Raw genomic sequence first — 190,667 nt, 5'->3', positions numbered from 1 at the left:
GACGTTTGAAGTGCACGTTCTCGGGACGAACGTCGAGTGTCTCTGCGGCCGTCGTCGCCATCAGGTCTAACCAGTTGGCATGTTGCGCCGGATCTCGGTCGTGCGGCCGTTCATATTCGGTGATGTGCAGGTGATCTTCATAGCGATCGACCACCAATGGGATCTCAGGAATGTCACGCTCGTACAAGCGAAAACAAGTGATCCCTCGGCGTGTCGGCCAGCGGCGCAAGTGACGCGCACGCTTGCGAAGTCGGGCGGCAAACAGCGTCGCCTGCTCGTCCGCTTTTTCGCCGAGTTGACCGAAGGCAGCCGGACCGTCAGCGTGAACCAGCACGGCAACCTCGTTTTCATTTTTTCGTTCTTCGACGACCGGCTTGGGACCATAGAACTGAAAAAACGTGCTTTCGATCTTTCCGTTGTAGAGCTTGCGGCGACGGTCAGCGGGACGCCCCACGAATTTTTCGAAATCACCACGGCTTGTAAACACATAGTGTGACCAAGTCGGTAACCGGCGGAACACGTTGGGCAACGCGTTGTAGACCGCTTCCAAGTCCCAATCTTGCTGAGAGCGTTCGGGCCGCGAATGACCTGATGGTGCGTGCTGCGAGCGGCGATCGTCTGAGGAGCGGTCCGGCGTGCTGGCAAACGGTGCGTGCCCAATCAGGCACCCGAACCGCCGCTTCGAAGAAACATCGCGAACGTCTTTCCGTTCGAAATGCAGGTCATCAGCAACGCCGGCGCGTTTTGCGTTGTCCCGTGCGACTTGCAACACCCGACCGTCAATATCACTACCGATCAGCCGTTCCTCTAGTGCGGGCAACTGGGCGGCGATCGCTTGGCTGCGAAGGTCCTCGACAAGGTCGGCCGGTGTATCGTGCCAAGCGTTGTAGGCGAAATTGCGTTTGACCCCGGGCGCGATATTGCGGCCGATCAAGGCGGCTTCGATTGGAATTGTCCCAGTCCCACAAAATGGGTCGAGCAACGTTCGCCCGGGTTTCCAGAAACTGAGCAGTACCATCGCGGCGGCCAAATTTTCGCGAAGTGGCGCTCGGGCGATGTCGTTCCGGTATCCCCGTCGGTGCAGCGACGCGCCTGTGGTATCAATCGTCAGCGTCGCGACGTCGTCCAAGATCGAGACATCGATTTTGTAGGCCGCGCCGTCTTCGCCCAGGGTCGTGGTCTGGTGAGATCGCATCATCCCTTCGGCAATTGCCCGTTTCACACTGCGCTGAATCGCGGGGACACTGGTCAAGGCGGATTTGATCGATCGTCCGGTAACTGGGAATCCAGCCTCGCGGGGCAGCCAGGCGGCCCAATCGATTGACCGCGTGGTTTCGAAAAGGGCGTCAAAATCTCCCGCATCAAACTCGGCAATCCGAACGAGAACGCGATCGGCGCAGCGTAGATGCAGGTTGGCGATCGCAATCGTTTGCCGGTCCCCACGAAAGAGTAATCGCCCTGCCCCGACAACCTCACTCTCCACCCCGAGGGCCTGCAATTCCCGTCGGACGATCGCTTCGAGTCCAAACGCGCATGTGGCGAGAAGGTCTAATTCGTTATTCATTCAATAGGAGGCGAAATCGCGGACGAGAAGCCGGGATGGGATTCCACCCGCCAAAAAACGCGAGATCAGTCGCTCGCCAGGCGAGTTGGTCGTGGAAAGGGGAATTAAATCAGCGTATCCGGGCAAACTCCCTTTGTAGAGCCACGATTGGCGACTTAGCGGTATTCCGTCGCCAGATTCTTTACAAAGGTCGCGTTGTCGGACGAGAGTCCCGAAACGCTATTGTCACTTTAATACCCGCCAATCTTCATTTGGGCACGCTGGCGCCACACTCCCCTCGACCAATTCGGTTTCAGCGAAGCGTCTGTTGGATTCGGCTGGCACGCCGGTAAAGCTTGACTGCGTTACCCCAGCAACGTGATCAGAACCATGGCAAAACCGAATGGTGCGTATCGGATGGCGCCGCTCAGGGGAGACTTCGCACTCATCCGACCTTGCGGCCCGCCCTCCCCGGCTACCATCATCATTGCCAGTCCGAGTACACTGTCGGGCCCTTCCATTTCATCCTGCCAATCAACATCGACCGGACCTACGGCATGTCAAGTCAATCATCGCGTGGAGTCTGGATCATCACAGCACTGGTGGTGCTGTTATTGATCCTTCATCAAGACAACTGGTTCTGGGAAAGCGACACGCTCGTGTTCGGCTTCATGCCAATCGGATTGTTCTGGCACGCTTGTATTTCCATCGGCGCCTCTCTGACCTGGGCGCTGGCGACGGTCATCGCTTGGCCGTTGGATGATGACGACGCTGTCGCCGCTACGGAAACCGCCCCCACCAGCACCGAGGAGGGCGCGTAATGTTTGAATCACTCGATCACCCCGGCTTGCCACAGCTGATCATCATCATCATCTACTTGGGTTTGCTCTTGTTGCTAGGGCTCTCATCGAGCCGGTTGTTCAAGGGCACCAAGGAAGACTACCAGGTCGCCAGTCATTCGATCGGCCCGTTTTTGCTGCTGATGAGTCTGTTCGGAACGACGATGACCGCATTCGCCTTGGTTGGCAGTAGCGGTGAAGCGTTTAAAGAAGGAATTGGCGTTTATGGGATGCTGGCCAGCAGTAGCGGCATCATCCACTCGCTGTGCTTCTTCATCATCGGCGTCAAGGTTTGGAAATTTGCCCGGCGTCACAAATACACCACGCAGATCGAGTTTTTCCGCGATCGCTTGGACAATGATTTCATCGGACTGTTGCTGTTCCCAATTTTGGTCGGCCTCGTCGTGCCTTACTTGCTGATCGGTGTGATCAGTAGCGGCACCGTCGTCCAATCGCTGACCGCCGGACTTGCGCCCGATCTGTTTCCCGTGCTCAACCCCGCCGGTGAACCGATCATGGCAATGCACGGTGGTATCCCGACTTGGTTGGGGTCGCTGGTCATCTGTGTCGTCGTGCTGGTGTACGTGTTCTTTGGCGGTATGCGTGGAACCGCATGGGCAAACACCCTGCAAACGATCGTGTTCATGATCTTGGGTGTGGTCACGTTTTACGTGATCGCAAACCGCTTGGGTGGGCAAGACAGCTTGATGGAGAACCTGAAAGTGCTTGCCGGTTCGGTTCCGACAGAAAAGCTGACGCGGATCGAAATGAGCAAGACGAAGTTCTTTACCTACTTGCTGATTCCGTTGTCGGTCGGCATGTTCCCGCACTTGTTCCAACACTGGATGACCGCCAAGAGCGCCAGCACGTTCAAGGTGCCCGTCGTTTGCCACCCGCTGTTTATCATGATCGTCTGGGTTCCTTGTGTTTTGGTTGGCATCTGGGCGACCGGCGATTTGATTCCCGCCAAACCGCCGTTGCCAAATAGCCCCAACGCGATTCTGCCGTTCCTGGTCAAAACCCAGACCGGCAAGGTCCTCGGCGGCTTGCTCGCTGCGGGTATTCTGGCTGCGATCATGAGCAGCTTGGACAGCCAGTTCTTGTGCATCGGAACGATCTTCACCAACGACGTTTTGACACACTACAAAGGCAAGGAAAACGTCTCCGACACCCAACAAGTGCTTTACACCCGATTGTTCATCATCGCGATCGTGGCGATCACGTACGCCCTCGGCTTGCTTGATCCGAAAAGCGTGTTTGCGATGGGCGTGTGGTGCTTCAGCGGTTTTAGCGCGCTGTTCCCAATCGTATTCGCGGCGCTGTACTGGCGTGGGCTGACTGCTGCCGGTGCGATCTGCGGCATCCTCGCTGCAATCGCAAGCTGGGGATACATGTTCTACCAAGCGTTGCAACAAGGCCTGCGTGAATACGTCCTGATTCTGCCTTTGGGCGGCGAAGAGTACGAGGTCATGCCAGTCGTGGTAATGCTGGCGAGCTGCCTCATCGTGATGGTCGGCGTTTCCTTGGTCACGCCGAAGCCGAGTGACGCGACGATCAAAAAGTTCTTCAGCTAGAACATCGTCCAAAGCTGTAATCGCAGCAACGTTCCGCTGGCCCCAGCACCATACCCTGTCCGGGATTGCTGGGCCGGTGAATCGTTGATCGACGTTACCTCAGCAGTCGCTCTCGCCGAGCGACTGCCGAACAGGTACCAGTTACAGCCCACTGAAAACTCATCGCCCGAGCCGAAGTCGCCATTAACGAGCGAACCTCGGGTGAATGCTTCCAGTTTCTTTGGAACAACAAACGCGCCCGCCTGAGCGAAGAAGCCAACATCAACAATCGAACCGTGACGGTTGCCACTGTTTGGCTGATTACTGTTTAGTTGGATGTTGCGCAGATGCCGAACGTAATACTCGCCGCTCAAACTGAATCCGCGATGCTTGATCCCCATGTGGACACTGTAAAGCCACAGGTCAAATTCGCTGACGCGCGTTCCGGCAACCAACGCATTCGGGTCAATCAACCGCGTCCCGTCGCTTAGTCGAATCACTGTCGCTTCCACACCGGGATTCGAATCGACGCTGCTTTCGTTGCGTGTTGTCGTCAACGCATGCCCAATGCGCACCACTGGTGTTTGGTGAGTTTCGATATCAGAGAATCCAACACCAAACTTGCCGAGCGGCTCCCACCATGTCATGCCCGAGTACACCAGTTGCGTATCCAGCTCACTGGGACGCAATGTTAGCGTATTAAATCCGTCGCCAACAAAGGCGGTGTAGTGCAAGTTCTCCAGCGGCTCGCCACTTGCCCAGACACCAGCGCTGATCGACGGCCGAAAGAACGTCGTCGCAAGCGAGCGGTCGATCCCCAGCGTGTATCGCGAAGTCTGCTGCCACTCCCAAGTCCCTGGTACCTTGCCCAAGCCCAAGTACAACTTCATCGCTTCGCCGTGGTCGAACGAGATCCAAGCCAACAGCGGCTCGATCGAATCCGTCGCCACGGTGCTGTAATCGATGTTGACGTAGTACTGCAAACTGGGATCGAAAGCGTACCCGGAAAACACCAATCGGCCGCGGTTGATATTGAAATCATTCCGGTCCGGCGTTTGGAAGGTCAGCCCCGTTACACCCGTCGTTGATTCGTACTTGGATTCGAATCCGGTATAGCGGAACTGGTTATGGAATTCGAACTTCAATTCGAATGGGGTTTTACTGGGCTGCAGCGGACGCAGCACAAACCCGCCGTCATAGACCACGTGGTGGGTCGTTTCCGATATCGAATCGCAAGCGGGCGGTCCGATCGGGCAACTCGCCTGATTGACCACGGGAACCGTTTGGGCAGCCTCGTCCAGCCGCAACTGAAGTGATGCGAGCTGATCCTCGAGCGTCGACAGACGCAACTCGGCACTGGATTCCGGCTCGCCATTCGGCAGCGATTGCATCTCTTGTGCATTCGCCGCAGTAGTGAATGTCCAAGCGATCCAGCCCGCCAACCAAATCGCCTGCCTCCAATGACTGTCCTTAGTGGTTTTGGCGGATTTCATCGCTGTACTTCAGGCACGCGGGCAAACGCCCATAGGGGTTCGGGTTCATGTCATAGAAATCAGGAACCGCCGGCAACACGACACGATCATCACGCGTTTCGTCCCAGTAACCGTATTCATTAAGGCGAATCGATTCGGTATCAAGGAACAACGCGATCCGTTCAAGGATGAACGAGATATGATCCGACGCGACTGAATTTAGTGCCGATGTGAACGCTTGCTGTGCTTCCAAAAAGTCACGGGCAACCACGTTGCCGACCGACAGCTGTAGCTGCAATCGCGTACTGACGACCCGTTCATAAGCGAGTGCGGCCCGAGCAACGGAGATCTCGAATTGGTTGCGTCGCAATCGTAACTGACGCAAGTCTTCGCGGATCGCAAACTTGATGTTGTCTTCTTGTTCGATCAACGCACGGCGGGTGCGGTTATAGTCGATCAATGCGACCCGATAAGTGTTCCGTTCCAGTCGTCGATTCAACGGCGTATCGAGTGAGAAACTAAGCCGCGTGTTCGAACCGTCCGCACTCGATTCAAAGTTATTGATGATATTGCGGTTGGTGAATAATCGGTGAGTCACGTTCAAATCCAAGATCGATCGCAAGTTGTCTGCGGCCAACTTGATCTGACGTCTCGCGTCAGCTAAATCGCCACGCTGATTGGCCAAATCAAGACGCTGATACAACGCCAACAACATTGCCTGATCGGTTTCGACATCGACCGGATCCAAGCCACCGAGGTCGCTTGTTTCGACTTGATCGACCAACCCGATCGATTCAGAAATCGTCGCTTGGATTTCGCTGTCCAGTTCCTTCGGGTCCCGAGGAACCAGTCGGTCAACGTGGCTTGCCGCCAACTCTTCAGACGCTGCCAACAAGCGGTTGATCGCATCGACCAGATCGTCAAACTCGTCAAAGTTTTGATTTGCTTCCGCCGTTTTCCAACTAAGAACCAACTGGTCCAGCGTTTCATAAGTCGCATCAACGGTACGGCTGTCGACGTTCAGCTGAGCTGCCTCTTCACCGATAATGCCACTGTTTTCTTCGCTAACGATCGCATCGTAGTTGAGGGCCCGCTGCACTTGCAGCATTAGCGAATCGACTAGGTCGACGGTTCGATAAAACGCAGTCGCTGGCGCGGTGTCTGCTTTCAACAGACGATCACGGTCCTGCTTGAGCGCGTCGGATTGCAAGCGTGCTTCTAATAGGCGCAACTTCGCGGTCAACCGTGGCGTCTGCAATTCAGCCTCTGTCGGCTCGCTGGTACCTTGGATTTCGCGACGGGCTTGCAATGTTTCTTCGAGGCGACGGATCAACACGATCGCACCATTCACGGCCGCATTTCGATCGGAAAGCTGTGCCCCTTCTGCATCCAGCAATGACCGACGGGTTCGAGTCACCAACTGACGTGTCACCGTTAGCGAATCGCTTGCCGTTAGTGTTTCCAGTTCCTCGAGGTTCAAATTCAACGCCATCTCCGGCGGCAAACCGACGTCGAGCTTCAGTCGGTCCAGCGACGTTTCGAGGTTGTTACAGTCGCGAACCAACGAACTGCTACTGCTCAATGCGTTCTGTTCGAACTGGTCGACTTGGACTCGCGGAATACGTCCGGCCTGCAAGTACTCGGCGCGGCCCTGCAAGAACGCTCGCAGGTTGCTGAAGTAGTCCAGAGAACTGATTTCGATCTGACGATAGGTCAACAGCAATCGGTAGTATCGCTCGGCTAAGCTGACAAACAGCGTGCGTTGGAACCGGATATAGTCGCGGGCTGCGTAGATGACATTGCGTTCCGATTGGGTCAAGCTTTCGAAGACGATATCACGCTGGAAGATCGTCTGTTGAAAGTTGATCAACAATTCGGAAGCGATGTTCGCCGAGAATCCTTGCGGACCATTGAACGTCAAAACAACATCGTTGGCGAAGCTGGAAAGGAATTGCCCTGCGGTCGCCGTCGTTCGCGAAACCGAGACGCCCGTCGGGACAGTCACGCCAGTTTGGCTGGTACTATCAGACCGAAAGTATTGGTAGGTGGTGCCAGTTCCATTTCCGCGACGGACAGGTCGCAACAGGTACTCGTATCGCTGCGCGGTTAACGAAAGCGCGACGCGATAAAGCGTTTCTTTTTGGGTTTGCAGTGCACGGTTGTTGAAGGTCGACAACTCGGCAATCATCGGCAATGTCAATCGCGGCGCGTCGCTGCGCAACGATTCAATCCGACCGGCCGCTTCGTTTCGATAGGTTCGCTGATATTCCTGCCGAGCAGAATCAAATTCCATCATGCGTCGCAAGCAAGATTCCGGCAGCTTGTCCCAAAATTCTGGAGGGATCGGAACGATGCGAAGATTCCCGTCTTCTTCGTCGTCTCGCTGCATCCCAATCGACGCTTGGTCGCCTGCCTCGACGTCCCCTTCTTCAGCAGCTGCTTCGGCACCAGACGCTTCATTCGCGAATTGCGTCAGCAAGGTTGCGAAGTGTTCGCCCGATGCCAGTTCAGTCGCTTGACGACGTTCGGCAACCTTTCGTTCGATCTCTGAATCGAGATCGTTTGCCGGAGTCTCGAACGATGCCAAGTCCGTCTCAGGCTGGTTCAATTCTTCCGGCAGCTCTTCTGGCGTAACCACTGGCGGAAACAACTCTTCACCGGAATCACCCTCGGGTGCTTCCGATGACTCGATCATTTCAGACTCCGGCTCATCGGATAACGTCTCCATCGTACCAGGAGCCACGTAAGGATCGCCGGTGGCGAGTGGCGGTAACGAATAACCATAAAGCGTCGGCTCGGGGATCGGTAACTCCGGGCAGTCGTCGGGTGACGGATCGAAGAAACGCGACCTCGGATCAACTTGAATCCCCGGTAGCTGCGGAATCACATAGGCTTCTTCGGCACGTTTTTCGGCGTACAGCGAATACACATCGGTATCCGCTTGGCGACGGTAAAACGCACGCGAACAACCACCAGCAATCACAATCACGAGGACTGCGGCGGCGAAACACAATTTCAAGCGAGCAGATGCGAGCGGCAGAGCTTTCACGAATACCACGATGCGATGGGAATGAGACCAACCTAGTGGTCTTCATCGACATCCGGTCATACGTGATTTGGCGGAACGATTCATTGTCTCTGTCGCACCGGTTAGGCAAACTTTGCCGGGGGGCGAGCTAGCAATGCGCAGGTCAATCCGAACAAACAGCCTGCCGATTTGTCCGCATCCTCCTAAAGCGCGCCGAGACTGCACACTTTATTGCAAACCGGCTGAATCTGCGGGACGCTCTAAGGCTTTAGCCGTTCGGTGAAAAAACCGATTACACCGTCAGTCAATTGCCCACTGAAGAATGCCATCAGATGGCCTTTGTTTGGCAGGGTTTGCAGCATCGAATCGACGTTGGCATCCAACAAGGCCTGGTGAAAGTCGGTCGCATTGGACAACGCGACTAACACGTCTTCTTCGCCGTGGATGATTTTGAAAACGGGGTCTTCGGCCGAAGCAAAGCAGATCGGTGATGCGGCGATGTATGTCGAAGGCATTTGCTTTCGTGTCCCGCCCAAGAAGTACGATAGCGCGAGACTTTCTGGCGGCATGTTTCGGAAATCGGTTGGCGGCCCGCCGGCACAGACTGCGGTAATGGACGGAATTTGTTTCCAACGCCCGTCATTTTGGTCCCACGTGGTCGTGTCTTGGACGCGTTCCCAGGGCTCGTCCGCCAAAGTCGCAACGAGAGAAACCAAGTGGCCACCGGCGGAGTAGCCGTAGAGCCCGACGCGATCGAGATCGAAGTGATATTCTTCGGCGTGCTCGTGGATCCAAACCAAGGCCATACGGAGATCGTCCACTTGATCAGGAAACTTGGATTTTGGCGCCAAACGGTAATTGATCGACACGGCCGCGATCCCTCGCTTGGCCAACTCACTGGCATGTCGATACATGGTCCACTTGTCACCTGTCATCCATCCTCCGCCGTGGACGACCAGAACGACGGGACGACGTGTATTGGGCTCACCGGTACGGCGTGGCTGTGAAACATCCGTGGCAGATCCGGAATCAATTGCCGCGGAAGTGGAGGCTTGGGGTAAATAGACATCCAGCAACCCCGCATGTCCCTGATGTTCCTCACCGACTTGGTCATACTGCAGGTCGGAGAGCAACTTGAATTCACTAGCGGTGGCGCGCGCCGTGAAATTTGCCGAAACACACGTCCAACTAATTACGAAGCCGGTCACCAACGGCGACAACCAGTGTCTGATTCGAATTCCATTCATTTGGCGTTCGTCCGCGCTTTAATGTCACTTCCCATCTAGTCGTGGTGCCCTGGTCGTATAATAGTGGTGCGTTCAAATTCGCCCAGTCCCATATTGAATGATGCCTGAAAACGATTCGTTGTCGATTGACCCGCTGGCCTCTGAAAACAGCGACGACCTGTGCCTCAACTCGATCCCCGAAGCGGTCGAGGCGATTCGGCGTGGCGAAGTCGTCATCGTCGTCGATGCCGAAGACCGCGAGAATGAGGGCGATTTCGTATGTGCGGCGGAAAAAGCCACACCCGAAGTCGTCAACTTCATGCTCAGCGGACGCGGCCAACTCTGCGTCCCGATCCTTCCCGAGGTCGGCAAGAAACTTGAGTTGACGCCGGTCGTCAACGACAACAACGCCCCCCTGCGGACTGCGTTCGTCACCCCGATTGACATCGCCACCGCTCGCACCGGCATCACAGCGGCCGAACGCAGCGAAACGATCATGCGAATGGCCAACCCAGATTGCCAGGTCGCAGACTTCGTTCGCCCAGGTCACGTCTACCCTTTGATTGCAAAGAAAGGCGGCGTCTTGCGTCGTGCCGGCCACACCGAAGCGTCCGTCGACCTCGCACGGATGGCTGGGCTGCAACCGGCCGGTGTGCTGTGCGAAATTTTGAACGACGAAGGCGACCGCGCGAGCCGCGCTGAATTGATCCAAATCGCCGAAAAGCATTCGCTGAAAATTGTCAGCATCGAACAGTTGATCGCTCACCGCCGCGTCAGCGAAAAATTGGTCAGCCGAGCCGCCCATTCGCAGCTGCCGACCAAATATGGCAAGTTCGATATCATCGTTTACTCGGTCGACTTCGAAGCCCAAGAACCGATTGCCCTTGTCCTTGGCGACTTGGCACACGACGAAGAAGGCCAGCTGCCGCCACTCGTGCGAATGCACAGCAGTTGCTTCACCGGTGACCTAATTTCGTCGCTCCGGTGTGACTGCGGTGACCAACTTCACATGGCACTGGAGATGATCGCGGCCGAAGGTCGTGGTGCCTTGGTGTACTTGCCACAAGAAGGCCGCGGAATCGGACTGGCAGAAAAAATCAAAGCCTATGCCTTGCAAGACCAAGGCATGGACACGGTCGAAGCCAACCACGCGTTGGGATTCAAAGCCGACATGCGTGACTACGGCGTTGGGTTGCAGATCCTAAAGGACCTCGGCATCAGCGAAGTCCGATTGCTGACTAACAATCCCAAGAAGCAGCAAGCGTTCAACCTACGTGGTTTCGACTTAAAACTGGTCGATCAAGTTCCGATCGTCCCACCGGTCAACGAGCACAACAAACAGTACTTGAAGACCAAACGGGACAAGATGGGACACAAATTGCCAGAGTTAAGTTAACTCGTGACAAGGCTCCCGCCTTGTTACGAACTGCAATGCAGGCTCCGCCTGCCGCCATCACCACCACCAGCAAGGCATTGCTCCTGAACGGCCAAAGCCTGGCCCCCAAGTGAAAACTTAATTGCCGCTCGCGGTTTCTTCGATCCAAGCTGCGACTTGTTTTTCGAGGACTGGCAATGGAACCGAGCCTTCTTTTAAGACGCAATCATGGAAGGCTCGAACGTCGAAGCGATCGCCGAGTTCTTTTTCGGCACGCTCGCGTAGATCTCGGATAAACAGTTCGCCGACTTTGTAGGAAAGAGCTTGGCCGGGCCAGCCGATGTAGCGATCGACTTCGGCAACCACGTTGTGCTTCGACAACGCGGTGTTTTCGAGCATGTAGTTGATCGCTTGTTCGCGGGTCCAACCTTTCGCGTGGATCCCAGTGTCGACCACCAACCGACTCGCGCGCCACGCCTCCATGCTCAAACGCCCGAACTCTTGATAGGGGTCTTTGAAGAAGCCGAGTTCGGAACCTAATCGTTCGCAGTACAACGCCCAGCCTTCGATGAAGGCGGAAAAGTAACTCTGCTTGCGGATCGGGTGCAGGCCTTCGAGCTCTGCCTGGAGCGCCAATTGCAGGTGGTGCCCCGGAACGGCTTCATGCAGCGACAACGCCTCCAGCTGGTACAACGGTCGAGCAGACAGGTTATAGGTGTTGAGGTAATAGAAGCCGCCACGCGATCCGTCCGCTGCCGGTGGCCAGTAATATGCAGAAGTCGTTTGCGGTGCAACGTAATCAGGAACTTGGCGAATCCCGCACGGCGTCCGTGGCAGTTTGCCGAACAAGTTGGGCAGACGCCCGTCGGCTTGCTTGAGGATATACGCCGCCTCCTTCATCAACTCTTCAGGAGTCTTCGGATAGAACTGCTCGTCGGTGCGCAGAAACTCGATGAATTCGGCCAAGCTACCGTCAAAGTTGACTCGCGTCTTGACGGCTTCCATCTCTTGACGGATACGAGCGTTTTCTCGAACGCCGGTCTGATGCAGTTCCTCGGGTGTCATCGCGAGCGTGGTGAACTTGGTGACTTGGGATTGATAAAGTTCCATCCCGTTGGGCAATGCACGTGCGGCAATACTCCCGCTGCAACCCGGAACGTACTCGTCACGCAGGAAGCGTTCAAACTTTGCATAAGACGGAACGACACTCGTTTTGATCGCTTCCAAAATCGCCGGACGCAATTGTTCCCACTGCCCAGGAGCCAGCTTCTTGATCGACTCTTCTGAAATGTTGGTTAGAAACAACGACTGCTCCGGATCGTCGACAACGTGCGCTGCCGCTTGATCCGCGCTGTCACGCATGATAATCGCGGGCTGAACCATTCCCGCTTTTAGACCGCCACGCATCAGGTCGATTTGCTCATCAACAAATCTTGGAAACTCTCTTAAGCGGGCAATGTAGTTTCGAAAGTCATCCGGCGAATCGGGGTTCATCGTATGTGGAAGCTCAGGCAACCCGATATGAAACCCTTCACGATTATTGATCGGCATGAGATGCAAACCGAGTTGATAATCCGAACGCTCGCTCGACAGCTTTTGCTGCAGCAGTTCAGCGTCGATGCGATCAGCAGCTGGTAACTGATCGAAGTCAATCGAAGAAAGCTTATCGAGGAACTTTGAGCGTTCTTCATCACGCCGTTTGAAATCCTCAAGCGTATTGCTTGCCAACCGATCCTGACCGCGTGGGTCGCCGACATCGGTTGCCAGCATCGGGTATTCGCTCAGTTCAAATTCCCAGACCTCATCCATCAGTTCGCGAAGTTCAGGATTGCTAGGGCGCGCGATCACAGCAGGATTATCTGCTGCCGCAGCGGCCAGCCCCAAGGAACCGAGCAAGATCCCAACTAGGATCATTCGAAACATTCGCATCTTGAAAACTCGTTGATAAACAAGGACGTCGGGATGAGATCAACCCACCGGCACAGAAGCTCACTATAGCAAACACCACTTAACAAACAGATTTGATTGACTGAAGGTCGCATCCGACGCCGCAACACATGTCGTCATGGAGACAAACCCAACAACGGGACCAGTGGTGAAGGTGCACAGGAGTTCCAGTACCCGAAGCAAATTCTAAATTCCGCTTTCTTCTGACAGATTTTGCGTCACAAATCGAGAGTTTGTACGAGGACTGTGGATACCACTTCTCTACTCTGCTGCTCTTATCCCGTTGGGTGTCACCATGGGTATCCTTAAATCGACTCCGCCAGTTCCTGCAATCTTCCCTCCCCCAGGGCATGTTGGGGCCTACGCTGTGAAGGACGGTGACAACTGGTCCAACGTGGCATCTCGGGAGGCCGGACGGTCAGACCCTTGGGATTTAATCGAATTCAACTTCGGTACACGCGACCCCCGCGAGGTGAATTGGTATCTGGAAAGCTATCTGAATTGCTCCAAATCGAGCGACGGAAAGAACTACCAATTCTCAAGCGGTGACGGCGAGATTTACCTGCCGCCTGCTGACTGGGATCCCGCAATCGAAAAAGCGATGCAATTGACGGTGATTCGCGCGTTGACCAATTGGGCGACCAAAGCAATCAATTTCCAGCGTGGAAGCCACCGGGTAACGACACGAGAATTAATGGTGGTTGGTAACGCAATCATTGATGGGAAGATCCGAGTGTTGCAATCGAGTGCAATTTGCACTGGCCGTGCGGTTTACGACTCCGATCGCAATGTGATCGAGCTCGGACGCGGTGCGGGTCGCACAAACGCCAGCAAGGCGTTGATCATCCACGAGTGTGTTCATGCGTTGTTTGATCTGCGCTGTGACACCATGACTGTTGGTGCGTCCGAATCGATGGGGTACGTCGCCCAGTCGATTTTCATGGCACAACACACCGACAATCCGGAAGAACGGTTGCACGTCGACATTCCCGATAGTGGAACACCAGAAGAAGTCCGCAACGCGATCCGACGCGACGCCGTGTTTGAACAAGCGTGGAAAATTGCATTGCTTGTACTCGATCGCAAACCGATCCCACAAAGCGATTGGAACATGCTCAGCACCGCGGTCAGCTTGCACCCAAAGTATCGATCAGATGCTGGCAAGCCCGCGATCTTCGACGGAGTCTAAACGCGATGACTTCGGTGATTTGGAGTTCTGAATCGGGGCGTCAAGAGTTGCTGCAGTGGTACGACCACTTCGCAAAGAAAATCGCCGGGTCGCCAGAGAGCTTCCACGTGTCGACTCGATTCGGAGACAGCCATGTCATCATGGCTGGTGACAAAAACAACCCTCCACTGATCTGCTTGCACGCGATGCGAACCGGTGCCGCGATGTTGCTTTCGGAACTTGGCCCGCTACTCGATCATTATCGAATCATTACACCGGATCTGCCTGGCCAGTCGGTACGTGGCTTGGACAGGAAACTGTCATTATCGGATCAGTCATTCGCACATTGGCTGTTCGACATCATGGACCACTTCGAGCTTCCCTCGACTAACGTTTTCGGAGTCAGCTGGGGCGGCTTTGTCGCTCACCTTGCCGCAACAGATACGCCGAAGCGGATCGATCGCTTGGCGTTGCTTGTCCCCGCCGGTATCGCCAACGGTTCACATCTCAGTGGCTTGACGCAGATGTTAATCCCGATGATTCGCTACCGATTGTTCCCGAACAAACCCAACCTCATACGGCTGCTTTCGCCGATCATGTCGACCTTCGACGATGACTGGACTGGCTACGTCGCTTGCACGCTCAAGCATATGAAGTTCGATGCACGCATCCCGCCGCTGGCAAGTGATGGAATGCTGGAAAAGCTAACCATGCCAACGTTGGTCATTGCGGCAGAGGACGATATCTCGTTTCCGGGTGACGCTATCAATCACCGAATCAACAAGCTTGTCCCGCATGCGGAAACGGAGCTACTTACAGGATCGAAACACTGCCCGCCCACAACGCCAGAGTTCAGAACCTGGCTTTCCGGGCGACTGATACGATTCTTCGACGAAGGATGACTTGGTTGCTACTTCCTGTCAGTTGTTGGCGGCAACGCTTCGAGTTCGTCAATTCGCTTTTGGACGAACGCTTGATTGGCCTCACTAATGCGAGGCAATAATGCTTTCAGATACTGAGAATCATCGAGGCTGCCGAAGCTTTGAATGAGATGGTCGGTTTGTTTGTAAAGTGCGTTGCCTTGTTTACGAATTTCTTCAACCCGGGCAATCGATTCGATCGAACGTAAACGATCGGGTGAGGTTTGTTCGATCAAGATCGCGAACTTGTCGAGATTCTCATTCAAGCTTCGGAAGGCCTGCTGGCGTATGGAAAAACTGCCACTTTCCATGTCGGACAAAAGTCTCTCAAACTCCTGCCGTGCAGCTTCGTTATCGGTCTTGAGCCATTCGATCACGCGTGAAACGACCAATGGATCGAAGCGGCCTGGCGGCGGACGGATCCCGATCGACTTGAGGAACGGGAACAATTGCCCGTCGACCTTCTCTGGATGCTCGCGATACAAGTCGGCAAATGATTTTGCTTTGTACTCCTGGACATCATCGGCGACCGAGACCCAACGACAATCGCCTTCGGCAGACTGCTCAAATTGAAAGTTAACTTCACCAACTTGGCGAATTAGCAAGGTGCCGTCATCGTGCGTCTTGAAGTGCAAGATATCTTGAGTTGGCGTTCTAAGTTCACGCACGAACAAGTCCAGTGACGTTTCGCTCGAACTCATCGAAGCTTCGATTTCACGTCCGACAAAACGCAGTGATTGTGTCTCGTTGGAGACACTAACGGTGGCCTGTGTCTTCTGTTCATACGCCGTTGCCTGATGTTTGAAGTTTAAAAAGAGCAACGAAGAATGGTTGTATCGAAAGATTCGATCTCGGAGATACTTGAAGGATCGATCCTCGTACTCGATGTCGACACCACGGTCTGCGAGTTCCGCGATTAGATCCTTTTCGATCTGATCAAGCGTTTGGTGAGCGAACGGTTCTTTCCAATGGTCACGATCAAGTAAAAGGTGGCCGTCGTTCCAACGAAGTTGCAGCAAACATCCCAAAGGTTGGCTTAACTTTTGAATCGAGATGGCAAGTTGCGGGTCGTCCGGATCAGCTGACCGAGATTGGTGAGGACGATCGAAATAGAAATCGACCATATAGCGACGCATGCTTCTTTCGGTATTCAGCTTTGTCGATCGATGCATCAGCTCCCGATATCGTTTCGACAATGCGGGATCCCTCATCGCCTCACGGTGCTCCCGGATGGCGGTGTTCATTTGCTGAAGTGTCCCGCGATAGTCTGCCTCCTTCAGTAGTGCTTGGGACGCAATGTTATGGAGGTACCATCTCGAAATGGCCAAGACGTTCATGCGGTCGACCAACTCGCGATGGGACTCGGACAGATGCGAGTAATCACGGTCGCCCTGGTCACCCGCCAACTCTGACAACGTTCGATATTCCCGCTGAAGTTCGTTGTAATAATCCTCGACGATTGGCGATCCGAAGCCGATCTTTTCCTCAAGTTCGTCGAGATCCTTTTCGATGCCATCGAGCAGCTCCGAAAAATTTTCCTCCGGCGTCTTTTCGTTCGCCGCTGGCTGATCCGCCGGAGCCTCTTGTGCTACGACCAGATTGCGGGCTGACAAGATCACCGCAAGCGCGAAAGCGAACCGCAACAGCATCGGAAGCGTGGAGATGGAACGAGACATCGCTAGCCCACGGGCGAAGGAGAATGATCGAAAAGAGCCGAACGGATCAAGGGTAAGGGCGTGGGGGGCGAGGTGCAATTGAATTAGCTGGAATTTGCACTCCAAGGTTCGCAGCAACGAAGCATCCTGCGGTTAGTCACCTGGGCGTTCACCACGCACCAATGGTAAACTTTGGCGATGGATGCTCTGCCCCCCAAACCTGATTGGCTGAATCGAGTCGCCGTGATCGGCGTCGGACTGCTTGGCGGCAGCGTCGGGCTTTCGCTACGACGCTGTGGCGTAAAAGTCACCGGATACAGTCGCCGTGAATCGACCTGCAAAACCGCCATCGAATGCGGCGCGGTCGATGAAGGTTTCACGGAATTGAGCAAGGCCTGCGAAGGTTGTGATGTCGCCGTGATCTGTTCTCCGGTCGACAAGATTGCGTCGCTTGCCGCAGAAGCGAGTGCAGCACTTCCTGACCAAGCGTTGATCACCGATGTGGGCAGTACGAAAGGGCTGATCGTTGACGAGGTCAACGCATTGGTCCCAACCGTGCGTGCGCAGTTTGTTGCCGCACATCCGATTGCCGGATCTGAAAAAACCGGCGTTGAAAATGCGATCGCTGACCTGTTTGATGACAAGTGCGTGATCCTGACGCCAACCGATCAGACACCACCGGCACAACTGGATCGTGCCAAGCAGTTCTGGGCCCTGACAGGCGGCAACATCACGTTGATGACACCTGCCGAACATGACCAGCGACTCGCCGCGGTCAGCCACGTGCCGCATTTGGTCTCGTCGTTGTTGGCCGCATTCCCCGACGAACCGGCACTGCCATTGGTGGGCAGCGGCTGGAAAGACATGACGCGTGTGGCTGCAGGCGATCCGGCGATGTGGACTGCGATTTGTGATCACAATCGCGGGGCGATCATCAATCAACTCGATCACTTCATTGACGAACTCAAATCGCTTAAATCACTCCTTGCCGCCGAAGACTCCGGCGCGCTCTTACGCTGGTTAGAGCACGCCAAGGCGCGAAAAGATTCGACGCTGTAGTTCGACGAGTCCCGTGATCACAAGTCCGCGGCCAACTTTGTCAGTGCGTTGTCACAGTCACGCACAAGATGCCGCGCTCGCCAGCCGGCCTGCTGAGCCGCTTCAACATCGCCACCATATGTATCGCCGATCATCAATAAGCGAGCGGTGTCGGTCGCTTGCAACTGGTCTGCCGCACGGTGATAGAACTGCAGATTTGGTTTGCTGAATCCAAGCTTGCTACTGATGAGAATTTCGTCGATTGACGGCGACAGGCCCAAGGCTTCGACGATGGGCGGAAGCCGCTCATCAAAATTTGACGCGATCGCAACTTGGTATCCTTTTTGCTTCAAACGCTGAACCGTCGGCAGAACGTCATCGAACAGCGCCCAAGCGGCAGGTTCGGCAAAGCATTGCCACAGCGATTGAAAGGTTTCGTCAAACCGATCCTCTGCAATTTCTGGCAGCGTGTCCGCAACAATTCGCCGCCAGCGATTCAGCTCAGTCGCGTCATCGGTCGGCAAGTTCGAATTTTCGCCCAAGAAATGCGTCACCATGGCGGCTTTCAGACGGTGTCGGATTTCGGCAATGTCGACTTGAATGCCTAGGCGTGACCCAAACTGGTGGTACACGGCTGCCGCGTCGGGTTCAGGCCGCATCAGAGTGCCGGTCGAATCAAAAACGATCCAGTCAAATGGAAGCATGGTGATGTTTGATTGTTGGACGATGGATCTGCGGCAGTAGTCTGTACTGTTGGGGCGATCTGTTCAATGCGTTCCAACACAGCGTTTATCCCGCACTGTGTTCCTCCCGACACACCGTTCACTTCGAGTCTTCTTCAAGCGAAAACGAATGATCTCGCGATGCCCCTTGTCACCTGCTTGCCACTGGAGGAAGGTGTAGGCAATGGACATCAGTGACAAGCAAAGCGAAACCTCGGTCGACATGGCGGTCGCGACCGCCGATCCCCCTGCGGACCCGGCTCCCCCCGCCAAGCCGATCGTCGTTGACGACCTGTCTCCCTGGGCCCCAATGCGCCAGCCGGTCTATCGATCGTTTTGGATCGCATCCCTCGTTTCCAACCTCGGCACCTGGATGCACGAAATCGGGGCCGGTTGGCTGATGACGGATCTGGACGCCTCGCCTCAGATGGTTTCGATGGTACGAACCGCGATGGCGACGCCAATTGTTTTGTTAGCAATTCCCGCAGGCGTACTGGCCGATCGAATCGACCGCCGCAAGCTGCTGCTCGTGACGCAGTTCATCCTGCTGTTGTCGACCGGATCGCTAGCGGTGTTAGCCGCCACTGGCGTGGTAACCAGTTGGTTGCTGCTGGGACTGACATTCGTGATCGGCTTGGGACTAACACTGCACGTCCCGACTTGGCAGGCGTCGATTCCAGAGTTGGTCGAACGCAAACAGCTTTCTCGCGCGATCGCACTTGGCAGTTTGAATTTCAATTTGGCCCGTGCAGTCGGGCCGGCACTCGCGGGAGCCTTGGTGGCGATCACCGGGTCATGGATCGCGTTCTCGGTCAACGCGTTTTCGTTTGCCGGTGTCATTGTCGTGCTGCTGATGTGGAAACGAAATCGCAGCGAGTCGTCCCGAGGACTTTCGTTCCGGAAGTCGCTTTACCAGGGCATCCGCTATGTCTATCGAACGGATGACATGCGGCATGTACTGTTTCGCGTCATGCTGTTTATCATTCCCGCCAGCGCCTTGTGGGGCTTGCTGCCACTGGTTGCCCGCGAACGGCTGCACTGGGACGCGGACGGCTTTGGCCTCCTGGTCACCTGCTTTGGTGCTGGCGCCGTGATTGCGGCAAGATTTCTTCACCGACTGCATCACCGTGTCGGCAACAACACAACGATCGCGTTTGCGATGGTGCTGATGGGCGTCGGCCTATGCGTGATGGGAACCAGCAGCCAAGGCTGGGTGGCAGTGATCTCGATGTTGATCATGGGGTTCGGCTGGATGATGACGCTGACAACATTGAACACCGCGGCGCAAACGATTTTGCCAGGTCGGATGAGAGCTCGCGGGATGAGTTTCTACCTCACATCGCTGGCGCTTTCGATGTCCTCCGGTTCGCTGCTTTGGGGATATGTTGCCGAATTCGATTGGGTCGGCGTGGGCGGCGCACAAAAAATCGCGGGGCTCACATTGCTGTGCACCGCCGCGATCGGAATGCTCTTTCGTGTCACCGAGAAGACTCGGCATTAGCGACTAAGCAAACATGTAGCCTTCTTCGCCGTGATCGGTGATGTCCAGACCACGTTGCTCGTTTTCGGCGGGCACTCGCAAGCCGATCACGATGTCGATGATCTTCAGCAGGATCAAGCTACCGACCGCCGCGAAGATGAACGTGACCAGCACGGCGACAACCTGCTTGATCAACAAGGTCGGGCTGCCCGATTCGATCAGTCCCAACGGCTGGCCGTCGGCAACGTTCCACGCCACGCGGGTTGCAAAGACGCCGGTCAAAATCGCGCCGACAGTTCCGCCGACACCGTGAACACCAAAGGCGTCAAGCGCGTCGTCGTATTTCAGCGTGTGCTTCAGCTTGCTGCATGCCCAGTAACAGACCACACCAGCGATCGCGCCCATGATCAGTGCGGGCATTGGCTGAACAAAGCCAGCGGCCGGGGTGATACAAACCAAACCGGCAACAGCGCCAGAGCTGGCACCCAAGACGGTTGGTTTTCCGAGTACGATCCATTCAGTCATCGCCCAGGCGACGGCACCGGCCGCCGCAGAGAAGTGCGTGGTGGCGAATGCGCTGGAAGTCAAACCGTCGATCGCGAGTTCACTGCCGGCATTGAATCCAAACCAACCCACCCACAACATCGCCGCACCGAGCGCGGTGTAGGTCAGGTTGTGTGGCTGCATCGGTTCGTTGGGGTAACCCATTCGTGGGCCGACCAAGATTGCCGCCACCAGAGCGGAAACACCGCTGGAGATGTGGACGACGGTTCCGCCAGCAAAGTCGAGTGCACCGGCCATCCCGCCGAACAATGCCTTTTCACCGGCGAAGTACGACAAGGGTCCTTCCGCCCAAACCCAGTGGCAGAGCGGGCAATAAATGAACGTGCCCCACAGGATCGAATACACGACCATGGCGCTAAACTTCATTCGTTCGGCAAACGCACCACAGATCAGGGCTGGGGTGATGATAAAGAACATGCCTTGGAACAACATGTGTGTCAGGCGAGGCATCTGGCCAGCCATCGGTGTCACGGGCGCATTCAGGCTCTCGTCCCATTGCCGAGCGACACCGTTCATGAACAGGTAATCGGCGTTGCCGATCCAGCTGCCAGGTGCGGTCGGTCCGAAGGCCAGCGAGTAACCGTAGACCGCCCAAATCACCGTCATCAGTCCCATCAAGAACACGCACTGCATCATCACGCTGAGCACGTTCTTGCGACGGACCAAGCCGCCGTAGAACATCGCCAGCCCAGGCGCGGTCATGAACAGCACCAGTGCACAGCACAGCAGCATCCACGAGTTGTGAGCACCAAGCGGAGAATTGGCAATCTCGTCGTCCGTCAGTCCGGCCGGTTCGCCAGCAGCCGCTTCACCGGTCGCGGCATCGCTGCCTTCAGAGGCAGACGGCACTTGAGTTTCATCGGCGGTCAATTCGGCGGCGGTTTCAGTCGATGTCGGTGCGGCAGCGTCTTGCGCGACGACAGATCCAACAGGGCCAAACGTTAACAACGTCAACAGCAACGTGGCCAACCACACCGCTGTGCGTTGACATGTCCAGTGCTTCACAACAGTCACCTCGTAGGGGAAAAGTCTTAAAAGAACTTTGAGGGCGCCGGAACAATTGGGATGCGATTCGTTTCGATCAATCCGACCGCCTTCCCGAGCTCACAAGCCAATCCATTTCAAAGACTTGCGATCGGGACTCGGACCGACAAAAAAGGGGAGTTCGCGGGTGTCCGGCGTCTGGGGAGTAAGTGTGCGGGGGGAGGCCGCAACACTGAATAAGATAAGCGGAATTGCCGTTTTTCGCTATGACATCAACCTGCGAGCAAACCGCGAGAACTGCACAGGAGACGCCCCGAAACGGATGCGGTTGAAATCGGCAAGCGGAGGCAGATCGCCGCGGCGCGCAAAAAAGAAACGCAGGTGGGAATAAACACCTGCGTTTCAAAAATAACTGGTAGACTGACAAGCAATCGCAAGTCCGATGAGCCTTCGAGCGATGTCGCACACGAATCCGTGCTTGAGTAGGCGACAAAAAAATAATATCTCTCAGGTGCAGTGATCCTATATCGCCCCAAAGAGTGCCGCAAGGCCAAATAAACGACCAATGAACGGTAAGACGAGATTTTGCCCCCCAGATCTCCTTCGCCTGGGGGACCGAATCGCGGTTCTGCCAGTGATCCATGGCAGCGGGCAGTTCTCCCAGATGGTCCGCCGCTGGATGCTGGAACAAGATTTTGATTGTGTCGCGGTGCCTTTGCCCGAGTCCTTTCGCGAGCCGGTGGAGTCTGCGATCCTGGAACTGCCGCGGCCTTCAATCGTCATCCAACCGCCTTCGCCCAAGTTCACGACGTTCGAAGAGTCGTATAGCTCGAGCACAGCAGAAGAAGACGAATCGCTTGAACTTGACGATGGCCCGGCGAGTTACGTCCCGATTGACCCCTGCCAACCGGTCATCATGGCGATCCGCGCAGCGATGGGCGAACACATCGCTCGCGCCTATGTCGACTTAGAAACAGACCCGTTTCTGCCGTTCTCTTCCATCATGCCGGACCCGTTTGCCGTTCGCCAGGTTTCTGCCGAACGGTTCGCCGCCGCTGTTCTGCCAAGCTTGCCGCGTCCGGCCGATCGCCAGACCCGGGCACGGATCCAGCACATGGCATCACGCCTCGCCGATCTGGAACAGCGATTCGAACGGATCCTTTACGTCACCAACGTGCTTCACTGGCCCTGGGTCCGCGAGGCTTATACCGAACGATTCTCTCGCACCTCACCGCGAAACGAGATTTCAGAACCGACCGAAAAACCACAACACGATATCGTTCAAACTCCCGTCCGCTACGCGATCGATCCGCGAACTCTGATGTTCCTGTTTGGCGAACTGCCTTACATCACCGGGCTGTATGAACGGGCTCGCCGCGAACTGGACAACGACGAAGATGTGCAAATCGATGGCGTCAAAGAACTGCTGATCGCGGCAAGACAGAGCTATCGTGACGAGCTAAAGCAATTCGCCCGCCGTATCACACCGCTGCACCTCTCGAAGTGCTTGCAGTACATCCGCAACCTCTCACTGATGTCGCGACGGATGACGCCGGATCTGATCACAATCGTGATGGCCGCTAAACAAATCATGGGCGACCAATACGCACTGCATGTCGCACAGCTTGCCAACGAATACTCGTACGCATCCGAGCATGCCGCCAGCCGAGAGTGGGACGATGTGCCCGAAGTCAAACTGGGAATCGACCAAGCCAGACTGCCCGATGGCGAGGTCCACTCGATGGTCAATCGCTTGCCCGGACCGCCACTCAGCTGGCGAACCCTGGAACTCAAACGCAACCCATCACTGCCCGAAAAACACCGCTGGAAATACCAGTGGAACCCGCACTCGCAATGCAGCTACACACCCGAGGACGAACGCATCGAAAACTTTCGAACGCGAGTCTTCGATCGTGCGAAAGCGATCATCGGCAATGATTTGGCACGCACCGAAAAGTTCACCACCAGCGTGAAGGACGGCATCGATATTCGCGACACACTTCGCCATTGGTATGACAAAGACATCTACGTCAAAGTCATCCCGCCAAGCCGTGGCACACTGGACGCTTGCGTGATGCTGTTCGATTCACCATCGGATCCACGTGACTATCCTTGGCGAACAACTTGGTTCGCCGAGCATAAGGACGAATCGACGCTGGCGTTTTACGCGACGAACTTTGGCGAAGAAATGGTCGGCCCCGGAATCGGGCTGGCACGTTATGGCGGGGCATTGTTCCTGTACCCTCCGATCTGGATTCCAGAGATCTGGAGTGATCCAAGACTCGACTTTACCGAGACGTTGGAGGAACGCTTGATTGCGGCAGCATGCCTGCACAGCCGCGGACGCCAAATCGCAATGCTCAGCACCCTGCCGCCCGGTGGAGGCTGGCGACGACTCGCCCGCCGCCACAAAAAGACTTTGGTCCACGTTCCACTCAGTTCGTTTAGCGACGAACAAGTTCAGCAACTTCGCATGGTCCACGTCTTAAACGGGCGAGAAGTCCGTTCCTATGCCGAGGAATTCATTCGCCGCGTTTGATTTGACCGTAGACCGGTGGCTGCCAATCGGCAGGCACGCGTCCCTGAGGACGCACACCATAGGCATCCTCAGGAATGGGGTGATCTTCGAAGGTACCTAGCGGCAACGCATCGGGCAGATGCGTCATTTGAAAATCCTTGTACTGGATCTTCATCGCCGGCCCGACATGAACCTGGACTGCGAAGACGCCTTCGAGTGAACGGCCCTGCTCGTCAAAGTCCCAAAGATCAGCGGTTTGATGACCGTCGATCCAGTGCTGGTGATGATTGCCTTCGACAAGCACCCGAAATTCGTGCCAGCGGTCCGGTTCGAATTCCTTTACCGGCATCTTCCCCACCACCCAGCTTCGACCTTGCGGATCGATGATGACGCGTTCGCCGGTATGAGCCAAGATTCTGCGTCCACGTTCTTCGTAGAGCATCCCGTTGTACTGCGGAACATTAGCGACGACGTCGCACTGGTAGCCGCTCACAATGTCCAAGTCGATCTCCGGTCGTGAGGCACCACGATACTGAATCCCACTGTTGCCTCCGGCTGTCACCTTGACCTGAACTTTCAAGTCAAAGTTTCGCACCGTCGAACCCTTCCAAGACAAAAAGCGGTTCATCTTCAACGTGCCGTCCGCCGTTCCTGTCAGCGCACCGTCTTGAACCGACCAATACTCGCGATTTCCATCCCAACCACGCAACGACTTGCCATCGAAAAGCGGCCCCGCGTTTGCCGCCGATGCTTCGGGATGCCGATCGGTTGACTTCTGAAACGGCCCTTCTAGCGGATCGAGTGGACCGCCCAGTTCAGCGACCTTCGCATCCGTCCGCTCACGCATCGACCGCAGCGTTTCGGCATACTTCGGATCGGACGCGACATTGATCAGCTCGTCGGGATCGTTTTGCAAGTCATGCAAAAACTCGTAATTGCCTTCGTCTAGATAGCGAACATATTTGAACTCGTTATTGCGAAGTCCTTCAAATGCGGCGATACGATTCCGAACCGCGAAGTGCTCGTGAAAGGATTCGCTGCGCCAGTTCGATGGCGTTTCTGAGCTCACGATCGGCTGCAAGCTCTCACCTTGGAAACGCTTCGGCTGTTCGACTCCCGCCCAATCCAAAAAGGTTGCAGGCAGATCGACGTTCAGCGCGATCGCGTCGGAGACCTTGCCACGCTCTGACTTGTCGACACGCGGGTCATAGACGATCAATGGAACTCGCAATGACTCTTCGAAATGCGACCACTTCCCTGCTAATCCTCGATTACCCATGTGGTAACCGTTATCGGCCGAGTAAACGATGATCGTGTTGTCGGCGAGGCCGCGTTCATCGAGTACGCTCAACAATCGTGCGATCGCGTTGTCGATTCCAGTGACCATGCGATAGTACGCTCTCATGTTGGCCTGGTATTTTTCGTCTGTATTCCAACGCCAAAAGTATCGCTCGCGATTGATCGCAGTCGCAATAAACTCCGGCAGCGAATCAAAGATTGCCGGGTCAGACAAACGCGGCTCGGCAATCTGCAAGTCGTCGTACATGCCGTTAGTCGATTCGGGCCAGGGGAACTGGCCGATCCCGGGTCGCCGATCGCTGTCCTCGGCATGACAAGCGTTGAACCACAAATTCAACGCGAACGGTTGGTCGGTCGGTTGCGACTGCAAAAACTCGATCCCACGATCGACGATCAAGTCAGTCTCATGACGCAAGCTGCCGTCGGGCAGTCGTTTGTAGAACGGGTTGCGTCCGATCGCTTCAAAATCGTCAAAGTGCTCGGCCGGCTTGTACCCCGCTGGCATCTTGGCGTGCCATTTACCGAAATAACCCGTTCGATAGTTCGCCTTGCGAAGCAAATCTGAATACAGCTCTGCCACAGCGTCTGGTCGCGCCGTTTCCGGGCTGCTTGGTGTTCCGTAGCTTCGCCCATACAGCCCAGACAGAATCGTCGTGCGACTGACCCAGCAGATGGAGTGGCTGACAAACATGTTTTCGAATCGGGTGCCGTTGGCAGCCAGTCGATCGATCGTTGGCGTTTGCACGACCGAGTTGCCATAACAGCCCAGCGTACTGGTCGTTTGATCGTCGGCAAAAAAGAAAACGATATTGGGGCGGTCATCTGCATGTGCTGTGCGCAATCCGGCAACAACACAAAGCAAGGCGAAGCAAGCGTATTTCATAAGACGTCGCGGTGGGGCAGGAGGGAAGGAACCGCATTGTAGCTAACCGCTCCCCAGCCGTGCCGGACATTACACCGCTTGTCGCTTTTGAAATCGCAACACACTTAAAAAAAGGATCAATGTTCCGCACACCAGTAATCCGAACACCGAGGGAATCAGATCTGCCCAATCAGCCCCCCGCAGCACGATGCCTCGCAATATGTCGATGAAATAAGTCACCGGGATCCCAAACGTCGCCAGGTAAATCGGCAGCGGCATCTCGCTTCTTGGAAACATAAACCCGGACAACAAAACCGATGGCAGCATCACAATGAATGCCAATTGGATCGCTTCGAGCTGCGTCTTGGCGATCGTCGATACCAACAAACCCAAGCTAAGCGAACAGATCATGAACATCATCGAGAATATCAGCAGCAGCGTTAAACTGCCGTTGATCGGTACGCCAAACCCATAAACCATCACCGTCAGTACCAACAATAGTTCGGCAAATCCGACCGCGGCATAGGGAAGCAGCTTGCCAAGCAACAGTCCACCGCGGCTGACCGGTGTGACAAACAGTTGCTCGAGCGTTCCTTGCTCACGCTCGCGGACGATTGCAAACGAAGTCAAAAACAATGTGACCAGCTGCAAGATGATTCCGACCAGTCCGGGCACAAAGAAGTGCGAACTTTCGAGGTCTGGGTTGTAAAGGATCCGTGAACGCACCTCGAGCGGCATTGCGGCGTGTCCCGAGCGGTCCCGCGACGGCGCGACCTGCAACGCTTCGGCGCGTGTCCGCGCCATCTCGATCGCGGACGTAATGCCCAGCAACTGCGCCGTGTTCATCGCAGTCGTCGCGACCTGCGAATCGCTGCCATCGATTAAGACCTGGACTTGAACCTGCTCGCCACGAAGCAGTCGCTCGGAATAGAACGGCGGGATTCGAAGCCCAACTTTCGCGTTGCCCGATGTCAGCGCACGCTCGAACGATTCGGTGTCGTTGACCTGTTGTTCCAAGCGAAACTTGCGTGTGTTCAAGAACGCTGAAACCAAACGCCGCGACTGCTGATGTTGATCCATGTCGAACAACACCATCGGGATGTTTTCGATCTGCGTATCGATGGCATAGCCAAAGATGATCGTCTGCATCACCGGAACGACAAACATAAAAAACAGCGTCGTTGGCTGGCGGCGGATATGAAAGAACTCTTTCACCAAGATCGCCCACCAGCCTCGGATCATGCTCGCACCAGTCGCCGGTTGACGGGCCGCCGGTTGACGGGCGCTGGATACCTGATGCCCAGCCTCCGATTCCGCGTCAGTTCGTGACGTTGCGGAGTTGAATTCGGAGGCATCCGAACCATCGGATTCGTTGTCCAGTCGTTGCCGTTCGGCGTCTTGTGTCAGCGTGACGAAGACGTCTTCGAGTGACGGCGTGATCGGCCGAACATCGATTTGATCATCGGGCGAATTCAAGAGCGACCGCAACTGCGAAGGATTTACCGTTTCGTCGACCAAGGCGTGGATCGTTTCACCAAACAAGGTCGCGTCGTGAACGGATTCGTCATCACGAAGTTGGTGCAGTTTTTCGGCCGGAGCGGGAACGCGAATCTCAACGCGTTTCGTACCTTCCGGGGTGACGTGTGGAAGCGATTTCAATTCGTCTGGCTTGCCCAGCACCAACAGCTTCGACAAGTAGATGTACCCGACATCGCTGCAGCGTTCGGCTTCATCCATATAGTGCGTCGTGACGAATAACGTGACACCGCGTCCGGAAAGCTCGAAGAGCAGATCCCATAGCTGACGCCTTGCGACAGGATCAATCCCCGCCGTCGGCTCGTCGAGAAACAACACGTCGGGCTGATGGATCAACGCACAAGCAAGTGCCAACCGTCGCTGCCAACCACCGGAAAGCGTCCCGGCAAGTTTTTGCGTTTGGCTCTCCAACGAAGTCAGCTCCAGCACGGCCGCCCGACGCTGGTCAAGCTCGTCGTTTTCGAGCCCGTAGATACGACCATAAAAGTCGATATTTTCTTGAACCGACAAGTCCGCGTACAAACTGAAATGCTGGGACATATATCCCACACGGCTCTTGATCCGTTCGGCGTCGTTAATCGCGTTGTAGCCAAGCACTGTCGCCGTACCAGAAGACGGTGGCAACACACCCAGTAACATCCGAATGATCGTCGACTTGCCGCTGCCGTTTGGCCCCAGCAATCCAAAGATCGCACCGCGACGAACATCAAAGCTGACTCCATCGACGGCGACAAGATCTCCAAAGGATCGCGATAGCCCGCTGACTTGGATTACCGAATCGGTCATTTGGCATCACCGATCGAATCAAGCCAGACGTCCGCAGACATTCCGGGCCGCAGCGAGTCAGCTGCCTTCTCTAAAGCGACCTTAATCCGAAAGACCAACTTCCCGCGTTCTTCCGGTGTCTGCACATTGTTCGGCGTAAACTCAGCCTGCCTTGCGATGAACGACACCGTACCGGTCAACTCGGTTTCCGGGGCACCATCAACGGTCACTCGCAATTTTTGCCCGACCGAAAGTGCGACACGGTTCTGCGGGACATAGGCTCGCACCCACAGGTGTTCATGATCCATGATCGATAGCACGGGTGCGCCGGCGGCAACCATATCACCAGGCTGCAAGTCGAGTGAGTCGATTGTTCCGGAAAGCGGGCTGTGAATCGTCAGCTCGGCCTTTTGTTGGCCGATCGCATCCAAGGCCGCCTTTGCCGCATCACGCGATGCTTTTGCCTGCTCAATCTCCTCTTCACGGTAGCCGTTGGCTTTCAGTTGCCAGGCTTGCTCGGCTTCCTCCAATGCGGCTTCGGCCGCCCGGATGTCTTCGTCCCGAGTGCCAAGCTGCATCAATTGCAATTCGTTCTCGCGCACGTCAAGCGTTGCCGCGGCACTTTCGAATGCCTGTTGGCTACGGTCGAGTTCATCGGCGGAAACGGCGTTGTTTCTTGCCAATGTTTGCTGCCGCTCGTAAAGCTGCTCGGCAAGCTGTGTCTCCGCTTTGGCTGCGGTCAGGCGAGCTTCCGCGGCTTTGATTTCTTGAGGGCGAGGGCCGGCTTTTAACAAATCCAATTGCGCCTTTAGCTGATCCCGGTGCGCCTTCGCTTGAGCGATTTCCTCGGGTCGAAAGCCACGTGCCAAGCGTTGATAGTCGACTTCGCGGGCCGCCAACGTCAGAGCCGCTTGCCGCTCCAACTCCAACAAGTCGTACGGCTCAAGCACTACCAGCGATTGCCCCGCTTCGACCGATTGCCCTTCGTCGACCAACACCTTTGCGACCCGACCACCGATACGCGAGCCGAGACGGATTTCGTCGGCTTCGATAAACCCCGAAACCCTGTTGGGCGGAGTGCGAACTTGGCTGTAGATCAACATCCCGGCCAGAATTAGCACGGCAAACGGGATCAAAATTACCCGAGGATTCATGGTGCTCCGTCCAGAGTGACGCGGTTTAGTTTCGCACTTCCTCCAACGTTAAGGAAAACGCATATTGATGGGAAGCACGCCTGTCACAAACAACGGCGGGGTGCAACGATTCGCCACCGGCACCGAACAGCAGCCGAAAAGAAACGAGGCTGCAAAAACCAAAACCTTGCGCAACGAAGGTGGAACGTTTACGCCATCAAATGGTCACAAAGTGATCAGATGATCCCTATCGCACACCCATTTGCCATCAACAGATTGAGGCGTTTAAAAAAGAAGTTGATGGCAGGTTAAAATTTACAGGAAAGTTTCGAAATCACTGTTCCAATGCCATCAGATTCCGTATAGCTTTTCGCTCTCACGTAAGACCCTTTGGACTCTTACGTGCGAACGGGGTTGGGGGCGATTTGGACACTCACGCACATCTGTTGCCCCATGTTCCGTGCGAGAGATAGCGCCCCCAACCCACTCGTTTCGCAGGTCATTGTATTTCAGGGTGAGGATAGGAAACCCCTGAAACGCTATACATGTTGAAGGAGCGAGAAATTACGGCACCGATCACTTTTGATCAATGGCAAATGCGAAGATAAGCGGTGTGGCGGGATAAGATTCGCGAAGGCTATCACCAATTCTCGGCAACGGTCGAAGCAGTTGAACACTCTATTGTTCACTGGTTTGAAGGCGACCGATCTACACCTTTAGACCTGAATGAATTTACAGTTCCGGTCATCATCAAAAGTAAGAATCGGACCATCACGTGCCTTAATGCTTCTTACCGCGATTTCTTCTTACATTGCGATGAGCTACCACTAGGTAAAAGCAGCGATGCGATCGTGGATGAATCAAGCATCGATCTGTCCCGGCAAAGCGATGCTCTTCTTCAACAGGGCTTCCTAAAAATTCAGTTCGAATATTTTACGACAGGCCGAAATGGCATTCGTTACTTGGTACGCGCCAACAAAACAAGCCTCGCGAACTTTAGTTATGAACCGTTCTGGATCTTATTAATTGCCGTCCCGACCAGATTGGACGCAGAAGACTTCGACTTAAAATACGACATCGCGAAACAGTTCTTAATCTATAAACAACTCGAAGCGACACAGAAGAGAATCTGCATCCTGAGTGCGCTCGGAGAAACCACTCGCGCGATTGCGCAGCAACTTGGCGTATCCACGAAAACGGTGGAAAAATATCGCCAACGGATTCTCGATGAACTCGGCCTCGATCGAACAGTCGAAATCGTTCGACTGCTCGTTCGCTTCGAAGAACGCGGGTTGCTACGTGACTTTTCGAAAGTCGACTAGTGCCCAAACGGCCTGTCGCTTACTTCGCTGGGACTTGCTTTTTGGGCAGCCATTTGGCGAGCTCACGTTTGGTCGCGGCGTACTCTGGGTCGGAGGCGAGGTTCGTCCATTCGTACGGATCGTCTTGAGATGCGTACAACTCCTCATCGCCGTTGGCATATCGAATGTACCGAAACTGATCCGTCCTGACCGCATGGTTGTTGAACCCATGCGTCGTGATTGCCGGGTAATCCCATTTGGCTGCCGGATCCTCAAGAAGCTCCGTCATTGAATACCCTGTCACATGCGACGGCTTTGGCAGCCCGGCCAGTTCACACAGGGTCGGATAAATATTCATGTGATCGACGGTAGCAGCACAACGCGTGTCGGGCTTTGTGACACCCGGCACGACCCAAATCATCGGCGTCCGTGTTGGCTCTTCCCAAAGCGCAAATTTACGCCAGTGCTCCTTCTCGCCAAACGACCAACCGTGATCGGTCCACAAAACTAAGATTGTGTTGTCACGCTGCGGACTTTGCTCATACGCATCTAACAGCCTTCCGAGGTTCATGTCGGTGTAGGCACAGGTGGCCAAGTAAGACTGTATGGCTGCTTTCCAACGCCCGCTTTTCAGGAACTTAGCATGATCACCGCTCGGCCCAGCCATCCGCACGCCTGCGGGCGGGATGTCACTAAGGTCATCCTCACGATGCGGTGGCAGCTGGATCGATTCGAGCGGAAACGCGTCGTAGTATTTGCGTGGCACTACGAATGGCAAGTGCGGCTTGTACAGACCACATGCGATAAAGAATGGCTTGCCGTGGTCTGCCTTGAGTTGCTCGATGCAGTAGTCAGTGGTATGCCAATCGATCAGGTCGTCATCCTTCAAATTGGGATGCTGCTTATCGACGTGATAGCCGTCCATTTTCTGAACCCCGGGGCCATTGCTAGAGAGCCCTTCTTTGGACATATACTCCGTCCATTCGGATGGATGATAGGCCATCGAGTGATAGATTTTCCCGGCGCCAGCGACGTGGTAGCCAGCTTTCAAGAACTGGGCTGAAAGCCCGTTTCCGGCCGGTTGGTATTGCTTCCACTTGTCACCGTTGCGGTAGCAACCGGTCACCCAAGGACGCTGCCCGCCCATCAACGCACATCGCGAAGGCTCACATGCAGGGACGGCACAGTACGCATTGGTGAATGCCAGCCCCATCTTCGCCAGGCGATCAAAGTTCGGCGTTCGCGCCTGTGGATTACGCCCCATAAACGTTAGCCAATGATTCAAATCATCGACCGCGACAAACAATACGTTGGGCGGCTTTTGATCTTCGGCAGAAATCGTCGCGACAGGAGCGCCGCACAGCAACAGCAGCGTCAAGACTTGCAAGTGTCTCATCAGTCATCCCGGGGAGGATTGGAGGGTGGGGATGTGTAGGGCAACACCGATGATCACACCAGCGGTTTAACCCAACATCCCTCCAATATATCGCCGAGTGAAGCGCGACTGCAAAACGGTCGCCGCTTGGCTTCACTCGACCATTTTTGACTGGACCAAATCCACGATTGCTTGCAGCACTTGCTCTGGAAGCATTCCGTCGGTGTTGATCACAGTGGCGTCATCCGCAGCGCGCAGACGACCGACATCGCGTAAACGGTCCTCGAGATCTCGCTGGTTTTGGGCTGCGAGAACCTCCTCGACCGACACGTATTGCCCTGAATCGGCGAGCTGCCGCATGCGACGTTTGGCGCGTTCGAGCGGCGAGGCGGTCAAAAACACCTTGCACTCTGCATCCGGAAACACTTCGGCGCCCTGATCGCGGCCTTCGGTAACGATATCACGACCGTCAGCAATCTGGCGCTGCAGTCCGGACAGCTCCGACCGAACAGCGGGAACATCCGCAAGGAACCGAATTGACCGAGTGATTTCGGGCGTGCGAATCAATCCCGATACGTCTTCACCGCCAAGACAAACGACGTTGTTTTGCCAAGTGATTTCGATCTGACCGACGTACTCGGCAAGCCGTTCGCTGTGATTCAGATCGATACTGGCACGTATCGCCGCGAGCGTTGCCGCCCGGTAGAGCGCACCGGTATCGAGAAATTCAAAACCCAACCGGGATGCGACTTGGTGGGCGATACTGCTTTTTCCGGCGCCGGCGGGGCCATCGATGGTGACGATCAAGGCGAAGTCAACTCGAAAGGAACAATCGGGATCTTGGTCACCTTTGATAACATGAACCCAGCGAATTGCCTACGCCCAAGGATTCTGGATCGGCGGGATCCCGGCGCGAAACACACCGCGCCAATAGCATCTCTTGCAGATTGCGACGTTCCTTGAGACACCTCTTTGACTAGCGAGGCGTCGCAGGAGGTGGCCCAAATGGCGGAGGGCCAAACGGCGGCGGACCGGGCCGTGAACCGCGTGGGGGCCCGAAACCGGGACGACCACGACCGCCAGGTCCTTTCAATGCAAAACTCTCGTCAGGAGTTCCGCGAAATTTGCGTGGGACATAAGGGAACTCTTCGGTCAAAACGTAAAAAAATGTCCCGTCGGGATACTCCGACGTCCTTCCCCACATCCCGTTGAATTCGTCCAAGTCGCCTTTGCCATGGGCATACTCCCAATCGGCGATAAAGGTCCCATCGTATCGACCACCAGGACCATCGTTGCCTGACGGGCGGCGTCCGGATTTCAATCGATAACTGGCATGCAAGGTCTTCGTCTTTCCATCGCTCCCCATCACTTCACAGTCATAGATCGGATAGCCATCGGCGGCGTAGCCGACCAACGTCATCGACCGGTTCTCTTTGCGAGCTTGCTCACGAAGCCGGGAAATCAAATCGGCGGGTCGGCCATGGTAGTGATACTCACCACCTGGTTGTACATGCGCGGAGTTCATGTCCAATCCCAAGTCGATTTTGCCGTTGATCACGGCGTACTGCCAAGGACTTTGAAAATCTCGTCGCCAGAACTCGGCTGCCCCCGGATCGATCGGTACACCGTTGACCGCAACGCCGAATTTCCCGAGCTTCAGCTCTTGAGGCTTCGATGCCGGTTGCGGATTCAGCGGCATCCGAAATTCGTAACGCTGCTCCTGAATCCGGTTCGGGTTCCGCGGCCCAGGAAACTGGCCCGTCGCATGTTCAGGCAGCCCATTGCTGCGAATCGTCCGCACACCGTTCGCTTCCGTCATCGTGACTTTTGACTGAAACGCCCCTGCCGGGTTTCCCGTTGCCGCTACAACAAGGTTCTCACCATGCGAATGATCATGATGACCTTCGTGAGCAACAACGGTTGTTGCGGCGAGCAGGGTGCAAATGGCGAACGACTTTCGCGAGTTAAACATGCATGATCCATTACGAAGGAGGATTGGCAATACAAAACGTTTGTCAGCGACAAACCAAATGATCGATTGAGGTTGTGAGTGTTTTATTATCGCGTCACGTCGGCCGAAGAGGCAACTCCGACCGACGCAAACCGCGAGCATTCAATCGTCTACATCATGCGAAAGAATTGATCGACCGAATCGGGCGACAACGGACTGGACCCCAGTGGTCGCCCTGCAGCATCCTGGGTCTCGGTATCCGAGTTGCCCGCAACCTGGTCGATTGCCCTCGCACCAACGGGCCGCATCGAATCACCAGAGCCGTCCCCTGAACCCAGTGGCGGCTGACCATCCGTTTGGCGAGGTGGAGGCGGCAATCGATTCGGATCTTCTTGAACCACACCACGATCACCGCTTGGCCCCGATGGACGTGGACCGTCACTTTGCTGCCCACTGTCAACGGGTGACGGAGCATCTGGCGACGGAGCTGGTGGTGGTGGCAACGGCGGCGCGGGCCGATCCCCGATCGGATCCGCCGTATTTGGGCCAGCGTCTTCAACGAAGAAAACATGATCCTGCAACGACGTCAAACTGGTGTTGCGTTCAATCACATCACTAAGTCGCGTTTGGCTGACCTGACGAAGCTGCTCCCCTTCGAGCGTGTTTTGGTACCAGAACCGATCGCCGTCGCGTAGCGCCATGAATTGATCGGCGATAATCCGCTGCAACGTCTCGCCAACACTGGCGCCAGAAACATGGTCCTCCGCCAGTGCGCCGACCCAGACGTCAATGTTCGAAGTGTCACCGTACGCTTGCTCGAGCGATTGCTGGAGTTCGACATCCGAAGTGATATCGGCAAAGGTTTCCGCTCGATCAAGTCCGAGTTGCTCACGCACCGCGTTGTAATCCGGCAATCCGTGATCACGCCCGCGTTGAATGTTCAACGAGACGAGATCGAAGCCGCCTGCTCCCGGTGGGCCAAACAGGAAATTGCGTAAGTCATCGACGACTTTCGTATCGACCTCTTGGCTGTGCTGCGATGCCAACCCCTTCATGATCGATTCGATACCGCCTTCGGCGATCACGCTAGGATTGAAGAACGCGTCGCGAAGGGCCAAGTTCCCTGCGTCGATGACTTCGCCATCGTCATCCAAACGCAACATCTCGGTCGGAATGGAACTGTGACCGTATCGAAAACCCGCCGTCGCGAACAAATTCGAAATCGTTGGGTCAACGGTTGCGTCGTATCCTTCGTAGGGTGCGATGGCATCACGCCCCAGCAGTGCAGGTAGGTACTCGTTGAACGTAATCGCTTGCAGTTCCCCGATCACCATTCGCCGTGCACGCTGGTAGACCTGTTCGTCAGAAAGCTCTGGCTGCTCGCTGACAATTTGATCTGCGATCCGATTGTGCTCGCGAACCCAAAGCGTATGCATTGCGAGCAGCCCTGCTTGTTCGTTGGCTCGCAGATCACCAGCCAAGAACAAACTGTCCGAAGTACCACCGCCGTTGGGCAAGCCATCGGTATTAAAAGGCAGCAAGTCACCTTCGCTCGTCTTCAACCGGCCGCCGTCGAATGTTCGCAAAGCATCGGCTCGCTCGGCGTCGCTCCCATAGATCATCGAGCCATCAATAAACGCGGTGATCCCGTTGACCTGCTGAAGCGGATTGTCAATCGAATCACCGGTTCCTTCAGCGCCTTGCGAACGCGTCAGCCCGATTTCCATTTCGCCGGTACCCAACGGATCAAAGTGGGGATCTCCGGCGGGGACTTCGATATCGAACGCTTCGCCACTTGCGGGATCTGCGTTTTGTGTGAGATCGATGTCATGGTCGATGAACTGACCGAACTGCCAAATGAATCCAGACAACCCACGAGAGCTTTCGATTGACTCGTCTTGGTCAAAGACAAGGTTGCTGATCTCGCGTGCCGAAACCCGATCGTCACCGCTCGGCGTGGAGACTCCGTCAGCATAGTCTGGTTCGACCTGTCGCGAAAACTCGCTGCCAGCCGTTCCCCACTCTGGATGATCAAGGTTATTTCCCGAGCCGTCGAATGACTGAATCTCCGGCTCCGGAGTTGGGCTAGGTGCGGGTGGAGGCGGTGGCGGTGCGGGGTCACGTTTCTGTTGCTGGCGTCCCACTCGGTTAATGATTCGCAACGCGTCCATTGGAGTGACTCTCCCGTCGCCGTTCAGATCCATCGACAGATCGTTTGGCCCGTCACCATCGCGGCGTGCGAGTCGATTGATCACCATCAGCGAATCGATCGGCGTGACCTGTCCGTCGCGGTTGATGTCTTCGGATTCGTAGGCGGCGGATTGAATTTCCGTTTGCAAAGTTGACTCAATTGCCGGTGCCGACGTGTCGGCGTCCGCCCCCAAATCGGCGGCAAGCAATTGCCGTGCTTCGACGGTTTCCAGACGCAGCCTGCGTCGAGTCTCAGTTCGATTGTCCTGAGCTGTTTTTCGTCGTCCTTTCTTCCTTGATGACGTGATTGCGGATCGTTTCATCGGAACAAACCTGCTAAAGAAGAGATAGAGAGAAGGTCGGAAGCCGAGGCTGAGAAGGGCTGCCGATAGGTGATCCAACGCTGGGATTCTGTGTGATCCACATGAAAAGCGTTAAAAAACGTGTGAGCTTTGGGCGACACTGTTCGCTATCAGGGCCCTGCGCCGAGCAGTTATGTAGAGGGCGTGACCGATGAATGACGACAGCATTGACGAATCAGAATTACGTGCGCAGCTATTGGCTGATCCGGATTCCACACTCGCTGACCAATTTTGCGTCCATCGTGAATCTTTTCACAATCTGGTCACCTTTAGGATGGACCGTCGTCTTTCAGGACGCATCGACCCGGACGACGTTTTGCAAGAAGCGTTCTTGGCAGCAAAGTCACGCCTCAAGCACTTTTTGAGTGACGAGAAGCACACCGTCTTTGCCTGGCTCCGTATGATCGTGACCCAAACGATGGTCGATGTGCACCGCCGCCACCTCGGAGCCGGTAAACGCTCCGCCGGCCGCGAAATCAAGCTCAGCGGATCGGCAGGCCCTTATCCGCAAACCACGGCTGTCTCAATTGCCGATCGGATCGCTGCCAAGCAGACCACACCGAGCGGAGTTGCCGTACGTGGCGAAGAATTGGCGGTCTTGGAAAAGGCCATCGCAACACTCAGCGAACAAGATCAAGAAATCATTGCCATGCGTCACTTCGAAAACCTTTCCAACAAACAGGTTTCCGAAGTCCTCGGGCTATCAATCACCGCGACAAGCAATCGTTACGTCCGTGCCCTCGAACGGCTACGCGAAGTCCTTGAAGGGATCGGGATGGGCTTGTAATGAGCGATAGCACTTCGAAGGACAACCCCGATCGCGAAACCGCGGCCGATCAACCACAAGCGGCGAAGCTAAAAGAGCTCGCGCCGCTGATGCAGCTGCTTGACCAAGCCCGCGATGTCGTGATCGCGGGCAACACGTCGCCGCTGGCGAAAGTTCAACCGCCAACCAAACTGGGTGACTTTGACCTGTTGTCGCCCATCGGCCGCGGCGGCATGGGAGTTGTCTATGAAGCCCGACAACGTTCCCTTGATCGAATCGTCGCATTAAAAGTCTTGCCGAAATCGCAAGTAACACTAACGAATCGTGAGGACGAGGTCGCATCACCGACGGATAAAAATCTCATCCAACGCTTCCACACCGAAGCGCGTGCCGCAGCCCGTTTGCATCATGCCAACATCGTTCCCGTATTCGGTTTTGGCGAAGCCGACGGGCACTACTTTTTTGTGATGCAGCGGATCTACGGACGCAACCTCGACCGCTGGATCAGCGATCACGTCTCCCCCGATGCCCCGGACCCGATCAGCGATGACAAAATCGCCGAGTCACTTTCACGATTCGGTTTCCAAGCCGCATCGGGGCTGGCGTATGCCCACGCTCAAGGCATCTTGCACCGCGACATCAAACCGGCCAATTTGCTGATCGACGAAGACGGGATGCTGCAAATTGCCGACTTCGGTGTCGCCCGCATCGAAGACGCCGAAGCGTACACTCGTACCAGCGATGTGATCGGTACCTTGCGGTACATGGCGCCGGAACAGCTTGGCGGCGAGGCATGCGCACAAAGCGATGTTTACTCACTTGGTGTCACGCTTTACGAAATCGTCACCGGCAAACCGGCGATGGACGATCAATCGGTTCGACAAGCGGTGTTGCTACAAAAGAAACCGAGCGGACCGATTCCGTTGTCTCAGTGCAAACCGTCTTTGCCGCTCGACTTGCGAACGATCATCGAAAAAGCGATGCAGCGAGAACAACGCTATCGCTACGATAATGCCCAAAGCTTGGCCGATGACCTTCAGAACTACATCGAAGGCCGTCCCATCAAAGCGAGGCGATTGGGCGTTGCCGAGCACACCATTCGTTGGGTCAGACGCAATCAGACGGTGTCTGTCTTGGCAACCTTGCTGTTCCTTGCACTAGGCTTCACCGCATTGGTCTCCATTCTTGACCAGCGTGAAATCCGCAAAAGCTTTGACCGAGCCGAAGATGCCCGCGAAGCGACCGGGCGAGTCGCTTTACTCGCCGATGTCGCAATCGAATCCGTATTCGACCGATTTTCGACGACCGCAGACGCAACGACGATTGATTATGACGCCGTCGATTTTTCTGCACCCGCAGTCGATTTAAAAACGCCAGAACTACTGTTAAAGCTGATTCAGTACTACGACGGTTTGACGGCGGAATCGTTCGACCTGATCGAACTGCGTCTTTCACCGGCACAAGTCCGAATGCATTTGGCGACCATTCACGGGCACCTCGACAACCACCAAGCTGCCGCAACCGCACTTGAAGATGCTTTGTCAGAAATCGGTTCAACCGATCTGCTCATGAGAGCGACGATATTGAATCGATTAGGGATCGCACAACAAATGCTTGGCGAAAACCGACGTTCCAAACAATCGTTTCGAGACGCCTATCAGCTACTGCTTGAGACTGAAGTAAGCCAGGTCGAGAGTGATCCCCATCAAGAAGACCGCAGACAATTTGAACTCGCCCGATCGGAACTACTGCTGGCACGCAAACCACGCCCTGGGATGGGACCGCACTCGCTGCCGCCTGACGACGCATTTAATGACAACCCCTGGAAGCCATTTCGAGCGTCTCTGCGACCCAACAGCCCGCAAGGACGCATCCGACCGCCTCGAAACGAAGAAACCGAAGCATTGCTAAGTCTGGCGATCGAACGATTGGGGGCCTTGTTGAAACACAACGAAGACCATGTGCCAACGATGCTGCTGCTTTCCTGCACGCTTCGCAACGCAATGCGTGATGTGCTGCGTGCCCGACAATCGCGTCACCCCATCGACCGCCGATTGACAGAACTGGCTGACTGGGTCCAGGTCCGCTTGCAATCCAAAATGGATCAATCTCCGCAGCATGAACAAGATGCGATCATTGCCTACGAACAGGTGCTGCTACTGACCGACTTTGACGTTTTCCGTGCACTACCCCTCAATGTCCTCGAACGCGCGTTGCGGGATTCTGAAATCGCGCTCCGCCAAGCCGATCGGTTGGTCGACAACTACCCAAACGTCTCCGCGTACGAAGTGCTTGCGATCCATACGGCGTTCAAACTGGCAACGCTGAAAACCCGCCATTTTGCGGTCAATCCCAATGACTCGATTGATGAACTCCGCGAAGTCCGGGCATTGATCCGCCGTGCACTTCGCCGTCAATCAAGACTGTTACGTCGCACCGATCAGGCCTTCGGCTATGCACTTTGGAACGCGCTTTTTGCGATGCGATTGGCCGACATGCAAATGGCAATTGGTGACGAACATTCGGCTCTCGAAGATTACAACCAAGCGTTGCGTTCCATTCCGATCGCGATGCTAAAGGACATCGACACTTCTACCGAACCGACGCCTGATCGACAACGCTTGCTGCTGCGCGATCAAAACAACCCTGTCGTGTTGGCGATCGGTCAAATCAGTCAGCGGTATGCGTTCGCCGCACAAGTCCAACAACCCGGCGTCGCAGACAAACTCCAGCAATTACAACAATCACTCGAAGGCGACGACTTACCCACTTGGGATGATCTGCAACAGCACATCCAAAGTATTGTCGCGATGAGCCCCAACGAATTGGATGGTCGCACGCCGATACAAACACCGTGATCACGTGCAATATCATTGTTCAGATCGCTCCCAACCGCATTGCGAACTCCACTCGATTGAGAAACGATTGACACGGTCTATATCGTCGCATGCCATCACGCGCAAGGTCCTCGTTTGGTATACTTCAATCGGTTGCCGGTGATGGTGATTGCTTGCCACCGGACTCCGTGGCACGTCGTGGGTTGACCAACGTTTTCACGCGTCGGACTCCCAACGAGAGGAGCATCGTTCGCCCCTGCACGCCGGCACCCGAATCACTGACGTTACATCGGGAGGCGATTGCCATGAAGAACGTCATCTTAGCCATTGATGGTTCCGGACCTTCACTCGAAGCGGCTCAATTCTTTGCCCACCTGCCACACAAAGACCGCTTGTCGTTGACAGTCGCTACGATCGTGCAGCGGCCCTATATCCACAGCAGCTATGCCGTTGGTGAACTATTGGAAAAGGCTTTCGAGCGGGATAAAGAATTTGCACTCGAAAAATTCCAAGAGGTCGAATCCATTTTCGATGGTGCAAACGTCGAATTAAATCACGTTTCACCCGAAGGCGCGATCGGCGAGTCGCTTGTCGAAATCGCCAAGCGTGACAACGCGGACCTAATGGTCGTTGGGGCGAAAGGACACTCTGGGATCGCCCGACTACTGCTGGGCAGCATTAGCGACCATGTCGCCACACATGCACCGTGCAGCACGCTCGTTGTTCGCCCGACTGAGCTACTGGGTCATTCGCGACCAATTCGTGTCTGCCTTGCGTTCGAACTGTGCCAATCTGGACTCGCCGCACTGGACGAAATCGCACAGACGCCTTGGAAAACTGGCACCGAATTCCATTTATTAACAGTGCAAACGTTTTTGTCAGACTTCATCGGCGAACGAATCGCAGATGAAGGGCTGGAATTGACAAAACACGCCGAGCAAGGCTTGAACGAAGCCAAGGAACGCCTCAGCGATGTCGCCCCCAACGCCCAAACGCACCTGTTGCGAACGGACCATGTTGGCGAAGGGATCGTCTCCTTTGTTGAAGACAACAAAATAGACTTGCTGGTCATTGGAGAGACCCCGCGCAGTGCGGTCGACCGTTTCTTGCTCGGCAGCACCTCCAGATTTGTGTTGCGGCATGCGCCATGCAGTGTCTGGATCGCAAGAAACAAATTGCTGCAACAAGTTCAATGAGAACCGTGTGTGCGAACCAAGACCGCACACTTAAATGCTTGCCAGCGTGTCACACTGAATCACTTGAGCCTGGATGACACGCCGGCGTAGGCGGTAAGCAACGACTGAGGATCGAACGATGAAAGTTTTATTAGCCACCGACTGCTCCAAACAAGCGAGCGATGCTGCGAAAGCATTGCTGAGACTGCCAATCGATGAACGGATTGACTTGACAATCATCACTGCATTGGCGGAACCGTATGCCTCGGTATCCGATTCCTCACAACAGTGGTTCCCTGAATTGCTGCAACAAGAGCGGTCACGTACCGAGCAACATCAGCAAACCCTCGCTGCTTTGTTGAAAGAACGCTGCGAGCGGGTCGAAATGGTGATGCGTCCCGGTCACCCCGTACGCGTCGTCTTGTCCGAAGCCGAACAACTGGGCAGTGACTTGATTGTGATGGGTGCCCAAGGCCACTCATTCTTGGGGCGATTGTTGATCGGCAGCGTCTCGGACAGCATCGCGACTCATGCCAAGTGTTCTGTCTTGGTGGTTCGCAGTCCGGAATCAACGCCAGCCACCCACGATGCAGTTCATCGAGTTTTGGTCGGATTCGATGGCTCGGCACCCGCTAAGTCTGCGGTCGACGAAATGGTGCGACTGAACTGGGCACCGGATACAAATTTTGAATTGCTAAGCGTCGCGCCAATCTATGACTATTTACTCGGAACTGGTCTGACGACGGCGGCAATCGAGAATGAAGAGTTTTTATTCAAAGAGATGAAACAACGATGTGATTCGATGGTTGAAAGCGTCTCGAATCAATTGCCCAACGTTTCATCCTGTGTCGTGAACGACCAACGAGTCGGGCCCGCGATCACGGAACAGGCCGAAAAGTCGAACACGGACCTGATCGTTGTTGGTGATGCCGGACATAGCCTGCTGGATGATCTGCTACTCGGCAGCACGACAAAATATGTGCTCCGCCACGCCGCCTGCAGCGTTTGGATCTCGCGACATCACCGGCAAACCAGCCAGTGATGACGCACATTGCGTCTCAGGATCGCCGACAGCCTTTCTGAGACGTTTACGCGGGATGCACGAAACCTAGATGCAGTTCCATATGCCGACACTGCAGTTGTTCGTTGTCCTTGCGAGTCATATTCCCAAAGATGGGGTGCCGTGGCAGAGGTGCCGTATCACGGTAGCGTTGAAACGCTTCGCGAAACTGGCTCAACGACTGTTCGATACCTTTTTCATCACGCCAAAAGAACGTCTGCGCTTTCTTTGGAAGCTTCAGCCCCGGTTTCATGGGCTTGTACGCAGCACGCTTGGCAAGCAGCGGACCTACGATTCGCAGTAACAGCGGGATCGGAGGCGGCGTCTGATGTCCCGAAGAAATGTCAAACGCGGTTGCCAAGTGTTCGACGATTTGTGGAAAGGTAAAATTGCCGGTCGTCTGTATCGGAGAGATAGCAAGACGCTCCACTTCGGCAACGGCTTCTTCCAGTTGATCGAAGTGCAGCTTTCGATGAGAGGTAGACATAGACGGGTCTCGCAGTTACGAACCAAGATTAGCTGGCGAGATCATCTCATCTACAGGACGGTTCGAACACCCCATTTCATCACACCGGACAATACGACGCACAGATTTTGGTGCATCGTAGTGTCCAAGCGGTGGGATCATTGGTCTTCTTAATATTTGTTAAGGCAAATCAACATTTGCGTTGACCTTGCGACGATAGATAGTGTCACCATTTGTCACTACAAGGTACTGATGACCGGCCCCGGCCAGCACACAACTGGTCAATGGCTTCAAAGGATTTGGCGTTGGTAACAGTCCGCAAGGTCGCCCAGTCGGATCAAAGACTTGAACGCCTAAAGCACTGGTGACGTAGTAACGTCCGACCTTGTCGATCGCCATCCCATCGCCTTTCGATGATTCGAGATAAGGCGGCGGTTGGTTGAATGCGAAATCGCCTTGAGGATCAATGGGGCTCCGCATTGGCATCGTTGGCATTTTGGCATCCAACGAATGATCCGGGTTCACGCGGAATGTCCAAGTATGCGTGCCGCCGTAATCAGAAACCGCAAGGGTTCCGCCATCGGCCGACAACGCGATTCCGTTCGGTTTATTGATTCCTTCGTCAACCGTTGTCGTCTCACCAGTTTTGTGATCGATGCGGGTGACCTGCTTCGCGCCGGTTTGGGTGATGTAAATCATCCCGTCGCTCGCGATTGCCAAATCGTTTGGCCGAACACCTTCGGCAACCAGGGTCACCGCCCCATCATCCGGCCGGATCGAGATCACGCGTTGCTGCGAACCCTGACAACCGTAAAGCAGTCTATCGGGGCCGAACATTAGCCCACTGACGGATTCTTTGGCGATCGTGGTTTGGGTTCCATCTTTTGCATCGACACGATAAACCGCGGGGGCTCGCATATCGCTGTAGTAAAAATTGCCTTCCGCGTCGGCGCAAGGTGCGTCAGCAAATCCGAGATCTGATGCGACGACTTCCCAGCCTTCGCCGGGGATCAACAATCGTAAGAGCGTCATGTCACCCCGCAAGTCATCACTGGTATCGACCACCGACGGGTGCGTTTCGGTACGCCACAACCACTTCATCGCTTCGGGAAAATGGGCGCTGCCGAAATCGGCATTGTGCGCGTAACCTTCGGCCCAATCGAAGCGAACGTCATATCCCATGTACTTTAACGCTGACGCCATACGCTGGTTCGCCCAAGGCCAACTGCCAAAGGCGTTGTCGACGTCACCACTCGTATCCGCCATGTAAACGCGAATCGGCTTGGGTTCGGTTTTGCGAACCAATGCCGGATACACATTCCCGCCACGCAGGTTTGTAAAGCTGCCGACGCTGGAGAACACCTTTCGGAATTGATCGGGGCGATTCCAAGCGACAGTGAAAGCGCAGATCGCGCCAGAGCTTGAACCGCCGATCGCACGCATCTCGGGATCTGCCGATACGTTGTACTTCGCTTCAACGACCGGCAAAATTTCTTCCAACAAGAATCGCGAATACTTGTCACCAAGACTGTCGTACTCGTACCCACGATTGCTGCTTTGATTGCGTCGACGTGGGCGAGACTTTTCGTGACCAGGATTGATAAACACCGCAATTGTCGGCGGCATGTCACCGCTGGCGATCAAGTTGTCAAACACCGTCGGGATTCGCCAACGGCCGTTGATGTCGCGCATTCGCTCGCCGTCTTGAAACACCATCAGCGCAGCGGGAGTGTCTTTGTCATATTGTGCGGGAACATAAACGGACCATTCACGCGTGGTCCCGGCAAAGACTTTGGACTCGAACGGTTCCATTTGCTCGACGGTGCCTTTGGGAACATCGTCCTTTGCGATCCCTTCGGCCGGTGGCTGCCACGGCGGTTTGCTTTCGGTGGATGGCACGGAATCGGAAACGGCGGCGTCGTCCCACAACCAGCGCAGGGCACTGGGGAACACTTCGCCAGCCCATCGACCGCTGTGACCACCTTCGGTCATTTCAAGCTTGTACGTGTAGCCGGCAAATTGCAACGCGGCCGCGAGATCCCGATTGCCGAGCGGCCAACTGCCATGCAGATTGCTCAGGTCGTCCACGCCGTCTTGCAAATAGACCTTGATCGACTTTGGTGCTCGCTGGGTTTGACGCACCAAACCTGGATAGGCCCAACCGCCGCGAATATTGGTGTAGCTGCCGATCTGGCTGAGCACTTTGCCGAACTGATCCGGTCGATGCCAAGCAACGGTAAACGCACAAATCCCGCCCGAGGAGCTTCCGCCGACGGCGCGATCACTTGGGTCCGCCGAAACGTTTAGACCTTTCAGTGCGTGCGGCAAGAATTCGTCGATCAGGAATCGCGAATAGCGGTCATCCATCGAGTCATATTCGAAGGAACGGTTACTGCGATCGCTCGCGTCCTGGCGTGTTGCCTTGATCGTGCCGGGGTTCACGAACACAGCGATCGTGGTTGGCATCGCGCCTTGGTGAATCAAATTGTCAAACACGGTTGGCACGCGGAACGAGCCTTTGGTGTTCGCATAGTTCCGTCCGTCCATGAACACCATCAAGCTCGCGGGCTTGGCGGGGTCGTACTGCGCCGGCACATAGACACTGTATTGCCGTGTCGTGCCAGGAAAGAGTTCGGTGTCGGTGAAGACGCCATCGGTGACCTTGCCCTGCGGGACGTCGGGCTGGACTTGGCGGTCGGTTTCATCGGATGCCCTGGATGGCATCGGGGCAGCGATCAGCAGAATGACCGCCGCAAAGGTAAGAAGGCTTTTCATCATCGCCTCGATCGGGGAAAGACAATTCGGAGGTGGGAACCGAAAAGTTTACTCGATCGAGACGCTGACGGGCGGCCAGCAAATCGGCCGCCGGAAATCTACTTGGTCGCCGGTTCTGCCGCTGTGGCTTTACCGAACGCTTCCAATGAAGCTTCGGGGTGATCCTTTGACGTGATCACCGAAGGCAACTTACCCGAGTCGTCCTTGTGTCCCAAGATCGTGAATCGATGGTGGTAGTTGTCTTCGCGATCGAACAACAAATCGTCGTACACCGTTTGCGGTGGCACGCCGCCCTTGCATTCGACCTCGAAGAACCACCAAACGTTGGGCCCTTCGATCTTGCGACCGATCCAGCGAATCGGTTTGCCGCTAAATCCGCGTTTGCCGTCTGCCCCTTCGGTTTCCGTGCGGTCAAAAACGACGTGCTTGCTCAAGTAATCGGGTTGCCATTGGGAACCGATCTCTGCTTTTAGCTCACGACGCATCCATTGCTCATCAAGGCCATGGATTCGCATCGCGACTTCGCAGCACGAGGACGCTTCATTCCACTCGATCTCGCTGTAGGTTTCATGCACCGGGTGCATCAGCAAGACCGAGCTGAGTACGGTTTTCAAAAGGAGCAGCGAAATCATTCGGCAGCCTCTTCGGATGCTTCCGCTTTTGGCTTGGCAGTTTCGCTCGCTTCGACCGTTTCTTCGGCTGCTTCTTCCTTAGCGGGTTCAGCGTCTGCTTTCGCTTCCGCCTTTTCCTCGCCTTCGGCTTTTGGCTCCGAAGCGGTTTCCGATGCGACGACCGTTTCTTCGCCAGCTTTCGCTTCTGCGGCAGACTCAGCTTTCACTTCCTGCTTCTCAGCTTTTTTGTCGTCGGTTTCCTTATCGTCAGCGGACTTGTCATCCGCTGGCTTTTCTTCGGACTTTTTCTTCTGCTCCTTGCGATCGTTTTCACGTTGCATCGGGTTCTTTGACGAACCGTTGCCCTTGAACAGTTTAAATCGGCTTGGAACCAGTTTTTCAGGCCAGTGATTGTTGCTCATGTCGCAATCAGCAGTCTGCTTTTTGGGGTCGAGTTCCATCCGCACGATCTCTTTGTCGGTCGCGATCAGCTTCTTGACCTGCTTGCTGTTGTAACGCCAGATCTGGGCTGGCATCGTCAACATTTCGCTGGAGTTGTCGGCGTAGTGAACCCGCAGCAAGATTGGCATGACCAAGCCGCCGTGGTTTTGGAACTCGACAACATAGAAGTTCGTTGTCCGACGCAGCATCGCGCGTTCCTCGCTGTCCAAACCGTCCAGGAACCGCTGGAACGACTTGCGATCTTCTTCGTCGACTTTGTCTTCGTTGTAGTCCGGGTTGTTGTAGAAGTCTTTCAGACCGGGTTGCCATTCGATTCGTCGACGCAGGTCTTTGTTGCGTACTTCCGAGATCGTTGGCTCTTTTTTGTCTTCTTCTTGACGTTTGCGTTCGGCTTCGACGTCCGGATCACCGGCATCGATTTGGAACAGTTCGACGCCGGAAATTCCGATGTCAACGTGTTTGGTCGAGTAGAACCAACCACGCCAGAACCAGTCCAAGTCCGAACCAGAGGCGTCTTCCATCGTGCGGAAGAAATCGCTTGGCGTCGGACGTTTGAATTTCCAACGTTGAGCGTATTCACGGAACGCGTCGTCGAAAACTTCGCGGCCCAGGATCGTTTCACGCAAGATGTTCAGCGCCGTCGCAGGCTTGCCGTACGCGTTGTCGCCGAACTGCAAAATCTCTTCGCTGCCGGTCATGATCGGACGCTGGTTTCCGCCACGCATGTAACCGACGATGTTGGCTGGCTCGCCACGACGCGATGGATAGTTTTCTTCCCACTCTTGCTCGGCCAAGTATTGCAAGAACGTATTGAGACCTTCGTCCATCCAAGTCCATTGACGTTCGTCGCTATTGACGATCATCGGAAAGAAGTTGTGTCCGACTTCGTGAATGATGACGGAGATCAAACCGTACTTGGTCGCTTTGCTGTACGTGCCGTCTTTTTCAGGACGTGGGCCGTTGAAGCTGATCATCGGGTATTCCATCCCGTAAACCGGACCGTTCACACTGATCGCGGCTGGGTAGGGATACTCGAACGAATAACGTCCGTAGACTTCGAGAGTGTGTGCGATCGATTCGGTCGAGTACTTGCTCCACAAAGGCTCGGCTTCGTTTGGGAAGTACGACATTGCCATCACGGTTTGTGAACCGACTTCGACACCCATCGCGTCCCAGATGAACTTGCGACTGGCAGCGAATGCAAAGTCACGAACGTTGTCGGCTTTGAATTCCCAAGTCTTGGTGCCTTCGCCACGAACGCTTTCGTTGGCTTTGGCTTCTTCCGGAGTGACGATAAACATCGGGGTCTTCGACTTCTTTGCCGACGCCAGACGTTCTTTCCATTCAGGCTTCAAAACGGTTTCGGCATTTGCCAACGTACCGGTCGATGCGACGACCATTTCTTCAGGAACGGTGATGCGGACGATGTAGTCGCCCAGTTCCAAAGTGAATTCACCACGTCCGAGAAAGGCTTTGTTTTGCCACGCACCAAAGTCGGTGTAGGACGCGACGCGAGGGAACCACTGAGCGATTTCGTAGATATAGTTGTCGTCGTCTTCGAAATACTCGACGCCACCACGCGAGCGAATGACTTTGGCGTCGACAATGTTGTACGAGTATTCGATGCCGATCGTCGTCGATTTGCCAGGCTTCAGTGGGGCTGGCAAGTCAACACGCATCATGGTGCCGACGTCTTTGTATTTCAGTGCGTTGCCAGCTTCGTCGGTGACCGCGGTCAATTTGTAACCGCCGTCAAACGCTTCGTTCGCCATGATCGACTTCATCGCCGAAAATGACATCCGCGACGAAATCGACGGTGCCGTAGCGGTCGTCAACGCATCGGAGCCTTGACGGAAGCGGTTCTGGTCCAATTGGATCCAGATGTAGGTCAACGTGTGAGGCGATTGGTTGTGGTAGTGGATTTTTTCCTTGCCCAAAATCCGCTGGCTCTCGTCATCGATCGTGACATCGATTTCGTAGTCCGCACGCTGTTGCCAATACGCTGGTCCTGGGGCCCCCGACGCGATCCGAGTCTCTGTCGGAGTCGGCCACCAAGGGTCCAATTGTGCGAACGGATCGTAGGGATCAGAGTGCTTGGGGTTAGCCGCTTCGGGCGATTGCGCATCCACCAGGTGCGCGAGCGAGAATATCGCTAGAGAAACGGAGAGGATTATTCGGACGGGGTCAAATCTCACAGCTGAGCGCCTTTCGGTTCTTCGGGGTTCTGTCACGGGTGACGGGAACGATCTTTCAATTCTAATTGGTCAATTCGGCGACGACATTGCGGCGGGAACGAATACGTGGGCATCTACCCAAAACCACGGTTCACCGTAGGATATTCCGCTCTAGTTGTTCACTAAAATTTGTTTGTGCCCCCGAAAAACTGCCATGCGTCAGCCCGATCAATTGCGTCCTGTCGAAATCCAAGTCGGCTACCTTGAGCACCACCCGGCGAGTGTTTTGTACAAATCTGGCAAGACCGTCGTGCTGTGCACCGCCTCGTTGGAACCGAACGTTCCGCCGTGGTTGGAAGGCAAAGGGAAAGGCTGGGTGACCGCCGAATACAACATGCTGCCCGGAAGCACGGTGCCGCGAAAACGACGCGAACGCAGCAAGGTGGATGGCCGCACCACCGAAATCCAACGTCTGATCGGACGCTCTCTCCGCGCCGTCGTTGACCTGGAAGCACTCGGCGAACGATCCATCGTGGTCGACTGCGACGTCTTGCAAGCCGACGGCGGGACTCGCACCGCGTCCATCACCGGCGGCTTCGTCGCCTTGGCCAAAGCGATTCAAAACGAGTTGCCAGACGCCAGCATCGGCAACGGCCCACTGCGTGATTCGATCGCCGCGATCAGCGTCGGTGTGATCAAAGGCGCGGTGCAATTGGACTTGGATTACGAACTGGACTACGCCGCCGACGTTGACATGAACGTCGTGATGACAGGCAGTGGCCGATTCGTCGAAATCCAAGGCACCGGTGAAGAAGCGACCTTCAGCGACGAAGAACTCGCCGCGATGCTGAAGCACGCCAAAACCGGCATTGCTGAATTGACGCAGTTGCAACGTCAAGCGTTGGCGTAAGGCTGTTTCAATGGCTGATTCCAAGATCCTGTTTCCGTCCGACGAGACCATTCGTGCCGCCGCCGATGCGCTCGCGGCAGGCGAACTGGTCGGCGTTCCGACGGAAACGGTTTACGGGTTGGCCGCCGATGCACGCAATCAAACTGCCGTCCAAAAAATCTTCGCGGCCAAAGGACGGCCTTCGAATAATCCGCTGATCGCACACTTCGCCACGCCAGCGGCTGCCGAACAATGGGTCGACATCAACGCGGATCCACGGATCGCCAGTCAATGGGAACTCGCAAAACAGTTCTGGCCGGGCCCACTGACGGTCGTCGCACCGCTAAAGGGGCCAGTCGCACCGGCCGTGACTGCAGGTGCCAACACGCTGGCGGTTCGCGTCCCAAATCACCCGGTCATGCGATCCCTGCTGGAATCAACAGAGTTCCCGCTGGCCGCACCGAGCGCTAACCGATCGAACTATGTCAGCCCCACATGTGCACGCCATGTTGCCCAAGGCTTCGGTGACAGCTTGGCCATGGTGCTCGATGGCGGCGATTGTGCCTGCGGCGTCGAATCAACAATCATCCGACTCACCAAGACAAGGCCACAGTTGCTGCGTCCGGGCGGAATCTCGATCGAGCAGCTGGAATTGGTGTTTGGCGAAATCGAAATCGCGACACAACACAAGACAACTTCGGAAGCAATGCCTTCCCCAGGGCTTCTGCGCAAGCATTACTCGCCGGCAAAACGGTTGATCAAAGTCAGCGAGTTCGACGCTGGCGTTGCCGCACCGGACAAGATCGCACGGATCTTTTTCTCACCTGACCATCCAGACTCGAATGTCGCTTACCGATGGACACGAGTCCTGAGCGCGACCGGTAATCTTAATGAGGTCGCGCAGCACCTTTTTGCGGCGATTCGAGACGCAGATCAAAGCGATTGCGAGCTAATTGTCATCGATGTTTGCACACTTGATGGGATCGGCCGTGCGATCATGGATCGGGTCGACCGCGCTAGCAATTGAATGCGTGTTTTTCTGTTCGCTTAATCGTCGAAACCTTTGCCAACGTCGCAAATAGGCTCGATTTTGGTATTGGGCAGTTTGCCCAGTTTGACGTATCTTCAGCCACAGCGTCTCAGGCTGAATAAGGATTTTCGTGCGTCTGGCACAAGGATGTGACCGCGGTGACCGACGACCACCAACTCGATGAACTGGAACGATCGCAGCTCGACATGACGCTGCGCCGACGAACGAGGCGATCGAACCGCAAGTTTCGATTTTCGCTAGTCGTGTTCGGCTTCGTTGGATTCGCCCTTTTTGCGGCGCCCAGCATCATCAGCCACACTGGAATCGCACGATCCATCATCGTGAACCAAGCGGCGGCGTACGGCTGGCAGGCTTCCGTCGGTTCGATCTCCGTCGGATGGATCACGCCGCTCTCGGTGAAAGATGTCGTCCTGGTCGGGCAATCTGGGAAAACCAAGCTGCAGATTCAACGCATCGACAGTTCATTGACCGCGACTCGTTTGATCCGGTTTAGTCCGAGTGAAATCGGCGAGTTGTCATTGCGCGGCATTCAAGTTGATGCGGCAATCGAACAAGGCGGCTCGTCCATCGAAACAGATCTCGCAAAGCTTCTCGAACCGTCAGACCAAGAGAGCGAGCCGATCCGTGCGTCGATTCAACTCCAAGAATGTGGCGCGAGCTTGGTGGATACCGTCACACAAAAGGTTTGGACGCTAAGCCAATCAAACGCACACCTGAAACTTGACAATGGCGAACTGACCGGCGAACTCGCAGGAGTTGTTGGAGAGCCGGCTGGTACCGAAGGCGCGATCCAAACGAAATTCGTGCTCCACGCCAGCGACGCGACTCAGCAAGACAAGGCAAACGCGTGGGAGTTTTCACTCGAAGCCGACTCCTTTCCGATTTCGACCGCAGACCTCGTTGCCCGGCGTCTTTTCCCAGACGCCGCGTCGACGCCACAAGGCAGCTCGGGTGAAACCTCAGGGCGGCTACACGTGATCGGTGGCACCGCAGGCGGAATCACCGTCGCGATCAACGACCTACAGATTCGCAATCTGCAATCGACGCTACCGCTCGAAAAGCAACAATCGTGGCAAAACAATCTTGCCACTCTGAATGGCCAAGTCGCTTGGACCGGCGACCGGTTACACGGCAACGACCTGGCGATCACCACGGACTTTGCATCGGCGGAACTTGACGGTTCGTTCCCAACAACGATTTCCTTTGTTGGCACACACGACAATCCCTTGCTGTGGATGCAATCGTTGCAAGGGATCGCAAAACTGAACGTCGACCTAGCCGCGCTCTCCGAAGCACTACCAGGATTACTGCCGATTCGCGAAGACGCGACACTGGTTTCCGGCACCGCTACGGCAATCGTTCGCAATCAAACAACTGACGGAGAAACGAATCCACGTACTGAGTTAAGCTTGAACACGCGAGCCATTCGCGCCCGCTCGGCAGGCCGCTTGGTCGTGATTGAGCCCATCTCGATTGACGCCACCGTCACCGACAACGCAGGCTCATTGCTCGCCGAGCAATTCACTTTACAAAGCTCGTTCGCCGAAGCATCTGGCAAAGGCTCACTTCGCGGCGGCGACGCACAATTCAGCGTTGATTTCGGACGTTTGCATTCGATGCTACGCCCAATTGTTGACTTGTCCGAAACGAATCTCGGCGGCAACGCGACGGGTAATGTCCAATGGTCCGTGGTCACAACGGATGCCGGTGACCAGTGGTCACTCTCTGGCACGGGTGAAGCACAACAGCTACTTGTCACGCTTCCCAACGGACATCGCATCAAACGTTCCATCGTACAAACGAACCTGACTGCGAAGGGTAACTGGGCGGAGAACCGTCTGCAGCGACTTTCGCAAGCCGATTTCGCACTGGGCAGTAGCGGTGTGTTGCTGAAAGCCAAATTGACGAAGCCCGTCGACCGACCAGACCAAGACGTGACTTTCCCGGTCAAGCTGGATCTCGATGGCCGCTTGGAAAACTTGAGTGAATCGCTGGGCCCTTGGCTACCCGCAGAACTCGCAAGCGCAGAAGGCCGCGTGATTGGTACATCCAACGTCGTTTTGGCTCGCGAAGGCGCAGTCGTGACCAACGCCGATTTTGAAATGGTCCAACCACGGTTCCACTACCAAGACCGCTGGTACTCGCAGCCCAAGCTGACGATCCACTTTGACGGAACGCTTGATCTGGGTGCGGGGACGCTTACGACACCGTCATCCACGATTGCCGGTGAATCGATTTCACTCGCCATTCGCGGCGAAGCTCTGACGGACAAAACAGATCTGGAAATCGCTTGGAAAGCCGACCTCGAAGGACTTCAAAACAGCATCGGTGAGACGCTCGCTCGCGCGGCGGCAATCTCACAAACGCCACCCAATTTCATCGGTCCCCAAATTCGACCGATCGGGTACCGAACCGCCGACCAAGAAAGCTATCGCCTTGCTGGACGCTGTGAAGGAACACTGAAACTTTCCGGCGATCCAGACCACTGGAAAATTAATTCGGAACTGACCGGCACCAAACTGGAACTGTACAGCGAAACGCTCGCCGCAACTTCCAACGGTGTCACAAGCAGCGGCTATCCGGCAATCGCTTCGCCCGACGGACGTTATCCGGATCGTGGCGCAACAGGCGGAACCTCACCACTGCGTTCAGGCACTCTGCTGTGGTCTGAACCAAGGCTGAAACTGTCCGGCCCCTGGGGCTACCAAGCGAAAACCGGACAAATCGAGATGGGTGCACAACAGCTCGCCTGTGACTGGTTTGCCGGTTCGCTTTCCGGTGAGATTCAGTCCGAAGAAAACGGCACGCAAGTCATCATCAACGGGCCGTCCAAAGTCAAATTGGACGTCTTGGCCGCAAGACTTTCAGAATACTTCGGTGCTTCGATTCTTGCCGACGGTGTTCATGAATCAGAAGTCGCATTCAATCTGAATCTGCCCACCACAGGCGACACCACCTATGACCTGAAAACCGATATCGGATGGACCGCTTGCGACATCGTCGGGGTGCGTCTGGGGCAAGCAAAGCTGCCCGTCCATGCGACCACCAACCAAGTTCGCATCGATCGAACGACAATTCCCGTCATCCAGATCGGACCAACTGTCACCCCAAATGGACAGCTTCCTTCGGCAGGAGGAACCACCGATGCCACCGTTAATCCCGCCCAAGCTTCGCTGGGAGTAACGGTCGATTTGTCTGCCCCACAAACGATGATCCGTTTGGATGAAGGGTCCTCCATTGAATCAGTGCGTATCACACCACAAGCCGCTGCAACTTGGCTGAAATACCTCACACCGCTCGCCGCCGGGGCGACGCAAATCGACGGACTCGTCTCGGCCCAATTTGATGAAGTCGCTATTTGGCCCGATCAGCCGACACGAAGTATCGTCCGTGGCAATCTAGAAATTGGACATTTGATAATTGCCAGCGGCCCACTGACAAATCAACTGATCCAGGGCGTCCGTCAAATCAAATCGATGACCCGTTTGACCGGCGGTCAGGCCGACCCCGTCCAAGCGAAAACGTTGATCGAGATGCCCCCGCAAACTGTCCCCTTCGTCATGGCGGACGGTTATGTGGCTCATCAACGAATGTTCTTCAAAGTCGACAATGCAGAATTGATGACCAGTGGCCGTGTCGGATTGGATTCACAACTTGACCTTGTCGCCCAGGTCCCTCTGAACGCGCGTTGGCTTGGCAGCGACTTGCAAGGTCTTGCCGGACAGAACCTCGCTTTCCCGATCAAAGGCAGCCTCTCGCGGCCTTACCTTGACGAGTCTGCCGTGCGTCGCGTGATGGCGGAGCTGGTCCCCAAGGCGGGCGCCGAAGTCATTCAAAACCGCCTCGATAGCTTGATCCAAAAGCAACTTGGCGACCAAGTCGACCAACTGAACTCCAGCTTAGAAAAGATCTTCAAATTCTAAGATGAAAGCGATCACGCTGCGATCCAAAACGCTTCATTTCCGCAATGATGCTCCCTTTCCCGATCCTCTCGAGGGCGAGGTCTTAGTTCGGGTCCTGCAATGCGGAATCTGTGAAACGGATCTCCAATTGTCGCAAGGCTACATGGGATTCGAAGGCGTTCTTGGGCACGAATTCGTCGGCGTCGCACAATCTGGATCACTTGCCGGACAACGGGTTGTCGGAGAAATCAATTGCAGTTGCCATCGATGTGAAACCTGTCTGGCGGGACGGTCAACACACTGCCCCAACCGAACGGTCATTGGAATCGATCGTCACGACGGCGCGATGGCTGACTATGTCGCCGTTCCCGAGCGAAACCTGCACGTTGTACCTGATTGCGTGGACAACGATGCCGCCGTTCTAGTCGAACCTCTTGCGGCGGCATTCGAAATTCTTCAGCAAATCGACTTGCTCGCTCGCGATCGCGTTGCAGTTCTCGGCGATGGCCGATTGGGCTTCTTTACTGCCCAGGTGCTTTCATCGGTCGTCGACCAGGTCACGGTCTTTGGTAAACATGGCACCAAGCTATTGCGATTCGGGCAACACCAGCACAAGACCGTTCAGATTTCATCCACCGATCCGTCCGAACTTCCATCAGGCGATTTCGATGTCGTGGTCGATTGCACCGGCTCAACGACCGGTTTGCCAATGGCCATTCACCTCGTTCGACCACGCGGAACGGTGGTAATGAAAACAACGGTTGCCGCGTGCCACCAGTTGTCGTTAGCGGCGATCGTCATTGACGAAATCACATTGATCGGATCACGCTGCGGCCCCTTTGACAAAGCCATCGATGCACTTGCGAATCAACACGTTGATGTCGGCGGCTTGATCACCGACCGGTTTCCGCTCGAGCAGGTTGACGAGGCGTTTCGTCAGGCAACCAGCCCGAATTCGTTCAAAGTGGTTTTTGAAATCGCTCGCTAAGCCACGGCAAAGCGTTGACTCAGAACAAAAAAGAAGCCGCACTGCGGCGCCGTTGAGGTGAAACGGCGGCTCGCGATGCGGCTTTTCAATGTTATTTCGCCACCCGTTTCGGTGGCGGAGGATGGCCTACTGAGTGTCGTTTGCCACGGCAGTGCTTGTTGCCGAATAGCGGTTCCAAAACTCAAGCATCGAGATGCCTTCGCCGGTCACGCCAGTCTCGCTTTTATCGCCATGCAAGTGCATTCCGACGACCGCCCCCGATTCGTCCAACAGGGGTGCACCGTCGGTCGCTTGCAGGGAAAGACGTTCGTTGACAAAGCGATACTCAAGCTTTCCATCGCTCGACACCGAAAGCACCTCGGCTTCGTGAGCCGTTTGGCTTGCCGGGGCGCCACCGTAAACTGCCGTCGCCAGATACAGCTTGTCTCCTTCGACAGGCATCGTTTGGGCCAAAGGCATCGCCTTGAGTCCGACCTTACCACGCTGCACCAGTACGACGTCGTAAAGCAAACTTGGTTCTTCTGCCATGCCTTCGGCCGGCGGATCCGCCAAGATGCCGAGGAAGTTCATCCCGTCACTGGCACCGTATGCTTCGGTTGCCCCAACCGAGCCGATTGCCTGATAAATCCGGGCAGCTTCAGCAGCTTCGGTAATCGGTTCGGTACGGTCTTCCGCGATGTGTAGGGCCGACACGAAGTATGTCACGCCTTTCTCATCGCTTGGGAATTCGCAAGCGAAGCCCGTCGAGTTGACCTTATCCGGCTGGATGTCTGCGTCGCCTAAGGCATAGTAGCTACGCCAGACGGAACGTGACTTGACCGGAGGTCCGACCACTTCGGGAACCGGTGCACGCGACGACGCAGCCTCTGGTTCCACCGACGGCGAACAACCGGCTGACGCCAGTAGCCCACCGAGACAAACGAGTCCGGGTGCACAACGCTTGAAGATCGTCGACATCGAGTTGTGTTTGAACGTGCTCACGATCTACAGCTTGCTTTCGCCTTCTTCGACTGCCGCATCTTCGGCAGCGATTTCGGCTTCCATGTCGGTCGTGATTTCTGGAGCTTCGGGTACGCCACCGCAACCGACGACCGAGAACACGACCAATGACAACAAAAATGCAAGTTTGGTGATACGCATAGTAGTTTGTTCCTAAGTGAAGGTTTCGATGGATTACTCGACGATGTTTGGTGCGACTTCGCCGTCGTCAACCAAGCACAACTGCATCCAAACAGTCGCGTCGATCGCGAAGTCGAAGTACTGAACCGAACCGTCACACATCACAGCGTGGACACCGGTGTGCGACGAACCGAAGTAACGGTTCCAGTTGGTGCCTTCGTTGTTATCGCGGTTTGGCGCGTAGGTGTTGCGGTCGCTCTTCGGCGGGAAGTGCCAACGAATGGTGTCGGTGTCCCAGCCTGGGTTGTTCCAGCGTTCGTTGTCACCACCATCCAAACCGTGCTCGGTGTAAGCCAACGATTTTTCCGCAAACACGATGCTGTGAGACAGACCATCGCGAATGCCGGCCAAGGTTTGCTTGTCGCCTTCTTTGGCCCAGATGATCGCACCCGCTCGCGTCTTTTTCAGACCACCATTGCTGCGACTGGTCGTCGCCAATGCGGGTGCACCGAGAGGTGCTTCGGGGATGAAGTTGACCGCCGAGTCAGGACGCCCGTGGTAGTACCCACCGTTGCCGGCATAGTCCACACGTCCGAACTTCGCCGTACCGTACCCGGTAGGTGGGCGACGCGTTGGGCAGTAGTAAACGGGAACGAGCACTTGTGCCACGTCATCTTCAGCGGCGTTGTTGGGACGGTTGGGCCAATAAGGCGGATCGTTCTTTGCCATTTCATAGACAGACGATTGCTCCAGGAATGGCAGAATTCGGTACTGGGCCGACCAACCGGATGCGTTCGCGGCGCGGCAGCAAGCGTTGCTGTCACGTCCTGCCGCGTTCGACGCACCTGGGTCACCATCCCAAGGTCCGGGTGGCAATTGTTTGTAGACGCTTTCGTAGTTAAGCGTTGCCAACCCGATTTGTTTCAGGTTGTTGGTGCACTGCATGCGGCGTGCTGATTCGCGAGCGGCTTGAACCGCTGGAAGCAACAGGCCGACAAGGATGCCGATGATCGCGATCACGACCAACAATTCGACAAGCGTGAAACCAGTCCGTGTTGAGCGGAGGGGGGCTTGCTGGCGGGCTGACTGGAATGACGGCGCCGTCATTTGTGAATCCTCAAGTTACCAATGTTCAAAGTTCTGACGTGCCGCGTTGTTCTGAAGTAGACAACGACCTGACGTGCAGAGGGTTAACGGTTTGTTTCAATGCGTGAAGCGACGATTGAACGATCTGTTGACATCCGCCCGCTCCGCTTCTCGCTTTTCATAGGCAACCCACACTTCGGACTACTTGTCGTTGGCATCAACGCAACGACTTGTTGTCGACTGACGCCTAAGTGGGGAAATCAAAACTGCCGGTCGTTTACTTGGCCGGCACTGCTCTCAAGTCCTGAGATTGGACGAATGGTTTGCCTATCGAATTCGCACCAAAAAGTTGGCTCGCGAATTTGGGCGACACGTTATCGCGGGTAGAACAGAAAGAAACCGAAGCCGGGTCGAATTAACTTGATATTCACAACAAGACTTCGACTTAGCTTTACGCATCGTTAACAAAAAGATTCGCCCCATTGTGTGATTTTTGCAAGAAGCAAATGCGAATCGAATGTGTGCAATTCGTGAACGAAGTAGCAACACACCCCTGACAATGCGGGCACCGTTTTCGGCGCATCACCCACGTGCTTTAGTGCTTCGTTCGCACCACGTCCCCGACGTGTTCGCAAACGCGAACAATCGAAAACATTCGCGAAAAACGCATCGGCACACGAGCCAGACGCTGACGTTCTGAACAAGGTTTTGAGTGATCTAACGCATCCATTGCGTTACATGTAAACCTTCTCCTGCAACCGACCACACCAACATTGTGGGTACACGCACCTTCCCGCTTACAAGGCTGTGGCAGGTTGTCATCAACGTCTTCATTTCTAAATGTTCCGGTAAGAAACGTCGTGGGTTGGTGTGTGCCTTTGATGAAGATGCTTCGGATGGTGTTGAGACAACGTTTGTGATCATTAGACTTCCGCGCGATTGATACAGGCGATGCCATGCATAAGGTCCGGCTGTGTCTGTTCAAGCATGTTGAAGCGAACGCAAACAGAACAAAACGGAACGACACCGGTGAAGAAAAACATTCGACGACAAACACGTCTACTTAAAAGTGTTCAGCGTCTTGGTCAAAAGAAACGCCGCCGAGAAACGAAAAAACTCAACATCCAATCGCTTGAAGCACGTCAGCTTCTGGCCGCTAACGTTCTCGACGATACGCTGACGCTTTCTGCGGACAGCTCGATCAACGTCTTGACGAACGACACCTCTGGCAGCGAAGTCCAATCGGTCTCCGCATTCCAAGCCGACTTCGATCGCAGTACTTACGACCCAACCGTCAACGCGACCGATTGGTTCATTCCGGAACGCCCCGGGCAACCCGGCGTACCACAGCGTTCATTGATTCCTGGCGCCGTCTTTGGCGGAGCCGGAAACAACGGTGACTTGGACTTGTACGTCGATGCGGACGATCAAGCCAACGCCAACGACTTGGACACACGCCTGGATTCTTCCGCGGGTATGGCGTTGCCAATGCTTCGCGACAACAGCCCGGTTGACGCATCGATGACCAACTTGGGCGTCGTGCAGTACGCCAGCGAAGGCGGTGGCGACGCTTGGATCGCGATCGGTGCCGCACCAGAAAACAACGGTGAACTGTCGGTTCCACTTTCCAACGCGTTCTTCCCCTACAGCGCCGGTTGGGTCGGCGGAACCTACGATTCGGGTGGTGGATTGGTCCCACAGCCGACCGCGACCGCACAAGCACCTTCCGTCGTCAGCGTTGCCGGCAACGGTCGCTTTGAAGCAACCGTTCCTGGCGTCACCGACAGCTACAACGAAGGCTTCTTGTTCTCCGTCGGTGCAGACAACGAAGACAACTACACCCGCACGCGTCCGATCGACGGTGGCAAATGGTCGATCGCACACCGCGACAACGCTGCCGAAATCGGTGGCGGTGAAGAAGACGACATCAACCTGCTGTACATCCCACGCAGCACGCAAGGCTTGGTCGGCGGTGTCGTCAACGCCAGCTTTGATGGCGTCAGCCCGATGCGTCAATCGTTTGGCGATTTCTCGATCCAACGCGAATCGGACGGTTTCTGGCGTGTCAACGTTCCTGGTCACGACGTGACATCAGGTGTTGTGATCGCGGAAACGTACGACCTTACCAACGACGTCCCTCCAAACGTCTACTTTTCCTATGACGATGCCGGTGACGGATCGGGCGACTTCCTCATTCGCCAATTCGCATGGAACAGCGATACCGAAACCCCACTGAACACAGACTTCGTGTTCTTCTTTATCCCATTCGAAAACTCACTCAGCACGACCAACCCGCTTTCGGTCAGCTCGATCGGAACGGACGCGGACAGCCTGGGCAACAACCTTTCTGCCAAAGGCTTGCCACTGGCAATCAATGCTGACGGCACCATCGATTATCAATCGGGCGACGCGATCCGTGCACTCGGAGCCGGCCAAACCGATGTCGACAGCTTTGTTTATCAAGCAACCGACGGATCCGATTCGGCACTGGGCATCGTGACGGTCAACTGGGTCGGTGTCAACGATGCCCCCGAAGTCATCGCGACTCCCGCAGACTTGGTGATCAACGAAGATACCCCCTCCTCGCCAATCGACTTGACGACCGTCTTCACCGACGTCGACGCGGGCGACACGCTGACCTACACCGTCGATACCGGATTGAGCGGATTGCTGAGCGGCCAAATCTCAGGTGACGACCTGGTGATCACACCCTCGGCAGACCAATTCGGCTACAGCCAATTGACGGTCACCGCCACTGACGCGTCCGGCAAGTCGGCCACCGTCACCTTCGGCGTTTCGGTTATCCCACAAAACGATGGCGTTGTCGCGGTTGATGACACCGGTGCAGTCACTGATAAGCTGACCGCAACCCAAATCGATGCACTGACGAATGACTATCACCCCGATACCACCAAGTACTCGGTTTCGGCGGCACATATCTTCGGCAACACCGACGCGACCGGAAACACCAACGCGGTTTGGAACGTTGTCAGCACGACCGCCGGCCCCAACGACCTGACCATCCAGAGCGCTCCGAACAACGGTGACGTTGCGATCGGCCGCGGTGGCGAAAACCTCTACCCAAGCGACGGCGTCTTGCTCGGTACTATCGCCGACAACACCACCCCTTACACCACGATCGAAACCTACGGCGCATTCAGCAGCTACGGCTTCGCAACTGGCAACGGCATCGGTGGTGGCGAACGCACCGCACCAATCAACGCGGCGTTCTTCCCATTTGCCGAAGGCTGGACCTCTGGCCATATCGATGAAAACGGCAACCTGCTTGGCGGTGTTGGCGTTTCGCAAGCGGACGTCCGTATGGTTCAACCCGGTCTGTACGAAGTCACCATTCCTGAAGCGAGCAGCCCGTATGACGGGATGTTGTTCGCAATGGGTGGAAGCAACGACGACAACATTGTTTCGGTTCTGCCGGGATTCGACAACCGTTGGTTGATTCGTCAACTCGACAGCGATCAAGACGCGACCGGCTTTAAGAGCGCACCGATCAGCTTCGTGTATGTCCCAGGCGGGACCAGCGGATTGATCGGCGGTAACGCCCAATCACGCGAAGGTTTTTATTACCTCAGCCAATTCTATGGCGACGTTTCGATCGGCAGCGACACCGATGGCGCCCCGCTGATCCAAGTCAACGGCTACACCCCCGATGACGGTGCATTGATCGCCGTTGCTACCGGCGGCGAATACGCCGACGTCAACGGATCTTTGACCAACGTTCCTGCTAGCCAAGCCGTCTTTGCCACACCAAGTGGCAACGGTTTCCGCGTCGACCTTCGTCAATCGGGCACCTACACCCTGCCAGCCGACGCCGGTGACTTCCAGTTCATCTTCTTGCCATACGACTCGCCGCTGGAACGATTCAACGGCTTGGATTTCTCGATCACTTCGTTCCAGTCGACCAGTGCTCATGGCGCAACGGTAACGCTGAACAACGGCACGTTCAGCTATGACCCTGCCACCGCGGACGCGTCGATCACCGACCTCGGTAACGGCGAATCAATTCAGGACACGTTCACGTACACCATTCGTGACGGACGTGGATCGGTATCGACCGCGACAGTAACGGTTACGGTTCAAGGCGAAAACCAAGCCCCGACGGCGTACGACGATGTTATCAACCTGAACGAGCAGAACATCGACGGTGCAAAGCTGACCGTCCTGGGCAACGATGTCGATCCTGACGTCGAAGCATTGCTCGGCACACCCGCTGGCATCCCATCGGCTAACCTGTCGGTTGACGGTTCTAGCGTTTGGACGGTTGCCCAAACCGGTACCGGCGACAACGCGATCACCATCAGCGGCGGTACCACCGGCAACGTCGAAGTTCTGCAAAACGGAACGGCGATCGATCCGACGAGCGGTATCGTGATGGCAACGATTCGTGAAAACTTTGATAGCCCGAACAGCAACTACCGCCTGGTCCAAGCCTACGCAAACGGCAGCGGCGGAACCTCGTTGGCACTGCAACAGTTCGGCGCTGACGCGGCAGCGGACGCCGATGTCTCGGTTGCTTACTTCTCGTTCGCTGACAACTGGGTTGGCGGTCACGTCGACGCAAGCGGCATGCTAACCGCTGGCAACGGCGTCTCGTCGATCGACATCAGCAAGTCGGACCAAGGTCGCTACGAAGTTTCGATCCCTGGTGTAACCGATGCCGCGACCGACGGATTCCTGTTCGTCATTGGCAACGAAAACGGCGACAACGTCGTCTCAGCTCAAGCCATCCCCGGCACCAGCCGCTACGGCATCGCCGTTCGTGACAACACTCAAGACTTTGCTGACGGCGAAGACGGCGGATTCTCGTTCGTCTTTGTCCCACGCAACGCACAAAACTTGGTTGCCGGCACGATCGATCCAGAACGTGAAGGCCCCAACACCGTGACACGTGCGATCGGCGAATTTACCGTCGAACGTCAAGCGGTCGAAACCGGCGGCTTCGAATGGAAAGTCAGCATCCCTGGCCAGACTCCTGAAACCGGAATGCTGGTCCTGACCAACCAAGATGACACCGAAATCGAAGACAACTTCCTGAGCTACGGCAGCGACGGCGAAGGAAACTTCCTGCTCCGCTCGCACGACATGCCTGGCCTGGGACGTCAAAACCAGCCGTTCAGCTTTGCGTTCGTGCCATTCGATTCGCTGCAACAGCCTGTCGCCCGTCCGGTTCCAGGTCTGCTGTCGATCGAGTCGGTTTCCGGCACCACCGCATTGGGTTCGACCGTCTCGATCAATCCTGACGGAACGATCACCTACACGCCTTCGGCCACCATCGCCGAGCTTTACACCGGTGACACCGCAACCGACACGTTCACCTACACGATGACCGACGGCTTCGGTGGCAGCTCGACTGCAACCGTGACCATCAACATCTCCGGTTACGGTGAAGCCCCCGCGCTGACCGCTTCGGCTGGCGAATCGTACTACGGCATCGGCGATTTGCCGGTTGGCGTCGACGGCATGCTGGACCTCTCGTCGGTCGGTGACTTGTTCGCCGATGGTGCGGTCGCTTCGTTCGAGTTGGTTGCCGGCCAACTGCCGTCGGACATCCTGTCGATCCGCAACGAAGGCAGCACCGCTGGCCTGGTCGGAATCAGCGGTTCGGATGTGACCTTTGGCGGAACCGTCGTCGGCACCTTTGTTGCCGGTTCGGGCGACTCGGCACTGACGATTACGTTCAACGCCGCAGCTGACGAAACGGCCATCGAAGCCGTCCTGCGTGCGGTCACCTTCGAAGCCACCGAGCCAAACTTGACCGGCGGCTTGCGTCGGGTCAACATCTCGTTCGTCGACGGAAACGGCATCGCCGGTGAAACCCAATCCAAGGACATCCGCCTTGGATTGGTCTACCGCCGTTCGTTGCAACAGAACATCGACTTCGGCTACGGAAGTTACACCGGGCTGTCGGACGCACAGATTCGTGAAAACGCACCGAGCGTCGTTTCGGCTCCCGAAGGCGACTTGTTGGTCGACTGGGACCGCAGCGGTGTCGCTTCACAAGTCCTGCTGCGATTCGCTGATATGTTCGGCGATGGCCCTGGCCAAATCCCAGCCGACGCGATCATCACGTCGGCCAACCTCGTCGTCTACACCGACAACACCGGTGACGGCGGAGAGTTCTACCGCATGGCATCCGACTGGGATCCGGCAACGGCGACCTGGGATGCGTTCGGTAACGGAATCCAAGTCGATTCGGGTGAAGTCGTCGGACAAGCCCAATCGCAAATCGGAACCGCCGGTGGTGGCGGAGCGACCGGTACTGGCGAACACTTCGTCAGCGTCCTGCCCGACATTCAAGCTTGGGCGAACGGCGAAACCAACAACGGTTGGTTGATGGAAGGCTGGACCAACAACACCGACGGTTGGGCGTTCCGCAGCAGCGAGAACGGCGATCCGACGACCGGACCACGCTTGGTCATCGAGTGGGTACCTGCCGGTGCCCAAATCGCGACCTTCCGCGACGGCGTCAACGATTACTCGGGAACCCAAGACACTGTGATCAGCAGCGTCAACCCGGACCAAGACTACTCGCAAGACGGCGGGTTGTTCATCGACTATGACGGCAGCGAAGGCCGCGGCCTGATTCGCTTCGACGACATCATCGGCGATGCGGCAAGCCAAATCCCAGCGGGTGCGAAAGTGATCTCGGCACGTCTGCGTACGGCCAGCATCGCTAACAACTCGCAAGGTGACGGTGCTCGCTTCTACCCGATGTTGACCTCGTGGCAAGAAACCGACACGTACAACAGCTTGGACGGTGGCGTCAGCCTTGACGGTGTCGAAGCAGCGACCGAGTACACCGCCTTCGCCGGAAATCCGAATCGTGACCCCAATGCCCAAGCCGGCTTCCAAGATTGGGACGTGACCGCCGACCTGCAATCATGGGTCAGCGGACAACGCACCAACAACGGTTGGTTGTTCGAGCCTTGGGAAAACGGCACCGACGGCTGGGGAATCGAAACGTCTGAATCGAGCACGATCGCGCATCGTCCTCAACTGGAAGTCGTCTACGTCATCGTCGACTCGCCCGAGATCGCCGTCACGGGATCGAACGAAGTTGCCATCGACGAAGGCGAAGCGTTTGTTTCGCCACTGGCCGGAACCGATTTCGGTAGTGCAGAAGTCGACGGCGGCTCGGTCACCAAGACCTTCACCGTTTCCAACCCCGGCACCGTGCCGTTGAATGTCACCGGCGCATCGTTCACCGGTGATGAAGCGGACGCGTTCAGCTTTGGAGTCACGCCGATCTTCACGATCATCCCCGGCGGAAGCGTTTCCTTTGACGTCACCTTTGACGCCACCAAACAAGGCATCCACGACGCGACCATCGAACTGATCACCGACGGCGTCGACGGCGGAGTGTTCAGCTTCGCGGTTCGCGGAAACGGAACGGCCTTCCAAGCCCTGTCGGCAACACCAGACGGCTCGACCGCCTTCACCGCAGTCGGCGGAATCGACACCGGATTGTTGGGTGCCGAAATCTCGACCTTCGATCCGGCCACCAACCGCCTGTTCGTCACCTCGGGTGCCGGCTTGCAAATCGTGGACTTGTCGAACCCGGCCAACCCTGTGCTGCTGTCGACACTCACGCCAACGACCGACGGTGCCAGCGACGACGCGATCACCAGTGTCGCCGTCAACGCAAACGGTATCGTCGCTGCGGCGGTTCCAGGTGCTGACGAGCAAGCGTCGGGCTACGTGTTCTTCTACAACGCGGCTGACGGGGTGTTCCTAGGCAGCGTCGAAGTCGGTGCATTGCCCGACATGGTCACGTTCACTCCCGACGGAACCCACTTGCTGGTTGCCAACGAAGGCGAACCTGGTGGTGACCCGGTTGTCGATCCGGCCGGTTCGGTCAGCATCATTGACCTGACCTCGGGCGTCGCAACCGCGACCGTCCAAACGGCTGACTTCACCGCCTTTGACGGCAGCGAAGACGCACTGCGTGCCGCCGGCGTCAAACTGACTCCCGGCAACACCGTCTCGCAAGACGTCGAGCCGGAATACATCACCGTCGTCCCAGACGGCAGCTTGGCAGTGGTCACACTGCAAGAAAACAACGCTGTCGCCTTGATCGATCTGTCGACCGGTACTGTCACCGACATCCTGCCACTCGGGTACAAGGATCACGCGGCGATCAACGCCCAAATCGATCCGACCAACAACTCGCCCGACGCGTTGACCCTGGGCAGCTTCCCGATCCGCGGCCTGTTCCAGCCCGACGCGATCGCGAACTATGTGTCAGGTGGCTCGGTTTACTTCATCACCGCGAACGAAGGTGACGCCCGCGACGCCGAAGAGACCGACATCCAAAGCGTGACGTTGGATCCGACCATGTTCCCCAATGCCGAAGCATTGCAAGACGCGGCAGCGGCCGGAGAACTGGAAATCACCAACCTGATGGGTGATGCCGACGGCGACGGTGACTTCGACGCACTGTACTCCTACGGCGGTCGTTCGTTCTCGATCTGGAACGAAGCCGGCGACTTGGTCTTCGACAGCGGTGACTTGCTCGCACGAGCCACTGACGCGTTGGGGCTGTATGACGACGGACGCAGTGACAACAAAGGCACCGAACCGGAAGGCGTCGTCATCGGACAAATCGATTCGAAGGTTTACGCCTTCATCGGTATGGAGCGTGCAAACGCAACCGCAGTCTTTGATGTCACCGATCCGAGCAACGTCGTCTTGGCTCAGATTCTGCACGACACCAATGACGTCAGCCCCGAAGGCTTGACGTTCATCTCGGCAGCGGACAGCCCGAGTGGCGCACCGATGCTGGTGGTCAGCAACGAGGTCAGCAACACGATTCGCGTTTACTCGATCGGTGCCGACGTCATCCCAGAAGTCGAAGGCGTGGTCATCAACGATGGCGGCACTTCGCGTTCACAAATCACTTCCGTCACCGTCACCTTCAACACCGAAGTTGACTTGGCGGCTGTGGAACAGGCATTCAGCCTGACCAACATCGACCTCGACGCAGAGGTCACCGGCCTGACGGTCACCGCAACCAACGTTGGTGGCAAGACGATCGCCGTCTTGACCTTCGACGCTGGCGACGCTTTGGTCGCAACGCGACTCGGCTCCGGTGTCCTGGGCAATTCGCTGATCGACGGCAACTACCGACTCGATATCACCGCGGCTAGCGTCGTGGCGGGATCGAGCACGATGGCGACCGACTACCTGTTCGGCGGTCAAACCGCCGCGGACGGGGACAACGACAACTTCTTCCGTCTCTACGGCGATGCCGATGGCGACGGGGCAGTCAACCTGAACGACCTGGATGGCTACTTCGCACCAGGCTTCTTCGCGTCGCAAGGTGATGCCACCTACAACGCAACGCTCGACGGTAACGGAGACGGGACCATCAACCTCGAAGACCTAGACGGCTACTTCGCTCCTAATTTCTTCGCGGCTCGTTCGTAATTCCTCCCCCCGATTTCAATAACAACCCTCACTAAATTTTGGATAACACCATGAGAATTTTGATTTGCCTGGCACTGCTGATCGCAGCTGTCCCTTCGGTTCAAGCCGAACTCGTTTACGACGTCTTCTATCGGGCCAACGGCATTGATGCGATCGGTAACACCGTCATCAACGTTGACCCTGACCAAACCATTCGTGGTGTCGAAGTCATCTTGCGAGAAACCGCAACCGGGGCAGACACCAACCTACTTGAGACCTCAGGTCTGCGTACTTACGCGATCGAGTTGAACTCGACCGCTCAAGACGCTTTCCAAAACGGAACTCGCAACCCCAATTTTCAGTTCTCCGCATCTGGAAACGACGGCGATACCTTCACCGCGTTTAACTTCGCTGGCGGAACTCAAGGTAGTGGCGTCGCAGCCAACACCGTCGAACTGTCGCTGGGAACCGTTGACTTGGTCGGACCAACGGTCGGAAGCCAAGTAACGTTTTCGCTCGCTGACTATCAGCCAGCAAACCCCAACTTCACGATGGCAAACAATTACAACTTTGACCAATTCATCAACTTCGGCAACACGCTGACGTTGGCTTCGGTCACCGCGATTCCTGAGCCATCCAGCTTTGCTTTGATCGGCACCCTCGGTGCAGCCGTCATGCTGCGTCGCCGTCGCCGTTAAGCGAACGACGCGACGCAAGTCGCAACCGCATTAAAACGACGAACCGCCAAAGCCCATCGCTTTGGCGGTTCTTTTTTGCTTCAGCGATTTGTCAATCGCTAGGCAATGGCTGAAGTGAATGCTCTTTGCGAAGCTGTTTTGCGGCGGCGACCAAGTTGGTTAGTGAAGGAAGAACCTCGTCCCACTGCCGCGTTTTCAAGCCGCAATCTGGGTTCACCCACAATCGCCCGATGGGGATTTGTGCGGCCGCCTTGTTCATCAAATCAACGATCTGATCCTGGCGAGGGATATTGGGCGAATGAATGTCGTAAACGCCGGGTCCGATTTCGTTGGGATAGCGAAATTGGTCGAAAACGTCAAGCAATTCCATATCAGACCGTGACGTCTCGATCGTGATCACATCCGCATCCAACCGCGAAATTGATTCGAAGATGTCGTTGAATTCCGAGTAACACATATGGGTATGAATCTGTGTTGCGTCGCAGACCCCGTTTGCCGCGATGCGGAAGGACTCGATCGCCCACTCCAGATACCGATCCCATTCTGTTCGTCGCAGCGGAAGGCCTTCGCGAAGCGCCGCTTCATCGATCTGAATAATCTGGATTCCAGCACGCTCCAAGTCCAACGTTTCTTCACGAATCGCCAATGCGATCTGCTTACACGTTTGCCCACGAGGCTGATCGTCACGCACAAACGACCAATTCAAAATGGTCACCGGTCCGGTCAGCATTCCTTTCATTGGCTTGTCAGTCAACGATTGCGCATATCGAATCCAGCCAACCGTCATCGGTTCCGGTCGGCTGACGTCACCAAACAGGATCGGCGGCTTCACGCAACGAGAACCGTACGATTGCACCCAACCGTTCTCACTGAACGCGAATCCGCGTAGTAGTTCGCCAAAGTACTCGACCATGTCATTTCGTTCAGCTTCCCCATGAACCAAGACGTCTAACCCGAGTTCTTCCTGCAGCCGAATGCACTCTTTGATTTCTATCTTGATCCGTGACCGATAGGTGGAGTCGTCCATATCGCCTGATTTGAATTGCCGCCTGATCCGACGAATGCCAGCCGTTTGTGGGAACGAACCAATCGTTGTCGTTGGAAACAAAGGTAAATTCAATGCACGACGTTGCAGCACCGAACGCTCGCTGTAGCAACTCGCACGACAGCCAAGCTCGTCATCAATGTTCGCAACCGCTTGCTGGACAGCGACGTCGTTGACGTTCATCGAACACCGACGTGACTCGATCGCAACTTGGTTTGTGTCAAGTTCTGTCCGCACGGCGGTGCGTCCGTCATCCAAAGCGGTCTTCAAGATACGCAATTCGTCTACCTTTTGGACCGCAAACGCCAGCCAAGACTTCAGCTCCGTATCTATCTTGGTCTCGTTCGATAGATCAACCGGCACATGCAATAAAGAACAAGATGGCGCGATCCAAAGTCGGTCGAGCAGTCGCTGGGCAATAGGCTCGAGCCATTCGAGCGTTCGAACTAAGTCTGTCTTCCAGATATTTCGTCCGTTGATGACCCCCAATGACAAAACATGATCCGGTGGCGTCTTGGCAATCAACGTGTCGACTTCCTCCAGTGCATTGATCGCATCCAAATGAATCCCCGCGACCGGCAGACTCGTTACGAGATCGAGGTTCTCGCCCAAGCGGCCAAAGTAAGTTGCCAACAACAACTTTGCCCCAAGTCCCGCCAATGCTTGATACGCATCGACAAACGCCTGCTGCCAATCACCTTCCAACTCAGTCACTAGGATCGGTTCATCGACTTGTACCCACTCGATCCCTTCCGCGTGAATCGCTTCAATTAGCTGACGATAGACTGGCAGCAATCGTTTCAACAGCGAGAGCTTGTCAGTACCATCTTTCGATTTCCCGATCGCGAGATACGTCAACGGTCCGACAATGACCGCCTTCGCGTTGACGTTGTGCTGCCGACTTTCACGGATCTGATCGATCAGCGAGCCGGCTTGCAATACGAAATTCGTTTCGGCATCGAACTCGGGAACGATGTAGTGATAGTTCGTGTCGAACCATTTCGTCATCTCTCCCGCGGCGACACCACAAGGGCACCCCGATGTTTCATCTGCCTGATGTTCCGAGCGGCCTCGGGCGACGCGGAAGTATTGATCGAGTTCATGCCCGGAAAGATCGGCGACACGCCCAGGCAAGTTCCCCAACGCCATACTCATGTCGAGAACTTGATCGTAAAAACTGAAATCACCAACCGGCAACCAATCGAGTTCACACTGCGATGCCCAGTTCTTTCGTCGCAGCTCGGCCCCAACCGATGCCAGCTCTTCGCGACTGGATTGCCCCTTCCAATAGGCCTCTTGGGCGAATTTCAATTCTCGCTTCGATCCGATACGCGGGAATCCCAGATTGTGTGTCGTCGTCACTGCTTGCTCCGATTTGGGGTGCTACGTTGTGTTTTTGAAGTCCGCGACGTAACCTACCGCCAGTCATCCATGAACAAAAATGATTAATACTGATCATCCCATGACTTCTACTCATGAATCACCAGGAACCGAGGATGTCCATCGTTGAGCGTTCACATCTAGAAATCCTGCGAGCTGTCGACCAGTTCGGGTCGCTGACGGCCGCCGCCGAATCGCTGTTCGTCACCCAGCCGGCGCTCAGCCACGCGATCCGTAAACTCGAAGAATCGCTCGGCCTCGAAATCTGGGTTCGCGAAGGACGCTCATTGCGGTTGACGCAGGGCGGCGAACACTTGCTCGCCTTAGCCAACCGTTTGCTCCCGCAGTTTGAACGTGCCGAACAAAGGCTGCAACAGTTTGCCAATGGCGAACGCGGGACGATGCGGATCGGGATGGAGTGCCACCCGTGCTACCGTTGGCTCCTCAAGGTTGCCTCGCCCTTTCTTGACGTATGGCCGCAAGTTGATTTGGATGTGATCCAGAAATTTCAGTTCGGTGGCATCGAAGCGTTGTACAACCACGAAATCGACATGCTTGTCACCCCAGACCCGCTGCAAAAGGCTGGGTTGGTTTTCGAACCGGTCTTCGACTTTGAACAAGTACTTGTCGTGGCAGCAGATCACGAATTGTCCGGCACACAATACGTCGTCCCAGAACAGCTGATCAACGAGACACTCATCACTTACCCTGTCAGCGTCGACCGACTGGACATTTTCAGCCAGTTCTTAACGCCTGCGGGTGTCATTCCGCAGAAACACAAGTTGATCGAAACGACAGACATTTTGCTGCAAATGGTCGCCAGCGGTCGCGGCGTCTCGGCGCTGCCACGCTGGCTGGTCGACGAGCAAAAACAACGCTTCCCGATCGCGGCCATCCGACTCGGCAAGAAAGGCATCCCTAAACAGATCTTCTTGGGCATTCGTAAAACGGATCTTGAAATCGACTACTTCGAATCCTTCTTGGCGATCGCGAGAGAGAGCAAATCGCTGTGGCAAATGGACTGTTAGAATCAAGAATCGAGCGGCAATTGCTGGCTACTTCTTGCCCAATTCAATCGTCCCGCAATCGTTCTCTCCTGGCCGAACGGTCAGTGTTGCGACGGGATGATCCTCGTTGAGATAGCGTCCTTGAAAACGATCAACGGGCAGTCCGCCCCCGGGTGGCGTTTCCAGCATGAACACCAACACCTTGTACTCGCCGACGGGCGCACCGTCACCGATGCCAAAGTAGCTGGCCTGGAACGCTCCCGTTTGATCCACTGTCGCTGCAGGAATCCTGCGGAACGACCTCGTAGATTTTTCATCGCCCGTTCTCTGTTTCACAACATTGACGGGAAGAAACTTGATGGTTGCACCAGTCGCCGGGTCCCCATCCAAGGTCACTCGCCCACGCAACGGATACAGCGGTATTGGTGGCGTATTGGGTTCAACACTACAGCCAAGTAAAAATCCAGACAACACAGTTTGCAGAAGCCACTGAATTCCTCCGCGTCTGGACTTGATCGTTTGAGCGAGATCCTTCAATAGTCCTCTCCGGTTTGATCGCCACGGGAACGTGACACAAGCGCATACAAGATTTCAGGATCGATCTCTTGGCTCAAAAAATGAACGCTACCGTCTAAGAAGACACTGTTCGCCCCGCCGACATGAAACGCATAGATGCCCTGGCGGTTGTTGCAATTGACGTTGCAAGGGCCAAGGCCCGTCGGTGACCAAGTGATCCCATCGGATTGATACGACAGTATCCAAGTACATCCGCGCCCAGCCCAAGGGGACCAAGCCCGCGCGGCCGTTGGGCTCGCTTCATACAATCGCCCGTTGATCCACGTGTCTGTCTTTCCTGCTTGCTCGACAAAGGTCAGTGTGTGGCTGGATCCGTCAAGGGTCATTGTTCGCTTGGGGCGTTGAAAGTTCAGTCCCGAACCGAGAAACCCTGTCGAGTTTTCACCCACGGGCGAAAGAGCGCCCATCGCCCAGGGATCACGCGTGAATTGCACACTCGGAATTGCATACGGAAATCCCCAGCTATAAACGGCTGTGTAGTCAGTCGTCCCCGCAGCGCGGTCAAGATAAAGATCCCCCATCCCTCCGACCACACGTTGAATGCCCCGCTGGACGGAGCCGCCGACCGAGGAGGGGCAGCGATAAAACGGAACAATCTTTGTCACCGCATCTTGATTGTCTTCATGAAACCAGTCCTTGGTTCGGTCGTACCGGTCCCAAAGCCCCTGCTGTTCCAAGTAAGGCAACAGTTCCGTTAGCGGGCTGCCAGACAAACCGTTCTTAAAATTCCCGTTTGGTAGGTTGCCATACGGATCACCATAGGTCGCCGCCGGCAAAAACGATTCGGTATTCTCGAACAGCAATGTCGCCAAACCGATCTGCCGCATCTGGTCCTGACACTGCATCCGCCGCGACGATTCCCGAACCGCCTGCACGGCTGGCAATACGAGCGAAACAAGAATGCCAATGATAGTGATCACAACCAACAGCTCGACCAGCGTAAACCCTCGGTGACGCATCATTTAGCCCGCCGCCTGGTCGCAAATCGGTTTGACATTCGACGTCGCCTGCGTATCAACGTTACGACCGAAACGCCAACTAACGCGAACAACGACGACGGTTCAGGAATCGCCGTGATCGCATTGATCGAAAAACGCCCGGCATTACTGTCCAAACCATAGAAACCGGCTGGGATGGAAGCGGTTTGCATGTCCGCTTCAAAAGAAAATCCGTTCTCGTCCATCACAAACGTGCTGTCGTCGATATCCAACTGCCACAGGACCGCATTGGCATCAACGTTCTGTGTCAAGGTTAACCCTTCACCAAACGTCGATGTCGAATCGTACTGCAGCGCCAAATCTCCGATCACCGCCACTCCCAATGGCGAATTAAACCGCAGCACTCCGTCGATCCCCACTTTTTCCCCACCAACCAAACTTGGACCAAAGGCGCCAAAGCCGGGTGTCGCCGCAGCCCAACTCGCCAGAAAAGATGTGAGGTCGCTGGCTTGAGAATCAAAATCCAACGTTGTCGCTTGACGTGATCGTCCAGACGGCTGCACTAAAGAACCGCTGTTAATCCCCATCACGACACCGCCGGGAAAACGGTCGAAAGCTTCCGCCGGATTGCCGCCCGTGTCCAATAGAGCCGAACGGGTCAGCGCCGCGGCCTCGTCACCAACAAAAAAACGATCCGCAAACGATGCGTTCGATGGCGTGTCGTACAACGCAATGGTTGCCACACCACCGGTCACCAATTCCGCCCTCAGCGAACCGGTCATCAAACACAAAAAGCCACAAACCAAAACGACGTTGTATCGACTCATCTCAATCTCGATGTTCCTACGTGTACTTAAAAGCAATACCTAGAGGCCTAGTTCAATTCCGTTGTCAATTCGCGAACCAGCTGGCGATAGGGTTCGTGCATCTGCATCAGCAAACCGCTGATTTCTGGATCGGCTTTCGCCTGACTGCCCTTGTCGACGGGCGGCTGAGGGTCGTACTCGGCAAACAACTGAACCGCTTCGGCGTATTGCTGATTGCGGAGGTCCTGCACCATCTGCAAGCCGAAATCCAATCCGCTTGTCACTCCCGCGCCGGTGATTCGATTGCGATCGACGACGACGCGTTGATCGACCGGAATTGCACCAAACTCTGACAGCAGGTCGCGAGTAATCCAGTGCGACGTCGCCTTGTATCCGTCAAGCAAGCCTGCCGCTGCCAGCAAGATCGAACCAGTGCAAACACTGGTTACAAAATCTGCCTTGGCTCCAACAGCGGCGACAAAGTCCCGCGTGGCGATGTCCTTCGCGGCATCCAAGGTTCCGCCAGTACCGCCGGGCACAAAAAAAATCGTCGGTGAGCTGGGACATTGATCGAAGGTTGTCGTCGGGCGGACTTCGATCTTCGTATCGGTCAGAACCGGTGTGTCCGTTGCCGCGACCAAATGCACCTTCGCTCCCATCATCAAGGAAAACAAATGGTGCGGTCCGAAGAGGTCCAACGCGGTGAACCCCGGATACAGCAACATCACAATTTGCTCGTCACCGGTCCATCCCGGCGGCCATTGAACCGATGGGTCATGAATGTCAAATGGAGGATCTGCGGCACTTGTCGTACGAGCTTGTTGGGCAACCGATCCGGCAAACATTGACACGAGTGCCGTTTTCAAAAAATGCCGTCGCTGCCCTTGCCCGTTTTGATCGTTGGATAATTGGGAATTCATAGCTGATTGCTGGTAAGAGGTATTGAACTAAAGCCAAGCGTCGCAGTGTTGCAACTGAACCAAACTGGCATGATCGCCTTCGCAATCGACTTGGCGAACGGATCGGAAGAACGAATCCCACGCTCGATCGTCGATCCAAGCTCGACTTTGCGATGCGATAACAAATTCGATGTCCATCGGCAGTGGCTCGCCGGACTCAATCGACGAAGATCTCAGCAGCATCGCAAGTGCTGCGCGCGTTTGGTGATTCAGACCAGTGATCTCCGGCGTCATCGGCGTTCCCGCCATCCATCGTGATTCCGCAGTCCAATCGATGGGCCGGTGCGGCATCGCATCAATCAAAACGCAGCGCTCGATCCGTTCACACCATGGTCGATGGTTACACAACATCCGATACAAGACACTGGCGGCAAAGCTGTGTGCAAAGATCTGTAGCGGTGTTTCGTTTGATCGCAAAACACTGGTCAATTCAAAGGCCCAGCGGTCAGAAAGCTTGTCGATGCTTTCCGGAATCGACTCCCGCCCATCAATGCCGGGGATCGAAAATGCGAACGCTTCGGATCGCTCACTCAGCTTGGTGACAAGTGGTTCGTAAACCTGAGACACTCCCGGCAATCCGGGCAACAGCACACTGACGGTGTTGGCAAATGGATCTTTGCATGGCCGGTGCAACATGTTCGATCTCGGCGCTTGCTCCGTTTTCGAAGTGACCTGATCGGCAGGCCCGATCAACTTAGCTAGCGCATGAATCGTCGGTGTTTCGAAAATCCGCGACAGAGCAACCTTGGCGTCAAATGCCAGTTCGATTTCTCGTACCAGCATCGCCGCCATCAACGAATGGCCACCGACCAAAAAGAAGTCATCGTCAGCGGTAAAATCCCGATGACCAAGTAAGGCTTCCCAGATCGCAGCGAGTTGTGTTTGTGGCTCGCCATCCCATTCCGCGGTAGCTTCCGAACCGAGCGTTTCCGAAGTCGAACTCAATGCCAAGTTCATGATCGCTCGACGGTCGACTTTCCCGCGGTTCGTCATTGGGATCGCTTCGCAAAAACACCATTGACTCGGTCGCATCGAAGCCGGCAACGCAGTAGCAAGCTCGCGGCGGATCGCCACGTTCGGATTGAGAGCGTCTTTCAAGACGACCGCGGCAACGAGCGTTGGTGATGCAGCGTCCATCTCGCAAACCACCGCAACCGCCGCGACGGCAGCATGTTTTCGAATCCGCTCGGCAACGTCGTTCAAATAAACTCGCACGCCACGCACTTTGATCTGGTCATCCAGTCGCCCCAGAAAATGGAACACTCCCGATTGATCGACTCGTACGCGATCGCCGGTCCAATACGCGATACGTGACGGATCCTCTGGATGTCTTCGAAACCCGTTGCCACGACCCAACTCTTCGGCCTTCAAATAGCCGTTCGCCAATCCTATCCCGGCAATCACGAGTTCTCCCGGACAACCAGACGGGACGCGAGTTCCTGCAGAATCGACCACCAACAATTTGGCGCCGGCAAATGGGATTCCGATCGGCACTTCCGCATGATCCTCCATTGCGCTGACTTTGTGTGCCGTGCAAATGATCGTGGCTTCTGTCGGACCGTAGCTGTTCCATAAATCGATTAATGGAAACGCAGCCACAAAGCCCGTTGCCAAATCACGATCCAACCGTTCGCCGCCAACCACAACCGCACGCAAATTTGGAAAATGCGGCAGCGATACAATCGATTCGGCCCAGCGATGGAAGAATGCCGTCGGCAAGTCAACGACGGTGATCGCGTTCTCGATCACCCATTTCGTAAACGCCATCGGGTCAAGACGACAATCCTCAGGCACCAGACACAACGTCGCCCCTGCCCGCAACGTCGGCAAGACTTCCTCCAAATACAGATCGAACTCTGCCGATCCATACTGCGTGACCCGATCGGTTGTGGATAGATTCAAAAGGCGAACAAACGCTTCGTTGTGACGATCCAGTGAATCACGCCGGATAACGACGCCCTTCGGGATTCCCTGGGTTCCCGAGGTCAATGCGACACACGCGGCGTCATCCAAAGTTGACGAATGGTGAGCCAAATTTTTCGTGATCATGCGGTCCGTCAACACGAACGGGGCATTCGCCCGTAAACAGCGAATCAGTTCGATCAAAGATTCGACCGATCGGTCCGTTGCGATTTGGACCGGCACGTCGCCAGCACCGACCGACCGCAGTGATCGCGATCGTTGCTCCAACTGGCGATAGGTCAGCTTCGCCTGCCCGTCTTCGATCGCGATCGATTCGGGTGATCCAGAGACGTGTTCGCCGAACGCACTGCTAAACGCTCGAACCGGCCGGATTATTTCTTCGTCGTGCTTGGAACTCGATTCGCGTATCGAGAGAGTTCTTAGCAGGGATTGCTGCTGGTGAACCAAAACATCGGCGGTCTCGACAAGCTGTCGCACGACCGCTTGCGCCGTCGATTGAAAGAACAGATCCGTGCAGTATTCCAGCGACAAACTTGCGCTACCATCTAGCATTTCGCTGACCGAAACGGTCCATTCGAATTTTGCTTGGTCGACCTTCGGCAGTACCGGTCTCAAGATCGCTTTGCCAAGTTCAAATGGCTTCACCGATTCAGCCGCGTAGCTGAACAGGACCTGAAATAGCGGTGATCGATCAAGTCGACGCTCCGGTTGCGTGAACGTCAGAATCTCATCAACCGAGAATGATGGATTCAGCATTGCGTCTGACAATTGCTGGTTCGCATGACGCAACCAATCGACGACCGTAATCGATTCATTGTCTCCGGGATTATCCAACCGTAACACGAGTGTTCCGACGAAGAACCCGATCAGATCGACCACCGCCCGTTCGTCACGCCCCGATGTTGGCATTCCGATCGCGAAATCGTTGCCACCCTGACGGCGATCGAGATAAAACCGTAGCGTCGCCAGCCAAAACGAAGCCTTTGTGATACCGATCGCACGGCAAAGTTTAGTGATGCGTTGATTGAGCTCTGCATTGACAACGGTGGCCGTTGACGCGCCCGAACTTGACAACCTTGCCGGTCGCCTTCGATCCGGCCACAAATTCACGTCTTGCAAATCACCGTACATCGCGACGCAGCGCTGGCGACTGCCATTGTCCGTCAGGTCAACTTGCCCGCGTGACCGTTCCGATTGGCATTGGCAATAGGCCGCATAGCGTCCCAACATGTCGCCGCCCGGAACGCATCGATTCGGAAGCGTAGCCCCGTCGACATGATACAACTCTTGCAGCTCATGAATGAATCGCTGCATCGACCAGCCATCAATGATCAAATGATGGAAGTTAATGAGCAGGATGGATTGACGTTTACTAACTTTCGCGAGCGATACCTTCCAAAGCGGACTGACATTTAGATTGAAAGGCTTCTTTGCGCATTGATCGATCCACTCGCGTGCGGTGGAGTGATCGGAGAATTTTCGTGATTCGAACGGAACCTTCGCGGTCGAATCAAAACGCTGAATCGGTCCTTCGGCTGTCGTTTCAATCGACAATTGCAACGCCTCGTGTCGCTGACGAATCCAATCAAGTGCCTGTGTTAATCGCTCGGCGTCCAACTCGCCCTCGACTTCTGCGATCGCCGGAATCACGTAGGAATCGCCTTGCCCCAGTTGTTCGAGAATCCAGAGACGCTGTTGCTGTGGCGTCAGTGGCGCCGAATCGATCATCAGTCGTTCGTTTTTTGGCAGCTTCTTTAAATCGCCTTTGTCATCGACACGTTGGCTCACCCGCAAATTCTCGATCACGTCAGCCAGTTCACCCAACCGATCGACCGCCACAAAGTCGCGAAGCTGCAAATCGACACCGAAGCGGTCAGACAACTTCGCGGTAATGATGATCGCGAGCAAAGAATGCCCGCCGATTTCGACAAATCGTTCTGCGGGATGAACGCTTTCAAGTTCTAGCGTTTCCTCAAGTACTGCTGCTAGATCCGACCACAGCGGCGAGCGGAATAACGAGGCGTCACTCATTGCTGCATCACCGCCCTCCGCTCCGGACGATCGCATCAGCAATTCCGCGATGGCTGTGCGGTCAAGCTTTCCACGTGAAGTTAGCGGAAGTCGTTCCGCGAACCGAAATTTGCTCGGACGCATTCGCTCGGGCAACTTCGCAGCAACCCAACTTGCAAGCTGGCCAGCAACATTCGCTTTCCCGACACAGAGGGCAGCGAGCCCCCTATCACCAATCGCGATCACCGCGGCAGCTTCAACCCCCGGATGTGAAACGAGACAAGATTCGATTTCTCGCGGTTCAATTCGGTAGCCACGGAGATTAATTTGGTCGTCGCTTCGACCAAGTAGTTCGATCGTCAGTTCCCCATTGCCCGATGGATGGTCAATGATACGGGCTTGATCGCCAGTTCGATAACATGCCGTGGGCTCTACGTCGCCCGGAAAAATCCATCGCGTGAAGGAAGATGACTGTAACGCAGTGTCCCCGTCCGCAGTGTCCCCATCGGCAATGTACCCATCGGGAATGTACCCATCGGCAATGCCACGCCCCCAAAGGCACAATTCACCAACGGTTCCTAGCGGAAGCGACGAACCGTCTGATCGCATGATTGCGATCGCGATCCCATTAACCGGCGAACCGATATCCACGATGACGTTCGAATCTTCGCAACAATGCTGTTCCGCGATCGTCGCATTCACGGTCGCTTCGGTCGGGCCGTAAGCATTGAAGACCCGCGGTCCGGCCGAGAGAACTTCACGAGCGGTCTCTGCTGATAATCGATCACCGCCAAAGGCGACCAACCGAACACCTTGATAAAACTCTTCACAGCGAGGAAATGCTGACCGAATCGCGGAGTGATAGGACGGAGGAAGATTCAGCAGCGTGACATTGTGTCGCCGAATCAAGTCACGATTTACGGACGCCGAACGATTTTCGTCGGCGATCACAATCGATCCACCCACGCACAGCACCGGAAAGATCTCTTCGACCGACATGTCGAACGTCAAAGGTGCGAACTGCAGCATCACGTCCCGGTCAGATAGTTGATACCGATCGATCATCGCGTGACAAAGGTTGACCAAACTGTCATGCCGAATCGGTACCGCTTTGGGTTGCCCTGTCGTCCCGGATGTAAACAGAACGTATGCAGTCGATAGGGAAACTCCTTTCGCATGTTCGGCGAAATTACCTCCGGTTTTCAACGCTGCATCAAATTCGATCGCATTCGCAGCACGAATCATCTGCAAACGTCGCTCCATCGGTTCCTCCGATGAAATCGGGAGATACGCCGCCCCGGCAGTCAAGACTCCGAACAGGCTAACGATCGTTTCGATATTTCGGTCATCTGTAATCGCGATCACATGGCCCGCCGAGACTCCGTTTAAACGTAGACGCTCCGCAATGAACTTCCCTCGTTCTGCAAGCTGGCCGTATGACAAACGATCCTCACAGGCCAACACACAGTCGTGATCTGGAATTTTCGATGCGACATCGGTGATCCAATCGGCCACCGTGATCGGAACGACGTTCTCGTCTTGCCTGCGATCAAATTGGCACCGCAGTTTCGCGACCTCTTCGTCGCACAGCAGCGACAACTCGTCGACTCGCGCCGATGCGTCAGCGCAAACCTGTGCTAACAAATGATCGAATACGTTTGCCCAAGATCGGATCGCGGAATCCGAGAACCGGTTCGACTGGTATTTCCAATTCACACGTTTCCGATCACCAAAGTCATAGACTTCCAATGTCAGGTCGTCTTCGATTTCTTGATACAGGTCAAAGCAAAAACGGACGTGGTCCTGCCAGTCTGCATCCTTGCTCCATGCGGCGAAGATGTTTTGATAGGTGAATGAGTACGGAAAGCTGGGCCGCCCGTCTGGTGAATCGATCGACAAACCGGCTTCACGAAGCTGTTCGGAAAACGGCAACTGGCCGTGCTCCATCGACTCTAGAAATCGCTCACTGACCGACTTCGCGAACATCGCAAACGGCTGCTCGCCGTCAACGAGACAACGTGTCGCAACCAGGTTGATGAAACAACCGACCTTGTCTCTAAATGGCCCTTTCAATCCGCCAGGACGTCCCGAGACGGGGGTGGTGATAGTCAGATCGTTGTGCCCAGACAACCGCCAGAGCAGCAGATAATACAACGACAACAAGACAGTCGAAGGCGGACAGTTGAGCCGATGTGATAGCTCGTCCAAACTCTCGTTTTGTGCTTCGGTCAGATCGAGATGGATGCACTGCACACCTTCGCCGTGATGCGTCGCGACCAACTTGTTTGGTGCCGATTCAAGTCCGGCTTCACCTCTAGCGCCAGAGAGCATCCTCTTCCAATAGTCACGATCAACTTCTGCCCGCGAGGACTTCAAATAGCGAGTTTCCCATTCGATAAATTGAAAGAAACCTGCGTCCTGATTCGTCGTCGGCTTTGGTTCGCAATCAGTGAAATACTCTCGCCAAAGTTCACCGACCATCGGTGCCGCAGACAGTCCGTCGATCACGATGTGGTGCAACTTCAGCAGCACCCACGTGGACTGTTGATCGACGGCATAAAAACTTTCGACCGGTGGCGCCGCGGCCAAGTCCATCGGCTGACGCATCTGTCGACGAAAAGCTGAAACCACATCCGTCGTCTGCTTCAACGGGGCAATCGCACGAATCGTCGATTCGGAGACAACCGTTTGCCGCAGCGAACCGGTGTTCTTGTCATAGGCGATGGTGACACGCATCGCCGGATGACGCGTCGCGACCTTCTGAAGGGCTCGATCAAACCGCTTAGGATCGAACGTCAAATGAAGATCAAGTTGAAACAAAAGTGGTACATGGAAGCTATGATCACAATCTCGCGACTGGCCGATGTACCACAACCCCTTTTGAGTTTCAGACAGCGGAAACGACTCGCCGTCGTGAACCCATTGTTCGTCACCGAAATCGACGATGGCTGACGGTACCATCGAAGCATCGAAACACGCGGTAGTCGTCTGGTCCGTGTCCAATTCGGCGAGGCGCTCGGCCAACATCGCGACCAATCGATCGACTGTCGGACAGTCAAACAAAACGGACGTTTTCAATTCCAATCCGTACATCGACTCGAGGACCAGTTTGAACTCGACCGCTTGGCTCGAATCGGTCCCCAAATCCGCGAATGCGTCATCGGGGTAGATTTCGTCCATCGATTCAAAGCTCAAAAACGTCGCTAGCCGCGCACGAACCTCGTTCGACAACCGTTCGAGTCGACCTTGGTTAGTCGTTTTGGTGACCGTGTCCATCGCTGACGTCAAGCTCCCAACACAACCAATTTGACTTCGCCGTCACTACGCCCTTGCTGTTGATCTTGAAACCGACACGCGGTTTTCAAAATCGACAATCTGCTGCGTCGGCGTGCGGACAGAAGGCGAACTTCACCTACGAAGTCGCGAGGATTAAGTTCGCTGTGATAGTGACTTTGAATGCTCGCGATCAAATAATTGGACAGCTGCTTTTTAAAGAAACCGTCCAAGGTGTAATCGTCGAGCGCCGGCAATAGCGATTCCCGAACACAAGTCGCTAGCAAGACATACGCCAATTGGTTGTAGCAAATATTGAATTCGACAGCGTTGAAATGTCCTGTGTCGTCGATATAGCAGGACCTGTCGATTTCGAATTCTCCTATCGCGACAATCGAGTCCCATGTGCGTGTGCATTCGGTCTCGAATCCCACGTGGACTCGCTTCAGATACTGACACGACGGTCGATAGGGCTTTAGCACCTGTCTCAAGAATGCGTCATCAATGTCGCTGACTTGGCACAACGTTGATGTCGCGATTCGATGATTCGCTAGCGTGAGAGGACTCATGACACGATTCCTTTGTAGAACGGCAAGTCGTCATAGATACCGATGCGATAGCTCTTACTCTGTTGCCCCGGTTTGACGGCCGTTGACATATGGATCAAAAAGCGGTTGTCCCAGATGATCAAATCGCCCTCTGACCACGCATGCTCGTGAATGTGCTCTGGCCGCTCGATGTATTCGAACAACTCGGCCAGTCGTTCACGGTTCTCTTCGAAGGTCATCCCTTCAATCGCCACGGTAAAACCGCTGTTGAGATACAGGATTCGCTCTCCGGTGACCGGGTGCTCGATCACCGCGGGGTGCCGCACCGGTGGCACCTCTTCATTGATTCGGTCGAGCAATTCTTTTAACGACCGATCGATATCGGACGCTTGCACCTTGTATCGCAATTGTCCGGCATGAATTGTGGTCGCATGATCGACATAAGCCTTCAGATGCTCGGGCAACTCCCGATAAACCTTGGCCATATCGATATATAACGTGCCTCGTGCATCCTGCGGGAACACTTGTGGATAGATCGACGTCCATGACAACGGATGCTGCTCGAACGAACAATCGGTATGCCAGTAATGCCCTGTCCGAGCCACACCGACTTTTTGACCGTTCTCGGCGATATTGGACGAGACAAAGATTTCGGGATAGCTTGGATGGTGATAGTTGGTCTGAAAATAAACTTGCGGACGCCCAAGTTTTCGAGCGATTTCGACGTACTGCGACTCATTCATTTGTTGGCCGCGTATGACGACCAAACGATAGCGATAGATCGCTTCACGTATTGCAGTTATCTCGGACGAGTCGGGCACCAGCTCATTGACATCGATACCGGAAATCACCGCCCCAATCTGGTCGGCGGGTGGTGCATCGATTCGAAGACTCTGTACGGCTGACATGATCAGTTCACCTTTCGTGTGTGGTTTTCCCAGTACGGCTTTCGAAGCTCTGTTTTCAGAACTTTTCCGCTGGGGTTCCGGGGAAGTTGAGTGACAAATTCGAATGACTTGGGGACCTTGAATTCGGCGAGCTCCGACCGCACAAAGCTCAGCAAATCGCGGACACGTGGCTTTTCGGCGTCGCCGCGGAGAACCAAAAACGCTTTCGGCGATTCGCCCCATTTCGGATCAGGGACACCGATCACCGCGACATCCGCGATTGCGGCATGCTTGCGTAACGCCGTTTCGATTTCGGCCGGAAAGATGTTTTCGCCGGCGTAGATGATCATGTCCTTGATGCGATCGCAGACGAACAGAAAACCACGACCGTCCAAATAGCCTGCGTCACCGGTCTTGACCCAACCGTCAACGAGCGTAGCGTTGGTTTCGTCGGGGCGGCGATAGTATTCCAACATCGCGGACGGCGACCGAAGCCAGATTTCGCCGACTTCACCCGTGTCCAGTTCGCCCCCATCGGGACCAACAACTTTGCACTCGACACCGGGAAGCGGCTGGCCAGCGGCCGACGCAAGCGCCGGATCGGAGTGATCTTCAGGCCGCAAACAGACCGCCATGTTGCCCGTTTCCGTCAAACCATAAATTTGAAAGAAACGTGCATTGTTAAACGCGGCTTGAGCTTTCGCGAGCAGTTCCGCAGCGATCGGTGAACCGCCATAAAGAAGCCCACGAACGCTGGAGAAGTCTGCCGCCGTAAAGGTTGGCTCGGCCAAAACGAACTGAATCATCGCGGGCACCATCGGCACTTGAGTGACTCGGCGCTGGACGATCAATTCGATCGCTTTCCAACCGACAAACGAGGGCATCAAATACCCGGTCGATCCGCTCAAAAATCCTTGCACCGCCCACCACAACCCGCCAATGTGGAACTGCGGAAGTGACAACAACAATCGGTCGCTTGACGAAAACCCCATCCAATCGTCGCCTTGCGATCGCATTTGGCGACGCAAACGAATAAATGCCCGATGGCTCAGCACGACGCCCTTCGGTGTTCCAGTTGTTCCCGACGTGTAGATCTGCACAACAGGCGTTTCGCTGAAGTGGCCCTGTGCAACAGTATCTTCGATTGCGTCGCACTGGTCGTGCCGATCCAACCATTGCTGAAATCGCTCGATCGAAAGGACGCCTCGCTGCGACTGTTGCGATGAACGAACACCACTGAGTTTGTCGCTGGATGCATTGTCCGCGAACAAAAGCTTTGCGTCACAGTCATCCAAAATCCGCGACAGTTCCGCCGCAGACAGCTTCCAGTTGATCGGGACCAACACGCAGCCCGCCTTGGCACAGCCGAAAAGCAACAAATAGCCCGCGAGGCTGTCCATACCGATCAAGGCAACTCGTGCACCGATACCACAGCCTTCTGCGACAAGTGCTGCGGCGATTCGGTCGGTGACCTGATCAAGCTTCGCAAAGCTGACGGAGTCGTCATCGAGGGCAAACGCAATGTGGTCTCCAAAACGCTCGGCTAGCGTTTGACAAGCTTCGCCGAGTGTTTCGCAAGCGTCCAATGCGGTGAATTCAAATTTCGCCATCACGATGCGTTCTCTTCGCCGGCGTCCCTATTTCGCTCGATCGTCGATCGCTTCCGGCGAACTAGCGAGAGGCCCAACGCCCCAATGGCCAAGCAAGCGAAACTTGACGGTTCGGGAATGGCAGTGACGCCCGCAAATGAAAACGTCCCGACATTCAATTCGGGTTGCAGATACCAAGCGGCACTAAACTCGTCGGAAACATACAGGTCCCCCGACAGCGAAAGGCTGCCAGCGGTGTCGATGCCCGCTGCTACCGAATCGATCGATAGATTTCGAATATCAAACAACGGCAGCGTTTGCAGTACGGTGTTGGTTAGCAACCAACCGGAGTTTTCTCCCTCCGAGCGAGTTTCGTCGTAGTGGAGTGCATAATTTCCAAACTGCAACCAAACACTGCCGGTAGCGATCACCGCATCGTTCGCATACCAAAATGCGTCTCCACCGGCGAACGTTGCCGCCCCTTGCGCACCGACACTCGCGATGCTGGATGGATCGAATTCGAGCGGGCTACCAGCACCCGCATTGAAGGTATAGCCCAAACCTTCGGTTGACGGTCGCACCCAACCGTCGCGAAGGTCACTGAAATCGGTGGCCGTGGCTGGCGATGCGGGGCGCCCCGGCAAGACGCCGTTACCGTGCAGTCCGAATTCCATAAACGCTTGCCCGGGCGTCAGCGAAATACCGACGCTTTGTAGCGCCAGCTCGTTGCCGCCGTTTGCGAACGCGTCGCCATCAAAATCGATGACCAGCGCCCCTCCCGTAACAACATCCGCCCGTGCGGAGTCGCCAATGCTGTGAACCGCTAGAGACCCGATCACGGCAAATAAATAGACCAACCGTTTTTTGTATTGAATGTATGACATGTTTGCGATGCTGAATGACTGCTTGTGCCAATCCTCTTTTGCACTGACACAACCTGACCTGAGCAGACAACGGCGCGTTCGCCGCTGCGAAAGTGAATGCCGAGCAACATCAGCCGCGCCCATGCAGACTAGAGCGATGCCAACTTTGTGAGGAGCAGACAAACCGTCGCCCGCATGGGAGCGACAGATGCGGCTCAGCAAATTGAAGTGATACGCTGCCATCGCGCAACACAATGCAGAGAGCTGCGATTTGCAAATCGGGCGTGACAACCGAAGGAGCAAACATCAGCCTGCGACACCAAACGCATCAACAGATACGCAGACGTGCAGCATCAACCCAGATAGTTGCGTCGACGAAACGCACTAGCTCTCGGGTCACTGATGAAATCGGTCCGGTGCCACGCTAGGCAGCAGCTACAGCAATCAATCCCCGGGGCACAGGCCCTTCGGGTGAATCACAACGTGACTTCATCGAATCGCTTTCGATACAGAGTCGCTCACACAAGTGAGGTGGCGACTTGACGGTTGCATCCAGATCTGGAATCCAGGTGTCTTTCAACAAACGCAGCGAGACTTCGATTCCTCGGCACTTTAAAGCCGCATCCAACAACACGACACGAGATCGCTTGTCGATGTCCCTCGACGACTTGGAGGGCCGAATAGGCACATCGGTACATTTCGCACTGGCTTTTGAAGAACAGCACGTGCTGGCGGCAAGTCTCGCCGTACAACAGGATCGCACCGGAGCGGCTTCACCTGAATCAGCGGCAGAAGCAACCACAGGCTGTGACTCTTGGACGCGTGCCACCAAAAATTCAGGCGGAGTAACCTGATTCCGTTCAGCCCAAGCGAGTTTCTCGGCATCGGTGTGGCAGCAACACTTGTCCCAACAATGTTCCGCACTGGAACATCCACAAGGGCACGATTCACAAGGAAATCGCTCGTTAGAAGGCTTCTTCGACCGATCCGGAAGCGGGATGCCAACAATGCCGACGAGGAGTGTCAGAACCAGCCCAGCGACGACCAACCGAACCCTACGGGCCGAAAAGAATGACGTCGGATGAACATTATTACTGGACAAACTGGGGCGGCCATTAATAGGCGATCAGCCCGCTCCTCACGTCCGTCATGATTACCCAAGCGATTCACCTTGTCAATCATTCAAACGGGATGAAATCGTGCCACCGATATCCATCTGGTAACGTCTTACTAGCGGCGAATTCCAAGTGCAGGATCCTGCGGTGCCGATCCGTCCCGGGCAGCGATGATCCGCTGCCGTGCGTCAGTAAGGGTCGCATCGCCAGCACTTGCCCCTTTGCCGCATGAACCGAGACTGCGTGCTGCACACCAACCCCTTCGCTGTCACTGGTGTGATGTGACTGGGGCACAACACGTAGCGGACCGTTTTCGTCGGTTACTTCGTCCAGGTGAATTCGCAGCGTCAACATTTGCCGCAAAATCTCGTCCGATGCGATCACATGCGGAACACCTGCCTTGACCGTCGGGCGTGAAAAGAACGGCGACGGAGTTTCTCGATCGGCACCGTTGTCGGCAACCGCGATGGCCGTGTCCTTGTGCCAGCCCAGTGCCCATGTCCGATCCGGCGGCTTGTCGAAAAACAAAGCCCGCACCAATCCGAATCTGTCTCCCAACTGCGACTTCAGAAAACCGATCAACGACTCGGTTCGCCAAACCGTTGCCACCATCGGCAATGTCCGGATCAAGTTCCGCGCGGCGTAGACATGTCCGCGACTGGATTTGGCTAACACACCGCCGTCGCGTTTTTCGGCAAGGTCACGGTCCGCGAAGACTCGTTCACATGCCGTCAACAATTCGTCGACGACCAATTGCTTGACCGGCTTGTTCAATAACGCGAATCCTTGGCTGCGAAACGAATCCATCGCCAGATCGGCATCGGGCGTGAAAGCTTGACTCGGCTGACCCGAATTGCTACTTTGCATTGTAAAGTTACTTTCAGTATGACGTGGTTGTGATTCTCTTGCCGGGAGCAATCGGTGGAACTTCGCGATGCGATGCAACAGATTTCTGAGATTCGCCAACAGATGGCGCAGACAGAAGTGTTCCGCGGTTATCGCTCCTTGACCGTTGCGTCATCAGGAATGCTGGGGTTGGCTGCCGCGGCCGTGCACACGACGCGATTGCAACCGGCCAGTTTTCAATCGAGCAGCGAGCTTCTGGATCACTGTTTGACACTGTGGCTGGTGGTGGCATCGATCAATGTCGGCTTGGTTGGTCTGGAACTGTTGTGGCGGATCAAATCCTCGTCCGACCGCCTGACTGGAGAAAAGACGCGATTGGCGGTCGAGCAGTTTGCGCCTTGCTTGGTAATCGGCGGACTTTTGACCATTTGTATCCAGCGCGGTGCTCCCGAGGCCAGCTGGATGCTGCCCGGATTGTGGTCCTTGGTGTTTGGGCAGGGCATTTTCGCGTCACGGCGAATGCTTCCCAATGCCGTCATCTGGTCGGCGATGTATTACGTGATTTGCGGTTGCTGTTGGCTACGCTGGGGTGATCACACCCAAGGCTTTTCGGCACTTCAAATGGCGATTTCATTCGGCGGTGGCCAATTCCTTTCCGCCGCTATCTTGTACTGGAATTTGGAGCGTCATGATGCGACGAAAACAGAACCATTCTAAAGCGACGCCGGACTCGGATAAAACATCATCACCCCCAAAGGCAGGCCGTTTCTCCTATGACGGGCTCGACCGGGTAATGCACGAGAAAGCTCGTTTGGGAATCATGGCTTCGCTGGCGGCAAACCGTGATGGCGTTGTCTTCAACGATCTCAAACGTTTGTGCTCGCTGACTGATGGCAACCTCAGTCGTCACCTGGGAGTACTCAGCGACGCCGGACTGATCGAAATCTGGAAAGGCACCGAAAACTCGCGATCCCAAACCATGGTCCGGCTATCATCAACGGGACGCGAACGTTTCGCCGAGTACATCGCCGTCTTGGAATCCGTCGTCGCTGATGCACAGGCAAAAACACAAACCCAACCGAGCGGCCAACCCTTGGGCGGCAACTGGTCCCCGGCTTAGCCTCTTTTTTTCGCCACTCACTTTGCAATACAAAGTCAATTTCAAAACCGAACGGTGAATTGATGAAGAACGCTTGGATTCCCAAAGAGATGCGGATCGCTCCCGAATTGCCACCGATCGATCCTAGACGGCAACCCAAGCCACAAACATCGCTACTGATCAATCCGTTCTATGCCAAAGACCGACATGCCAGCTTTGGTAAACACGTTCTGACACCAACCCTCGCGCTGACCAGCATCGCCAGCAGCACTCCGGACCACTGGGACGTGCAGTACTGGGACGAGAATCTGCTGCAGGGGCCGCCGCCATGCGAACCGATTCCGGCTATCGTCGGCATCTCCGTCCACCTGACGTTTGCCAAACGAGCTTACGAACTGGCCAAATGGTACCGCAGTCATGGTTCGATTGTGGTGATGGGCGGTTTGCATGTGCTTTCATGCCCTGATGAAGTCGCCCCGCATGCGGATGTTTTGGCGATCGGCGACGGAGTTCAACTTTGGGGACAGATCCTTGGCGACATCGATCGCGATGACTTGCAACCGATTTACAAAGCCGATTTCAAACGTCCGTATCGTGACGACCCTGCACCGCGGCGAGAGCTACTCGATCGACGCAGCTACTTAACCACGAGCAGCTTGATCGCGACACGCGGCTGTCACAATCGTTGCGGCTTTTGCTACTTATCCACCAAAGGGCTGCACATGCCCTATTTGATGCGTGACGTGCAACAGATCGTGGACGAGTTTCAACAAGACGACCAGCCCTACGCGGTCTTTACCGATAACAACTTGGGCTCCAAACCCGAATACCTGCGCCAACTCTGTCACGCGATTCGCCCGCTCGACAAAATCTGGAGCGCCGCGGTCAGCATCGACGTTGCAGATGATCCGACACTGGTACGCGATATGGCACTGGCCGGTTGCACCGGTGTATTCGTCGGATTTGAGTCCTTGTCGAATGACAACATCACGGACTCGAAAAAGAAAAGCCCACGCACCGAAGACTACGCCCGACGCGTCAAACTGTTTCATCAGTATGGAATCCAAGTCAACGGAAGCTTTGTGTTGGGTTTTGATCACGACCGTGAAGACGTTTTTCGGCGGACGGTCGAGTGGGTCGAAGCGAATCGATTGGAGTGTGCGACGTTCCATATCATGACGCCTTACCCGGGCACGCCGCTGTTTCGCCAAATGGAATCCGAAGGTCGCTTGCTGCACACCGACTGGGACAAATACGACACTGCGAACGTCGTCTTCGCTCCCAAACACTTGACGCCCGAGCAATTGGCTGAGGGCTACGAATGGTGTTACAAACGACTTTTCTCACATGCCTCGATCTGGCGAAGACGACCGAGTGATTGGCGTGCCGTCCCGGCGTACCTTGCGATGTCGTATCTCTACAAACGGTCAAACCGCTTTTGGCATTTGTTGATCAAGCATCGATGGACAGCAAGAGTTTGGCGACCGCTCGTCGAACTCACTCGCCGGCGTCACGTCAAATTTCGCAAACGCCTCGCTCAACAAACGACATCTGATCCCGCACGAAGCAGCACACTGGTCTCCGCCGGGGTTTGAACGCTGAAACGTTTTCGAACGAGACAGAAAGCGAAAATTGGCAAAGGACCGATTCACCGGCCAGTTCGCTGGTGTATTGTAACGGGATGATTAAAAGTGGCATTTCGACTGCACAGATCGAATCAATCCGTTGCCGCAAGCGATAGTCTCCCGACAAATGACATCTGACAACAGCAAGGTTGACACCGACCGACTCAGCCAAATCAGAACACATTGGTCCGCCGTCGTCGGTACGACACCGGCCGAAGAATGTGGTTCGACGGAAATTCAACGTGAGTTGTTACTACGATATGCAGGCCCAGCTTACCGGTACCTCTTGGCGATGGTGCGGGACCCAGACGTTGCAGACGATCTATCGCAAGAGTTTGCCTTTCGCTTCATCCGTGGTGATTTCCAGAAAGCTTCACCCGAGCGAGGACGTTTTCGCGACTACTTGAAACGCGCCTTGATCAACCTGGCGAACGACCATTTCCGGCGTCTAAAAAAGTCTCCTATCGTCGCGTCAGTCCACTCACCCCACAGTCAAGAACCGTCATACGCCTCTAAAATCGAAGCGATGTTCGACGAAGACTGGCGGCGAGAACTTCTTTGTCGAACATGGACTGCCATGGACGCCGCCGATGTTACTTCGCAAACCTGCTACTCGGTCATCTTAAAACTACGAACACAGCACCCGACTCACAACTCGAAATCGCTGGCTATTTTGGCGGGTGAACAGCTCGAACGTGAAGTCACTGCCGCGTGGCTGCGTCAGAATCTCAAACGTGCGCGCGACCGCTTCTGTGAACTGATGCGGGTTGAAGTCCAAAACACGCTGCTGTTCGCCGGAACTGAAGAAGTCGAATCGGAACTGCAACTACTCGGACTACAAAAGTACAGCCGCGTCTAATGGGATAGCATCCACATCGAACCCCTTGCCATTAAACCGGAACAATCGCCGATCGCACCGAGAAAGTTGAGAAGTCATTATCTTTTCGATCGGTTCACAACCGATTGCGGTCTGCGACAACAAAAGTTCGCCGGGCTGACCACCGTTGACCATCCGAATCGCATCCTCGAACGTTTCTCCAAAGTACTCGATCTGTCCGTTGATATTCATCATCACAGCCGGACCAACGTGAATCGCTATTTTCAATTTGTCGATGGGCTGAACCTCCTTCCTCACCTTTGCGATTACAGTGATCGCATCAGCCGCATCGTGAAAAACCGAGACGGTTGTTTCTCCGATCGTCTTAATACATCCGCCCTTGCCCCGTGAGACAAGGTCTCGAACGATTTGCAGAAAGTTTCGAGTGTTTTCGAAACCGTCTTCTTCCGTGACCATTCGGCCTTCGCTACATCTTTCCATAACAACGAATGCCACCCCAGACAAAGTTGTGGCATGGTCCGTCGCTGGAATCTCGTCAGGAAACAATCGTCGAAATGTTGACAAGGAAGCGACCTCTGCTGCTGTCAATAACTCGGATTGCTTGCCCATACGCTCGATCCGTATTAGCAATTCTCTGTCAAATCGATTGACCAAGGTCAACGACTGGTCCGGTAGCTTTAAACTTAAAGTCGTAAGGTTGTCCGATCCATCGCCGAAGACGATCTCGGTCCGATCGATGTTACATTGCGATACGATTTCTAAGTCGACCGAGGAAGACAACTGAGGACTACCGACTTGATAACGCCCCTCGATCAGTGAAAGTGACAACTCGCGACTGGAATGTGGTTTCAAAAGCAATTGCGTGACGACACGTGGTTGATGCCATGGACCGCCAATACAGTAAATCTGCGTCTCTGATTGGCGTAGCCGTGGGTGCGCTCGAAAAACGAGTTCCACGCGGTGGGCAAGATCATTGTGAAACTCACAACCACAAACCTGACACCGACCATGTGTCGTCACATCATGGAGCTTGTTGACATGAGAGGTCGGAACCTGACAAGACGGACAATGAATTTCCCAACGATGCTGCAACAATCCTTGATGTGCCGCATGGATACAAGCTTGAATCGTTGCTTCATTCGAAAACCCAAGTTTGCGTGCCAATTGAACAGGTCGAATCCGTCCGACAGTTTGTACCGAACCGCGACGAACCAATCGCGACAGTTCGATCAGCACAGCCGGGTCAACACCGACCTTTGCAAGTTGTGAAACGATTTCATCAATCCTTCTTGCGGATTTTCGCCCAATCTTATTTGCCGACTCATAAACATCCTCAATCGCAATCGTCTTCGAATCCGGCATGACTTCGGTGTCAGAGCCATTCGGCCCAAGCACTGAATCAATGCGCCGATAGACACGATCGAATGAACGCATTGCGACTCGCCCGAGACGACACTGTGTTAACCAGCGTCCGAATCGGTTTCTTGGTAGCACCTCAAGCCGATGCAATAGCGTGGTGCCTCTGCCGCGGCGAAAGAGCTGCACCGTACTTGTCGCTGACAGCAATGGCCCATGCGAAAAACTGCGAACCACCGAAAAAGAGTTTGGCTCGATCCATTCGAACGGCTCTTCAACCCATGAAAAAGTCAGGCCAGCGACTCGAGCTTCACAGTGACGTCGCATCGTTCCCTGGTCTCCCGAAGCGATGCTGTACTCCACCGCCGGAAGCTCGACCGCATGATTCATCCGGTCCGTATTTGAAACGTATTGCCAAACGACGCTTGGTGAAGCTTGCATCTCGCACACCAACTCAAACGTCAATGGTGCCTCGCCTTCCGATTGGCGAACGAGTCCAGTCGTTTCCAACCGTGTCGGCTCACCCGCCAAGATCGCTTCAAGCACAACAAGAAAATCGTGTACGTCGACAAATCGATGAGTTGGACTTTTCGCGAGCATCTTTGCAACCAATTGGCTGACCGGCTTGCTAACCCCGGCAACAATGGCATCGAGCTGCGGTGGTCGGGCATACAGATGCTCGTCAGCGAGCCCTATTAAGCTGTTGGCTTCCAAAGGCGGTCGCCCCGTCAACATTTCGAACAGCGTTGCACCCAACGAATAAAGATCAGCAGCTGGCGTAGCACGCTTTTCCCCAGAGAACAATTCCGGGGCCAAGATTTCCGGTGCCATGTAGCGAGGTGTCCCGACCACTGCATTGGTGTGCGTCAATTCAATCGACTCGACACTTCGTATCATCCTGGCGAGTCCCAGGTCCGTCAGTTTGACCGCCCCCAGCGCGATCTCATGCGACGTACTTTGATCGTGTGACGAAAGCTTTTCTGTATCGATCAGGATGTTGGATGGCTTGACATCACGGTGGATGACACCTCGGTTGTGCAGACAAGCCAACCCGATCGCTACCTGCTGGATCAATCGCAATGCATCGCCCTCCGCGAGCGATCCGCGCTCCCGAATCAGCTGCTGCAAGCTAATCCCTGGAATATATTCCATCGCAAAAAACATGAGCCCCTGGTCTTCGCTCACTTCAAATAGCTGAGTGATCGCTGGGCTATCGAGGTCGGCCAATAAACGGGCCTCCCTTTGAAAACGCTTTATCGCGCTAGCACTGCTTTTTATGTCCGGCCGCAAGACCTTGATGGCAACGTTGTCTCGGGCAACGAAGTCTCCTGATTCGGCCTCGGCCAAAAAAACGACTCCCATTGCGCCGCGGCCCAACTCGCGCACGATACGAAAATGACCGAGGGTTTTACCAACCAAGTGGCTTGACCAATCTTCGCTCAAGCAGCCCCGGAATCGACCAGCGGCTGCTCGTTCATCGACCTCTCCGTACCAGCTCGGCGCTTCGATGAGATCGTCTAACTCACTACGGAAGCCATCACTCGAACTCGGATCGTCTGCAAAGCTTGTCACAGTAGTCCTTTCGAACACACGAGATGAAATTCAGATGCCATCCGCCATATCGATGCCCATCGTAGTCGATGCCATGGACGAGGTGTCAATTTCGCGTTGAGATGCTCCGTCAATGCCATGGCTTCACCAGCGAGGATTAGAGCGAGGACTTTTCATCAATCTAAGGTCAGGGAGTGCATCACCCTAACTCGCGATGAACAAATCAAAATATTCATCGGAATCACTGTCACAGATTTGGATTGGCAGCGTAGCTGTGACAAGGATCTCATCAGCGAGTGCAGTCTGACGGCAAGTTTTCACCGGTGATGCGTCCACCCCGCGAATCCTCCACTTGAGCCGGCTCAAATTATGACGAAGCAGATGCTTTCTAAGTTCTTGACTAGAAAAAAACGTGTCCAACGAACTCGAGCGTCAAAACGTTGGGCCCTTCGTCGACCGTTTCTCGAAGACCTTGAGCAGCGGAACTTGCTGGCCGCCATTACCGTCGACACATTTAGCGACGTTGTCGATGCATCTGACGGATTCACCAGTCTTCGCGAAGCGATCATCGAATCGAATTCCAACGGTGAGGACGACACGATCTCGCTGCCAGCGGGAACACTTACGCTTTCGATCACGGGTTCCGGCGAGGACGCGGCTGCCACCGGCGACTTGGACATCACCGAAGACAACGCATTGACGATCATCGGTACCGCGACCACGACCATTGATGCGAGCGGATTAAATGATCGTGTCTTCGACATCATGTCTGGAGCCAGTGTCGATCTCTCAAACGTTACGCTAACCGGTGGGATTGCGTCTGATACAGCTGGCAGTTCAGCCAGCGCGACCGGCGACGGCGGTGCGATCTTTAACGCGGGATCACTGTCGATCAACCAAGTCACCATTGACGGCAACACCGCTGCGGGTGCCTCCGGCAGCGGAGGCGGTGTGTTCAATGCAGGAACCTTCTCGGCGATCGATTCGTCGATTATCAACAACACCGCCAATCGCGCCGGTGGCGGTATAGAAGACGCATCCAATCAGTCAGTCACGCTGACAAACGTCGCGTTGGACGACAACAACGCGGGTGTCGCCCCCGAGGCGACACCCGCACCGGGCAACGGCGGTGGACTGCACGTCACCGGAAGCGCCGAAATCACAATCACCGGTGGCACCGTCAGCGGCAACGTTGCTGGCGCTGAGGGAGGTGGACTTTGGAACTCGGCGACCGGGACGTTAACGGTCGACGGAACAACGATTGATGGGAACTCTGCGCCGACCGGTGGTGGTGTCTTCAACGATGGCGGCGTCGATGTCACTTCGCAATCCTTCTCCACAGAACTTGTCCCACTCAATAATTCCGGCGTCTCTGGTAACGTCACCGTTACCGTTGATCAGTCATCTCCCATGACTCCAACCATTACCGTCGCTGTCAACGCTGCCGGTTTGGTTGCCAACCAACCGCACATCCAACACATCCACGGCCGTTTCGCATCAGACCTCGACCAAACCGGGACACTTGCCAGTCCATTCGTCGGAAGCGGAGGAGTGCCCATCTCCTCACGTGTCCCGGGACCTCAAGAAGACACCAATGGCGACGGCTTCATCACCGTCGGCGAAGGCTTGGCTGCCTATGGCAACGTCCTGCTGAACCTTTCCGACCCGCAAACCCCGGCCCCACCGGCAGGCGAATCACCGCTCGAAAACTTCGACATCGCAAGCTTTCCGACCGCCCCGGACGGAACGATCGATTTCGAAATGACTTACTCGTTTGATCTGTCAGACCCTGACCAGGCGAGGCAGTTCAACAACTTGGTCCCAATGGGATTGCGTGAATACGTTGTCCACGGAGTCAATACTGACATTGATGTCGATGGCGACGGATCACCGGACGGTTATCGGGTGACGGGCCCTGCTGCTGCGGGAACGCTCAAACCGATTGGTGGCTCGGTCACGATCACCAATAGCACCATTTCAAATAACAGTGCCCAAGGTGACGGCGGCGGATTCACCAACGAAGGCGGCATGATGACTGTCGTCGACAGCACCGTCAGTGGCAACACCAGCGGCGGCGACGAACCGGGCGAAGGTGGTGGTGGCTTCGCAAACTTTGGCGGCACGCTCGAAATCACCGATACCAACATCACCGCAAACACGGCGACCACAGGACTTGGCAACGGCGGCGGTATTTTGAACAACGACGGTGGAACCTTGGTGGTCAGCGGTGGCACCATCTCTGGTAACTCCGCCGCACGCGCCGGCGGCGGTGTCGAAAACGCCGGAACCGCAACCTTCGATTCGGTCGAACTGGACCAAAACAGCACCGGCATTAACGGCGGGGCGTTGCACACGTCAGGGCCTTGGACCGCGACGTTCGTTAACTCGACCGTCACTTCCAATACGGCGGGCGCCGAAGGTGGCGGCCTGTGGAACAGCGTCAGCGGGACGATGACCGTTTCCGAAACCACAGTCACCGGAAATACCGCTTCAGGCGACGATGCCGATCAGGGCGGCGGCGGTGTCTTCAATGATGGCGGACTGTTGGTCATCGGCTCCAGTACGATCGGAAATAACATCGCCGACGGGACGAGTGGGTCAGGCGGAGGCATCTTGAACCTCGGCGGCGAACTGACAGTGACCGCGACCACAATCAGCGGCAACACCGCCAATCGCGCCGGTGGCGGTATCGAAGCGACCGACGGAAGCCAAACGACGCTTGCTAATTCCGACTTACAAAACAACGTAGCTGGACCAGTGGGAACAGCCGCTCCCGGCAACGGCGGCGGATTCCATATCAGCGGCGATGGGAATGCCTCTGTTACTGGCGGCACCGTCACTGGCAATAGCGCCGCAGCCGAAGGCGGCGGCCTTTGGAACGGGGCTGGCATGATGATGGTCAGTGGTACGACGTTCGAAAACAATACGGTCAGCGGAGAAGCGGACGACAACGGTGGCGGCGCGCTGTTCAACAACGGCGGAGCACTGCAACTCGATGATGTAACGGTTGCAAACAACACCGCGACGGGGTCTCGTGGTGGTGGTGCTGGCGTGATGAACGTTGCGGCCGGAACGTTGACAATCCGTAATAGCAGCTTCATCGATAACGAAGCCGCGGGCACGATGATGGGTGATGGCGGGGGTGCCGTCCTGAGCCTTGATGGCATCGTCGACATCGCCGATAGCACCTTCACCGGTAACACCGCATTGGGCGTTTCTGGCAGCGGTGGCGGAATCCTTGCACGAACGGGCCAGTTAACCCTCGTCGACTCCACACTCAGTGGAAACCTAGCTAACCGTGCTGGCGGCGGAATCGAAATTGGCTCCGTTGATTTGTTGCTCGATAACGTAGTGCTCGGCGGCGAAACCGTTGACGACGGAAATTCGGTTGCGGGCAGCACTGCGAATCCGGGTAACGGAGGCGGGCTTCATGTGACTTTTGATTCTCAAGTCACGGTCGTTGGCGGTCTGGTCGCGAATAACTCGGCTGTCGAAGGTGGCGGACTTTGGAACTCCGCAACCGCCGCGATGACCGTCGACGGAACCACGATTCGTGACAACGTTGCAACCGGCGACGCGGCTGACCAGGGTGGCGGCGGTGTTTTTAACGACGGAGGCCAGCTGTCGATCGAAAACGCGACTATCAGTAACAACATCGCCAACGGCACAAGTGGTTCTGGCGGTGGAATTTTGAACCTCGGCGGCATGCTTTCGGTGAACGAAACGGTGATCGGGGGCAATACTGCGAATCGAGCCGGCGGCGGGATCGAAGTCACTGCGGATAGCGCCACATGGCTGACCGATGTCACGCTCGGATCCAACGACACTGGCAGCACCGGAAACTCTGTCAGTGGAAATGCGAACCCAGGAAATGGCGGTGGGTTGCATATCAGTGGCAACGGAGTTGTCACGATCCTGGGCGGACTTGTTGCAGGTAATACTGCGGTCGAAGGCGGCGGACTTTGGAACTCTCCGTCTGGTTTGCTAACCCTGACATCAGTCTCGCTCGAGAACAATTCGGCGATCCGCGGTGGAGGCGTCTTCACCCAGCCGTCCACCACCGGTGCGACCACGATTATCAATTCGAATCTCGTCAATAACCAAGCAACCGGCGATGAAGTGACTGATGGTGGAGGCGGGATCCATAATCAGGGAACCCTTTCTATCATCGCCTCAAACCTCTCTGGCAATATTGCCAACGGGGCGGCAGGTAGCGGCGGCGGGATCGCCAACGCAGGCGAGCTTTCGATCACAAGTTCAACGCTCGATCAAAATATTGCGAATCGTGCCGGTGGCGGCATCGAGGCCTTAGACGGTTCGACGACGTCGCTCAACGGTGTCGACCTAACCGATAACGTTGCCGGTCCCGACGGGGCCGCGGCTCCTGGAAATGGTGGAGCCGTACATGTTAGCGGCGCCGGGAATGTATCGATCATCGATGGTCTAATTGCGAACAACGTTGCCGCCCGCGAGGGAGGTGGACTTTGGAATGGTTCGGGCACGATGTCAGTTAGCGGTACACGGCTGGAAGCTAATGTTGCCGCCGGCGACGCCGCCGACGATGGTGGTGGCGCGTTATTTAACAACGGCGGCACACTGATCATCACCGACGCAATCATCCAATTGAACCAAGCGACGGGCGCCAGTGGCTCGGGCGGCGGATTGCTGAATTTGGGAGGGACGGTCGTTATGACAGACACCTCCTTCTCGCAAAACACCGCGAATCGCGCGGGCGGTGCAATCGAGGTTACCTCCGGTTCTTCCACCAGTTTGCTTCGCACCAATCTGGTGAACAATGTGGCCGGTCCGGTCGCCACAGCCGCTCCTGGAAATGGTGGCGGGATTCATATCTCTGGCGATGGCAGCGTCCTCGTGGACCGATCCAACATCGAGGAAAACTCAGCTGCGAATGAAGGCGGTGGTCTTTGGAACAGCGCATCAGGGCGACTCGATCTTCATTCGTCTACCGTGCATTCAAATGCGGCGCCAGTTGGCGCTGGTGTGTTCAACGATGAAGGCTCCGGAACAACAACGATTGTCAACTCGACCATCGCCGAAAACGTCGCTTCGGAAAACGGTGGTGGGATCGGGATCGCTGGCGGATCCGTTCAAGTGACCAGTTCAACCATTGCCGGAAATACGGCAAACTCAGGTGGCGGAGCGTTGATCGACTCAGCCGGCTTGCTGACTGCCGTGAACACGATCTTCGGCAGCAACTCTGCCGTGACAGGTGCTGATCTATCGGGCAGCCTGATCAGTGGTGGTAACAATTTGATTGGTGACTCAACCGACGTAACCGTCACGCCGATGGCATCGGATGTGATCGATGTCGATCCCTTACTGGGCACGCTCAGCGATAACGGTGGATCGACACTGACGATACCGCTGCTTGATGGCAGTCCCGCACTCGCAGCAGGCGTGATTGCCGGAGTTCCTGTGGATCAACGCGGGATCTCACGTCCCCAAGGAAACGGAACAGATATCGGGGCATTCGAATCGGACCTGTCAGGCTCATCGAACGCTGTACCGTCATTGTCAATTTCTGTCCAACAAACGTCAGTAGACGAAGGTGATTCGGGGAGTGCCTCGTTCACATTCCTCGTCACACGTTCAGGAAATACGAGTACCGCACTGACCGTTGACTATGCCGTCCAAGGGGGCGAAGTGAATCCGGTTGACGCGGCCGATTTCGGCGGAACATTCCCAGCCGGAACCATCACATTCGCCGCGGACGAGATCACAAAATCAATTGAGCTGGCAATTTCGGGAGACACGGTTGTTGAGGGAAACGAGAGTCTCCAAATCGTCCTCAGTAATGCCACTGGAAACGCAAACATTCTCGTTGGAAGCGTCCTCGGAACGATCAATGATGATGATCTCGATGGCGATGGTGACACCCAAATCATTATTCCAGACCAGATTCTCGGAGCCCAACGCATCCCTGGGAATAACTTGCCTACGGCGATCGTCTTCCAAGCTCAGCTCGATACCACTATCAATATTTTTCCTGTCGGCACGGTGGACCTTCGTGAAACCATTCGCATTCTCGATGGCAACCTGCAGCAAATCAGCCAAGTCGATCGTGGTGTAACCACCGCAAATCTCGAATCTGGCGGACTCTATGCGATTGTCTTTGAACCACAATCGATGGATCGACTATTCATTGTCCAGGCAAACCGAAATGGCAATCCGTTTGCAAATTCCCCAACAAACATCTTTGCATCAACGGATACCGATGGCAGTGGCGAGACCACCCCGTCGGATGCATTGCGCATCATCAATGCCCTGGCAAGACAAGGCGAAGGCGAATCGGTAGTTGGTAATGGTTTCTTGGACGTCAATCGAGACGGGGACATTTCGCCATTAGACGCGTTACAAGTCATCAACTTCATCGGACGTCAATCGGCCACCGGTGTTGCCGAAGGTGAGCTCGTCTTGCCGCCCGCCAGTGCGATGGCAAGCCTTGTGTTGCCCTCAGTAAGCCATAAAGGAGCGACGAATGAAGTTCGTCGAGATAACGCTCAGGCAGATTTCGCATCCGACCCGAGTGGGATCAACGATGAAGTTTGGTTTGATGAGGATGAAACTTGGCTATCACTCGCAGATCGGCAAGCTGACTTCGCAGATGGTGACACAGATCAGAACGATGACTGGAAACTGGCGATTGATGCGACGCTAGAAATAGCCAGTGATAGCGACTTGGGATTCATTCGTTAATCCGGAGTACAAGATACGGATTCTTTGGCGAGTACACGTTGCTCCAAGGTGGAGTCAAACGCGGGACGTCCCAGACGATTGCATTGTTTCGGCGAACGACGAAACGCAAACTGTCTTGACGGCCGAACGCATACATCCACTTTAACGACTCGCCATCGCGTTGGACTTCCATCATCAATACGATTTCGGGATCATTGGTAGTGCCTTTGCAAAATGCAAACAAAGCACCGTCGACGATCCCGTTTTCTGTGCTGGAGTACCGATAGATCGGTTTTGGCAGTAGACGCAGGTTCCATTTTTTATCGAGATCCTCGCGGTCATCCATCACCGCCTCATGTTGTTCGGCCATCGAACGCATTTGACGCATTCGCTGAAACGGGATGCCCGCCGGCTGCGGCGCTTCTTCTAGTGGTTTCATCCGCACCCCCGGGCCGGGCTCCCACACAATGCTGCCTCCGCGTTTCATCTGAAGTGGCAACTCGCTCAACGATTGAAACTCAGCAGTACCGTGTGTGTATGGAGTGAACCATTTGTAGATCGATGCGATCGCTTGCGGTCGCCCTTCAAGCGTCCACACATACACGTCGCCATAGATTTCACCGCCGGTCGGATTGTTCCAACGCAATAGCGGTTCGGCTTGCATTTGCAGTTCCTGATCGTCACGCAGAATGGCGAACGTTGACGCTTCCGCTTTGGAAAAAGAGATCGCAAGCTGCGCGTTCTTAGTGGCCATCTCCGACGCAGGGTCTGCCGCGTGTGAACTCAAGCAAAGGCAGCACAGAACGGCCAACGCAATATTTCTCATCACCCAACCCTCGTGCAACGCGATCGGTCCGAAACCGCCAACTTAAGACATGGCGTCTACTCAAGCAACTATTTTCCGGGTAGAGACAGACCGCGAGATTGCCACCTATTCGGCCCAGTCTCGCCCCTGCATTCGAACCATCGCGGCGACTCTCCGGTGAGCGAACCTGCTGGTCCCCCCAATATCGCCCCAAATTCTCCCCGACTTTTTCTCAAAACCTTGTCGGGCACTTGCAGGAAACGGCGGTGACCCTAATGAAGGGGGCTCCAAAATGCGGCAAAACGCGGCATTTTGGGCTTCTCACCCCATCAGTCCGCCAGCTTGGTTCGTCAACGATGTCGCTTCGCCAGAAAAAACTCCCGATCTCTGCTCTCGAACGGATCGATGACCTGTGTGCCGAATTCGAACGCCAATGGCAATCGAATCAACCGCCTACTATCGAATCGATGGTCGCCGACGACATTGATCCGGTCGAACGATCGGTCCTGCTGGCCGAGTTGGTTGTCTTGGAAATCGACTACCGCAGACGACGCGGCGATCAGCCCAACAAGCACGAGTATCTGGAACGTTTTCCCGATCACTCCGATACCTTGGACGAAGCCTTTGACGACCAAGACAAACGCTCGCGTCCGTTCGCACCACCAACAATCGCCAGGCTGTCGGAACTGTTCCCCACCCTGGAAATCATCGAGTTGCTCGGTGCTGGCGGGATGGGTGCGGTGTACAAGGCTCGCCAACAAGGCCTCGACCGACTCGTCGCACTCAAGGTTCTGCCGGAAGAGTTCGCCCACGACGTGAAGTTCGCCCTGCGATTCACCCGTGAAGCCCGTACGCTGGCCAAGCTGAATCACCCCAACATCGTTTCGGTTTATGAATTCGGTAAAGCGGAGGACACGTTTTACTTCCTGATGGAATTCGTCGATGGTTCGACCTTGCGTGACGTCGTCAGCGGCGGACAACTGAAACCAGAACATGCGTTGGCGATCGTGCCACACCTCTGCGATGCGTTGCAATTCGCACACGACAAAGGTGTCATCCATCGGGACATTAAACCGGAAAACATTTTGATGTCCCAAGATGGCACGGTGAAGATCGCAGACTTCGGACTCTCACGCATCCTCGACAGCGACAACCAAGCGACCGGCCTAACGGCGACACACCAAGTCATGGGCACGCCTCGCTACATGGCACCCGAGCAGTTCGAAAGCACACGCAGTGTCGATCACCGCGCCGACATCTATTCATTGGGTGTCGTGTTCTACGAAATGCTGACCGGTGAGCTGCCGATCGGTCGCTTCGCCGCCCCGTCGCGGAAAGTTGCGATTGACGTTCGCCTGGACGAAGTCGTTTTGCGCACTTTGGAAAAGGAACCTCAACGCCGCTACCAACGCGCCAGCCAGATCAAGTCTGACATTCAAACGATCGGCTCGGTCACCCGAAATGACTCGGCACTCGCGCCGACGATGGACATCACCAACGGTCACGCAACAGCCGACATTGACTCTGACAGCTCGTCAGCGAATACAACGGCATCTGCCGCGAATCTTCAGCAGCAAGAATTAACAGCACGATTGTTTCTGACGCGCCGCGAACTGATGGATCAGATCAAGACTTCGCTCAGCCCCTTGTTTCAAGGTCAACTGTTTCAAATCTTCGTCGGGATTCTGTTGATCGGGCTTGGTGCCCAGTGCTGGGCTCGCGCTAGCGAATTCCATCGCGTCGTTTGCGGCGGCATCATTCATGTCTATGGAATCTTGGTAATCGCTGCCGGGATCGCCGTTTGTACGCGCATCAAACGCATCGATTTCACCGAGTCGGTGGACCAAATTCGCGGCAAGCTAGACACCGTCCGCAGGGTCTATGTCAAAGTCGCCCCAATCGTCGGATTCCCATGGTGGCTGATGTGGATTCCCGCCGCTGTCGCGTTCGGTTTTGATGCCGTCCTGGTCCCCAGTTCGTTGATCCCCTCGATTGTCGTTGGGGTGATCGGAACAGCCGTTTCATTCTGGTTGTATTTCCGAGCCATGCGACCAGGACGGCCCAACGCCCAAGCATGGGAAAAGCAGTTTGCCGGCAAGAGTTTGGCCGAAGCTTCAGCGATCTTGCGTGAAGTCGAACAAGCACAGATTCAGTAATCAATATCGTTCCGATCAGTTTCGAAACGATCTCTTTTCGCCGAGGAGTCTCACATGAGCACAATGATTGACACCACGTCCACACGGCGTCATGACCTGGATGCGTTGCGCGCGATCGCGATGCTGCTGGGCATCGTCCTGCACGCGGCCCTCTCGTTTTCACCGGTCCCATGGACGGTCAACGATAGCCAGCAAAGCGATGCGTACTATGTGTTGTTCGCTGTGATTCATGGCTTCCGGATGCCGCTGTTCTTTTTACTCAGTGGTTTTTTCACGGCAATGATGTGGCGCAAACGAGGGCTCGGCGGGCTGATCAAACAGCGACTTAAACGAATCGCGTTGCCGTTGTTCCTTGGCTGCCTGACCATCGTTCCTGCGATGTGGGCCGTTGGCACACTTGTACGGCAACCGTCTCCCGTGGCGACGCCGGCCGCCGAGGTTTGGGAGTCACTTGTTGCTGGCGATGTAGAACGCGTCCAAGATGCGATCCACGATGCAAAAATCAAAGTCAACGCCGTCAGCCAAGATGGCGCGTCCATGTTGACCGTCGCCGTGTTCCTCGGTCACACCGACATGGCACAAATGCTGATCGAACACCACGCCGACGTCAATCAACGCAACCGGGATCAAGGCACTGCCCTACATAGCGCTGCGTTTGTGGGAAGAGCAACTGCGGCGAACATGCTTCTCAGCGCCGGTGCGAACGCTGACGCAGTCGACGCTAATGGGCAAACACCGAAAGACCTACTCAAGATTGACTTCGGCACCACCAATTTCATCGCGTCTTCCTTTGGAGTTTCACTAGAAGAAGAAACGCTAAAATCGGGCCGAGCCGAAATCGCGAAACTTTTTGGTACGGAAGACTACCTCGGTTCCAACAACTCCGCCGCGGCCGGGCCAGGAATTGAAGCACTCGAAGGCTTGCTGTTTCGCTTGCCGTTCTTCATGCACCTTTGGTTTCTCTGGTTCCTGTGCTGGTTGGTCGCCGCGTTCGTGATCTACGCCGCAGTCGCTGACCGACTGAAGCTCAATAAATTGCCACGGTTCCTAGTCAGTTCACCCGCTTGTTTGCTTTGGCTAGTCCCCCTGACGATGCTGCCGCAATCATTTATGGCACAAGGCACCTTTGGGCCCGATACCTCTGTCGGCCTATTGCCGATCCCAAGCGTGCTCGCCTACTACGGCATTTTCTTTTTCTTCGGTGCCCTGTACTGGGACATCGATGACCGAGAAGGCCGACTGGGCAGCGGCTGGTCGATCACGCTTGCACTTGCGTTGACCGTCGTGTTTCCAATTGGATTCGACATGGTCACGGGAACACTTGGGATCGTCCCCGATATCCAGGACGCCAGAATGAAATCACTCGTTGCCAATCTACTCGAAGCAACGTTTGCCTGGCTGATGGTGCTCGGATCGATCGGGCTTTGTGGAAAGCTACTCGCCGGAGAAAGCAAAGCGATGCGTTACATTTCCGATTCGGCTTACTGGTTGTACCTGATCCACTTGCCACTGGTCTTGTTGGCACAGTGGGCCGTCAAAGACGTCCAGCTGCCAGCCTTTGTCAAGTTTGCCGGCATCACGATTGTTGTGAGCGCTGTGTTGCTGGTGACCTACGAGTACGGTGTTCGATACACCTTGATCGGGCGCCTATTAAATGGGCCACGGCAACGACCAGCCGCGAAACCGATCGCCAGCCATTCGGCAGAGCCGGTGGGCGTCTAACGCAACCCGAAAATAGTGATCGCTACCAGGTTTCGGTTTCGCGAATCAAAAGGAACCAGACACTAGTGGCGATCGTCGCGGCTGACAGAATCGCGGCAACCACGACACGGACTGCCGTCGAGCGGCTTTTCAGAAAATAGTCGACGAACGCGATCACGCTGGGCAGGGACAAAAGCAGCGCGTACAGCCATAGCGGATGATCTTCGTAGGTTTGAAAACGGCCACCGGCAACCAAACACGCGGACCCTGCAACAACGATTGCGATCGACGTGGTGGCCAAGCGGTTGCGGACCAACAAGCCGCCAATCGTGATCGCCAAGGTCGCCGACGCCATCGCGAGTCCCCATTCGGTCAAGCTTGCGTAGGTGCTGGCTGCTAATGCGATCGGCCCACCGAGTGATGCCAATGCGACCAACAACACCCAACGCTCGGTTCCACGTCGTGCCATTGCATCAAGCGACCATGCATTGACAAAGATGCTGAGCATCAGCGCAACGCCAACCGGCCCGTGTACCGAATACGTGTCTTCCCAAGCTTCGCCGCGTGGCAGACAGAAGGCCGCCGTGGCGGCGGCAGCAATCGCCAGCAGAATGGGGGACAACGTTGATCTCGGCGAACCAGAAATGGCTTCACCGGTCGGGCTGCCGATAAACGACCAAGCGATCAGCGGCCAGATCATCAATGGCCACAAACAGTGATGCCAATATTCTGTCGGCCAGACTTGCCATTCTTGGCGAGCGGAAAGCGATACCGTGACAGCGGCCCACCAGCCGACACCAAGTACGACGGCACCGACAGCAGTTTTTGCGGAAGACGAGTCCGACCGTTGTAGCGACCAAGCCAAACCGAACGCGGCCGCGGCAATGATCGCTGGCACGCACAGACACCAAATCAAAACGGACTGGTCAAAGGTCAAAATCAATCATCCAAACAAACGGCTACTTCAAATCAAATCGAATCGCCAAACGCGATGCTGGCGATTCGAAATCACGTCGCTACTTACTTTTTCAGAACCAACTTGGCTTCGATTTTGACTTCGTCATCGATCTTACCTTGTCCGTAAGTCATGCCCCACTTGGTGCGATCGATTTTGAACTCAGCAACCATCAGAACGCCCGCATCGGTAACCTTGACCGTCGTAGGAACTTTTACTTCGACGGTCTTTCCAAGCATCGTCCACTTACCGGTGATGATTGCCTTGGAAACTTCCTCACCTGGGGTCACGTCGACTTTGGTGGATCCGAATTTGACCGTAGGGTATTTACGCACGTCAAAGAAATCGGGACTCTTCAGGTGGTTGGTCAATTTTTCGTCATCCGACCACATGCTTTTGGTATCGATTTCGATCGCGAGGCTGCTCGCACCTGGGTTCTCGTGATCGGCGTGAGCATGCCCCTTGAACTTCTTGAATCCGCCTTCATGGCTTCCGTCCGGCTTGGTGCCGACAAAAGCGATCGTGGAGCTGTCGGTATCAATTTTCAGCTCTTCGGCGGCAGAAGCGGTTGTCGAAACGGCCAGCAACATTGCGAGGGCTGCGACGAGTTTGGTTTGCAGGTATTTCATGGGTTTCCTAAGTACAGGAAGGGGGTAACCAGAGGACTGAATCGCGGCAACGCGTACCGTCGAGTCCCGAGTATAGCAATTCGCCAAGCCCCCTCCGTAGCACTGCAAGCAGGTTTAGACTCGCGGGGCTTTTTGCCAAGTCAGTTTGCTAATACTGACCAATGTGTTTTCCGACGACCAACCCGCTGACTATTTTCGATTTTTTTTGTCCTCGATCTTGTCGCGACAGCCAACCAGTCACTGCCAAGCGATCCCTTCGTTTTGCGGATCCCTTTTTTCACCTGAACGCAAAATCCGACCGACGCCTTTCGTATGCCAGCTCACGGACCAGCCCCCTACCAACTCTTCGAAATCTTGGTGCGGGAAAACTCTCGACTGCTCACCGCATACATCCGTTCGTCCGTCAGAGACCCCGCAACGGTGGACGACATTTGGCAGGAAACGATGCTGGTCGCCTGGCGGCGGATCTCCGATTTTGATCGCACCAAACCGTTTGGACCGTGGCTGCGCGGGATTGCCGCAAACGTGATCCTGGCCCGTCACCGCAAACAAGCTCCGTTCATCCAAACGGACGCCCAAACATTGGAATCACTCAGCTTGCGATTCGAGCGTCTGCAATCGCTCCAAGGCGACACGCTGGACGAGAAACTGCAAGCCCTGCGTGATTGTGTCGACGCACTTCCGGACCACTATCAATCGTGCATCAAACTGCGTTTCGCCAGCGGGATGAAACCGCAACAAATCAGCAACCAACTTGAACTCGCATTGGAAGCTGTCAAAAAAAGGCTCACACGCGCGAAGCAAAAACTAGCGACCTGTTTGGAATCCAAACTGTCGAGCTCACTCGAAACGACAAACACCTCCGTGCAGAGTTAGAGACGCAGAGATAGAGTCAATGAACAATCCAAACTTGCCGCAGGACGATCGCTTTGTGGAATCGCTGTTGATGGCGGCGTACAACGATGACCGGACAGCCGACGAGCAACGCATCTCCAACCTGATGTCCACCATCAGTGGCGAAGGGGACGGAGGTTCGGCGGTTTCATCCGATCAACAATCTCGACGAAGCCACCACAAAATGATCCGGCTGGCGATCGCGGCCGGCCTGTTGATCGCTGGCGGATTCTTTATGACGTCGCTACTGCGTACCGATCAAGCCAACGCGGCGATCCAACGAGCGATCAATGCGACCCCGCCGACTCGTGAATACCTGGTGCAAATGGTCAACCGATGGCCCGTCGTCGGACTACAACAGGTCAACGCACGACTTTACTTTGACGACCACAACCGATTCTGTTTGCATCATCCGGGACTGCTGCCGGGAGGAGAAATTTGGATTGGCGGTGACCGCCGTTCACGCTGGATTGTTCCGCCGATCGGTCCGATCGTTACGGGCAACGAAAACTTGATCGCATCCGCACTCAACGCTCGGAAACTGTTTTCGCACGATCTCGATCCTGAAGACCTTGATTCGCAAGGCCTTGGGTCACCGATGTTGCATCTGCAAACGGCACTGCAAAAACTTTGTCGCAACTATGATTTGGAGATGCTTTCGCCCCAGCGTATTGCCGACCCGAAGCACGACAACCAAACGATCCTTTGCGACCATGTAGTCGGCCGAAACCCGTCTGCCACGGGCAACTCTCCGATTCAGATTGACTTGTGGGCGAACCGCAAATCCGGTGTTGCCGAACGAATCGAAATCCGCTGGCGCGAAAAAGATTCGACATGGCTGCCGCTGCGTTGGGACATTCAACTGGTTGGGCATCCAGAGTTGCCATCGGATTGGTTCTCGCACGTCGGACATAGCGATGCGGACCGTCAACTGCTTCACGTCGAGAACAATTGATTCGACTGAATGATTCGAATTACGTGTCCTCGATCGATCTGAACAGACGCAATGAGTTAATGCAACAACTCATTACTTCTGTTAACGATTGGAATCATGCGATATCGATTCATCATTTGTTTGTTCGTCTTGGCCACCGGCCCGACAGGCCTGTGTTCCCTGCAAGCCCTGTTGGCGAATGAGCACATCGAGGTTGACTTTGATACACAAATACAGCCGCTCATCACCAAGCACTGTGCCGGTTGCCATCGCCCCGGACAGGTTGGCCCGTTTCCCCTACGCAACTACGACGAAGTCGCCGATCAAGCGTTGACGATTCAAGCCGTCATTGACGACGGATACATGCCGCCTTGGAAGCCTGTGAACACGGATGTCGAATTCGCCGGCGTCAGGTCACTTTCAGAATCGGAAAAAAAAGTGATCCGAACCTGGGTCGATCAAGGTGCGAAACCCTCAAAGCGAAGTCCCGGTGATGTGTCGCAGCCAACGGTGCTGACGGGGGAAACCAAGTGGTCGCTTGAAGAAACACTTGGTCCGCCAGACTTAGTCGTCAAAATGCCGCGTCCATTCGCAGTGCCCGCGGACGGACCCGATCTGTATCGATCCTTTATCTTTCCAGTCGCCCTGCCGAACGACCGCTGGATTAAAGCGATGGAACTGCGGCCTTCCTCACGCGGCGCGATCCATCATGCGTTGTTCTTTGTCGATCCCAACGCTCGCTCTCGTCAACGACTTGACCCTAACGGACAACCGGGATTTTCTGGAATGAGCTTCCTGTCGGTCGCCGGCGAAGGCATTCGCGGAATCACGAAAGGATTCAGCCGCGGACTCGGTGGCTATGTTCCCGGTTCGACCCCCAATGCCTTGCCAGAAGATTACGCCAGGCACCTACCGGCCGGAAGCGACATCATCATGCAAACGCACTTCCACCCGATCGGCCGACCATTGGAAGAACAGTCCGAGCTGGCCGTGTACTTCAGCGACCAACCTCCGGCAAATCAAATCGTTCCTGTGCAGATCCCGTCACTGTTCGGTATCGGTGCCGGAATCGACATCCCCGCCGGCGAAGCGGATTACACCATCGAAGATTCCTTCGAGCTTCCGGTTGACGTACGAGCCATCGAAGTCGGCGGACATGCACACTACCTTTGCAAAAAAATGTGTCTGACCGCGACGCTGCCCGACGGCCAAACCAAAGAACTATTGCGGATCGACGACTGGGACCTCGACTGGCAAGACCAATACATGTTTGCCAAGCCAATCGCACTCCCAAAAGCAACGAAACTGCATGTGCAATTGGTCTACGACAACACATCCGCCAACCCCAACAACCCGTTCTCACCTCCGCAGCGCGTTCGCTGGGGGCGACAATCCAACGACGAGATGGGATCGATGGTATTGAATGTCGCCGCCTATAACCCGCAAGACGGCGAAGTGCTGAAAACTGCGATCCAAAACAAGACCCGCCAAGCCATCCGCTCACGCGTTGAGTCACAAACTTGGTTGCTTCGTCGCCTTTCCGGCGGTCGCCCGCTAGGCGAAACGCTGATGATGCTGCTCGATCGCAATCGCGATGGTCAATTGCAAGCGAGCGAAATTCCGCAAGAACGCCAAAGTCAACTGATGAGCATCGGCGACCAGAACTCCGATGGAACGATCGATCACAACGAAATGCGGTCGCTACAACAACTGTGGTCAGATTTTGATGCGCCCACATCATCAGCGAATCCGATGCAGGGGGCGCAAGCGACAACGCTCGACGGATCCGCCGCTTCAGTCTTTCAACCGGGTAAGACAACGGTGGTCGTGTTTATCAAACAAGACTGCCCGATCGCGAATGCTTACCTGCCAGAACTGGAGTCGATCCGACGGGAGTACGGTGAGAAAGGCATCGACTTTGTCGCCATTCATTCCACCAGTGGCACGACGTTGCCAACGGTACAGGAACATGTCGATTCGTTTGCGATCAAGATGCGGGTGATGCTGGATGAGCAACAATCTGTCGCCAAGCTGCTCTCGGCAACAGTGACCCCGCAAGCCGTCGTCGTTTCCGAAAGCGGCGAGGTTTTGTATCGTGGCCGAATCGACAATCGCTATGAAGGCTATGGTAAGAAACGGCCAGCACCGACCAGTACCGAACTACGCGACGCACTCGACGACATCGTCTCCGGCAAAGAGGTCAGTACCAAAGAAACGCCCGCAATCGGCTGCATCCTTCGCATCCGCGATGACTCCTAACCGGCTGTTGGAACGAACGAACGGAAACGATATTCTCTGACGGATCCGTTCGTTTCCCGTCAATCGCGAGGGACGTCTCGACGATTTGCGGACTTCCGAGTCACTCGCGCTTGAACGGTTGTCGATGCCGAGTTGTGAGGAAGCGTAGTCGAGTTCAGCAACGCTGCGAAAGACATGCCGCCGCGATATGATTTCCGTTCACATTGTCCACCGCCGGATTGCAAGTCGATGAAACGCCGGCCCCTCCGGGGCGATTGCATGGTGAGTTTTTTAACCTCGGGGCTCCCACCCCGAGCTAACAAAGCCGGCCCCTCCGGGGCGAACGAGTCATGCTTCAATGATCGGCCCCAGCGGAACGACGGCCGAACACCTTGCGTGATTGCACTTCGGTTACCGGAAACGCAAAGGCACTGCACACTCACGCAGCAGCGGCAGGTTTGACTCCGGAGGAGTCCACGTCGGTAGCTCGGGGTGGCAACCCCGAGATTGCGACGCGAACCAGATACTCGCCCCGGAGGGGCCGGCGGTGCTTCGCTCAGGAATTTCAGATTGATTCGGATCGCAGCACCGACCAACTCAGCAGCGGCAGGCTTGACTCCGGAGGAGTCCACGACGGTAGATAGAGGTGGCAACCCAGAGATTGCAGCCACCGAAATGTCGACCGCGGAGGACGCAAGGAAACGCAGAGGATTCTGTGGATGCCAAGCTCAGCGGTTCCCGGCGTCCTCTGCGGTCCAACAGGTCCATTTGATCTTGCAAGCCGTACCAAACCCCATCCTTCTTGAGTCGGTTTGCCCTCTCACGCTGGGCTGCTGGTTGTGGTGCCAGTACGGCGGGGGCTCGCAAATCGACTGACTTCAGCCGCGGTCACGAAGTTGTTGCTTTAGGTTCGCCTCCATCGCAGACAACTCGTCGAGGCTCTTGCTACGCAATTGCTCGACAGCCGATTCTTCGACACCAGCGAGCGACTGCAGAACACGGACACGCCCAATCGCCTCTCCCTGTTCAACTCCTTGCTCTCGAGCAGCGACAAGTCTCGCCTCTTCGTCACGCTGCATCTTCAGACGCGATTCGTAGAACCTTCGTTCTTCGGGGTTTTTGGCGATCATTTCCAAGACTCCTATCGCTTCGGTAAAGACTGGATCAGGAAGCGTACGGTGCAATTCTTCCAAAGTGGAAGTCCCGGCAAAACGGAAAAAATGCATCCACTGCCTGATCGGGTCCGACGGCACATCATTATCTGCCTCCGGCATGTACTTGGGCAACTGTAAAAGATGGATTTGCAGGCAATCGGTGAGGCGTTCGCCGGTCTTGGAGCGTAGCTGAAAATCGAGATGTAGGCTGCCCGAGTCTCTGAACAGCAGCGCATCGAGAATGCAAATCCCGATCGATGGACGCAGGACTCGGTAGCTCTCTCCTTCGCCGAGTTGCTCGACCAGCTGGCTGGCGGCGTAGTACGTCAGCCGCTCAGCGAGCCCCGCAGCCAGCGTTGTCTGAATCTCAATGTCGATCAACCGGCTGTGATCGTCGGTTGCAAGAATGTCCAGAATCGACAGTTTGTCCTCGTCGAATCGCTTGCCGGCGATCGGATTGAGTATTTGCACCTGAGCGATTTTCGGCGCACCGCCGAGAACGGCGTTGAGGAAGTGAATCGTGATCGCAGGATGGTCCGGGCTACCGAGCAGCAGCTTGCAAGCAAAGTCGACACGCGGGTCGATTCCGATGACCATACTTTGCACTCCGTTACGATCGGAAAAACAGGCGGAGGGAACCAGGCGATCAATGTAGCCAATCGATCGGATTTCGGCACTCATCGAAGTCGTCGATAACATCGACAGCCCGCACCCAAAGTCACTTACGGCGAAGCGGCTGAGCCCAAATTCAAGCTAGAGCAACAACAGGCTCGAAACAGCCCGCGTCGTGTTTTGTGGGTGGTTTCATCCGGCCTGTCGCTTCTTCAACTCCTTTGCTGTTTGTCGCTAACGAATAACCAATGCAAGGTTTCGTCGTTGTCTTTATTTGCAGTCAACACCTCACACTGAACGAGTTCTTTAAGAAACCGAAACGCCGATGCTAGGTTTGCTTCCGGCGATTCCCAAACATCAAGAAAATCTTCCGTTGTAAAGGATGAACGGGTTCTAATTGAGGCCAATGCGTTGAGACCATTTATGCGATGTCTTAAAAGTTTCTTCCCCTGCTTGTGTAGCCAATTCTCATAACAAACCTTGATAGCTTCGGAGTTATCGCTTACGGACATCGAATCAATTGTCGTGTTTTGTGGGTGGTATCATCCGCCAATCAGCTGGACGCCCTTTTTCTACTCGCCAAAACCAGCCTCGTTTTTTGGTGATTTTATATTTGACTCTCCCCTTGGAGGAGGCCGTAGCATGGCTGGCATGTTCAGCATCGGCGAATTTTCGAAGATCACCGGACTGACGATTAAGTCACTTCGGTTCTACCACGAACAAGGCGTTCTGACTCCGAGTCACGTGGAAGCCGGCAGCGGCTACCGCTACTACTCGGAGTCGCAAATCGACCCTGCTCGGGTAATTGCGCAATTGCGCGATTTTGAATTCACCGTCGCTGAAGTTCGAGACATGGTCAGCGAACACAACGATGACGCAGACATCCTGGAACGACTCGCTTCGCAGCGCAGTGTGATCGAGTCGCGAATAAAAAGGGACCGCGACATTGCTAGGTTGCTTGACCGAATCATCACCCATGAAACCGAGGCCACACGCACGATGAAACACTCCACTTATGCCGTCGCAGAAAAAGACATTGCCCCGTGTTTGATCGCCAGCATTCGCATGAAAGGTGCCTATCACGAATGCAGCAAAGGATTCGCGAGAATCGGTCGCAAGCTAGGACGCTTCATCCAAGGAAGCCCCATGCTGCTGCATCATGACACCGAATACAAAGAGTGTGATGCGGATTTCGAAGCGTGTATGCCAGTGAAAAAAGGCGATTCGACGGACGAAATCACCATCAAAGAACTGCCGGGTGGACGAGCACTCTCGCTAATGCACTTGGGACCGTACGAAGAACTCGGGCGATCCTATGAACGCATCATTTCTCACGCAAAAGAACACAACCTTCGCTATCACACGCCTACCCGAGAAATTTATCACAAAGGCCCTGGGATGATCTTCAAAGGCAACCCCAAGAAGTACCTGACAGAGATCGTTTTCCTAATCGAAACCGACGCAAGCTGAGGAAAAGGTGTCAGGCTGAGGAAAAGGTGTCAGGACTCTTTTTGCCAGCGTTGCTTTCTCCGCTGGCCGATTCGGACTTGGAGTTGGTGATTGGATGGCAGTTGGCCGTCAGTAAAGGAAGTTGTACGAGCCAGAAAACGAGTTCGGACACTTCATGCAACATTCGTCAATCCCCAACGACTCGCGTTCACGTCAACAACGATCGTAAGTCAACCGAATTGACCACGGGGGCAACCGGCGATCCTCGGAAAACACCTAACAGTGAAAACGATTCTAAACGGCAGAGCTACTCGCGTTGGTCCGCTGTCAACTTGGAAAGTTGAGCGACAATGTCGCTCGGTTCTCCGAATCGACAGCGTGCGTTTTGCTCCGCGACCTGGTGCCTCTGCGTGAGACTGGACAGGAGCATGGACTCGTCACTTCGTCCGCTACGGTTCCTGAAACTGAAAAAGCCCAGCGGTTGTTGCCGCTGGGCTTTTTGATTCAGTCGGGATGACAAGATTCGAACTTGCGACCTCAGCACCCCCAGTGCTGCGCTCTAACCAGGCTGAGCCACATCCCGATGGCTTACGTTGATCACTTTGGGGGGATACCAACGCTCGCTAATTTGTGAGGGACAAGCATAGCCTCATGCGACACCCTCGGCAACGCCAAATCATCCCATCCAACACCCCAATTCTGTGGCCACCCCGATTTTGCGGTTTTGCCGCTCTCTGGCGGGGAAAGGAGCAGACTTTCCATGTTCTCAGGCGGCAATTCGAGCTCATTTTCACGTTCGACTTCACCATTGGATTCTCCTTTTGAAGCCTCGTTGATCATCGCCGGTTCCAGCTCCATCGGCTCCGGAATCGTTCCGTCCAAGGCATCACGGATCTGCTTCGCCGTCAACGACAAACGGATTTCAACCGCATCGCATCCACAATCAACCGCCCATTGCCCCGCGTTCTCGATCAGCTCCCACGCCCGCTTATATTCACCTCGCGAATACCAAATCCGCGCCGATCGAATCGTACGGTCAACCGCCAGATCCATTCGCCCCGCGAACGAATAAGACTCCGCCGCGGCTTGCAGCACATTGGGAATCGCACGGTAGTGACCGATACACCGCAGCAATTTGGCTTCACGATCGCGATGTGATCCGGCTTGCAAGTACTCTTCTTTCACGTCATGGATCACGGCTGCGACGTCATGGCGATCGGCGTGCAACGCAAAGTCACATGACTCCGCCGTCAATTGACACGCCACGGCAAGGTGGTGCTCGGCCTCGCCGATACGAAACTCCTTGGCCGCGATCCGGGCCCGAGCCAATTCGATCCGTGCGCGATAGCCCTGTTGGCACTCGACCTTGGCTCGGTTCTCTTTGATGTGCTTGCCAATACAAGGAATCGGCGCCGCACAACAATCACGCTGCGATTCGCTGCAGCAGTCTTCGGACGGTCCACACAGACAACAAGTATCAACAATCTCGCAAGGCGGACAGGTTCGCGACGCATTGCTGACGAAACGTTCTGCGTCTGTCAGCCGAGATTCGCTCATCGCGATTTCCGCAGACAACAGCCACGTATTTCCCGTCGAAGCACCTGCACGACAGAGTTCGACACGTGAATCGACGAGCCAATCGGAAGCCGCCGCGAGCTGGTTTTGACTGACCAGGCAAGCTGCCAAATTGTACGCCGCCGTGCCAGATTCGTATGGGTCATCGGTGGCCCAGGCACGGACCAATGCTTTGCGATAATACGACTCGGCTTGATCGATCCGTCCTTCGTGAAACGCTTCATGCGCATTGGCGACGTAGCGATCGACTTTTTTGTCTTCGACAACGATCTGCTTCGGAGTCGACGCACAGCCAACCCAATGACAGACCATCAAGGGACAAAAGACGACAACGGACAACCAACCACGGCGATGCATCAACGGACACCTCCACCGTGAACCGAAGATGGCGACACCTGTCGGTTCTGCTGTTGCTTGTTTTGATAACGACGAAGCAACCAATGATCATTGATGTCGCCTACCAAATCCTGCGCATCGTCAACGGTCTCGTTGATCCGCTCCGTCGTGCCCGGCAGGTCGTTGGCTTCGCTGCGAACGATCCGTACGACGTCACGTGTTTCCTCAGTCAGCTTCTGAATCCGCACCGCGGTGTCGCGTAGCGTTGCCAAGGTTTCAGCGATATCCGAAGTCGTCTGTTCGGCGTTTTGACCGATCCCGGACGCGGCATCACGCACTTTTTCGGCAGCTTCCGTCGCAGCGATCGCAGAAGCGTTGATGTCTTTGAGAGTTTGACGAATTTCGACGTCTACCATTTGATCGACGCGCCGCGTCAGCGTTGACAGTTCGGCTTCGAGGTTGATCGTTGTCTGCCGAAGCTGTGCAAGTGTTTGTGCCGCTTCGGGTCGCAGTGCTTCGCTAGTCGCACGGACCGAATCGAAGGTGCGTTCGCCGGCTTCAAGTGCCGGGTTCAAAGATTCCTCAAGCGAAACACTGATGCGGTCTGCAGCCCCGGCAACCGCTTGGCTGGCTTCCTGGACGTTGATCGCGGTGTTTTCGACCTGATCGTCGTCCTGTTTGAAATACGGAATCGATTCACCAGGCTCGATTGGCTTGGCCGGTTGAAGTGGGTCTCGCAATGTAAATCCAGGCGCACGGGCGATGCGAATCACCGGCGGGCCAATTCCGTACTTGCGATCCAGCTCTACCTGCGATTGTGAGGTAATCAGGTCGCTACGGCGTGAATCAATTGCCAGAGTGATCCGCACCAAACTGGTCCCATCAACATAGCTGAGTTCATCAACTTCGCCGACCGTTTGTCCCAGAATCAAGACTTCAGTCCCGGTACGCAATTGGCTTGCAATGTCTTCGGTCACCTCGATATAGAAGCGGTCTTTGCGGATCGCGATCCGAGTGATCAGTCGGACGGATACGATCACGCACAGGATCATCACCACCATCAGAAACAGGCCAACGATCTTGTTGGCATACCGCAGTCGAATTGGTTCGTTCATTGTCTTGCCCCCTCGCCTGCGATCAAGTGTTTGCCGCGTACCGACCAACGAATGACCGACCTCACAAAACCGTAATCCTCTTGTCGATCCGATTCGGAGAACACCAAAATCGCGGTCCCGGCAGAGCGAAATTCTTCAATGATCGAAACGATCTCTTCATGCAAGCCTTCGATGACATAGTGCAATGGTCGTTCCAAAATCAGCAGCTTGGGATGATTACAAACCGCGCGAATCCATTGGCAGACCTGCAAGATCGAAGGTTCGACAAAGCCGGGTCGGTTTTGCATCGCTTGGCGAACCAAGCCGGCACGCGGACCCGACAAACGTTCGCTCCACTTGCGTACCTGCTGCCGCGCAAAAGATTCTGGCACACCATGGTGCCGCATCCCAAGTAGGACGTTGTCCCATACGGTCAGGCTTTTGATCCACGCGGACCCAGTGAAAACACGACCGATTTGGCTTCGCAACATGAACTGCCGTTGATAGTCACAGCTTCCCCACTCGCACCCCATAAAACGAATGGTCCCGAGCTCGGTCGGATACAACCCCAACATGGCTGAAACCAGATCACGAGGATCATGGTGCTGCCGCAATGCGACTTGAATAAAGTCGCCAGGTGAGATTGATCCACTGAATCGATGCATGCCGATCGACGTTTCGCCGGCACCGCTGAAGATGACGTTGTCGAACTCCAAGGTCGGTGTCGATTTTTGAGCTGTCGATTTGTGACCGGTGTTGCCCGTTTGGCTCATGTGTTTACCCGAACTTGAACACGAGGAGCTTTTCGTAAAACACCACCGATAGGATCGCGGAGATCGCAAAGATCGCCGTCAATGCACGGATGCCGGCACGGCTGGCAACTCGCGGCACGTCGGTCAAACGTCCACTCGAACGGACGCCTTCTAAACAACAGATAACCCCAGCGAAGCCGCCGGCGACGAATGTTTTTGAAGTGAAAAAGACCAAATCGCCACGTTCGAAGTTACGTGAAATTTCGCCGTAGTATTCGTTCCACGTTACCCGGATCGCGCCGACCGACGAACCGATCAGGTACCCAGTGACCATGATTGTGATAGAGATGATGATTGCCAAACAGAAGACGCTTAGCATCACCGAAATCACGCGTGGCATCACCAAGAACGTCATCGGGTCGACACCTTGTGAATCGAGCACTTCGACTTCCCCGTCGGCGTGCATCGTCGCTAGCTCGGCACTGATCGCGATTCCACTTCGCCCGATCACAACAAGACAGGCCAACAGGGGCGCGATCTCACGCACGACGGATCGCCACAGGATCGGTGCAACTTCTGAAGTCGACAGACCGGCGGCATCGATCCACATTTCCGCTTGCACGATCCCCATCACGCCAACGACCGCGGCGAAACGCATCGCGGCGGGAATCGAATCGACGGAAGTGAACAGCATCTGACGGGCAAAGACGTTGCGGACGGGCGGAGTCCAGCTTTGGGGGCGGAACGCCAAGAAAATCGTCGCCGACAACACTCCGGCAATGTCAGCGATCTGGTGACAGATCCCGATCAAAAACGCACCCAGTTGCTCACACGTCGCCCAGAAAACATGCAGGGCAAAGTCGAGTGTGCGACGCAATCGGCTGGCAGATGGAACGGTAGATTGGCTCACGGCCGGAACAACAACGGTGACATTCGGTCCAACGACAAAAAACGGTATCACTGTTTTATTCGGTCTCGAAGCACGCCAGACTTCCCGACGACCGGACCAGCCCTTTCAATCGGACGGCGACAAGATGTTGCGACCGGCGCAACCGTCACGATCGGAACAGCGGCCGGTCGTGAAACTCGCATGGTGCGATCGCATCTCCCTCGACAGAAACCGCCCTGCAGTCTCAATCGGTGGGGGCTACCGCCGGTGGGGCCCGTTTTCGGATCGCCAGTATGATGGCACAATTGGGCAAAGTTCACCGCAAGTGATTTCCGTTCCGCCCAGCTTTTCCCCACGCCGTATCGACGACATGACCTTCGCCACACGACTCGCCCAAGCCGTCCAGAAAACCAAGTCAGTGACCTGTGTCGGGCTCGATCCACGCCAAGCGTCGCTGCCAGCGCCGATTCGTGATGCGGTCACCAACGATCGCCCCGATGAATGGGCAGCAGCGTACACGCAGTTCTGCATGGAGATCATCGACGTGGTCGCGGGGATGGTTCCGTGCGTGAAACCACAAGCCGCCTTTTTCGAACAACTCGGGCCTGCCGGGATGGTGTCACTTGGCGAAGTCGTCGCGTACGCCAAAAAGAAAGACTTGTTGGTAATCCTGGACGGCAAACGTAATGACATCGGCAGCACCGCGACCGCGTATGCCGACGCCTACCTGGGAACCGACAGCCCCTGGGGAAGCGATTCGTTGACCGTCAGTCCTTACCTTGGACGCGACAGCATCGAACCGTTTGTTGACGTTTGTGACTCACGTGAAGCCGGCATTTTCGTCTTGGTCAAGACTTCGAACCCGGGCGGCGGGTTGCTGCAGAACCGCGAAACGGACGGCCAGACCGTTTATGCTCGCGTCGCAGAATTGCTGACGGAAATCAACGCGGAACGCCTGGACGAGATGGGCTTCGGACCTCTCGGGGCCGTTGTCGGTGCGACGTACCCTGAAGAACTCGCGATATTGCGTCAAGCGATGCCGCACAGTTGGATTTTGATCCCCGGTTTTGGCGCGCAAGGCGGCGCCGCCGATGACGTCAAAGCAGGTTTCCTGGACGGCGGACTCGGCGCGGTCGTCAATAGCTCGCGGCATATCATCTTTGCTCACAAGCGTCCTGAATTCGCAGAGAAGTTTGGCGACGCAAAATGGCAAGACGCGGTACGAGCGGCCACAGAAGAAATGAACGCGGCGTTGAACTTAGTCGACTAGCTTCGCCTTTTTTCGTGGAAGGCAACGATTCGTTCTCGCAGCGTTTGTCAAGCAATAAACGCTGCTAAGCAGCGGACGAGCGGATCTGCTCCAATCCCTGTTCGGCGCGGGTGAGTCCGCGACGGCGGACGAGTTTGCGAATGTTGTGGTTACGTTGCCAATCTTCTTTGGTCACGTAGCCGCGTTCGTGTTCGAGGTGAAAACAAACTGCTCGGTGCCGGATCTGCATTCCGATGACGCCAGCGTTTTCCAGACGCTCGCCCAGTTCTCGATCTAGCCCGCCGTAACGCATTTCCATGTTGAAACCGTTCGCATAAACCACGTCGTCCTTCCAAGCTGACGAGTTGTGTCCATTGAACGTCGGACGCGTCGTGGTCGCCATGTCCAAGAAGTGTGCCAACCCAGGCCGGTTGCGAATCCACAACCACTTCTTGGAAACTTGATGCCCGTGGTCTTTCAACCATCGCATGTCGGTGAACTGTTCCAGTTCGAGTTGTTGATCGAGAATTTGGTCGGTGACCGGGCGATCCAAGCGAAAACAGCCGCCGGATAAAAACCGGCCATGCGTCGCCAAACTCAAGTGCGTTTCAACAAAGTTCGACTGGGGAACGCAATCACCATCGGTAAAGATCAGGTATTCGCCACGAGCATTGTCGATTGCGCGATTCAAGATCCGTGTCTTGCCGAACCCTTGATGTTCCTGCGTGACGTACTGGATGGAGATATTTGTTTTGGCCGCGAAGACGTCGATGACTTCGCGTGTTTCGTCGGTTTGGCCGTCTTCGCCAACAACGATTTCGAAATCACGGCAGGATTGATTTGCGAACCCCCACAGCACTTGAAACAGGTACTTGGGGGACCGAAACGTGGTCATGATGACAGACGCTTCGGGGGATTTCGATTTGGTAAGCGATTCCATTCGACTCACTCGAGCACGCAATTTGGGTGATTTTCAGCGGGAGTAAACCAAAATGTCACATCACAAGTAAAGGTCGATTTCCATGCGAAAGAGCGGCAATTACTGGCAGCTGAACGGTTGTGACATGGGCCCGAAGGGTGGTCGTTGGCCCAGACCGCAACCGCGTGACCGTGACATCATGATCAGACGATCGATTACGATTGGCGTCCAGCCTGCAATACCCTTCCCGGAACGCCTCCCGCCAATCCTGCCCGCCCATCGACACACCATGAATCCACTGACAAAGATTTTATTGCTTGGTCTATTCGTCGCGACCTCGTTCGCTGACCTGTCCGCCCAGCAAACGCCGGCAGTTCCCCAGACCGTCGAAGCCACTCGGGCATTCATTGACGACGAAGCCCCGGGCTGGGTTTCACTGACCGAAGCCGACTTTGCGGCAGTCAACAGTGATCCAGACACCTGGAGTTGGCACGAAGGCGTGATGCACTGCACCGGATTGCCGGTCAGCGTGATCGCGACCAAAGACCAATTCGAAAATTTTGAAGCGGTGATCGAATGGATGCACGAAAAGCCGGCAGGAAACTCGGGCATGTTTGCCTGGGTCTCCCCCGAATCGCTCGCCAAACTTCGTGCCGAAGGACAACCGGGACTGCCTGACGGGATCGAAATTCAAATGCTGGACCACGGCTACACCGACAAGATCAAAGCCCTTGGGCAAAGCACCGAATGGTTTGGCACCAATGGTGACGTGTTCGGCGTACGCAAACCCTTTACCCCCTTTCCGCCCACGTCCCCCAATGGCAACCGCAGCTTCCCTCGCAAACACCTTTGCAACGGACATGGCGAATGGAACCACTACTACGTGCGAGCGATCAACGGTGAAGTCCGACTGTGGGTCAACGGCGAAGAGGTTTCAGGTGGCAATGGAGTCACGCCAGCAAGCGGCCACCTGTGCTTGGAAAGCGAAGGCTCACCGATTCAATTTCGCAAACTTCGTGTTCGTCGCCTGCCATAAGCATCCTGTTGCCTCTTGATTAACCGAGCCATGTATCGATTCGTATTCTTTATCGCGGGCATCGCCTTGTCGCTTCATGCAACGAGGTCCTATGCCGCCGATCCGCCCCAAGCCTCACGTCCGAACGTTCTGATCATCTATGGTGACGATCAAGGCTCGATCGACATGGGCTGTTTCGGTGTCGATGATTTGAAAACGCCGAACATGGATCGACTCGCCAGCCAAGGGCTGCGATTGACCAAGATGTACTCCGCCGCGCCCGTCTGTTCGGCCAGCCGAGTCGGACTGTTAACGGGGCGTTACCCGGCGCGTGCCGGACAACCGGGAAACGGTGACCTTCGCGCGGACGAGATCACCATCGCAGAAACGTTCGCCAAGGCGGGATATCACACCGGCCATGTCGGCAAATGGCACTTGGGCCGCGAGACGAACACGAATCCAAGTGGTCAGGGATTTCAAAGTTGGTTCGGTCACCTCGAAGGATGTATCGACAACTACTCGCACTTTTTCTTCTGGGCCGGCCCCAACCGCCATGACCTTTGGGACAACGGCAAAGAGATCCAACGCGGCGGCGAGTACTTTCCACGTTTGATGGTTGACCGCTGCAAATCGTTTATCGACCAAAAAGGGAAAGAACCCTGGCTGCTTTACTGGGCATTCAACGCGCCGCATTACCCCTACCAAGGTTCTGCGAAGTGGCTGGCACATTACAAGGACCTACCTACGCCGCGCCGCGAGTACTGTGCATTCACTTCGACGATGGACGAATACATTGGCGAAGTGCTCGACTACCTGGATGAACAGGGCCTCGCCGAGAACACGATCGTGATTTACCAACCCGATCATGGGCACAGCACCGAAACACGTGCGTTCGGCGGCGGCGGAAACGCTGGCCCCTACCGCGGTGCCAAGTTTTCGTTGTTCGAAGGCGGCATCCGCGTGCCCTCGGTGGTCCGCTACCCTGGACGTCTGCCGGCCGGTGAGACACGCACACAGTTCGTCACGGCATGTGACTGGTTCCCGACGCTTTGCCAATGGTGCGACGTTGCTCTGCCGAAAAACCAACTTGATGGCGTGTCAATTGTCGATGTGCTGCAAGACAATGCCGACGCACCTCGCGAACAATTCTATTGGCAGATGGGATCAGGCAACGGCGCCCAGTGGGCGGTGCGTGATCAACAATGGAAACTGATCGGCAACCCACGTGACACAACACTGCCTCAGTCAAAACAGATCGCCGGCGGTAAGCTGAAGGATCCGTTGTACTTGGTCGACCTGCAGGCCGACCCAAGTGAACAAACCAACGTTGCTGATCAACACCCCGAGATTGTGAAACGTCTACAAACGATAAAAGACCAACTCCAAGACGGCTTTTAGCGTTTCAGTGACGCCAACGCCCTCGCAAGTAAAACCACACCGCGCAAGACGATCATCAATCGTGTTGCCTGGACTCCAGTAAGATTTCCCGCTTGAATCCTTTCGATACGCCATGCCCCTTTGCAGAATCCCTCGTGCTGACGGAACCGCCCAATACGCCTACTACCGCGATGGCAAAGTCAGCCCCATCGAATCGCTTAACGATCAGAACTTCTTTGCTTTGGCGGTCGAAGCCGCGTCCAAAATTGACAACGTCGGTGATGAGACCTTCGCCGATGCTCCAGCAGTCCTGCTGCCACCGACACCAACGCCAGAAAAGATTTTCTGTATCGGCCTGAACTATCGCGACCATGCGATCGAAACCGGCGCCGCGATTCCCACCGAACCCGTCGTATTCAGTAAATTCAACACGACGCTGGTCGGTCATGGACAAGCGATCGAACTGCCAACGATTTCATCGAAGGTCGACTACGAAGCAGAACTGGTTGCTGTGATCGGCAAAGAAGGGAAAAACATCGCAGCCGATGAAGCCATGCAGTACGTCTTCGGGTACACCTGCGGCCACGATGTATCCGCACGCGATTGGCAAAAAGGCCGGCCTGGTGGGCAATGGCTACTCGGGAAAACATTTGACACGTTCGCTCCCGTTGGCCCCTGTGTTGTCACCACGAAGGAACTGACCGATCCATCGGATGTTCGCGTCCGCATGGACCTTAACGGCGAAACCGTTCAAGACAGCACGACGGCTCAGTTGATCTTCGATATCCCAACCGTCGTCGCGCACCTGTCAAAGTTTGTCACGCTGAAACCCGGTGACCTCATTTTCACAGGAACGCCCCCGGGTGTCGGCGATGCGAAGACACCACCGGTCTACTTGAAATCCGGTGATACCTGCCGCGTGACGGTGGACGGGATCGGTAGCTTGTCCAATCCCGTAACAGACGCCTGATCCACTCAGCTGACTGATTCTGATTCATCCGCCGACGCCGTGCCGGCCTCGGCGAGTCGTTGTTCGCGTTTGTCTTCGGTAACACGATCGGGAACGGCCACCCGTTGAAATTTGAATTCTCGGAATAGCAGAATCAGGTTCACAGCCAAAATGAACGTGCCGACGATAAAGACCATCAGCGACACTTCGATGGGCCTGAGTCCTTGTGAGTTAAACGTCTTCTCCCATGTCCAAAACCAGTTGGACGCATGCAGTGGGTTGTAAGTCCCTGAGACTCTTCCGGCAAGGACCACATCGACGACACTTGGCCCCACCACGCCCAGGAACAGTAACAGTACTCCCACGATGATTGGCGGCACAAATGTTGGGCCCCAGCGTTTCAGCATTGGCATCGAAATGAGACGCACCAGACCGAGGTAACCAAACAGATAGCCCGAGTTCAACAAGATCAAATAGATCGGCGAGGTTCCCGAGTTCCCCAAAGTTACGTTGCTACTCCAAGCAAGCAGCCCCATCGCTGCAAGCGTGATCATCCCTGCCATTGCGGTCGAGAGACAGAACATGAACCCCGTCCCCGGACCGGGCATCCACCAACTGAGCAGCATCCGGGTCGCGTAGGTGGATGGCCATTCACGTAAAACACGTGGACTCAATTCGCGAGCTTCGCCGCAAACCAAAATGCCGACAAAAAACCAATAGACGGTCAGCATCATCATGCCGAGAGTGATGAATTCGATCTCTTCGGTTGCCCAAGCAGCGTAGACGATCGTAACGATCCACAGGACTTGTTGGACGAGCATGATAGCTCGCAGTCGTGTCGACCGATTTTCCGTCACCGGTGCGATGCGAGATGCGGCGGCGGACAGAAAAAGCACGACGAATGAAAGCGCTACCAAGATTGGCAAGAAGTACCCCAGGAACGTACCGCTCCATCGCTCACTAAAAACCTCTTCCATGATGAAGAGACTCATCATGAATTCGGTAAACACCACCAACGCCACCAAACCGACCAACAAAAACGTCTGCAGCGTGCGACCTTTGGCGATGGTTGACAAGACCAGCCCGAACGAAGTCAAGACAAGCGAAGTCACCAGGACTAACACCATGGTCAACATGATTGTCGACAGCCCGATCCCTCGCAGCAAATAACAGAACGCGAGACAGGGAAAAATCGCAGAGAAGTAAATCAACATCTGCAAGCAAGCGCTGTTCATCTTTCCTGACACGATACGCCACGCCGATAACCGCGTGATCGCCAACATCTCATACGTCCCCTCGTCCAACTCCGCCGCCAGGGACCGAAACGCCACCAACGGAATGAAGACGAACATCGCCATGGACAAGACCAGGTAGTACCCGCTCATCAAGTCCATGCCGCTCGGCAGGTAATAAATGTCCGGTGAATAGGTGACGATCCCGATAACGGTCCAACCAACCGATGCGGTCAACAATAGAAAGAACGTGATCAAGAACTGCCGGCTTTTTAGCGACTGCCGTGCTTCTTTGATCAGGATCGGATTCAGATGAGACACCAATCCATCAAACACCCGCTCCAGCTTTCCAACCAACCCTTGACCATCGGGATCAAGTGCCAAACTGGGATAGGGAATCGCTGCCCCATCGACCTGTGGTGACAAGCTTGATGACAGTTCCGTTGCAGGATCCACTTCGCTCATTGCACTTGCCCCGTCGTCACTTTCAAGAACAGGTCCTCCAACGATTCGTCCACCGGTCGGTATTCCAGCACCCGAACCCTTGCGTCACACAATCGATGCAAAATTTCGATCCGACGATCGGCACCAACGCCGGTCTGAAAATGGATCGCTTGCCCGCGATGTTCGAGATTGGCCACTGTCGGTATCTCGCTTAGCACCTGCATTGCGGCTGTTGGATCCCCATCAATCAACACGATCAAATCCTGGTGCGGCTTCGATTTGCCTTTCAGTCCTGCGACGGTATCGTTGGCCAATAGCGTGCCACGTTCGATGATGCCGACTCGATCACACATTTCGGCGAGCTCGCTCAAAATGTGGCTACTGATCAGGATCGTCTTACCGTCCGCCGCCAACGTACGAATGATTTGGCGAAGGTCAATTCGGGCGCGAGGATCAAGCCCGGCGGCTGGTTCGTCGAGGATTAGTGTTGATGGATCATGGATCAACGCGCGGCCCAAACACAAACGCTGACGCATCCCTTTGCTGAGTCCGTTGATCGGCTTTTCGGACATCGAACGCAGACCGGTAAAGTCCATGACCCAGCGCAGTCGCCTTGTTCGCTCGCGTCCGACCAAGCCATTCGACCGGGCAAAGAAGTCGAGGTATTCGGCGCAGTTCGTGTCGCTATAGGTCCCGAACGCATCGGGCATGAAGCCCAACCGTCGACGAACGCGATCCGGATCATTGACCGAAGACAGGCCTTCGATGAAGGCATCGCCACTGGTGGGCAATTCCAACGTCGACAGGATTCGCATGCTGGTCGTCTTGCCCGCACCGTTGGGTCCGATGTAGCCGAACACGCTTCCGCGAGGCACCATAAACGAGACGTTGTTCACCGCGCGAGTGTCCCCAAACACCTTCGTCAATTGCTGCAACTCGATCATCGGCCCTTGCCAGGGCGTTCTAAGCGGACTGTTCATGGCAGGACCCCTGCGATGATTCGGGCACAGCCTTCACGATTACAGTCCGGCAAGGCAAAACGCTCTGGTTCGACCTCGGTAATTGCGAAGAACACCTTTTCACTTAAGTTTCGGTTCAATGTCGCAAACTTGCTTTCGAGTTCAGACCGATCTTCGGTGTAGTTGAACGATCGGTACGCCTGAGGGATATCGCTGCCGCGTGGTTCAAGATTCTCCATCAAAATGTCTTCAATCGTCGACGGGCTCGCTGGGTGCATCGTTGCGGTTGCGTCAGGATCAAGGTCAAAGGCAATCCAGCGTCCGCCTTTTCCGTCCAGCAAAGCGACACTCGAAAAACGCTGCGTTCCAAAATTCGTCACCGTCGGCGTCCCCTTGTCGGTTTCAAAGCGAACTGGCAGCGGGCCAAACGTCGGGTCGGTTTCGAGAAACTCTGCTTGAGTACGCGTGGCGAGAAAGGATCCGTAGTAGCGACGGGCGTCAGGCAACTGTTCGATCAGGTGATCGCCGGAGTCGTTCGGGTCCGGCGATCGGTATTGATAGCCAGGAATCAGTTCGAAATTGCTGACCGGCAGCACCAGCGAATTCAAAGGGAACTTTAATCCCAGATTCGAATCGACGATCGTGTAATACGTGTGTCGTATTTGGTCCAGTTGCGGATAGGTTGGCGGAGACTGCGGATCAGATGCCGACTGACCGACGGGATGCTTCGCGTCGATCCAAGTGATCTGCCGGAGCTTGGCACGGTTCGTGAACCCGTCGGAGACAAACGCATAAAGGAACAAACCGCTGGTGACCATGAAGGCCATTGCGGGAGCCAGAAAGTACAGCCAATACAATTTTCCGCGGCGACGCAAAAAGAAGTAAAGCACTGGCCCCATCAAGAGCACGAAGAAACAGTTCAGCAGCACAAACGCTGTGACAGGCGGACGCCCGACTGCTGCGATCAGCCAGTGCCAATAACTTTCGTTCCCGCCACTAATGTTGACACCGTTTCGAGACTCCCAAGACCGATTGAAGCGTTTCAGCGAAAGCCAGAGTTGGTAGGACCCGGGAAAAGGGTCCGGGTCATTGATCAAGGCGACACGCCCCAGACCATACGAAAAAGCCGACAGCTTTTGATTCATTTGCTCCTGATCGATCACCTCTGTCACAGGGTTTTGCTCGTCAAGCAATTCCTTGTAAAAGTCACCACGATTTCGACTTTGGTCAGGAACATAATCGTTGCGGTAAAACGATCCCGAATAGGCCTGATAGACGGGCGTCGAATTCACGTTTCCGTCAGCAAGTTGCATCAAGATTTTGGGATCTTTCACGAATTGGACGAGTTCCTTTTCAGGCTCCGTCGCCAGCCAACTGCCGCGGTCGAAACCGCTGGCGGGCAAATCATACGTCCAGAGGTCGCCACCAGAACTCACCCATTGCTGCAGCGCACGAAACCTCGCAGGGCGTTCACGCTCCAATCGAATCAAGACAGGCGCGGGCACGATCATGATGTCCAGTTGGCTGTAGGCCAGCCATGATTCTCGCAGACTCGCTTCGCGTTGGACGCGATACCGAACTTTGCCGGTCGTGTGGTGATCAATGAAGTTCTTAGCTTCTCGAGGTGACATCCGATCGCGTTCACCGGCCTCCGGCAACATGTCTTCGCCGATGACGGTTGTGATTGCACGCACGTCAGGCATTTTCTCCCAAATCCCTGATTTCGACGGCGCGTCGGTTGGCTCCACAATCCCAATCGTCACTTCTTGGCCCCAATCCTGGGCAAACGAAGCGAATGTTCCTCGCGTCGCATACCGTCCTAGCGAACGGCCATTTTCGCGAATCTCAACCGCTAATGACTCCCAACGGTAATAACACGGCATCTCAATGGGGAGCTCAAAAGTCGTGATGCCTTCGGGCACCGTCACATCGACCGCGTATTGATAATCGAGTCGCGTTTGATAGGTCATCCGTGGCCGTAACAGCACTCGCAAGACCCGCTGCCGTGTGAACCCGTTGCCGATCGAACTGAATCGCAACACCAATGGCTGGACCCCGTCCTGGCTGATCTGTTCCGACAAAACAGACATTCTGAAACCGGCTTTTGCTGACGCCGAAGGGCCATAGCCGATTTCGTACTCTGCCGCGTCGGCACCACTTGGCAGTAACGCCGATGCCAGAAGCAAAGCGATGAACGCGACAACCAAATTCCTGAGTCTGCTCAAGTCATCGACTCCTGATCGTTTGCGTTAGCGGATTCACCGCTCGATTCATTACTCGAAAAATCAGTTCCCGGCATCACCGCGGTCGGCGTGTGGATCGTTTGCTGCAAGTTGTTCGTGGTCAGCACACCGATCGTCGAAAACAGGCTGGCAACGCTGAAGCTGACGACGTACAGCAAGAACGGGAACAATACCGCGAAGACCACCGCAGTTCCCAAGACCGCCCACATCGCATTCGTGGTGACCGCCTGCTGGATCACAGCCATCGAAACTGCGGAAGCTGTCACCACGCCTATCAGCAAGCGAAGTGAAACCTTTGGCAACCAAGGCAGAGTTGCGGGGTTATTCATGAACGACTCTGGAAAAGAGTAGATGCATCTAGCAAAACATCGAACCATTTCGGGCGCAACGAACGACCAAGGCACAATCTTTATAGCGTCAGGGCGCCCATTGCTGATCAAGCCGCCGGGAACGTCATAAGCTAACAAAAATCTTGCTAGCAAAACAATCAAAAGCTCTCTTCACACAAAATCACAAGTTCTGCTAAAGGTTGGGGCATGCATGCGAACCGATGAATGTCGCGACAGCAAAAACCAAACCTGTGACCGGTCAACACCGATTCCGAGAGATCCCACGAATGAGAATTCTTTACGAAGGAGCGATATTCCAGATCCTTCGCTGTGGCGGAGTTGCCCGCTACTTTTCGGAACTCATTCACCACTTGCCTGAATCGATCGAGCCCGTGGTCCTGGGCCCGCCGGGTGAATCGTCGCGGATTAATCACCCACAATTGAAGTACATCTCGGTTCAAACTGAACCGCCGGTATCGTGGCTCCGCAAGTGGACACGCGACCGGTTGCAACGTCAGATTATCGAGCGATTCAACGCAATCGATACTGATATCGAACACTGGACATACTATGGCGGCTTGTGTCGCCGACCGATTGTCCATAGCAATCGTCCGCTGGTAGTGACAGTGCTTGACTTTATCCACGAAGCGTACCCATCGCTTGACCCGAGCGGAAAGCACGTGGCGATGAAGACCGAAGCGATTCGACTGGCCGATCACTTGGCCTGCATTTCGCAGTCGACGTTTAATGAACTGTGCGAGCGTTTCCCCGACGCACGACACAAAGCGTCGGTCGTTCCGCTAGGCACATCGCTTGAAAACATCACGCCGGCACCGATTCCCTCATCGCTTTCTCGATCGCCCTACGTTCTTTTTGTCGGTCGTCGTAATAACTATAAGAATTTCCAAGTCGTGTGGGATGCCTGGTGCAAACTGCGTGGCCGCCGCCCCAAAGATGCGAAGCTGGCCATTGTCGGACCACCGATGAAACGCCGCGAAGCGTCGGCGCTGAATTTCAATGACGATCCATCTGCCGTCCTGCTTCCAAACGCAAGTGACGAACTGCTGCGAGGGCTTTACGAGCAAGCCAACGCGTTCATCTTTCCGTCAAAAGCCGAAGGGTTTGGCCTGCCGTCTCTGGAAGCCATGTGCGCCGGAACTCCGGTCTTGGTCAGTGACTTGCCAGTGATGCATGAAGTTGTCGGCAACGATGGGTACTACTTTGAACCCGACGACGTTGACACGGTAGCCGACATGATGCTCGCGTCACTCGAAAACCGACTACCCGATCGTGACCGAATCGTCGAATCTGGGAAAGCACGCGCATCAACGTTCCGCTGGCAAGCAACCGCCGAGCGAATGGCAGAGGTCTATATCGATGTCGCGGACGAGCATTCCCCCAGCCGCCCTAAAGCGACGGCACACCCTGTCTCGTGTTCGACGGTTTGATCGCCAAGCGTTTGCACGCCGCAGCCTGACATAGAACGCCCGAACCTGGTGAGCGTTTAACCTGGCGAACACAGCTAACCTGGCAAACACAGTGCGGCGAGTGACTTGGCAGCCGCTTCAATGCTGTGCTTGGTCCGAACACCTTGCGCCCCTTGCATCGCCAATTCGGCACGCCGAGCTGGCTGGTCAACGAGCTCGATGATTGCGTTGGCGAGTTCGCCGACATCGTCGGGCGGAACCAGTACGCCACCGCCCGTCGACCGCACCAGTTCGCCGAATGCACCATGCTCTGGCATGACGACAGGCGTTCCCGCGGCAAGCGATTCTAAAACGAACAGGCCTTTCGGGTCTTCGTACTCGGTGGGCACACACAACAAGTCAGCTTGCCGCAGGAAGTCGACCTTTTCGGCCAAGTCAGGGCTGCCGTGATAGGTGAATCGCTCGCGAAGCCCCGCTCTTTCCAACCGATCTAGCAATGTCTGCAGATACGGCTTGTTGGATTCGCCAAGCCAACCGGCGGCGTGCAAGGTGACCTGCGGTCGCTGAGGAGCAATTTTCTCGAACGCTTCGACCAAACGGTGCAGCCCCTTCTCTGGTGCGATCCGGGCGAGGTAGCTCAAACGGAACTCCGCATCACTGGCGTCTTGGTGAGTCGCTGTGTCGTACGACGACAGGTCGATTGACAACGGGTGCAGCCGCAGCTTGGTTTCGGGAATTTCCAACAGCGCCGACATTTTGTCGCCATAAAACCTGCTGTTCACACAAAAGTAATCGACGTGTTCAACCAGATTGCTGCACAAGCGAATCGCTTCGTTGCGGTGCACTTCGGGCAAGTGATCAAGGAAGATGTCGTCGCCTTGCAACATCACGATCATCTTGGCGTTCGGCAGACGCTTGCGAAACATCGGCAGCCCACCACCGATCAGCAAGTTGGTCAGCACGATCGCGTCAGGCTGAATCTCGTCGGCAACCCAATCACAAAGCTGCTCGAACTCCTCGGCTTGGTAGCCGTGCTCTCCTTTGAGAATCGAGATGGAAAGGTCGCCCAGGGAGGCGGGGTCGGTTGAACTGGCGCGGCGGGTCGCCCAGCGAATCAATGATGGCGAATCCAGAAGACTGCGCAGCGGCCGCGGCAACCAGCGCAGCCAGGGCATTTTTTGCAGCAGGTAAACATGAATGCCACCCAAAAAGACTCGCGAACCGGCAATGCTCACCTCGTCCGTCCGGATAGGGGTGTAGACCGGCTGGAGCAAGCATTCAATGCCATCCTTGTGCATCGCTCGCGCGAGCGCGTTGTCGTGCATGCAGCTTCCACAGTACATCCCGGCAGCGCCGGCGGTCAGGTACACAACCTTCATATTCTGGGTGGATAAAGCGATAGGGGGAAATGAAATGCCAATGGATTCTCCGAAGGTGAACAGCTTAATGGCTAGAGAAAAAAGCTCGTTGTGAGGGTCAGACCACGCTTCTATACTCCGCGCTGGTTGTTGGAACCCACCTCAGCACCACGATCAAGCCTCCGATGCGAGACAAATTGTCTCAGCGGAAGCCCCACCAGTTTGGATTTTAGCCAGGTTCGCCGGCGGGTTGCCTTTGGGACACCCACGCCGAACCTTGCTAGTGAATCCTAACGGTGGGTCAGCCCCGAAGCCGCCGCCCTGACCGCGTCGCGTTTCCGACGCGTCTCTGTTGGCCGGTCCTAACCACCATCTAGTCAGTTCAATGTCTGTTTCTGAAAAATCGCATCCAAGTAAGTTCGCTGAAATCATCCCAGTGACGCAAGCGACTGGGCCGTTTTATTGGGGAATCGATATCGGAGGGACGGGAATCAAGTTGGGACTTGTCGACTCGGCAGGCTACACGGTCGCATTTAAATCGATCCCGACGATCGAAAGTGCCGGCCCGGAGGCCGCGGTCCAACGTGTCGCGGAGGTCGTCAGCGAAACGGAATCGGAACTTGGCGTCGCCGGGCAAGTGCCACACATCGGGCTCGGCGCTCCCGGACCGATGGACCTTCCCAAAGGCTTGCTGGTCGCGCCACCACAACTGCCATCCTGGTGGGGATTCAATATCGTCGAAGCCATCGTCGAAGCGACAGGACGCCCCGTCTCGTTCCTTAACGACGCCAATGCGGCCGCCTATGGCGAATTCTGGATCGGGACCGGCAAAGGCAGCGACTCAATGATCCTGCTGACTCTTGGCACAGGTGTCGGCGGCGGAATTATTGTTGACGGGGAACTGGTCAACGGCGTGAACAGCTTCGGCAGCGAATGCGGGCACATCTTAATCGACCCATCCTCCGAGGGCCGATTGTGCGTCTGGGGCGGAGGACGAGGGCAACTCGAAGCCTACGCAAGTGCAAGCGCCGTCGTTGACCGGACACGGGAACGCCTGCAAGAGGGAGCGACCAGCACGCTGAGCGGACATTTGGGTGGTGCAGACAACGAATTAACCGCCAAGAAGGTTTACGAGGCTGCCAAAAACGACGGCGACAATCTAGCATTGGAGATAGTTGACGAAACCGCAAAATGGCTTGGAATTGGCGTCACTACACTCGTCCACGCCCTCGACCCGGGGGTGGTCACCCTCGGGGGGGCGATGAATTTTGGCGGTGCGGAATGCCCCATCGGCAGGCGGTTCCTTTCTGGGATAATAAACGAATTCCAAGAGCGCACATTTCCGAATGTATTTGAAGGCACATCGATCGCGTTCGCGACGCTCGGTGCGGCCGCGGGTTACCTGGGATTGGCTGGGTACGCCCGAAAACAACACGCGAAACCGACATGACCAAAAAACAAATTCGAAACTTTTGCATCATTGCCCACATCGATCACGGAAAAAGCACGCTCGCCGATCGACTGTTGGAGGAAACCGGCACGGTCAGCTCGCGCGAAATGAAAGAGCAGCTGCTCGATGACCTGGAACTGGAGCGGCAACGCGGAATCACCATTAAAGCTCGCGCGGTGGTGATGAAGTTCAAACGGGGCAAAGAAGAGTTCGAGCTGAACTTGATCGACACCCCCGGGCACGTCGACTTTCAATACGAAGTCTCGCGCTCGCTCGCATGCTGCGAAGGTGCACTGCTGCTGGTCGATGCCTTCCAGGGCGTCGAGGCACAAACGGTCGCCAACGCCTATGCCGCGATGGAACACGATCTGCACATCATCCCGGTCATCAACAAAATCGACCTGACCCACGCGCGGCCGGAAGAAGTCGCCGAAGAGATGATGAACTCGCTCGGCACCGACCCCGATGACTGCGTTCGCTGCAGCGCCAAAACCGGGCAAGGCGTCGGCGACCTGGTCAACGCCATCATCGATCGCGTTCCGCCGCCTTCGGGCGACCCCGATGCGACGCTCCAAGCGATGGTATTCGACTCCAACTACGACGACTACCGTGGCGCGATCACCTACGTCCGCGTGATGCAAGGCACCGTCCGCAAAGGCCAAAAGATCCGCTTCCTGCGGTCCGGCACCATCCATGACGTCGTTGATGTCGGCCAATTCACGCCCGCCCGCACCTCGTGCGCGGAACTATCGGCCGGACAGGTCGGCTACCTGATTTGCAACATCAAAAGCCTGGGCGACGTCCACATCGGCGATACCGTCAGCATTCCTGGTGACAAAGCGGCACCCGCACTGCCCGGCTACGCCCGTCCGAAGCGGATGGTTTACTGCGGTCTTTTCCCCAGTGACGGCCAGAACTTTTCGGACCTTCGCGACGCACTCGAACGCCTTGCCGTTAACGACCCCAGCTTCGAGTTCGAACCGGAAACCAGTGACGCACTCGGCTTCGGATTCCGCTGCGGTTTCCTGGGCCTGCTGCACATGGAAATCGTCCAGCAGCGATTGGAAAACGAATCGGATGTCGACCTGGTGCAAACCGCACCCAACGTGACGTACGAAATCGTCAACAAACGCGGCGAAACGGTCATCATCCACAAGCCACAAGACGTTCCCGATCCGGGTGACATCGAAGAATTCCGCCAGCCGATTGTTCGCTGCAACATCATCGTGCCGACCGAGTTCATCGGCGCCGTGATGAAACTGGTCCACGAACGTCGCGGGATTCAAAAGACCCAGGAGCACCTCGGTGCACAACGCGCGATGTTGACCTACGACATTCCGCTGGCTGAAGTCGTCTATGACTTGCACGACAAAATCAAGAGTTGCACCAAGGGCTACGGCACACTCGATTACGAGATGATCGGGTACGAACAAGCCGACTTGGTCCGACTGGATTTCCTCGTTAACGGCAACCGCGTCGACGCACTCAGCATCGTGTGCAACCGTGGTGACGCCGATCGTCGCGGACGTGCCGTTGCCAAGAAACTGAAAAGCGAAATCGACCGACACATGTTCGAAGTCGCTGTCCAAGCAGCCATCGGTAGCCGCGTGATCGCTCGCGAAACGGTGCCGGCAATGCGCAAGAACGTGACCGCAAAATGCTACGGCGGTGACATCACACGGAAACGAAAGCTGCTGCAAAAGCAGAAAGAAGGCAAGAAACGCATGAAAGCTGTCGGCAACGTCGAAATCAGCCAAAAGGCGTTTATGGCCGTGCTGAGCGAAGCCGAAGGCGGCTGATCAGCGCCCCAGGGGCTCGATCAATTTCCTGCCGAAGCGAGACCAACTCCGATCAAGCGGCTCTGAATTTCAGGGCCGCTTTTTTTGTGCGACGACGCCGACGAGAAGCGCCCCGTAGGCAAATCCAATGCGACCGAGCCGATTAGCCCAGCGGGTGCACGGGGTTGGTTTCATTGCGGCTTGCCCAGACATTCAGCTCTGGAAAATGGGCGCCGAGTTGCGTTGCGAGTCGCTCCATCGCAAATCGCTCGCTGTAGTAATGACCGATCAACGCGAGCGTCATACCGAACGACTCGGCTTCGAGACATTGATGAAAGGTCGCTTCACCGGTGATCAGCAATTCGCACCTGCGGCGATGGGCCTTGGCGACGAACGAACCGCCGCTGCCGCAGGCAAACCCGACTCGCGAAACGGTTCGGTCGATGGGTCCGACATATCGCGGGCCGACGGCATTGACGTGCGAGACGCAGCGTTCGATGACTTCGCGTGCAACGGTGGGTGCGGGGAGAACTCCGACGCGGCCTGCACCGAGCTCGTGCCCGGGTTCAGGATCGATAATCGGTCCGACCGACGTCAAATGGAGCAGCTTTGCCCAGGATTGATTGATCCCATCGCCAGCGGAATCGAAGGCGGTGTGGGCGCTGTACACAGCGACACCCGAACGGATCAATCGCCACAACATCTCGCCGGTCAGCGAGTCGGTTGTGATTTTCGAGAGCGGACGAAAGGGGACCGGGTGATGCGTGACCACCAGATCAACGTTCGATTCGACAGCCTCGGTGACGACAGAAGGCGTCACGGTGAGGCAGGTCATAACATTTTGGACCGCAGAGGCGCGATCACCTACTAATAGCCCGACGTTATCCCAAGACTCCGCTAACGCGAGCGGAGCGATCAGTGCCAAGTGCTGGCAGACATCTTGGAGCGACGTGGACATGCTCGGTGAACTACTTCGGAGCGATCATACAGATCATTCGCTTGCCGTGTTGCTGCGGAGCGGTTTCGATTTTACCGACTTCTTCGAGCAACTCGATCACTTGTTCCATGACCTTTCGGCCTTCTTCGATGTGGGCCATTTCACGGCCTCGGAACAAGACGCTGACCTGCACTTTGTCTTTGTGCTGGAGGAACTTCTCGGCGCGACGGATCTTGGTCCGAATATCTTCGTCGCCGGTTTTTGGGCGCAACCGAATTTCCTTGGTCTTGGTATGACTTTGGTTGCGGTTCGTTTTCTTGTTCTTGTCGTACTTGTACTTACCGTAATCCATGATACGGCAGACAGGCGGGCGCTCGTTAGGTGCGACCTCCACAAGATCAAGCCCGACATCACGCGCTCGGTCGAGCGCCTCGTCGGTCGGAATCACTCCAAGCTGCTCTCCGGTCTCACTTACGACTCGGATGGGACTGATTCGGATGTTTGAATTGATACGAACCGTATCGCGGTTGTCTGGCTGGTTGTTTCTTCGTGCCAATGCCACTTAAAACGTTCATCTCCTGCCGGCTGGCAACCCGGACATTTTTGAAATCGGTAGTCCCCCATCCGTCAGTGTGGCGCGTTGTGGTGGCGTTGCCAGCACCAATCGGCGGAAACGAATGGGGGGAGAGTGCCGGTTGGTCCGGCAGTAGACCTCTCGAAGGGACAAGTATCCGATGGCGGATCCGCGAGCGTCAACAGTGAAACCGCCCGAATCCCCTAGAATTCGCCTAACTATCAAAAAACGTGGCATCCAAAACCAAGGTTTCGCCCATCGCCTCAACCGTATCGCCGAAAAAAATCTGTTTTCGACGTCGGGTTTCGACGATTCCGTTGACGGTAACCTCGCCATCCTGGATCCACAGCTTCGCTTGCCCCCCTGTGCCAACCCATCCGGCGCGTTTTAAAACGTCGTCGAGTCGCATCATCGGGGTCAGATCTGACGCTAATTCGCCGGGGCGAGACTGCTCTTCGGGCTTGACTGGGTCATCAGGTGAAGACATCGTCAAAATCTGAATCACTCGATTCGCAAGAGGAACAATAAACGCCGCCCACGACACTGCGTCGCTTCTTTCTTCGGCCGTTTACACCCCTACGATTATCCAACGTTTTCTCGGCGAAACAATCGCCCTGATCGGGCGTTTGGTCACAACCGGCAGACTCAGCTACCGAAACCCGATGCGTCCGAGACGGAAGTTCGCGCCCTGATCAAAGCCAATTTGGGCAACATACTGTTAGCGTTTTTCAAATCACATCTCACCTAGCGAGCCACATGTCCATCACCGATGAACTCGACCGTCTGCAACGTCTTCGCGACCAAGGCAGTCTGACCGAGGCAGAATTTGACGAAGCGAAACGCAGGGTCTTGGGCGGCGCGCCCAACCATTCGTACGACTCATTTGGTGAAGGCAACGCCCAATATTCTGCTCCGTACTCTGCCCCGCATTCGAATCAGAACCAGTACCACTTCGCCGACGATGGCCAAGTGCTGGGCATGGACGAAAAAACGTTCTGCACGCTCATGCACCTTTCACAACTGCTGGTGATGTCGATGCTCGGCGTGTTTGTTCCAGTGGGAATGTGGCTGATCGGCAAAGAACAATCTGACTTGGTACGCCGACATGGCAACCGAATGATGAACTGGCTGATCAGCGAATTGATCTATGGCATGCTGATCGCCGTGCTGTGCTTTTTCTTCGTCGGATTCCTGTTTATCCCCGTGTTGGCGTTACTGGGCATCATGTTTCCGATCATCGCCGCCATCAAAACAAACCGCAACATCCTGTGGTCATATCCGCTCGCGATCCGCTTCTTCGAAGAAGACTGATTGCATCCGAACCAGACGCGGGCCGGCTCGAAATTTAGCCAAGCTGTCTAAATTCAAGTTGCCCCTCGTGCTCAGCCACCGCCATACTGGTGGCTGGCCTATCGACGATCACCGCTGCCCCCGACTGGGATTTCGCTATGCGCATAAGAGGCTTTCGTCTTTTTGATACGAACACAAATTCGATCAAATTTTTCGCGTCGCTCGCCGTCGCGGCGATGATCGTCGCGGACGTGTCACCAACGCCGCTCTCTTCGGTGTCTGCCCAACAAGTCGCTGACAAGCAAGCGGAATTGACCGAACGTTTTATGACGGTGCTTCGACGTCGACCGCGTCCGGGAACAGCTCTCGACCGCGTGTACGGCTATCACGTTCAAAACGGCAGCTTGGACGAGCTACTTCAATCGCTTGACGTCGCCGACGATGCCCCCGACGCCGGCGCCAACCAGATGATTCTGGGACTGCTGCAGTCGCAACGCGGCAACACTAGCTTGGCAGTCGACGCATTTGAAAAGGCCGAAACGCTGCTGCCTGACGACGCGATGGCAAGCTACCAACTGGGCAAAAGCTTGCTGGCAATCGGTCAAAACGAAGCCGCGGCAGCGGCAATGGAGCGGGCGATCGACCGCAACCCAGCTCGCAACGAAGCCCTGGCAATGTTTACCGAACTGGGACGTCTCTATGGTCGCGCCGGCTTGAACGAAAAAGCCCTGCAGGTCTGGACGAAACTGGAAGCACTGTTTCCGGGCGATGTAAAAGTCGGCGGCCAAATCGCGCGCACCCTTGCCGAAGAAGGCGACTACGAATCTGCCTTGGCACGCTATCAACAACTCGCCAGCTCCGCGAGGCAACCCGAACAACAAGTTGCCTTCGGGATTCAAGCTGCCGAAATGAAACGCCAACTTTGCCGTCATGACGAAAGCACCGAGGATCTCGAACTAATTCTGAACCGATTGCGTCCGGGAAGCTGGCTTTATGCGAACGTTCGAGAACGCATCGAAGAGGGCTTTTTGAAATCGGGTGACTATGACGCATTGGCCGAGTACTACAAAACAAAACTCGCCGCTACACCAGACAATCTCGAACTACAAATCCGTCTCGGCCGCATTTACATCAATTCGCGACGGCTCGATGACGCCGTAACGACGCTGCTTGCAGCTCTTGAGAAGGCTCCCGAAAACTCCGAAGTCAGACTGACCCTGATCGAGGTCCTGAAACGCAAGGACGACTTGGCGGCGGCCGCGAACCAATTCGAAAAACTTGTCGACCTGGATCCGAGCAACCCTGACTACCTGATGCGTTGGGGAAAAACCGTTCTCGCTGACAAACAACGCCCACTCGGTGAACGCCAAGACATCGCGATCGAAATTTGGAACCGCCTGGCCGAAGCACGCCCCGATGACGCCGTGATCCTCGCCCAAGTTGCCGATGCGTTCCGCTCGATCGAACGAAGTGAACTTGCGATCAAACTGTACCGGCAAGCTGTCGAGGTCGCCCCTGAAACGCCCCAGTACCGCGAATACCTTGGCGAATATTTGTTTGAACTCGATCGGAAAGACGAGGCAATCGAGGCATGGGAGTCGCTCGCCGCTGACGGCCGCCGATCACGTGATTCGCTCGTTCGACTTGCCGAGATCTTTCGTACGTTTGAGCTGGACGATCTCTCGCTCAAAGCTTGGCAAGATGCATCCAGTCTCGACCTGACCTTCGAACAAGAGTTGCAATTTGCCAAAACGCTGCGGGAACGAGACAAGATCGACGCAGCCTTCGCGAGCTTGGACCGAGCAGAAACACTCGCCGAATCGCCAGACGAAAAAGAACAGTTACTTCGTGATCGGATCACAACGTACGCACTCGCCGGTACGCTGCAAGAACAAATCGAATCACTCCGCCAGGACGAAGCAACACCGAACAACCTGCGTGTCCTTGCGTTGCTCTACGCCGCCGCTGGCGACCTGGACGCGGCCTATGAAGCGATCAATCAAGCTCTACAGCAATCGCCCGACTCGGTCGACATTTTGTTGATCTCCGCCGAAATTGCCGAACGGCAAAACCGGATGGCTGACGCCGTCGAAAAGTTTCGACGACTTGCAAATCTCGACGGACAATTCAAAACCAATCATCTGCGTCACCTCGCTGATTTACAAATGCGACTGGGACAAACCGACGACGCATTTGAAACCTGCCAGGAGTTGATCGACACCAATCCGGCGAGCTCCGAGTCCTACCAGTTCTTGGCCCGGAATGCGTTCCGAGCCGGTCGCGACGACACCGCCATCACGGCTCTTCGCAAAGCGATGTCGATCGCCCCGCGTGACAACACCAGCCGGCGAATGCTGGCATCCGCGTTCGCCGATCGCTACCGAACCGATGAAGCGATCGAGGTTTACTGGCAAGCGATGCAATACGCCAGCAAACTGGATGAGCAATTGCAATTGGTTCAAAACCTTGCGCCGCTTTACGATCGCAAAACGGACATTCCGGAAATGATCCGCCGCATCGAAGACATGCGCAATGACGAAGTCGATGAACGATCGCTTGTCGTCTTGATCGCGGCCGCCTACGAAACGATTGAAGATTACGGTGCGGCCATAAAGACGCTCGAATCGGCGGTGGTCAATTCTCCGAGAGACGTGCCACTGCTCGAAAACATGGTTCGCGTCTGCGACCTCGCGATCGAACTCGAAGAAGCCGCGGCCTTTCAGGAACGCATCGTCAGCTTGGAAGACACCCCGGAAAATCGCATCAAGCTGATTCAACTGCAACTTGATGCCGACTTGATCGACATCGACACCGCGCTAAACGATCGCTTGGCCATTGGCGCCGATCCGCATTACCTGGGCCAAATGATCCGCGGCTCCGTCGGCCGGATGGACTACGAAACCGCAATTGCGATCTGCGAAGCCGCTTTGCGACGTGACCCCAGCTTATGGGACATCAAACTACAACTCGCACAGTTGCTTCTCCTAAGCCCGCAATCGTTCGAACCGACCGACGGTACTGACGGCGATGCCGAACTCGTCGCGTTCGAACGGGTACTTGAACTGGTCGAAGAAGTCCGTGCACTGGATCTCCCAGTAGAAACCAAACCGCCAACAGCATTCCGCCGCACCGCAGGTCCGAATGCGTCAAAATCGAACCAGTCGTACAACCCGCAGTCATGGTCAAACCACTATTACCCGCTAGCGCGTCTGCTGCATCTGGGAACCTATAGCAATTCGTCATCGTCATCCAACCAGTTGGCGATGCCAAACGATTTCGGACACGCGCGAGTGATGGCGGCCACGCTGCACTTTGCCATGATCGCGAAAAAGGAACCTGATAGCGAAGCGTCGAAACAAATCTATGACCTGCTGACGACGAAATACGCAACCGGTGAGACTGACGAAATTGAAGACCCGGTCGTGCTTTGGGACTTCCGTGGAATCGAAAACAGCTTGACTTACCTGACAAGATCCTCACCAAAACAACACTACACCGAAGCTGACCGGCAAGGCGAAACCGATCGCATGTGGCGGCTTGCCGAATTGGATCCCGAACATGCCGAACAACTCCTGCGAAACATGTTGTTCAACTTCGCTGTTCAAGACAAAACTCTTTCGGGCGACGACGCCCCGTTGCCAGCGAGTCGCATCGAACTGGTGAAACGTTTTTATCGCGACGCCGAAGCCAAACTCAATCGCGACGTCACAAAGCGATCGAAATCCGACTGGCATACGGCGATGCAGTATCGGATGATCCTCGACCACCTCCACACGCGGCGTGGTGAGACGGAACTCGCCAATCAATACGCGATTACCCCGCCAGCCCAAGACGCACCATTCGCCGAATTGATGACGGCGATCAATTTCTATCTTTCGATCGACCGACGCGAACCAGCCGAAACACTCATCCCACGATTGCTTCCGGCAAGTCGCAATGACAAACAGAGCGGCGGCTATCAAAACGCTGGAATCCAAGGCACGATCGGAACACTCCGATACGGAAAGGCTTCAGGCCAGGAGCTTTTTGAAAAACACAAGTTCGAATTCTTGCAAGCGATTCTCGCCGAAGCCTGCAATGCTAAACCGCAGAGCAATTCACGCGGTACGTCGCTAACGGATGGCACTTGCTATGTGTATGTACGCAGTCGCAGTGGTGGGTACTACAGCGTGTACGTCAAATGCCCACTCGTTCCGGAGGTGTTGCCGGAAAACGTCATTCGTGAATTCAGCAGCTTTCTGCCGACCTTAGAAAACTCATCTGGCCAACCAACCTTCAAAATCGAAGACGCGATGGTCGCGTGGCTTGATCAGCCAGTTCCCGGCGCGACGGAACGCGAACAAAAAATTCGCGATGTACTTGCCGCTTACGCCCATTGGTGGAATGAAGATCCGGCGGGCTGCTACCAACGCCTCAATCAACTTTGCGAGCGGTACCCCGACGACATTGACTTAAAAATCGAACAAGCTCGTTTGGCCTGTGAAATCGGCCAACCTGCGCTCGCACTCGAAAAACTGAACAACATCGAATCGCTCGACAGCAACATGCTCACCCGCACTGAGATGGCGGCGATGAACATTGCCTCGCAAATCGGTGACACAGACCGCGCTCGCAAAGCGGCGAAGCGTCTGTTTGGATTGAGAATTGACACCAACACCCAGCTCGCATTGGCAGAACAGATGCGCCGCCTAGGCATGCCAGAACAAGCCAAGGCGATGATGCAGCGTTTACGCGGGCAACGTAAAAAAGACGAACGCACCGAAATCCAAATCGCCAATGCGTTTTTGGCAAATGACGATGAAGAGGCCGCCGCCGAGGTTGCCTACTCTGTTCTACGTCGCCTCAACAGTGGACGCACACAATCAGGAAACGCCGACTACTACCGCCGACAAGTGGTCTCGGTCTTAAAAAAGGCGAATAAACTCGATCCGTTGACCGAACGCGCCAAACGCCGTGTCGAGTCAGCCCCGCAATCCGTTCGTGCGATCAACGAATTGATGGAACTTTATACAGCGGCGGGACAGAAAACCCAGGCTGACGAACTGGCGAAACGGATCGCCAAGAACGACAAAGTTTCGCAACCTCAACTGCTGATCGCACAGGCCGAAGCATTCAAACAATCTGGAAATTACGAGGAGGCCGTCCGGTACTACTTGATGGCATGGGCCAAGAATCCAAATTTGATGCAGCGCGATTTCTATGACATGTACTCACCGGCGCGGCAGCTTGCCGAGACGGATTTTGCATTCGAACTGCTTAACCAAATTCCACCGAATGCATTTCCCGGATATCGAATTTCCGAATTACTTCGCATGGGGCGAAATGCAAAATCGTTCTCCGAACCGAAACGACAATTTGCAAGACGCATGCTGACTCGTACAGACGCCGATACCTACCTGCTGGCGATTCTTCAATCAATCCCAGAATCGGAACGTCCCAATTTGCCCGAAATCGACGAAGCCCTCGTCAAAGCGGCATGTGCCGAAGACTCTTTTGCGAAAGATTCATCCTTTTGGCGAATCCAATCTTACTCAAGCCTCGGCCAAGTCACCGGCGCTCTTCAAGAGCTAGTAGAGATTGCCAATCGGAGTGAACAATACGGGAAACGACTGCGCGAACATGCCCAACAGACAATCGATAAGTATCCCGAGTCGAGTGGTTACGCGGCACAACTGTTTCTTGCACTGATCGATGTTGCCAACGACCAGATCGACGACGCCCCAAAACGAGATGAGGCCGTCAAAGTCATCCGCGGTCTATTCCAAGACAAACGGGAACAACTCGTTAAACACGCCTCCGAAACCATGATCTGGCAATTTGGCTCGGCGCTTGAATCCTCAAAACACCCAATCGAGGAAAAGAACGCATTGCTTCGTTCGATCTTTGACGTCGCCAATCATGATCCGAACCTGTTCTACAACTCGTTCAACCTGACACCCTCTGCTCGGCTTGCAGACCTCTACTCCCAAGCCGGACTCCGTTGGCAAGCCCACCAAATCATGTGGAACGCTTTCCAAACGATCGATCATTCACAGGACAATGTCAGCAACCCCGGATATGGCGATTACCAAGACATCAATGAAACGATCAACCTCGCCGAATCGATGGCTCGGCAAGAATTCGCGATCGAATCGTTTGCCGTTTACCAATGTCTCTTGGCTGAACCCGATAAATTCGGAAAGGCGCAGCGTTGGGGTGGAGGTGACATGCATGCGCGAACGCAGTCCGCATCTGACAAGGCGAAAGAAAGATTGACCGCTGAAACCGGCATCCAATACCTCGACGCCTTCCGTCTTCATATCGCAGAGCACCCCAATGACCTGGATTCAGCGTTATTAGACACACCGATCCCCGAACCGACACGAACCGACAATCTCCCATGCATCTTGCTTGCCCTTCGCTATGCCAAGCAAACAGAAGCAGGGCGTGAATCAATTCAAGCGTTCAAAAACACGGTCCGAGAAACCAGCGAATCCGTACCGGACAACCGTACGCTAAGCCTCTTACAACTCGTCCTTGAATTACATTCGACACCGGCTTCCGAAATCGATGTCACCGAATCATTGACGAACGTCATTGCGACGATCCCTAGCGAAGCTGAGTTAACGGAAACTGTCGAAAGCGGGAATCAAAAATCGCTAGAAAACCTGCACGACCTGCTGGTCCCCATAATCGTCGCGCATCAATCGGAGCACCCCAGTGCGACCGAAGTCATCGAATCGCTTTCCAAACCACTCGCGATGATTGCCAATCAAACGAATGAACGACCACTCCAACTCGCGATCATGGCGTTTGGCGGCCATAACAAACAACAGATCCTCGATTCACTGGATCTGATCGAGCAACGGGCCGATTCACTCTCCACGCTCAACTTGTCGGAAATCAAGTTTTGCTTCGGCATCGCCAAAGGCCTTGCAGAAAAAGGCGACTACGTTGATTCCAGCCGAGCCGTCGAAATCGCATTGCGAAATGGGCTACCAACTCGATCCCTAAATAACGATTCCGACCCCTTTGCCCTGAAGACCAATCAGTCCTCCAATCCTACTCAAAACGCCTCCTTGTTGGGGCAGATTGAAGTGACAGACATGCTGTTAAGCACGGTTGCGATGTGGTCTAAACCCTTTGGCCTGGACGACATCTGCTCCCCGTCGATCGACGCCCACGATACCGAAGAATCTCCGACCAACAACAACGCAGAATTGGCTGACAAACTTGCCCAAACTGTCCTGACAGTGCTCGCGCCGCAGAACCAATCGATTGCAAACAGTGCTTATGCGAAACGGATTGCGTCAGAACAAGCCTATGACAACTACAACTCGAACACGACTTGGGAGATCCGCTCGGTTTCACTCGCCCTCGCCAATCTGGCACAGCAAGCCGGAACGTCTTCGCAAGTGATTGAACAATTGCGATCCATCGAAGCGAGTGGCGATGCGGATCGCTTGCGATGCGCGATCATCGTCGATGTCGCCTTTGCGACCGATGACACTGCCATGCAAACGTTGGCGATCAACGCCTTCGCCAAATCCTTGAACGAAGTCCTGCCAGCAGTGGACGCGGCAATCGTTTCAAACAACGGCACCTACACGATTACGCAACAAGACCAACTCGAATCGTGGGAAAAAAGCGATCGAGTGGACTTGTGCGTGCGGACGCTCTGGCCCGTCGTCAGCCGCCCACACCAATTCGACAAAGAGGATGTGCACACTGCATCGCAATTGCTAACACGGGTACAGAAGCTAATCGGATCCGATCACTACACCCAGAGCCGACACCGCGAAATCGCACGACGTATCGAAAGACAGTTATTCACGACGTCGGCCGAAGTGAAGGACGAGAAAACGTTCGGCCAGCAATTCGGCAATCAAGTCGAATCGATTTTCAAAGCGTTTGGCTTTTGACCGGGGCGCTGCCGAATCATGGTTCGGCAGCGAAGGTTCTGTCTCTCTGGCCAGGAACTAAGAATCCAATTTCATCGGCCCGGCATTGAGCACCTTGTCAGTGACGCCGTCGGCATAGGTTTCGAAGTTGCTGTGGAACAGGCCCGCGAGCTTCTTGGCCGTTGCGTCGTACGCGGATGGATCTTTCCAAGTATTCCGCGGGAGCAAGATTTCGCTGGGCACGTTCGGGCACTCCGTCACGACATTCAAACCGAAGCATGGCTCACGTTCGGTCGGCGCGTCCTTGAGTTCGCCACGGTGAATCGCGTCCACGATCGCTCGCGTATAGGCAAGGCTCATTCGCTTGCCGACGCCATAGGCGCCACCGCTCCAACCGGTGTTCACCAGCCAAACGTTGGCATTGTGACGGCGAATCCGCTCGGACAATAACTCCGCGTATTTTCCGGGATGCCAAACCAAGAACGGGCCGCCGAAACAAGGCGAGAACGTTGCTTCTGGTTCGGTCACGCCGACTTCGGTCCCGGCAACTTTTGCGGTGTATCCGCTGATGAAGTGATATTCCGCTTGCTCGGGCGTCAGACGACTGACCGGTGGCAACACGCCGAACGCGTCACAGGTCAAAAAGATCACGTCGGTTGGCTGTCCCGCAATGCAGGGGATCGAAGCATTGGGAATGTAGTCGATCGGGTACGCACCACGAGTGTTTTCGGTGATCGAGCTGTTGTCAAAATCGACGTGGTGATCGGCACGGTCGTAGACGACATTCTCCAGCACCGCGCCATATCGCAAGGCGTCGAAAATCTGTGGCTCGGCATCACGCGTCAGGTAGATCGCCTTGGCGTAGCAACCGCCTTCGATGTTGAAGACGCCATCGTCAGTCCAGCAGTGCTCGTCGTCGCCGATCAAACCACGCTTGGGATCCGCTGACAACGTTGTCTTTCCCGTGCCGGACAAACCGAACAAGACCGATGATGCGTTGGTTTCGGGATCACAGGTTGCCGAGCAGTGCATCGGCAGTACACCCGCTTTTGGCATCAGGTAGTTCATCAGTGTGAACACTGCCTTCTTCATTTCGCCGGCGTACTGGGTACCCAAGATCACGACTTCACGACGTTCCAGGCTCAGGTCCACGCTGGTCTTGCTGGTCATCCCGGTGGTGTATCGGTTGGCCGGAAATGCGCCTGCGTTCAAGATCACACAATCGGGCTCGCCGAACGTTTCCAGCTCTTCTCGTGTCGGCCGGATCAGCATGTTGTGCATGAACAACGCGTGATAGGGCCGTGCACAAATCACACGGACCTTGATCCGATAATTAGGATCCCAGCCGGCGAACGCGTCCAACACATACAACCGATTGCGTGTATTGAGGTAATCGATCGCACGCTCACGGTTGACGCAGAACACCTGCTCGTCCAATCCGATGTTGACGGTGCCCCACCAAACGTCGTTTTCCGATTCGGGATGTTTGACAATGCGTTTGTCTTTCGGCGACCGTCCGGTCTTATCACCCGAGTATGCAATCAAGGCCCCGGTGTCGGCCAGCGTCGCGTTCTTTTCGTAGCGGAGAGCTTCTTCGTAGAGTGCCGCCGGCGAGGCGTTTCGAAAAATCTTGTTGACGTCGATTTCGTATTGAGACAGATCAAACATTGTGCTCTCCCAGCTCTGATGTTCGTCAGATCTTTTGCCAAACCATAAAGGTCGATGAATAGAGATGCTGCGGTATTGGCCGCAACCGGTCCGCTCGGCAAGAAGCACGCGGGCACGCCAACACGCCGAGAAGGGCGATCAGTATTGCATATTTGGCGGCAACAAGAAGCGGTGGTGGGAATGATTCGACACCACCACCGCAAAAGAAAGCTCGAAACTAGATTTCTGTTTCGGCCATGTCGCGAGCGTGATAGCTGCTGCGGACGAATGGGCCGCTAGCGACCTTTTTGAATCCCATCCCCTTGGCGATTTCGGCGAGCTCTTCGAACTCTTCAGGTGGGACATAACGGACCACTGGCAAGTATTTCTCGCCCGGCTGCAAGTATTGGCCCAAGGTCAGAAAATCGACGTCGTACTCGCGCATGTCCGCCAACGCGTCCAGCAACTCGCCGCGTTCTTCGCCAAGGCCCAACATCAAACCGCTTTTGGTTTTGACCTGCGGATTGTATTCCTTGACCTTCTTCATCATGCCCAAGGTCCATGCGTATTCGCTTTTGGGACCGCGAACGCGGCGATACAAACGTGGCACCGTTTCCATGTTGTGGTTGAACACGGTTGGGGCCGCATCAATGACCCGTTTCAGTGCATCACGGCAATTCACGAAGTCGGGCGTGAGGACTTCGGTGGTCGCACCGGTCCGCTCGCGAACCGCGACAATACAACGGTAGTAGTGATCGGCACCGCCATCGGGCAGATCGTCGCGAGTCACGCTGGTGATAACCACATGCTTCAGCCCCAATCGCGCGGCGGCTTCGGCAACACGTTCGGGCTCGTCCGCTTCCGGCATCGCCGGTGGGCGTCCGCGGTGCACCGCACAGAATCCGCACGGACGTGTGCACACATTGCCCAAGATCATGAAGGTCGCCGTTTGCTGGCTGTAACACTCCATGCGGTTGGGGCACTTCGCGTTGTCGCAAACCGTTTCCAGTTTGAGCTCGTCGAGCAACCCCGCCGTCATGTGGTTGGCGTTGCTTTTGGGGATCGGTCGTTTCAACCAACGTGGCAGTCGACCGCTTCCGCTGAGATCAGTTCCTTCGGGGATTTCAGGGTCGGCGACGACAGGTAAACGGAATGCCATGAACGTAAAAAATCGTGTTTTGCGTGAACCAGATGCGAACTCTTTCGTCTGCGGTATTGTAGTGAAAGGTCAGCAGGAGCAATGGGTAATCGGCGAAGGCAAAACTTCGCTGCCATCTAAAGACGTCAATACAGTCACTAAACCGATTCATCGGACTTGCTGGCAACGGACAATTCCTTCAAGTTGCCTTAATCGGGCTGACCGACCTTCCTCAGGGTCCCCAATTGCCGGGGGGCAATACCCAAAAGGCCTTCTGCGGATACAATCCCCCCCACCATGGCGAAGAACAAATCTAAATCGAAAAAGGGCGCGTCCGCTAAAAAGGCTGGCCCAACAATCACAATCGTTTCCGAGAATCGCAAAGCCCGACACCGCTACGAGATCCTTGACACGATCGAATGCGGACTGATGCTGATGGGCAGCGAAGTCAAGTCGATGCGTGAAGGTAAGCTGTCGCTCGACGAAGCACACATCCGCGAAAAAGATCGCGAGTTGTGGCTGATCGGTGCCGACATCGCCCATTACAACAACGCGGGCATGTGGAACCATGACCCGCGCCGGCCTCGCAAACTGCTGCTGCACGCGGTCGAGATCAACAAATTCTCCGGACGTGCCCACGAACGCGGCCTGACACTGATCCCGCTGAAGGTGTACTTCAACGAACGCGGCATCGCCAAGTGCTTGATGGGGTTGGTCAAAGGCAAGAAGATCCACGACAAACGCGAGACGCTGAAAAAACGCGACTCCGACCGCGGCCTCCAGCGGGCGATGCGAGGCCGAGGTTAACCAACCGCTAACGAAGTTTGATCGCCATGCAAAACGACGAATCCAACCCGACGGATACCACGCAACTCAACTCGCACGTTTTGGCGATCCGCGATCTGATCAAGACGTTCGACCAACCCGGCGGTGGCAAACTGACCGTGCTGGATATCGAATCACTCACGATCGACGCCGGCGAACAACTGGCCCTGATCGGTGAAAGCGGCGGCGGCAAAACCACGCTGCTGCACATCATTGCCGGGCTGCTCACCCCGACATCGGGCAGCATTCGTGTTGGCAATATCGAAACCACCAAGCTGTCCGAACAAGGCCGCGACCGCTTGCGTGCGGCGTCCATCGGGTACGTGTTTCAAACATTCAATCTACTGCCCGCATTTTCGGCAATTGAAAACGTTCAACTGGGCATGGCGTTCGGCAATCGCCCCGTCGACATCACACGTGCCCGTGACCTGCTCGGTAAAGTCGGCTTGGCGGACCGCGCGAACTATCGCCCACGTCAACTCTCGGTTGGCCAACAACAGCGTGTCGCAATCGCCCGCGCTCTCGCCGGACGCCCGAAACTGTTGCTTGCCGACGAACCGACCGCAAACGTCGACCCCGCCAGCGCCGACAGCGTGCTGGACCTGATCATTAACTCCTGTCGCGACGAAAAGATTGCACTGATGATGGTGACTCACTCGATGCCAGTCACCGAACGCTTCGCACGCGTTGACCGCTTGGAAGACCTCAACCGCGTCCTCCAATCAACGCCGTGATCGCATCACCACGAAGCTTGCACTTTAGCTCCCTCACGCCTGCCAACTTACCTGCACCATGTGGCTCCTTCGCATCGCTTGGCGAAACTTCTGTTATCGCTCGCTATCCAGTTTGCTGACCACCGTTTCGCTGGCACTCGGTGTCGCGTTGGTCGTGATGGTGCTGGCGATCTTTGGCATCGTCACCGAAGCGTTCTCCCGCAACGCACAAGTCGGCTACAACTTGGTCGTCGGCCCCAAAGGCAGCGCGCTGCAACTGACACTCAACAGCGTGTACTACCTCAGTCGACCGATCGAGAACCTGCCGTACACCGAGTACATGGAATACTTCCCGGCCGCCGAGCGCGCCGAAATGGTTCGTCGATTTGGTGGTGATCCCGCACTGGGCGAACGCGATGGGATCTATGCCAGCTACGTTGCCGGCGGATTTGCGATTCCGCTGGCACTGGGCGATTACTTGAGCGAGTTCCGTGTGGTCGGCACGACGCCTGACTTCTTCGAAAAACTTCGCCACGGGCCAACGCTGGAAGAGAAATTCAGCTTCAGCGAAGGCCGCGCACTGAAAACTCACTCGGACGAATACGGATACTTCGAAGCCGTCCTGGGCTCGCGTGTCGCACGGCAAATGAATTTGTCAGTCGGCGATACGTTCCAAAACAATCACGGCGACCCCGAAGGCAAAGGCCACGGCCAGGGCTTTACCGTTGTTGGCATCATGGATCCGACCGGCACCCCCAACGACCGTGCCGCGTTCGTCAACCTGGAAGGCTTCTACCTTTTGGAAGGCCACTCCAAACCAGTTCCTGATGACGTCATCAACGAACCCGCGACGGATCCGATTCAGGATGCCAGCGGAAAGCTGCCGCTGACGATTCCCGAACGTGAAGTCACGTCGATTTTGGTTCGCACTGGGATGCCAATGCTGGGTGTCGTGCTGGAGACACAAGTCAACGAGAGCGTTCGCGCCCAAGCTGCCGCACCGGTTGGCGAAATCGCTCGCCTGATGGAAGCGATCGTCGGACCGATGCTGACAGCCTTGCTGGTGATCACACTGATCACTTGCGTCGTTGCGGCGGTCGGGGTTCTGGTCGCGATTTACAACTCGATGAACGACCGCCGCCGTGACATCGCGGTGATGCGTGCGCTTGGCGCACGTCGGGAGACAGTCACGGGTGTGATTTTGATGGAGAGCATGCTGATTGCGTCGATTGGTGCAATCGCGGGCTGGTTCTTGGCCCACGTAGCGATCTGGTTTTTCAGCGGCGAGATCGAGGACCGTACAGGCGTCCAAGTCGGAATCCTTACCACCAGTTCGTACGAGGGTTGGGTCTTCCCACTTGTCGCGATCCTGGCCCTCCTCGCAGGCCTCCTGCCAGCACTGAGCGCCTATCGTACTGACGTCGGCACAAACTTGTCGGCTTAGCGGCGACTGGTCACGTGTCCGGGACCATTGTTTCGGGGGGGCTGCAAAAGTAGCCCCCCGCATCGACAACGTCTGGACTGCGACAAAGTCTCACACGGCCCTCCCGTCATCGGCAGTGAGCAAATATATTCACTCACCCGTCGACCGCGATTTCAAAGGCCCTCGTTGCAAACGGCCTTCCCGCCAATCTTCCGTAAAGCTGTTCATGAACCAACCAGAGACGCAGGAATCGACCGCTTCAGACGAAAGCGGCTCTGGTGCTTCGCCTTACACGCCCCCGGTGGCGATCGAGGCAGCGGAAGAGCTCAGCGAAACACGCGATCCGCAAAAGCGGCAAGCCGGAATTCTGTTTATCTGGATCACGCTGTTCATCGACATTTTGGGCTTGGGCATCGTCATCCCAGTACTTCCGGGACTGGTCGAGGAACTCTCCGGCCTCTCCAAGAGCGGTGCGGCGTGGTATTACGGCGTGATCGTGGCGTCGTATGCGACGATGCAGTTTTTCTTTGCACCGATTCTGGGCGGACTGTCCGATCGATTTGGTCGACGACCAATCCTCTTGGTCGCGCTGTTTGGTCTTGGCATCGACTTCATCATCCAAGGGATGGCGGATAGTTTGTGGTTGCTATTTGCGGCACGAATCATCTCGGGAATCTTCGGTGCCAGCTTCACCACCGGCAACGCTTACATCGCTGACATCTCGACCGAAGACACACGGGCCAGAAACTTTGGCCTGGTCGGCGCCGCGTTTGGTTTGGGATTCATCATCGGCCCCGCGTTGGGTGGCTTGTTGAGCGCCCAGGTTTCGCTTCGAGCGCCGTTCTTTGCGGCGGCCGGGCTGGCACTATTGAACTGGCTCTATGGCTTCTTCATCTTGCCGGAATCGCTACCAGTCGAAAAGCGGCGTCCGTTCTCGCTGAAAACCGCAAACGCTTTTGGCACGATCAAGACGCTCCGCCGATACCCGCTAGTCGCCGGACTTGCGATGGTGTTTTTGCTGAAAGCACTCGCTCAACGCGGGATGGAAAACGTCTTCGTCCTGTTTTCCGAATTCCGCTTTGGCTGGAATGACCAAACGGTTGGCTTTTTCTTGTGCTGGGTCGGTGTGACCGCAGTCATCGTTCAGGGCGGATTGGTTCGTCCTGCTGTCAAACGTTTCGGCGAGTCAAAGATTCTGCTGTTCGCAACGATCATCTCGGCCGTTTCGTTTCTCGGTTATGCCTTTGCCAGCGAAGCATGGATGTTGCCTGTGATTGCCATCGTCGGATCACTCGGTGGCTTAGCTGGTCCTGCGGTACAAAGCTTGGTTACCAAGACGGTCAAAGAGACGGAACAGGGCGAGGTTCAAGGGGCCCTATCGTCACTTCAGGGCCTGACCAGTATTTTCGCACCAATCATCTTTACCAGCGGCTTGTTCAGTTACTTTACAGGCTCGACGACCCCAGTGGTGTTTGCCGGGGCACCATTCCTGCTGGGCGCGATCTTAATCTTCGTTTCATTTTTTGTATTGCTAGGCGTACTCGCCAAGCACGCACAAGATTAACGGATTTGATTGGCGGGGCATTCTTTCCGGCGTTAGCAAATCGCTGTCTTTCAAAGCGATCGGGCCTCGTCATAATGCAGACGTTGACGCGCTCGATCCGTCATGTGATTCCAGCCTCTCCTCCAGCCTCAGCGGTTGTGATGCCTCGTTTTTTTAGCCCAGTTGCAATAGCGTTCGCCGTTCTTGCCACGATCCTGGTTTCCAATGTCGCACATGCGGCTTCGCCGCTGCCACACGCCCACGCCCATAATGACTACTGGCATACACAACCTTTAATCGATGCGCTCGACCACGGGTTCAGCAGCGTCGAAGCGGACGTGTTTTTCACCGGCGAGAAACTGCTGGTTGGGCATGACTTGTTTGAACTCCGCTCCCAGCGAACGTTGCAAAGCCTGTATCTCGATCCGCTTCGCGAGCGGGTAAAACAGAACGGCGGATCCGTCTATAAAGACGGCCCTCGATTCATGTTGATGATCGATTTCAAATCCGATGGCGAGCAAACCTTCAAGGCACTCGAAGCGGTCCTTGCGAACTATCGCGAAATGCTTTGCCGTGTCGAGTCAGGCAAGCTGATTGACGGCCCCATCCAAATCGTCGTTTCTGGCAACCGTCCTATCGAGACGATGAAAGAGACCGAGAATCGCCTGTGCTTCGTCGATGGTCGTGTCGAGAACCTGACCGGCAAATCCTATGACAAAAATCTGATGCCTGTCGTCAGTGATCGCTGGACGAAGTACTTCCAGTGGACCGGCAAAGGATCAATGCCAGAAAACGAGAAAAAGCAGCTTCGACAATTTGTTGATGCGGCTCACGCCAACGGACAACGCGTTCGTTTCTGGGCCACTCCAGAAAAAGACGCTGTATGGCAAGCCTTGCTCGATGCGGATGTTGACCACATCAATTCCGATCAGCTGGAACGACTCGAAGAGTTTCTTAGAAACGGCAAATAGGCTGTGGACGACAGGATTCACTCTTAAATTCCAGCATGAAATCCGCCTAAGCAGGGCTCTTTTTGTGCCTTCAGAATGGCTCCCGAATCACTTTCGAGATCGCCCTGCAAAGCTTTGCAGGGCACGGGGTTTTCCGATTCTCCATTCTGGTTAGCCCAGACGCGAATTTTGATGATCGATTCTTGGCCTACTAAAATTCCCAGTACTTAGAGCCGATCCAAATAACAGCAAACGGCGTAGACACAGTCCAAAAAGCAATCAAGAAGTCGCACGGATCCCCGATCCGGGTTAGAGTTGGAGCTCATCAAGTGTGGCTCGGGCGTTTACAATTTCGCTCGAGCCATTTTTATCGGCAGTGAATCATCAGCGTTTCAGACACGACATCGAGAAGGCGGCGGATTGGCTCCAGAGCAAGATCGCGACAACGACGAACGTCGCCTGATCGACCGCGCGCTCGCTGGTGACCGATCGGCGTTTGCCGAATTGGTTCGGCAGAACCAAGACCGTCTGTTTGCCTCCATGATGCAAGTCACCGGCTCACCCGAAGAAGCCGAGGAAGTCACACAAGACGCCTTCATCAGGGCTTTCACCAAACTGGATACCTTCCAGCGGAACAGCCAGTTTTTTACTTGGCTCTATCGTATCGCGTTTAACAGCGCCCTCACCCGACGACGAAAAAAGCGGGCGCGGGTGTCTCTCGATCAGATTCGCGAAGACAACGGACTCGAAATCGCCGACAACAAAGACGCTGTCGACGAAGGCATGCTCCGCGATGAACGTGTCAATTTGGTACGCAATGCGATCGATACATTGACCGACGAACACAGGCGAATCTTGACCCTTCGCGAGATGGAAGACTTTGCCTACGAAGAGATCGCCGAAATCCTCGAAATCTCAATCGGTACCGTCCGAAGCCGGCTTAGCCGAGCTCGCGGCCAATTGAAACGCGCGATCGAATCATTGCAACGACACTCGGCGACCGAAGGCGAAGGCTAGCCGATCGAGCCTTTCTTCAATGTTCGCCAACGTCGTTACCGCAGAGGAAATCGGTCGAACCGGCGAAACATTTGGTCGAAGTGCTCGAACCGAGGAATCCCTCCACCAGGGAATGGCACAATCTGACCGTCTTCCATCTGGAAAATCGGAGGCCCGTTCATCGGAAAGCCATCTCCGCGTTTGGCAAGCCATTGTTGTGGATGCTCTTGCAAGGTCACCGAAACCGTTTGCGACTGACCATCTCGCATCACGTCAAGCTCCAGCGTATCGCCAGCACGTGCCATTTCGACCGCAGCGATCACATCCGTCGAATGCAGGATTCTGACCGCACCAACGCGTGTCACCAAGTCACCGGCCTGTATGCCAGCACTCTCGGCAGCCGACTTGGGACTGACTTCTTTGACGAGCGCCCCTCCACCATCAAATTGAATTCCGATCAGCCCACGCTTTAAGAACACGACATCCGACGCATCGCTCGGTGTGCTTTTCGGAGCCGCATTTAACATCCGCATCAGGATCGACGCGTCAGTGCATACCAAACCGTTTTCTTGGCTTGGGCACAGCACACCGACAACGATGCCGGTTGCGTCCAAAACCGGGCTCCCTGGACTTTGGCGACGAGCGAGGAAACTAATCTCGGGTACCAGTCCGACGCCAGCGTCCGCAGGAATCGGCTCCGTCACGACCGTACCGGCGTTGGCGTGAACGGCTCGTTCGTCACGCTCGAGTGCCACGACGGGCATTCCGGCCTCAATCGGTGCAACACTGATGACGAGCGGCATCCACATCGCATCGGGGACTCGTATCGCAGCCAGTCCGGTGACGTGATCAAACACGACGACTTGGCCAGCGACTTCGTCACCACGATCATTCACCACACGAACAGCCGCAACGGGTCGCTCGATAAAAGCAACAACGAGATCATCAGCTATCGCAAACGCCGCACTGTTCACTTCCGTCCGTACAACGGGGACCGGCGGAGCCGCGAGGGCATCCTGCGGCTCCAGGGGTGTCTGTACCGGATCGATCTCTTGCAACCGCAACTTGGGAGCCGAATCATCTCGCCCCAAGTCGCTATCGCTTGGCTCACGCTTCAGTTTGCGTTCGACATTTGGCCCGATCGGCGATGCATCAGGCTCCACAATCACTCGCATCACCGCCGGACCGGCTGAGCGGACGGTGTCGCGAAAGTCGACGACTGTTTGTGCAGTCGCCGACACACAGGGCAGCAACATGAAAGCGAAGGCTAAACGATCCAATCCCCATCGGCCATTCAAACTCGCTCTCATGACAACCTCCTTACGACAATGATGAATGCGTGATCCTGACCCTGAATTCTACAATTCTTGGATCGAGACGGCACGAAATTCAACCGCGTCGCCATGGCCTGCAAAGCCAAAGTGCCCGGTGGCATTGTCTTTTCCAGGGTGAGCGCTGTCGGCCATGTACTCGGACACTTCCGAAAGGTCCGTGTCCAAAATGACCGTTCCGTTTAGCTCAACCTTGATTTTGCTACCATCAACGGTGACCTCTTGGAAATTCCATTCGCCGACGGGACGCAGATACCCACGTGCCGCCGCTGCCATCCCATACGCCGAACCGTGATATTGGCGTTGGTCCAAGTTGGCGTACATGGGATGCGGCGAATCGAGAACTTGCAATTCACACATCGCGTCATAAGCGGGGTTGCCCTTCAGAGGTGATCGGATTGCCAAGCCATTGTTTCCGCCAGGTGGCAAACGGAATTCCAATCGAGCAATGAAGTTGCCGTATTCTTTTTCCGTCAACAGATTTCCGCCCGAGCCTTTCTTGCAGCGGACTGCGCCATCGACGACTTCATATCCGTCGGTCGCGCCAACCCATCCGGTCAGGTCCGTTCCGTTGAAAACGGAGGTGAACTGATCGGCATTGGGCTCGGACAAGTACTCGTTCGCCTCTGCCGTGCTCAATTCATGAAGCTGGATATTGCGCCAACGGATTTCACCGCCGTGGGTTTGCAACTCGATCGGCCCGTCAACAAACAACGGTGTCTCGCGGTTCCAATAGTTTTCCATCGTGGCGTGATCAACGACCAATTGACCGTTCAACCAAACCGACGTTTCAGCGCCGACCTGAATGATCCGCACATCGTTCCACTCGCCAAACGGTTTGTCTGCTTTGACAAGTGGATCTTTGCCGGGGGCGCCGGCACTGTTATTCCACAATCCCCCGCTGCCTTTTTCGCAGCCATGTTGAAATTGGTTTTCGTTGGTTGGGTCCCAAATTTGAACCTGTGGATTGCCTTTCAGGTAGATTCCGCTGTCCGCTTTTGGAACCGTTCGGTACTGCAACCGTAGTTCGAAATCTCGATAGTCTTTGTCGGTAACCAGATAAGCGCCGTGTCCGTCATTGACCAGTTCGCCGTTTTCGACCGACCAATGCTTCTCCGCATCCGACTGCCATTCGGCCTTTTTGGCATCGCGTTCCTCATCGGTCAGCTCTGCGAAAGTGATCGGACTGAAGTGCGGGCGTCCGTGCCATCCGTCCAAATTGCTTCCGTTGAACAGTTCCACAAATCCCTCTGGCGCCTCGGCAGAAACCGTCGCACTTTGAAAGGGAGAGCCAACGAATGGGACACTGAGGGCGGTCACTAGACCGGCGGCAAATGCAAAACGCTTTTTCATCTTGGGCAGGCTTTAAAGGTAGGGTGACTGGCGAGATCTCATCATCATACTCGCTAGGATCAACCGGGTGCGTCTGTGAATCTGAACGAGCCACGCTATCGCCAATCCGATCCTCTCGTCAACCGAAAACGTTGCCTTCACAAAAGACGCTGCCAGCACTGGAACAGACCACCACAACCGCTTGGGGGATCAGAACCATCCCACCGAAACGCAGCGTTAGAAATCTCGTCGCTTGAAATAGACGCACGACAGTGCCAGCATCACCGCCGTAAACGCGGCACAACTGAGCACTGGCCTGGCAATTTTTAGCCGTATCACCTCAGTGTCGTCCTCGTTGTTTCCCCCAATCGCGAAGGACCGCTTTCCGCTCACCAACGCCGCGACGGTCTCGCTAAGCTCACCGGTCTGGGGAGTAATCGTCCGCAGCGGCGTGATCAACCACTGATCGACTTTGCGCCATCCGGTAAGCGAAGGCCTGATCGTGCGCACGGTTTTGCCGGACAGTTTTTTGTCTGATGGAAACTCGACAAAATCGATCGAATCGATGTGGTGTGCGACCACCAGCTGCCCCAGCGATTCGACATACTCGATCGAAGCCACGTCCTGAAAATCAAGCGGACGTGTCGTGACTGTATCGTCGTCCTTCCGGCTGACCATCCAGACTTGACCACTGGTGGCTAACATCGCAAAAGACTCTGATTGTCCGATCGGTTCGATCGCGATCAGTCGTTCGCCCTCAGGGATTTCGAATTCCAGTATGGCCTCCAGATCACTCGCACGAAACCATTTGACCGATTCGTTCTGCCGTGCCAGTAGCACTGCGTCGCCACTCGCCGCAATGACGGTCGCCGCAGCATCGCTGTCTTCAATCGTCCGTTCAACTTCGACCGTTAACTTCGCACCCTCGGCCATGCTACCGTCTTTCGGCCGGCCTAATCGCATCAGCCTTCCGCGTGAATAGATCACAACCGAATCGAGCTTCGGTGCAAAAACCAGCCGGACCGGATCGGTCAACTTGACATTGCCCGGCAAGATATCGACAAAGCCCTCGGTCGCCCCTCCCTGCATTCGAAGCAGATCCGATATCCAAGCCGCCGCCCCAATCGCGGCAGACGATTTCGGAATTGTCTCGTCAGCGGACACTTCCGCACCCGATGCATTGAGATCAAGTTCGCCAGCGGTTTCGTCAGACTCTGCATCGTCTTGCTCTTCGGACGATGCGACCGAATCGACCATTTGCTGCATCTTGGTGGCCATGATGCCGGCGTTGTTAAGCGCCAACAGTGAATCATCCCACACATACATCCGGCGGGTTCCGTTCGGCAATCGCATCCCCGGCTTCGGATCAAAGTCATCTTCACGCCGCATCACCAACGCGTCCAACGACCCGCTACCGTAAAGATTGAATCGCCCGTTTCGAATCTGTGCCGAAGCGATCATTGATTCGTTCAAACGGATCGGTGGAACAATCAGATCGTGCCTGCGAAAGTCAGTTTCGATCAACTCGTTCCAAAGATTACTGTCGGGATCGAAATGTTTGATCCCGCCACCCCGACACGCAACAACGATGTCGGATCCCGCAACGGCAATTCTTGCGATCTGGTCAGGGCGTCGCACCAATGCATCGAAGTAGCTGCCAACGAACCCGATCACCAACACAAACGCACCGAACATGCATGTGACGCCGATCGACAATGTCGGAGACCGCCATCGCAATCCCGCCATTGTCGAGACACTGTAGAAGACCGAAAACAAAAACACCGACACTGGAATGCACCACAAGATCCGAGCGTTCCAAATGTCCAACCGAAATCCGGCGATCAAATACAGTCCGATCACAAGTTGGCAAACGCACAGCAAGACAAACGCGCAGCCACCCAAGAATTTCGACAACAACAAAAACGTTCGCGAAATCGGTTTACTGAGCAACAGGTGCAATGACCCAGGTTGCAACATGTCGGGGATGATCGACGCGGTGACCAAGATGCCCAAGAAAATCAACGCGAACCCCAGCAGCCAATCCATGATGATCGGCACGACAAACTGATTGATCAACGCGATGAACTGAGTCTTGCCAATCGCGAAGAACGCCGGAAACTCGAACCCGGCATAAGACAACATGATCGAACGCGATGACTGCACCGAAAACACACCAGGCAGCGCCGCCTCGATACGCAGCCGCGCCCTACGGCGACGCTCCGATTCGGTCAGTTCATCCGCTGTCTTTTCATCCAATTCACGCAGTTCTTTTAGCCGTACCGTTGCCTGCCAAGCGTCGGCGTCATACCAGTCTTCGTTGTCGAGCGCTTCGTTCAGGGCACCTGCCAAAGCCGCCTTATCGATTCTTACATCTTCCCCTTGGGCAACCTGCTTGAGCTGACGCTCGACGCTTTCAGGAAAGACGCGGGCGATCCGACCAAGCGCCGTCTCCGACTCCTCCGGATCAATTAACCCACGAGCCAGCATCGCTTTCATTTGCGTCCCATTGTCTAAGTCAAACCAACGGAACGTTGTCGTGTAATCCTCGTGGTATCCGATCGGCGCAAGTGCAATTAGGAATATCCAAATCGCGACAAACGCGATCCACAGGATCCGAGATGACAAAGCCGCGTGAAACGAATCCACAACAATGGCAAAGTAAGGTTTCACGAGACGTCAGCCTCCTCCGATCCAACCAAACGCATAAAGGTTTCTTCCAGCGATTCCTGTTTAACAATCAGCCGAGAAATCGAATGCCCTTCTTCTCGTAACCGATCAACGATTCGGTCAATCTGGCTTTGACCTTCCACGTCGATCGTCAATCGGTCCTGATTTCGGACAACCGAAGCGGACCACGTTTGCCCTTCGCGAAGGTCAATTAACGGCGACCAGTCGGATTCCATTGGGTCGGTCCCATCCGCGTACTCGGATCGAGGCACATCAATGACTAGTTGTTGCTGATCACTGGAGGATAACTCGTCCAATGACCCGATCGCTTTGATTTCGCCACGGGCCAAGATCGCGACCCTTGTGCAAACCAATTCGACCTCTTGCAAAATGTGACTGTTTAAAAAAATCGTCTTGCCACTTTCACGAAGCCGATCGATCACGCGACGAACCTCATTGCGTCCGACCGGATCAAGCCCATCGGTCGGCTCATCGAGCACCAACAGATCAGGATCGTGCAACAAGGCTTGGGCGAGCCCCAAACGCTGGTACATCCCTTTGCTGAACCGCCTCACCGATTCGCGATCGCGACCTTCCAGCCCCACCAATTTCAACAGCTCATCACTTCGCTTGCCAATCGATGCCGCATCCATCCGACTCATGCGGCCGTAATACTGCAGCGCCGTTCGGGCCGTGTGATGACGATCGACACGCAACGATTCGGGCAGGTACCCCACGCGACGACGAGCGGCAGAACTGCCGATCGCTTGACCAAACAAGGTCGCGGTCCCCGATGTCGGCTTCACAACACCCAATAACATTTTGATCAGCGTTGTTTTGCCAGCTCCGTTGGGCCCCAAGAGCCCAAAAACTTCTCCGGCATACGCCTGCAAAGAGACGCCACGCACCGCATTGACGTTCCGTCGGCCGCGGAAAGACCAACCGCGATAGGTCTTTTTTAAATGCTGTACATCGACGATGGACTGAGACACGAAGCTAGATCAACCGGTGAAACGACGAGGAATCGATCGCTCGCGATGCAGACGCGAAGCGGCGTGGCCAGACGATGGTTCCATACGCCTGATCGTGGGTCAACTGAATTCTAGGAGGAACACGATTCGTGTGGCCCGCCTTCAACTTGGCACCCGACGAACAATTTACCGAGAAAGCGTCTCGGCCGGCGAAAGTTTGAGATCAGCATAGCGTGATCACCCGCAAGAACATGCGGCATCCCTCGGCAATCGGGATGCAAAGATCAGACACACCCAAAAAAATTGGCATCCGGCCGAATGGTTGGAAACGGCTGAATGCCAGGTGGTGCAACAAAAGAGCCCCGCGCAGCAACGGTCACACTGTGAATCTACACGACGAATTCACCCGGCGACGAATTTACATGACGACAAGGCCTACGCCATGATCGATTTCAACATCAAAAATCCGAGCCACAACGCAGACACGGCGATGATTCCCGAGGCCAGTAACCGATGGGCCGGATGCCCCCAATCGGGACGCTGTGCTTCGCGTTCGTAGACGCTGCGATAGCGGTCACGCTGGTTTTCGTTGGGGAACACACCATCTTCGACGAGTTCGTTGAGCCCGTACTGAGTCGAGTATTCGACCACTCCAAAGACGGCATGACGGCGATCGAGCTCATCTACACCGACACCTTCGAAATACCAAAGCTGATTTCCGAATTCGGTTTCGGTTTCGACGCGATTGTCGACGCAACGAAGCTGAAGAATTTCGCTGCGTTCAGGGCAAAACCGGGCCCGGATCATCGCACGATTGCAATCCAGACGTACCTGGCGGATGGTTGCTTCAGTAAAACGCAGAACCTGCAAGTCACTACTCATCAATTTGATCTCCCTACCCGCCTAGTGGATAAAAATCTCACGTAAAACCATTATTGCCGGTATTCAGTTACCCGTCATCGGCATTTTGCCATTTAATCCGTGCAAAAGATAAAAATTTCATGAATGGAATGACCAACAGGGGCAAACCGACGCACCTCCGACGGAAACAATCCCTGAAAAAGTGCACAAAAGGCCATTTGGACTCAAGTCTTCGCCGCCTGGACACTTGTGCTGTGCGGGCAATTTGCGGCTGCCGGTTTCATGCCGACCACCGCATTGGTTAGGATTCGTCTGGGTCTGCACCATTGCTGGCCCCCACTGATTCATCCCGGTCCGCATCACATGCTTGAACGTCGTTCTCTTCGCGCCCCCGTTGTGCTGGGGATCGTGCTGATCGTCCTCCTCGTCGTCCTCGGTGCGATCTGGTTCGTTTCGAACTTTGTCAGCAGCCCGCGCGGTGGTCTGTTCTGGACGCTGTTTGTGATCGGAACCGTGCTGCTGATCAGCATCTTGGCGGGGGTGATCGTTTACTTCACCCTAACCGTCAAAGCCATCCGTCTAAATCAGCGCCAAAGCAACTTCATCGACTCGGTTACCCATGAACTTAAGAGCCCAATTGCCTCGCTGAAGCTTTATTTACAAACGATGTCGCGACATACGGTGGATGAAAACCAGCAACGCGACTTTCACCGCTTCATGCTTGACGATGTCGAACGGCTCGACGCCTTGATCAACCACCTGTTGGACGCGGCGCGAATCGACCGCGGCAACCAATCGGACCGGGTCGAGGTATTTCGCCTGGACTCGCTGCTGGGCCAATGCGCCCAAGCCGCCTGCATGCGATACCGCTTGCCGCCCGAAACCGTCCACCTGGATTGTGAACCGACCAGCATCCGCAGCCCTTCGGTCCAGGTCGAAATCCTGTTTCGCAATTTGATCGATAACGCGATCAAATACGGTGGCTCGCCGCCGGAAGTGACCGCATCGATTCGCCCCAGCGGCGAAAAATCAAAACCGGATCAAGTCGTCGTGTCGATTGCCGACAATGGGGCTGGCATTCCCTACGACATGCGACGAAAAATCTTTGGGCGATTTGTCCGCCTCGGCAGCGAACTGGAACGAAGCACTCCGGGCACTGGACTAGGTCTCTATCTGGTTCGTACGATCAGCAAATCGCTGGGCGCAACGATTCGAATTCGCGGTCGCAAGGAAGTCGATGGGATGCCTGGCACTGTCTTCGAAGTCACGATGAAAGATGTCGTGCCAACCGGCACCACGACCTAACGCTTTTCCAACATCATGTTTTCCCAACACCGTCGCGTTTTTTCAGCACCGTAGCCATGCGTCACCACATTCTCGTTGTCGAAGATGAAAAACACCTTGGGGTGGGAATCAAATACAACCTCGAAGCCGAAAGCTATCGTGTCACGCTGGTCGAGGACGGCCCCACAGCCCTTCGCGTGATCGATGGCGCAAGCGAACCGATCGACCTGATCATCCTCGACCTGATGTTACCCGGAATGAGCGGCTATGCGGTGTGCGAGACGATCCGTGATTCCGGCGTCACCACTCCTGTCTTGATGCTGTCCGCACGTACGCTTGCGGAAGACCGGGCGCGAGGATTTGACGTTGGTGCGAACCAATACATGAACAAGCCCTTTGAACTCGACGAGCTGCTCAGCCGGGTCAAAAACTTGCTGCAACTGGCCGGCCCGAAAACCACCGCCACAACGCCGCGTCGAAGTCGCGATGTGATCGAAACAGTTGACTTTGGGCAAGTCTCTGCCAACTTCATGACCCATGAGGTCGCGGTCGATGGCAAAGTCGTTCAGACCACTCCCAAGCAACTCAAACTACTTCGCTACTTTGTCGAGAATCCCGATCGTGTGATTAGCCGATCCGAATTGCTGAGCGAAGTCTGGGAGATTAGCGGTAACCTGCAAACACGTGCGGTCGACCAAACGGTCGCTCAATTGCGAAAGGTCATCGAACCGGACAACGCCAACCCAATTCACTTGTTGACCATTCGTGATGCGGGATATCGATTTATCCTGCACCCCGCCGGTGAACAACATGCCGAAGACAACTTCGAATAGCGACTGACTGAAACGCCCGGAAAGATGAACACCGTGCGTTCACGCCACCAACAGGATACGTGGCGATGAAGTGTCGGCAATCAGGACGAAACCAAGCCGCTCGGCACGATGAACTGCCGAGCGACCTGACCACGATCGCCCCTGCCCAAGTGAATCTCGCTCCGGCGGTTATTCCTCCTCGGCCTCGTCGCCGGCGGGCGACTCGCTGTCACCATCGGTGGATTCCTCCGCTGGTGACTCAGCTGGTGACTCGGCGTCGTCGGTCTTGGGTGCGTAGGCGCTCGAATCGACAGGACCGCCGCCACCTGCTGGTGCACCGGCACTTGCCGGAGGTGCGCCGCCAGGAGCTCCCATTGGGGTGAGACTCTCGCCATACCCCTCGATCGCGCCTTCGTCGTCATCAGCCGGTTTCTCGATCACGACCGATTGTGTCGGGCCGACCGAATTGGATTCGTCGTAAGCAAATTTGGCATGACGCGAGAACATCAACTCGTCACCACTTTTGCGATAAGCAACGAACAGTTTGTGTGGTTTGACGATCAGCCCGCCCATGTAACTGAACACTTCGACGGTTTCGCCACCGTCACTGAATGTCTCCACCGGTTCTTTACCGAGCAACTCGCGAACTTCCAGGTTGGTCAAGAAGTCATTGGCAATCCCATTGGCTTTGGTGCTGGCCTCAGTGACCTTGTCATAGTCCGCACTGACAGCCGGGCGAGCAACTTTGTAGTCGTAAATCAGCGCGACAACCATCAATGCCAGGACGCCGTACAAAATCGCGCTCCGGGCGCTACTGCCTTGCTTGGTCGGTTCAGCGGTTTGCTGTTCTTCGCTCATTAGAAAAATCTCTGCAGGGGGAAATCTCAGGGCGGCGAAGTGGCTCCACGGGAGAACGATTCGCCATTGCATTCGGGTCTACAGTTTTAATCCAGCCGAACGCGTTTCGGGCAAGCTGGTCGGCGTTTGAGAAGTGTTTTTTTTCAAAACGCGACGTGACGAATCCGAAATCCGATCCAGTTTCACACTTCGACAGCGTCGCCGAGTCCTGTCATCGATCTTCCGAGCCGACGAAACACAAATTCGTTGCAGCCCCATCCCGACCCGACGGTGCGCAATTGAGTGAGATGGAATCCCTGCCGCTCAAGCGGAATCACAATGCTTTCGACCGTTGCGACTTCGAATGGCATCCCGCCAACCCAATCGACCCAGTCATGCCATGCCGACATTCCACGATCGTGGCGTTTTTGTTTCCAATCATGAAACGGCAATGGGTTCTGGCCACGAGCCAACCTAGCGAGTGCAAACTTGCTTTCGTACACCGCCGCGATCAGGACCACCCAAAGCCAACGCAAACCGCTGGGCAACCGATGATAAAATTGCTTGATCGCCAACCAGCGGCGACTGGCACCGCCCTGGTCGTTGTAAATTGCGATCGCAAGGCAGCCATTTGGCCGAACACACTTTGACGCAAGTTCGATCGCTCGCCGCATGGCTCCCGTGTGATGCAACACGCCCCAGCTATAGACCAGATCGAACGTTCCCAACGAATCAAGCAGCTCTGGATCGAGTACCGAACCCTGCATCACACGCCATGGCTCAACTGAACGCAACCTCGGCTCACCTGAGGATGGCCCGCCCTGCTCTGCCCTGCCCTGCCCTTGCTGACTTTCCGATCGGCCGGCGAATTCTCGCTCCCTCAGCACCTCGGTACATTTGACGGACTGAGGATCAAAGTCGATTGAAGTGACATTTGCCCCCAATCGCCACGCGGCCAAGGAGAACAATCCGCTGCCACTGCCAATATCCAGAAACGTTCGCCCAGCCAGCGGCTGAGCACTGCCCGCGGAATCGATCCCGAGCAACTGCACCAGTGACCGGCAAGCCTCGTCAATTCGCGGTTCATCGACAAAACGCAGGTAGGCTTGCCAGTTTTCGCCAAAAGCAAACCGCGTTTCGCTCATTGCGTTTCCAGGTCCAAAAGAAAACGTTTTGAGTCGACTCCGCCCGGCGCGCTGAACCCGCGGAGTTCACCTTGGGTGCTGATCACACGGTGGCAAGGGATCACTAACACACAGCGATTGCGTGCCATTGCCGCACCGACAGCTCGGCTTGCGGCTTCGTTGCCAGCGCGCCCGGCGAGTTCTTTGTACGTGAGTGTCGTGCCTGCTTCGATTTGTTGGCAGCAGTGATAGATCGACTTCGAAAAATCGGTTCGGTCGCGATGATCGATGGTGATCCCGCTAAAGTCAGGACGCCCGGTTTCGAAGTACTGGGTCAAGGCTTGATCGAGCGATCCTGCGTTGTCGTCTTCATCGGCAGGCAGAACGTCGGCAATCAATTCGCCTTCGCCGATCCACAACAGCGAATACAACCCGGTGGCCGTCCAGACTGAATGCATTTCGCCGAGTGGTGACTCGTGGCGAAACGTCCGGTACGCGACCCCACGCAACGTCTTGGGATGATCAAGGCTCATCATCTTCGTCTTCTTCTCCCTGATCCCTTTTGGCAATGACAAACTGCACGGCATCGAATGTCGCATGCGCGACGATCGGCACCAACAAGCTTTCTGTCGCGATCAGCAGCACGCCAAAGTAAACGCCCATGATGGACGCGATCACGATATACAGCTTGGTGATCGGATGAAGCATCCCGAACGCAACCGACGAAAACACCACCGCCGTCGCCAACATTGATGGTGCGGCCACGGCAAATGAATCGCCCACGTCATAAGGATTGATCAGCGACGAACTCGGATCTTCGATCGCGGCAAACCAAGGCAACAGACAACCGCGGAATGCCAATTCCTCACCGATGCCAGCACACAGACTCAGAATGATCAGCTCCGGATAGCTGAGCGACAAAATCGACTGCATCATCGGCGAATCACTGAGCCGCTTGATCGCCCGGATGCCTTTGTGTGGCACCTTCATCAACAGGTACACCGCTAACAACATTGGCACCGACGCGGCCGCACCGATGCCGAACTGCTTTAGCACAACCAACGCGTCCGCTTCTTCGATCCTGGGCAGGTACGCCCGTGCGTCAAAGCCAATCGCGGCGGCAATGATCAATCCGACGAGACCGATTGCCAATTCGAATCCGCAGGCCCAGGCAAACATTAGTTCGTCGGGCGAATCGTTGATCGGAATCTGGTCTTCGTCCACGGATGTCAATCTAGTTCAATAAACTCAAGCGGTTGTTCTTGTCGGACGTCGGCAACGCGGATCGCCGCTTGCCCGTTAAGCAATTTCCGAAACGTCTTGCCAACGATTTCGCCGCGCCAGCCTTGCAGTAACGCAGGCACCTCGTCGCCTTCTTTGCGATCCAGTTCATACCCCAACACTTCCTTCACGTCGTCGGTGTTGCCAACGATCGAAGGAGCCAATTTGTTTTGTCGGCTGATGCAAGCCATCGAGGTTGTTAGGAATTGGCTGAGCATCGGCGAAATCACCGATCGGTTGCGGCGTGGGCGGCGCGGCAATTCATCGTCGGGCGTATCCAATGCGATTTGGATCGCCGCGGCAATGTCTTCGTAGTGTGCGGAATAGCCTCGCCAATCCATCCCACGAATGCTTTTGATCCGTTTCACATCCGATGAACCGCGTTTGGCGAGTTCGACGATCAAGTCGTCTCGCATCACCCGCTTCACGGGACGATCCAGCGTCGACGCACGTTTATCCCGCCACCGCCAAAGTTGACGCACGATTTCGAGTTGACGCGGTTTCAATCCGGCACAGCCGCTGACGCGATGCCAGCTCTCTTGGTCTTCATAGTCAACGACGGTCTGCTGGCGGATTTGTGTTTCCTCTTCCAACCACTCACTGCGGCCGAGTTCTTCGATGGCCGCTTTCTGCTGAACGTAGATTTCTTCCAGATCTGTCACGTCCTGCAGCGCGTAGTGAATCTGTTCCCGTGAAAGCGGTCGGTGACGCCAGTTGGTTCGCGACTCCCCTTTGGCCAGTGTCCGACCGGTCATCCGGTTGACGAGGTTGCCCAGTGAAATCGGGTACTCCATCCCGCTGAAACCAGCCGCCAATTGTGTGTCAAAAAGTCCGGCGATTGGCTTGCCCGCGAACCGATAACAGAACCGTGATTCCTCACGAGCCGCATGGGCAAGCACCGTGCGTCCCGGCTGCACCAGCAGGTCCCAAAACGGACCGGTCGTGTGCATCTTCAACGGATCGATAATCGCCAGTCGCCCCGCGGCGGCGACCTGTATCAAGCATAGCTGAGGCCGATATCGATCCTCGGAGACAAATTCGGTATCAAATGCGATGACAGGTGCATCCGACAACTCGTCACAAAACTGACGAAGTTCGTCGATCGCGGTGATCGATTCGTAATCCAAGGGTGCGTCCAAATTCCAACATCAACGATGATCTCGACGAGCCCCACCACCGGATCTCGTCCTCCAAGATAGCCAGCGCCTCGTACCGGCCAGGGTGAATTCGCAGGCACCATCAAACCCCTCGGCAGGATCCTGCGCAGCCAACCACCTACACTCTAACTGGCCGGATGCCACGCGACCATCCGACTTCACCCGCAGAGAGGCGTCATTGACCAAACTAACCGCACCAGAAGGGACACAAACGTCCTCCTCAAGAGCCACGACGAATCTGCTCGTCAGCGTTCGCAGCGTCCAAGAAGCGCGCATCGCGATTGCGAGCGCTGTCGAGATCATCGATTTGAAAGAACCAAACGGTGGCGCACTCGCACCTGCCTCACCCGAGGTTTGGGACGAAGTCAGTCGCCTGATCGCCCCCCCCGAACACTCCCGCCTCAAACTCTCCCTCGCGCTCGGCGAATCCGAGACGGCGATTGAGCTCGCCGATCGGGTGCCACCAACCGCTCGTTTCGCAAAAGCAGGCCCCAGCGGATTGGGTGATGCCACTGAACTGTCCCAACTCTGGAAACAGCTTCGCGAACGGCTGCCACCCGCTGTCACCTTGGTCGCTGTCGCATACGCGGATTCAGACTTTGCGACGACGATTCCGCCAGAACAGGTGATGTCGTTGGCGAGCCAAAACGGCATCCGGCATGTCCTGATCGACACCTTTGGTAAACAAGCCGGTTCGTCGGTGGATCTGCTCGGTACAGCCAGGCTTGAATCTTTGGCGATCGAAGCCCGCAAGAAAAACATTTGGTGGGCGCTGGCAGGGTCACTGCGTCTGACTGACGCGGAGATGCTGCTCCGGTCGGCAGCGGCACCAAATTGTTTCGCCATCCGAGGGGCGGTCTGTGAAGGCGATCGGCGCGGCGGGTTAGCAGCCGATCGATTGGCGCGATGGACCGAATTGCTGCGAGGCCGATGCTGACCGGATCAACTGACTAGACCCAATCCAATCCGGTCAACTTATGCAGCCGCTCTTCGAAGTTACCGATCAAGCCGCCGACCAAAGTCCACTCGTTCTTCGCACGCAGCTCAATCTCTCCAAACTTGTTAATCCGCACAATCGAATCGCCTTTTACACCGGCGTCGTGCAACTGTTTGAAGTCGATCTCACCTTCGTTGACGATATCTAGCAGTGTTTTTCCGGTCAGTTCAATGAATTCCATGGCCTCATCTCGCTCGACAAATACTCGCGAAAACGCGACAAAAGTGAACTTAAAAAGTCGGTCGGGGGTTGGGTTTCGAATCGGCCAACACCAATCACTAAGATAGTCCCCGCCAAAAGATTCGCGCCGACCGATCACCCAAGATTCGTAAAAACGACACGAATGGTTGCGGAAGTTGCCGCATCGCTTTCAGAGCGCTATGCTTAATCCAACAGATGTCTTTTCCCATTGGCAAACGAAATCGATCATGCGATTTGTAATCCGACTCTCCGCGTTGGCTGTCCTGTTTTCCGCACTTGCCGCGGTTACCACTTGGGCACAAACCACGACCGAACAACCCGCCAAGCCGGACACGAATCAAAGCGACAAAGACGCTTCCGAATCGGAAAAGTACATTCGGATCGAACGCGACAAAGACGGACGCAAACTGGCCTTACAAACAGCGATCGTGCGATTCGAAGGCCAAGCGGAAACCGAGCATGCGGGCGTGGTTGTCGACTTGGTTGGCGTCGTTCACATCGGTGAAAAAGATTACTACCGCGAACTGAACGATCTGCTGGGCACCTACGATTCGGTGCTTTATGAATTGGTCGCTCCCGACGGGACGCGCATTCGTCCTGAAGACCTCAAACAGCGTCGCTCGATCGTCGCCTCGATGCAAACCGGCATGAAGGACATGCTGAAGCTGGAATACCAACTGGAACAGATCGACTACATGGCCGAAAACTTTCGGCACGCCGACATGAGCCCAGAAGAGTTCACCGAGGACTTGGAACGTCGTGGTGACAGTGTCGTAAAGATGATGGCCCGTATGATGGGCGCCGGGCTTGCCACCCAAGCCAAAACCGGTGGTGACCTCGGCGTGCTAATGGCCTTGTTCAGTCAAGACCGATCGACGGCTATGAAGAACGCGATGGCCAAGCAATTGATTGATATGGAAGCTGTCACGGCTGGAATGGATGATGCCAACGGCGAAAACACACTGATCAAAGGCCGTAACGCCAAAGCCTTCGAAGTGCTCAAAGAAGAACTTGCCAAAGGCAACAAGAAGCTTGCCGTGTTCTACGGGGCAGGTCACCTGAGCGATATGGCCGAACGCCTTGAAAATGATTTCCAAATGCGTCCGACCAGCACCACGTGGTTCAACGCCTGGGACTTGAAAGGCGACCAATAGACGCAATCCAAACGCGTGCCCGCAGGTGTCATTGGCTTCGAATCACAATCGTTTGAAGTAGGCTCCACGACGTAATAACGCTTGGTCAAGCGACAGCGCGTTCCAATCGTTGCTCAAGCTCTTTCGCTTTCGGCGTCTTTGCACTCTGATGTTCCACTCGACAGGAATGGATCGCTTCTTGTGGATCCGTTTCGCCTTCGAGCTTCAACAGCGCCGATTGAATTCGTGCGGTATGTGATTCCACTGACTCGTCTTCGTACGGATAGACGGGTTCGCCGAAGACGCAATCGATCTTTGCAAACGGCAATGGGACCTGCGTGCGGTCCCACGACTTTTTAACGATCACCCGCGACGACGGGACAAAGCACAGCGGAATGACCGGGGTCGCTGTTTTTTGCGACAACAATGCCACACCGGGATGGACACACCCACGCGGCCCTTTTGGCCCGTCGACGGCCAAGTAGGCCGGTCGGTTACTCTGAACGTGATGGACCAAACCAAGTAACGCTGCGGCGCCACCCTTGCGACGCGCTCCGCCACTGCCGCGAATCGGAACGACACCAGAAAGTTCCAGGACCTTGGCGATCAAGTCGCCGTCTTCGCTTCGCGAAACCAGCGCGCCAGTTTCCGGTTCCGCAGGGACAATCGTTGCCAGTTGCTGGGCGTGTAATGCCGCGTAGATATACGTTTGCCCCTGGCTGCGGATCGCCGCGCGAGGATCATTGATAGGTTGGATCCGACACGTCCACTTCAATAGCCGGACGTAGCCGATCAGTACGTTGGATAAAAGTCGCTTTAACACCGGACCGCATTCCGATTCTTATTGCTAGCAAATTACAACGTTTCTCGCGGAGAAAGTTGGCAATGCAAAAAGGCATTGATAGAACGCGGGGGCGGAACCGGGCAAGACAGATTTGTCGGTGGCGGCTTATTGCCCGCCAGCGGGATTCTCGATCCAAGCTTGAAAGCACGGCGAGCAGAGCAGCATTCGTCGGCGACAATGCACTTGGTTTTCGGCATCGACACGGGGCGTCGATTCGAGTTGCTGAATGACCTTGCCCCATTCGAGCTCGATTTCTTCGAGCGACAGCGAGTTGGGCGCATCCAGGATCGGAGGTGACGAGTCGACTTTGGCGTTGATGTCGATCTCATAGAACTCGCCCCGGCCTTGATAGAGCTCTTTGAGGCAGCGGTCACATAGCCCAACGGACTCATCCGGCCCAATCGCGTCGTCTGGGACTTCATGCATGGGATCGACCTGAACAGGAGTAGCGGAAAAGTTCGAAGCTCGCCGATCGTCACTGCCGCACATGTCAACAGTCGGACAACGAGTTCGCAGTGTGACTCAGTGTACCAAATCGATCTCGCTGTCCCCTGAAAAAGCACGGCGAATTCAATCCTCTTCGCCAGTGCATCATCGGCTGAGTGGATCCGTTCACTATCGAACTCAAACGACGCGATCACGCCGACTTCTACCAACACTGTTGGCCTGTCACGAAGCGACCGTGAAGTTCTTGATGAAATGCTTCGGTTGAAACGTCTGTGCTGGTTGCACGGCCCCCCATGACCCCATAGGTTCTTTCCATCCGGGGGGCCGTCCCGATCGTCAGAGCACCAACCAGAGGATTTCGGAAGATGCAATTGCGAGCGTTGCGAGGAAAAGCGAATACAGAACGGGCACGACGCAGGAAGCAGTTCGCCCGGCAAATCTGGGGATTGGAACAACTCGAAGACCGCCGCATGTTGGCGTCTGACACGTTGCAGTTGGATTTCAATTCACAACTCGACGACGCGGGAAACAATCAAGGCGATTTGGTCTTCAACGGCCCCCGAGATTTTCAAGTCACTTTCACCGACGATGATTCGGCGGGCGCCACTGGTGGCGATGCCGATGGTGTTCATCTGACGAACAGTAATTTTGGCAACATCAAAGTCGGCGACCAGAACGACTTCGTCATCGGTGCATTCAATACCAGCAGCGGCCTGGACAACTATCACACCAGCGGGATCGTTGCCCAATTCAATCGAGGCGTCGATGCGGTCTCCTTCGATGACACTGATGACGACACAACACTGAAACGTCTTTACGCCTTTGACGCCGCCGGAAACCTGATCGGACAAACCGCCGAAGACTCACAAGTACGCTTCAGTATCGACATGAACGATACGGGCGGAAAACAAATCCATTCGATCGAATTTGATACGCTGCCCGGAACCGAAGGCGGAAGCAACGACGGGACCTATTTCACTCTCGATAACTTTGAAGTCAGCTATCGATCCGCTGATGCACCATTGCCGATCGTCGCGGGGGATGGCGTTTCGATCGACCTTTACAATGGAATCGGAGGTGGCCCCGCACCAACACCTGCGACCATCGCGGCGCTTACACCAAGTGGCACCACCCTGAGCCCGTTTGTGGACTTTCCCAACCCCGGGTCAGTGATCAACGTTGGCAACTCTTTCAATAACTTTTTTGCGAGCACGACGACTCCGCCGGATCAGGTCTCTGGGTTGTCGGCATCGAACTTTATCCTCGACATCGATTTTTACTTGCGTGTCGAAGAATCGATGGATCTAACCCCGGCTACGGATGACATCGACATCTCGATTTCGGTCGGCAGCGACGATGGGTTCTATCTGACCGTTGACAACGCGTTCATCGGATCGACTGGCGATCGCGCATTCTCATTCAGTGGCTTCAATTTAAGTTTCGCCGAGCCAGGACTGTACCCGGTCGATTTGCTGTTCTCCGCAAACTCAGTCGGCCAAAGTGGTTTGGAACTGCATTGGAACACAGCCTCCACCGGATCACAGTTGATTCCGCAGTCGGCGATGTACGTCGATCCCAATGTCGGAAACCAGCAGATCACCTTTGAGGAACTTACGGCAGGCGCAATCGTCTCCGATCAGTTCGTCGACAAGGGCATCCTGTTTTCGACACTCGGTGGCCAATTGCAAGTTACCGACGCATTCCCCAGCGACTTTGTTCCCGTCTCCGCCCCGTATGTGTTCGCTGACCCAACGGCCAACCCCACAGAAACTGGTGAGGTTGAGTTTACGTTTGTCGTCCCTGGCACTTCCGTCCCCGCCTCCACCGACCTCTTTAGTTTTTATGCGATCGATGCGGAAGGAATCGGTGTAACGGCGACCGCATTCGACCAAACCGGCGCTGTCCTGTTCTCTGATACGTTCAACGCCGGAGGGGCCACCCAGGACTTGGTAACCATTGCCGAACCGGGCATTGCCAAAGTCGTCCTTACACTTGGTGACACCACAGACACCTCTGCGATCGACAACATCACATTCAACACGCCGACTCCACTGCTTGCCGATCTTTCGGCCTCGGCGATCACCGGTTCATTGATCGCGCAAGCACTACAACCGCTCTCGCTTGAGTACCAAGTCGACAACATAGGTTTTGCCACAACACCGGCCGGACGATCCGATGTCGTTTACCTGTCGTCTGACCCACAGCTTGATTTGGGATCAGACACCCCGGTCGGATCCCTGACCACGGGTGATTCGGTGGACGTTGGCTTGCAAGAAACGCTGACCGTCTCCGTCTCGGTTCCTGACATCGTACCTGGTGACTATTTCTTGATCGTCAATGTAAATGACGATGGATTGATCACAGAACCGTCACTGAGCAACAACCAGGTCTCCATCCCCGTTCACATTCCCGCTTCGTCGCCAACGATCAACTCACAATCCCCGAACGGATTTACGGCAGACGACATCACTCGGATCACGCTGGGCCTTTCCGAACCGGTTGCTTTTGACGGCGCCAACGATCCGGCCTCCTACGTTTTGACCGACCTTGGTCCCGACCGGCAACTTGGTGGCGGTGACGACATCACCATCCCTGTCGCCCCTGCCTATCTCAATGGGACCGACCGCATCGACTTATTGCCCAGCCAAGGGGCAACAATCGATCTGAACAATTGGACTGAACACGATTATTCAGGCAACGGCGGCGCAGGCGACTGGCGGATCGAGAATGGTGGCGAAAGCGTCAAACAATATGTCAACGGCAACCCCACGTTCTTTGTCAGCGACACTGACTTTATTGATCGTGAGTTTGTTGGCCGGATCGCGGTCGAAACAACCGGCGACGATGACTATATCGGGATCGCATTCGGCTTCAATGCAGACACCACCTCGCGACCAGACGATTACTACTTGCTGTCTTGGAAACAAGGAAACCAAGGTGCCGCCGAGGCCGGTTTCAAATTAATCAAAATGACGAATTCGGCCGGTGCATCGGGTGTTGTCGATCGACTTTGGGATGGTGAAAACTCTACCTTTGGCGCCGCCCAGCTACAGGTTCTCGCCCGCAACACTTCGAACAATGGCTGGGCCGACAATACCGAGTACGAGTTCGCGATTCGCTATGACTCCAACGGCGATATCCAAGTTTCGATCCGGCGTGCCAGTGACGGTGTCGAATTCTTTAATGCCAGCGTCAACGACCCCGATCCGCTCGGCCCCGGAAAAATAGGTTTCTATAACTACAGTCAATCACTGGTGCGGTACAGCGGATTACGCCAGTCACAATTTCTAGACGAAGGCACCTACCAAATCACGGCGTACTCTGGTGACGCCGGGCTTGCGAACGACGATGGCGTCCCGCTCGATGGGAACCCGGCTGTCCCCGGGTTTGAAGACTATGTCGGCTACTTTACGATCGATCAAACCCCGCCGATCCGCCAGACGGTAACGCCTTCTTCAACGGGCGTCGAAATCGAATTCTTTGATGCCGGTGGCATGGACCCTGCAAGTGTTGAAACGATCGCCAACTACACGCTGACCAGTACCGGGGGGGATGGCATTTTTGACAACGGTAACGATCTTCCGATACCGATCGAAAACGTCACCTTTGATCCAAGCACCAACACCGCTCGCTTAACTTTCCAAGACGGACTATTCGACGAACGATACCAATTGACAATCAACGGTGTTGTCGACCTTGCGGGAAATTCGATCGTCAGTCCCGACCTTTCAAACTTTGACTTAGTCACAATCCCGGCAAGCGTCGGCATCGACTTGCAAAGCGGAAGTGACTCGGGTGTGTCAAACACCGACAGATTGACCAACGTGACCACGCCGACATTTGATGTGTCGATCAACAAAGCGGGTCAGGTCGAAATCGACTTCGATAACGATGGCGTGTCGGATTACTTAACCTGGATCGCCAACCCGGGCACTCTTTCGGTCACCGCCCCAACGCTGATCGACGGCAACTACACCGTCACCGCAACGTTGACACCACCCGTTGGCACTTCGGTAGACAACAACGTCACCATTGAAGTCGACACCATGGGTCCCGCGGTGTTGCCAGGTGCTGCAACCGAAGATGCACCACTGGACCGCCGTACGGTCATGTTCAGTGAAGCGATTGACCTGTCCAGCGTTCTGCCACAAGACATCACAATGACAGGGCCGTCTGGGCTGATTCCGTTGACCAACGGCTTTGGCTCTGGCGACGTTTACACGTTCGAATTTGATTCGATCTTCGCAGCCGGGACCTACACCATCAGCGGATCGGTAGGGCTTCGCGATCTTGCCGGAAACCAGGCCAACCAGAACGGCGATGCACTCAACGGACAACCTGGCGACGAGCCAGTCGACACGTTCGAATTGCTGCCCGATACGATCGCACCGTTCGTGCAATCCTTTTCACCGACTGGCGTTCGTCGTGATGGCGTCGATGTCTTGACAGTGGAATTCAGTGAACCGATCGACCCGGACACCTTCGACATAGGGCAAGTCACGATCATCGGCCCCAGCGGCCCACTTGACCTCTCCGGATCAGAAATCATTCCTGTCAGCAGCACCGCCGGAACGATTTTCTGGACCGACTGGATTAGCGGAAATTCAACCGCCGGCTTCACCGGCTTGGGAACGATCACGACCGACAGCGGTCCGGTATCGGTCACGTACAACAACCCGCAAGGTATTTCGTTCTTTCAGCCCAGCGGGGGAACAGATTACTGGCAGAACGGTGGCGGAGGAAGAAACCCGGCGACGTCACCGTACACAAGTGACGAAGTTACCAATATTCCCAGCGGCACAGACATCATCGCCCTCAATCGTGCCGGAGAGCAGTCGCTTGTGTTTTCGAAGCCAATTGCCAATCCAGTGTTTTCTTATGTCAGCCTGAATGGGAACGGTTACGCTTTTGATCGCGACTTCGACATCCTCAGCTTTGGAAACGCCAGCGACGGCAACGATGCGGGATATTGGGGCAGCGGAACCTCTTTCAAAGAGGTCGTCGACTTGGGCGATGGCCTGTTCGAGTACCGACTACTCGGCACCGGTGAACCGCACGGGACATTGCGTTTCAAAGGGACATTCGATTCCGTTTCTTGGCGAAGCCTTAGCAACGAGAATTGGAACGGGTTCACCGTCGGGATTGATGCCGCTTCGAGCAGCATCCTTCAATACCAAATCACCACCCCGGGTTTGATCGAACAAGACGGCACCTATGTTGTCATCTTGGATCAAAACATCGCCGACGTGAGCGGCAATCCGCTCGGCAACGATTTCCAAGCGGCGATCACTATCGACACCATCGGCCCCAGAATTACCAGGGCGGTTGCGACTGCCACGGCGACCGACAGCTACTTGGATGTCACCTTCGATGAACCGATCGATGAAACCACACTCGGTGCAAATGACATTCTCTTTACCGGTCCGCCCGGTAACATCGATGTTTCCGCACCATTTCATCTCGGTGGAAACATCTACCGCTTTCAGTTCCTACCTCAAACAGACGTGGGAACGTACGACATTACGATCGGCCCCAACGTCGCCGACTTGGTCGGCAACGAACTAGACCAGAACAGAGATGGACAGGGCGGTCAGTCGGACGACGTTTATCAAACCAGTTTGACGATTGAGCTATCCGACTTGGTGATCGGCGACCTCACCCTCACTCCGCCAAGCGACATTTATTCTGGTCAGCTGGTCACTGTTGATTTCACCACGATCAATCAAGGCGGACGCGCGGTGTCGTCGCCGTTTAGCGATCGTGTTCAGCTTATTGATTCCGACACCATGACGGTGATCGGCACGGTCACGCTGCCATACGATCCGGCCATATCGGGCGATCTACTACCGGGCAGCGAACTGCTTCGAACGGCGTCATTCCAATTGCCCGACGGCCTGGCAGGTACCGGCGACTTTGAAATCATCGTCACCACCGATGCACTTGGTTCCATTGCCGAAGCCAACCTCGCTGGCGACGCCGAATCAAATAACGAAGCGACGGTGACGTTTAGCGCCACACTCAACGACTACCCTGACCTCGCACCGCAAGCGATCACCGGGCCGGCATTCATTTTCACCGGAACGCAGACAAACGTCAGTTGGCAAACGACCAATGCCAGCACGCTGGACCTGCAAGGTTCTTGGACCGAGCGTGTTTACTTGGTGAAGCAGAACAGCTCCGTCCAGTTGGCGAGTCTCAACTTCGACAACGAATCGATCGCCGCAGGATCGTTTGCGGTGCGGTCCCGCCAGGTCACCATCCCTGCTGGCTTGGAACCAGGCGAATGGCGGCTTCAGGTGGATGTCGACACCGGACAAACGGTGACGGAGTCCGACGAAACGAACAATTCCGCCCTGGCGGATCTCGCGACCGTGATTCCGATCACGCTAACGCTTTCAGCCGCATCCACTTCGGTGCGTGAAGACGGCAATCCGTTGACGCTGCGGTTGACCCGAAGCGGCGATATCAGCGGCCCGCTAACCGTCCACCTCGATAGCGACGACCTAACCGAAATCACTGTCCCCGAAACGGTTACCATTCCCGCGAATCAGTTGTGGGTGGAGTTTTTGGCCACGCCCGTCCAGGACGCGACCGCTGACGGCGACCGAATCGCTAACGTCACCGCCGCCGTCCTCAATCCAGACGGGACCGAATCAGACAGCTACTCCTCCGATGCGATCGGGCTGACCGTGATCGATACCGCCGTGCCGCAGTTGACACTTTCCTTGGCATCCGGCGAAGTCAACGAAGGCGACTCCCTTCTGGCGACGGTGTCACGAGACCTGTCAATCAATGCCGATCCGATGTTGGTCACACTGACGGTCAGCAGTAACACACAGCTGCGTGTGCCGATCAGTGTCTCGCTTGATGCCAACGAAGCCTCGACAACATTCTTGATCGAAGCCCTTAGCGATGAATTGGTCGAAATCGATCGAGCGTACAACGTAACGGCGAAAGGATTCGGTCAAGACACGAAATCGCTTCTGGTTCGCGACGTCAATCGCAAAGACCTCGCACTGACGCTGGATCCATTCGTCAGCGAAAACTCCATTTACCCTAGCATCGGACGCGTGACTCGCCCCGTCGCCAGCGAGAATTCGCAAGTCGTTCAATTGCGCAGCAGTGACCCTGGCCGTCTGAATGTGCCCAACACCGTCACCATTCCATCGGGCCAGATGTATGTCGATTTCCCGATGTATCCGGTCGACAATTTGGTCGAAGGCGACTCGCTTAATCTGACGATCGAAGCGATGGCGATTGACCCGATCGATCGCGTCACACCGGTTCCACCCGGCGGCACGGCATCCATCGAAGTCCGCGACAATGACAGTCCCACGTTGACGGTCACTCTCGATCGTGGATTGGTCAACGAAGACGCAACGAATCCGGCCGCACAGGGCACGGTACGCCGCAACACGCTGGACAACTCACAAGCACTCGTGGTAACGCTGCTTTCGAATGACACTTCCGAAGCGACCGTGGCTGGTACGGTCACAATCCCTGCCGGTGAATCCGAAACCACCTTTGAAATCAATGCGGTCGACGACTTCATTCCCGACGGACTGCAATTTGTCACCATCAGCGCCATCGCCACAAATTTCAATCCCGGTTCTGCAGTGCTTGTGGTTTCTGATGTCGACAAACCGGATTTACGAGTCGCCGACGTCCAAGTTCCCACGAGTGGCTTAACGGACCGCGTGATCGATGTCATTTACAAAGTACGCAACGAAGGCCGACAACCTGCCCCGGCAGGCTGGACGGACCGAATCTATCTGTCAAGCGATCCGATCCTGAGCAGCAACGATACCTTGGTGTTCCAGCACCAGATCGGTCAATCACTTGATGTCGATGCGGAACTGACCGTGAATGCCCCGATCGCACTTCCGGAGATGGTCGGCGAGTACTTTCTGATCGTCGAGTCCGATGTCAACTTCACCATCGACGAAACTCTCGAAGACAACAACCGCGGCTTTTCAAACCTCATCAACGTCACCGCGGAATACAACGTCACCGCTTCAACCCAAATCACCCAAGCGGTGATGGGTACGCCGATCCAGATCGAAGGCTTCGCCACGATTGCCGATAGTGGTTTACCCGCGGCCGGAGAAGACGTCATCGTCTATGTCACTCACGAAGGTGACTTCGTTCGAAAGGTAGAAGCAACGACCGATGCCAACGGCGAATTCGTCGCGACCTTTACGCCGCTTCCCGGCGAGGCAGGTAACTATGTGATCGCCGGCGCCCATCCGGGACAGAGCAAACCCGCAGCTCAAGACGCCTTCACTTTGATCGGGATGCGAGTCATTCCAAAGTCGACCAGCCACCAAATCAAAGATGGCCAGTCGCTGGTTCAAGACTTGCAAATCGTCAACTTGAGCGACGTTGACCTGACCGCGATCACATTCGAAGTCGTCGGCGCACCAGAGAACCTCAACATCGATGTCACGCCTCCTTCCTTCGCACAATTGGATGGACGCGACACCGAAGCGTTTACGTATCGCATCGATGTGTTAAATGATTCGATCACGATCGCCGATTTCAAAATCCATGTGACCACCGCACAAGGTCCGGTTCTCGATGTGCCCGTATCGGTCACAGTGATTCCACGCATGGGCCGATTACAAGTCCCAGCCAGACTCGACGAAGGCATGCTGCGTGGCCGACTGACCCCGGTCGATGTGACGATCACAAACGATGGCGGTGCCGAAACTGGACCGATCAGCGTGCTGTTGCCCAACGCGCCATGGCTGTCTGCACCCTCGCAAATCGCATCTCTGGCACCGGGCCAAACCACCAAGCTTCAACTGGTGCTAAATCCCGGCACCGAATTGCCGCTAGGACCGTATTCCGGCAGCATTGTCTTGGACCCGACGAATGCCTCGGCGGTCAGCATCCCGTTCACGTTTACGGCGGCTTCCGATGCGACCGGTGGACTTAAAATCACGGTCGTCGACGAGCTGACCTACTACGGCGAAGGCGGGAAAAATGTGGCGGGCGCTTCGGTCACTTTGACCGATCCGTTTACCAACGAAGTCATCGTGTCAGGAACCACCGACGCGAACGGGATGCTGCAAGTCGATGCGATTCCCGAAGGCAACTATGAACTGGCGGTCACCGCAACCGATCACCACACGACGCGGTCGTCCCTCATTATCGAGCCTGGCATGACGACTGAACGCACCGCATTCATAAAAACACGATTAGTAACGTACAACTGGAATGTGGAACCGGTCGAGTTCGAAGATCGCACGCGCGTGACAATCGAGTCAGAATTCCAAACCAACGTCCCGATCCCGGTCATCGTCGTCGATCCCGGTCAGATCGATTTGGCCGAAGTCGAAAACGGATTCCAACAGATCGAATTCACCATTCGCAACGAAGGACTGATTCAAGCCGAGGATTTGCGACTGGAATTTCCCAGCCATCCACTTTGGGAAATCACCCCGCTGATCGATAACATCGATGTCCTGCCTGCCAAAAGCTCCGTCAAAATCCCAGTCATCATTCGTCGCATCTCACTCGGAGCGGCGTTCCCAAGCGACCTTCTTGCCAGTAACGACGGACCGTGCTCCTACACCGCGACCATTCGATGGATTCTGTTGTGTGGCCCGTTCGGAATTCCCTATTCGGTCCCGATCCCGATTCTCAATGCCCACGGGAGTTGCGGAAACCGATACTCCGGCGGCGGATTTGTCGGCGGCGGCGGAACTGGTGGCGGAGGCAATATTGGACCGAGCCTGAACAACCCTGTCTTCAATTACAACCCACCGGAAGAATGCGATTGTGTCAAAGCAAGTTTGACGCTCTCGGTCGGCATCCCCATTCCCGTCCCCGAGATTGACCTTGGCCCCGTCGAAGCAGAACTAAGTGCCGAAGGCAAAATCGAAGTCACTGCGGAAACCTGCTGTGAAGAAGAAGATGGCGGAACCGGCCTAAAGTTCTCAGGTACAGGTTCGATCAGCGGAGACGCGTCGTTTACTTACACGATTGGTGCCAGCGCCGGCTATGAAAAGACGGTGAACGGGGTCACATACGCATTCGAACTGACCGCCGGTATCCCACTCAACCTGAGCGGCAGCATCGTGGGGACAGGAACGGTTGAACGTGACTGCGAAGGCAACTTCTCTGCCTGCGGCGAAATCTCGATCTCCGTCGGTGCCTCCGCCGCCGTTCGGGTTGCCCTCTCCGGAACGGCGACCGATTCAAATGGCAACACTTTCGGACTGGGCGGACATGCGTTCGTAAAACTCAGCACTGGTGTATCAGGATCAATCAAGAAATGCATCGGTGAAGACGCTACCGGCCAAATCTGCTTTGACGGATTCAAACTTTCCGGCGAAGCTCATGTCCAAGCTGGACCACTTTCGGAAACAATTGGATTCGAACAAATCCTAGCTGACGCAACCTGTGCCACATCGGGACAGGCCGCTGAGGCGTTGGACGCGTTTTTCGAAGACATGCTGGATCCAGAAACCCTGGTGAACGCTTACGACGGAACGGAAGAGGAATTCAAACAGGCTGTCGGCTTGAACCCAGCCGCTTCGCTTGGCGAACCGATCATCGTTCAAGAAGACGGTACCGTTGAGCAACTGCCGCCTTCTGATCACACGATCTTTGCCGCCGCAGGTGACGTCTGCGCTGCCGTCCGGTTACGACTCGAACAAGACGTGGTGATGACGCGCACCGCTTTTGAAGCGACCTTGGAAGTCAACAACGGTGCCGCGTCACCACTCGAAGACCTCGAAGTCTTTATTACTGTCGTCGATGTGGCTTCGGGCGAAGTGGTCGATGACCGATTCGCAATCAGCGAAGCCATCGCGGCCGCTTTCTTACCAGCCCCCGGCAGCACTCCTGAAGCCCCGATGTGGGATTTGACCGCAGACTCAACCGGAGTTTTGAAGTGGACCTTGCTGCCCACCGACTTGGCGGCACCGGAAGGCCCGACCGAATACACCGTCGGTGGATTGATGACGTACAAATTGAACGGCGAAGTCATCAACGTGCCGCTCTACCCCGCACCGATCACGGTTTATCCCGACGCCGCCCTGAAGCTCAAGTATTTTCATCAGCGCGACGTCTATAGCGACGACCCATTTACCGATGAAATCGAACCCTCGGTTCCCTATGACCTTGGAATTATGGTCAGCAATATTGGGAAAGGGACGGCCAACAATTTGGAGATCGTTTCCGCCCAGCCAAAGATCATCGAGAACGAAAAAGGTCTCTTGATCGATTTCGAAATCGTCGGTGCGGACGTGAACAATGAGCCCCAACCGGAATCATTGACGATCACGATGGGTAACATTCTGCCGGACGAGACACGTGTCGGCCGTTGGCAGCTGACATCTTCCCTGCAAGGACATTTCGTCGACTACACCGCATCGTTCGAACACCTGACTGGATTTGGCGACCCCAGAACGTCGATCGTCAAAGAAGTCGAGATCTTCGAATTGATTCACACCGTTCGCGATCCACGCGTCGGCGCAGATGATCTGTACGACTTTTTAACAAACGACGTCGCTGACGAGTTCGACTTACCCGACACGGTCCACCTAAGCGACATGTCGGTTCATCCGGTCGGCGCCGGGACGCTCGGCTCCGTCATCCAAACGCCTGTCCTAGGGAACCTCCACGGCGAAGTCAGTGTGGTGATGCCGGACGAGTTCGGCTACCTGAGAATTGATGACCCGGGCAACGGTCAGTATTTACTGGACCGAATTTTGCGCGATGACGGCACTGAAGTTCCGATCGGAACCAATGCCTGGCTGACCGATCGCACGTTTAAAGTCGACGGCGAACGCCCCGTCTACGAAAACAAGCTTCATATTTTCGATCACGGTGGGTCGTCCAGCTATCAGATTTCCTATCGGCTCGACGACGAAGTCGCTCCGCAGTTGACGGACATTTTTGATGTCACGCCGGACCCGCGCGACGCGGCCGTCGAAACGATCCAAATTCAATTCACCGAAGCGATCGACTTGGCAACACTGTCGTTCGACGACCTGACGCTGACCCGCAACGGCATCGCGGTGCCCCTCGACAATACCGTGACGTTTGCCGATCTAGGTGATGGACTGTACGCGATCGGCGGACTTAGCGGATTCACATCCGATGCCGGTGTCTATCGTCTTGCAATCGACGCGGCCAACATCGCCGACTTTGCCGCAAACACAGGCCTTGGTGTCGAAACAGAAACATGGACGAACGGGACGGCCCCGGTATACGTTTTCGACATCGAGCTCGCGTCCTCGTACAACAGCCCGCTGCAATCGTTTGACGTACTTTTCTCGGGCCCAATCGATGCAGCAACCTTCGACCTGGCAGACCTCAGTCTGATGTTCGAGGGCAATGTGGTCAGCACCAATGGTTTGACGATTCAGGCCGTCAGCGAACAACAGTTCCGCATTTTGAATTTTGATACTGTCGTCAACTCAGAAGGCAGCTACGCGGTTTCCATTGATGCCAGCGGAGTGGCGGATTCAAATGGCACCGCAGGAATCGGTACCGAAACAGTCCTGTTCACGTTTGACCAAACCGCACCGCAGTTGATCGACCTGGAACAGCCAACAACGCCGCGCAAAACGGTGCAGTTGGAATTCGACGTTGAGTTCGACGAACCAATCGATGTGACTTCCTTCACTACTGACGATTTAATTTTGACTCGGAACGGTGGGCCCAACCTGATCGACCAACTTGTGTCCATCGAACAAATCAGCGACACACAGTTTGTGATCAAAGGAACCAATTGGAACCAGGGACTCGAGGGAACGTATTCGTTGACGGTGGATGGAACCGGCATCGCCGACCTCGCTGGCAACCTGGGTGCGAACGCATTGACCGTCCAGTGGGTCATGGACTTCAGCAATCCGTTGCCAGCGGAAGATCTCGCGATCACTCCTGACACCGGACAGAGCGACACCGATGGCTTGACCAACCAACGTGTATTAACCCTCACTGGTACGCTTGCCGAAACAGGACTTAGCGTTCGGTTGTATGACGAAACTCTCCAACAAGACCTCGGCTACGCCACGGTAACCGGTACACAATTTACGCACACGTTCACCCTTGGTGATGGCGCCGCCCATCGCATTCGGGTCCGAACCGTTGACGCGGCGACTAACCTTGCCGATTCATTCATCGATGTCACACTCGATGAAACCGCCCCCCTCGTCGAACTGCTGAATGTTGGTCCGAACCCACGCGATACACCGGTCTCATCGATCGACCTGTTTAGCAACGAACGGATGAACTGGTCCCTTCTCAGCCTTTCTGATCTGCAACTGACACTTGATGGCGGTGCCAACCTCATCGACAGTTCAGTGGCAATTGACGTGATTTCGGAGACCCTTGTTCGCTTAACAGGTTTGACAGGAATCACGGACTCGCCAGGTGTTTATCAGTTGAGCATCGGCACCGGTATCGAAGACCTCGCCGGCAATATGCCCTCTGTCACACCACAACTGTCTTGGACCAACCTGGACGATCAAATCGCCCCCACGAGCCAGGTCGCCGATGGCGGGAACGTCTTGTCCCCAACGTTTACCGTTCAGTGGTCCGGCGAGGACAACCAGGGTGGAAGCGGCTTGGCTTATTTCGATATTTACGTCGCAATCGATGGCGGAACATTCTCGCTATGGCAAACCCAGACGAATGAAACGTCGGCGACGTATAGCGGCGAATTCGGACGAACCTATTCGTTCTACAGCGTTGCCACGGATTACTCCGGCAATATCGAAGATGTCCCGGCTATTCCGGATTGGCAAGTCACCGTACCCGCCGGCGGAGCTCGATCGGCGACTTTGTATTTAACGACGCAAACTTCAACGGGATTCAAGACACGAACGAAACCGGTGTGGCGAACGTTGACGTCCAGCTGTTCCGAGTTGTCAACGGGAACGCCACGCTTGTCGATTCGACCACAACCGATATGGCCGGGTTCTATTCGTTTGCCGGGATGAGTCTTGACGACCAGTATTCGCTGTCTTTCACCGCACCGAACGGATTTGGCTTTACCAAACTGAACGTCGGCAGTGACTTTACCGATAGCGATGTCGACGACCTCACCGGTTCGACGGCACCATTCAGCGTTATCAACGGATTAAACGATCGCTGGGACGCAGGCTTGGTTGCACTCGGTTCCATTTCGGGCGTGGTTTGGAACGACAGCAATGAAGATGGCCTTCGTCAAACCGAAGAACCTGGGCTCGCAGGCTGGACGGTTTACATCGACGCCAATGACAACGGAATGCTCGACAGTGGCGAAGTCACACGCACGACAAACTCGAGCGGCGAATATGAGTTCGACAACTTACGTCCGGGCACTTACGTGATCGCCGAAGTCGTTGAAGGCGGCTTCTCACAAACCTTCCCTGGAGCGGCCGGCGCATCAGATACCGGCACACATGCTGATGGCGCCGTACTACAACGCTCCTACAGCAACAACGCCAGCACGGGGCGAACCTTTTCGCCGGGCGAAGAATTCGTCGGGCCGATCGCTCCCGAAGCCGCCGAACTTATCGAACTGACAAGCTTCCGCGCTGACTCGCGTTTCAACGCGTTCGACGGCAGCGGGTATTCGGTCGTTGTCATCGATACCGGCATCGATGTGGACCACCCGTTCTTTGGCGCTGATGGGGATGGTGACGGCGTGGCCGACCGTATCGTGTACCAATACGACTTCGCCGACAACGATGCTGACGCGACCGACTACTCCGGTCACGGTTCACACGTCACCAGCGTCATTGCGTCCGAGAATCCGGCGTACTTGGGTGTTGCCCCAGACGTCGGAATCATCCACCTCAAAGTGTTTGGTGACGACGGGGTCGGGTATTTCAGCTATGTCGAGCAAGCGTTGCAGTGGGTCATCGCGAATGCGAACGATTACAAAATTGCCGCGGTCAACCTCTCGGTCGGTGACGGCTTGAACTGGACTCAGTCGCGGGGACTGCACGGAATCGATGACGAACTCGCCACGCTTGCCAGTCAAAACATCATCGCTGTCGCAGCCGCGGGCAACGCTTATGGTCTAACCGGGATCGAAGGTTTGGCCTATCCCGCAGCGGATCCGAACACTGTTTCTGTCGGTGCGGTCTGGGATTCCAATCGCGGCGGTCCCTGGTCCTTCGGCGAAAATGGAACCGACTACACGTCCGACGCGGATCGAATCGCGAGCTTTTCGCAACGTCACCACGAGATGCTTGATGTCCTCGCCCCCGGTGCATTGATCACAGCCGCCAACGCGGTCGGCGGCGTCAGCACCATGCGTGGAACCAGCATGGCAACACCGTTTGTGACCGGTGCAGCAGTCATCGCTCAGCAGATCGCATTCGAGCAACTCGGCAGAAAACTCTCCCCTCACGAGTTCCGCTACCTTTTGGACATCTCCGGTGCGATCGTCGTCGACGGAGATGACGAAAACGACAGTGTGTTCAATACCGGTGCGGCGTTTAGGCGTTTGGACATGCTGGCCCTCGCCGAAGCCGTCACGGTCTATGACGGCTCTCAACTGGTCGACACCAGCGATCCATCCGGGAACGACTCCACCGGTGAATTGGGCACCTCCGCAGGCGGTGAATTCCGATACACCATCGAATTGGCTCCCGGTGAAAACCGTAACAATGTTGACTTCGGCAATCATCCGCTCGACAACGTCGCCCCGTCAATTTTGGACGTCGTGGATATCACACCTGACCCACGCAAAACGGCCGTTGACCAAATCGACGTGACATTTGACGAACCGATTGACTTATCAACGTTCGATCACAACGACATCACTTTGCGACGAAATGGAGTGGTCGTTGCCCTCGATTCTACGATCACGACATCCTTACTGTCGGGAAATACCTATCGCATCGCGGGACTCGCCGGTTTCACCACTGACGAAGGAATTTATACCATCGACGTTTCCTCATCGAATATCAGTGACCTCGCGGGTAATGCAGGGTCCAACACGGAAACTGACCAATGGATCACGGACCGATCCGGGCCGACCAGCAACGTCCACGCATTGTCCCAAACACAATCCGACAAGACCTTCCCAGTGTTCGTCTCGGGATCAGATACAGTGGCTGCCGGTGCCGGATCAGGAATCGTGTCCTTTGAAATCTATCGCAAGCTAAACGGCGCGCCATGGGAGTTCTGGACTTCCGTTCCGGCCAACCAAGCGATGGCCATGTACAACGCCGAAAGCGACGACTCTGTCGGTTTCTATAGCATTGCGATCGATGCGGCAGGCAATCGAGAATCCAAATCGCCGATCCTCGAAGCGGGAACTTACGTGCCAGACTTGGACTTGCCCGTCACTCAGGTCGACTCGGTTGACGATACCACTCCGACATTGAATGTAACCTTTAGCGGTTCCGACGAAGGCGGATCATTGCTGCAGAGCTTTGAAGTGTTTGTATCGGTCGACGACGCGATCCCCCAAAGCCTTGGCGTTGTCCCTGCCGGGCAAGCGGACGTCAACGGAATCTACACCGGTTCCATCGACTATCGTGCGATGACCGATGGAAACGTTCACTCCTACCGTTTCTATACCATTGGGAAAGACGGACGACAAAACGTTGAACCCGCACCCTCAGCACCCGCGGACGCCACCGTCGAACTGCAGTTCGATGCCCCGTCAGACCTCGAAATCATTGACTTCGATGTGCAACGTGGGGCCCAACAACGATCATTCATTCGCTACCTGGACGTGACATTCAACTCACAAGACTTTGCGTCGATCATCGCGACCCTGGATGATGCCGACCCGGCGAACGATCGCATTCGGCTGAACCGATTTGACAACGATGGGCTTGGCCCAGCTGTCCCCGTCGACCTTCAAGGCCGAGTCAGTTCGATCGATCAAGTCATGGCGATTGATTTCGGAAGCGGCGGCATCGGCGGCGATGGCAATTCGGCGGTCGGGAATGGCTACTATCGGCTGGAAATTGACCTGGATGGCGATGGCGTCATCGCGACGGACGCCGAAACATTAGCTTTCTATCGTCTACTCGGTGACGCAGACGGCAACCGAACGGTCGACTACTACGACGTTTCGCCGATTGTGCAACACTTTGGCGCAACCGGCTCCACCGACGGTGATCTCAACGGCGACGAAATAACAAACTATGACGACTACTATCGAATCGCCGAAAACCTTGGACAATCGGTCGACGGGTCACTCGATCTCGACGACTAATGGACGTCGAATAAGTCCAAAGTTAATGCCGTTTTTGACATTATCGCTGACAAAAACTGACACCATGCCGCTAAATTAGCGAAGGTGCAGAATGTATACCACGGGAGGAATTATTTCGATGAATCTGCGACTGACACTTCTTGCGATGACGATGTTTTTGTCCAGCTATG

The 190,667-nt window shown here is 55.5% G+C and carries 120 protein-coding genes, 1 tRNA gene and 1 pseudogene (1 of these 122 running past the window's edge); 54 read left to right on the top strand and 68 right to left on the bottom strand.

Annotation, left to right across the window (positions count from 1 at the left end):
• A partial coding sequence (locus CGZ80_RS10320) for a THUMP domain-containing protein (RefSeq protein WP_409994538.1) occupies nt 1–1,564 on the bottom strand: 1,564 nt, incomplete at its 3' end.
• A gap of 536 nt (nt 1,565–2,100) precedes the next feature.
• Between CGZ80_RS10320 and CGZ80_RS10315 the strand changes: the two genes are divergently transcribed.
• Complete coding sequence (locus CGZ80_RS10315; RefSeq protein WP_094413966.1) at nt 2,101–2,364, top strand: DUF3311 domain-containing protein; 264 nt, start codon at nt 2,101–2,103, stop codon at nt 2,362–2,364.
• Nucleotides 2,364–3,956, top strand: a complete 1,593-nt coding sequence (locus CGZ80_RS10310; RefSeq protein WP_094413964.1) for a sodium:solute symporter family protein — start codon at nt 2,364–2,366, stop codon at nt 3,954–3,956. Before CGZ80_RS10315 ends, CGZ80_RS10310 begins: the two co-directional genes overlap by 1 nt.
• Here the strand turns inward: CGZ80_RS10310 and CGZ80_RS10305 are convergent.
• The 3 genes from CGZ80_RS10305 to CGZ80_RS10295 form a co-directional block, all read right to left on the bottom strand.
• Entirely contained in the window at nt 3,953–5,428 is a 1,476-nt protein-coding gene (locus CGZ80_RS10305; protein ID WP_094413962.1) for a porin, read from the bottom strand. The genes CGZ80_RS10310 and CGZ80_RS10305 overlap by 4 nt on opposite strands.
• Nucleotides 5,406–8,456, bottom strand: coding sequence for a TolC family protein (locus tag CGZ80_RS10300; RefSeq protein ID WP_094413960.1), 3,051 nt, complete (start codon nt 8,454–8,456; stop codon nt 5,406–5,408). Before CGZ80_RS10300 ends, CGZ80_RS10305 begins: the two co-directional genes overlap by 23 nt.
• Nucleotides 8,457–8,695: 239 nt before the next feature.
• A complete protein-coding gene (locus tag CGZ80_RS10295; RefSeq protein WP_094413958.1) occupies nt 8,696–9,682 on the bottom strand; it encodes an alpha/beta hydrolase in 987 nt (328 codons plus the stop codon).
• 97 nt (nt 9,683–9,779) lie between these two features.
• Here CGZ80_RS10295 and ribA point away from each other — a divergent pair, with 97 nt between their 5' ends.
• Nucleotides 9,780–11,057 (top strand): GTP cyclohydrolase II, encoded by a 1,278-nt coding sequence (ribA, locus tag CGZ80_RS10290; protein ID WP_233148345.1) that lies wholly within the window; start codon nt 9,780–9,782, stop codon nt 11,055–11,057.
• A gap of 117 nt (nt 11,058–11,174) precedes the next feature.
• Here the strand turns inward: ribA and CGZ80_RS10285 are convergent, their stop codons facing one another.
• Complete coding sequence (locus tag CGZ80_RS10285; RefSeq protein ID WP_094413954.1) at nt 11,175–12,965, bottom strand: DUF885 domain-containing protein; 1,791 nt, start codon at nt 12,963–12,965, stop codon at nt 11,175–11,177.
• A 313-nt stretch (nt 12,966–13,278) separates the two neighbouring features.
• On the opposite strand from CGZ80_RS10285, the gene CGZ80_RS10280 reads away from it, so the two are divergent.
• Nucleotides 13,279–14,172, top strand: a complete 894-nt coding sequence (locus CGZ80_RS10280; RefSeq protein ID WP_143543839.1) for a hypothetical protein — start codon at nt 13,279–13,281, stop codon at nt 14,170–14,172.
• A gap of 5 nt (nt 14,173–14,177) precedes the next feature.
• Nucleotides 14,178–15,053: an alpha/beta fold hydrolase gene (locus tag CGZ80_RS10275; protein WP_094413950.1), complete on the top strand. Its 876-nt coding sequence runs from the start codon at nt 14,178–14,180 to the stop codon at nt 15,051–15,053.
• Nucleotides 15,054–15,061: 8 nt separating this feature from the next.
• Here the strand turns inward: CGZ80_RS10275 and CGZ80_RS10270 are convergent, their stop codons facing one another.
• A complete protein-coding gene (locus CGZ80_RS10270; RefSeq protein ID WP_094413948.1) occupies nt 15,062–16,747 on the bottom strand; it encodes a hypothetical protein in 1,686 nt (561 codons plus the stop codon).
• A gap of 177 nt (nt 16,748–16,924) precedes the next feature.
• Between CGZ80_RS10270 and CGZ80_RS10265 the strand changes: the two genes are divergently transcribed.
• Complete coding sequence (locus tag CGZ80_RS10265) at nt 16,925–17,785, top strand: prephenate dehydrogenase (protein ID WP_094413946.1); 861 nt, start codon at nt 16,925–16,927, stop codon at nt 17,783–17,785.
• 17 nt (nt 17,786–17,802) lie between these two features.
• Here CGZ80_RS10265 and CGZ80_RS10260 read toward each other — a convergent pair whose 3' ends face one another.
• Nucleotides 17,803–18,468 carry an HAD-IA family hydrolase gene (locus tag CGZ80_RS10260; protein WP_094413944.1) on the bottom strand — a complete coding sequence of 222 codons (666 nt, stop codon included), beginning with the start codon at nt 18,466–18,468 and terminating at the stop codon, nt 17,803–17,805.
• Nucleotides 18,469–18,670: 202 nt separating this feature from the next.
• On the opposite strand from CGZ80_RS10260, the gene CGZ80_RS10255 reads away from it, so the two are divergent.
• Nucleotides 18,671–19,987, top strand: a complete 1,317-nt coding sequence (locus CGZ80_RS10255; protein ID WP_233148344.1) for an MFS transporter — start codon at nt 18,671–18,673, stop codon at nt 19,985–19,987.
• 3 nt (nt 19,988–19,990) lie between these two features.
• On the opposite strand, the gene CGZ80_RS10250 is transcribed toward CGZ80_RS10255, so the two are convergent.
• Entirely contained in the window at nt 19,991–21,505 is a 1,515-nt protein-coding gene (locus CGZ80_RS10250) for an ammonium transporter (protein ID WP_094414026.1), read from the bottom strand.
• Nucleotides 21,506–22,079: 574 nt separating this feature from the next.
• Here CGZ80_RS10250 and CGZ80_RS10245 point away from each other — a divergent pair.
• The gene (locus tag CGZ80_RS10245; protein WP_094413942.1) at nt 22,080–24,053 is read left to right on the top strand and encodes a hypothetical protein; all 1,974 of its coding nucleotides are present in this window, start codon (nt 22,080–22,082) and stop codon (nt 24,051–24,053) included.
• On the opposite strand, the gene CGZ80_RS10240 is transcribed toward CGZ80_RS10245, so the two are convergent.
• The 3 genes from CGZ80_RS10240 to CGZ80_RS10230 form a co-directional block, all read right to left on the bottom strand.
• On the bottom strand, nt 24,037–26,214 hold the full coding sequence (locus CGZ80_RS10240; RefSeq protein WP_094413940.1) for a sulfatase-like hydrolase/transferase: 2,178 nt from the start codon (nt 26,212–26,214) through the stop codon (nt 24,037–24,039). The two genes, CGZ80_RS10245 and CGZ80_RS10240, sit on opposite strands and share 17 nt — an antisense overlap.
• A 69-nt stretch (nt 26,215–26,283) precedes the next feature.
• Nucleotides 26,284–28,515 (bottom strand): ABC transporter permease, encoded by a 2,232-nt coding sequence (locus CGZ80_RS10235; RefSeq protein ID WP_094413938.1) that lies wholly within the window; start codon nt 28,513–28,515, stop codon nt 26,284–26,286.
• The gene (locus tag CGZ80_RS10230) at nt 28,512–29,648 is read right to left on the bottom strand and encodes an HlyD family secretion protein (protein WP_094413936.1); all 1,137 of its coding nucleotides are present in this window, start codon (nt 29,646–29,648) and stop codon (nt 28,512–28,514) included. Before CGZ80_RS10230 ends, CGZ80_RS10235 begins: the two co-directional genes overlap by 4 nt.
• 830 nt (nt 29,649–30,478) lie before the next feature.
• On the opposite strand from CGZ80_RS10230, the gene CGZ80_RS10225 reads away from it, so the two are divergent.
• Nucleotides 30,479–30,949: a LuxR C-terminal-related transcriptional regulator gene (locus CGZ80_RS10225; RefSeq protein WP_158222645.1), complete on the top strand. Its 471-nt coding sequence runs from the start codon at nt 30,479–30,481 to the stop codon at nt 30,947–30,949.
• Between the two features lie 19 nt (nt 30,950–30,968).
• On the opposite strand, the gene CGZ80_RS10220 is transcribed toward CGZ80_RS10225, so the two are convergent.
• From CGZ80_RS10220 to CGZ80_RS10205, 4 genes are all read right to left on the bottom strand, one after another.
• A complete protein-coding gene (locus CGZ80_RS10220; RefSeq protein WP_094413932.1) occupies nt 30,969–32,324 on the bottom strand; it encodes a sulfatase in 1,356 nt (451 codons plus the stop codon).
• A gap of 132 nt (nt 32,325–32,456) precedes the next feature.
• On the bottom strand, nt 32,457–33,110 hold the full coding sequence (gene cmk, locus CGZ80_RS10215) for a (d)CMP kinase (protein WP_094413930.1): 654 nt from the start codon (nt 33,108–33,110) through the stop codon (nt 32,457–32,459).
• A gap of 169 nt (nt 33,111–33,279) precedes the next feature.
• Nucleotides 33,280–34,275 carry a YHYH protein gene (locus tag CGZ80_RS10210; protein ID WP_094414024.1) on the bottom strand — a complete coding sequence of 332 codons (996 nt, stop codon included), beginning with the start codon at nt 34,273–34,275 and terminating at the stop codon, nt 33,280–33,282.
• A gap of 149 nt (nt 34,276–34,424) precedes the next feature.
• Nucleotides 34,425–36,767, bottom strand: a complete 2,343-nt coding sequence (locus CGZ80_RS10205) for a peroxidase family protein (protein ID WP_143543838.1) — start codon at nt 36,765–36,767, stop codon at nt 34,425–34,427.
• A gap of 190 nt (nt 36,768–36,957) precedes the next feature.
• Here CGZ80_RS10205 and CGZ80_RS10200 point away from each other — a divergent pair, with 190 nt between their 5' ends.
• From CGZ80_RS10200 to CGZ80_RS10185, 4 genes are all read left to right on the top strand, one after another.
• Nucleotides 36,958–37,593, top strand: coding sequence for a sigma-70 family RNA polymerase sigma factor (locus CGZ80_RS10200; protein WP_094413928.1), 636 nt, complete (start codon nt 36,958–36,960; stop codon nt 37,591–37,593).
• Nucleotides 37,593–40,430, top strand: a complete 2,838-nt coding sequence (locus CGZ80_RS10195) for a serine/threonine protein kinase (RefSeq protein ID WP_094413926.1) — start codon at nt 37,593–37,595, stop codon at nt 40,428–40,430. Before CGZ80_RS10200 ends, CGZ80_RS10195 begins: the two co-directional genes overlap by 1 nt.
• Nucleotides 40,431–40,714: 284 nt before the next feature.
• On the top strand, nt 40,715–41,605 hold the full coding sequence (locus tag CGZ80_RS10190; protein ID WP_094413924.1) for a universal stress protein: 891 nt from the start codon (nt 40,715–40,717) through the stop codon (nt 41,603–41,605).
• 118 nt (nt 41,606–41,723) lie between these two features.
• Nucleotides 41,724–42,626, top strand: coding sequence for a universal stress protein (locus CGZ80_RS10185; protein ID WP_094413922.1), 903 nt, complete (start codon nt 41,724–41,726; stop codon nt 42,624–42,626).
• A gap of 46 nt (nt 42,627–42,672) precedes the next feature.
• On the opposite strand, the gene CGZ80_RS10180 is transcribed toward CGZ80_RS10185, so the two are convergent.
• The 4 genes from CGZ80_RS10180 to CGZ80_RS10165 form a co-directional block, all read right to left on the bottom strand.
• Nucleotides 42,673–43,131, bottom strand: coding sequence for a DUF1569 domain-containing protein (locus CGZ80_RS10180; RefSeq protein WP_094413920.1), 459 nt, complete (start codon nt 43,129–43,131; stop codon nt 42,673–42,675).
• Between the two features lie 159 nt (nt 43,132–43,290).
• The gene (locus tag CGZ80_RS10175) at nt 43,291–45,888 is read right to left on the bottom strand and encodes an alpha/beta hydrolase-fold protein (RefSeq protein ID WP_409994537.1); all 2,598 of its coding nucleotides are present in this window, start codon (nt 45,886–45,888) and stop codon (nt 43,291–43,293) included.
• Nucleotides 45,889–45,983: 95 nt separating this feature from the next.
• Complete coding sequence (locus CGZ80_RS10170; protein ID WP_094413918.1) at nt 45,984–46,517, bottom strand: DUF6702 family protein; 534 nt, start codon at nt 46,515–46,517, stop codon at nt 45,984–45,986.
• Complete coding sequence (locus CGZ80_RS10165) at nt 46,514–49,087, bottom strand: M1 family metallopeptidase (protein WP_233148343.1); 2,574 nt, start codon at nt 49,085–49,087, stop codon at nt 46,514–46,516. The genes CGZ80_RS10170 and CGZ80_RS10165 overlap by 4 nt, the downstream gene beginning before the upstream one ends.
• A 259-nt stretch (nt 49,088–49,346) precedes the next feature.
• Here CGZ80_RS10165 and rph point away from each other — a divergent pair, with 259 nt between their 5' ends.
• The 4 genes from rph (at nt 49,347) to CGZ80_RS10145 (ending at nt 55,962) form a co-directional block, all read left to right on the top strand.
• Nucleotides 49,347–50,042 carry a ribonuclease PH gene (rph, locus tag CGZ80_RS10160; RefSeq protein ID WP_094413916.1) on the top strand — a complete coding sequence of 232 codons (696 nt, stop codon included), beginning with the start codon at nt 49,347–49,349 and terminating at the stop codon, nt 50,040–50,042.
• Between the two features lie 10 nt (nt 50,043–50,052).
• A complete protein-coding gene (locus CGZ80_RS10155; protein WP_094413914.1) occupies nt 50,053–51,048 on the top strand; it encodes an L-threonylcarbamoyladenylate synthase in 996 nt (331 codons plus the stop codon).
• Nucleotides 51,049–51,209: 161 nt separating this feature from the next.
• Nucleotides 51,210–54,995 (top strand): hypothetical protein, encoded by a 3,786-nt coding sequence (locus tag CGZ80_RS10150; RefSeq protein WP_143543837.1) that lies wholly within the window; start codon nt 51,210–51,212, stop codon nt 54,993–54,995.
• A 1-nt stretch (nt 54,996) separates the two neighbouring features.
• On the top strand, nt 54,997–55,962 hold the full coding sequence (locus tag CGZ80_RS10145; protein ID WP_094413910.1) for an MDR/zinc-dependent alcohol dehydrogenase-like family protein: 966 nt from the start codon (nt 54,997–54,999) through the stop codon (nt 55,960–55,962).
• A gap of 126 nt (nt 55,963–56,088) precedes the next feature.
• Here CGZ80_RS10145 and CGZ80_RS10140 read toward each other — a convergent pair whose 3' ends face one another.
• Genes CGZ80_RS10140 through CGZ80_RS10135 form a run of 3 tightly spaced genes read right to left on the bottom strand, consistent with a single transcriptional unit; the run spans nt 56,089 to nt 58,188 of the window.
• On the bottom strand, nt 56,089–56,919 hold the full coding sequence (locus CGZ80_RS10140) for a hypothetical protein (protein WP_094413908.1): 831 nt from the start codon (nt 56,917–56,919) through the stop codon (nt 56,089–56,091).
• Between the two features lie 27 nt (nt 56,920–56,946).
• The gene (locus tag CGZ80_RS27920) at nt 56,947–57,102 is read right to left on the bottom strand and encodes a hypothetical protein (protein WP_158222643.1); all 156 of its coding nucleotides are present in this window, start codon (nt 57,100–57,102) and stop codon (nt 56,947–56,949) included.
• 33 nt (nt 57,103–57,135) lie between these two features.
• Nucleotides 57,136–58,188 (bottom strand): DUF1559 domain-containing protein, encoded by a 1,053-nt coding sequence (locus CGZ80_RS10135; RefSeq protein WP_094413907.1) that lies wholly within the window; start codon nt 58,186–58,188, stop codon nt 57,136–57,138.
• Between the two features lie 1,008 nt (nt 58,189–59,196).
• Between CGZ80_RS10135 and CGZ80_RS10120 the strand changes: the two genes are divergently transcribed.
• Entirely contained in the window at nt 59,197–67,611 is an 8,415-nt protein-coding gene (locus tag CGZ80_RS10120) for a choice-of-anchor I family protein (RefSeq protein ID WP_158222642.1), read from the top strand.
• A gap of 50 nt (nt 67,612–67,661) precedes the next feature.
• Nucleotides 67,662–68,288: a PEP-CTERM sorting domain-containing protein gene (locus CGZ80_RS10115; protein ID WP_094413899.1), complete on the top strand. Its 627-nt coding sequence runs from the start codon at nt 67,662–67,664 to the stop codon at nt 68,286–68,288.
• 91 nt (nt 68,289–68,379) lie between these two features.
• On the opposite strand, the gene metE is transcribed toward CGZ80_RS10115, so the two are convergent.
• Nucleotides 68,380–70,695 (bottom strand): 5-methyltetrahydropteroyltriglutamate--homocysteine S-methyltransferase, encoded by a 2,316-nt coding sequence (gene metE / locus CGZ80_RS10110; RefSeq protein ID WP_094413897.1) that lies wholly within the window; start codon nt 70,693–70,695, stop codon nt 68,380–68,382.
• A gap of 134 nt (nt 70,696–70,829) precedes the next feature.
• On the opposite strand from metE, the gene CGZ80_RS10105 reads away from it, so the two are divergent.
• Nucleotides 70,830–71,741: a LysR family transcriptional regulator gene (locus tag CGZ80_RS10105; RefSeq protein WP_199180680.1), complete on the top strand. Its 912-nt coding sequence runs from the start codon at nt 70,830–70,832 to the stop codon at nt 71,739–71,741.
• Between the two features lie 27 nt (nt 71,742–71,768).
• Here the strand turns inward: CGZ80_RS10105 and CGZ80_RS28590 are convergent, their stop codons facing one another.
• From CGZ80_RS28590 to CGZ80_RS10045, 10 genes are all read right to left on the bottom strand, one after another.
• Nucleotides 71,769–72,257 (bottom strand): hypothetical protein, encoded by a 489-nt coding sequence (locus CGZ80_RS28590; protein ID WP_233148342.1) that lies wholly within the window; start codon nt 72,255–72,257, stop codon nt 71,769–71,771.
• Nucleotides 72,254–73,258 carry a DUF1559 domain-containing protein gene (locus tag CGZ80_RS10095; protein WP_094414017.1) on the bottom strand — a complete coding sequence of 335 codons (1,005 nt, stop codon included), beginning with the start codon at nt 73,256–73,258 and terminating at the stop codon, nt 72,254–72,256. Before CGZ80_RS10095 ends, CGZ80_RS28590 begins: the two co-directional genes overlap by 4 nt.
• Nucleotides 73,255–74,061 carry a PEP-CTERM sorting domain-containing protein gene (locus CGZ80_RS10090; protein WP_094413893.1) on the bottom strand — a complete coding sequence of 269 codons (807 nt, stop codon included), beginning with the start codon at nt 74,059–74,061 and terminating at the stop codon, nt 73,255–73,257. Before CGZ80_RS10090 ends, CGZ80_RS10095 begins: the two co-directional genes overlap by 4 nt.
• 47 nt (nt 74,062–74,108) lie before the next feature.
• Nucleotides 74,109–74,960: a DJ-1/PfpI family protein gene (locus tag CGZ80_RS10085; RefSeq protein ID WP_094413891.1), complete on the bottom strand. Its 852-nt coding sequence runs from the start codon at nt 74,958–74,960 to the stop codon at nt 74,109–74,111.
• Between the two features lie 27 nt (nt 74,961–74,987).
• Entirely contained in the window at nt 74,988–82,208 is a 7,221-nt protein-coding gene (locus CGZ80_RS10080; protein WP_094413889.1) for a condensation domain-containing protein, read from the bottom strand.
• Nucleotides 82,209–82,216: 8 nt separating this feature from the next.
• Nucleotides 82,217–82,774, bottom strand: coding sequence for an FcoT family thioesterase (locus CGZ80_RS10075; RefSeq protein WP_094413887.1), 558 nt, complete (start codon nt 82,772–82,774; stop codon nt 82,217–82,219).
• Nucleotides 82,771–83,661, bottom strand: a complete 891-nt coding sequence (locus tag CGZ80_RS10070) for a TauD/TfdA dioxygenase family protein (RefSeq protein WP_094413885.1) — start codon at nt 83,659–83,661, stop codon at nt 82,771–82,773. Before CGZ80_RS10070 ends, CGZ80_RS10075 begins: the two co-directional genes overlap by 4 nt.
• Before the next feature lie 2 nt (nt 83,662–83,663).
• Nucleotides 83,664–85,250 carry a long-chain-fatty-acid--CoA ligase gene (locus CGZ80_RS10065; protein ID WP_094413882.1) on the bottom strand — a complete coding sequence of 529 codons (1,587 nt, stop codon included), beginning with the start codon at nt 85,248–85,250 and terminating at the stop codon, nt 83,664–83,666.
• On the bottom strand, nt 85,250–86,113 hold the full coding sequence (locus tag CGZ80_RS10060) for a PEP-CTERM sorting domain-containing protein (RefSeq protein WP_158222641.1): 864 nt from the start codon (nt 86,111–86,113) through the stop codon (nt 85,250–85,252). The genes CGZ80_RS10065 and CGZ80_RS10060 overlap by 1 nt, the downstream gene beginning before the upstream one ends.
• Nucleotides 86,114–87,270: 1,157 nt before the next feature.
• The gene (locus CGZ80_RS10045) at nt 87,271–88,074 is read right to left on the bottom strand and encodes a phytanoyl-CoA dioxygenase family protein (protein WP_233148340.1); all 804 of its coding nucleotides are present in this window, start codon (nt 88,072–88,074) and stop codon (nt 87,271–87,273) included.
• A gap of 54 nt (nt 88,075–88,128) precedes the next feature.
• On the opposite strand from CGZ80_RS10045, the gene CGZ80_RS10040 reads away from it, so the two are divergent.
• The 4 genes from CGZ80_RS10040 to CGZ80_RS10025 all read left to right on the top strand — a co-directional run bounded on the left by CGZ80_RS10040 (nt 88,129) and on the right by CGZ80_RS10025 (nt 91,636).
• A complete protein-coding gene (locus CGZ80_RS10040) occupies nt 88,129–88,770 on the top strand; it encodes a hypothetical protein (protein WP_094413874.1) in 642 nt (213 codons plus the stop codon).
• A gap of 76 nt (nt 88,771–88,846) precedes the next feature.
• Nucleotides 88,847–89,173 (top strand): transcriptional regulator, encoded by a 327-nt coding sequence (locus tag CGZ80_RS10035; RefSeq protein WP_198953664.1) that lies wholly within the window; start codon nt 88,847–88,849, stop codon nt 89,171–89,173.
• Between the two features lie 62 nt (nt 89,174–89,235).
• The gene (locus CGZ80_RS10030; protein ID WP_094413872.1) at nt 89,236–90,747 is read left to right on the top strand and encodes a B12-binding domain-containing radical SAM protein; all 1,512 of its coding nucleotides are present in this window, start codon (nt 89,236–89,238) and stop codon (nt 90,745–90,747) included.
• A gap of 157 nt (nt 90,748–90,904) precedes the next feature.
• The gene (locus CGZ80_RS10025; protein ID WP_094413870.1) at nt 90,905–91,636 is read left to right on the top strand and encodes an RNA polymerase sigma factor; all 732 of its coding nucleotides are present in this window, start codon (nt 90,905–90,907) and stop codon (nt 91,634–91,636) included.
• Here CGZ80_RS10025 and CGZ80_RS10020 read toward each other — a convergent pair.
• The gene (locus CGZ80_RS10020; RefSeq protein WP_255407705.1) at nt 91,613–94,357 is read right to left on the bottom strand and encodes a protein kinase domain-containing protein; all 2,745 of its coding nucleotides are present in this window, start codon (nt 94,355–94,357) and stop codon (nt 91,613–91,615) included. The two genes, CGZ80_RS10025 and CGZ80_RS10020, sit on opposite strands and share 24 nt — an antisense overlap.
• A gap of 1,728 nt (nt 94,358–96,085) precedes the next feature.
• Complete coding sequence (locus CGZ80_RS29220) at nt 96,086–96,193, bottom strand: hypothetical protein (RefSeq protein ID WP_094413863.1); 108 nt, start codon at nt 96,191–96,193, stop codon at nt 96,086–96,088.
• Nucleotides 96,194–96,283: 90 nt separating this feature from the next.
• Here CGZ80_RS29220 and CGZ80_RS10000 point away from each other — a divergent pair, with 90 nt between their 5' ends.
• Nucleotides 96,284–101,239 carry a choice-of-anchor Q domain-containing protein gene (locus tag CGZ80_RS10000; protein ID WP_094413861.1) on the top strand — a complete coding sequence of 1,652 codons (4,956 nt, stop codon included), beginning with the start codon at nt 96,284–96,286 and terminating at the stop codon, nt 101,237–101,239.
• On the opposite strand, the gene CGZ80_RS09995 is transcribed toward CGZ80_RS10000, so the two are convergent.
• Complete coding sequence (locus CGZ80_RS09995) at nt 101,229–102,044, bottom strand: hypothetical protein (RefSeq protein ID WP_143543834.1); 816 nt, start codon at nt 102,042–102,044, stop codon at nt 101,229–101,231. The two genes, CGZ80_RS10000 and CGZ80_RS09995, sit on opposite strands and share 11 nt — an antisense overlap.
• 335 nt (nt 102,045–102,379) lie before the next feature.
• On the opposite strand from CGZ80_RS09995, the gene CGZ80_RS09990 reads away from it, so the two are divergent.
• Both CGZ80_RS09990 and CGZ80_RS09985 read left to right on the top strand, forming a co-directional pair.
• The gene (locus tag CGZ80_RS09990) at nt 102,380–104,179 is read left to right on the top strand and encodes a serine/threonine-protein kinase (protein ID WP_094413857.1); all 1,800 of its coding nucleotides are present in this window, start codon (nt 102,380–102,382) and stop codon (nt 104,177–104,179) included.
• Between the two features lie 54 nt (nt 104,180–104,233).
• A complete protein-coding gene (locus CGZ80_RS09985) occupies nt 104,234–105,901 on the top strand; it encodes an acyltransferase family protein (RefSeq protein WP_094413855.1) in 1,668 nt (555 codons plus the stop codon).
• Between the two features lie 22 nt (nt 105,902–105,923).
• Here CGZ80_RS09985 and CGZ80_RS09980 read toward each other — a convergent pair whose 3' ends face one another.
• Both CGZ80_RS09980 and CGZ80_RS09975 read right to left on the bottom strand, forming a co-directional pair.
• On the bottom strand, nt 105,924–106,823 hold the full coding sequence (locus tag CGZ80_RS09980; RefSeq protein WP_094413853.1) for a hypothetical protein: 900 nt from the start codon (nt 106,821–106,823) through the stop codon (nt 105,924–105,926).
• Nucleotides 106,824–106,900: 77 nt separating this feature from the next.
• Nucleotides 106,901–107,464 carry a YceI family protein gene (locus tag CGZ80_RS09975; protein ID WP_233148339.1) on the bottom strand — a complete coding sequence of 188 codons (564 nt, stop codon included), beginning with the start codon at nt 107,462–107,464 and terminating at the stop codon, nt 106,901–106,903.
• 312 nt (nt 107,465–107,776) lie between these two features.
• Here CGZ80_RS09975 and CGZ80_RS09970 point away from each other — a divergent pair, with 312 nt between their 5' ends.
• From CGZ80_RS09970 to CGZ80_RS09960, 3 genes are all read left to right on the top strand, one after another.
• The gene (locus tag CGZ80_RS09970; protein WP_094413852.1) at nt 107,777–108,340 is read left to right on the top strand and encodes an RNA polymerase sigma factor; all 564 of its coding nucleotides are present in this window, start codon (nt 107,777–107,779) and stop codon (nt 108,338–108,340) included.
• A gap of 19 nt (nt 108,341–108,359) precedes the next feature.
• Nucleotides 108,360–109,313 carry a hypothetical protein gene (locus tag CGZ80_RS09965; protein ID WP_094413850.1) on the top strand — a complete coding sequence of 318 codons (954 nt, stop codon included), beginning with the start codon at nt 108,360–108,362 and terminating at the stop codon, nt 109,311–109,313.
• Between the two features lie 96 nt (nt 109,314–109,409).
• On the top strand, nt 109,410–111,551 hold the full coding sequence (locus tag CGZ80_RS09960) for a redoxin family protein (RefSeq protein ID WP_094413848.1): 2,142 nt from the start codon (nt 109,410–109,412) through the stop codon (nt 111,549–111,551).
• Between the two features lie 857 nt (nt 111,552–112,408).
• On the opposite strand, the gene CGZ80_RS09955 is transcribed toward CGZ80_RS09960, so the two are convergent.
• Nucleotides 112,409–113,365, bottom strand: a complete 957-nt coding sequence (locus CGZ80_RS09955) for an Rpn family recombination-promoting nuclease/putative transposase (RefSeq protein ID WP_158222640.1) — start codon at nt 113,363–113,365, stop codon at nt 112,409–112,411.
• Between the two features lie 573 nt (nt 113,366–113,938).
• On the opposite strand from CGZ80_RS09955, the gene CGZ80_RS09945 reads away from it, so the two are divergent.
• The gene (locus tag CGZ80_RS09945) at nt 113,939–114,766 is read left to right on the top strand and encodes a MerR family transcriptional regulator (protein ID WP_094413843.1); all 828 of its coding nucleotides are present in this window, start codon (nt 113,939–113,941) and stop codon (nt 114,764–114,766) included.
• A 487-nt stretch (nt 114,767–115,253) separates the two neighbouring features.
• On the opposite strand, the gene CGZ80_RS09935 is transcribed toward CGZ80_RS09945, so the two are convergent.
• From CGZ80_RS09935 to CGZ80_RS09915, 5 genes are all read right to left on the bottom strand, one after another.
• Nucleotides 115,254–115,328: transfer RNA gene (locus CGZ80_RS09935), tRNA-Pro, on the bottom strand.
• Between the two features lie 14 nt (nt 115,329–115,342).
• The gene (locus tag CGZ80_RS09930; protein ID WP_143543832.1) at nt 115,343–116,680 is read right to left on the bottom strand and encodes a tetratricopeptide repeat protein; all 1,338 of its coding nucleotides are present in this window, start codon (nt 116,678–116,680) and stop codon (nt 115,343–115,345) included.
• Nucleotides 116,677–117,771: an MlaD family protein gene (locus tag CGZ80_RS09925; RefSeq protein ID WP_094413837.1), complete on the bottom strand. Its 1,095-nt coding sequence runs from the start codon at nt 117,769–117,771 to the stop codon at nt 116,677–116,679. Before CGZ80_RS09925 ends, CGZ80_RS09930 begins: the two co-directional genes overlap by 4 nt.
• Nucleotides 117,768–118,523 carry a hypothetical protein gene (locus tag CGZ80_RS09920; protein WP_094413835.1) on the bottom strand — a complete coding sequence of 252 codons (756 nt, stop codon included), beginning with the start codon at nt 118,521–118,523 and terminating at the stop codon, nt 117,768–117,770. The genes CGZ80_RS09925 and CGZ80_RS09920 overlap by 4 nt, the downstream gene beginning before the upstream one ends.
• A gap of 4 nt (nt 118,524–118,527) precedes the next feature.
• Nucleotides 118,528–119,412, bottom strand: coding sequence for an ABC transporter permease (locus tag CGZ80_RS09915; protein WP_094413833.1), 885 nt, complete (start codon nt 119,410–119,412; stop codon nt 118,528–118,530).
• 349 nt (nt 119,413–119,761) lie between these two features.
• Between CGZ80_RS09915 and pyrF the strand changes: the two genes are divergently transcribed.
• Nucleotides 119,762–120,661 (top strand): orotidine-5'-phosphate decarboxylase, encoded by a 900-nt coding sequence (pyrF, locus tag CGZ80_RS09910; protein ID WP_094414009.1) that lies wholly within the window; start codon nt 119,762–119,764, stop codon nt 120,659–120,661.
• 64 nt (nt 120,662–120,725) lie between these two features.
• Here the strand turns inward: pyrF and CGZ80_RS09905 are convergent, their stop codons facing one another.
• A complete protein-coding gene (locus CGZ80_RS09905; RefSeq protein WP_094413831.1) occupies nt 120,726–121,580 on the bottom strand; it encodes a glycosyltransferase in 855 nt (284 codons plus the stop codon).
• Between the two features lie 268 nt (nt 121,581–121,848).
• On the opposite strand from CGZ80_RS09905, the gene CGZ80_RS09900 reads away from it, so the two are divergent.
• From CGZ80_RS09900 to CGZ80_RS09890, 3 genes are all read left to right on the top strand, one after another.
• Nucleotides 121,849–122,595, top strand: a complete 747-nt coding sequence (locus tag CGZ80_RS09900) for a DUF1080 domain-containing protein (RefSeq protein ID WP_094414007.1) — start codon at nt 121,849–121,851, stop codon at nt 122,593–122,595.
• Nucleotides 122,596–122,625: 30 nt separating this feature from the next.
• Entirely contained in the window at nt 122,626–123,972 is a 1,347-nt protein-coding gene (locus tag CGZ80_RS09895; RefSeq protein WP_094413829.1) for a sulfatase, read from the top strand.
• A 112-nt stretch (nt 123,973–124,084) separates the two neighbouring features.
• Nucleotides 124,085–124,921 (top strand): fumarylacetoacetate hydrolase family protein, encoded by an 837-nt coding sequence (locus tag CGZ80_RS09890; protein WP_094413828.1) that lies wholly within the window; start codon nt 124,085–124,087, stop codon nt 124,919–124,921.
• Between the two features lie 5 nt (nt 124,922–124,926).
• Here CGZ80_RS09890 and CGZ80_RS09885 read toward each other — a convergent pair whose 3' ends face one another.
• The 4 genes from CGZ80_RS09885 to CGZ80_RS09870 are packed head-to-tail and all read right to left on the bottom strand — an operon-like array spanning nt 124,927 to nt 130,107.
• A complete protein-coding gene (locus CGZ80_RS09885) occupies nt 124,927–126,597 on the bottom strand; it encodes a hypothetical protein (RefSeq protein ID WP_094413826.1) in 1,671 nt (556 codons plus the stop codon).
• Nucleotides 126,594–127,556 (bottom strand): ABC transporter ATP-binding protein, encoded by a 963-nt coding sequence (locus tag CGZ80_RS09880; RefSeq protein WP_233148338.1) that lies wholly within the window; start codon nt 127,554–127,556, stop codon nt 126,594–126,596. The genes CGZ80_RS09885 and CGZ80_RS09880 overlap by 4 nt, the downstream gene beginning before the upstream one ends.
• Nucleotides 127,553–129,760 carry a hypothetical protein gene (locus tag CGZ80_RS09875; protein ID WP_094413824.1) on the bottom strand — a complete coding sequence of 736 codons (2,208 nt, stop codon included), beginning with the start codon at nt 129,758–129,760 and terminating at the stop codon, nt 127,553–127,555. Before CGZ80_RS09875 ends, CGZ80_RS09880 begins: the two co-directional genes overlap by 4 nt.
• On the bottom strand, nt 129,757–130,107 hold the full coding sequence (locus tag CGZ80_RS09870; RefSeq protein WP_094413822.1) for a hypothetical protein: 351 nt from the start codon (nt 130,105–130,107) through the stop codon (nt 129,757–129,759). The genes CGZ80_RS09875 and CGZ80_RS09870 overlap by 4 nt, the downstream gene beginning before the upstream one ends.
• 287 nt (nt 130,108–130,394) lie before the next feature.
• On the opposite strand from CGZ80_RS09870, the gene CGZ80_RS09865 reads away from it, so the two are divergent.
• The gene (locus tag CGZ80_RS09865; protein WP_158222639.1) at nt 130,395–131,555 is read left to right on the top strand and encodes a glycosyltransferase family 4 protein; all 1,161 of its coding nucleotides are present in this window, start codon (nt 130,395–130,397) and stop codon (nt 131,553–131,555) included.
• 74 nt (nt 131,556–131,629) lie between these two features.
• On the opposite strand, the gene CGZ80_RS09860 is transcribed toward CGZ80_RS09865, so the two are convergent.
• The gene (locus CGZ80_RS09860; RefSeq protein WP_094413818.1) at nt 131,630–132,913 is read right to left on the bottom strand and encodes a glycosyltransferase family 4 protein; all 1,284 of its coding nucleotides are present in this window, start codon (nt 132,911–132,913) and stop codon (nt 131,630–131,632) included.
• Nucleotides 132,914–133,277: 364 nt separating this feature from the next.
• On the opposite strand from CGZ80_RS09860, the gene CGZ80_RS09855 reads away from it, so the two are divergent.
• On the top strand, nt 133,278–134,342 hold the full coding sequence (locus CGZ80_RS09855) for an ROK family protein (protein WP_094413816.1): 1,065 nt from the start codon (nt 133,278–133,280) through the stop codon (nt 134,340–134,342).
• Nucleotides 134,339–136,141, top strand: a complete 1,803-nt coding sequence (lepA, locus tag CGZ80_RS09850; RefSeq protein ID WP_094413814.1) for a translation elongation factor 4 — start codon at nt 134,339–134,341, stop codon at nt 136,139–136,141. Before CGZ80_RS09855 ends, lepA begins: the two co-directional genes overlap by 4 nt.
• Nucleotides 136,142–136,283: 142 nt before the next feature.
• Here lepA and CGZ80_RS09845 read toward each other — a convergent pair whose 3' ends face one another.
• The 3 genes from CGZ80_RS09845 to CGZ80_RS09835 all read right to left on the bottom strand — a co-directional run bounded on the left by CGZ80_RS09845 (nt 136,284) and on the right by CGZ80_RS09835 (nt 138,118).
• Complete coding sequence (locus tag CGZ80_RS09845; protein WP_094413812.1) at nt 136,284–137,078, bottom strand: Nif3-like dinuclear metal center hexameric protein; 795 nt, start codon at nt 137,076–137,078, stop codon at nt 136,284–136,286.
• Between the two features lie 10 nt (nt 137,079–137,088).
• The gene (infC, locus tag CGZ80_RS09840; RefSeq protein WP_094413810.1) at nt 137,089–137,619 is read right to left on the bottom strand and encodes a translation initiation factor IF-3; all 531 of its coding nucleotides are present in this window, start codon (nt 137,617–137,619) and stop codon (nt 137,089–137,091) included.
• Nucleotides 137,620–137,845: 226 nt separating this feature from the next.
• Nucleotides 137,846–138,118, bottom strand: coding sequence for an RNA-binding S4 domain-containing protein (locus CGZ80_RS09835; protein ID WP_409994536.1), 273 nt, complete (start codon nt 138,116–138,118; stop codon nt 137,846–137,848).
• Nucleotides 138,119–138,387: 269 nt separating this feature from the next.
• Between CGZ80_RS09835 and CGZ80_RS09830 the strand changes: the two genes are divergently transcribed.
• Both CGZ80_RS09830 and CGZ80_RS09825 read left to right on the top strand, forming a co-directional pair.
• Nucleotides 138,388–138,942, top strand: coding sequence for a DUF4870 domain-containing protein (locus tag CGZ80_RS09830; RefSeq protein ID WP_094413808.1), 555 nt, complete (start codon nt 138,388–138,390; stop codon nt 138,940–138,942).
• A 254-nt stretch (nt 138,943–139,196) separates the two neighbouring features.
• A complete protein-coding gene (locus CGZ80_RS09825; protein WP_158222638.1) occupies nt 139,197–146,822 on the top strand; it encodes a tetratricopeptide repeat protein in 7,626 nt (2,541 codons plus the stop codon).
• A gap of 57 nt (nt 146,823–146,879) precedes the next feature.
• Here CGZ80_RS09825 and pckA read toward each other — a convergent pair whose 3' ends face one another.
• Both pckA and lipA read right to left on the bottom strand, forming a co-directional pair.
• Nucleotides 146,880–148,469, bottom strand: coding sequence for a phosphoenolpyruvate carboxykinase (ATP) (gene pckA / locus CGZ80_RS09820; RefSeq protein WP_094413804.1), 1,590 nt, complete (start codon nt 148,467–148,469; stop codon nt 146,880–146,882).
• Between the two features lie 217 nt (nt 148,470–148,686).
• Complete coding sequence (gene lipA, locus CGZ80_RS09815) at nt 148,687–149,607, bottom strand: lipoyl synthase (protein WP_094413802.1); 921 nt, start codon at nt 149,605–149,607, stop codon at nt 148,687–148,689.
• 276 nt (nt 149,608–149,883) lie between these two features.
• On the opposite strand from lipA, the gene smpB reads away from it, so the two are divergent.
• The 6 genes from smpB (at nt 149,884) to CGZ80_RS09785 (ending at nt 156,057) form a co-directional block, all read left to right on the top strand.
• Entirely contained in the window at nt 149,884–150,393 is a 510-nt protein-coding gene (smpB, locus tag CGZ80_RS09810; protein WP_094413800.1) for an SsrA-binding protein SmpB, read from the top strand.
• Nucleotides 150,394–150,419: 26 nt separating this feature from the next.
• Nucleotides 150,420–151,145, top strand: coding sequence for an ABC transporter ATP-binding protein (locus CGZ80_RS09805; RefSeq protein WP_094413798.1), 726 nt, complete (start codon nt 150,420–150,422; stop codon nt 151,143–151,145).
• A 58-nt stretch (nt 151,146–151,203) separates the two neighbouring features.
• Nucleotides 151,204–152,568: an ABC transporter permease gene (locus CGZ80_RS09800; RefSeq protein ID WP_094413796.1), complete on the top strand. Its 1,365-nt coding sequence runs from the start codon at nt 151,204–151,206 to the stop codon at nt 152,566–152,568.
• A 205-nt stretch (nt 152,569–152,773) separates the two neighbouring features.
• Entirely contained in the window at nt 152,774–154,111 is a 1,338-nt protein-coding gene (locus CGZ80_RS09795) for a TCR/Tet family MFS transporter (RefSeq protein WP_094413794.1), read from the top strand.
• A gap of 140 nt (nt 154,112–154,251) precedes the next feature.
• Nucleotides 154,252–155,061 carry a phosphatidylinositol-specific phospholipase C/glycerophosphodiester phosphodiesterase family protein gene (locus tag CGZ80_RS09790; protein WP_094413792.1) on the top strand — a complete coding sequence of 270 codons (810 nt, stop codon included), beginning with the start codon at nt 154,252–154,254 and terminating at the stop codon, nt 155,059–155,061.
• Nucleotides 155,062–155,460: 399 nt separating this feature from the next.
• A complete protein-coding gene (locus CGZ80_RS09785; protein WP_094414001.1) occupies nt 155,461–156,057 on the top strand; it encodes an RNA polymerase sigma factor in 597 nt (198 codons plus the stop codon).
• Between the two features lie 35 nt (nt 156,058–156,092).
• Here the strand turns inward: CGZ80_RS09785 and CGZ80_RS09780 are convergent, their stop codons facing one another.
• The 5 genes from CGZ80_RS09780 to CGZ80_RS09760 all read right to left on the bottom strand — a co-directional run bounded on the left by CGZ80_RS09780 (nt 156,093) and on the right by CGZ80_RS09760 (nt 163,219).
• Nucleotides 156,093–157,346, bottom strand: a complete 1,254-nt coding sequence (locus CGZ80_RS09780; protein WP_094413790.1) for a S1C family serine protease — start codon at nt 157,344–157,346, stop codon at nt 156,093–156,095.
• Between the two features lie 48 nt (nt 157,347–157,394).
• Complete coding sequence (locus CGZ80_RS09775; protein ID WP_094413788.1) at nt 157,395–158,720, bottom strand: DUF1080 domain-containing protein; 1,326 nt, start codon at nt 158,718–158,720, stop codon at nt 157,395–157,397.
• Between the two features lie 216 nt (nt 158,721–158,936).
• A complete protein-coding gene (locus CGZ80_RS09770) occupies nt 158,937–161,369 on the bottom strand; it encodes an ABC transporter permease (protein WP_094413786.1) in 2,433 nt (810 codons plus the stop codon).
• Nucleotides 161,366–162,358: an ABC transporter ATP-binding protein gene (locus tag CGZ80_RS09765; protein ID WP_094413784.1), complete on the bottom strand. Its 993-nt coding sequence runs from the start codon at nt 162,356–162,358 to the stop codon at nt 161,366–161,368. Before CGZ80_RS09765 ends, CGZ80_RS09770 begins: the two co-directional genes overlap by 4 nt.
• 414 nt (nt 162,359–162,772) lie before the next feature.
• Nucleotides 162,773–163,219: a hypothetical protein gene (locus tag CGZ80_RS09760; protein ID WP_233148337.1), complete on the bottom strand. Its 447-nt coding sequence runs from the start codon at nt 163,217–163,219 to the stop codon at nt 162,773–162,775.
• A 342-nt stretch (nt 163,220–163,561) separates the two neighbouring features.
• On the opposite strand from CGZ80_RS09760, the gene CGZ80_RS09755 reads away from it, so the two are divergent.
• Both CGZ80_RS09755 and CGZ80_RS09750 read left to right on the top strand, forming a co-directional pair.
• On the top strand, nt 163,562–164,503 hold the full coding sequence (locus tag CGZ80_RS09755) for a sensor histidine kinase (RefSeq protein ID WP_233148336.1): 942 nt from the start codon (nt 163,562–163,564) through the stop codon (nt 164,501–164,503).
• A 56-nt stretch (nt 164,504–164,559) separates the two neighbouring features.
• The gene (locus CGZ80_RS09750; RefSeq protein ID WP_094413780.1) at nt 164,560–165,315 is read left to right on the top strand and encodes a response regulator transcription factor; all 756 of its coding nucleotides are present in this window, start codon (nt 164,560–164,562) and stop codon (nt 165,313–165,315) included.
• Nucleotides 165,316–165,483: 168 nt separating this feature from the next.
• Here the strand turns inward: CGZ80_RS09750 and CGZ80_RS09745 are convergent, their stop codons facing one another.
• The 5 genes from CGZ80_RS09745 to CGZ80_RS09725 all read right to left on the bottom strand — a co-directional run bounded on the left by CGZ80_RS09745 (nt 165,484) and on the right by CGZ80_RS09725 (nt 169,663).
• Nucleotides 165,484–166,152 (bottom strand): hypothetical protein, encoded by a 669-nt coding sequence (locus tag CGZ80_RS09745; protein WP_094413778.1) that lies wholly within the window; start codon nt 166,150–166,152, stop codon nt 165,484–165,486.
• Nucleotides 166,153–166,334: 182 nt separating this feature from the next.
• Entirely contained in the window at nt 166,335–167,276 is a 942-nt protein-coding gene (locus CGZ80_RS09740; RefSeq protein WP_094413776.1) for a class I SAM-dependent methyltransferase, read from the bottom strand.
• Complete coding sequence (locus tag CGZ80_RS09735; protein WP_158222637.1) at nt 167,273–167,791, bottom strand: methylated-DNA--[protein]-cysteine S-methyltransferase; 519 nt, start codon at nt 167,789–167,791, stop codon at nt 167,273–167,275. Before CGZ80_RS09735 ends, CGZ80_RS09740 begins: the two co-directional genes overlap by 4 nt.
• On the bottom strand, nt 167,778–168,479 hold the full coding sequence (locus CGZ80_RS09730) for a CPBP family intramembrane glutamic endopeptidase (protein ID WP_094413772.1): 702 nt from the start codon (nt 168,477–168,479) through the stop codon (nt 167,778–167,780). Before CGZ80_RS09730 ends, CGZ80_RS09735 begins: the two co-directional genes overlap by 14 nt.
• A gap of 5 nt (nt 168,480–168,484) precedes the next feature.
• Nucleotides 168,485–169,663, bottom strand: a complete 1,179-nt coding sequence (locus tag CGZ80_RS09725; RefSeq protein ID WP_094413770.1) for a ribonuclease D — start codon at nt 169,661–169,663, stop codon at nt 168,485–168,487.
• A 208-nt stretch (nt 169,664–169,871) separates the two neighbouring features.
• On the opposite strand from CGZ80_RS09725, the gene CGZ80_RS09720 reads away from it, so the two are divergent.
• Complete coding sequence (locus tag CGZ80_RS09720; RefSeq protein WP_158222636.1) at nt 169,872–170,630, top strand: (5-formylfuran-3-yl)methyl phosphate synthase; 759 nt, start codon at nt 169,872–169,874, stop codon at nt 170,628–170,630.
• A 13-nt stretch (nt 170,631–170,643) separates the two neighbouring features.
• Here the strand turns inward: CGZ80_RS09720 and CGZ80_RS09715 are convergent, their stop codons facing one another.
• Nucleotides 170,644–170,871: a hypothetical protein gene (locus CGZ80_RS09715; RefSeq protein WP_094413997.1), complete on the bottom strand. Its 228-nt coding sequence runs from the start codon at nt 170,869–170,871 to the stop codon at nt 170,644–170,646.
• Between the two features lie 247 nt (nt 170,872–171,118).
• On the opposite strand from CGZ80_RS09715, the gene CGZ80_RS09710 reads away from it, so the two are divergent.
• On the top strand, nt 171,119–172,045 hold the full coding sequence (locus CGZ80_RS09710) for a TraB/GumN family protein (RefSeq protein WP_233148335.1): 927 nt from the start codon (nt 171,119–171,121) through the stop codon (nt 172,043–172,045).
• Between the two features lie 85 nt (nt 172,046–172,130).
• Here the strand turns inward: CGZ80_RS09710 and CGZ80_RS09705 are convergent, their stop codons facing one another.
• Together CGZ80_RS09705 and CGZ80_RS09700 are read right to left on the bottom strand one after the other, a co-directional pair.
• Nucleotides 172,131–172,847, bottom strand: coding sequence for a lysophospholipid acyltransferase family protein (locus tag CGZ80_RS09705; RefSeq protein WP_094413766.1), 717 nt, complete (start codon nt 172,845–172,847; stop codon nt 172,131–172,133).
• A 126-nt stretch (nt 172,848–172,973) separates the two neighbouring features.
• Nucleotides 172,974–173,294 (bottom strand): hypothetical protein, encoded by a 321-nt coding sequence (locus tag CGZ80_RS09700; protein WP_143543831.1) that lies wholly within the window; start codon nt 173,292–173,294, stop codon nt 172,974–172,976.
• Between the two features lie 386 nt (nt 173,295–173,680).
• Between CGZ80_RS09700 and CGZ80_RS28585 the strand changes: the two genes are divergently transcribed.
• The 4 genes and pseudogenes from CGZ80_RS28585 to CGZ80_RS09680 all read left to right on the top strand — a co-directional run.
• Nucleotides 173,681–187,273 carry a CARDB domain-containing protein gene (locus CGZ80_RS28585; protein ID WP_094413760.1) on the top strand — a complete coding sequence of 4,531 codons (13,593 nt, stop codon included), beginning with the start codon at nt 173,681–173,683 and terminating at the stop codon, nt 187,271–187,273.
• Nucleotides 187,162–188,679 (top strand): annotated as a pseudogene (locus CGZ80_RS28580) (S8 family serine peptidase); the annotation flags it as partial. The gene CGZ80_RS28585 and the pseudogene CGZ80_RS28580, both read left to right, overlap by 112 nt.
• A gap of 96 nt (nt 188,680–188,775) precedes the next feature.
• The gene (locus CGZ80_RS28575; protein ID WP_233148347.1) at nt 188,776–190,497 is read left to right on the top strand and encodes an Ig-like domain-containing protein; all 1,722 of its coding nucleotides are present in this window, start codon (nt 188,776–188,778) and stop codon (nt 190,495–190,497) included.
• Between the two features lie 118 nt (nt 190,498–190,615).
• Nucleotides 190,616–190,667: the beginning of a hypothetical protein gene (locus CGZ80_RS09680; protein ID WP_094413756.1), read on the top strand. It continues 566 nt past the right edge of the window; the window shows 52 of its 618 coding nt (coding positions 1–52); its start codon is at nt 190,616–190,618; its stop codon lies beyond the right edge, outside the window.

It is taken from the genome of Rhodopirellula sp. MGV, assembly GCF_002251265.1.
Taxonomy (GTDB): domain Bacteria; phylum Planctomycetota; class Planctomycetia; order Pirellulales; family Pirellulaceae; genus Stieleria; species Stieleria baltica_A.
Note: the sequence above shows the minus strand (reverse complement) of the source record. Positions and strands in the feature narration are given on the sequence as shown.

What these genes read in the sequence shown, in the direction of transcription:
- CGZ80_RS09970 (WP_094413852.1), top strand. Translation starts at nt 107,777, where the DNA reads ATGCCAGCTCACGGACCAGCCCCCTACCAACTCTTCGAAATCTTGGTG.
- CGZ80_RS10155 (WP_094413914.1), top strand. Translation starts at nt 50,053, where the DNA reads ATGGCTGATTCCAAGATCCTGTTTCCGTCCGACGAGACCATTCGTGCC.
- CGZ80_RS09900 (WP_094414007.1), top strand. Translation starts at nt 121,849, where the DNA reads ATGAATCCACTGACAAAGATTTTATTGCTTGGTCTATTCGTCGCGACC.
- CGZ80_RS09845 (WP_094413812.1), bottom strand. Translation starts at nt 137,078, where the DNA reads ATGTCCACGTCGCTCCAAGATGTCTGCCAGCACTTGGCACTGATCGCT.
- CGZ80_RS09860 (WP_094413818.1), bottom strand. Translation starts at nt 132,913, where the DNA reads ATGAAGGTTGTGTACCTGACCGCCGGCGCTGCCGGGATGTACTGTGGA.
- CGZ80_RS10260 (WP_094413944.1), bottom strand. Translation starts at nt 18,468, where the DNA reads ATGCTTCCATTTGACTGGATCGTTTTTGATTCGACCGGCACTCTGATG.
- CGZ80_RS10090 (WP_094413893.1), bottom strand. Translation starts at nt 74,061, where the DNA reads ATGAGTCGATACAACGTCGTTTTGGTTTGTGGCTTTTTGTGTTTGATG.
- CGZ80_RS09890 (WP_094413828.1), top strand. Translation starts at nt 124,085, where the DNA reads ATGCCCCTTTGCAGAATCCCTCGTGCTGACGGAACCGCCCAATACGCC.
- CGZ80_RS09865 (WP_158222639.1), top strand. Translation starts at nt 130,395, where the DNA reads ATGAGAATTCTTTACGAAGGAGCGATATTCCAGATCCTTCGCTGTGGC.
- CGZ80_RS10060 (WP_158222641.1), bottom strand. Translation starts at nt 86,113, where the DNA reads ATGTCATACATTCAATACAAAAAACGGTTGGTCTATTTATTTGCCGTG.
- CGZ80_RS09750 (WP_094413780.1), top strand. Translation starts at nt 164,560, where the DNA reads ATGCGTCACCACATTCTCGTTGTCGAAGATGAAAAACACCTTGGGGTG.
- CGZ80_RS10310 (WP_094413964.1), top strand. Translation starts at nt 2,364, where the DNA reads ATGTTTGAATCACTCGATCACCCCGGCTTGCCACAGCTGATCATCATC.
- CGZ80_RS10065 (WP_094413882.1), bottom strand. Translation starts at nt 85,250, where the DNA reads ATGGCGAAATTTGAATTCACCGCATTGGACGCTTGCGAAACACTCGGC.
- CGZ80_RS10275 (WP_094413950.1), top strand. Translation starts at nt 14,178, where the DNA reads ATGACTTCGGTGATTTGGAGTTCTGAATCGGGGCGTCAAGAGTTGCTG.
- CGZ80_RS09715 (WP_094413997.1), bottom strand. Translation starts at nt 170,871, where the DNA reads ATGGAATTCATTGAACTGACCGGAAAAACACTGCTAGATATCGTCAAC.
- CGZ80_RS10190 (WP_094413924.1), top strand. Translation starts at nt 40,715, where the DNA reads ATGAAGAACGTCATCTTAGCCATTGATGGTTCCGGACCTTCACTCGAA.
- CGZ80_RS10000 (WP_094413861.1), top strand. Translation starts at nt 96,284, where the DNA reads ATGACTTACTCGTTTGATCTGTCAGACCCTGACCAGGCGAGGCAGTTC.
- CGZ80_RS10230 (WP_094413936.1), bottom strand. Translation starts at nt 29,648, where the DNA reads ATGAATCCTCGGGTAATTTTGATCCCGTTTGCCGTGCTAATTCTGGCC.
- CGZ80_RS10170 (WP_094413918.1), bottom strand. Translation starts at nt 46,517, where the DNA reads ATGATTTCGCTGCTCCTTTTGAAAACCGTACTCAGCTCGGTCTTGCTG.
- CGZ80_RS28575 (WP_233148347.1), top strand. Translation starts at nt 188,776, where the DNA reads ATGCTGGCCCTCGCCGAAGCCGTCACGGTCTATGACGGCTCTCAACTG.
- CGZ80_RS09835 (WP_409994536.1), bottom strand. Translation starts at nt 138,118, where the DNA reads ATGTCTTCACCTGATGACCCAGTCAAGCCCGAAGAGCAGTCTCGCCCC.
- CGZ80_RS10030 (WP_094413872.1), top strand. Translation starts at nt 89,236, where the DNA reads ATGAAGAACGCTTGGATTCCCAAAGAGATGCGGATCGCTCCCGAATTG.
- CGZ80_RS09960 (WP_094413848.1), top strand. Translation starts at nt 109,410, where the DNA reads ATGCGATATCGATTCATCATTTGTTTGTTCGTCTTGGCCACCGGCCCG.
- CGZ80_RS09975 (WP_233148339.1), bottom strand. Translation starts at nt 107,464, where the DNA reads ATGAAATACCTGCAAACCAAACTCGTCGCAGCCCTCGCAATGTTGCTG.
- CGZ80_RS10205 (WP_143543838.1), bottom strand. Translation starts at nt 36,767, where the DNA reads ATGAAACGATCCGCAATCACGTCATCAAGGAAGAAAGGACGACGAAAA.
- CGZ80_RS09830 (WP_094413808.1), top strand. Translation starts at nt 138,388, where the DNA reads ATGTCCATCACCGATGAACTCGACCGTCTGCAACGTCTTCGCGACCAA.
- CGZ80_RS09805 (WP_094413798.1), top strand. Translation starts at nt 150,420, where the DNA reads ATGCAAAACGACGAATCCAACCCGACGGATACCACGCAACTCAACTCG.
- CGZ80_RS10315 (WP_094413966.1), top strand. Translation starts at nt 2,101, where the DNA reads ATGTCAAGTCAATCATCGCGTGGAGTCTGGATCATCACAGCACTGGTG.
- CGZ80_RS09990 (WP_094413857.1), top strand. Translation starts at nt 102,380, where the DNA reads ATGTCGCTTCGCCAGAAAAAACTCCCGATCTCTGCTCTCGAACGGATC.
- CGZ80_RS09740 (WP_094413776.1), bottom strand. Translation starts at nt 167,276, where the DNA reads ATGAGCGAAACGCGGTTTGCTTTTGGCGAAAACTGGCAAGCCTACCTG.
- CGZ80_RS09870 (WP_094413822.1), bottom strand. Translation starts at nt 130,107, where the DNA reads ATGAATAACCCCGCAACTCTGCCTTGGTTGCCAAAGGTTTCACTTCGC.
- CGZ80_RS10080 (WP_094413889.1), bottom strand. Translation starts at nt 82,208, where the DNA reads ATGGACACGGTCACCAAAACGACTAACCAAGGTCGACTCGAACGGTTG.
- rph (WP_094413916.1), top strand. Translation starts at nt 49,347, where the DNA reads ATGCGTCAGCCCGATCAATTGCGTCCTGTCGAAATCCAAGTCGGCTAC.
- CGZ80_RS10240 (WP_094413940.1), bottom strand. Translation starts at nt 26,214, where the DNA reads ATGAAATACGCTTGCTTCGCCTTGCTTTGTGTTGTTGCCGGATTGCGC.
- CGZ80_RS10305 (WP_094413962.1), bottom strand. Translation starts at nt 5,428, where the DNA reads ATGAAATCCGCCAAAACCACTAAGGACAGTCATTGGAGGCAGGCGATT.
- CGZ80_RS10210 (WP_094414024.1), bottom strand. Translation starts at nt 34,275, where the DNA reads ATGTTTAACTCGCGAAAGTCGTTCGCCATTTGCACCCTGCTCGCCGCA.
- CGZ80_RS10195 (WP_094413926.1), top strand. Translation starts at nt 37,593, where the DNA reads ATGAGCGATAGCACTTCGAAGGACAACCCCGATCGCGAAACCGCGGCC.
- CGZ80_RS09795 (WP_094413794.1), top strand. Translation starts at nt 152,774, where the DNA reads ATGAACCAACCAGAGACGCAGGAATCGACCGCTTCAGACGAAAGCGGC.
- CGZ80_RS09700 (WP_143543831.1), bottom strand. Translation starts at nt 173,294, where the DNA reads ATGCATGAAGTCCCAGACGACGCGATTGGGCCGGATGAGTCCGTTGGG.
- CGZ80_RS10280 (WP_143543839.1), top strand. Translation starts at nt 13,279, where the DNA reads ATGGGTATCCTTAAATCGACTCCGCCAGTTCCTGCAATCTTCCCTCCC.
- CGZ80_RS09905 (WP_094413831.1), bottom strand. Translation starts at nt 121,580, where the DNA reads ATGGAATCGCTTACCAAATCGAAATCCCCCGAAGCGTCTGTCATCATG.
- CGZ80_RS10220 (WP_094413932.1), bottom strand. Translation starts at nt 32,324, where the DNA reads ATGAGACACTTGCAAGTCTTGACGCTGCTGTTGCTGTGCGGCGCTCCT.
- CGZ80_RS09710 (WP_233148335.1), top strand. Translation starts at nt 171,119, where the DNA reads ATGCGATTTGTAATCCGACTCTCCGCGTTGGCTGTCCTGTTTTCCGCA.
- CGZ80_RS10045 (WP_233148340.1), bottom strand. Translation starts at nt 88,074, where the DNA reads ATGCAAAGTAGCAATTCGGGTCAGCCGAGTCAAGCTTTCACGCCCGAT.
- CGZ80_RS10265 (WP_094413946.1), top strand. Translation starts at nt 16,925, where the DNA reads ATGGATGCTCTGCCCCCCAAACCTGATTGGCTGAATCGAGTCGCCGTG.
- CGZ80_RS09965 (WP_094413850.1), top strand. Translation starts at nt 108,360, where the DNA reads ATGAACAATCCAAACTTGCCGCAGGACGATCGCTTTGTGGAATCGCTG.
- CGZ80_RS09880 (WP_233148338.1), bottom strand. Translation starts at nt 127,556, where the DNA reads ATGAACAGTCCGCTTAGAACGCCCTGGCAAGGGCCGATGATCGAGTTG.
- CGZ80_RS09920 (WP_094413835.1), bottom strand. Translation starts at nt 118,523, where the DNA reads ATGAGCCAAACGGGCAACACCGGTCACAAATCGACAGCTCAAAAATCG.
- CGZ80_RS28585 (WP_094413760.1), top strand. Translation starts at nt 173,681, where the DNA reads ATGCAATTGCGAGCGTTGCGAGGAAAAGCGAATACAGAACGGGCACGA.
- CGZ80_RS10085 (WP_094413891.1), bottom strand. Translation starts at nt 74,960, where the DNA reads ATGAATTCCCAATTATCCAACGATCAAAACGGGCAAGGGCAGCGACGG.
- CGZ80_RS10095 (WP_094414017.1), bottom strand. Translation starts at nt 73,258, where the DNA reads ATGATGCGTCACCGAGGGTTTACGCTGGTCGAGCTGTTGGTTGTGATC.
- CGZ80_RS10070 (WP_094413885.1), bottom strand. Translation starts at nt 83,661, where the DNA reads ATGTCAGCCGTACAGAGTCTTCGAATCGATGCACCACCCGCCGACCAG.
- CGZ80_RS10270 (WP_094413948.1), bottom strand. Translation starts at nt 16,747, where the DNA reads ATGTCTCGTTCCATCTCCACGCTTCCGATGCTGTTGCGGTTCGCTTTC.
- CGZ80_RS09735 (WP_158222637.1), bottom strand. Translation starts at nt 167,791, where the DNA reads ATGATGAGCCTTGATCATCCCAAGACGTTGCGTGGGGTCGCGTACCGG.
- CGZ80_RS10285 (WP_094413954.1), bottom strand. Translation starts at nt 12,965, where the DNA reads ATGCGAATGTTTCGAATGATCCTAGTTGGGATCTTGCTCGGTTCCTTG.
- CGZ80_RS09985 (WP_094413855.1), top strand. Translation starts at nt 104,234, where the DNA reads ATGAGCACAATGATTGACACCACGTCCACACGGCGTCATGACCTGGAT.
- CGZ80_RS27920 (WP_158222643.1), bottom strand. Translation starts at nt 57,102, where the DNA reads ATGCGTATCACCAAACTTGCATTTTTGTTGTCATTGGTCGTGTTCTCG.
- lepA (WP_094413814.1), top strand. Translation starts at nt 134,339, where the DNA reads ATGACCAAAAAACAAATTCGAAACTTTTGCATCATTGCCCACATCGAT.
- CGZ80_RS10135 (WP_094413907.1), bottom strand. Translation starts at nt 58,188, where the DNA reads ATGACGGCGCCGTCATTCCAGTCAGCCCGCCAGCAAGCCCCCCTCCGC.
- CGZ80_RS10200 (WP_094413928.1), top strand. Translation starts at nt 36,958, where the DNA reads ATGAATGACGACAGCATTGACGAATCAGAATTACGTGCGCAGCTATTG.
- CGZ80_RS10075 (WP_094413887.1), bottom strand. Translation starts at nt 82,774, where the DNA reads ATGAGTCCTCTCACGCTAGCGAATCATCGAATCGCGACATCAACGTTG.
- CGZ80_RS10105 (WP_199180680.1), top strand. Translation starts at nt 70,830, where the DNA reads ATGTCCATCGTTGAGCGTTCACATCTAGAAATCCTGCGAGCTGTCGAC.
- pckA (WP_094413804.1), bottom strand. Translation starts at nt 148,469, where the DNA reads ATGTTTGATCTGTCTCAATACGAAATCGACGTCAACAAGATTTTTCGA.
- CGZ80_RS09925 (WP_094413837.1), bottom strand. Translation starts at nt 117,771, where the DNA reads ATGAACGAACCAATTCGACTGCGGTATGCCAACAAGATCGTTGGCCTG.
- CGZ80_RS10175 (WP_409994537.1), bottom strand. Translation starts at nt 45,888, where the DNA reads ATGATGAAAAGCCTTCTTACCTTTGCGGCGGTCATTCTGCTGATCGCT.
- CGZ80_RS09855 (WP_094413816.1), top strand. Translation starts at nt 133,278, where the DNA reads ATGTCTGTTTCTGAAAAATCGCATCCAAGTAAGTTCGCTGAAATCATC.
- CGZ80_RS09955 (WP_158222640.1), bottom strand. Translation starts at nt 113,365, where the DNA reads ATGAGTGCCGAAATCCGATCGATTGGCTACATTGATCGCCTGGTTCCC.
- CGZ80_RS10255 (WP_233148344.1), top strand. Translation starts at nt 18,671, where the DNA reads ATGGACATCAGTGACAAGCAAAGCGAAACCTCGGTCGACATGGCGGTC.
- CGZ80_RS10295 (WP_094413958.1), bottom strand. Translation starts at nt 9,682, where the DNA reads ATGAATGGAATTCGAATCAGACACTGGTTGTCGCCGTTGGTGACCGGC.
- CGZ80_RS09755 (WP_233148336.1), top strand. Translation starts at nt 163,562, where the DNA reads ATGCTTGAACGTCGTTCTCTTCGCGCCCCCGTTGTGCTGGGGATCGTG.
- CGZ80_RS10025 (WP_094413870.1), top strand. Translation starts at nt 90,905, where the DNA reads ATGACATCTGACAACAGCAAGGTTGACACCGACCGACTCAGCCAAATC.
- CGZ80_RS09995 (WP_143543834.1), bottom strand. Translation starts at nt 102,044, where the DNA reads ATGAGAAATATTGCGTTGGCCGTTCTGTGCTGCCTTTGCTTGAGTTCA.
- smpB (WP_094413800.1), top strand. Translation starts at nt 149,884, where the DNA reads ATGGCGAAGAACAAATCTAAATCGAAAAAGGGCGCGTCCGCTAAAAAG.
- CGZ80_RS10185 (WP_094413922.1), top strand. Translation starts at nt 41,724, where the DNA reads ATGAAAGTTTTATTAGCCACCGACTGCTCCAAACAAGCGAGCGATGCT.
- CGZ80_RS10115 (WP_094413899.1), top strand. Translation starts at nt 67,662, where the DNA reads ATGAGAATTTTGATTTGCCTGGCACTGCTGATCGCAGCTGTCCCTTCG.
- CGZ80_RS09775 (WP_094413788.1), bottom strand. Translation starts at nt 158,720, where the DNA reads ATGAAAAAGCGTTTTGCATTTGCCGCCGGTCTAGTGACCGCCCTCAGT.
- CGZ80_RS10245 (WP_094413942.1), top strand. Translation starts at nt 22,080, where the DNA reads ATGAACGGTAAGACGAGATTTTGCCCCCCAGATCTCCTTCGCCTGGGG.
- pyrF (WP_094414009.1), top strand. Translation starts at nt 119,762, where the DNA reads ATGACCTTCGCCACACGACTCGCCCAAGCCGTCCAGAAAACCAAGTCA.
- CGZ80_RS09895 (WP_094413829.1), top strand. Translation starts at nt 122,626, where the DNA reads ATGTATCGATTCGTATTCTTTATCGCGGGCATCGCCTTGTCGCTTCAT.
- CGZ80_RS09745 (WP_094413778.1), bottom strand. Translation starts at nt 166,152, where the DNA reads ATGAGCGAAGAACAGCAAACCGCTGAACCGACCAAGCAAGGCAGTAGC.
- CGZ80_RS10235 (WP_094413938.1), bottom strand. Translation starts at nt 28,515, where the DNA reads ATGACCGATTCGGTAATCCAAGTCAGCGGGCTATCGCGATCCTTTGGA.
- CGZ80_RS09790 (WP_094413792.1), top strand. Translation starts at nt 154,252, where the DNA reads ATGCCTCGTTTTTTTAGCCCAGTTGCAATAGCGTTCGCCGTTCTTGCC.
- CGZ80_RS09800 (WP_094413796.1), top strand. Translation starts at nt 151,204, where the DNA reads ATGTGGCTCCTTCGCATCGCTTGGCGAAACTTCTGTTATCGCTCGCTA.
- CGZ80_RS09780 (WP_094413790.1), bottom strand. Translation starts at nt 157,346, where the DNA reads ATGAGAGCGAGTTTGAATGGCCGATGGGGATTGGATCGTTTAGCCTTC.
- lipA (WP_094413802.1), bottom strand. Translation starts at nt 149,607, where the DNA reads ATGGCATTCCGTTTACCTGTCGTCGCCGACCCTGAAATCCCCGAAGGA.
- CGZ80_RS10180 (WP_094413920.1), bottom strand. Translation starts at nt 43,131, where the DNA reads ATGTCTACCTCTCATCGAAAGCTGCACTTCGATCAACTGGAAGAAGCC.
- CGZ80_RS09945 (WP_094413843.1), top strand. Translation starts at nt 113,939, where the DNA reads ATGGCTGGCATGTTCAGCATCGGCGAATTTTCGAAGATCACCGGACTG.
- CGZ80_RS10035 (WP_198953664.1), top strand. Translation starts at nt 88,847, where the DNA reads ATGCACGAGAAAGCTCGTTTGGGAATCATGGCTTCGCTGGCGGCAAAC.
- CGZ80_RS09760 (WP_233148337.1), bottom strand. Translation starts at nt 163,219, where the DNA reads ATGAGTAGTGACTTGCAGGTTCTGCGTTTTACTGAAGCAACCATCCGC.
- CGZ80_RS10140 (WP_094413908.1), bottom strand. Translation starts at nt 56,919, where the DNA reads ATGTCGACGATCTTCAAGCGTTGTGCACCCGGACTCGTTTGTCTCGGT.
- CGZ80_RS10145 (WP_094413910.1), top strand. Translation starts at nt 54,997, where the DNA reads ATGAAAGCGATCACGCTGCGATCCAAAACGCTTCATTTCCGCAATGAT.
- CGZ80_RS09885 (WP_094413826.1), bottom strand. Translation starts at nt 126,597, where the DNA reads ATGAGCGAAGTGGATCCTGCAACGGAACTGTCATCAAGCTTGTCACCA.
- ribA (WP_233148345.1), top strand. Translation starts at nt 9,780, where the DNA reads ATGATGCCTGAAAACGATTCGTTGTCGATTGACCCGCTGGCCTCTGAA.